The sequence below is a fragment of the Acidaminococcus hominis genome, from assembly GCF_022484025.1.
GTDB classification, from domain to species: Bacteria; Bacillota; Negativicutes; order Acidaminococcales; family Acidaminococcaceae; genus Acidaminococcus; species Acidaminococcus hominis.
Genome location: NZ_JAKVMG010000001.1, coordinates 2127128 through 2357813, shown reverse-complemented (window position 1 = coordinate 2357813; position 230686 = coordinate 2127128). Strand labels below are relative to the sequence as shown.

The window sequence follows — 230686 nt, the reverse complement described above, 5'->3', positions numbered from 1 at the left end:
AGCACTCCTTTCTGCGGCCAAGCAGCCGGACAAGCAATGGCAATAACTGCCATAGGGTTTGCAGGTTTTGGTTCTTTCTTGTCATCATACTACCTTGTTTGTTCAAAAATGTAAAATACCTATCTATCATTTACTTCTATGCCAAAAGCGAATAGTTTGTGAACTGCCCTGCCCACCCCAAGCGCCTGACGCCAAAATTTTCCACAAAAAAAGTCCGAAGTCCAGCCCGCAGGCATCCCTTCGCTTATATTCCCCGCCGGCGGCACCTAGGCACCGCCCTGCGGCAAATTCTAAGCAAAGTATCCCTACAGGCTTAGACTTCAGACTTTCCGCACTGCCTGGCAAGCCAGGTCAGTTTTTCTTATTCCCCTTTGATGGTTTTGATGATCAGCTGGTTGACCATGCCCGGGTTGGCTTTCCCACGGGATTTCTTCATGATCTGGCCTACCAGGAAGCCAATGGCCTTATCCTTGCCGGCCTTGAAGTCGGCAACGGACTGCGGGTTGGCTGCAATCACTTCATCCACCATGGCTTGGATGGCACCAGCATCGCTGACTTGTTCCAGGCCCAGTTCCTTCACCAGTACGGAAGGAGCTTTATCACTCTTGAGCATTTCTGCAAAGACCTTCTTGGCCAGCTTGCTGGACAGAACGCCTTTTTTGATCAGGTTGACCATTTCGCCCAAATGCTTGGCAGAAATGGGGAACTCGCTGATGGTGCAGTTGTTGGCATTCAGGTAGGCGGAAACGTCACCCAGCATCCAGTTGGCTACACCTTTTACGTCTTCCACGCCTTCAATGGCAGCATCGAAGTACTCGGCCATTTTCTTGTCGGCTACCAACAGTTCTGCATCGTATTCCTGCAAACCTTTTTCCTTGATCAGCCGTTCCTTCCGGGCATCCGGCAGTTCCGGCAGGGCTTTTCTGGCCCGTTCGATCCAGGCATCATCAATGATGATGGGAGCCAGGTCCGGTTCCGGGAAGTAGCGGTAATCGTGGGCTTCTTCCTTGGAACGCATGGAGAAGGTCATGCCTTGGGCATCGTCCCAGGTACGGGTTTCCTGTACCACATGGCCGCCGTCTTCCAGGATTTCCTTCTGGCGTTCTACTTCGTATTCAATGGCTCTTTCCAGGGCTTTGAAGGAGTTCAGGTTCTTGATTTCTGCACGGGTGCCAAATTTCTTGGCGCCTACAGGCATAATGGAAATGTTGGCATCGCAGCGCATGCTGCCTTCCTGCATTTTCCCATCGCAGACTTCGGTGTACTGCAAATAGGAACGCAGTTTTTCCATATAGGCCCGGGCTTCAGCGGCACTGCGCATATCCGGTTCGGATACGATTTCAATCAGGGGTACGCCGGCACGGTTGTAGTCCACGGCGGAGAAATCGGAAGTGCTGATGGAGGCACCGGAGTGCACCAGTTTGCCGGCATCTTCTTCCATATGGATCCGGGTAATGCCAATGCGTTTGGTTTCCCCATCCACGTTGATGTCCACATGGCCGTTCAGGCAGATGGGCTGATAGAATTGGGAAATCTGGTAGGCTTTGGCCAAATCCGGATAGAAGTAGTTCTTTCTGTCGAATTTGCTGTAGTGTTGGATGTCGCAGTTCACGGCCAGGCCAAAACGCAGGGCAAATTCCACCATTTGTTTATTGATTACGGGCAGGGCACCGGGCATGCCCAGGCAAACCGGGCACACATGGGTGTTGGGGGCGCCGCCGAATTCCGTAGAGCAGGAGCAGAAAGCCTTGGTTTTGGTTTTCAGTTCTGCATGGACTTCCAAACCGATTACGGTAATATATTCTGTCATTATTTCTTACCTCCCAGGGACGCCACAGATTTATGGAAATCCGTAGCCTGTTCAAAGGTGTAAGCAGCCCGCAGCAGGGTTTCCTCATCCAGGGCCTTGCCGATCAGCTGCGCACCTACCGGCATCCCATCCACAAAGCCGCAGGGAATGGAAATACCGGGCAGGCCGGCCATATTCACCGGGATGGTGGTTACGTCCAGCATGTAGACCGTCAGGGGATCCATTTTCCCATCCAGAGGATAAGCAACCACAGGGGAAGTGGGAGTCATCAGTACATCGCATTGCTTGAAGGCTTCGTCAAAGTCCCGGCGGATCAGGGTCCGTACCTGCATGGCCTTGTTGTAGTAGGCATCATAGTAACCGGAGCTGAGTACGTAGGTGCCCAGCATAATGCGGCGGCGTACTTCCTGGCCGAAGCCTTCGGTACGGCTCTTGCGCATCATTTCCGGAGCGGATTCCGCTTGGGCATCCCGGAAACCATACCGTACGCCGTCGTAACGGCCCAGGTTGGCGGAAGCTTCAGCCGGAGCAATGATGTAATAGGTAATTACGGCATATTCCGTATGGGGCAGGGACACTTCAATGACCTTGGCACCCAGTTCTTCGTATTTCTTGGCAGCCAGGCGGATCTGTTCAGCAACCTTGGGATCCGTGCCCTGACCGAAATATTCCTTGGGCAGACCAATGGTCAGACCCTTTACATCCTGCCGCAGAGCCTTGGTGAAATCAGGCACCGGGGCGTTGTAGGAGGTGGAATCGTGGGCATCTACCCCGCAGATGGTGTTCAGTACCAGGGCAGCGTCGGTGACGTCCCGGGTAATGGGTCCAATCTGGTCCAGGGAAGAAGCAAAAGCTACACAGCCATAACGGGAAACCCGGCCATAGGTGGGTTTAATCCCTACGCAGCCGTTGAAGGAAGCGGGCTGACGGATGGAACCGCCGGTATCACTGCCCAGGCTCCAAATGGCTTCGCCGGCTGCAATGGCAGCAGCGCTGCCGCCGGAAGAACCGCCCGGTACCCGGGACAGATCCCAGGGATTGTGGGTAATTTGGAAATGGGAAGTTTCCGTGGTAGAGCCCATGGCAAATTCGTCCATGTTGGTCTTGCCCAGGAAAATGGTTTCGTCCTGTCTCAGTTTTTCGATGACATGGGCATCGTAAACAGGAATAAAGTTTTCCAGCATCTTGGAAGCGCAGGTGGTGCGCAGGCCTTTGGTGCTGATATTGTCTTTGATGGCGCCGGGCACCCCAGCCAAAGGCCGAAGGGTTTCTCCCGCTGCAATTTTGGCATCCACCTTGGCAGCCTGTGCCAGGGCGTTTTCCTTATCCAAAGTCAGGTAAGCCTTGACCTGATCTTCCACTGCGTCAATCCGGTCATAAACGGCTTTGGTCAGCTCAACGGAGCTGATTTCTTTTTTCACCAGCTTCTCATGAAGCTCGTGTGCTGTTTCGTTATATAAAGCCACTGTTCTGCCTCCTCTTATTCGATGACCCGAGGAACCTTAAAACCGCCCTCGTATTCTTCCGGAGCATTCTCCATTGCCTCTTCATGACTTACGCCGTGCTGGGGCACGTCTTCCCGCAGCACATTGCTGATGGGGAGTACGTAGGGAGAAGGTTCAATTCCTTCGGTATCCACTTTCTTTAAGATTTCAGCATAATTCAAGATTTGGTTAAACTGCTCTACAAACTTGTCCATTTCGTCCGCCGGTACATTCAGCCGGGACAGATTTGCGATATGCTTTACATCACTTACTGTTACGCTCATTTCTTCACCGCCTATCGAAATCTTTTAAAATCATTTGTACCCAAAGATTATATCACAGCCGCCGGGATTAGAAAACCACTTTACCCCTGCCAGCCCCATTCTATAAGGGTCCGTTCCACCTTGACAAACCTACAGGAAAACAGTAATGTATAGGCATCGTTAAAAGTATATTAATTAACTATGTATTGTCTTCACCCCAGGTGAATTCTAAGGAGGAAACTGCCATGAAATTTAACACTGCCTGTATCCACGGGGACGGCCCCAACGATGCACTGGGAGCCGTATCCCCGGCCATCTACTGTACTTCTACCTTTGCCCATCCGGGACTGGGCAAGTCCACGGGCTATGCCTACACCCGGGAATCCAACCCCACCCACGAACGCCTGGAAAAAGTAATGACTACCCTGGAAGGCGGCGTGGATGCCCTGTGCTTTTCCACCGGCATGGCCGCCATTGACGCCGTAATGCGCCTGTTTGGAACCGGGGACCACATCATCACCGGCTTTGACCTGTACGGCGGTTCCTTCCGGATGTTCCGTTCCGTGTACGAACCCCTGGGCCTTTCCTTCTCCGCCGTCCACACCAGCGATCTGAAAGCGGTGGAAGCAGCCATTACCCTGGCTACCAAAGCCATTTACCTGGAAACCCCCACCAATCCCACCATGGAAATTACGGACCTTAAAGCCCTTCACGAACTGGCAGCGGCCCACAACCTTCTGGTGATTGTAGACAATACGTTCCTGACCCCCTACTTCCAGCGTCCCCTGGAACTGGGCGCCGATATTGTGCTCCACAGCGGCACCAAATATCTGGCTGGCCACAACGACATCCTGGCCGGCTTCGTTATCAGCAAGGACCCGGAAATTGCTGCCCGGCTGCGCCTGATCTACAAGACCACCGGCGCCATGCTCAGCGTGTTTGACGCCTGGCTGATGCTCCGCAGCCTGCGCACCCTGCCCCTGCGCATGAAGCAGCACGAAAACAATGCCCAGCACCTGGCCAAGTGGCTGCAGGAGCAGCCCCAGATTGTCAAGGTGCTGTACCCCGGCCTGCCGGACCATCCGGGCTATGCAATCCAGAAAAAGCAGGCTTCTGGCTTCGGCGGCATGATTTCCTTCTACGTAAAAACCGCAGAAGCCGCCAAAACGGTTCTGGAAAGCGTAAAACTGATCCAGTTTGCAGAAAGCCTGGGAGGCGCAGAAAGCCTGATTACCTATCCCATTACCCAGACCCATGCGGACCTGACCCCGGAAGAAGCGGAAGAAAAGGGCATTACCCATACCCTGCTGCGTTTCTCCGTAGGCCTGGAAGACTGGGAAGATCTGCGGGATGATCTGGCCCAAGTCCTGGCAAAACTGTAACAAATTGAATTACTTTTCTCTTGAAAAAGCGGACAGCGAAAAAATGCCCGCTTTTTTTGCCATTCTGTACTATACTAGAGCTATGAACTACTGTCAGCACAAGGAGGAAGATACTATGGCAGCTATTGAAATCATTCAGGAACTCACCCATAAACGGGCCGCAGCCTACGACGGGGACAAGGTGATTGGCACCTGTACCTTTGTACCGGAAGGAAAGGTCTGGACCCTGGACCATACCATCGTGGATCCCAATTACGGCGGCCAGGGCATCGCCGGCCAGCTGGTCTACAGCGTGGCAGAAATGGCCCGGCAGCAGCAGGCCAAAATCATTCCCCAATGCTCCTATGCAGCCGGGGTTTTCAAACGCAAAAAAGAATACGAAGACGTATTGTACAAGGAAGAATAGGAAAAGGGACTGTGCCGCGGCACAGTCCCTTTTCCTATAGGCGGAGCTGGGCTCCGCCGTTTTTTATTTCATGATCAGCTGGCTCAGGTCCGCCGTTTGGTTTACCTGACGCTTTACTTCCTGCATCAGGGCCAGACGGTTGTTTTTCACCGCTTCGTCCTTGTCCATAACCATTACTGCATCAAAGAAGGCATTCACCGGAGCCGCCAGCACATCGTTGGCTTCCAGTACCTTCTTAAAGGCACAGGCCGCTTCCAGGGGCACCGTAGTCACTTCCACTTTTTGCAGCACTTCCCACAGGGCTTTTTCCGCAGGATCCTGGAACAGGGCAGCATCCACCCCATTTTCCACTTCGTGGTTCTTGCTGATATTTTCTACCCGGGTAAAAGCCTGGATGCTGTCCGCAGCCTGGGGCATTTCCAGGTAAGCAGTCAGGTCGTCAGCCTGCACAAATACATTGGCCAGATCATCGCCGACCGGCACTGCCAGCACTGCATCTACCACATCGTAGCGCAGGCCCTTGTCTAACAGCATATTCTTGGCTCTTTGGGCAAAGAAGTCTTTTACGCTGTCGATGAGTTTGGCCAGATTTTCCACTTCCACCGGCAGGTTCTTCAGAGTAACTTCCAAAATCTTACCCAGGGGGAAGTGTACATTGCCGTCGGAAAGGATGTTCAGGATACCCAGAGCCTGACGCCGCAGGGCATAGGGATCCTGGGAGCCGGTGGGCGCCATGCCCCGGCTGAAGGTAGCCATAATGTTGTCCAATTTATCGGCAATGGCCAGAATGCGGCCTTCGTTGCTTTGGGGCAGTTCATCGCCGGCAAACCGGGGCATATATTGTTCCCCAATGGCTTGGGCCACAGCTTGGCCTTCCCCATCTAACAGGGCATATTCCCGGCCCATGGTACCTTGGAGTTCCGTAAACTCGGTTACCATGCCGGTAACCAGGTCGGCCTTGCACAGGGCAGCGGCCCGGTCCAGGGCAGCGCCGTCAGCGGGCAGATTGGTGGTTTGAAGCAGGGCAGCGCACAGTTTGCGCAGCCGTTCGGTCTTGTCGTACATATTACCCAAACCATGCTGGAAGGCCACCGTATGCAGGGAAGCCCGGTGCTGTTCCAGAGTTTTCTTTCTGTCCCCTTCAAAGAAGAAGACCGCATCGTCCAGCCGAGCCCGCAGCACCCGTTCGTTGCCGTGGGTTACAATATCCAGATGTTCAGCGCCGCCGTTGCGGACGGTGATGAATTTGGGCATCAGCTTGCCGGCCGCATCAAACATGGGGAAGTATCTCTGATGATCCCGCATGGGGGTGATGATGGCTTCCTTGGGCAGCTTCAGATAACGGTCGTCAATATGGCCGCACAGCGCCGTGGGGTATTCCACCAGGTAGAGCACTTCTTCCAGCAGGTCCGGAGAAATCGCTGCTTTGCCGCCTTCCTTGGCAGCCAGCTCCTCAATCTGCTTTTTGATCATAGCCCGTCTCTTGTCCGGATCCACAATAATGAAATTGTCTTCCAGGGTCTTTTCATAGGCGGAAGCCGTAGGAATGGTAATCAAATGGTTGCTGAGAAAACGATGGCCCCGCACCTGGTTCCCGCTTTTTACATCGTTGGCTTCCACCGGGATTACCTGGTCGTCCAGAAGGGCGCACAGCCAGCGGAAGGGACGGACAAAGCCAAAGTCGTAGTCAGCCCAACGCATGGTTTTGGGGAAGTTCAGAGAATGCAGAATATCGTCCAAAATGCCGGGCAGCAGATCCACGGTCTTTTGGCCGGCCAAATGTTTCACGGCATATACGTAGCCGTCCCGCTGCACCAGGTCCGCCACGTCCACGCCCTGGCCCCGGGCAAAGCCCTGGGCGGCCCGGGTGGGTTTGCCCTCTGCGTCAAAAGCAATCTTCAGGGCCGGGCCCTTGCTTTCCGTGGTCATATCCTGCTGCTGGTCTGCCACTTCGCTGGCCAGGAAGGCCATGCGCCGGGGAGTACCGTAGACTTTCAGGGAGCCAAAGGGAATCCGGGCTTCCTGGAGTTTTTTGCCGGCCAATTCGCCGTATTCTTTCAGAATGCCGGGCATGTATTGGGCCGGCATTTCTTCCGTTCCGATTTCATATAACAAGTTCGCCATTATTTTTTACCTCTTTTCAGCAGGGGGAATCCCAGATTTGCCCGTTGTTCCACATAAGCCGCAGCACACAGTCTGGCCAGGGCCCGTACCCGGGAAATGTAGTTGGTCCGTTCACTGACGCTGATGGCGCCCCGGGAATCCAGAAGGTTGAAGGTGTGGGAGCATTTCAGCACGTAGTCGTAGGCCGGACGGATGTTGCCGGTAAGGATAATCCGTTTGGCTTCCTTTTCGTACTTGTCGAACAGGTCAAACAGCAGGTCGATATCGGCCAGTTCGAAACTGTAGCGGGACTGTTCCACTTCGTTGGTGTGGAACACATCTCCATAGGTTACATTATCCACCCAGTTGATGTCGTAGACGTTTTCCACGCCCTGGATGTACATGGCCAGCCGTTCCAGGCCGTACGTGATTTCTACAGCCACCGGTTTGATGTCCAGGCTGCCCACTTGCTGGAAGTAGGTGAATTGGGTGATTTCCATGCCGTCCAGCCATACTTCCCAGCCCATGCCCCAGGCACCCAGGGTAGGAGATTCCCAGTTGTCTTCTACAAAGCGGATATCGTGTTCTTCCGGGTGAATGCCCAGTTCCCGCAGGCTTTCCAGGTACAGTTCCTGGATATTGGACGGGGAGGGTTTCATAATGACCTGGAACTGATGGTGCTGGAACAGCCGGTTGGGGTTGTCCCCGTAGCGGCCGTCAGCCGGGCGGCGGGACGGTTCTACGTAGCAAACGTTCCAAGGTTCAGGTCCCAGTACCCGTAAAAAAGTCGAAGGGTTCATGGTGCCGGCGCCCTTTTCAATATCATAGGGCTGGGCCATAATGCATTTCTGCTTGCCCCAGTAGGCCTGGAGCGTCAAAATGATGGTTTGAAAATTCATGTTTTCTCCTCCTATACAAAAACTCCCGTCTCTGTAATATAGACAGGATTATCTACATTACAGGGACGGGAGTACACTTCCGCGGTTCCACCCTGCTTGCTGCACTGCGCAGCCTCTCTTGTAAAACGGGCGCTCTGGGATGCCATCCCCTTCATTGCGCGTTACGTGGCAACTATAACAAATCCCGGGGCAGTTGTCAAGACTTCTCCTTTTTCTTCAGGCTCCCCCGCTCCACCAGCTTCATGTATTTCATGGCCGTATAGATGCCGTGCTGGAGGGTGGCGATAAAGCCCATGCTGCCTTCCAGGATGCCCCCTTCCAGCAGGTATACCTTGAACATCCCTCCCAGGGCATGGCGGGCGGCCTGGGCAGCGGTGGCCCGGCGGCCCTGCTCAAAAGCGTCCCGGGCCCAAATGGTGGTGTAGTGTCCAGCCTTATCCCACCACTGCTGGAAGGAATCGTAGGTAAAATGCCGCAGGCTTTCCGTCAGCGCCGTCAGCGGCAGGGGACACACCGGCCGCTCATGCACCTTGTGTTCCCACCGGACCTGTCCGGCAGGAAACAGCCGGGTAACCCGGTCGGGGCCAAAGGCGCCCCGATGAAATTCGTGGCCAAAGGCAATGTTGATTCGCTCCAGGGAATACTGGTGGTCCAGCGGCCCTGCCTTAATGGCCTTGATTTTTTCCACAGCTGCTGCCGTAAGCCGTTCATCGGCATCCAGATACAGCACCCAGTCGCAGCTTACCCCTGTCAGGGCAAAATTCCGCTGGGCCGCAAAGTCCTGGTCCCAGGCCCGATAAATTACCTGGGCCCCCAGTTTTTCCGCCAGCGCCACGGTTTCATCGCTGCTGCCGGAGTCCACAATCAGTACCTGGTCCGCCACCAGTTTGGCCGAGCGGATGACGCCCCGGATATTTTTTGCTTCGTTGCAGGTGAGTATCACTGCGGTCAATGTTCCCATGACAAAATCTCCTTCTTTAGCTCCGGAACACTTCCGGATGCCGTACCAGATAACCGGTCAAGTTCATATAGGCTGCCCGCTCCTTGGTATAGGGCGGCTCCCCTTCTTCCAGGGCGCTGGGATCAAGGCCCGGCCCCAGAGGCTGATAAAAATGGTGGGAATAACTGCCAAAAGCGTCCCTGCGCAGCCAGTGGTAGGGAGATACCACGTGGTCCACCGGTTCCAGAAGGGACGGGCAGAGCGAATAATAGGTAAAGCCCTTGGGGGCAATCAGTTCAAAAATGGTGGGAGCAATGTTCATATGCCCCCCGATGGTATTATCTGCCAAACTGTGGGCGTTGAGCTCCCGATGGTTAAACAGCAGCACCGGACTGTGCCGCTCCCGGAGATTGCAGTCCCGGCCCATCAGGGAGGTTTTGCTGAGCACCGGGCTCATATCGATGGAATGGTCCCCGGTCAGGATAAACAGGCAGTCCGGGTACGCTTCCTGCATGGTGCGGATGAACTTGCCCACTGCCTGGTCGGAGAACCAGAAGGTACCTAGGTTCTTTTGGATTTCCTTGTTTTTCCGAATATCTTCCGGGGCGTCCGGCATCACCTGTTCCGGATCATAGCCGTATTTGGCCAGCGGAATCTTAAAGGGCCCGTGATAGCTGGTGGTATAGAGGAAATGGAACTGGTAAGGGCCGCTGGTTTCTTCCTGCTGGAGGATTAATTCCGCCGCCTTTTCCAGGAATACATTGTCGTACACCCCCACCCAGGTTTTGGGAGCCTCCGGACCGCAGAAGTCCGTAGCCGTCATCACCTGGTCAAAGCCGCAGGCCGGGGCAAACCGGTTGAAATTGCCGTAGGTCACGTTGCCCCCATACCAATAGGTGGAATGGTAGCCCAGCTTTTTTAGCTGTCGGGGCAGAGCCGTGGGCAGGTCATTTTGCCAGAAGCTTTCCTTTTCGTTCAGTTCCAGGCCTGCATCAAAAATGCCGCTCATCAGGCTCACGATAGAAGGCCGGGAAATAATGCCGGCGGACAGGGCGCTGGTCAGGGCCGCCGTATGGGGATTATCCATCAGCTGCCGGCCGCCGCTGACCAGATTCAGGCAGGCAAACTGGGGATCAAACAGCTGCTGCAAATAGGTTTCCCCTACAAACAGGAATATATGGGTGGGCTTGGTAATCCGGGGTCCCTGGGCCGTCCGGGGAAAGCCATAAGCCGGTTCCGGCAGCTCCCTTAGGGGCTTTTGGGTGGTCACAAAGGGTTCCAGGGAAGACAGGTCTTCCTCGTCCGTATGCTCGTAGGCGGGGTTCAGCTTGTGCTTCAGGACCTGCTCCAGTGCCACCAGGTCGTCCACCGTAGCCTTGGCAAAAAAGATGTCTTTTTTTACCACACTGGGAATGGTATCCCACTCGGGCTTGTCATCGTGCCAAAAAGTGCCCCCGTAGCGGAACCAGTAAAAGGCGGCAATGCAGCCCAGGAACACCAGGGTATTAAAGCCGTACCGGAGTACTGGATTTGGGATTTCCGGATAGGGCAGGCTGGGCAGGTGCAGCAGCCCGGTAATGCACAGGCCGCACAGAGCCAGATAGGGCAAAAGCAGCAGGAGAAGCTGCAAGCCATGGTCCTGATGGAAAAAAATATCCACCAGGTTATGTTTTTCCGCTTTGGCGCCCAGCTTCAGCGTCTGGTTGTAGATGTCGTGGAAATGCTTATAGAACAGCATCTTTCCTGTAAAGGCCAGGTACAGCACCAGACTGTAGATTAGGCCCCCTAATAGCCGCAGGCTGTCCCCCCAGGCCGCGTAGGCCGGGAAAAAGGCGCCGGGCAGGGACAGCAGCACCAGGGGAATTAGAAAAACATAGGCGTTAAAATCCATTCCCCACCAAAAACCGTAGCGGAAGCAGTGCCAAAGCACCGGTCCCTTTCCGGCCAGACTTTTGTAGGGTTGGTACGCCCGGATAAACAGGGCACGGAACACCGCGCACAAAATTGGAAAGAACAAAAACAGTTTCACATCCTGCTGCAGCAGGTGAAAAAATACACTAAACACAGTAACCTCCTTTGGGCAGCTGGCTTTCCAGTTCCCTGTTGTATTGTACACGATTTCCCGCCTTCCGTCACGCTGGAACCTTGGCACAACGACTGATAAACTGCCGGAAATACAAAACGAACCCCCTGCCCGGTACCGGCGCAAAGCCGATCCCTGGCAAGAGGGTTCGTAAAGGATTAGGTTGGTGGGCCCACAAGGATTCGAACCTTGGACCAACCGGTTATGAGCCGGGGGCTCTACCGCTGAGCTATAGGCCCAATCGTGAAGATTATATAACAGGACCTGGAGGCTGTCAATAAAGCCTATTCCAGGAATTCCTTCAGAGGCTTGCTCCGTTTGGGACTTCTCAGCTTACGCAGGGCCTTGGCTTCAATCTGCCGGATGCGCTCACGGGTAACCCCAAAGTACTGTCCTACCTCTTCCAGGGTCCGGGTCCGGCCGTCCAAAAGGCCAAAGCGCAGTTCCAGTACCCGGCGCTCTCTGGGGCTCAAATGCTCCTGCAGCACCTTTTGCAGCTGTTCCTGCAGCAGGGTATAGGACGCCGCATCCGCCGGGGAGGGAGCTTCCTGGTCTTCGATAAAGTCACCCAAATGGGAATCTTCTTCTTCGCCAATAGGAGTTTCCAGGGAAACCGGTTCCTGGGCAATCTTTTGGATTTCCCGCACCCGTTCCACAGGCACATCCATTTCCTTGGCAATTTCTTCTGGGGTCGGTTCCCGGCCCAGTTCCTGCAGCAGCTGGCGGGATACCCGTACCAGCTTGTTGATGGTTTCTACCATGTGGACAGGAATCCGGATGGTCCGCGCCTGGTCGGCAATGGCCCGGGTAATGGCCTGGCGAATCCACCAGGTTGCGTACGTACTGAATTTAAAGCCCTTGTTATAGTCGAATTTTTCTACGGCCTTGATTAACCCCAGGTTGCCTTCCTGAATCAGGTCCAAAAACAGCATACCACGGCCTACATACCGTTTGGCAATGCTGACTACCAGCCGCAGGTTGGCTTCAGACAGGCAGTTTTTGGCGTTTTCGCCGCAGTATTCCATCCGGTGCAGCATTTGGGTAAAACGCTTTTTGGTCTTATCCAACTGGGCCTGGAGTTCCGTATCTTCTTCCTTGGCCTTGGACAGCTTATCTTCCACCACCGTAAGGATTTCTTGGATGGTGCCCAGGCAGCTTTCCTCGGCTTCATCTGCAGAAGGATCCGGAGCATTCCGGGTTACATGGGCAATCTTGTACTTGTTTTCCAGCAGCAGCCGGTGCAGACGCTTTTTCTCGTCCATGGTGAAAGCACTGGTCAGGGCTTGGTATTGGTCCATCTCCAGCACATGGGAATCACCGGTAATCATCTGGATTTTCTTGTACACCAGGTTGATAGCCCGGTTGTCACACCAGGCACCTTCCTTGGTAATCAGCTCATTGGCTTCTGCAAGCAGTTTGGCAGGGGCCAGACGTTTGTTCACCGGCGGGAATTCTCCGTCGGGCTTGTCGCCTTTCAAAATAGCTTTGGCCTGATTGCCCTTATCGGCTCTCTTGGCCAGTTTGACTTCATCGTCACCAGCCAGCAGAGGCACCCGGCCGATTTCTTTTAGGTACATCCGAACCGGGTCATCTACAATGACGCCTTCCGGCACCGACAGGTTGCTCAGTTCGGCTTCGTCCACTTTCAGTTCATCTTCGTCAATGGTGGGCGGTTCTTCTTCTTCGGAGCCATCATCCACCACTTCAATGTTCTTCTCGGCCAATTTGGAGTAGATGGCATCCATTTCGTCCACGGATACGCTGTCCACATTCTGCAGCCGGTCTTGAATCTCTTTATAGGTGAGAACGCCTGCGTTCTTGTGGGCCAGTGCTTCAAACTCAGCTATGTATTCGGCCACGGTCTTTGCTTTTTCTTTCTTACCGCTCTTGCTTTTCACTTTCGTACTTGATTCCGCCTTTCCCGTGGTTTTTGCCGCCCTTTTCTTTTTCGGAACGGCCTTGGCTTTACCCGTTTCCGGGGTATTGTCGTCCGCTGTTTTGTTTTCTGCTGCCTTTGCAGCCAACACCTGCGGGTCCATTTCGACTTTCTTTTTCTCGGTCATCGGGGCGTTCCCTCCTTTCCTGCTATTCAGAAAAACTATATTATTGGTGTTGGGCCAATTTTGTCAAGTTCTCTACTTCCAATTTTATTCGCCGGCATTCTGCCAATTCCTGCAAAAATTTTTCATTGCGCTCTTTTTCATACTTTTCCGCTAGTTGGCTATGTTTTTCATATTCCTTTTCCAAGGCCGCAATCTGCAGCCGGTTCAGGCAATCCCGCAAAATGGAGGGCAGACTGGCTTCCGGCAGGTTCAGGCTGAGAATCCGGGTCAGTTCGGCACTGCCGTCTTCCGACAAACCGGCAAACAGGTCCCGGGGATCCCGGTAGGTTCCCTCCTGGCAGCTTTTCAGCCACAAAAGAAAGATTTCCTGACGGCCCGGGGTGGTAAAGGCCTCGGTATGCACAATCCCTTCCTGCCCGGGCTGGGGCAGCACCCCGCTCAGCAGAGCCCGGAGCACATGGCGTTCCGCCTGCTCCGTAGGGCTGGTGACCTTGACCTTTTGCTGCAGCAGCCACTCCGGATTGTATTTCCGCTGTCCCTCCTGATGGGTCAGTTTCCGGTACTCGCTTTGGATCAGCCCTTCGTCAATGGTCAGGCGCCGGGCAAGGAGCCGGATCCGTTCTCCCGCCTCCACCTCGCTGCGGCACAGCCGGAAAAAGGGCAGCACCTTGGACACCGCTTCTGCCTTACCCCCCAGGGTTTCCAGGTCGCACTGGGCCAGGGTGGCTTCCACCTGATAATCCATGCCGGTTTGGGCATTTTCAATGAGCTTTGCAAAGGCGTCCCGGCCTTCCTTCCGGATAAATTCATCCGGGTCCTTTCCGTCGGTTACGTGCATCACCCGGCATTTTAGGCCTGCCTGGAGAGCCAGGGGAATGGCCCGAAGGGCCGCTTCCCGGCCAGCCCGGTCACTGTCGAAACAGAACACCACTTCAGGGGTAAGCCGCTTTAACAGTTCGGCCTGCTGCTGGGTAAAGGCCGTCCCCATGGAGGCCACCGCCCAGTCAATGCCGGCTGCGTGCAGGCTGATGGCATCCATATGGCCTTCCACCACCAGCGCCTGCTGCCGCTGCCGAATGGGAGACGCCGCCCGGTCCAGGCCAAACAGCAGCCTTCCCTTATGGAACCAGGCCGTTTCCCCAGTATTCATATATTTGGCCGGCGAGGCTTCTGCATTAAGAATCCGTCCGGTAAAGCCCACTACATGACCCCGGGGGTCCTTGATGGGAATCATGATTCTCTCCCGGAACTTGTCGTAGACGCCGGAACTGTGGCTTCTTGCCACCACCAGGCCCGCCTTCAGCAGCACAGCTTCCTTTACGCCCCGCTGCTCCAAAGCCTCATGGAGGGTGGAGAAGTCAGGCGGTGCCATGCCCAGTTCAAAGGAGGCAATTATGGCATCCCCAATGCCCCGGCCGGCCAGATAGGCCAGGCCCTGCTTGCCATATTGGGTATTGATCAGACAGGAATGGAAGAACTTGGCCGCCAGGGTGTTGGCGCTCAGCACTTCCTTGGTTTCCTGCTCCCGGGCAATTTCCCGGGCCGTCTTGGCCCGCTCCGGAATGGGAATCCCATACTTCTGGGCCAGTAATTTCAATGCCTCGGGAAACTCCACATGGTCCCGCTTCATCACAAAAGAAAATACGTCCCCGCCTGCTCCGCAGCCAAAGCAGTGAAACAGCCCCTTGGCCGGGTCCACGGTAAAGGACGGTGTTTTCTCCCCATGAAAAGGACAGCAGCCCCAATAGCGGCTGCCCTTGCGCTTCAAATTGACGGTTTCAGAAACAATGGATACCAAATCCGCTGCCTGCCGTACCTGCTCTTTGAAATTGGCGTATTTCTCTTTCATGTCATCCATGCAGTGTTCATCCTTTTTTCCACGATAATATATGTATTCGACAAAAAAAAAGGATTTCCTTCTTTTTACAAGGAAACCCTTTTTTCTGACATTTTCACTTTTCGTTGGCTTAATAGTCGTAGCCAAACCGCTTCCGCAGATATTCCAAAATCAGGCTGGCCGTTTCTTCAATAGCCCGGTTGGACACATTGATTACCATGCAGTGGAGCCGCTGCATAATGGCCCGGGCGTAGTCCAGTTCTTCCTGGATCCGGCGCAGGTCGGCATAATTGGCTCCGTCCGTTAGCCCCATGGCCTTGAGCCGTGCTATGCGGATTTCGTTGAGCTTATGGGGATCAATCAGAAGCCCGATAATCCGATTGGAGGGCACCTTGAACAGTTCCTCCGGCGGCGGAATCTCCGGCACCAGGGGCACGTTGGCTACCTTCAGCTGCTTGTTGGCCAGGTACATGGAAAGCGGCGTCTTGGACGTCCGGGATACCCCGATAATAACCAGGTCAGCCTTGGCCAAGCCCCAGGGATTTTTCCCATCATCGTACTTGATGGCAAATTCCACAGCGGCCACCCGTTTGAAATACTCGTGGTCCAAAGCGTGAATCAGCCCCGGCTGGTTCTTGGGCAGGAGGCCGGAGGTCTTTTCAATGGCCTTCAGCACCGGCCCCAGGATATCCACCACTTCCACATCCAGCTCCATAGCTTTTTGGGCAATGGCTTCCCGCATTTCCGGAGAAACCATGGTATAGCATACAATGGCATTCTGTTCCTTGGCTTCCGCCAGGATTTTCTCAATCTGTTCCGTGCTCTTGACGTAAGGAACCCGGATGATGTCAAACTTTTCCTGCACAAATTGGCTGGTGGTGGCGCGCACCACCGATTCTGACGTTTCTCCAATGGAGTCAGAAATTGCGTAGATAATCGGTGCCTTAGCTATGATAGTTGCCTCCCTTCCCCTCTGCCAGTTCTACCAGCAGACGGGTAAAATTTGTTTTGCTGACCCGGCCAATCAACTGCAGCCGCTTGGGGTCCTCTTCCACTTTCCGAACTACCGGCAAACAGTCGATTTCGTGGTCCATAAGCCGCCGGGCCGCCTGGGCCGCCGGTTCTTCCGGATCGGCACAAATCATTTTGCTCAGCGGGGTCATGACCATGGCAATGGGCATATGGCTTAGGTCGGAGCCTGCATTCAGGGCTGCCTTCAGCAAATCCTTCCGGGAAACCACCCCGTAAAGCAGCCCGTCCGGAGGCTCCACCACAAACACCGTGCCCACGTCTTCCAGAAACATGGTCAGCACCGCATCGTAAGCGCTTTTGTCGCTGCCGATAACAATGGGCACCGACTTGATATCCTCCACGGTAATGGAGGACAGTTCCTCCTGAAGCATACCCAGGGTGTTCTTTCCCGTATAGAAATACCCCACCCGGGGCCGGGCATCCAAAATGCCGCTCATGGTCAAAATGGCCAGATCGGACCGCAGGGCAGCCCTGCTCAGGCCCAGTTCCCGGGCAATGGTTTCCCCTGCCACCGGTCCAGTTTGTCGTACGATTTCTGCTATCTTCTTTTGCCGCTCACTAAGAGGCATGGGGGCTCATCTCCTTTTTCCGGCCCTGCCGTCTGGCTTTCTATTATAAAGCAAAGCAGGGGCCGCCGCAAATGCTTTTGCCCCTGTTCCGCTTTGACGGAAAGGTCTCAGCTTCCGTCCGCTGTATAGTCGTTGTTACCAGGCCAGTTCTTCCTCGTGGCGGTTCCGGCCCCGTCCCGTCAACTGGTCCAGAATCAAGCGCTGTTCCACCTGGGCCACCATTTTCTTGGTGAACTTCACCGTATCCGGGTTCACGGACATACTGTCAATGCCGCATTGTACCAGGAATTCGGCAAATTCCGGATATACGCTGGGAGCCTGGCCGCAGATGGAAACGGTCTTGCCGTCCTTGTGGGCCACTTCAATCAGGTGACGGACAGCCCGTTTTACTGCCAGGTTCCGTTCGTCAAACAGATGGGCAATGGTATCATTGTCACGGTCGCAGCCCAAGGTCAGCATGGTCAGGTCGTTGGAACCGATGGAGTAGCCGTCCACAAACCGGTTGAATTGGTCAGCCAGGATAATGTTGGCAGGGATTTCTGCCATCAGCCAAACCTTAAAGTCCGGCCCTCTGTGCAGCCCTTCTTCGGCCATGATTTCCACCACTTTTCGGGCTTCGTCCACGGTGCGGCAGAAAGGAATCATTACGTTCAGGTTCTTCAGGCCATATTCTTCCCGGACCTTCCGTACGGCAGCAATTTCCAGCCGGAAGGCGGCGGTGTACTTGGGATCATAGTAACGGGAAGCACCTCTCCAGCCCAGCAAGGCACTGGATTCATGGGGTTCAAATTCTTCGCCGCCTTTCAGATCCCGGTATTCGCTGGACTTAAAGTCGCTGAAGCGCAGGGTAACCGGCCGGGGAGCCATGGCAGCGCAGACCTTCCGGAAGCCTTCAGCCAAGGATTCCACCACTTTTTCCGGATGACCAGTTTTGATTAAATATAAGGGATGTTCATGAATGTAGGTGGTCCAAATGAATTCTTCCCGCATGAGGCCAATACCGTCGCAGGGCAGGGAAGCGTATTTTTCGGCCAAAGCCGGATCACCCAGGTTCATATAGATTTTGGTACCCGTTACCGGGAAGGTTTCCTGGGCCACCACCTGGGGCTGTACCGCAGCCGTAGTAGCCGCTGCCTTCTTCACTTGCAGGTTGCCGGCAAAGACCACCCCGTTGGAAGCGTCCACCGTAACTTCTTCCCCGGTTTTCAGCACTTCCGTGGCGGCCTGGCCCCGGCTCTTGGTACCTACAATACAGGGAATCCCCAGTTCCCGGCTGACAATGGAAGCGTGGCAGGTCATGCCGCCGCTGTCGGTCACAATGGCCTGGGCCTTTTTCATGGCCGGTACCCAGTCAGGCGCGGTCATTTCCGTTACCAGGATTTCCCCGTCCTTGAATTCATCAATATCCTTGGGGTCCGCAATCACATGGACCTTGCCGTAGCCCATACCCGGGCTGGAGGGCAGGCCTTTGACCAGAACCTTGGCGTTTTCCCCAGCGTTTTCTTCCTGCACGGCTTCCACCTTCTTTTGTTTGTTTCTCCGGGACCAGACCGTTTCCGGGCGAGCTTGGAGAATCCAGATCTTGCCGTCCCGTTCGTCAATGCCCCATTCCATATCCATATAGCAGCCGTAATGGGCTTCGATTTTCTTGGCGTACCCGGCCAGTTCCAAAATCTGGCTGTTGGTCAGGGTCTGCTTCTTCCGGTCCGCTTCCGGCACCGGCACTTCTTCACAGTCCCCACCCTTTTTGCGGATCAGCATTACGTCCTGTTCATTGACCGTAGCGGACAGGATTTTCATATCAGCTTTGGACACAATGTAGCTGTCGGGGGTAACGGTACCGCCCACTACGTATTCGCCCAGGCCATAGGCCCCTTCAATCATGATATTCTTGTCGTCCCCGTTGGCCACATTTACCGTAAACATTACGCCAGCAGCCTTGGAGAAGACCATCATTTGGATAACTGCGGACAGTGCCAGGGACAGATGGTCAAAGCCCTGTTTTTCCCGGTAGTACACAGCCCGGTCCGTAAAGCAGGAAGCGTAGCATTCCTTTACCTTGGCAGTCACCCGGTCGGCACCCTGGATGTTCAGGTAGGTATCCTGCTGGCCGGCAAAGCTGGCGTCAGGCAGGTCTTCTGCGGTCGCACTGGAACGCACGGCTACGTAGGGATCCTGTTCCCCCATTTTGTCCGCCAGTTCCTGATAGGCCTTGCGGATGGCTTCCTGTAAATCCTGGGGCATTTCCTGTTCCATAATGGCTGCCCGGACCTGGCCGCAGATACGGCTCAGCTGGTCGCTGTTTTCCACATCGGTGAGCCCAGCCAGCAGGGTGCGGATCTTTTCATCCAGCCCAGTGGATTTCATAAAATAGCGGTAGGCATAAGCCGTAGTTGCGAACCCATAGGGAACGGGTACATCCGTTTTGGAAGTCATTTCCCCCAAAGAAGAAGATTTGCCGCCGACAATGTCCACGTCTTTTCTTTCGAGCTGCTCAAACCACAACAGATATTCTTTAGATTTGTCCATTTTCTACTCCTTTACCCCACGCTATTGCGTTGTTTATCTTTAATATAGTGTATACTATATCACCATCATGCGTCATATTCAAGTAGTACCCGCCAAAAATACCGCAAGATTTCTTTGTACCTGTCCCAAAAACAGCAAAAAAATACCTGGCAGACTTTAGGTCTGTCAGGTAGGTTTCACAGGGTCAGCTGGTGCAGCGTTTGGCCGCCCAGTTCTTTCCAGATGGCAGTGCTGCCGTCCAGAAGCAGGTACCCCTGGGTGCTGCCGCCCTTGGGCAGGGACACGGACCCAGGATTCAGGTACAGGTTGTTCTGGCCAAAAGGTACCCAGGCCGGTACATGGGTATGGCCATGGAGCAGCACGTCCCCGGGCTGCAGGGGCGGCAAATGTTCCAGGTTATAGTGGTGGCCGTGGGTAGCAAAAATCAGACGGCCACCGGCTTCCAAAAGGGCATAGTCTGCCAAGATGGGAAAGTGCAGCACCAGCTGGTCCACTTCCGCGTCGCAATTGCCCCGGACGCAGAAAATATGCTGCCGGATGCCATTTAACAAATCAATGACCCGCTTGGGAGCATATTCCCTGGGCAGGTCATTCCGAGGGCCGTGGTACAGGATATCTCCCAGGAGCACCAGCCGGTCCGCCTGCTCCCGGGCAAAGTCCTGGAGCAGCCGGGCACAGTAATAGGCGGAGCCATGAATATCCGAAGCAATCAGGTATTTCATGAATTATTTTTTCACCGCCGTCAGTTCCGGTTTCTGGAAGGCTTTGCCCACCGTTTCCCAGGCTACCAGATAGGTGTGGTTGGCCGGATCGTAAACCAACGGCCGCAGCTTGGCCGGGTCAATCACCCCATCCGTCAGGACGCTTTCGTCAGCGCTGACGTTGACAATTTCCCCTACCAGCCGTTCGCTTTCCTCATCGTAGGACAGGACCTTGCATTCCAGGGCCATGGGCAGTTCCTGGAACAAGGGTGCGTTCACCAGGGTGGATTTTACCGGCGTCAAGCCAGCTTGGGCCACCTTGTCCGGCACCTTATTGCCAGAAACCACGCCTACATGATCGCAGGCCTTGAGCTGGGCTTCCACGGCAATACTTACCGTGAAGGCGCCTGTAGCCTTCAGATTGGCTACCGTCTTATGGGTCCGGGCCAGGCAGAAGGAAATCTCCTGGTCATTGCTGATACCGCCCCAGGCCGCATTCATGGCGTCAGGCGTGCCCTTTTCATCATAGGTGCCGATGATGTATACCGGCAGCGGATAGCTTAACGGTTTTGCTCCAAAACTTTTACGCATAAAACTCACTCTCCTTAACCTTTATATTATACCATTTCACAAGTGTTTCCTTAACAAAAAGAGAAAATAGGGAGCGCCCAAAAGGGACGTAATCACCCCTACCCGCACTTCCGTCCCCGGTACCACAAGCCGGCCCAGACTGTCACAGAAAGTAAGCAGCCCGGCCCCGCCCAGGGCGCTTAGGGGCAGGAGGAAACGGTGGTCGGGCCCCAGCTGCAGCCGCAGGATATGGGGCACCATAAGCCCGATAAAACCGATATTGCCCCCGGCGCATACGGCCAGCCCCAGCAGCAGGGAAACCACGGCCAAAAGACCATTGCGCCACCGGCCGGCATCCATGCCCACAGCCAGGGCTTGTTCCTCCCCCAGGCTAAGGACGTTTAGCTGCCGGCCCCACAGGCACAGCAGAAGCAGTACGGCAAAAAGAGGCGGCAAAATCCAGTGGACCTGCTGCCAGGTGCCGGAAGAAAGGCCCCCCAGGGTCCAGAAAAAATACTGGCGAAGCACCGGTTCAGGCGCAAAGGAAAGCAGGCCCGCCGTAAGGGCCCCGCAAAACAGGCTCACTGCCGCCCCAGCCAGCAGCAGCCGGACACTTTGGCCGCTGCCGCCCCGCCGGCCCAGAGCCCCCACGGTACCGGAAGCCAAAAGGGCTCCCAAAAACGCCCCCAGCGGGAGAAACAGATACTGTTTTTGGGGCAGTCCCAAAAGGAGTACCGCCACCGCCCCCAGGGCGCCGCCTCCAGACACCCCCAGCAGGCCGGGGTCCGCCAGGGGATTGCCGAAAATGCCCTGGAGCACCGCTCCGGACACGGCCAGGGCGCTGCCTGCCCCCAAGCCCAAAAGCAGCCGGGGAAGCCGCAGGTTCCATAACACATTTTCTTCCAGAGGGGTCAGCTTCCCCAAAAAGAAATGGACCGGAGATACCCCTACCAAGCCTGCAAAAAGCGAAAACAGACAGGCTGCCAGAAGCATAAGCAGCAGCAATAGTAAGCCTTTCTTCCGTTTCTGGTGCACGGCTGGCCTCCTTTCAGATACAAAAAAAGACGCCTTGGAAACCGATTCCACAGCGTCAATCTATATAACTATAAGTGAAGTTCTCAATTGCGGGAATTCCACGTGCTTTCGTGGTAGCGCCAACGAGAATTGAACTCGTGATTTCGCCTTGAGAGGGCGACGTCTTAGCCTCTTGACCATGGCGCCAGATAAAAAAATGGCTCCGGGACTAGGGCTCGAACCCAGACTAGAAGATCCAGAATCTCCTGTGCTACCATTACACCATCCCGGAGTAAATCTACCTCATCGGTAGTACTGTTATAGTATAGAGTTTTCCTGAAAAAAATGCAAGTACTTTTTACAACTTTTTTTCATTTTTTTCTCCGGTCAGTCCAAAAGCTTGATCGGGCGAAAATCCAAATAGTCCCCGGATACCAAATGGTACTGGATGCCATGGTAGTCCCCCAAATGGCTGTCGTGGAACTGTTCCTTCCCGTGGCAGTGGGAATACACCACCTGCTCCACCCCATTCTCCTCGGCCAGCTGGGTGAAGATGCTGTCCTGCTGAAGAATATTGGTGGGCGGATAATGAAGGAACATAATGAACTTGTGATACCCGGCCTTTTTGGCCGCCGCAAAAGAGATTTCCAACCGCCGGGCTTCCCGGACCACCAGTTTTTCTGCGTGCGCCGCCTTTTCCTGGTCCCAGCCCATAATCCGGCCGTACCGGTCCAAATAGAAGGGTCCTTCAAAGGTAAACCCCTTGGTCCCTACCAGGGCATAATCCCCGTAGGCATAAAAATTGTTTTGGAGGAAGGAAAGCCGGCCCTGGAACAGGGCATTGAGCTTTCCGGTTTTGGCCGTGTCCCAGAACATATCGTGGTTGCCCCGCAGCAGAATTTTCCGGCCGGGCAGGGCTTCAATAAAGGCCAGGTCCTTGGTGCACTGGTTCAGCTTGCGCCCCCAGGAATGATCCCCGGTCAGCACCAGGGTATCCTCCGGTTTAACCAATTCCCGGCAGTTCCGGGCAATTTTTTCTTCATGGTGCTTCCAGACCGGTCCCAAAGAATCCATGGATTTCCCTTTCACCTGAAAGGCCAAATGCAGATCTCCCAAGGCATACAGAGCCATTTTATTCTCCTTTCCCGAAAGCACCTAGGCGCTCCCGCCAGCAGCCGTTTATGATACTATTCGCCCTTTTATGCCAAATTCCTTTAGACAAAAGGGCCGCACCCCAGGAGGCAAAACCTGGCGTGCGGCACTGTATGTTTCTCTTGGGGAAAAGCTTCCGCTCATGGCATTGGCGCGTACTAATTACCCGATGAGATAACACCAAAGAGGAATGGTCACCATGGAAAGCAGGGTGGACAAAATCACCACCTGGGTGGCAAAGGGAGCATCGCTGTGGTACTGGGCAGCGAAGATAGCTGCTGTGGCCCCAGCCGGCATCCCGGTCATCATGACGCCCACCCCGGTACCCAGGGCATCCAGGCCTGCAACCCTGCAAATCAGCCAGGACAGGGCGGGCAGCACCCCCAGCCGCAGAAAGCTGAACAGGAAGCTGTCCCGGTTAAAAATGGACTTCAAAGGCACATCGGCCAGAATGGTCCCAATAATAAACATGGTCAGGGCGGCGTTGCAGTTTCCAATATAGCCCACCGTAAGCTGGAGAAAGCCTGGCAGCTGCCAGCCAGTCACCATGAGAAGCATGCCCAGGTAAATAGCCACCAGACAGGGATGGGTCAGGACTTTTTTCAGCACCTGCTTCCGGTCCGTGTGCTGACCGGCGATAAAGTAGGACGTACCCACGGACCACATGATGATCCGCATGGGAATCAGGTACACAGAGGCGTACAGCAGGCCCAGGGGGCCATAAACCCCTTCTGCTACCGGATTTCCCAAAAAGCCCCCATTGGACACAATGGTGCAGTACTGAAGCACCTTTTTCCGCTGGAGGGCAAAGCGGTTGTACAAGAACTGGTTCAGTACCAGATACAGCAGCTGCATCAAAAACCCAGCCAAAAGGATTTTTCCCGCCGTGGCCAGGACATCATCTCCCAGGGGCGCCAAACAGGACTTCAGAATATTAAAGGGAATCACCACATCCACGCACAGGGCAGTCAGGCTTTTGATGCCAGGAGCATCCAAAATGCCCCAGCGTTTCAGCCCCAGCCCCAATAGAATCATCAGAAACAGGGTAAGCTGCAAATTGGCCAGCCGCAGCAGTTCCATAGCCATTCCCTACTTTCTTCGCAAATTTATTGTAGCAGAAAAACATACCATTTCCTAACTGTATTTTTGCGTATATAATACAGGATATAACCTGTATTATAGGAGGCAGTCATGAACTTTACCCATATTCAGGATTTTCTCATCATATACCGGGAACGGAGTATCTCCCGGGCAGCGGAAAAGCTCCACGTAACCCAGCAGACCCTTAGCGGCCGGCTTGGGTACTTGGAAAAGGAACTGGGGACGCCCCTGTTTGTACGGCACGTGCCCCTGGAGCTTACCTATGGCGGGCGTGTGTTTCTGGGGTATGCCCGTTCCCTTCAGGAAACGTACGAAGCCCTCCAAAAGGAATTCCAGGACCTGACTGGCCAGGAAAAAGGCTGCCTGCGCCTGGGCATTGCCTATACCCGGGGGCGGATTCTCCTGCCGCCCATTCTTCAGGCCTTCCAGAAAAAATATCCCGCCGTGACGTTGGAGATTACAGAAGATACCAATGAAGCCTTGGTGAAAAGACTGCAAAAAGGAGAAACAGACCTGATTATCGCCCATCTGCCAGGAAGTATCCCCGGTCTTGCGGCACGGCCCTTTTACCAGGAAAAAGTTCTGCTGCTTCTGCCCAAATCGCTGCTGGCCAAAACCTATGGGGCGGAAGCGGTACAGCGGCTGACCCAGCTTGAACAGACCCAGGATCCCCGGCTGGTAAAAGAGTGCCCTTTTTTGCTGAATTATCCGGACGATATAGCCGCCTCACTGGCCCTGGCCTACCTGAACAAGCTGCGTTTTACCCCCAAGGTCCAGACCCAGTCCCACAACATGGAACTGCTGCTGGAGCTCTGCGTCCAAGGGGCCGGCTGCTGCTTCTGCCCGGACAATTTGGCCCGTGGCTTCCTGACCCCGGCCCAGCAGGACCAATTGTTTTTTATAGACCTGGGCCCCGCCCTTACCTGTTCCCTGGATTTTGTCTGGCAGGACCAGGCCTACCAATGGTCCATGCTGGAGCGGTTTAGGGAAACAGCTCAGGAAGTGTACCCTCCGCTACCCTAAAAAGAACCGCAGTATTTCCCCTGAAAAAGAGAAATACTGCGGTTTTGTCTTTGCTTTAGTGGTCGGACTTCAGCCCTGCCCCACACATGGTAATCAGGCAGTCCGGCGTAGGACCGTATTGCTTGCAGTAGGCTTCGTAGGCTGCCAGGTTCGCTGCGGTGGTATGCTCGCAGTAGATGCCCTGCCGGGCCAGTTTCTCCCGGGCAGGCAGGATTCCCGCCTCCGGAGCGGCCACAAAACGGATGTGGTATTTTTGGGCAGCCTGGAGGATTTCCTTCCCCCGCCGGGGCTGGCCAATGGCAATGCCCTCAGCCAGGGTAGGCTCCGGCACCAGCTGGACCGGTTCCTGGGCGCCGGTTTCCGCCGCCTTTAGCAGGGGGGCGCAGTTTTCGCTTTGGACGGCAATAATCTGGGGCATATGGGAAATGCAGCCGCTTTTCAGCAGATGTTCCAGCCCCCGGATTACCCCCAAAAACAAGGTGCCATTTCCCACGGGCACCACCAGGTTTTCCGGAATCCGGTGCAGCTGTTCATAGGTTTCGTAAATATAGGTTTTGGTGCCTTCGTAGAAGAAGGGATTGTACACATGGTTGGCATAGTACACCCCTTCCCGAGCCACCTTTTCCCGGCACACCTGGGCGCAGTGGTCCCGGGAGCCGGGCACCACGTTGACCTTGGCCCCATGGGCCTGAATCATGGTAATTTTCTTGGGAGACGTGCCTTCCGGGACAAAAATCTCGCAGGCAATACCGGCCCGGCCGCAATAGGCTGCCACCGCATTGCCGGCGTTGCCGCTGGAATCCTGAACCACCCGGTCCACTCCCAGAGCCTTGCAGTGGGCCACCAAAACGGCTGCGCCCCGGTCCTTAAAAGACAGGGTGGGCATGAAATAATCCATCTTCAGGAGAATGTCCTGGTTAAAGGGTACAATGGGGCTTAGCCCCTCTCCCAGGGTAATGCTCCGCCAGGTATCGTCCTCCAGGGCCATGAACTGATGGTACCGGAACTGGTTCCACTGTTCCCGGTCAATGGCTTCCAGAGAAAAATCCGGCAGCTCTGCTTCCAGCTCCCACAGCCCGCCGCAGTCACAGCAGGGTTTCAACGTAGTTATCGGTTCTCTTTTGCCGCAGGCCGTACATACAAATTCCATGTTTCTGCCTCCTTGGGATGCCCCATGATGCTTCTTGCCAAGCCAAAAGTCTGTTCTCTTACGTTATACGGAAAACCGGAAAATTTGTCAAATAAATAAGCTCCCGCTTTGGCTAAGCCAAAAACAGGAGCTAACTGGGACAGCTTATAAAGTTACGATTTCCCCATCTTCCGGCATCACATAATTGCTGACGCCCCGAGTAGCCAAACGGCCCCGCAGGGTGTGCCGAGTCAAGGAAGCATGGGCCACATTGTCCATATGGGTTACAAAAATTTTTGCCTTAGGAGCTGCTGCCCGGACACAGGCCACATCTTCATCGTTCATGATCAGGCGCCCACACTCCACCAGTTCAGCCGCACAGGCATTTACCGTCACCACCTGGGGCTGGAATTTTGCCAGGGTTTCCTGCACGCCGGAAAACCAAACCGTATCCCCGGTCACATATAGGGTCTTTTCCCCAGGTGCCTGGAATACTACCCCGCAGGAATTACCGCAGGGAACCACCGTCCCATGCCGGGCTGGGGTCTTGGTCAGGGTAACCCCTTGAAATTCGCTGCCCTCGGGCGTCAAAACCCGAACATCTTGGAAACCGGACCGGCGGAAAATCTCCTGGTCTTCTTGGTTTTGAACGAACACCGGAATTTCCTTATGCAGGCTTTTCCCTACCGTACCATCAGCCGCTACATCCACATGATCGGGGTGTACATGGGTCACAATATAGGCATCCACACCCTGGAGAATCTGCTCTACTGGTTCCGGCAGATTGTAGATGGGCATGGGCAGCTGTTCCTTCACCGGATCAGGCACAGAGAACGGATGACCTGGCAATTCGCCCAAGGTTCCCATTTCCCCCTTAGGCTGCAGCCAGGGATCCAGCAAAAAGGTCACTTTCCCGTAATGAATTTTATTGGCAGCGTTTCTGATCTGTTGAATTTTCAGCATGCGCATTTCCTCCTTTTCGTTTCTGTCTTTATTGTAGGTGGAAACACCCTCGAAAAAAAACAGAATTTTCTCTGCTTGCCGCAACCATTTAGATGCGGTACAATCAGCAAGAAGGGAGGTTTTCCCATGAATCAAAAACAACTGCGCTATTTTTGGGAAGTATACCAAACCTGTAATATCCAGCAGGCGGCAGACAAACTCCATATCAGCCGGCAGGGCGTCAGCAAAACCCTGCGCTAGCTGGAGCAGGAATTGGGACAGCCCTTATTTTTGCGTACAGCCCAGGGCCTGGAACCCACGGACTTTGCAGCAGGCCTGCTGCCCCATGCCCGAAGGCTGCTGGACGAATATGCCTATATTGAAGGCATGAACAGTCTGGCTGGCCAGAAACAAAATCTGGTTACGGTTTATGCCTTGGATCACGTGCTGGCCTATCTATCTGCTGACTTCTTGTTGGACTTCAAAAAAGCCTATCCGGCCATCATCCCCAGCCTGGTAGAGTGTACGGACGAAGCCGCCCTAAATGGCCTATTGACCCAGGATTGTGACCTGGCTCTGGTGACCGGTCCCTTGGATCCGTCCCAGTTTACAGCAGAACCCCTGTTTTTTTCCCGGTACTGCATCCAACTGCGCCGGGACCATCCCCTGGCTGCCCAAAAGGAAATCACTTTCCAGGACTTGGCAGGGCTGCCCCTCATCAGTAAAGGCCGGGCCTATCGCTGCTTCCGAGAGCATATGAACCGGGATATGCTGCTTCCAGGGCTTACGGTGAACATTCTGGCTGAAACCACGGACTCCACCGTGGTCCAAGACCTGATTCTGAAAGGGAATGGTATTAATTTATCTTATGATTACATTGCCTGCCTGCAATCCCACCCGGATATTGTGCTTCGCACCCTCTCGGTTCCCGAACAGGGTCAGGAAATTTACCTGGCAGCCCTGCGGAACGCCCTGCCGACCAAAGCAATTCGCCATTTTCGGGAGTTTTTGCTGGCTTGGATTCCCCAACAGGGAAAAGCAAAGATCACTTGGCCAAGAGAGTAAGATTTATTTTTTTTATAGTGACTTTTAAGAAAATTTGACAGAATTGAATTAATATTTGTGATTCTTGCCTCTACGGATTATAATAAAAAGGAATAAGTCCGTTGGAGCCCCCATTGACCAACGGTACAAACCAGGGAGGCATTATGAAACTACACCAATTGCAATATTTCCGCGAAGTCTGCCGACAGCACAGCATTACCAAAGCTGCCGAAGTGCTTCATATTTCCCAGCCCGCGGTGTCCGCATCCATCCGGGAACTGGAAGATGAATTTGGCCTGATGCTGTTCAACCGTTCCCGAAAGAATCTGATTCTCACCAAGGAAGGCTCCTACTTTCTCTTGGAAGTGGAAGATCTGCTGCGCAAGGCAGAACAGATTGGGGAGGATATGAACCGGCTGAAGAAGAAATCTACGGACATCCGGCTGGGTCTGCCGCCCATGATTGGAGCCCTGTCCGTTCCCCTTTTGGCGTCCTTTTCCAAGGAATATCCGGACATCCAGATTGAGCTCACTTCCAGCAGTTCCCTGAGCCTGCGCCGGGCCCTCCAGGAAGAACGCCTGGATGTGATTATCGTCAACGGAGCCGATCCGGACGGGGACAATCCGGAATGCATTCCCCTGCGCCGCAGCGAGATTGTCTACTGCGTGAATCCCCGGCATCCCTTTGCCCAGGAAAAGACGCTGCCGTTAGTGAAAACGGCCCTGGAGCCCTTGGTCGAAATCAAGGAAAGCTTCCATTTCCGGGAGCAGATTCTCCAGCAGTACCAGGAAGCAGGCTGTACCCCCCGGCTGCTGTGGACCACGGACCAGCTGTATACCAAGATTCAGATTATCAAATCCGGCATGGCCAATGGTTTCCTGTACCGGGAAATTGCCGAAAAAGAACCGGACCTGGTACCCATTTCCCTGGATCCCCCCATGCTCTACGATATTGAAATGATTTGGCGGAAGAACACCGCAGCCTATGACAGCGTCAATGCCTTCCTGACCTATGCCAAGGAGCATTTTTAAGGCTGGCTGGCCCCTAATTACGGTTATCACAAAAGCCCTGCAGCAACGCTGCAGGGCTTTCTCTATATAGGGAAAAGACCTTCTGCTGGGGTGGCAGAAGGTCTTTTCTGAAAGGAAGTTGTTTATGATGATTTGATGGGGAAGATGTAACAAGGAGGGGTGATCCCTGTTACGTGAATTAGTATACTGAAATACTATGGCAAAGCAAGGGCGAATCCTTGAAAAAAATGTGAATCTGACTGTTTAGTCAGCAAGGCCAAAGTACTCGTATACGGACTGGATTTGGCTTTGGGCATTTTCCGGACTGAGCCCGGCCCGCTCACTCATCAGCAGCAGGCCCTTTAGCTGGGTCTTCAGGAAAACATTGAACTTAGCCTTGTCCAGGGATAGATTATCCCCTTCCAGCTTATCCGACATACAATTCAGCATCACCAAGAGCTTCAGGGTTTCCCCTTCCTTTTCGGCCAGGTAGAACAGATAGGGGAAAGTGTCCCCCAACTGCCGCACAAAGGCCACTGCCTGGGGATTTTCCCACAGATAGGGGCCGCAGTCTGCCTGGAAGGACAGGGACCATTTGCCGCAGAACTTCCGGGCGTACTCCACCTGGCTGCCCACATAGGCCAGCAGCTCCCCATACCGGTCCGTGCCCTGAGGCGCCGCAAGCTCTGCCTGGGAAACCTGGAACCGGATAAACGGCTGCCGGTCCAAATATGCTTTCATTTGTGCTTCTTCCATTCTGCAACCCTCACTTTTCTTTAATCATAACCATCCATTGTCCCGGCAGTTTCACCTTTTTCCAAACTCCGGGCCAATCCACTTCTACCTTATTCTTGATTTTCTTGGTTTTGGTATCCACCAGCACCACAGCCTGGGACTTGTCCTTTACCTGGGAGAAGGTGGTCCAGGGCATGATGTTTTTGGCTGACCAGCTGCCTTCTTTGGGGGCAAAATCCGCTGCTTCGTCATCAGGAACCAGCATGACCATTTCCCGGCCAGTGTAGAAGACGCCGCTGGTAGGATAGCCGCCGCCCCGGACGTAGATGGGGACATTTTCCGGCACATATTGGCTGATAAATTGGGCGGAAGGCTTGCCGCTCACATCATACATCAGAGGTTTAGCCAACAGTTCCAAAATGCAGCAGTGGAACACGATGGTCAGCATGATGACCGTGGTCCAAACTTCCTGATTGCTCTTGCCACGGTATTTATGAACGCCCAGCACCACCATGCAGGCACAGTAGATCAGCATGAAGAAAAATACGTTCCGGCTGCCCGGCACCACGCCTGGAGCCAGCTTGGGCAGCTGATAGGCGGCCACGGACAGGGCTCCGTAAAACAACACGTTGCCCAGGAGCATCCATTTCATGGTCAGGCTTCTGCCCTTTTTCACGATGTAGGAACCTGTAAGCAGGCACAGGGGCAGCAGCAAAGGATAGGTATAGGTAATGTACTTGGTGGCCATGCATTGGAAGAACACAAAAATGGTCACCATCCAGATGAGCAGGAAGCCTTCCTTGGCGGCTGGCTTCACCCAATGGCCCTGTTTGCGCAGCAGGTTCCACAGCATGCCGGGCACAAAGCCCACCCAGGCATAGGCGTTCAAAAGGTTCACTGCCGTATAGTAATAAATCACATTATCCCGGGGATGTTCCGACACAGTGGCCCGCAAAAAGTTATGGGTACCAATGAAACTGGCCAGAAAATCTGGATGATAATGGATCATGGCCACATACCAGGGAGCGGTTACCAATAGAAACAGCAAAATGCCAGAAGGCAGCTTGGCCCGCTGGAGGCATTTGGCATCTCGCCGCCACAGCAGGAACAGCACAATAATCAGCCCCGGCATCAAAAAGCCGATGGGGCCTTTGGTCAAGGTTGCCAGCCCAGCGAGCAGGTAGGTGCCGTAGTAATAACTTTTTTCCTTGGTGCTGTAGCCCAGGTAGAAGAACACCAGCGCCCCGTTCAAAAACAGGAACAGCATGCCATCGGTAAGGACGGACTTGGAAATGGTAAAGAATTCCAAAGTCATCATCAGAAGCAGCCCGCTCATAAAGGCGGTTTCTTCTGAATACAGCTTTTTCCCGGCCCAAACCGTCAGTCCTAGGCCTCCCAAGCCAAACAGGGATGGGAAAAACCGGGCGCCGAACTCGCTGAACCCGAAAATCTTAAAGCCCAGGGCAATCATCCAGTAGGAAAAAACCGGTTTGTCGAACCAGTACCGGCCGTAAATCTGAGGAGAAAGATAATCCCCGCTGAGCACCATTTCCTTGGCCGTCAGGGCATAATTTCCTTCAACGCTGTCCGTTAAAGGCAGGGAGCCATTGAGAAAGAAAAGCAGAAAAATGGCCGCTGCCCAAAAACAGATCCAGTATTTTTTTTTCATCAGGTTAGTACCTCCAAATCATAACTGCTGTACAATATCATACCTTACCATATTCAACGGGGAATGACAATGAAAACTCCGGTGAATAATAGGCAAATTGCCTTCTTGCGCCCCTGGGCATAAAAAAAAGCCCTTGTAGAACAAGGGCCAAATGAGGGGCATCTTTAACTTACGAGTGCATTATACCACCTTTGTATACAATGTGCAATATGTTTTCTGTTTTTTCTTTTTATTCTCTTATTTCTCATAGTCCCGGCCCAGATAGATGATCATATCCCCTGTTGCCGGACTGACGGAGCCCCGCAGCAGCTGGTAGGCAAAAGGCAGGCTCTGGGCCCGGCTGGCCGCCAGGGAGCTGGACGCATTGATCAGCACCTGGGTGTGGTCCACGGGGCTGCCCGTACTGGTGCTCACCACCGTAAAACCGGCGCTGCGCACCTCTTCAGCGGCCCGTTCCCCATTCTGGGGCTTCTCGCTGCAATTGACAATGGATACCCGCAGGGGCTGCCGTACCGGCTGGGGCGGCATACCCACCGGTTCCTGGGGCTTGTCATTTTCCGTACTAGGGGAAACCGCAGGGGTTTCCTTGCTTTCCTGTTCCATTTTCCTTGTCCGTTCCACCGCCTGTTTCAGGGCTTCCGTCTTGATTGGCAGCTGCTGCTTCCCATCAGCCCCAGCAGCTGCGCTGTTGGTACCCAGCAATTCGTCATATTCCCGCTTGGCGGCAAGAGCCTTTTGGCGGTAGGTCTCCGTGGCCTGGACCCCGGACAGCAGAGCCAGCTGCTGCCGCAGGGCTGTCATATTGGGAATCCAGTAGCTGATATCATCCAGGTAGGCCGGACTCCCCTGGACCATGGCCGTTTCCAGCCGGGAGGTACCCGACACGTTCTTGGTAAAGGTTACCAGGAGGGACAGCAGATCCCCGGCGGACAGATCCGTTTCCACACTTTTGTACAGGGCTTGGGCAATTTCCGGAGCCTTGGTCACCAGATTGGTGCCCCGCAGCTTGGCAAAAATGGCCTGCATAAACTTCTGCTGCCGGCGTACCCGGCCAATATCCCCTTCCTCGTCCCGGTAACGCACGTATTGGATAGCTGTGGTACCATCCATATGCTGGCGGCCGGGCTGGAGGTTAATCACCAGCCCGCCGTTGTCATCGTAGGGGTCCTGGTACTGCATGGGCTTTTCCACATCAATATCCACTCCGCCAATGGCATTGACCAGGTCCACAAAGCCCCGAAAATCCACCAAAAGATAGTTGTTGATGGGAATACCCAAAAAGCCTTCCAGGGTTTTCTGGCTCAGGGCGTGCCCGCCAAAGGCATAGGCATGGTTGACCTTGTCCCAGCCATGACCGGGAATTTTCACCAGGGTATCCCGGGGCACGGAAAGCAGGGAAATCCGGTTTTTCTGGGTGTCCAGCATGGCCACAAACAGGGTATCGGAACGACCCACATCATCGATCCGCCGATCCACCCCCAGCACCATAATATTCCGTTTGCCCTGATACATGGGAACCTGCTCCTTTTTCACCGCTGGGGGCGTCAAGGCATAAATCAGGCCGGCCGCTGCCAAAACAATGGCGGCAAGAAGGGCTGCCAGGCCTTTATATTGGGTAAGTCTTGTGAACATGGAAGCTTCCTCCAAGCATAAATTCTGGTTCCATTATACCCTATTTTTCAGCCCCCGCACAATTGCCCAGGCGCGCAAAAGGCCCTGGGGCCGGCTGCCGCCAGCTTCCAGGGCCCAGCCTAGGCATTTTCCAGGGCTTCCACCATACGCTTCACATACTCCCGCACAGGCGGCACCGCAGCCTTCCCATACTGGGCGCACAGCTTCACAATGGCACTGCCCACAATGGCTCCATCGCTGATGCCTGCCAATTCCCGGGCCTGCTCCGGTGTAGAGATGCCAAAGCCCACGGCCACCGGCTTGTCCGTCACCTGCCGGATCTGTTCTACAATAGGCGCCAGATTGGTGGTAATTTCCTGGCGCACCCCGGTAACCCCCAAAGAGGAAACCAGGTAGATGTACCCCTGGGCAGCTTGGGCAATTTCTTTCACCCGCTGGTGGGAGGTGGGGGCAATCAGGGAAATCAATTCCACCCCGTACTGGGCAGCTACCGGTCCAAAGGTCTCCCGTTCTTCAAAGGGCACGTCGGGAATGATTACCCCGTCCACCCCGCAGTCCCGGCAGTCCTGGAAGAATTTCTCAGCTCCATAGGTAAATACCGGATTGGCGTAGGTCAGGAAAACCAGGGGAATCTGGGTGTGCTTGCGGACCTTGGCTACCAGTTCAAAAAGGTCCCGGGTTTTGACCCCACTGGCCAGGGCCCGGTTATCCGCTTCCTGGATTACCGGCCCTTCCGCCGTAGGATCGGAAAAGGGAATGCCCAGCTCAATAATGCCGGCCCCCGCTTCTTCCATGGCGTAAATCAATTGTTCCGTGGTATCTAAATCCGGATCCCCTGCGGTCACAAAGGGAATAAATACTTTTTTCTGTTTGGCAAATGCAGCGGTAATTCTACTCATGAAGGTCAACCCCCTTATATCTGGCAATGGCAGCCACATCCTTGTCTCCCCGGCCGGAAAGGTTCACCACCAGGAGTTTTTCCTTGGGAAGGGTGGGTGCCAGTTTCATGGCATAGGCAACGGCGTGGGCACTTTCGATGGCCGGAATGATGCCCTCGGTCCGGGACAGGTACTCAAAAGCCTCCACCGCTTCATCGTCGGTGATAGATACGTACTGGGCCCGGCCCTTGTCGTACAGGTCCGCATGCTCCGGTCCAATGCCCGGATAATCCAGGCCGGCAGAAATGGAGTACACCGGGGCAATCTGCCCATCCTGGTCCTGAAGAAAATAGGATTCCATGCCGTGGAAGATACCGGGTTTGCCCCGGGCTATGGTAGCGGCGGTTTCTGCCGTATTCACGCCCCGGCCGGCCGCTTCCACCCCGATAAGCTGTACCTGGGTATCCGGAATGAAATCATAGAACAGGCCCATGGCATTACTGCCACCGCCTACACAGGCCATAAGAATATCCGGCAGCCGGCCTTCCTTTTCCAGCATCTGGGCCTTTACTTCTTCTCCGATGACCTTTTGGAAATCCCGGACCATGGCCGGGTAAGGGTGGGGGCCCATAACAGAGCCCAGCACGTAGAAGGTATCCTCTACCCGTGCGCTCCATTCCCGCATGGCCTCGCTGACTGCATCCTTCAGGGTGCCGGTGCCCGTAGTTACAGGCACCACCTTGGCGCCCAAAAGCTCCATTCGGTAAACATTCAGGGCCTGGCGGATAGTATCTTCCTTGCCCATGTATACCACACATTCCATGCCCATCAGGGCAGCCACCGTAGCAGCTGCCACCCCGTGCTGGCCGGCCCCAGTTTCTGCAATGATCCGTTTTTTGCCCATTTTCTTAGCCAGAAGGCACTGGCCCAGCACATTGTTGATTTTGTGGGCCCCAGTATGGTTCAAATCTTCCCGTTTCAGGTAAATGGTGGCGCCCCCCAGATCCTGGCTCATTTTCTCTGCCTTGTACAGCAGGCTGGGCCGATTGGCGTAGTCATGGTACAAGGTTTGGAGTTCTGCCAAAAATTCCGGGTCGTTCTTATATTGTTCGTAAGCCCGTTCCAGTTCCTGGACTGCATTCATCAGGGTTTCCGGTACGTATTGGCCGCCGTGCCGGCCGTATCTTCCTTTACTCATTTGAATTCCTCTTTTCTAACCGCATCCACAAAGGACCGGATTTTTTCTAAATTTTTCTTTCCGTCTATTTCTACGCCGCTGCTGGTATCCACGCCCCAGGGGTGGAATTGGGCAATGGCCTCTCCCACATTGGCGGGGGTAAGGCCTCCGGCCAGGAAAAAGGGCCGGGGCAGGCTAAGCTTTTCCAGCAGGCCCGGAGCAATGGTCTTGCCCAGACCGCCATAGCCTTCGGGACTGTAGGCATCCAGCAGAAAATAATCACAGGGATAGGCATCTGCATGCGCCAGGCTTTCGGGGCCCTTTACCCGCAGCACCTTGATAATGGGTACCTGTACCCGCTTTCTCAGAGCCCGGCAGTAGTCCGGGGATTCCTCCCCGTGAAGCTGCACCCCTTGGATAATGCCTTGCTGCACCAGGGCGGCAACCCTTTCCAGGGGCTCCTGTACAAAGACGCCCACTGCCGGAATTTGGGGGTCCAGGGCCTGCCGCAATTGGCGGGCCTGCTCTGAGGTTACCTGCCTGCGGCCCGGGGCAAAGACAAAGCCTGCATAGTCCGGCCGGCAGGCATTCACCATTTGGATAGCTTCCAGGGTACGAAGTCCGCAAAGCTTACACCGGGTCATCTTGTTCTCCTTTTAATTGCCTCAGGGTCCTTCCTGGATTCCCGCTGCGCATCAGCAGCTCCCCTACCAGGACGGCGCTGACCCCGGCCTGTTCCAGTTCCCTGGTCTGAGCCCTTCCTGTAATACCGCTTTCCGCCACAAAGGGCAGTTCCCGGGGAGCCAGCTTCCGCAGCTGGAGGCTGTTGCGTACATTTACCGTGAAATTCTTCAGGTTCCTATTGTTAACGCCCAAAATCCGGGCGCCGGACCCCAGGGCCCGTTCCAGCTCTTTTGCATCGTGGACTTCCACCAGGGCATCTAACCCTAAGTGCTCCGCCAGCTGGCGAAATTCCCGCAGTTCCTCCTCCCCCAGCAGCGCCGCAATAAGCAGCACTGCATCGGCTCCCAGGCATTTGGCCTGGAGGATCTGGTAGGGATCCACCGTGAAATCTTTCCGCAGCAGGGGCAGCTGAACCACCTGCCGGATTTCTTTCAGGTACTGGTCGCTGCCCAGAAACCGGGTCGGTTCCGTCAGCACCGATATGGCTGCCGCACCGGCTTTTTCGTAGGTCCGGGCAATTTCCAGGTAGGGAAAGTTTGGGGCAATCAAGCCCTTGGAAGGGGAAGCCTTTTTCACTTCCGCAATGATCTGCAGGCCCGGCTGGGTAAGTGCCCGGTAAAAGCAGCCGGCCCGTTCCCGGCCCAGGGCTTCGGCCCTGGCCAGGAGTTTTGCTTCGCTTTCTTTTTGGCGCTCTGCGGCCACTCGCTGCCGGGCGGCCTGTGCCAGCTGGTCCAAAATCATGCCTGGGTCAGCTCCACAAAGCGCTGCAGCTTGGCCAGGGCCTTGCCGCTGTCAATGATATCCGCCGCTTCCGCAAGGCAGTCCCGGAGCACCTTTTGCCCTTTGCCCAGGTAAATGCACAGGGCGGAGTTTAACAGCACCGCATCCCGTTTTGGACCCCGGTCCCGGCCGCTTAAAATATCCAGGGTCAGCTGGGCATTTTCTGCTGGGCTGCCGCCCACCAGGTCTTCCTTTTGGCAGCGTTTCAATCCCAACTGGGCCGGATCCAGAAAGAAGCTGTTCATGCGGCCGTCAATGAGCTCACAAAGGGTGGAGGAAGTAGTCAGGGTGGCCTCGTCCAGGCCGTCATGACCATGGACCACCATGGCTCGTTTCACTCCCAGATTGGCCAGCACCTTGGCCATAGGTTCCACCAGGTTTTCGTCGTAAACGCCCAGCAGCTGCATGGTAGCACCAGCCGGGTTGGTCAAGGGCCCAATGATGTTGAACAGGGTCCGCAGCCCCAGCTGCTTGCGCACCGGGCCGGCGTATTTCATGGAAGAATGGTACAGGGGCGCAAACAGGAAGCAGAAGCCCAGCTCCTGCAAAATTGCTTCGCTCCGCTGTCGGGGCACGTCCAACCGGGCGCCCAGGGCTTCCAGGCAATCTGCGGCACCGCATTTGCTGGACACACTGCGGTTCCCATGCTTGGCTACGGGCACCCCGGCAGAGGCAATCACAAAGGCGCTGGTGGTGGAGATGTTGAAGGTATTGGCCCGGTCGCCGCCGGTCCCAACAATATCCAGCACATCCTGTTGGGGCTCCAGCCGTTGGCATTTATCCCGAAGCACCAGGGCACAGGCGGTAATTTCCTCCACCGTTTCCCCCTTCATCCGCATGGCGGTAATGAAGCTGGCAATTTGGGCATCCGTAGCCTGGCCGCTCATAATGGTATCCATAACGCCCCGGGTCTCCTCAAGGCTCAAATCATAGCCATCTGCTGCTTTCAGCAGGGCATTCTGTATTTCCAGCATGTCATTTCCCTCCTTCAATCTGTAAGAAATTCTGGATGATCTGCTTGCCGTCCGGGGTCAGAATGGATTCCGGATGGAACTGCAAACCATACAAATTGTAATCCCGATGCTTCAGCCCCATGATTTCTCCCTGGTCCGTTTCCGCAATTACCAGGAGTTCGTCCGGCAGGGTGGCTTTTTCCACTAGGAGCGAATGGTACCGGGCTGCCGGAATAATAGGTGCCAGCCCCTGGAACAGGGCGGAACCATTGGCAATGTGTACCTGGCTCTGCTTGCCGTGGACCAGCTGGGGTGCCCGAATCACCCGGCCGCCGAAGACTTCTCCCAAGGCTTGGTGCCCCAGGCAGACCCCCAGGATGGGCAGTTCCCCTTTCAGCTCCCGCAGCGCCTCTTCGCAGATACCGGCATCCTCCGGCCGCCCCGGACCCGGGGACAAAATCAGGTGGGTGGGGGCCATTTGGCGGATATCCGCCACAGTCAGGGCATCGTTGCGCACCACTTTTACGTCCGGCTGCAAGGTTCCCACCAATTGGTACAGGTTATAGGTAAAACTATCGTAATTGTCAATCAGTAAAATCATGATTTATTCCTCCGCTGCTGCTTCCAGGGCTGCCCGAATGGCCGCCGACTTGTTCACCGTTTCGGCAAATTCATTTTCCACCTGGGAATCCGCCACAATACCGCCGCCGGCTTGGAAGTACACCCGGCCGCCGTATTTCAGGGCTGTGCGAATGGTAATGCAGATATCCATGTTCCCGGCAAAGTCCAGGTACCCCATGCCGCCTCCGTAGGGGCCCCGCCGCTCCGGTTCCAATGCATCGATGATTTCACAGGCCCTGACCTTGGGCGCTCCGGACAGGGTACCTGCCGGAAAGGCAGCACACAGGGTGTCCACGCAATCCTTGTCCGCCCGGAGGGTTCCCGTTACCTTGCTGGTAAGGTGCATCACATGGGAGAACTTCTTCACCAGCAGGTAATCCGACACCTGGACAGAACCGAATTCCGCCGTTTTGCCCACATCATTCCGGGCCAGGTCCACCAGCATATTGTGCTCGCTGAGCTCTTTGGGATCCTGAAGCAGGTCCTGCTCCAGGGCCTTGTCCTCAGCCTCCGTACGGCCCCTTTTCCGGGTCCCGGCAATGGGCATGGAGGTAATGGTCCGGCCCTTGACCTGAATCAGGGTTTCCGGAGAAGAACCCGCCAGTTCCACTTCCCCGGTGCTGAGCAGCACCATGTACTGGGAAGGATTGGTGGTCCGGAGAATCCGGTACATAGAAAACAGATCCTGGTCGTAGTCTGCGGAAAACCGCTGGGAGTATACCGCCTGGAAAATATCGCCGCAGCGGATATGTTCCTTGATGGTTTCCACATTGCGCCGGTAGGTTTCCTTGCTTTGGTTGCTGGTAATGGGTCCCAGCACCGCTTTCTCAAGCTGGGGCGGTACCACCGGCTGCCGGGTCAAGGCTTCCAGCTTGTCCAATTCTGCCTGTGCTTTCTGGTAATTATCTGCCAGGTGGTCAGTTTTAATGGTTACTGCTAAGTACAGTTTTTGTTTGAAACTATCAAAGGCGATGATTTTGTCAAAAAGCATCAGGTCAAAATCTGGGAAGGGTGTGGCCTTTTTCGGATCGAAATGCAGACTGGGTTCACAGTACTGGATAAAATCATAGGAGAAGTATCCCACCAGGCCTCCGGTAAAGGGCGGCAGGTCCGGCAGGGAAGGAATGGCGTATTCCTTCAGCAGCCGGCGGAGTGCCGTCAGGGGATCCTCCGCAAGGGTTTCCACCTGCCCGTTCTCCCCTTCCAGCTGGGCTTTTCCAGCCTTGGCAGTCAGCCGCAGCCGGGGATCACAGCCAATGAAGGAATACCGGCCGGAAGGGTCCTCCTTCTCCAGACTCTCCAACAGAAAGTACCGATTCCGGTCCCTGCGCAGCAGGCTCACCAGCCCAATAGGGGTCAGGGTATCTGCCAGGATTTCCCGTACCACCGGCACCGCCGGATAATTTTTTGCGCTATGTTGTAATTCTTCCAAAGTTTGTTGTTTCATAATGCTCCTCCTCACATGAAAAAACGGATATCCCGTTGGTCAATCCGCCTGGATATCCGTGAAGCCGCAAAGTAAAGTAACAAAAAACACCTGTCCTTCTACAAGGACAGGTGTTATAACCTGCGGTACCACCCCGTATTACAATGCTTTCACATTGTACGCTCAGCAGAATGCCAACACATTCCTCACCAATAACGCAGGTGCTGCGTCGCGGGATACTTTCTTTCGATTTCATCGCGCCCTCAGTGGTCCATTTGCCAGTCTGCCGCTATCCGGTTTCCAGCACCCCGGACTCTCTGTAAGCACATCCTCTGACGTTATCTCCACTTCAATGGTTTCAGTAGTCATTTGAAATTGTGCCCTTAGGATACCACCCTGAGTCCAGGGCTGTCAACAAAAATTCTAAAAAACTTTTTATGCTAAAGGAAATTGTAACATTGAAACAAAACCACCCCATTTTTCTATGGAGTGGTTTTATAAATTTCTTTATTTTTGAGTATTACGCTTTCTAAGCTGCTTTCCGGCCTTACAGCTTCCAGATAAAGGCAGCCAGCTGCTTCAGACCCGGCGCCAGGCTGGTCATATCCAGTTCCTCATGGACCGTATGGAGGCCAGTACCCTTGCTGATGCCAAAAGCCATGGCCGGAATGTGCCGGCTCAGGGGAATGTTGGCATCGGTACTGCCGCAGTCAAAATGGGTGGACAGCCCCTCCCGCTTCCGAATAGCCTGAATCCGGTCATAAATCTCGTTCTCCAAAGCGCCCTCGCTGCAGGGCCGTTCTCCCAAAAGCAGGGTTTCAATCTGCACGTCTTCCCGTCTATGCTGGTCCAGGATGGCCTGGAAGGCCGCATCCAGCTTCAACAGTTCCGTATGGGAAACCGAACGCATATCCACCGTGAATTCCACTTCTTCTGCAATGGAATTTACCGTGGTTCCGCCCTGAATGGTGCCCACATTGTAGGTGGTCTTGGGGTCCTTGGGTACCGTCAGCTGGTAAAATTCCTGGATGATGGCGGACGCCTCTGCAATGGCGTTGGCATTGCCAAACGCCCCGAAGCTGTGCCCTCCGGGGGTCACCACATGAACCGCATAACGCCGGGATCCTACCGCCAGGTTGACGAACCGGTCATTAAACCCATCCACTGCCAGGAAATAGGTGAGCCGATCCCCCCAGGTATCCGTCAGATAGCGGCTGCCCTTCAGGTTGCCCAGTCCCTCTTCCCCAGTATTAAAAGCAAAAATGGCCGGGGTGTGGAGCTTCATGGTATGCATCATTTTGATGAGAAACAGCAGGGCAGCCACGTCGGAGCTGTTATCCCCGCAGGAAGGGGCCTTCATCACATGGCCGGCGATTTCCGGCACAATGTGGGTAACCCCTGCGAACACCGTATCCATGTGGGCCGTATACAGGGGAAACTTCTCTGCCCCGTCAATATGGCAGGGATACACCACATTTCCTGCTTCGTCAATGTAGGAACCTTCTGCCCCCAGGGCTTTCAGCTGTTCCAGAATCCATTGGGCTTTTTTCCCTTCCTCCCCGGTGGGAGACGGCAGGGACGTTACATCGTATAACAACTGGATATAATCCGCCATATTATGGTCAATATAATCGTTGACCAGTTTCCGCAATACTTCGTTCATGCTGCACCTCCATTTGGCATTGTCTTTTTGATTATACCATACTCCGCCCAGGTACCCTAGCTAAGATTCTCCCGAAACAGGTGGGCCGCCAAAGCCAAAGTCAGAATGGCCACAATCACCATGGGCACAAAATCAAAAGCAATAGTGGAAAGCCCCGCCCCCTCAAAATAGATCCGCCGCATGGCATCCAGGGCAAAACGCAGGGGATCCACGTAGGTCAGCAGCTGGAGAAATTGGGGCATATTCCGCACCGGAGTAGCTACCCCGGACAGTAAGGCATTGGGAATCAGGTACACATAGGTATAGACCTGGACCTGCTGCATACTGGAGCAGACCGAGGAAATACTAAGGCCAATCCCGGTGGAACTGAGAAAATACACCAGCAGAACCAGGTACAAGGTAGGATAAGAGCCGGCAAAAGGCACCCGGAACCAAAACAGGTCAATCAGCAGCAGAATGGTGGCCTGCATCAGACCCACCACCACAGGAGGAAATGCCTTGCCAATCAGCAGTACCAAAGGCGATGCCGGGGTAACCAGCAGCTGCTCAAAGGTTCCCTCCTCCCGTTCCCGGGCTACGGACATACCGGACAATAAAATAACCTGGGCAAAGCTCATGAGCCCCATAATGCCCGGTGCAAAGTACCAGCGGGTGGACTGGTTGGGGTTAAACCAGGTTCTGGGTTCCAGGGTAACCGGCAGGGGCTGCCCCGTCCGGGCGCTGGCCCAGCTGGCCACCACCCGGCCCGTATAAGCGGACGCCAGGCTGGCCGTCATGGTATTGCGGCCGTCGGTAATCAGCTGGAGCCTGGCCTTCTCTCCCCGCTCCAGCCTTTGGGTAAAATCTTGGGGAATAGCCAGCACCATCATGGCCTGTTCCGTATCCATAATAGCCGCAATCTGGGAAGCGTTTTGGAGGGTGGCTGCCCGGTGGAAAAAGCCCGTGCCGTCCAGCCTTGCCAAAAGGGAGGCAGAGGCTTCCGAATGGCTCTGGTCCAATACCCCGTAGGAAATATAGGTTACATTGAAGGTGGCGGCGTAGCCAAAAAGGATTCCCGTAAAAATCACCGGAATCACCAAAATCCGCCGGAAGGCTTTGTCCTTCATAATGGCCAGAAATTCCTTGCGGCAGATGCACTTTACCTGATACCAGAAAAGTTTCCAGCCCGTCATCATTCCACCTTCTTTCGGATGATATGGAAGGCCAGTTCCGTAAACAGAATGGCAAAAAACACCAAGATGGCCCCCTGCTTCCAGATTACCGGCCAGATATTTCCGGCCAAAAACAGGGTTTTCAATACCGTCAGGTAATGGCTGAAGGGCAGGATTTCCCCGGACAGCTGTACCACCAGGGGAGTGCTGCGCAGGTCAAACAGAAAGCCCGACACCATAATGCTGGGCAGAAAGCTTACCAACATGGCCACCTGGGTAGCCATGAACTGCCCCTTGGTCACTACGGAAATCAGGATTCCCGCCCCCAGGGCAGCCAACAGATACAAGATGGTTACCAAAAGAATCAGGGCCAGGGAGCCCACCAGGGGCACCTGGAATAAATACCGGGACAATACCAGACAGATCAATACCCCCAGCATGGCAATGCAGAAATACGGAATAATTTTGGCTACAATCAGCTCTCCCTTCCGCACCGGAGTTACAAACAGGGATTCAAAGGTGCCCCGCTCATACTCCCGGGCCATTACCCCGGCGGTAAGCAGCACCCCTACCAGCGTCACAATCATCAGGATCAGCCCCGGCACAAAAACCCAGGTACTGGCATGGGCATCGTTGAACCACAGCCGGCTTTCCAGGGTAACTCCGCCCAGCCCCTGAGCCGCCAGATACTCCCCCGTCCACTGGCTGACTCCTGCCTCCACATAGGATTGCAGGGTCATGGCAGTAGTGGTATCCACCCCATATAAAATCAGCTGGAGCCGGGCATTGTTCTGGTGCAGCTGCCGGCTGAAATCCGGAGGGACCCGGAGAATGGCGTCCACCTTTCGGGTTTCAAAAGCCTGGACAGCCTGGTAGATATCCGTCATATACACCGGCTTAAAATATTCCGACCCATCCACAAAATTCACCATCTGCCGGGCTTCCGGGGCATTATCCTCCAGCACCACCGCAATGGGCGCATTCTTTACGTCCAGGCTGATGCCAAAGCCGATGACCAGAATCAGGATAATGGGCAGCAAAATTCCCATCATCAGACTGCTCTTGTCCCGGCCCACTTCCAAAAATTCTTTATGGGTCAGAGCCCGCATCCGGCGCAGCCGGTCATTGATGGTGTCCTGCATGGTTCTCCTCCCCCTTTGCTGCCCGTGCCCGGTGGACAATATCGATAAACAGCTCATCCATATTTCCCCGGGGTTTGTGGAGCTGCTGCCGGATTTCTTCTGCCGAGCCTACAATCAGCATTTCGCCCCGGTCCTGAATCATGATCCGGTCACAGTACTCCGCTTCTTCCATAAAATGGGTGGTAACAATAATGGTGGTCCCCTTCATGGCCAAATCCGTAATCTGCCGCCAGAACAGCCGCCGGGCCAGGGGATCGATGCCGCTGGTGGGCTCATCCAGGAACAGGATTTCCGGCTCCTGGAGCAGGGCGCAGGCCATGGAAAGGCGCTGCTTATAGCCGCCGGGCAGGTCCCCGGCATTTTTGTCCTGCATTCCCTCCAAACGGAATTCTTCCAAGATAAGTTTGATGCGCTCCTTTAATTTTTTGGGTGGTATTCCGTAAATTCCTCCGAAAAACTGTAGATTATCCAAGACGCTCAGCTTGCTGTACAAGGAGAATTTCTGGGCCACGTAGCCTATTTTGGCCCTGGCCTGGGTTCTGGCCGTCCGCAGGTTCTCCCCAGCCACGCTGAGCACCCCTTCCGTAGCCGGCAAAAGGCCGCAGAGCATCCGGAAGGTGGTGGTTTTCCCTGCGCCGTTAGGGCCCAAAAGGCCAAATACCTCCCCCCGATGCACCTGGAAGGAAGTATGGGAAACGGCGGTAAAATCTCCGAATTTCTTCACCAGATTTTCCACCTTGATGCTGACCTCAGGAGAAACGGGCTGGTAGGTTCCCGGCTCCAGGGGCGTCAGTTCCAACTGCTTATCCTCCGGCTTGGCGTCCCGATGCAGGAGAATCATAAAGCCATCCTCCAGCCGGGGCGCAGCGGGCTGGGCGGCCAGTTGCCACTTGCCAAGGGTAGCCGGCAGCTTTTCCGGCCGCAGGGCAATATACCGGACCAGACCGCTTTGGGGCACGGCATCTACCACGTCCGGATCGTCCAAAAGAGCCCCCTGGATAACCCGACAGGGCAGTCCCTGGGGCGGCACCACTTCAAAACACCGGCCCTGGGCTACGTTCTGAAGACTCTCGGGGGTACCCTGAAAAAGGATTTTTCCCTGGTTCAATACATACACATCGTCACACATGGCGGCCTCGTTCATATAGGCCGTACATACAATAACACTGAGGTGTTCTTCCTGGACCAGCTGTTTGATGATTACCCAAAGTTCCTGCCGGGACAGGGGGTCCACCCCCACCGTAGGCTCATCCAAAAGCAGCAGTTCCGGAGAACGTACCAGGGTGCAGGCAAGACCCAGCTTCTGTTTCATGCCCCCGGACAAGTTCCCGGCCAACCGTCCGGTAAAAGCTTCCAGTCCCGTCATAGAAAGGAGCTTGGCAAACCGCTGCCGCCGCTTTTCCCCCTCTACGCCAAAAAGGTCTGCATACAAGTCCAGGTTTTCCTGGACCGTCAAATCTTCATAGAGGCCAAATTTTTGGGGCATATAATTGATTCTCGTTTGAATTTCTGGTGCTTGCTGCACTGCATCTAACCCCAGCACTTCCAGTTTGCCCCCTGTAGGGGACAAGAGTCCGCACAGCAGCCGCAGGGTGGTGGTTTTCCCCGCCCCATCCGGCCCTATGAGAGCCGTCATTTTGCCTGCTGCTGCCTGAAAATCCACTTGATTCAGGGCCAGGGTCCGTCCCTGCTTATCGTCAAATAATTTCTCCAACCCCTGGGCCCGGACCACCCAATCAGCCATGGCGGGTCTCCGTTTCCAATTTGACCGTTACCGGCATACCCATCCGCAGCCGGTTCCGGGTATCCGTTACGTAGACCCGAACCTCGTACAGCAGGGCAGTACGCAGGTCCGAGGTTTCTACCGTTTTAGGCGTAAACTCCGCAGTGGAGGAAATGTACCCTACCTGGCCCGTTACCGGGTCATTGGGGAAGCTGTCGGTGTAGACCTTGGCTTCCATTCCTTCATAAATGCGGCCCAAGTCCTGTTCGCTGACATAGACCCGCACCCATTTTTTCTCATTGAGGGACAGCTTAAAGACAGGCTTCTGGGGAGAGGCCATATCCCCCGGTTCCAAAAGCCGGGACCGGATAACGCCGTCTGACGGCGCCCGAAGCTCTGCCTGCCCCAGCAGATAATTCACCTGGTTTACCTCTTCCTGGAGGGCCCGCAGCTGGGCCTCCCCGGCAGCAACATCTTCCTCCCGGGGCCCGGCCTGGGCCTTGGCATAGGACTGGGACGCTGCCTCGGCCTGGGCCGCCGCTACATCCGCCTTGGTCCTTGCTGCATCCAAATCCTGCTTGCTGACGGAAAGCCCCAAGGAATTCCGGTAGGCCGTCTGGGCCCGGTCCAGGTCCTGTTTGGCCTGCTCCGCCTGGGCCGCCGCCTCATCGGCCTTGGACTTGGCTTCGGCCAGATCTTCTGCCCGGGTACCGTTATGGAGCTTGTCCACCACCGCCTGCTGGGCGGCTACCTGGGCCTGAAGCTTGCTTTTCTTGATTTTCAGTTCGTCCGTGTCCAGCCGGGCCAGCACCTGGTCCTTGGTCACCTTGTCCCCCTCTTCCACCAATACGTCCGCAATCCGGTCGCTTTGCCGGAAGGCCAGGGCCACTTCCCGCACGTCTACGTTGCCGTAAAGGGTCAGGGTGCGGGCCGCCTTCTGGTCCTGATACCGCTCATACCCAAAGCCGCCCAAAAGGGCCAATACCACCACCCCTGCCGCCAGAGCCGCTTTTTTCTTATCCGTCCGCAATGTATTCCAAAGTTCCTTAATCATGTTTTGTTCCTCCCGCTGCCGCAGCTGCCTGTTGGTCCATCGGTTCCCAGCCTCCACCCAAGGCCTTAAAGAGGTGGATCAGATTGGCCAGTTCCTGGCCTTTGCTGCGATTTTCCTGCCGTTCCAGCCCCAAAAGGGTGCTCTCATTATCCAGCACCGCTTGGTAATCGCTAAGACCTGCCTGATAGCGGCTTTCTGCCAGGGAAAGGGCCTTTTGGGCATTTTCCCTGCCTGCGGTCAGCTGATCCTTTCTTTCCTTCTCCTGGACAATCTGGGTCATGGCATCCCGAACTTCTCCGGCTGCCTGGAGTACCGTCTTTTCGTATTGGGCCTGAACTTCCTTGACCCGTGCATCCTGCAGCCGTACATTCTGCCGCAATTGCCCCCCGTGAAAGAGAGGCAGGGTAATAGAAGGCGCCAGGGCAAAGCCCCGGGAACCTGCAGAAAACAGGTTGGATCCTCCCAGGGTCACCAGCCCCAGGAAACCTTCCAGCGTAAACCGGGGCTTTAAGGCCGCCCGGGCTTCCTTGGTTTTGGCCACCTGGGCCGCCACCTGCTGTTCCGCCGCAAAAATATCCGGCCGCTGCCGCAGGGAATTGGCGGGAATGGCATGGTACAGCAGCGGATTCACCTCCGGCAGGGGCGCCGGTTGGACCAGCTCATCCAAAGCCCCTGGCTCTGAGCCCGTAAGCACCGTCAGCCGGGTCAGGGTTTCGCTGATGGCCTGCCGCAGGCTGGGAACTTCTGCCAAAGTCGCCTGTGCCTGGGTGCGCATAGCCGTACCCGGGTAGGCGCTAATCAGTCCCGCCTGAAAATTGGTATCCAAAAGATCCGCTTTCTGCTGCTGCAGCTGTCCCCGTTTTTCTACCAGGACCAGGTCCTGCTGCAGGGTCCGCAGGGAAAAATAATTCAAGGCCGTTTCCGCACTGAGGGTTACCCAGGTACTGTACAGGGCCCCCTGCTGGGCGGCCAGTCCATGGGCTGCCGCCTGCTTCTCGGCCTTGATCCGGCCAAAGAAATCCAGTTCCCAGGACGCGTCAATCCCCAGGCCTGCGGCCTGGTTATTCAGCTTGGGCGCATGGAGCATTCCCGGTACGGGACTCATATCCGTTACCACCTTGCCCACATTGTCCGGCACCTCTCCCCGGATATAGGCACCGCCGGCATTCAGCCAGGGAAGGCTTTCTCCTTTGCTGATGCCCAGCTGGGCCCGGGCTTCTTCCACCCGGGCAGCCCCGGCCTTTAAATCCCGGTTGTTTTGCAGCGTCAGGTCAATGAGCCTGTTGAGCTGGGGATCCTGAAACACCTTCCACCAGGCTGCCAGCTGCTGGGCGTCCAGCTGCGCCTCAGGTACCGTTTTATCATAAACCCCGCTCCCCTTGGCCAGCTGTGTCCAGGCCGCCATTTTTTCCGGGGCAGGGGCTGTTTTTCCATTTGTCTTGCCTGCCGCCAGGCCAAGGGCCGGTTCCGTCAATAGAGCCAGCACCAATACGGTTTCTTTCCAACCCATGGAAATGCCTCCTTCATTCTCCCACGCAAACAGAGGGGTAATTATTCGCACAATTAATTATAAACTAATTATAATACAAACCCCCTGTTCTTACAACCGAAACCCCTTTCCCCCATTTTTGAAAAAAAAGCTTGCACGGAATTTATTTTTTTGCTATACTGCATTTGGTTAGTTTTAACTAACTGTTAGAGTGAATTTATCCAGGAATTCACTTTTTTATTTTCTGTTTTAATTAGTTAATACTAACTAAAGGAGGGCTTCCCATGACAATTTCCTTAGAGACAGAATTGGTACGGCAATGCGCCCCAACTTTGGCTGGCCTAAAACCCGCCAGCCTGTTCCGCTACGTCTTTGCCCCCGGCCAAGACCCTGCCCGCGCACTATTTGCAGTGACCCAGGCCCTGGAGCCCAAAGGCATCCGGGTCCAAATCCTGTCCTATCACCTTGCCAGCCGGGGAGCCCTCTTTTATGGCTTCCGTCCGTGGGAACTTCACCAGATTCTAAAGGAACCGGCCAACAGCTCCTTCCTAAAACGCCAGGGCTATACGGGTTCTTGCGAGGAGATTCTGGACGCCATGGCCCTGCGCCTGTCCAGAAAGGGCTCCTTCCCCCATGAAATTGGCCTGCTGCTTGGCTATCCTTTAGAAGACGTGAAGGCGTATATGGCCGCTCCCCGGGAGAAAGGCGTTTGTTCCGGCTGCTGGAAAGCCTACGGCAATAGGGAGCAGGCTGCCTGCTACTTTGCCAAATGCCGAAAATGCACCCAGGTCTATTGGCGCTGCTACTGTGCAGGAACGCCTCTCAGCCGCCTGGCCGTTGCCTGATTTCTGTCAAAAACGGCACCGCCGTTTTTCTACTATCGCCACAGCCGGCAGAACCGCCGGCAGAAAGGATGTACCCTATGAGTAAAATCGCTGTTGTATTTTGGAGTGGAACCGGCAATACGGAAGCTATGGCCCAAGCTGTAGCAGAGGGCGCCAAAGAAAAAGGCGCAGAAGTAACCGTCTTTACGGCTGCGGAATTCTCTGCTGCCCAGGTTCCTGGTTTTGATGCCATTGCCTTTGGCTGTCCGGCCATGGGGGCAGAAGTTCTGGAAGAATCCGAATTCCAGCCCATGTTTGACGACGTAAAACCGGCCCTGTCCGGCAAGAAACTGGTGCTGTTCGGCTCCTACGGCTGGGGCACGGGTGAGTGGATGGACTACTGGAAGGAAGACTGCGTAAAGGCCGGTGCCGTGCTGGCGGCTGACCCCCTGATCATCAACGGGGCCCCCGATGATGCCGGTCTTGGTGAATGCAAAACCCTAGGCGCTGCCCTGGTATAAAATCCCCCATTAAGAAAGCAAAAAAGGATATGCCCCGGCACATCCTTTTTTGCTTTCTTAATGGAACAGGGCGTGGAACCCTTTCATAAATACATAGAGAATCCCGCTGGCAATCATGGGGCCCACAGGTACCCCCTTCAGGAAAATCACCCCCAAAATGGTCCCCACCAGAATGGAAACCACCATCTGGGGATCCCGGGTCATAACTTCAACACCCCATTTGCCCAAAAGGGCTACGATAATCCCGGTAACAATGGCAGCGATACCTTCCGGGGAGCGAACCACGTCCACAATTTCGTGGTAGCCGATGGCACCGGTAGCCAGAGGCACCAGCATGGCAGCCGTCAGGAGGATAACCCCCCAATTCAGTCCATGCGCCCCGAAATACAGCAGTTTGTCGTGGGGCAGCACCAGTTTCAGCACCAAAAGAAAAGCCGAAGAATACGTGACCGTGCTGTTATGGGAAAAATAGCCCAGCAGCAGGACACCCAGTAAAACCAAATATGCCTGCATGGAGTAATCCTTTCTAAAAACAATATGAGTCAGAGCCCGATGCTCTGACTCATATTTTACGTGATTTTACTACAATTGTAAACAAAAGGGATTCTATTTACTGTTTTGGGTTTCTGCGCCATAACACAGCACATATTGCACAAAGTACTGAACCCCCAGGCCCAAAGCCCGTTCATCTACATCAAAGTAGGGATTGTGCTGGGCATGACGTTCCTTCTCGTCGGGCACGCCGCCCCCCAGCAGCAAGATGCACTTGGGTGCCTCATACTTGGCGAAATCTTCGCCCCCCATTTGCAGGTCCCATTCTACAATCTTTGCCGGATCAAAAACCTTTTGGCAGGCCTTCAGCCCCGTTTCCACACAGGCCTTGTCGTTGATCATGGGCGGCGTGCCAAAGTGGTAGTCCACCCGGATTTGGGTCCGGGAGGCTTCGCCTACGCCTCTGGCCACCCGCTCCAGGATTCCCGGGTATTCCTGCCGCAGCTGGGGATTAAAGGTCCTGGCAGTCCCCTGTAGATGAGCCTCCGCCGGAATCACATTGGAAGTGGTCCCCGCCTGAAAGGAAGTAACACTGAGTACAGCCGGCTCTAAGGCACTGATTTCCCGGCTGACCACGGTTTGCAGGGTGGTCACAAATTCCGAGGCCGCCACAATGGGATCGATGGCCTGGTGGGGCTGGGCCCCATGGCCCCCCTTCCCTTCTACGTAAATGTCAAAGGTATCCGCTGCACTCATCACCGGTCCCACCCGCAGGGAGGCATACCCTACAGGAATCAGTCCCCAGATATGCAGGGCGATAATCCGGTCACATTCCTTGACCAATGGTTCATTTTTCATATGGGCCGCCCCGCTGTCCGCAATGTATTCTTCTGCCGGCTGGAAAATCAGCCGGACGGTAACCGGCAATTCATCCTTCAGACCGGCCAAAATTTTGGCCGTACCCAAAAGAATGGTAATGTGGGTATCATGGCCGCAGGCGTGCATGGTGCCGGGGTTTTGGGATTTGTAGGACGTTTCGTTCAGTTCTGTAATGGGCAGGGCATCAATATCTGCCCGGATGCCCAGAATCTTGTCCGAAGCTTTTTTCCCTTTGATGGTGCCAATAACGCCGGTTTTGGCCGCCTTTACTGCAGGAATGCCCAGCTTTTCCAAGTAGTTCAGGATTTTTTCCTGGGTGCCAAATTCCTGCCAGGACTGTTCCGGATGGGTATGAAAATCCCGGCGCAGGGTAACCAGTTCCTGCTGAAGCTGCTGTACTTGTTCTTCTACGTTCATAGCTTACTCCTTTTCAGAAAGAAGACCCTGCAGCCGCAGCGTCAGGGTCTTTCCATATGGGTTATTTTTTCGTATCGGGATCATACCACAGGCCGTTGTTGTTCTTCTTCAGGTATTCCTTGAAGGCTTCGGAATGGTAGGCATCCGCAATGTCCTTTACCCATTGGGCATTCTTGTTCTTGTCGGCTACCACCAGCTGCAGTAGCAGATGGGGCAGGATATCTTCCTTCATAAGCGCCGTGGAGGGGTCAATCTTGGCGTTGTACACAATGGAACCGGTAATGACGATGTAGTCGAAATCACCCCGTACAGCCGGGATATTCAGGGACTTCATTTCCACGAATTTCAGATTGTGGGGATTCTCCACAATATCCTGCATGGTTACCGTGGACAGGTCCTTTTTGGGATCCAGTTTAATCCACCCAGCTTTTTGCAGCAGCGCATAGGCTCTTGCCGTATTGGAAGCATCGTTGGGAACCGCAATGGTATCCCCGTCGGCTACTTGGTCCAGCTTGGTCTTAGAACCGGCGTAGATGCCAGCCGGAACAGTGGGAATAGGAGTGATGGCTGCCAAATGGCCGCCCTGCTTCTTATTGAAGTTATCCATATAGGCTATATGCTGCTCTACGTTAAAGTCCACTTCCCCTTCATTCAGGGCAATATCGGCCTGGAGCAGGTCGGACATATCCTTACCGGTAATCTTATACCCCTTCTTTTCCAAAATGGGTTTTACGCCCTTTTCGAACAGGTCAGAATAGGGTCCCTGGGATTTGCTGTAGGTGAGTTCCTTCTTGCTGCCCGTATCTTTGCTGCTGTCTCCGCAGCCTGCCAGCACCGCCGTGCTCATAATTGCCGCCAAGGCCACAACCAGCCACTTTTTCCAGTTTTTCATGATAACGCCTCCATATTCCCTTTTAATGATTTCTTGTTTTATAGGCAAAATGATTGCCGATGGTTTGGATAATCTGCACAAAAATAATCAGGACCACCACTGTAAACAGCATCAGCGGGGTATTCATTCTTTCGTAGCCGTAGGTCAAGGCCAGGTCGCCTACGCCGCCAGCCCCAATGGCACCGGCCATGGCCGTGGCACCAATAAGTCCGATGGTGCCGGTGGTCACCGACAAGATCAGGGATCCCTTGGCTTCCGGCAATAGGAAGTACCAGACAATCTCAAAATAGCTGGCTCCCATGGCCTGGGCTGCTTCCACAATCCCCCGGTCCACCTCCAAAATGGAGTTTTCAAACAGCCGGGTAAGATAGGGGGCGATGAAAATCACCAGGGGCACCAGGGCCGCCGTGGTCCCAATCCGGGTCCCTATAAGGGCTTTGGTAAGGGGCATAATGAACACCATCAGGATGATGAAAGGAATACTCCGAATCACATTGATAATGGTATTCAAAACCCCGGAAATCACCCGGTTATGGAGAATCCCGTTGGGATTGGTAAGCACCAGTGTCACTGCCAAAATCATGGCTATCACGGTGCCGATAAACAGGGAAATAAACACCATGTACAAGGTCTGCTCCGCCGCCAGGATCAAGCGGGAAGCCGGTACGCCCAATTGTTCAATCATGACAGGGACACCTCCTTCCACAAAATCCCCTGCTGGGTCAGATATGCTTCCGCCTTCTGGAGCTTATCCCCTTCATCAATCACCTGTAGGGTAAATAGTCCCAGGGCTGTCTGCTGCAATTCACAAACATTGGCAAACACGATATCCGTCTGCAAGCCGAACTTCTGGTTCAGTTCCCAAATGGTGCCTTCCGAAGCCTGGTCTCCCAAAAACCGCAGTTTCAGCAGCTTGTAGGGCCGGGTTTCCTTCTTTAATTTTTCCTGAATGCTCTTGGGAATGGTATCCGGAATAACCGTCCGAACGAACTTCTTGGTCATGGGCTGCTGGGGATCGCTGAATACGTCCAGGACGGAACCGCTTTCCACCACCTTGCCCAGTTCCATAACCGCCACCTTGTTGCACAGCTGCTGAATCACCTGAATCTGGTGGGTCACAAACAAGATGGTGATTTTCAGCTCCTTATTGATTTTTCGCAGCAGGTCCAAAATCTGGTCCGTGGTTTCCGGGTCCAAGGCACTGGTGGCCTCATCGCACAACAGAATGGACGGATTGGTAGCCAGAGCCCGGGCAATGCCCACCCGCTGTTTCTGACCGCCTGACAGCTGCCCGGGATAAGCATGAGCCTTGTCGTCCAGGCTGACAAATTTCAGCAGGGTTTTGACGATTTGGTCCACCGCAGCATTCTCAATCTTATTGAGCCGCAGGGGAATGGCCACATTCTCGTACACCGTTTTGGAACCCAGCAGGTTGAACTGCTGGAAAATCATCCCTACATTCTTCCGCACCAGACGCAGGTCCTGGTGGTTCAGGGTATCAATGGTCTGCCCGTTGATCACCACATGACCCTCCGTGGGAGTTTCCAAAGCGTTGACCATCCGGAGCAAAGTAGATTTTCCAGCGCCGCTGAAACCGATGACGCCAAAAATATCCCCCTTCTCTACCGTAAGGTTCACATGGGAAAGAGCCTGTACTTCAACATTTTTTAAGTGGAATGTCTTACTGACATCTTGGAATTCAATCATTGTACCGACACCTCTGCAGCAGCAAATAGTTTCTGGAGGCAGGACCGCATGTCCTGCTGTCTACAGCAGCGGGTTCCCCCGCAGCAGGGAAGCAAATGCCATTTTTTCAATTCCTGCACCTCCTGAAAAGATAAATTCAGAAGGAACCAAACCCGTCAGGGTATAAAAAAAGAACCCCCGTCTGCAGAGACGGTGGTCCGTGGTTCCACTCTGTTTTGCCGGCCCAAAGGTCAGCCTCAAGCGCAGTATAACGGCTGCCACCCCGTAAAGGCCTACTGGAACTTTCGGCCTTTCAGCTCCCGGAGGCATTCGGCCTGGTTTTGCACCGCCCTACTCTCACCCTTGCAGGACTCTCTGTGGGGCTAGCCCAAACTTACTTATTCCGGTCATTGCTTTTCGCGTATGCATATATCCTACTATGCAAGGGGGATTTTGTCAAGGTACTGTAAAGGAAAAATACACATTTATTTGTGGAATTGCTATTCTTTTTAGTTATACATGTTGCCCTCAAACCAAACAAAAAAAGAAGGACCATCACCGAGGTGACAATCCTTCTTCAAAGAGCAGAAATTATTTCAGTTCTACTTTAGCGCCAGCTTCTTCCAGTTTAGCTTTCATGGCTTCAGCATCAGCTTTGGAAACGTTTTCTTTCAGGGTGTTAGGAGCAGCATCAACAGCAGCTTTAGCTTCCTTCAGGCCCAGGCCGGTCAGTTCGCGAACAACTTTGATAACGTTGATCTTGCTAGCACCAACATCGGTCAGTACAACGTTGAATTCGGTCTTTTCAGCAGCAGCAGCGCCAGCAGCAGGAGCAGCAGCAACAGCAACGGGAGCAGCAGCGCTCACGCCGAATTTTTCTTCCATAGCTTTTACCAGGTCAGCCAGTTCCAGAACAGTCATGCTTTCGATGGCTTGCAGAATTTGATCTTTATCCATTGTAAATACCTCCAAAATTTTTAAATGAAATGGTTGTCAGGCTGCGGATTCAGCCTGCAAGTGAATTAAGCAGTTTCCTGCTCTTTCTTTTGACGTACGGCCTCCAGGACATATACGGCATTGCGGATCGTGCCTTGGAGAACGTTGACCAGGCCGGACAGAGGGGCCTGCATGCTGCCAACCAGTTTGGCCAGCAGTTCTTCTCTGGACGGCAGTTCTGCCAGAGCCTTTACTTCGTCAACGCCGATTACGGCGCCGTCCAAAATGCCGGCTTTCAGTTCCAGAGCTTTATGATCCTTGCTGAAATCGTTGAGGATTTTAGCAGGAGCAACAGGGTCTTCAGGGGCGAAGGCCAGAGCGGTATTGTGTTCCAGATAAGCATCCAGGCCTTCAATACCAGCTTCCTGCGCAGCAATACGTACAAACGTATTCTTGGCAACCATGTATTTAATACCGGCTTCACGCATTTTGCTTCTCAGTTCGGTATCTTCAGCTACGGACAGGCCGCAGTAGTCAACCAGAACCACACCTTTAGAACCAGCCAGTAATTCTTTCAGTTCTGCAACTTTACTAGCTTTCTCAGGTCTAATATCATGCATCAATATACACCTCCTTGCGTAAAAAGTTATAATCAATGAAAAGACCTCTCGGCGGGTCAGCCGGAGGTCATGTTTATCAACACTCCGACCTAGGCAGGGGATAAGGATCGTTATGCGTTAGCACCTGCTGTCTCTGGTCCGATGGTCATTTTCTATGTGATTATTTGTTGCTGTCAGCCTTCAGTACATCCACGTGTACGCCAGGGCCCATGGTGGTGGACAGGGTTACACTCTTAATGTATTGTCCTTTGGCACCGGAGGGTTTTACCCGGATCAGGGTGGTTACTAAGGTCAGGTAGTTTTCCAACAGCTTTTCAGCATCGAAGGAAGCCTTACCGATAGCAGCTTGTACGTTACCGGCTTTGTCGGTACGGTACTCAATTTTACCAGCTTTGATTTCGTTGACAGCACGGGTTACATCCATGGTAACAGTGCCGACTTTCGGGTTAGGCATCAAGCCCTTGGGGCCCAAAATCTTACCCAAACGGCCTACGGTACCCATCATATCAGGGGTAGCAACGCAGACGTCGAAATCAGTCCAGCCGCCTTTGATTTTTTCTACCAGTTCATCAGAACCGACGAAATCAGCGCCAGCAGCTTCAGCTTCTTGTGCTTTAGCACCTCTAGCGAATACCAGCACGGTCTTGGATTTACCAGTACCATGGGGCAGAACCAGAGCGCCGCGCACTTGTTGGTCAGCATACTTGGGATCTACGCCCAGACGGACGGAAACCTCAACGGTGCTGTCGAATTTGGTTACAGAAGTCTGTTTAACCAGATCAACTGCTTCCTTGGGGGAATATGCTTTGCCAGCTTCGATGAGCTTTGCGGCATCAGAATATTTCTTGCCAAACTTTTTCATGTACTTTCCTCCTGGTGGTCAAACGGCTTTTGCCTCCCACGTAAATTGAAGAGCTTAGTCTTCTACAGTAATACCCATGCTGCGGGCAGTACCTTCAACCATGCGCATAGCAGCTTCAACAGAGCCAGCGTTTAGGTCTTTCATTTTGGTTTCTGCGATTTCCCGGATTTTGTCCCGTTTTACAACGGCTACTTTGTTCTTGTTGGGTTCGCCGGATGCTTTTTCAATACCAGCGGCCTTTTTCAGCAGAACTGCAGCGGGAGGGGTCTTCGTAATGAAAGTAAAGGAACGGTCTTCAAAAACAGTGATCTCAACAGGAATGATCAGACCAGCTTGTTTTGCAGTACGTTCGTTAAAGTCTTTAACGAAGGCCATAATGTTGATACCAGCTTGGCCGAGGGCCGGGCCTACGGGAGGTGCCGGAGTTGCCTTACCAGCAGGAACCTGCAATTTAACCATTTTAATAACTTTCTTTGGCATATGTCACACCTCCTTACTTAATCAATAGCTTCCACTTGGGTGAATTTAACTTCAATCGGAGTTTCCCGACCAAACATTTCAATCATGACTTTGACCTTCTGCTGTTCGTCGTTGATCTCCGCTACCGTCCCTACCATATCGGTAAAGCCAGGGGCCTTAATGCGGACGGTATCATTCAAACCTACAGGGCACTCCATACGGATGACGGGAGCTTCTTCAGCCTTGCCGCCTTCCTCTTTGGGTTGAGCTCCGAGGATGCGTTCTACTTCGCGGTCGGATAAGGGAATGGGTTTCGTGCCGGTGCCAACGAAGCCAGTTACACCAGGGGTGTTGCGCACAGCATACCAAGTCCGATCGTCCACAATCATTTCAATCAGCACATAGCCGGGAAATACCTTGCGGGCCACGATCTTCTGCTTGTCATCCTTAGCATCCACTTCATTCTGCATAGGAACCAGCACCTGAAAGATCTGCTCCTCCATGCCCAAAGAATGGATTTTGCTTTCCAAATTCATCTTTACCTTATTCTCGTAACCGGAATAAGTATGAATGACATACCAGTGCTTTTGACCTTCCATGCTTACTGCACTCCCATCACTAAACGAAACAGTACGGATAAAATAGCATCGATCGCCCAGATCAGCAATGCAGAAAACAGGCTGGACATGATTACCGTTACGGTATAGCCCATGAGTTCCCGCTTGTTCGGCCAGGCTACTTTTTTCATTTCGACCTTCACTTCCCGGAGGAATCCCGTCACTCCTGACGAGCTTTTGATATCCGGGGTGAATTGAGATGCTGCCATATTATCTCTCCACCTTATTTCGTTTCTTTATGCAACGTATGCTTCTTGCAGAATTTGCAATACTTGTTGATTTCGATCCGTTCAGTATCGTTTTTCTTATTCTTCGTAGTTTGATAGTTACGCTGTTTGCACTCAGTGCAAGCCAGGGTAATACCTACACGGTTTCCAGCTGCCATTCCTTAACACCTCGCTTACTTTACACTAGACTCAAGTCAAAAAAATCCTAAAAGCCGCTTATAAAGACTATCATACAAAAGGCCGAATGTCAACAAAAAATTGAGGCCGATAAGGGACCGGCCTCAATTTTGATGCCATTCTGGCAAATATTTCTTAACCTTCGATTTCGGTAACAACGCCAGCGCCTACCGTATGGCCGCCTTCGCGGATAGCGAAACGCAGACCTTGTTCGATAGCGATCGGGGTGATCAGTTCAACGTCCATTACAACGTTGTCGCCAGGCATAACCATTTCGGTACCTTCAGGCAGGTGAGCCACACCAGTAACGTCGGTAGTTCTGAAGTAGAACTGAGGACGATAGCCGTTGAAGAACGGAGTATGACGGCCGCCTTCTTCTTTGGTCAGTACGTATACTTGGCCTTTGAATTTGGTATGAGGATGAATGGAACCGGGTTTAGCCAGAACCTGACCTCTTTCGATTTCGCTTCTGTCAATACCGCGCAGCAGGCAGCCGATGTTGTCGCCGGCTTCAGCCTGATCCATGGTCTTACGGAACATTTCCAGACCAGTAGCAACGGATTGTTTCTTTTCTTCGCTCAGACCAACGATTTCAACCGTGTCGCCAACTTTGATTACGCCACGTTCTACACGGCCAGTAGCTACGGTGCCGCGGCCGGTGATGGTGAATACGTCTTCAACGGGCATCAGGAACGGTTTAGCCAGGTCATGGACAGGAGTCGGAATGTATTCGTCAACAGCATCCATCAATTTCATGATGTTTGCTTCTTGTTCTTTGTCGCCTTCCAGAGCTTTCAGTGCGGAACCAACAACGATGGGCACTTCATCTCCAGGATAGCCGTATTGGCTCAGCAGTTCGCGAACTTCCATTTCAACCAGTTCGATCAGTTCAGGATCGTCAACTTGGTCGGATTTGTTCAGGAACACAACGATAGCAGGAACGCCAACCTGGCGGGCAAGCAGGATGTGTTCACGAGTCTGAGGCATAGGACCATCAGCAGCGGATACAACCAGAATTGCGCCGTCCATCTGAGCAGCACCAGTGATCATGTTCTTTACATAGTCAGCATGCCCCGGGCAGTCAACGTGTGCATAGTGTCTTTTTTCGGTTTCGTATTCAACGTGGGCGGTATTAATGGTAATACCACGTTCTCTTTCTTCCGGAGCCTTATCGATCATGTTGTAGTCCATGAATTGGGCGCCGCCACGTTCAGCCAAAACCTTGGTGATAGCCGCAGTCAACGTAGTCTTGCCATGGTCAACGTGACCAATGGTACCAATGTTGACATGGGGTTTGGTTCTGTTGAATTTTTCTTTAGCCATTAGAATACCTCCCAACGCTTTCTCAACTTTTTTGTGATTTTAAAATAGCCCCTGTTACGGGGCTTAGTGAACAAAATGGTAGCGGCGCACGGATTTGAACCGCGGACAGGCCGGGTATGAACCGACTGCTCTAGCCAACTGAGCTACGCCGCCATAATTGGAGCTGATGACCAGAGTCGAACTGGTGACCTTATCCTTACCAAGGATACGCTCTGCCATCTGAGCTACATCAGCATGTGGTTGCGGGGGCTGGACTTGAACCAACGACCTTCGGGTTATGAGCCCGACGAGCTACCAACTGCTCCACCCCGCGATTTGGTGGAGAGAGAAGGATTCGAACCTTCGAAGCCAGAGGCGGCAGATTTACAGTCTGCTCCCTTTAACCACTCGGGAATCTCTCCACATTTGTCTGTTACGAAGTTAGTGGAGCTGGCAAAAGGAATTGAACCCTCAACCTACTGATTACAAGTCAGTTGCTCTACCATTTGAGCTATGCCAGCCTTTGCGTTCGTAACAAAATGAATTATACAGAACACAGCGGATTTTGTCAACACTTTTTTCAAAAAAAGTGAAATGTTTTTTCACAAGCTTAGAAATAGAAGTATGCGACAGTGACCGCAGCCAATATAATACGATAAATTCCGAAGGCTGTCAATGTGGAACGCTGAAGAAATTTCATAAACCACACAATGGACAGATAGCCTACAATAAAAGCCACCACAAAACCAATGGCCAGGACCTGCAAATCCCCCAGGCTCAGCCCGGACAGATTCTTCAGCAGCTCGAATAGGCAGGCCGCTACCATAATGGGCAGCGCCATGATGAAGGTGAAATCCGCGCCGGCCTTCCTGTTTACCCCTACCAGCAGGGCACCGCCCATAGTAGAGCCGCTCCGGGAAAAGCCCGGCCACAGCGACAGAAATTGGAAAAAGCCGATGTACAGGGCCTGCTTCAGGCTGATATGGTCCACGTCCTGGACCAATTCCTGTTCATGGCCCTTGATCTTGTGCTCAGCGTAAATCATGAGCAGGGCGCCCAGCACCAGGCCAATGGCTACCGTAGCCGGAGAAAACAGGTATTTCTTAATGAAAGAATGGACCAGGAGAGCGAAAGCCATAGTAGGCACGCAGCCAGCTGCCACATGGTACCCGGTCAGCCCGGTTCCCAGCTGCCAGCCTTCTTTGGTGAAGAAACGGCGGAACCGTTCTTTATAGAGCACCAGCACGGCCAGAATCGCTCCCAGTTGAATCACCACGTCAAATATCTTGGCCAGGTTCCCCTGAAAGCCGATCAGGTGTCCCACAATGATCATATGGCCGGTGGAAGAAACAGGAATAAACTCTGTCAGCCCTTCCACAATACCCAATATGACCGCAATTAAATTTTCACTCACTTACTTTCACTCCCTTTATATGGTTCCTGCTTTCCGCAGCTTGTTCATTATATGTCATTGAAACAGAAAAAAAAAGAGAAGACACAATTTTTTCCAGGACTTTCTTGGGAAAACAGGTCTTCTCTTGTTTTTTTGTACCTCAGGGCTGTTCGTCCCCAAAGGAAATGCCAATATGGCGGCCGGCCCGGATAATATCCGAATCTACGGGAACCCGATGGGGTTCCGAAGCAGCCTGAGCTATAGGTACCCGGACAATCTGGTTGGCCTGGAGGGCTACCATCACATTGTATTCCCCTGCCAGACAGGCTTCCACTGCGGCCACTCCATAGCGGGTGGAAAGCACCCGGTCGTAGGCTGTAGGTGAACCGCCCCGCTGGAGATACCCCAACACCGTGCAGCGGGATTCAATTCCGGTTTTGGCTTCAATTTCCTCTGCCAGTTTCTCCCCCACGCCGCCCAGGCGGATGGGTTCAAAGCTGTCCTTGACAATCCGGGCAACCGTCAGCTCGCCGCCAATGGGCTTGGCCCCTTCAGCCACCGTAATGATGCTGAATTTCTTACCGCTTTGCTGGCGCCGCCGGATTTTCCGGATAACAGCTTCAATATCATAAGGAATTTCTGGAATCAAAATCACATCGGCTCCGCCGGCAATCCCCGAGTGCAGGGCAATCCACCCTGCGTAGCGCCCCATAACTTCCAGCACCATTACCCGGTGATGGGATTCTGCCGTGGTGTGCAGCCGGTCCAAAGCTTCCGTGGCCATGGACATAGCCGTATCAAAGCCAAAGGTCCGTTCCGTACAGGGCAGGTCGTTATCAATGGTCTTGGGTACACCCACCACGTTCACCCCGCACAGCCGATGGAGGTCGTAGGCAATTTTCAGACTGCCGTCCCCGCCGATAACCACCAGGCATTCAATGCCGTGGTCCTTCAGGTTCTTTACCACCACTTCCCGCATATCCTTGTAGATGATGCTGCCGTCGGCAGCTTCGCCGGAAGCATAGTGGAACGGATTATCCCGGTTGGTGGTGCCCAGCACCGTGCCGCCCCGGGGCAAAATGCCGGATACATCGGACAGCTGCATCAGCTTCATGTCATTGCTGATCAGACCATGGAAGCCGTTGGCAATACCATAGATCTGATATCCGTTGAAAATAGCGGTCTTCACTACAGCTCGGATTACGGCATTCAGGCCCGGGCAGTCCCCGCCGCCTGTCAGGACAGCCAGAGTGCCCCTTACCGTTTTCCCTTCTGTCATGCTATCACCCTACATTCCAAATGGTATAGTTGGCGGCGGACAAACGGATGGATTCCGTTCCATCGAATTTGTCATAGCACAAGAGGCCATTGTTCACATAACCCGGCCAGGCAATGACCAGAGTATAGGTTTTGCCCAGTTCATCAATTACGCTCTTGGGATCGATGTTGAAAACAGGCACAAAGAAGGTCTGTACCCGGTCCAGCATAATCACGTCCCCATGATGCCCAGTCAGCTGGTCCTTGAGCATTTCCGGGGCCTTGCTTCTTCTTTCCGCCGGCAGCAATTTCAGAAATTCTTCCGTAATCAGCAGGCGAGCGTCAATATAGTCCCAGCCCTTGGCTTCTGCAGCTTCCCGCATCAGTTTGCTTTTGCCGCTGCCGGGTTTGCCGGTAACAATCAAAACCTTTTCTTCCTTTTCCCGTACGGCGGCAATCTGTTGTTCAAATTCTTCTAATTGATTCATGCGTATGCCCTCCCTTTCCTATGTCCGAGCAGATTTTCTGGATATTGTTTCCTTTCGGCAGGAAAAAATATTTTCCTGCAAAGTGAAACTGATTTTCTCTTTTTTCTGTCTATTCTGCTTCAAAGTGTATCAATCCTGTCAATATCTTCCAGGTTTTCCTGCTCCTCCTGGTTGGCCAAATGTTCCTTGGCTGCCATCAGCAGCAGGCCCTTGTTCAGGGTCCGGATGTCCAGCTCGTGGTTCCGGGAACTCAGGTATTTTTCCAGTTTCCGCTTCACCCGCTGGAGCGCATTGTCAATGGATTTGGTGCTCCGCTTCAGCTCAGCAGAAATATCCTGGTAGGATTTGCTTTCCAGGTACTTGCACAGTACCTGCCACTCCAGGGAACTCAGCATGGCCGACACGTTCTTTTCGATATCCGCAAACTCTTCCTGATCCACCAGCAGGTTTTCCGGCTCAATTCCATGGCTGCCCCCCAGCATATCCATGATGGTCCGTTCCTTGCCGTCGTCAAAAATAGGTTTGTCCAGGGATACATACGTATTTAAAGGTTTATGCTTTTGCCGGGTAGCACTCTTGATGGCCGAAATAATCTGCCGATTCACGCATAGCTCCGCAAATACCTTAAAAGACGCCTTCTTGTCCGGCCGGTAATCCCGAATGGCTTTGAAAAGGCCAATCATCCCCTCCTGGATCATGTCCTCTTTCTCAGCCCCAATGAGAAAGTACCGGCTGGCCTTCATTTTCACAAACTCCTTGTACTTGGCCAGCAGGTAATCCTGCGCCTGACGATCATCCTGTTTCTGGATCCGCTCAATCAATTGTTCATCACTGAGCGCCTCATACTTTTTCTTGCTTTCGTCCAGCTGCGTCATACAGTTCCCCTCCTTTGCCCCCTGCAAAGCAATTCCCCGTCCGTCAGCGTGCCGCCAATAGCCGCTGCCGCACAATATCATACAGCAGGATTCCCCCGGCCACAGAAGCGTTCAGGGAAAACACTTCTCCCAGCATGGGAATCCGTACAATAAAATCACAATTTTCCTTGACCAGGCGTCCCAGGCCCTTGCCTTCCGCCCCCACCACCAGGACCATGGGTCCCGTCAGGTTGGCGTCAAAATAGAGGTTTTCCCCGTCCATATCCGCTCCGGCAATCCAGAACCCTTGCTTCTTCAGCTTTTTCATGGTCTGGGCAATATTGCCGATTTGGATTACCGGTACGTGTTCCACTGCCCCGGCGGAGATTTTGGCCACCACGGCATTTAAGGGACAGCTGCGCCGTTGGGGCAGCAGCACCCCGTGGACTCCTGCCGCATTGGCGGTCCGGATAAGGGCCCCTACATTTTGGGGATCCTGAAGTTCATCCAAAAGCAGCAAAAGGGGTGTTTCTCCCCGCTGCTCCACCTTGGTCAGCACCTGATCCAGGTCCTGGAAGGCTACGGGAGCACCCTGGGCGGCAATGCCCTGGTGCCGAAGGCCTTCCGCCATATGGTCCAGGACTTCCTTGCTTACCATTTCCACAGGAATCTTCCGTTCCTGGGCCAAGGCCAAAAGCTCTCCCAAACTGCCCCCGTGAAGGCCCGTCTGGACCCACAATTTATTCAAGGGACGGCTGCTGTGCAGCGCTTCCCGCACAGCGTTTCTTCCAACAATAATATCCTGCATGCACCCTCCGGTTTTATATAGCAGGAAATGGTAAGAAGCCAAAACCTCTTACCATTTTTCCCACAGCTATTTTATCACAATTGTCCGCTTCTTATTTTTCCTGGAATTTCTGGCTAACGGTTTCGGCAAAGTCAAAGCCGTATTTTTCTGCCTTTTCCAGTTCTTCCGGCAGCGGCCGCCATTTTACGTTATAGCCCGGCAGCAGTTCCATACCGGAAGCCTTGATGAGGGCTTCCATATCCTTTTCTGCACCGCCGGCCCAGCCGTAGGTACCAAAAGCGGCAGCCAGCTTGCCGGAGGGCTTCAGGCCCTTCAGGTAGGTCAGCAAATCGCCGATGGTGGGCATCATGCCGGAGTTTTGGGTAGGAGAACCAATCAGGATTCCCTTGGCGGTCAGCAGGTCGCTGATTACATCAGCCTTCAGGGAGCTTTCGTAGCGGTACAGTTTGGCCCGCATACCCTGCTTTTCAATACCCCGGAGCATGGCCCGTGCCATGGCCTCGGTGCCGCCCCACATGGTATCGTATACCACCAGGACCCGGTTGATGGCTTCTCCCCGGCCCCATTGTTCGTACTTGGTCAGAATGTCATCGATATTGGTGCGCCAAATGCAGCCGTGGCAGGAGCAGATCATCTTCAGCGGCAGGCTGCGGACGAATTTCACTGCGTTGGGTACCAGTTTGGCATAGGGCATCAGAATATTGGCGAAGTACTTCTGGGCTTCAAACAGCATATCAGCCACTTCCGTTTCATCGTCAAACAGCTTGGTGCAGCAGTAGTGCTGGCCAAAAGCATCACTGGAGAACAGGATTTGTTCTTCCGGGCAGTAGGTCACCATGGAATCCGGCCAGTGGAGCATGGGAATGGCATGGAATACCAGAGAGCGTTTGCCCAGGCTCAGGCTTTCGCCGGTTTTTACTACCTGCAGCCGTCCGTCAAAAACATTCCCGTAATGTTCCTTCAGTTCGTTGGAAGCCTGTACCGTGCACAGGAAAACAGCCTTGGGGCAGGCAGCGGCCAAAGCCGGCAGACTGCCGGAATGGTCCGGTTCCACGTGGTTGACCACAATGTAGTCAATTTTGGAAGGCTCCACTACGGAACTGATATAAGTCAGCTGGTCTCCAGCATAACGAGCTTTTACCCCGTCAATCAGGCAGATTTTTTCGTCCAGCAGCAGGAAGGAATTGTAGGTGACGCCCCGAGGGGTGGCAAACCCATGGAAATCTTTCAGGGTCCAATCCCGAACGCCTACTTCAAATATATCATTGGCAATTTCGCGTGCTTTCATAAGATAAAGCTCCTCTCAAAAATAAGTTCATCCCCATTATACTATTTTCCCCAATTAAAGACAATTTTTCGGCCCGTAAAACTTTTGTATATCCCCGTTATTTTTCCTTTATTTCCCGTATGGGCACTGTATACAAGGATTTTTACTTTTTAGCGGAAATTTTCAGGGATTTTTTCCCCTTCAGGGCCATTTTTCCTTTTCCTTTTTATTTCCACTCCAAGAAACTCCTATTTCCAATTGACAGGCTTTCCTGGCAGAGTACAATGGTGAGTATCACTGCGAGCGGAAGGAGTCGTTTTCTTTGCCTAAGGAAAAATTATGGACCGCGCCCTTTCTTTGTATGGGCGGCATCAATTTCTTTCAGTTTCTCACCCAATATATCCTGGTATCCACCCTGCCCCTGTTTATTATTGCCGAATTTGGCGGCAGCGATGTCCAGGCAGGCCTGGCCATGACCTCATTTCAGATTGGTACCAGCCTGTTCCGCCCCTTTGCCGGCTATCTCATCGACAAGAAGAACAAGCGGCAGCTGCTGCTTTTGGCCCTGGTACTGTTTAACCTGGTGATGCTGGCCTTCAACTTTTTGGCAGGGCTGGAAGAAATTTTCGTGCTCCGGGCCTTCCATGGGGTACTGTTTTCCCTGACCACTACTACCGCAGCTGCCATTGCGGTACTGGTGATTCCCCCTTCCCGCCGGGGCGAAGGGGTGGGTTATTTTGCCGTCACCACCAACCTGGCCATGGTGGTGGGTCCCTTGGCCGGCCTTTTGCTCTACCAGCTGCTGGGGATTTCCGTCCTGTTCCTGTTTCTCAGCCTGGCAGCTGCAGCCATGCTGCTGGGGGCCTTTCTGGTTCCCCTGGCCCCCAGCGTTACGGCGCCCCAGGACCTGCCGGAAGGTCCCCTGCTGGAGCGTCTTTTGGAAATCAAATCCCTGCCTGCAGCCCTTTTGGGCGGTCTGGTGTACTTTGCCTACGGCGGCGTGCTTACCTTCATTCCCCTATACCTGCACAGCCTTTCCATGGACAGCCAAACCGGGGTGTTTTTCGCCGTATTTGCCCTGTCCATTGTGGTAAGCCGCCCGGTAATCGGCCGGCTATTTGACAGCCTGGGGCCCGTCTACCTGATCCTGCCGGGCTTTGCGGCCTTTATCCTGGGGCTGGTGCTGTTCAGCCAAATTACCACTCCCAGCTCTCTGTACGCAGCCGCTGTGGTCCAGGGCCTGGGCTTTGGCGCCCTGAGTCCTTCCTTCCAGACCCTGGCCATCCAAAGCGCTCCCCTGTCCCGAGCCGGCGCTGCCACGGCCACCTTCTTCTGGTTCCTGGATATTCTCGTGGGCATAGCTGCTGCCACCCTGGGCCTCATTGCCGGCGCCTTTGGCTACACCTTGATGTACGGCCTGGTTTGCCCGGCTGTAGAAATCGCTGCAGCCCTCTTATATCTGTACTGGCATTTTCGCAAACAACTGGTCTAGCTGCCAGCTGCTGAAACAAAAACTCTGTGCAAAAGTTTCTTCCCTTTTGCACAGAGTTTTTTTATGGGCGAACGCCCCTGCCCTTAGGCAGCTTTTTTCTGTTTTTGTTCCTTGACGTGCTGGTTGTACTTTTTGGTTTCCGCCACAACCACCCCGGACAGCCCCAGCAGGGCAATCAGGTTAGGAATGGCCATCAGGCCGTTTACAATGTCGGCCAAAATCCAGATGGCTTCCAGTTTTACAAAGGCCCCGGCCGCTACCAGGATGATAAAACCGATGCGGTAGGGCATAATACCCTTGGTCCCCACCAGGTATTCCATGCAGCGTTCCCCATAATAGTTCCAGCCTAAAATGGTAGTAAAGGCAAAGAGCACCAGCCCCACCATCAGCAGGTAGCCCCCAAAGGTGGGATACGCCTGGGCAAAGGCTGCGTTGGTCAAGGCCGCCCCGTTCAGGTCGGTTGTCCATTGGCCGCTGATGACAATCACCAAACCGGTCAGAGTGCAGATGATGATAGTATCAATAAAGGTACCTGTCATGGAAACCAGACCCTGTTCTGCCGGCCAATTGGTTTTGGCTGCGGCAGCCACAATAGGTGCGGAGCCCAAACCGGATTCGTTGGAGAAAACGCCCCGGGCTACGCCGCTGCGCATGGCCAAAAGCACGCTGGCGCCCAAAAAGCCGCCGACAGCCGCGGTAGGCGTAAAGGCATCGGTCAAGATTTCCACAATGGCGGCAGGAATCCGGTCCGCAAAGATTACCAAAATACCCAGGGTAGAAGCCAAGTAAATAACAGCCATGGCCGGCACAATTTTGGAAGCAGCTTCCGCAATGCTCTGAAGGCCGCCCAAGGTAACCCCGGCTACGATAATGGTCAGAATCACGGCCGTCCACACTACAGGAATGCCGGCATTCAGCTGGGTAATTTCCACAATGGAATTTACCTGGGCAAAGGTACCAATGCCAAAATAGGCCACCAGTACCCCAAAGAAGGCAAAGGCCACAGCCAGGGGCTTGTAGGCCTTGCCCAGGCCATTTTCGATGTAGTACATGGGCCCGCCGGAAATCATACCCTTATCATCCACGGTACGGTATTTTACCGCCAGGCAGCCTTCTGCGTACTTTGTGGCCATGCCAAAGAAGGCGGCCATCCACATCCAGAAAATAGCGCCGGGGCCGCCGGCTTTCACGGCAGTGGCTACCCCTACAATGTTCCCGGTGCCCACGGTGGCAGCCAGGGCCGTGCACAGGGCCTTAAAGCTGTCGATGTCCCCTTCGCCCTGGTTTTCTGCAGAGAAAATCAGTTTCAGGGAACGGGGCAGACGGAAAATCTGGAGAAAGTGCAGGCGCAGGCTGAGGAAAATACCGGTACCTACCAGCAGCACCAGAAGCGGTGGTCCCCAGACAAAGGAATCAATGGCATTCAAGGTTTCAATATTCATCGGTGTTTCCCCCCATCAAAATTCTGCCGTGCGGCAGTCTTGGGCAGCAGGCGCTGCCTGAAGCGTTGCTTCTTTTTTATTTTTATCCAAATGCAGGACCAGCTGGTGGAACTGAAGCAGGGAACTTCTGTGTCCTACACTGATAACGGTGGTATGCGGCAGCTTCTCTGCCAGCAATTGGTACATCCGGGCTTCGGTTTCCTCATCCAGGGCCGAAGTGGATTCATCCATAAACAGCCAGGCCGGCTGGTAGATCAAAATCCGGGCAAAAGCCAGCCGCTGCTGCTCGCCCAAGGAAAAGACGTGGGCCCAGTCCCCTTCTTCCAAAAGGTGCTTGGCCAAATAGCCAATTTGGCACTCCGCCAGTACCTGACGCAGGTGGGCGTCGGGCAGGTCCCTGGTGCCGGGATACAGAATGGCATCCCGCAGGGTGCCTAACGGCAAATAGGGGCGCTGGGGAATGAACATGACAGTACTGCCCGGGGGCAAGTCCGTTTCCCCTTTCACAAAGGGCCAGAGACCGGCCAGACAGCGCAGCAGGGTGCTTTTCCCGCTGCCGCTGAGGCCCTGAATCAAAAGGTTTTTCCCCGGCTCCAGGGTCAGATTCAGCCCCTGGAGAATGGGCTGCCCATTGGGCAGGTCCACTTCCAGGTCCTTGATATGGAGCGCTGCATCCGGGGAGCTTCCCTGGACCAGCTGGGAAGCACTGCCCGCCGCCTGCACCAGCTCCATATGGGCCTCAAAACTGGTAAGCCGCTCTACCACGGCCTGCCAGGCGGCCAGGGAAGTATACATATCCACAAAGTAGGACAGGGCATCCTGGACCCGGCCAAAGGCCGTAGCCACCTGCATCAGCCCGCCCAGGGTCAGTTCCCGGCGCAGGAAGCGGGGAATGGCCACCACAAAGGGAAAGATGATGGCAATCTGGGAATACCCGGAATTCAGCCACACCAGCTGCTTCTGCTTCAAAACAATTTTCCAGAAGTTTTCCAGCAGCAGGGTAAAACGGTTTTTGAAGACCCGGCCTTCCTGTTCTTCCCCATGATAGAAAGCTACGCTTTCAGCGTTCTCCCGCATCCGCATCATGCTGAAACGGAAATCTGCCTCCCGGCGCTGCTGGAGGAAATTCAGGGCTACCAGTTTGTGCCCCACCCGGTGGGTCAGCCAGGTGCCTACTACAGCGTAGGCCACGGCCACCCAAACCATATACCCGGGAACCTGCCAGGTCCGGCCCAGCAGCTGGAAGGAAAAGGGTCCGGACAGCTGCCAGAGAATCACCACGAAGGACAGCAGCGTGCACACCGCCTTGATGATGCCTACGAAAAAGCCCAGGGTATCGGTGACGAACAGGTTCACGTCCTCACTGATTCTTTGGTCCGGGTTATCCATATCTTTCCCGAACATTTGCAGCCGGTAATAGGTCTTATTTTGGAGCCAGGCATCAATGTACCGGCCCGTCAGCCACCGGCGCCAGTGCAGAATCAGTACCTGCTGGAGATAATAGGCGTAAACGGCCAAAATAATGTAAATAAAGGCCAAAACGGTAAAACGTTTCAGCTGATGGAAGATTTCTTCCGTCTGATAGTCTTGCAGGGCCGTATAGAAGGCATTGTTCCATTCGTTCAGCAGCACCAGCATAAACACCACACCCAGGGTCAGCAGCAGAATGGCTGCCAGGAGCAGGTAGGCTTTTTTCTTTTCCTCACTGCGCCAATAGCTTCGGGTCAGGTGCCACACCTGTTTGAGCAGATTTGGTGTTACATTTGTTCTTTTCACGTACACTCACCCTTACACTAATCAGAATGGTACCTATTATAAACGTTTCATTCGAAAATTGCAAAGAATTTCTGAATGAATTTGTTAAATATTACATTACCATTCGGATATTTTTTGGCTCATCACGGAAAATTGGGGGATACGAAATCTAAGACAGAATTTAAAAACTGAAAAAAGGTATTGAAAAAGAGCACGGGATGCTCCATTCTAAGTAATAGCGACAAAACTACGAAAGGAATGATCCACGTGCTCTCAACCTCAAGTATAGCAAATTTATGCAAAAACATACAGGAAAATATTCCTACGAGTATTGCTTCTCTTTTTGAAGAGATCATAGATGTAAATAGTACCCGGCCTACAGCCGACGTTGTATGCCCTTGCTGCGGCGGTAAGGTCCATGTCCATGACAACCCTGTAACTACACTTAAAGACATGCCCTGGATACCCGGAAAGCCACGGATTCTTCGTGTGAGATTCCACCGCTACCGGTGCCAAAAATGCGGGCATACCTTCAATGAAAACATAACCTTTAAGTATCCTGGAACCAGAGTCACTTCTCGTGCCGCTTTATGGATCAAGATTTTGCTTATGCATCAAATGACGATTAAAGCAGTCAGCGATTTGACCGGTATCCATTGGGGAACAGTTTCTAAAATCCATAAGGAAATTATGGACGAGGCTCTCAAAACGCGAAGCGAGGAACTTCGCAAAAGTGGCTACCGTCCTAAGCATCTTGCCGTTGATGAGTTTGCAATGCACAAAGGCCATACTTACGCAACCTGTGTTATGGACCTTGATATGGGAGACATCCTCTGGGTTGGTGCGGGACGCTCTATAGCTGCCTTTACAAAGTTTTTTGAAGAGACAGACCTGGAGTATTTGTCTGAAGTAGAAGCTGTCGCAATGGACATGAACGCATCGTTCAACACCCTGGTAGAAAAGTATCTGCCTCATGCGGCAATAGTACACGACCGCTACCATATGCAAGCCCAGTATGGACGAGATGTGCTGGGAGCCGTAAGGCTGGAGGAAGCAAGACAGCACAAAGAGAAAGCCGATAACCTAAAGCTTGGGATTACAGAGAATATTGCTGAAGAGCAGGCAACAAAAGCAGAGGATTCAATTAAAGAGGAGAATCGGCTTTACAAGGAAGTAAAACAAGCTCGCTGGACGCTGCTTTGCAAGGAAGAAACACTAAGCGATAAAAAGGCAGAAAATCTCAAGGAAATCCTTAAAAAACATGAAAATTTGACAGTTTGCCATACAATGAAAGAGGAACTAAGTGATCTATTCGAGCTTAGAAACCCCGATTTAGCTGCCGTAGAATGGGAAAAATGGTTTAAAGGAGCCGAGGAGGGCAACATACCGCAGCTGCAAAAGTTTGCCCGCTTAAAGCGAAAACGCAAAGAGGGTTTGATTGCTCACTCAGCCCATCCGATTACCACAGGAAAGCTTGAAGGCTTCAATAACAAGATTAAGGTTGCAAAACGAATAGGGTATGGATACAAAAATGATGAATATTTTTTCACTCTGATTCGATATTCAGCATTACCATCTATACGAAACGGCACTGTCTAGAGATTGCGACAGTGGGATGTTGCTAGACATAAAAGAAGGATGGCAGAAATCTGCCATCCCACAATAAAACGTGAAGAGCCTATTTTTTTCATCTGTTAGCCCATTCCGTTCTCCTTGGACTTTCCGGGCTTTGTCCACCAAAAGGCGGAAAATAAAATGCCTCCCCTGCCAGCCGGCAGGAGAGGCATTTTTCATAACTTAAAGCTGATCACTGGGAATTTCATCATCCACAGAGCCAACCGGCGTCTTGGGATGGAAGACCTTTTCAATGGTCAGGAACAATACAGGAACCAGGAACAGGGACAGGAACGTAGAAGCCATCATACCACCGATAATGGCGGTACCAATGGAAGTACGGCTGCCTGCACCTGCGCCGCTGGCGTAGGCCAGAGGCACAGCACCAATAACCGTAGAGAAGGCGGTCATCAGAATAGGACGGAGACGAACCTGTACGGTATCGATCAGGGCGGGCATAATGGCCCAGCCGTTGTCCACTCTCATCTTGGCGTATTCCACAATCAGGATGGCGTTCTTGGCCGACAGACCAATGAGCACGATCAACCCAATCTGCATGTAGATATCGCTCTGCAGGCCCCGCAGGTACTGGAAGCCAACGGCCCCCATTACAGCGGAAGGTACGGCGAAGATGATGCCCAGCGGCAGGGTCCAGCTTTCATACAGGGCGGACAGGCACAGGTAAACGAATACCAGGGAAATCCCGAACATGATGAAGGAGGAGTTGCCGGCGGACTTTTCATCCCGGCTCTGGTCGATCCATTCGTAGGTGTAGCCGGAAGGCAGCTGGCTGTTCAGCACTTCTTCTACAGCGGCCATGGATTGGCCGGTGGAGTAACCGGAAGCAGGAGAACCTGCGATCTTGGCACCCCGGGCACCGTTATACCGGGTAATGGCAGGCGCGGCCACCATTTCCTTGGATTTTACCAACGCGCTCAGGGGAACCAGGTTCCCGGAATTGCTGGCTACGTACAGATTGGCAAAGCTCTTGGTGTCCCCTCTGTATTGGGGTTCTGCCTGGATAACAACCTTCCAGGTCTGGCCCAGCAGGTTAAAGTCGTTGACTTCGTCCCCGCCCAGGAAAGCCTGGAGGGTGGTAAACACGCTGGATACCGGTACGTTCAAGCTTTCTGCTTTGGCCCGGTCTACTTCAAACTGCAGGGCCGGGGTATTGTTGGTGAACGTGGTGTACATATGGGACACTTCCGGGCGCTGGTTCAGCTTGCCCAGGATGGTCTGCACATCGCTGGCCATTACATCCGTATCATGGCCGGTGGTGTCCATAATGTACAGGCTCAGGTTACCTGTACTGGACATGCCGGGCAGTACGGCTTCGTTAAAGGCCATAACGTTGGCAGCAGGGGTTTTGGCACCTACGCCGTTCAGTTTATTGATGATGGAGTAAACGCTCAGATCATCGGTGGTCCGGTTCTGGATATCTTCCAGTTTTACGGGCATGATGGCGGCGTTGGACTTCCGGGCCATGGACAGGGCATCAAAGCCCACAATCTGCATGACATGCTTTACACCGGGAATCTGCCGTACCTGGGCAGCCAAATCATTGGTGGCCTTGATGGTCCGGGCAGTGGAGGCGGCTTCCGGCAGGGTTGCCGTCATCAGGGTAAAGCTCTGGTCTTCATCTGGTACGAACCCGGAAGGAATCAGTTTGAAGAAAGCACCGATCAGTACGAAGACCACCAGCAGAGCACACAGGCCTACCCGGAAATGGCGCAGCAGGCGTTTTACGTTGTTCACGTATTTGCCCGTGGTCCGTTCCAGCCACCGGTTGAAGTAGCCAAACATCTTGCCCAGGAAGGTGTTCTTGTCCGTTTCCTTCTTGGGACGGATCACCAGGGCGCACACAGCCGGGCTCAGGGACATGGCTACCACAGCGGAAATGGTCAGCGCCACGGTAATGGTCAGGGCGAACTGTTTGTACAGTACGCCGGTGGTGCCGCCCAGGAAGGCTACCGGCAGGAATACGGCCAGCAGCACGAAGGCGGTGGCCACAATGGCCCCAGATACGTCCCGCATGGCGGTGTAGGTGGCTTCCTTAGGGCTCATCCCCAGGGCATCCACGTTATGTTCTACAGCTTCCACCACTACGATGGCATCATCTACTACGATACCGATGGCCAGCACCAAGGCAAATAGGGTCAGGGTATTGATACTGAAACCAAAGATGATGAAGGAACCGAAGGTACCCAATAGGGATACGGGGATGGCCAGGGTGGGCACCAGGGTAGCCCGCCAGCTTTGCAGGAATACCCAGGTAATCAGTACTACCAGTACCAGGGTTTCTACCAGGGTGATAACCACTTCTTTCAGGGATTCACGTACATAGTCCGTGTTATCCTGCACAATGTTTAATTCCATATCCGGCGGGAAGCTCTTTTGGGCTTCGGCCAGCACTTTTCTGACGCCAGCCACGGTTTCCAGGGCGTTGGCATCGGTGTTCAGGCTGATGGCATAGGACATGGCGTTCATGCCATCCAGCTTACTGACGACACTGTCGTCACGGGGACCAAACTCTACCCGGGCTACATCTTTTACCCGGAGCAGGTTGCCGTTATTATTTTTGATAACGATGTTCTTGAATTCGTCCGCGGTGGTCAGACGGCCTTTAACCCGGGCAGAATACTGGAATTCCTGGTCCTTTTCCGTAGGCCGGGCACCAATGGAACCTGCCGGGGCCTGGATGTTCTGACTTTGGATGGCGGACTGGACATCCGCTGCGGTTACCCCCAGCTGCGCCATCTTCATAGGATCCAACCAAATTCTCATGGACAGTTCCGGGCCGTACTCGCTGACGTCGGAAACGCCCTTGACTCTCTTTAAGGCATCCACGAACTGGGTGGCACCATAGGTTTTCAAGAACATGGTGTCATAGGTCCCGTTAGGGGAAGTCAAAGAGAAATACATGATGGTCTGGGCGGACTGTTTTCTGGTGGTAACACCATAGGTGGTTACTTCGCTGGGCAGGGACGCATTGGCCTGGGCCACACGGTTCTGCACCTTAACGGAGTCCATATCCGGGTCCGTTCCCAATTCAAACTTTACGTTCAGGGTGTAGTTACCCTGGTTATCGCTGACCGACTGCATGTCGACCATGTTTTCAACGCCGTTGACCTTCTTTTCAATGGCCTGGGCTACCGACTGTTCCACAACCTCCGCGTTGGCGCCTACGTAGTTGGCCACTACGCTGATACGCGGGTTGGAGATCTGGGGATACTGGGCGATAGGCAGGTTATAGGCCGAAATAATGCCGATCAGGGCGATGATAATGGAAATAACGCAGGCGAATACGGGGTGATCAATAAAATATTTTGCCACTTTCCTTTACCTCCCCCTTATTTTGCGCTGCTGTTGGATGCTTTACTGCCTGCAGCAGTTGAATTGTCTGTATCGGTGGTATCCAGGTCAGCTTCCGTCATAGGCGTGGGATTTACCTTGGCGCCCTGCTGCAGCTTCTGAATGCCTTCTACTACGATGTTTTCGGTACCGTCCAAGCCGCTCTTAACCAGCCACAGCTTGCCGACCCGTGCGCCCAGCTGCACTTCCTTCATGCTTACCGTATTGTCGGAGTTGATGACGTACACAAAGTGCTTGTACATTACGTCCGTTACGGCCCGCTGAGGAATCAGGATGGCGTTGGGAACGGTGGAGCCCACCAGGGAAATGTTGGCGAACATCCCCGGCAGCAGCAGGTTGTTGGGGTTGTTGAATTCAGCCTTCAGGGTCAGGGTACCGGTGGTATCGCTGACGCCCCGGTCAACCTGGCTGACCACGCCTTTTTCCGGATAGACCGTACCGTCACTTAGGGTCAGGGTCACATCCGTCAGGTTGCCTGCGTTGTTCAGGTTGCCCTTCATCATATCCAGGTAGTCACTTTCCGAAACGGAGAAGCGCACCCACATGGGGTTGCTGCTGGAAATGGTGGTGAGCACCGTAGAGCTGGCCGTTACGAAAGCACCTTCCGCCAGCGGATTGGTATCAATCTTGCCGGAGAAGGGAGCCACAATCTGGGTATCGCTGACATCTACCTGGGAAGATGCCAGGATGGCCTGTTGGGCGTTTACATTGGCCTGGGCCTGGGCCAGCGCCGTGTTGTACTGGTCAGCCGTCTGCTTGGAAACGGCGCCCTGTTCGTACAAGGTCTGGTACCGGTAGGCATCCTTTTCCGCATTGCTTAGGGTTGCCTGGGCGTTGGCCAATTTGGCCTGGGCATTCAGCACGGAGTTTTGGTAGGTTCTGGGATCGATAACGTACAGCAGCTGTCCTGCCTGCACTTCGTCCCCGCCGTTGACCAGTTTCTGCACAATAGTGCCGGTAACTTTGGATTTTACTTCCACCGCGTTCTTTGCTTCCACAAAGCCGGTGTACTCATACTTGATGGGAGTATCCCGCTTGATGACCTGCATGGACTTTACGTCCACGGCTCCACCCATAGGTGCTGTCTTTTGGCCGCAGCCGGCGACGCCCAATAACAGCAGGAGCGCCATCCCCACGGATACCGCTTTTTTCTTTCCTAACATGAACAATCCTCCTAAATCCTGCCCTCTTCGGCAAATTGCATTCTATGGAATACTTATAGAAAACCTTGTATATTATATCTTATGCAATTTCTAGATTCAAATCTGTTAATTGCCGTTTTTCTCCTTATTTTCACTGATTTTCCCTAGTTTTTTCACGGATCCTTCATTTGACTGGCTAGTCAAAAATTCTTCTCCGATACGATTTTTTGCCAGAAAAGGCAGCACCTTTTCCTCGGGGATATCCAGTTCTTTCCGGTTCCCATCCAGGAGCCCCAACACGCTGCCATCGTAATAGTAGCCGGTCAGCGTATCCTCGGTGATTGCAATGCCCTTGGCCTGGCCTTCCTTCTTCACCATATTCCAGAAGCCGTACCAGGGCCGCACCAGTTCCTTTAAGGGAATTTCCTCTCCGGTGGTCAAGTTGAAGTTGAAGCTGCGGCTGATGACCTGGCTCCGGTCCCGGTCGGACAGCAGCCCCAGCAGCATGACACTGGCATATTTGCTGCCCGTATACTTCACCTCGTAGGTCAGGTTCAGCCGGGTGCCGAACACCGCTTCCCGCAGCCGGTCCCGGACAAAGGTTTCTATTTTATTGTTGATGCGCCAGGCAATCTTGCCGTCCAGTTTCTGGAAATGGGGATATTCTACCTCCCCAGTGTCCGTGCCCACCTTCAGATCTGTGATTTCGTAGCCGCCGGTACCGGTAATCTTATCGGTATTTTCGTAGGCCGGTTTGGCGTAAAGTTCCGCCCGGAAGCTGACGTTCCAGGGCTGCCACACCCCGGCCCGGTAACCCCAGACCGTGCGCACAGTGCCCAGGGGCTGGTCGCTGTCCACGCCCATCACCTTCTGGAGGGTTACCAGTTCGTCCACCCCGTCCCCGTCCACATCCAGGGTGCTCAGCTGGCTGATATTCTGGAGCAGGGGCCGCAGGCCGGAGCTTTTCAGGGAGCCGTCCGCCCCGTACACGTTCAGGCTCCGGTAGGCATCCTTTTGGGAGGCCAGGTCCAGTTCCACGTCCTGGGTCAGATTGGGAAAACTGAGCCGCACCTTATAATCCGGCAGATAGGTGCCCACCATGGTCACTCCCCGGTTGTCTGCTGCGGTAAACACTTCTTCCGGCTTGGTGCCGCTAAAGTCCAGGATCCGGTATTCCACCGTCTCCCCAGGACCGCCGCTGGGAGCCGCAATAATGACGTCGGGCCAGCCGGTACCCGTTACGTCCGACAGGGTCAGGTAGGCATTGTAGCCCCCCAGATCCTGGGGACGGATATAATATTTCACCTTGGTGGAATCCAGGTCCCGGACAATCACGTACATATTTCCCATGTAGCTGGATTTGTCCACCACCGGATCCCCCATCAGGTCCACCACTTCTTCCACGCCGTCCCCGTCCACATCGCCAATGGCTTCACTGACCAGCTGCCCATGCTGGATGACAAAGTTTACCTCCCGGACTTTCCGGATAGGTTCCGTTTTTACAGGAACATTGCTGGGCATAGTTCTTTTTTGAGTGGCAGAATCCCCTTCTGTCCCGGTCTTTTCCTGACTGCCAGCCTTTTGTCCAGCAGCAGGCTGCTTCTGGCTTTCCGGACTGACGGCGGCTTCCGCCTGCCTCTTTTCTCCGGCCGCAGGCTGCTGGGCTGCAGCAGAGCCCGGCACCCAGGTCAGGCTCAAGCTGCCCAAAAGGGCCAGGCCCAGCCACAGGTTTCTCTTTTTTCTCTGGGTTAGCATATCGTTCACCAACGTCCTTTCCTGGCAAAATTTCACACATTTACTGTCTTATCATACCATGACCGGTTAGTCACAGACAATCCATAGAATTTTCTTATTGGAACAATGCCGGGACTGTACGGACAGCAAAAAAAGAAAGAACCTCCGGGGAGGTTCCTGGCTGATTTACGGCAGATCCTGTAAGGCTGCCTTTTCATTATACCACAGGCCGGCCAACCCGGCCAGCCGCTGTGGTCTATAACGAACGGTTATAGACCTATAGAAAATAGTTAGCGAATTCTTTTGATTTTTTTGTCAATTACTTGTATATCAAATAGAAATTGATTATACTAAACTCACCTGTGTTAAACAAAGGGGAGGTTTCCAGTTATGATTCAATATCAACCAATCACTCCGGAGATTCTTGCGCAGCTGCGTGAGATTTCCGGCAACCGCGTTATTGTAGGAGAAGACATCAATCCTGATTATGCCCATGATGATATGCCCATTTACGGCATCGGTATGCCCGAAGCCACCATTGATGTGCTGAGCACGGAAGAAATTTCCGCCATCATGAAGCTCTGCAACGCCAACCACATCCCGGTTACCGTCCGGGGCGCCGGCACCGGCCTGGTAGGCGGCTGCACGCCGGTCCAGCAGGGCCTGGTGCTGTGCACCACCCGGATGAAGCAGATTCTGGGCTACGACGAAGAAAATATGAACGTACGGGTACAGCCCGGGGTACTGCTGGATGAACTGTCCAAGGACGCCCTGGCCCACGGTATATTCTATCCTCCGGATCCAGGCGAAAAGTTTGCCACCCTGGGCGGCAACGTTTCCACCAACGCCGGCGGCATGAGAGCCGTAAAATACGGTACCACCCGGAACTATGTCCAAGCCATGACGGTGGTTCTGCCCACCGGGGAAATCCTGCACCTGGGCAGCCCGGTTTCCAAAACGTCTTCCGGCTACAGCCTGCTGAACCTGATGGTGGGCTCCGAAGGCACCCTGGGCATCATTACGGAGCTGACCCTGAAGCTGATTGCTCCGCCCAAGGCCCACACCACCCTGATTGTTCCTTTTGCTGAGCTGGCGGACGGCATCGGTGCCGTACCGGCCATCAAACGGTCCGCCCTGAATCCCCAGACCCTGGAATTCTTTGAAAAGGAAATTCTGGAATCTTCCGAAGCCTACCTGGGCAAATCCGTTTTCCCCAAGGAAGTGGAAGGCCAGGCAGTGGGTGCTTACCTGCTGGTTACCCTGGACGCCGCCAGCAACGACCAGTTGGACGAACTGGTGGAACAGGGAGCTGAAATGATGCTGGAAGCCGGTGCCCTGGACGTACTGGTAGCCGACACCCCCATGTTCCTAGAAAAGACCTGGGCAGCCCGTTCTTCCTTCCTGGAAGGCATTGAAGAACAGTTCAGCCTGCTGGACGAATGCGACGTGGTAGTTCCCATTTCCAAGATTCCGGATTTTGTGCTGTACATCAAGGAAATCCAAAAGGACTTCCCCTTTGAAGTGAAGATGTTCGGCCATGCCGGGGACGGCAACCTGCACATCTACACCTGCGCCAACGATATGCCCCTGGAACAGTTCCGGCCGGCGGTTGACCAATTCATGCACCTCTTGTACGCCAAATGCACCGAGCTGGGCGGCCAGATTTCCGGGGAACACGGCATTGGTTTCGGCAAGGTCCAATACCTGGCGGAATCCCTGGGAGATACTTCCATGCGCCTGATGCAGGGCATCAAGGAAGTCTTTGACCCCAACCTGATCCTGAACCCCAACAAGGTCTGCTTCTAAACCCCAAAACGTCTTAAAATAGCAAAAGAGCTGCCCGCTAAAGCGCGGCAGCTCTTTTGTCTTTATGTTCATGGTAAAAATGGGGAGAATCGCCCCATTCCCCGAAGCCTACCCGGTCTCCCACGGACGCCACCCGGCCGCTGAGGCAGTTCCGGCACTGGTCCGGAGAATCCTCCACGCAGGGTTTGTTGTCGTAGAGCAGGTATTGGGGCCGGTATTCCGGCACCGTCACAATGGGCATCAGGATATTGGCCCCGGCCTTGAGCCCCAGCTCCCGGCCCAAAGGATGGAGGGCCTGGAGGGCAGTGGTGGCGGCGATATTTACATCCCGCAGCAGCAGCCGGGTAGCCGCAATCATATTGAGGCCCCAAAGGAACCGGCGCTGCTGGGCTTCCTTGCTGTTTTCCCCGGCAGCCATAACCTGCTTGCCCAAGGGAGTTTCATGGTGGACCACGTAGGGCCCCATGCCAATCATATCAATGTCCATATCCCGGAAGAACAGAATATCGTCCGCCAAATCGTCGGTGGTTTGGCCGGGAAGACCAATCATCACCCCGGTACCCACCTGATAGCCGATATCCCGGAGAACTTCCAGGCAATGCTTCCGGACGCTCCACTCATGGTGCCCGTCCTGGGGATGCAGGGTGGCGTACAGCCGGGGATTGCTGGTTTCAATCCGCAGCAGGTACCGGTGGGCGCCGGCCTCAAACCAGCGCTGATACGTTTCCGGGGACTGCTCCCCTACGCACAGGGTCAGCCCCAGTTCTCCGTGGGACAGGTCCTTGATGGCATGAATCAGGTCTTCCACCTCTTTGGTAAATTCCTCATCCTGCCGCTCTCCGGATTGGAGAGTCAGAGAGCCGTACCGGTTGTCGTAAGCCCATTTGGCCATGGCCAGGATATCCTCCCGGCTGGTGGTGAACCGCTCCACCTGGGTGTTGTCCCGGCGGATGCCGCAGTACAGGCAATTTTTGATGCATTGGTTGGAAAACTCCAAAAGCCCCCGATAATAGGCCACCCGGCCCACTTCTTTGGCTTTCACTGCATAGGCCGCATTGTACAGGGCCTGGCGCTCCTGGGGTTCCAGGGTGCCAATCAGGGCACTAAGGTCTGCCCGGTCCAGGCTGGGTTTCTTCAAAATCTTTGCAACGGTCATACTTTTCCTTTCGTGTAAACAGCAAACTTAAATCAATTTATGTTTCAAATAGGTACCTTTGAGATAACGGGGCACGTAAATCAGGGCCCGGATCACCCAGTCCAGGAACATGGAAATCCACGCCCCGAACATGCCGGTGCCGCAGTAGGTGCAGAGCACATAGGCGCCGCCCACCCGCATGAGCATCATGCTGGCCACGCCCACCACCATGGCAAAGCGGGCATCTCCTGCCGCCCGGAAGGTTACCGGAAGGGTAAAGGCAAAGGGCCAGATCAGGGTTTCCAGGGTGCCGTGCCAGAACATGATTTCCCATACCAGGTCCATGGTTTCCTTGGGGAACTGGTAGATAAAGAGAATCAGGGGCCAGGCCGCAAAGCTCAAAAGGCTGGTGCCCAGGTTTGTCATCATAATAAGACAAATTATCTTCCGTGTAAAGTACTTGCTTTGGGGAACGTCCCCGGCCCCCAGGCAGCGGGCCACCACAGTGGTCATGCCGGCGTTCATGGCAATCCCCGGCAGTACCTGAAAGTTGGTAAACACGGTGCCTACGGCGTTGGCCGTAATGGCGTTCAGGCCAAAGGTGGTGACAATGCTGACCACCACCACTTTCCCCAGCTGGAACAGCCCGTTTTCCACGCTGAAGGGAATGCCCACCCGGAGCATCCGGCGAATCAGGTCCCAATTGGGCCGCACCTTGAGCAGCGGCGGCAAAGTCAGGGAAAACTTGGCGTGGGTGGCCCCGTACAGCACCACAAATACCGACAGGATTCGGCTGATTACGGTGGACAAAGCCGTCCCTGCCACGCCCCAACCCAGTATATAAATAGCCGTATAGTTCCCAAACACGTTGAAAATATCGGAACCTAGCACAATGAGCATGGGAAACTTGGTATTGCCGGCTGTCCGGAAAACAGAACTGCCTGCCTGGAACAGGGCCACAAAGGGAATGGACAGCCCGATAACCTTGAGATAGGAGTCCGCACTGGAGAGTACCTCCGGGTCACTGCTGCCGTAGAGCTTGTACAGGATCAGAGGCCGGCAGGCGTAGAACAGGGCCATGAGCCCCAGGGAAATGGCTCCCACCAGCCATACCAGCTGCCTCCCAGCCTCTTTGGCCCGCTCCGGTTCCCGGTGGCCCAGGTATTGGCCCATAATGACGGCGCCGCCGGTAGCCAGGGCCACAAAGACCATAATCAGCAGCAGCATAATATTATCAATCAAAGAAATCCCGGATACGGCGGCCTGCCCCAAGGCCGCTGCCATCAAGGAATCCGTAAAACCGGCCAGCACCACCAGGAGCTGCTCCAAGACCAGCGGCAGGAACAGGTGCAGCAGGCTCTGGTTGTCAAACAGCAGCTTGTGCCCCTTAGGGGGTGCCAGCAATTTTTTCACCAAACCCATACTTTTCCTCCCTGCAAAAAAAATAAGCATATCAAAAGGCTCTGCCCAACTGGGCAGAGCCTTCCGTTTTACCGAAAGCAAGGGTGTGTAAAAACGAGTTTTACACACCCACTTTCTTACATTGTATCGGGTAATTCCCAAAAGAGCAAGTCTTACTCTTCCTTTTGCTCCGGAATCAGGCCCATTTTCTTCTTTTTGGCATAGACGAAGTAGTAGGGCAGGATTACCAGGCAGCCGCCCAGACCCCAAACCAGCTGCATGGGTTTGGCGTTGGAAAGCATCCACAGGCTGGTCACCAGGGCCACTACAGGAATCAAGATACCCCCAGGAATGGTATAGCTCCGTTCCCGGTCGGCCCATTTCTTCCGGAATACGATAACGGCCAAAGCCGTAGGCAGGTACTGGGTGAAACGGGATACGGCGGAAATGGCCGCCAGGGTGGTAAAACTGCCGCTCCAGGCCAGCAGGATGCTGCAAACCGCAATGAAGATACTGGCTACGTACGGGGTACCCCAGGGAGTCCGTTTGCTCAGGGCTTCCGGCAGCATGCCGTCTTCAGCCAGGGCCGTGCAGGCCCGGGGAGCGATGAAGGATTCCGCCATGTTGATGCCGCCCATGGACAGCAGGGTCCCGATCAGGATAAAGTAGGAACCCACAGGTCCCAGGATTTTCCCAAAGGCGTCCTGGATAGGAGCCTTATCCGTGGCCAGGCTGGGTCCCAGGATACCGATAGAAATGCCCAGTACCAGCATATAGATAACCGTTACGATAATCATGGTCAGGATAATGGCCCGGGGCAGGTTCTTTTTGGGATCTTTGAAGTCTTCAGCCCCTACAGCAATGGCTTCAAAACCAGTGTAGGCAAAGAACAGGGTAATGGCCGCATTGGCAAAGGCCCCTTCTTCCACGTGAGCCGGGACAAAAGGCGTGAAATTGGCGCCGTTGATGAAGAAAATACCAATGGCAATAAACGCAATTAAGGGCACCAATTTGGAAATGGTCATAATATCGTTCAGAATTTTGGAAGTCTTGACGCCGGCAATGTTCAGGGCGCTGAGGCCGCCAATCAGAATAGCTGCAATGGCATTTTTGGCAAAGTTCCCGGAAACCGCAGGGAACGCAGCCCCCAAGGCAGTGGCAAAGCCTACGGCCATGGTGGACCAGGCAATGATGGTGACCACCAGTTTCAAAACGCCCACCTCGTAGCCCCAGAAGTCGCCGAAAGCGGCTTTGGCATACAGATACGGACCGCCGTTGCGGGTAAAGAAGCCGGAAGCCTCTGCAAAGCACAGGGCCAGGCAGCCAGCCAGAAAGGCGTCAAACAGCAGGATGCCCAAGCTGGCGGGCCCCATCAGGGCGTAGGCCCGGTTTGGCAGCAGGAAAATCCCGGTGCCGATGATTCCGTTGATGCCCAGCAGCACAATGCTGGACAGACCGAATTTTACTTTTTTGTCTTCCATGTTAGTTGTTCCCCTCTGCAGCATGAATAAAATCAGCAAACAATTTCTTGGCATCCCCATTGTTGATGGACATCATTTCCGGATGGAACTGGTACAGCATCAGGTAGGGATACTCCGTGCCTTCCATCGCTTCCACTGTGCCGTCCTTGGCCCGGGCCGTTACGGTAAGGCCCTTGCCCACCGCGTGAACGGTCTGATGATGGTGGGAATTGGTGACCCACTCCGTTTTTCCCAGGATACGGCTTAGCCGGCTGCCTTCGGCAATTTCCACGGTGTGGGTAGCCGTAGCCGGGTCCTGGTTCTGGGAATGTTTTACGTAGGAATTCTTGTCCAGGCTCAGGTCCTGGTACAGGGTGCCGCCCAGGGCCACGTTCACAATTTGCAGGCCCCGGCAGATGCCCACCACGGGAATGCCCCGCTTTTGGGCTTCCTGAAACAGCAGTTGGTCAAAGGTGTCCCGTTCCGGCCACACCGGACCAATCTGCCGGCAGGGTTCTTCCCCGTAGTTTAGGGGGTACACATCCTGGCCGCCGCTAAAAAGTACGCCGTCCACCCGGGCCACCATTTCGGCCACCGCTTCTGCGTCCTGGGTAAAGGGCAGGATTACAGGCACGCCGCCTGCTTCCACTACGGACCGGATGTAGTCATCGTTCACGTAGGCCCGATGGTACCCGGCAAAGGTGCCATGGTCATCCACCATATGGCTGCCGGATACACCAATCAAAGGTCTTTTCATTGTTTTGCATCTTCTTTCTGGTTAGATTTTTTATGCATAAAAGCTGTAAATATGTATTATAGTAACACGGAATGTTATAGCTATCCAACTATTATTTTTTGCCAAACAGGGCATTGGCATAGTGGACGCTGGCCACCGCATTGGCCCCATAAAAGTCGGCCCCGATGCTCTTGGCATACTCTTCCGTCATGACGGCGCCGCCCACCATCACCTTGCAGCCAGGCAGGGCTTTCCGCAGCTGGCGGATGGTTTCTGCCATGGAGCTGACAGTTGTAGTCATTAGGGCGCTAAGCCCCACCAGTTTGGCGCCATTTTCCACGGCAGCCGCCACCACCTTTTCCGGCGGCACGTCCTTGCCCAGGTCGATAACCCGGTAGCCATAGTTTTCCAGAAGCACCTTCACAATATTCTTGCCGATATCGTGGATGTCCCCCTTTACCGTGCATACCACAATGGGTTCCCCGTCTTCGCTGGCGTTCCCGGTCTTCAGGGACTGCTTTAAGATCTCAAAGCCGGCTTTGGCAGCATCTGCGCTGACCAGCAGCTGAGGCAGGAACAGCTTTTTCTTTTCGAACTGCTCTCCCACCACATTCAGGGCAGGAATCATCCATTCGTTGATAATGGACAGGGCGGTCTTGCCGTCCGCCAACAGCTGGTTTACGTCCTTTTCCACCACACTGGGCAGACCCCTGATGATGGCTTCGTCCAGGGCCAGCTCCTGACTGCCGGCGGCTGCTGCCTTCCCGGTGCTTTGGCTTTTGGAGGCCAGGGTCACCTGGGGCAGGTCGGCAAAGTATTCCACATATTTCTTGCAGCCGCTGTCCAAACCGCTTAAAGCCCCGTAGGCGTAGTAGGCCTGCATCATGGCACCGCTGTTGGGATTGATGATACCGGCACTGAGCCCGGCTTCCATAGCCAGAGAGAAGAAGGCACTGTTTACCGCATCCCGGCTGGGCAGCCCAAAGGAAATGTTGGACACCCCCATCACCGTTTTCAGCTGGCGGCTTTTCAGGTTCCGGATTACGGCCAGGGCAATCTGGGCATTTTCCCCGCCGGTACTGATAGTCATGGCCAAAGGATCCAGAAGCATATCCCGGGGCCGGAGGCCGGCCTTTTCCGCCTCCCCGACAATCTTGTCCACCACCTTTAGGCGCCCTGCGGCAGAGTCTGCAATGCCGTTTTCGTCCAGACACAGCCCCACCAGAGCTGCCCCGTATTTGGCCGCCAGCGGCAGCACTTCTGCCAGATTCTCGGCCTTGCCGTTTACGGAGTTGAGGAGCGGCCGGCCGTTATAGATGCGCAGCCCCCGTTCCATGGCCTCAATATTAGAGGTATCAATCTGCAAGGGCACGGAGGTAATGGACTGGAGGGTCACAATCACCCGCTCAATCAGTTCCGGTTCGTTGACCCCGGGGACCCCTACGTTCACGTCCAGGACCTGGGCCCCCTTGTCCAGCTGTTCCAGGGCCAATTGGCATACGTAGTCCATATTTCCGCTTTTCAGGGCTTCCTTCAGCCGGGGTTTCCCGGTAGGGTTAATCCGTTCCCCGATGATGACGGGCATACCGTCAAAGCCCACGGCACTGCCATAGCCGGCAATGACGCTGGGGGCGCTGTTTCTCCTGGGGGGCAGGGGTAGATCCCGGCAGGCTGCCACCAGCTGGGCAATATGCTGGGGCGTGGTGCCGCAGCAGCCGCCCAAAACAGCTACTCCCAGCTCTGCCACGGGCACCATCAGCGGCGCATAATCCTCCGGCCCAATATGGAATACCGTGTGGCCGTTTTCCTCCACCGGCAGTCCGGCGTTGGGATTCATAACTAACGGAATATCCACGGCCTGCAGGGCCTGGGGCACCAGCTGGATCAGCTGGTCCGGACCCAGGCCGCAGTTAAAGCCCACAGCCGCAGCCCCCAGGGCTTCCGCCGTGGCCAGGGCCGCCGTTACGTCGGCACCGCTTAGGAGCTTCCCATCCTGGTCAAAGGTAAAGGTACACACAAAGGGCAGGTCCGCATTTTCCTTGGCCGCCAGCATGGCCGCCTTGGCTTCGTAGGCATCGCTCATGGTTTCAATCAGGATCAGGTCCGCTCCCGCAGCCGCTCCGGCTTTCACCTGCTGGGCATACAGGGCCACCGCCTCCTCAAAGGGCAGGTCCCCAAAGGGCTGGAGCAGCTTGCCCGTAGGCCCCAGGTCCAAAGCTACAAAGCCTTCCCGGCCTTCCGCCGCAAAAGCAGCCCGGGCATTTTCCACCCCCGCCCGGACCAGTTCTTCCACGTTGGGGGTGCCGTGTTCCGGCCCAAACTTCAGGGCGTTGGCCCCAAAGGTATTGGTCTTTAGAATATCCACCCCAGCCCGGACGTAGGCCCGGTGAATGGCCTGGACCTTTTCCGGGTGAAGCAGGTTCCAGGTTTCCGGCAGTTCCCCCGGTTTAAGACCAGCTTCCTGAAGCATGGTACCCATGGCTCCGTCAAAAAACAAACGCTTCGTATATAATGCTTCCTGAAATTTCATAGTTCCTCCTGACGGAAAGGACAGGTCACGTTGCTGCAGCTGCTGCACTTGCTTTTTTTGCCGCAGGCAGCGGTTTCTTCCCCGCTTTCCTTTCCTGTTTCATCAATGCCAATGACAGCCGTAACCGATTTGGTGGGAGCCATAATGCCCCCGGTGGTAAGGGTCAGGCCAATGGTTTTAGCGCAGTGGAGCAGCCGGAAAATTTTTTCCTGCTCCTCCAGGGCCCAATCCCCATAGCCCGGGGAAAACCGGCTCCGGTAGGTATAGCTGCTGGGCAGCTTACTTTTCCAAACCACTTCCTGGTCGTCACAGTAGGTTTCAATCAGAGCCGCCGCCACAGCCTGGGCTGCAGCCCCCTCGGCAATGCTGCGGACACTGATCCGTCTCAGCCCCGTATCCACCCGAGGCCCCAGGGTAGCCCCAAACAGCAGAAGCGCCGTGCAGCCCGTCAGATGCCGGGCCAGCCCCGAGCTGATAAATTCGGTGCCCCCTTCCAGGACCACCCGTCCCGGCCGGCCTTCTGCTTCCTGGATTACCTGGCAGTTCCATTTCTGGCACACAGAGCGGGGCTGCACCTCGTTGCGCAGCTGCAAAAACGCCCGGTCCACCGTAGCCTGAGCCTGCTGGTCCCCGGGCCGGGCGCCAAAGTAGCGCAGGGCTTCCTTTTCATCAAACCGGATCCGTAACTCCCCCATAGGTTCTCCTTCTTATAACTTGATGATTTCCGACAAATTGTCCCGGATGCCGCCGATGATTTCCGGCTTGTTCATGGTGTAGATGTGGATATTGGTAAACCCATTGGCAATCAGGTCCACAATTTGGCCGATGGCGTAGGCCATCCCTGCCTGTTTCAGGGCTTCCGGATGGTCTGCAAAGCGTTCCACCATAGCCCGGAGGGAAGCCGGCACCGGGGTGCCGCTTAAAGTAAAAATCCGTTCAATCTGCTTTACGTTGGTCACCGGCATAATGCCCGCCACCACTGGCACCTGGATGCCCTTGGCCAGCAGCCGATACATGAAGTTGTAGAACATACTGTTTTCAAAGAACATCTGGGTTACCAGAAAATCACAGCCTGCTTCTACCTTGATTTTCGTATGCTCCAGGTCTTCATCCAGGCTGGCAGCTTCCGGATGGCCTTCCGGATAAGTGGTGCCGCCTACGCAGAAATCCCCGTAGCTTTTGATTTTCCGTACCAGGTCACTGGCGTGGGCATACGCCCCTTCCGGCATGGCGTCCATACCCTGGGGCTTGTCCCCCCGCAGGGCCAGCACGTTTTCCACGTTGACCTGCTTCAGGCTGTCCAGTACCCCTTCAATCCGATCCTCGGTAGCCCCCACACAGGTAAGGTGGGCCAGGGCCGGCACCCCGCAGCGTTCAATTTCTCCTACCAGGGCCACGGACTTGCCCACCGCAGAACCACCGGCGCCGTAGGTCACACTCATATAATCAACGCCATGGTCCGCAATAGTATGAACAATATTCAAAGCATTTTTCAGGTCATTTCCTTTTTTTGGAGGAAACAACTCACAGGATACACAAATCTTAGGACTTTTCAGCAGATCAACAATTTTCAACTTCTTTTCCTCCCTTGTTCCCGAACGATATAATACTACTATTTTATAGTAAAGCCCACCGTTCGTCTAGGAAAAGGTTAAAAAAAACAGAGCAATTCCCAAAAGAACTGCTCTGTTGTATGCTTCTTTACAAATCAATGCCCGGCCTTATTCCGCAGGGAACAATGGCAGGTTGGCCAGCACCGTAATATCTTCCCGGCCAATGGAATCCCCTTCAGCCAAAATGGCTATCTTGCCCACCACTTTGCCGCCAGCATGGTCCACCAGCTCTTCCAGGGCTTTCATGGAGCCCCCGGTGCTGATTACGTCATCTACCAGCAGGACCTTTTTGCCCCGGACCAGATCAATATCTTCGTCCTGGAGGCAGAGGATCTGCTTACCCTGGGTGGTAATGGATTCATCTTCCACCACCAAAGGATGTTCCATATACGCTTTTATGGATTTCCGGGCCACCACATACCGGTCCATTTTCAGGATCCGGGCCATGGCATGGACCAGGGGAATCCCTTTGGTTTCTGCCGCCATCAGGACATCCACGTCGGCCGGCACCTTTTGGGCCAGGGCCTCCGCAGTTTTTTCCACCATTTCCACGTCTCCCAAAATCACAAAGCCGGCAATAGCCAGGGTAGAAGAAATGTTGATTACCGGAAGACGCCGGGTAAGTCCTGCTACCTTTAATTCATAAAAACGATCTGCCACAATACAGCCTCCTTGCTGGTATTTGATTCCCGGGCAAGCCCGGTTTTTCACTGTTTATCTGCTGTTTTCCCCAAGTTTCCACCGGGTTATCCACAAGCTTTATCCACAGTGCCAAACCCCCGCTGTGGATAAAGGCGCCCGCCGCCAGCCCTTTTTCCGGCCCCGTACAGGGCAAAAGGAAAAGTGGCCAAAAGCCGCATACAGCGGGGCTTTTTCCCAAAATCATTCAGGTTTGTTTCCCTTTTTGCAGGTCAATTTCCCTCTGGGAAAACAAACTTTCCCCAGGCTTTATCCACAGCCTGTGAATAAGAGCCCAGGGACTTTTCCACATTTTCCCCAGAAGTTATCCACTGATTCCACAGGCACAGTGCTTATAGTGGATAACTCTGTGGATAAGTTCATAAATCGTTGGTCATACGGGGCGGCATGCTCCATTCCACCAAAACACCTGTATGTACCCACAGACGGGTCAGCACCTGTTCACATTCCTGCCAGCTGTTTTTGGCATCCACCGTTACCGGTCCAAAATGGTAGGTACATTCATCTGTGGGAACTTCCATGGTCTTGGGTTCCGCCAGGAAGTCCCGGACCCGCTGGGCCGCTTCTTCCGCGTCGGGAATGAAGACCGTCATCTCCTTGGTTTCTTCGTTATAATCCAAATAGCCGTAATGGCCTTCGTAGTTAAGTGTTACGCTTTGAATTGCCATAGCTTGTTTCGCACCTCTTTCTATGATGGGGACATTATATCACATTTTTTGGTCAAAAGAATAGAGGTACTGCCCCAGGCGGCCGCTCCAGGCGCTTCTGGCCCAAAAAGAGAGCTGCACCAACGGGGGTGCAGCTCCTGGAAGGTTTCCTGCTATACATTTTCCTTATGGTACATGGGCTTCAGCCGCTGTTCCATGGGCATTTCCTTTTTGGGGGCATTGTCCTTGGCCCGCTTCATCAGGGCCGCCTGCACGCTGATTTTCTGTCTGCCGTGGGGGTAAGCCCGGCGGTAGGTGCCATTGGAGAGCATAACATGGGCCCCTACATTGTCCCTGAGGCACAGGTCCAGGAAGCTCTTGATCCGGTCAATATGGACCCGCCGCTCCACCGGGAACAGCAGTTCCACCCGGTCGTTCAGGTTCCGGGGCATCATATCCGCACTGGACAGGTACAGTTCTTCTTCCCCGCCGTTGGCAAAATAGTACACCCGGCTGTGTTCCAGGAACCGGCCAATAATGGACCGGACGGTGATGTTTTCGCTGACTCCGGGAATCCCCGGTCTCAGGCCGCAGATACCCCGGACAATCAGATCGATTTTCACCCCGGCCTGAGAGGCCTCATAGTACTTCTGGATAATGGGCTGGTCAATCAGGGAGTTCATCTTGGCCACAATGTGGGCTTCTCCCCCTCTTTTGGCCACTGCGATTTCCCGCTCAATCAGTTCATTCATCTTTTCTCTCAGGCCCAGGGGTGCCATCACCAGCTTGTTCATGGCCGGAGGCTCCGAATAGCCGCTGATGACGTTAAAGAAGCTGGAAGCGTCCTGGCCGAATTGGTCATTGGAGGTCAAGAGGCCCAGGTCCGTGTACAGCTTGGCCGTCTTGTCGTTGTAGTTGCCGGTGCCCAGATGGACATACCGCTTGATGCCGTCCGCTTCTTTCCGGACAATCAGGATAATCTTGGAGTGGGTCTTCAGGCCCATGAGTCCGTAGATAACGTGGCAGCCGGCCTGCTCCAGGCGTCTTGCCCAGACAATGTTGTTTTCTTCGTCAAACCGGGCCTTCAGTTCCACCAGGGCCGTAACCTGTTTGCCGTTTTCTGCTGCCCGGGCCAGGGACGCTACCAGGGGCGAATTGCCGCTGACCCGGTACAGGGTTACCTTGATGGCCAGGACCGCCGGGTCCTCTGCCGCCGTGGCCAGGAGTTTTACAATGGGGTCAAAGCTTTCATAGGGGTGGTGGAGCAGGATATCGTGCTCCCGGATTTTGCCAAACAGGTCCTCATAATCCGGCAGTTCTTCCGGCTGCTGGGCCGTATACGGGGAAAATTTCCACTGTTCCATCCCCGGCAGGTCGATGAACTTATTGAGGAAAGTCAGGTCCAGAGGGCCCTTGATTTCGTACACATCGTCCCGGTCCAGTTCCAGGTTCTGCATCAGGAATTTTTGCAGGAACTGGCTGTCCGTGGGGTTGATTTCCAGCCGGACGGCCGCCCCTCTTTTCCGTTTCCGCAGGGACCGTTCGATTTCCTTCATCAGGTCCTGGGTGGCATCTTCTTCCACTTCCAGGTCCGAGTCCCGGGTAATCCGGAAGGGAACCATATCCACAATGGTCAGGCCTTTGAACAGGTCCTGGCAGTGGGCCATGATCAAATCTTCCAGGAACACAAAGCTCCGGGCATTATTTTCTTCTTCCAGGGAAATGAAACGGGGCAATACAGAAGGCACCTGGATAAAGGCAATTCGCTGTTCTCCGTCCTTGTTCTTCAGTTCAATGGCCAGGTTCAGGGAACGGTTGGCCAGGAACGGAAAGGGCCGGGCCGCATCCACCGCCATGGGGGTCAGCACCGGGAACACCATATCCTGGTAATACCGTTCCAGTTCTTCCCGCTGGGCCGGGGTTACATCCTTTACCCGGCGGAACTTGACGGCGTACTTTTCCAGCTCATTGAGCAGGGCAAAAAAGTAGCGGTACTTTAATTTCATTTCGTTGTGGGCCGCCAGGGAAATCTGCCGCAGCTGGTCGGAAACGCTGAGGCCAGCCGCATCCAGCCGTTCGTCCCCGGCTTCCAGCCGGTCAATGAGCCCGGCCACCCGGACCATGAAGAATTCGTCCAGGTTGGAGGCAGAAATGGCCACAAAGCGCAGCCGCTCCAGCAGGGGCAGATTTCTTACCCCAGCCTCCTTCAGTACCCGCAGGTTGAATTTCAGCCAGCTGAGTTCCCGATTGACATAGTATTCCGGTTTATTTAAAGCTGTTATCATTTTCCACTCCCCGCTTTCTCCAGCACCAGGTGCAGTCCAAAGACTTCCTCAAAGAAACTGCCCCTCCGGCTGAACGTCCATTCTTCCAACGCCAAATCTTCCCGGCTTTTTACCGTCACCTTCAGTTCATCCCCCTTGATGGACATGGTGCAGTCTTTGATTTTCTGTTTGCCACTGACGTCCAGGGAATCCGCTGCCCGAAGAATGGCGGCCAGTTTGGCTACCTGGGGCGTAATCTGGGGCGCCAGAGGCAGGATATCCGAGCCCTGGAGCTCCGGCCGGTTCAAGGTGTACAGGTAGGTAATCTGGGCTACAATCCGGCACTGCTCCTCACTAAAGCCCAGAATATCCGCCGTGCTGATCAAATTGTAGTTGTACACATTGTAGTTGCGCAGGGACACGTACTTGCCGATATTGTGCAGGTAGGCTGCCGTCTGCAGCAGCACCTTGTCCACTTGGGTCAGGCCCTGGGACGGAGCCAGTACATCAAACAGCTGGCTGGCCCGTTTTTCCACCCAGGCAGCGTGGGGTGCATCATAGTAGAAGCGGCTGCCCATGCTGCGCACCAGACTCATCTGAAGTTCTTCCATAGCCTGAAGGAAGGGATCCTGCAATTGCCGGGCAATATAGAGAATCTTCATGCCATCAATGAACCGATCCTGGGGCATAATCACCTGCCGGGCCCCGGACAGCTGCATCAGCTGGCGGCACAGGGCGGTAGCCGGCAGGGCCGTTTCCCCTTCTTCCCGGTCCAGCTTAAACAGTTTGTCCAATTGGGCTTCGCTGAGCCGGTGGATCCGCTGGTAAAATTCTTCCACCTGTTCGGCCGTAAAGGAGGGGATTTCATGCCCCCCAGCCGCTTGGGCAAACATATCGAACAGGGACTGGCTTTCCGTACCGGTCAGCACCAGGGTCACAATATCTTCCTTGGCCAGTTCTTCTGCCACGGCCACCAGCCGGGCATGGATATATTCGTTCAGGGCCCGCTCAAAATGACTGCTGGACCGCTCGTTCCGGGTAAACTGTTCCTTCATTCGCACCAGCCCCACATGGAGGTTCTGCTGGAAGCGGATTTCCCGGTTTTTCAGCAGGGTCAGCCCCAGCCCGCCGGAAGAAATATCCGCTAAAAGAATGCCGTCCCGGGGCAAGCTCTGTTCGTCCTCCACCCCAATGGTGCGCACCAGGGAAGCCAGTTTGGTGTAGATTTCCTGGGACATATTCACCACTTCAATCTGGAAGCCCGTCTTGATCTGGACCTGATCCAGGAAGAACTGCTGGTTTTGGGCTTCCCGCACCGCTGTGGTAGCCTGGAGGATATAGTCCGTCACCCCAAAGTCCCGCATCAGCTGCCGGTAGCCCTGGAGAATCTCCACAATCTGCCGGGTAGTGCCAAAAGAGATTTTCCGGGTCTGGAAAGCCTCCTCCCCCAGCCGTACCCGGTGCCGGACCTCATCCACTACCCGGATATCGTTTAATGTTGTATATTCAATAATCTGCATGGTAATATTTTCAGACCCCAAATGGATTACCGCTGCAGAGCGCAGTTTCTTTTTTGTCATATGTCCTCCTCTGCTCTGGCCATACCCCGTTTTTATTACCACCTGGGCCAGCAATCGTGTTATACTTATTTTAGTTTATCACTAATAATTATAGAAAAAAACAGCATTTTTACTCTACAGAAACCGGGGGATCCTATGAAACGAATTGCCATCATCGATGTGGGCTCAAACTCTGCGCGTTTGGTCATTATGGAAGTCCACACCTTTCAGGCCAGCAACCTGATCTACAATCAGAAAGATCCGCTGCGGCTGGCACTAAAAACAGATCGGAATGGCTATCTGACGGAAGAAGCCTTTTCCGCCACCATTACCTGCCTGAAGAACTTTGCCTCCATGTGCCGGGTTTTTCATGTAGATGAAACCATTGCCGTAGCCACTGCTGCCATCCGTAATGCCCCCAACGGGCTGAAGCTGGCCAAGGCAGCTTCAGAAGCTTCCGGCATTTCCCTGGAAATCATTTCCGGGAAAACCGAAGCCTTCCTCAGCTATTTGGGCGTCATCAACACCATTCCTGTGAAGGATGCCCTGGTCTTTGACTTGGGCGGTGCTTCTACAGAAGTGATTTTGGTGAAGGACCGGAAACTGGTGGATTCCATCAGCCTGCCCATTGGCTGCGTCAACCTGACCAAAAACTTCAAGCTGAACAATACGGCGGATCCTGCCGCCCTGAACAAAATGCGCCGGGCCATTGCCGAGCAGATGGAGAAAGCTCCCTGGCTGGCGGGCTGCGGCCTGCCGCTGGTAGGCGTGGGCGGTACGGCCCGTTCCGTAGGGAAGATTGAGCAAAAGCGGGTGAAGTATTTTTCCTCCAAGCTCCACAATTACCAGTACCCTATCCAGGACTTCAAAGAATGGTACAAGACCCTGCCCAACACCACCCTGGCCATGCGGCGCCGAATTCCCGGCCTCAGCAGTGACCGGGCGGATGTGATCATCGCCGGCTCCACCATTATCAAAGCTCTGGCCGACCGGAGCAAAGCCCGGAAGCTAGTAATTTCCGGCTGCGGGCTGCGGGAAGGGCTGTTCTCGGAATACCTGCACCACAATACGGACCGGGCCCTGGTAGATCCGGACATTCTGGAAACCAGCCGGGAAAACCTGCTGCACCTGTACGCCCAGGACGAAGACCACTGCCGGCAGGTAGCCCGGTTTGCCACCAAGCTGTTTACGGGCTGGCAGTCCCTGCACCAGCTGGAGCCTGCCAAATGGCAGCCCCTTTTGGAAACGGCTGCCCTGCTCCACGATATCGGCATTGCCATCAACTACTACAACCATACCCGGCATACCGGCTATCTGATTGAAAACGGCCGGCTCTTTGGTCTGGACCATATGGATGTGGTCTACACCGCCATAATGGCCGCCTGGCACCACGGTATCAACCGGGGGTACCTGCGCAACAAGCCCTACCGGAAATACATCCCAGAAGTGGATATCAAGCGTCTCAGCACCGGTGCCCTGCTGCTGGCCCTGGCAGAATGTCTGGATTATACCCAGACCAGCGCTATTTCGGAGATTGAAACCTCCATTGTCAGCGGTTCGGCCATCCTGACCATTACCGCAGAACAAACGCCGTCAGTGGAACTGCACCAGCTGTCCTTCCTGAGCAAATGGTTCCGCAAATCCATGGGCCTGCCGCTGACCGTAGTGGTCAAGGAAAACGGCACCGCCTCTGGTGAGGAACAGCCTCCCAAGGCCATTCCCTCCGACCTGTCCCTGCTGCCGGCGGATTCTTCCGTAGAACCCTAAGCGGCCATAACACAAAGGCATATTGTCCCGACGATTCAACAGGAGCATACAGCTGTATGCTCCTGTTTTTTGCTGTTTTTTTGTTTTTCCAGCACTGCCGCCGGCCTGGGTCAGTGCCGGCCCTGGTACCCGGCAATATACCGTTCCAGGGCTTCCACGTAGTAGCGGCCCAGCCGGCTGAGCCGGCTCTGCTTATGGGTCAAAAGGCCAATGTGCATATTGCCCTCCTCCCGCAGGGGTACGGCAATAATGCTTTTCCCGTTCAGGTCCTGGTCGATGACCCCGCTGCATACGGTATAGCCATTGAGCCCAATCAACAGGTTGAACAGGGTAGCCCGGTCGGTTACCCGGATATTTTTGGACCGGATGACCGTGCTGAAAATTTCTTCCGAGAAATAAAATGCATTGTGTTCCCCCTGGATATAGGATAAATAGGGGTAGGGGGCCAGCTCCTCCATGGTAACTGACTTGCGGTCCGCCAAAGGATGGGAAGCATTCAGAAACACATGGGGGCGGGCCACAAACAATTCCTGGAACACCAGGTCGTTGGCCTTAAAAATTTTTTGCAGCACAGCCTTGTTGAAATCGTTGTAGTAGAGAATCCCGATTTCGCTGCGCAGGTGGGCCACATCATCGATAATGGTATAGGTCTGGGTTTCCTGGAGACTAAAATCGTAGGTATCTCCCCCGTACTCCTTGATCAGGTCCACAAACGCATTGACGGCAAAAGAATAGTGCTGGGTGGACACGGTAAATTCCTGCTTGCCCCCCACCTGCTTCTTGTACCGGGATTCCAAAAGGGAGGCCTGCTCCAGCACCTGCCGGGCATACCCCAGGAAGATTTCCCCTTCCCGGGACAAATGGACCCCCTTGTTGGTCCGTTCAAAAATCTGGATATTCATTTCCCGCTCCAGCTCCCGGACGGTCTTCGTCAGACTGGGCTGGGTAATATATAGTTTTTTGGCGGCCCCGCTGAAGGTTCCTGCCTCCGCAATGGCCACAATGTAGCGTAATTGCTGCAGTGTCATTTTTCCGCCTGCTTTCTCTAAGGTGTGTATGATTATAACATGGTCCGACTGTTCAGTCACCTACAAATACGGGGTAATATCCCGTTTCCGCAAAAGCCACAGGGGAATCACCCCGCCCAGGGTACCGACGGCAATCAGCAGCACCGGCGCCAAAACGCCCTGCCATAGCGGCAGCTGGGTCATCTGGATGGCGGATTGGGTATCCACCGCCCAGCCGGCCAAAAGGCTTCCGCCCCAGCCCAGCAGCCAGCCGGCCCCGGCCCCTGCGCAAAGCAGCAGGAACTGCTCCGCCAAAAGGAGCTTCATTACCTGGGTAAGGGGAGCACCCAGGGCCTGGAAGACGGCCCATTCCTCCATCCGGGAGGTGCCGTCCCAATACAGGGCCAAAAGGGTCACCAGGACCGCTGCCAAAAGCATACCTCCGGACAGGACCACCCAGAAGTGGCGGCTCTGCCCCACCATGGCGTACAGGGCTACCAGGTTCTGGGCTGGGAAAATCATTTGAGAAGGACTCTGCCGTCTGTTCTGGTACTGGCTCAGCAGCTGAAGGGCCTGCCCGTAGCCCACCGGACGCACCAAAATGGCCGTTACATCCCCCTTGGCTTCGCTCTGGTGCCCGGCTTGAACTTCATGCTCTTCATGCTCTTCATGCTCTTCGTGTTCACTTTCCGCCGTTTCCCCGTTGTGCTGGTGCTCATGTTCTTCCCACACATCCCCAAGAGGAATCAGGATTACACTGTCGTAGGGCCCTCCCACCTTTTTCAGGATGCCCACCACCTTAAAGGGATGGTGATGCTCGTGGCCCTTCAGGGCAAAGCCATGTACCGAGTTGAAGCTATCCCCGATTTTCAGGCCCGTAAGCCGGGCGGTCTCCGCCCCCAGCACGGCTTCGCCCGGGCCGGCAAAAACCCGGCCTTCCTGGGGCTGCAGCCAAGGCGTCCGGGACCCTGGATCTGCGTAGGAGAACATCTCCTGCTCTACCCCGCAAATCCGAAATCCCCGGTAGCTGTCCCCGAAAGCCAGGGGCAGCACCTGGGCTGCCTTGCCGCTTTCCCGGAGCCGGTCCACTTCACTGTAGGGAATATTGCCGATGGGCCGGTCCTTCAAAAACACCGTATTGAATACCAGCTGATAGGGGGAGCCTTTGGCCCCCACCAAAATGGGAAAAGGTGCTGTAGCCCGGTTCAGGCCTTCATATAGGCCCCCTGCCAGCTGGATGACAAAAACCGGAAGGGCACAGGCTACGGCGGTTAAAAGAATCAGCAGCCCATAGCGCAGGGGCCGCCGCCACAAAGACAGAAAAGCCAATTTCCAGGTCATCGTACCGCCTCCTTATGCAGCTCCAGTTTCTTATGAAACCGGTTTTGCACCGTCTGGTCATGGCTGGCACAAAGCAGCATACAGCCAGACTCGTTTTGGTATACCAAAAGCAGTTCCAGCAGCCGCTGACTGTTGGCGGCATCCAGACTGGCTGTTGGTTCATCGGCCAGAAGCAGTTTGGGCCGGCGGATCATGGCCCGAACAAAAGCAGCCCGCTGCCGTTCCCCGCCGCTCAGTTGTTCCGGTCTGCGGCTCCCATACCCGGAAAGCCCTACCTGGGAAAGACGTTTTTCCACTTCCTGACTGTCCACGTTTCTTCCTGCCAGAGAAGCAGATAATTTGATGTTTTCTTCAATGGTGAGAAAAGGCAGGAGCTTTGCTTCCTGAAATACATACCCCAAATTTTGGGCCCGCCATTTGGCCCGTTCCTGATCCGATAGCTGCCCCAGTTTTACCCCATCGATGGTAATTTCCCCTTGGGTTGGCGTCAGAATACCGGCCAAACAATGAAACAGCGTAGATTTGCCGCTGCCCGAAGGACCAGTTACCGCACAGGCTTCCCCCGTTCTCAGCTGGAAGGAGGGCAAGGTCACTCCCCGGACCACCTGCCCATCACCGTCCTTGTAATCACAAATTAGGTTCTGGATTTCAATCATTTGTTCTCCTTTTTACCCGGACAAAAAGCGGAGCTGCTGCAAAAGCTGCAGCAGCTCCGTTTTTTAGTCCTCGCTTACTGAATCTGCATCGATTCTCAGCTGGCTCACAAACCCTGTTTCTTCATCGACTGCACTGCCCAGTTCCAAGGTCCCCGTTACGGTAATGGGGGCATCGTAAGGAAGTGCCGTTACCGGTGAAGACAATTTCACCACCACAATGTCGTTGGGCCAATCTGCATCACTGGAGCAGAACGGACAGACCGACATGGGAACAGCGGTCAGGACAAAGAAACGGATGGTCGGGGTCAGCGGCGGTGCCATGTACCCTGTCATGGTCACAGTAGATCCCTCCAGGGACCGGGTTTTCTCTGAAAAAGCCAAGCCCTCCGAAGAATAGCCGCTGTACAATTCATCGAAAGCTAAGTCTGCTGCCAGTGCCGGCACCGCAAAAGCGAATACCAGACACAGGCAGAGCAGGCCTTTTCTCAGCCACTTCATCTTATTTCTTCACCTTGCTGTAATCCACTTTAGTTTGGTTGGCATCAATGCCCAGGGCGCGCAGCATGCCAAAGAATACTTCGGTATTATCCATGGTACCCTTGAAGTATTCGGAACCGGGGCCGCCGGCGTTCAGCAGGATGTCATCTGCACTATGGCATTCCTGGGGATCGTCCTTAGGCGTATTGGCCGGCATCAGCTGTACAGGGTCTCCCTGATGAATACGGGCCGGGTTGGCCTTGGAGCTGCTGGTGGTCACTTGATGGAATTCCACTTTGTCGCCGATGGTGCTTTGTTCCTGTTTGGTTTCCGTTACGGACAGGGCCGGCGGGGTGGGTTTCTTCATAAAGTGGTAGTTGGAGTAGTATTCAGGATGGTTGGCGTACTGCACAGCCAAGGTAACATCCGGATCCGGATTATCCGGGAACCCATCCTTATCCTTGTCTTCGAAGGTGGGGAATACGGAGTTCTGGTATACCCGAACGGCTTCCGTGCCCTTCTTGCCATCGTGTTCATGGTAGGTACCGCTGATGGAAACCCCATGGGCATGGTCAGCCAGCACGATAATCAGGGTATCGTTGCCGTGTTCCTTGTTCCATTTTTCCGCATATTCGATGGCTTTATCGAATTCAATGGTATCGTAGGCGGCTCTCTGCCAATCCATGACGTGGAGCTGCTTATCGATGGAAGCCCCTTCAATCATGGCAAAGAAACCGTTGGGGTTCTTGGACAAGATGTCCAGGGACTTTTTGGTCATATCCATCAGATTGGGCTGGTCCGTGAAGCCCTTCAGTACAGAAGGATCCTTCAACATTTCCCGGTCCAGGTACACATTCATGGTGCTGGTATGGTACAGGCCCAGCAGGGGCTTGTCGCTGGGAGCATTTTTCATCTCCGTGGCAGTACCGGCAAAGGTGTAGCCCAAATCTTTAAAGTCTTGAATAATGTTGTCCTGGTCCTTCCGTTTGGAGCCGGGGGTGGACTGGGGCAGGTAACGGGAAGAACCGCCGCCCATGATGACGTCAGGACGATGGTAGGCGTCCAGGTAGCTCTTGGCCAGGAAGTCCTGGTTGGCACGCCGGCGGGTATGGCCAATCATGGCAGCCGGCGTAGCATCGGTGGATTCTGCCTGGGTGATGATGCCCACGGACATTCCACGGGTCCGTTTCACGATTTCGGAGATATTTTCCACCTTGGGATCATCAAAGGGATCCTTGGTGGAATCTTCGTAAACGCCCATAGCGTTGACTACGGATTTATGGCCGGTGGCATAAGCGGAAGCGGAGTTGGCGCTGTCGGTTACCAGGGAGTCATAGCCGCTGGTGGTAATAATGGCATTGTGGTCCAGTTTTTCCATGGCCAGCAGGTCATTGTACTTGCCGTTGGTCATGCCCTTGGACAGGATTCTGGCGATTTCCCGCGCTTGCAGGGACATACCATCACCCACGAACAGGATAACGTTTTTGGCCCGTTTGGGAGCCTTTTCGTTCACCACGGTATAACCGGCGGAGGAAACACTGTTGCCCAGGCTGTCCTGTGCCGTTACCTTAATGGCATAGGTACCAGTTTTGGGGAAAGAAACCTGATTGGCCCGGTAAGAGGTGACACCGTTGCCCAGGTCCTTCTTTTCCAGGGACTTGCCAAAGAACTTGTCTGCAGGCTGGCCATTGACCGTAACTGCCACATTCTTCAGCTGATCCGCTTGGGATACTTCCACATCAAAATCAAATTTGGCACCTGCCCAAAACTTGGCAGTGTCCACAGGCAGAATCCGGATCTGCGCCGCATCTGCCGGCATTTGGAAGCCCATGAGAGAGCCCCCTGCAATCACGGTGAGAATCGCCCGCTGCAGCCATTTGTTCTTCATAAACCATACCTCCTGAACTTGAGCGCCCTTCCAGGGAAGGGCGTAAGCGTTCTGTTTGATTTTTTCTACGGGAATAGCATACAAAAACTTTGTCATATTAAAATCAAGAGTATGTATAATTTGTGTCAAATTTGACCAAATTTATCGTATTCACAGGCTTTCCATATCTTTTGCCACATAACAAAAAACCGGGTGAGCCCATGCCCACTCGGTTTCTTATTGATTCCTTAATCCTTATCCGGACGGTCCCCTTTTAACAGGTTCCGTTTCTGGTATACGACCCAGTTGCCAATATTGGTGCCATGGTCCGCAGTCCGTTCCATGTACTTGAGGATCAGCACGTAGTCCACATAGGAGGCCACCAGATCGGGATTTTCCCGGATCAGGTCCATCATCACAGGCAACAGACGTTCAAAGTCCGCATCCACCACATCATCCTGGTCCCCAATATACTGGGCTTTTTCATCGTCTCCCTGGAGATAGCAGCGGAAACTTTCCTCCAGCAGGGACTGCATGTCGGCGTACATTTCGGCAAAGCCTTCGGGTGGCTTTACCTTGGGATTCCGTTCCAAAATGCGCACCGTATAGGTAGCAATATCGGAGCAGTGGTCCGCAATCCGCTCCAATTCGCTGAGTACCCGGAAAGTACCCACCAAATTCCGCCAATCATTGGCCACCGGGGATTGCAGCACCTGGATGGTCAAATCATGCCGCATAATGGTGCGGATCATATCATCAAATTTTCCGTCCCCATCCCGTACCTGCCGGGCCAGGTCAATATCCTGGGTAAACAGGGCACGGCGGGTATTGTTCAAAGCTTCTTCCAAAGCATCGATCAGCACCCGGACACTTTCCATAATTTCGTTTAAAGACCGTACGTATGCGTCTCTCATCATGACCCCTTTCTCAGCCGAACCGGCCCGTAATATAGGACTCTGTTCTGGGTTCGCTGGGATTCGTAAATAGCGTTTCCGTGTCGTTGAATTCCACCAGTTCTCCCAAGAAGAAGAAACCGGTTTTGTCAGAAATACGACTGGCTTGCTGCATATTATGCGTCACAATAACGATCGTATAGTCTTTTTTCAACTCCAAGGCCAAATCTTCGATTTTCTGGGTGGAAATAGGATCCAGGGCAGAAGTTGGTTCGTCCATTAAGATTACGGACGGCTGGGCTGCCAAAGTACGGGCAATGCACAATCTCTGCTGCTGCCCGCCGGACAGACCCAGGGCACTTTTGTCCAGGCGGTCCTTCAGTTCATCCCAAATGGCAGCCTGCCGCAGGCTGCGTTCCACAATCTCCGCCAGCTGGGCTTTGTTGTTGATACCCTGCACCCGAGGCCCGTAGGCCACGTTGTCAAAAATGCTTTTGGGGAACGGGGAAGGCTGCTGGAATACCATACCCACCCGGTAACGCAGGGCCAGGGGATCCACTTCCTTAAAGATATCCTTGCCTTCAAACAAGATGGTACCTTCCACCCGGCAGCCGGAAACCCAGTCGTTCATCCGATTCAGGGTTTTCAGCAGGGTGGATTTGCCGCAGCCGGAAGGCCCAATCAGGGCCGTAATCTCATTTTTCTTTACTTGCATATTGATATCTTTCAGAGCCTGGTGAGCGCCGTAGTACAAATCCAGGTGCTGGATATCAAAAATCAGGTCAGCAGCAGAAGCTGCCGGCTTCTGGTTATCAGTCATTGGTGACACCCTCCATCTTCTTTTCCAGGCGCCAGCTGACATACCGGGCCAGAACATTAAATACAACAACTGCAGTCATCAGAATGGCGGAAGTTACCCCGGCAATCTGAGCCGCATCCGGGCTTAAAGCTTCCGTTCTCATAACCCACACATGGAGGGCCAGGGTTTCCCCAGGACGGAAGGGGTTCAAGGGGCAGGTACTGGAAGCCAGGTCCCAGTTGCTCCAATCAATATCCGTAGACATCCCTGCGGTAAACATCAGGGCGGCTGCTTCCCCGAAGCCACGGCCAGCAGCCAGAATCAGCCCGGTCATAATCCGGGGCAGACAGGCTGGCAGCAGCACGTTCCAAATGGTCTGCCATTTGGAAGCCCCTAAACCCAAGCTGCCCAGAGTATATTCCGGTGGCAGATCCCGCAAAGCGTTCTCTGTTACGGAAGTCATCAGGGGCAGGGTCAAGATGGATACGGACAGGGCGCCCGCCATCAGGTTCCACTGGGAACCGGTCATCACAATAAAAACCAGGTAGCCGAACAAACCGACCACAATGGAAGGCAGGGAAGACAGGGTTTCCACCGCCATTCTTACCCAGTTGGTCAAACGGCCTTCCTGGGCGTATTCTGACAGGTAAACCCCGGCGGGAATCCCCCAGAGGGCACTGAAAACCAGGGCCAGGAATACCAGGTACAGGGTGTTGAAGAACATATCCTGAATGCTGTGGAGAATCCGCAGGTTTACAAAGGAAACGCCCTGGCCTACCACAAACAGGATAAAGGCAAACAGCAGCAGGGAGGCTCCCACCGCACCGGCCGTAAAGATGCCGCTCATAATCCGGTTCATCATTTTCTTGCGTGCTAAACCGTTCATGCTTAGGCCTCCTTTGCCGGGCTGGAACCCAGCCGCATATTATGGATCATAAAGATTAACAGGAAGGACAGCAGGAACAAGAGCAGTGCCAGCGCCCACAGGGCTGCACTGTATTCGCCGCCCTCCATGGCCCCGCCCATGTCGTTGGCAATCACCGTGGTCATAGTGCTGGCCGGCATAAACAGGGAGGTGGGGAAACGCTTCATCTGGCCGATTACCATGGCCACTGCCAGAGCTTCACCCAAAGCCCGGGCCATACCCAGTACAATACCGGTAAAAATGCCTCTGTGGGCCGCCGGCAGAATTACCTGCCGAATGGTTTCCCACCGGGTAGCCCCCAAGCCATAGGAAGCGTCCCGCCAGGTTTTAGGCACTGCCAGCATGGCATCTGCGGCCATGGTGGTGATTACCGGGAAAATCATGACGGCCAGTACCAGAGAAGCCGCCAGTACGGAAAAGCCAAAGGGCATGGGGAAAATCTGCCGCAGGAAGGGTACTAGTACGGTAAGGCCGATCCAGCCGTAGATAACGGAAGGAATACCGGTAAACAGTTCCACAATGGGGCGCAGGAAGCGCTGTTGGGCAGGCGTTGCCATTTCCGACATATAGATGGCCGCCGTCAGGCTCACCGGCAGGGCAAACACCAGGGACAGGAGGCAGGTCACCAGGGAGCCGGCAATAAACATGGCCGCCCCTACCTGTCCGCCCCCTTCCATGCTGTCGCTGGGACTCCAAACAGGAGAAAACAGGAATTCAAACACGCTATGGTGAAATTCCCAAAAGGTACCGCTTCCCTTCACAAGAAGGAAAGCGGCCATCAGGAAAGGCAGGAGAGCCGCCCCGATCCCACAGGCCACAATGAAGGCCTGGGAGATCTTTTCCTGACGGTGCACCTGTATTAAGTTGTTGCTTTGTACTGCTTTTTCATTATTCATGAGCTGTGTCTTTAACTTGCATCTTGCTGCTGACTCCATAACCCAGTTCCTCGATTCTCTTGCCGTAGTCAGCAGACAGCATGTAGTCGATGAAAGCTTTCACTGCTGCTTTCGGGCTCTTGTTGGTGTAAACGTGTTCATAACCCCATACATTGTACTTGCCGCTGTAGGTGTTTTCCAGGGTAGGAGCTACGTTGTTGATGGCGATGGTGCCAACCGTATCATTCTTGGTCAGGTAAGGCAGGGCTACATAGCCGATGGCGCCTTTGTTCTGGGCTACGCTTTGCAGCAGCAGACCGGAGTTATCGGTTTCCAGGGATTTGTTGGAAGCTTCTTCAGCACCGTTGATAGCGTATTTGGCAAACAGAGCGCGGGTACCGCTGGTCTTAGGACGGGTTACCAGGGTAATGGGTTCATCCGGGCCGCCTACTTCTTTCCAGTTGGTTACTTTAGCCGTGAAGATGTCGGCCAGCTGCTGATTGGTCAAGCTCTTTACCGTAGCAGCAATGTCCTTGTTCACGATGGTAGCTACCGTCATGACGCAGATCTTATGGTCTTCCAGTTTGTCAGCTTGTTCCTTGGTCAGTTTGGTGTTAGCCGGCACATCGGAGTTCCCCATATCTACGGAACCTTCAGAAACCTGTTTCAGGCCCATACCGGAACCACCTGCGTTCAAGCTGATGCTTACGTCCGGATTCTTTTTCTTGAAGGCTTCTGCAGCATCTTTTACCAGAGGCAGCAGGGCGGAAGAACCAGAACCCGTAATGTTCCCCTTTACGGCAGCCGGTTTGCTGTCGGTAGCAGCATTGTTGCTGGAGCCGCAGCCCATTGCACCAATCACAATACCCAATGCCATTGCGGTTACTGCCAATTTTTTCCATTTGCTTTTCAAATTCATCTTTTCATCGCTCCCTTGAATATCTAGTTTTCACTCTTATAAACAATTTCGGTATGCCTATAAGATATCAGGACAATGTAAAAACTAAAGACAAGGAATTGTAAAGAATTGTAAAATCTGAACAAATTGCGTCCGGAAAAATTCAAGACCCGCAGACTGCCTGGATTGGGGCAAAAAAAGAAGCACCTGCCGCAGCACGGTGCTTCTCACAATAAATATTACAATCTCATCTTAAAATCGGCGTAGCCAAAATGCTTCAGATTCTCCACGCTCCCGTTTTCCCGGAGCACGTTGATATCCGGCAGGGGCATGCCGTTAAAGGTATTGTTCTTGCAGGTGGTGTAGATGGCCATATCCCCAAAAAGCAGCAGGTCGCCTACCTGCAAAGGCCCGTCAAAGCTATAGTCCCCCACCACATCTCCGGACAGGCAGGTTGCACTGCCCAGCCGCCAGGTTTCCGCTTTTTCCCCTGCCTTGCCGGCCCCGTACAAAGGCGGCTGGTAGGGCATTTCCAGTACATCCGGCATATGGCAGGCGGCACTGGAATCCAAAATAGCCAGCTTCACGCCACTGTTTTCCAGTACGTCCAACACCCGAGTGGCCAGGTAGCCGGCGTTCAGGGCACAGGCTTCCCCCGGTTCCAGATACACTTGGACCTGCCACTTGTCCTGGGCATAGCGGATGCATTTTTCCAGCTGCTCCACATGGTAGCCGGGCCGGGTAATATGATGGCCCCCGCCCATATTCAGCCACTTCAGCCGGGGCAGCACAAAGCCAAATTTCTCATCTACCGCTTGCAGGGTCTTTTCCAGGTCATCGGCATCCTGTTCGCACAGGGTATGGAAATGGAGCCCGTCCAAAAGGTCCACCAGGTCCGGGGTCATCCACTTCTGCCACTGTTCCAGGGTGGTGCCCAGCCGGCTGCCGGGAGCGCAGGGATCATAAATGGCATGGCCCTCCTGGGTAGAACATTCCGGATTGATCCGCAGCCCTACACTTTTGCCGGCAGCTTTGGCCCGAGGGCCAAAGGCTGCCAGCTGCCGGGGAGAATTGAACACCAGATGGTCCGCATAGCGAAGCATTTCTTCCAGCTGGTCCTCCCGGTAAGCGCCGCAAAATACATGGACTTCCTTGCCCGGCATTTCTTCCGCCCCCAGACGGGCCTCGTAAAGACCGCTGGCTTCCGTGCCGGCCAGGTACGGGGCCAGCACCGGGTACAGGGCATAGTCGGAGAACGCTTTCTGGGCCAGCAGCACCCGGACCCCCGTACGTTGGGCCAAGCCGGCCAAAATCTCCCCATTATGGCGGAGAGCTGCCTCGTCCAGGATATAACAGGGAGTTATCAGATTCCCAAACATTTTTTCTGGGGAGTTTCCCCTTAGGCCGGCGAAAGCTGGCCGATTTTCTTTTTCCTTTGGTTCCATTATTTTACCAGTACCGGATTGTGGTTTTCCTGTTTGGGCAGGCCGTATTGGTCCAGGGCTGCCAGGAACGGATCCGGATCCATTTCTTCAACCGTATGCACGCCCGGTTTGATCCATTTGCCGGTGAGCATCATGAGAGCGCCGCACATAGCCGGTACACCGGTGGTGTAGCTGATGGCCTGGCTGCCCACTTCTTTGTAGCATTCCTGATGGTCACAGACATTGTAGATGTAGTAGGTTTTTTCCTTGCCGTCTTTCTTGCCGGTGAAAATGCAGCCGATGTTGGTCTTGCCGTTGGTACGGGGACCCAGGCTGGCAGGATCCGGCAGCAGGGCTTTCAGGAATTTGATGGGGACAATTTCGTGGCCTTCAAATTCCACCGGGGTGGTGGACAGCATGCCCACGTCTTCCAGACAGCGCATATGGTCCAGATAGCTCTGGCCGAAGGTCATAAAGAAGCGAATCCGCTTCACTTCCGGAATGTTTACCGCCAGGCTTTCGATCTCCTCGTGGTGGAGCAGGTACATATCCTTTTCCCCTACCTGGTCAAAATTATATTCCCGTTTGATGCTCATGGCCGGGATTTCCACCCAGTGGCCATTTTCCCAGTAGCTGCCAGGAGCAGAAACTTCCCGCAGGTTTACTTCCGGGTTGAAGTTGGTGGCGAAGGCATAGCCGTGGTCGCCGCCGTTGCAGTCCAGGATATCGATGGTATCGATGGTATCGAATTCATGTTTTTTGGCATAGGCACAGTAAGCCTGGGTAACCCCCGGGTCAAAGCCGCAGCCCAAAAGCGCCGTCAGGCCAGCCTTGGCAAATTTTTCCTTGTAGGCCCACTGCCAGCTGTAGTCGAAGTAGGCGGAGAAGCCTTCTTCCTTGCAGCGTTTTTCGTAAATGGCCCGCCATTTGGGGTCATCGGTATTTTCCGGCTCATAGTTGGCCGTATCCATATAGTTCACGCCGCAGGCCAGGCAGGCATCCATAATGGTCAGATCCTGATAGGGCAGGGCAATGTTCATGACCAGCTCCGGCTTGTAGCTGTTGATCAGGTCAATCACCTGCTGTACATCGTCCGCATCTACCTGGGCGGTGGTCACTTTCGTCTTGGTTTTGCCTGCCAGTTTGGCAGCCAGGGCATCGCATTTGGCCTTGGTCCGGCTGGCAATGCACAGTTCCGTAAATACCTCATCCAGCTGGCAGCATTTTTGAATGGCTACCGAAGCCACACCCCCGCAGCCAATTACCAGTACTCTACTCATAGTTCAAGCTCCTTTCGTCCTAACCTGCTTATTTCAGATTCTTTTTTTCCAGGGCCAGCAGCAGTTCCCGCACCACTTTGCAGGCCACTGCCGTGGAAGCCCCGCTGGCATCCAGCATGGGTGCCAATTCGTTGACATCACAGCCTACTACCCGGGTCCGGCTTACCAGCCGCAGGGCATTCAGCAGCTGCATAAAGCTGACCCCGCCGGCTTCCGGCGTACCGGTTCCCCAGAACACCGAAGGATCCAGGCAGTCCAGGTCGATGGTGAAATACACCGGCACCTGGCTTTGTTCCAGTTCCCGGACCAGTTTTTCCAAACCGCCGAAGCTGAAAGGATGCAGGTCCGTATGTTCCCTGGCAAAAACCCACTCGGAGCGTTCCCCGCTGCGAATGGCAAACTGATGGATTCTTCCATCTCCTATCATATCATAACAGCGGCGGATTACACAGGCATGGCTGAGTTTTGCCCCCAGATAATCCTCCCGCAGGTCCGTATGGGCATCAAAATGAATGATATGCAGCTCCGGATACTTTTCCTGTACGGCCCGGAAAGCTCCTAACGTCACCAGATGTTCCCCGCCCAGCATAAAGGGCAGTTTCCCGTCCTGGACAATGGTCCGAGTCCGGTCCTCAATATCTTTCAGCGCCGCTTCGGAACTGCCAAAGCATAATTCCAGGTCCCCGCTGTCAAAGACCTTGCAGTCTTCCAGGTCCGCGTCCTGGTAGGGGCTGTAGGTTTCCAGCCCAAAGCTTTCGTGGCGGATAGCCGCAGAACCAAAGCGGGCGCCGGGCCGAAAGCTGGTGGTAGAGTCAAAGGGTGCCCCAAACAGGACGATTCTGGCTTCTTCATAGGGCGTATCACAGGCCAGGAAGGTTTCTACATTAGTCTTCAGCATCTTTATTCTCCACCTCCTGCAGCATTTCCTCCAGGAAGGCCGGCAGCCAAAATGCGCCTACGTGCAGCCGGGTGGTATAGTACCGGGTGTGCATGTTCAGGGCTTCCCAGGCCGGGGCATCCAGGTCATTGATGGGATGGTACTTCTTGCTGGCAAAGCCAAAGGTCCAGTAGCCGGCTGCATAGGTGGGGATATGGGCCTGGTACACCTTGCTGATGGGGAAGGTGCTGACAATCCGCTGGTGGCTCCGCTGCATGGCAATGGCATCTTCCTTGTAGAAGGGACTGCCCTGCTGGTTGACCATAATGCCGTCCTCCCGAAGGGCGTTGTAGCAGCTGCCGTAAAATTCCCGGGTAAACAGCCCTTCCGACGGGCCAAAGGGGTCCGTGGAATCCACAATAATCAGGTCGTAGGAATTTTCGCAGTGGCGGATGAATTTCAGGGCATTTTCAAAATAGATATGCACCCGGCGGTCATCCATCCGGCAGGCGTTGCCCGGCAGGTAGTTCCGGCAGGCTTCCACCACCATGGGATCCATTTCCACCAGGTCAATCTTCTGCACCCGGTCGTAGCGGGTCAGTTCCCGGACCACGCCCCCGTCCCCGGCGCCGATGACCATGATATCCTTGATGCCCTTGTGCACCGCCATGGGCACGTGGGTAATCATTTCATCGTAAATAAATTCGTCCCGTTCGGTGAGCATCACGTTTCCGTCCAGGGTCAGTACCCGGCCAAATTCCGGGGTTTCAAAAATATCGATTCGCTGAAAATCACTCTGCTTGGAAAACAGGTGACGGTTGACCCGGATGCTGTGCTTCACGTCCGGGGTATGAAATTCGCTAAACCACATTTCCATAATTGCGCTCCTTCTGGCTTAGGCCAGTACATTCAGGTGCTTCAGCTCCGGATCTTCAGACCCGGTCATGCTGCAGCCCTTCTCTTTGGCGTACTCAATATGCCGCAGGATTTCTCCTGTAATTTTTTCTCCAGGGGCCAAGAGAGGAATGCCCGGAGGATAGCACATCACAAATTCGCTGCACACCCGCCCTTCGCATTTTTCCAAAGGCAGGCTTTCCTTGGGGGCGTAGAACGCTTCCTGGGGGCTCATCACCACCACCGGCTCCACATATTCCTGGCTCAGCATGCCGTTAGGATCCTTCTGGTAGCGGCGGCGGATTTCCGCCAGGGCGCTGACCAGCCGTTCCAATTCCTGGATTCGGTCCCCCATGGACAGGTAGGCCAGGATGTTGCCGATATCCCCAAACTCTATCTGGATATCGTACTCGTCCCGGAGAATATCGTACACTTCGATGCCTGCCAGGCCAATATCCAGGGTATGGATGCTCAGCTTGGTGCTGTCAAAGTCAAAAACCGAATTGCCGTTCATCAATTCCCGGCCAAAAGCATAGTAGCCGCCAATCTGGTTGATTTCCTGCCGGGCGTATTCCGCCATATCCACCACCTTGTGGAAGATTTCCTTGCCCTTCAGGGCCAGCCGGCGACGGCTGATATCCAGGCTGGACATAAGCAGGTAACTGCCGGAGGTGGTCTGGGTCAGGTTGATGATCTGCCGCACATAGCCGGCATGCACCTTGGGCCCGGTCAAAAGGAAGCTGGACTGGGTCAGGCTGCCGCCGCTTTTGTGCATGGAAATGGCTGCCATATCGGCCCCGGCTGCCATGCCGGACACCGGCAGGCCGCTGCCAAAATAAAAGTGGGTGCCGTGGGCTTCATCCACCAGGCACAGCATCCCCGCCTTGTGGGCCATATCCACAATGGCTCTCAGGTCGCTGCAAATGCCGTAATAGGTGGGGTTGTTCACCACCACGGCCACTGCATCGGGATTTTCCTGGATGGCCTTGGCCACCGCTTCCCGCTTCATGCCCAGGCTGATGCCCAGCCGCACATCCACATCTGGATTTACGTACACCGGAATAGCCCCGCACAGCACCAGGGCGTTCAGCATACTTTTATGGACATTTCGGGGCAGGATAATCTTATCCCCCCGTTTACAGGTGGAGAGAATCATGGACTGCACCGCGCTGGTGGTACCGCCCACCATCAGGAAAGCCTGGGCTGCTCCGAAGGCATCGGCAGCCAGCTTTTCCGCTTCCCGGATGACGGAAACCGGATGACACAGGTTGTCCAAGGGCTTCATACTGTTTACATCCACCCCAACACACTTTTCTCCCAGAAATTCCGTCAGTTCCGGATTGCCCCGGCCCCGCTTGTGGCCAGGTACATCAAAGGGAACCACCCGCATTTTTCGAAAGCGTTCCAGGGCTTCGTAAATGGGCGCCCGATTCTGATCCAACTTAGTCTTTTTTTCCAACATGTTTTCCCTCCCCTGGTATTTCCTCAAAACAAAAAAGCAAGCTGCCCCCTTGGCAGCTTGCGTGAATTTCCTGCAGCAAAAAATTTACGAAAGACAGAGTCCCTGCAAATTCAATCGGTTTCAGGACGGAGATCAGAGTCTATATAGCAATTCAACTTTTACTACTCTTATTGACCGTTTCACAAGTCTGCGCACAGACGCATTGCGGTTATGAAGTAACCAACTTATAAAATTTGAGCTTTCAACTCAATCAATAAGGCTGCAAACCAGTTGCCGCCAAAATCGGCAGTGGACCCGGCTGTCCGTATGGCCTTAACCTTCCAGGAAGGTGGTCCTAAAAATTGCTTTGAAAAGACTCTTTCGGTTCCTTTCAAATTGTTAAAATTGTAGCATAAAAAAATAGTTGTTGTCAATTATTCCTTTTTCTATAGTATCTTTTTAGGTACTATCATACAAAAAAGTGCATTCTTCATTTTTATAAAGTTTTGCGCTATGATACTTCCAGAAAACCTACAGCCCCCTGGGCTGCCCTATAAGGAGGAAATTATTATGCTGCATGAAATTCAATGGCCCCAGGACTACCTGCCCGGCACCACGGACAACTTTGCTTCCAACGAGGTCATCGTCCAAAATCTTACCGCTGCGGAAGTCTTCTCCACCCTGTTGGATACCAGTCTGTGGAACAGCTACTACAAAAACGCTTCCGACGTCCACTTTTACAATGAAGCCGGCCCTCTCCTGTCCCCCCATACCCGCTTCTCCTTTAAGACCTTCGGGTTCCCCATTGAGGCGGAAATCGTCGAATTCGCTGCTCCCAGTGAGGGGCAGCCCGGCCGTCTGGCCTGGCATGGCTGGGCTGAAGGGGATGCCGCCCATCGCCTGGATGTAATCCACGCCTGGCTTATTGAAGACCTGCCCCAAAACCGGGTGCGGATCCTGACCCAGGAATCCCAAAAAGGCGAACCCGCCAAAGAGCTCCACAACTCCGAACCCGACACCATGAACATCGGTCACCAGGACTGGCTGAAAGGCCTGGTCCGGACGGTCCAGGCCGCCCACAAATAAAACCAGGTAGTCCCCACGGACGCAGCCCAAAAAAGCACCTGCCGGCTTTCGCCAGCAGGTGCTTTTGCTCAGTCCATTTTCCGGTCAAACAAATCGCTCTTGGTCAGGAATTCCTCTACTGTGGGGAAACCCAATTTTTTCAAAAGCTCAATCACGTAGGGATTATCCCCGGGAGTCTTGGCCATGGCCTGGCGCCCATAGGCTTCCACATTGGCCTTGCCTTCTTCCTTGCTGATAAGAGCCTTGGGGCCGCCTACGCAGCCGCCCTTGCAGCCCATACCTTCAAAGAAGTTTCCTTCCCGGTTGCCCTTCAAGATATCGTCAATCATGGCCCGGCATTCCGGCACACTGTCGGCCCGGCGGGTCTTGATCTGGATTTTCCGGTTGGGGTTCAGCTGATGGACCGTACGGGATACCGCTTCCGCCACCCCGCCGGCAAAGGCATAGCAGATGCCCGCCCGGGAAGCATGGGGTACATCTTCTTCCGGCAGGCTGGCCAGATCCAGTTCCGTAGTGGAGAACAGATCCCGGAGTTCCTCGTAGGTAAGCACGTAGTCAATGGCGCCCTTCAGGTCGGGTTCCTTCATTTCCGCTTTTTTGGCCATGCAGGGTCCAATAAATACCGTAATGGCATCGGGATGGAGCACCTTAATGGTCCGGCCCCCGGCAATCATGGGAGAAACAGAACCGGGCACATTGGGCAGCAGCTGGTGGTACAGCCGCTTGATCATGGCAATCCACATAGGGCAGCAGCAGCTGGTCAGCTGGAAGTCGTCCTCACTTTTGATTTTCTTGTCAAATTCCAAGGCTTCCTTCAGCGTCAGGATATCCGCAAATACCGCCACTTCCAGCATCCCGGAAAAGCCCAGGATCTTTAAGGCCGTGCGCAGCTTGCCCGGGGAAACGTCCGGACCAAACTGGCCGGAAAAAGCCGGTGCCACCAGGGCATAAATGGGGGTCGTAGCCTTTTTCAGGGCTTCCACCACCGGAATGATGTCCTTTTTGGTTTTCAGGGCTTCCAGCTTGCAGGCGTCCACACAGGCTTCACAGCCCACGCATTTGTCATCGTTGACCTGAACGCCGTCCGGGCCCTTTTCCAAAGCGCCCCAGGTGCAGCGGTCCGTACATTTGTCCTGCTCCTCCGGAGGGCACAGGCAGGGCTTGGTCCGCCAAACCACCGGGGTATTTTCAGGATGGGCCAGGCAGGCAATCATCCGGGGATCCCCGTTGTCCACCTTTTTGGGATCCTTGCCTTCGGCGGCCCGCTTCAGCATTTCCTTATATAATTCGTCCAATGTAAGCATGTGTCTTTTCTCCTCTTATTTGCTAACCAACCTTGGTTTCTCTTATTATACCTAATGCCGCCCTCCAGCACAAGAAAAAGGGGCCGGGAGCGCAAAGCTCCAAGCCCCTGGGGCGGAAAACTGCTTTCTGCCCGGGTATGCGGTTGGGTTTCCCCTTAGTCCACTTGTTCAATGGCCCCAGCAGGACAGCCGTTCATGGCATCCTGGGCAGCCCCTTCCTGATCTGCCGGTACGGCATCCGGAATGGCCTCAGCCACACCTGCATCCGTCATATGGAAAACGGCGGGACAGGTTCCTTCACAAAGACCGCAGCCGATACAATTTTCATTGACTTTAAATTTCATAATAACACTCCCCTGTTTCTTTCCTGGTCAGCAGGACCGCTTCCCCGTGGAGGCTGCCGCCCTGCCCTTTTGACTGTAGCTTAACAGACTCCAGGGGGAAAGTACGTTGTTTTTACAACATTTTTAAAAATTTCCCCAGGAAGTTCCAAGCAGCTTTAGGCCAAATAAAAAAATCCGCTTCCCTCGGAAACGGATCTTGCCACCCAAATTGGTGGAGCATAGGAGGATCGAACTCCTGGCCTCAAGATTGCGAACCTTGCGCTCTCCCAGCTGAGCTAATGCCCCATGAGCCCTATTATAATACGAAAAAAACAGCAGCGCAAGGGATTAGCCTTGGGCTGCTGCCATTTTCTGCAATTTCTGCTTCTGTTTTTCTACCAGGTCTGCCAACGTGGTATGGTCCACAATGGTGTCCACTGCATCCTGAATCTCTTTCCACAGGTCCAGGGTAACACATTGCTCTGCCCGGCTGCAAATTTCGTGGCCCGGTTCCAGACAAGCCACCGGCGCCAGGGAACCTTCCACCGCCCGGATGATTTCTCCTGCCGTATAGTCCTTGGGTTCCCGCACCAGGCGGTAGCCGCCTTGGGCCCCCCGGGCGCTTTTTACCAATTTTGCCCGGGACAGTTGGGTGATAATCTGTTCCAGATATTTTTCTGAGATTTCCTGCCGCTGTGAGACACTTTTGATAGGGACATACGAATCTGTGCCGTTGAGCGCCAGGTCAATCATCAGGCGCAGGGCATACCGCCCTTTAGTTGAAATTTTCATAATGCCTCCCTTAGGCTGCCAAACAGCCTTGCTATTTCCTATAATCTTACTATATAATTCTCCAAAAGAAAAGAGAGAATTGCCTAATGTTTACTAGGAATTCTCTCTTTTTCTTATATTGTTATTCTACGACTTCCAGGGGCATCTCCTGGAGGGCTGCCTGACGGGCTGCTGCCCGGCTGCGGCTTTTTTCTCCGGAGGTAACCGTTTTGGGCATGCGCTGGGCGATAATCTCACTGATTCTTTGATTGGCCTTGTCCACCGCTTCCATGACCACACCCCGGTTGCCTATGCCGCCAATAAAGGTGGTGCTGTCCGCCTTGATGGACAGCCGGCCGCTGTACAGGTACTTGTCCCCGGCCACGTCTACAATCTTAAAGGGAACCTGGGTGGTCATTTCAATACCGTGGCTGAACCAGGAGCTTTTTTCCTTCCGAATGAAGGGCTGGGCTTCCGCGTAAAGCACGTAATCCACCGGTTCATTGCCCAGGGCCCGGATAATGTCGCTGCGCTCAGCGGTGTAGATATCGTCGATGCCCTGTTCCTGAAGCTTTTTCATCACGTTTTTCCCATCCACCCACACGTAGGTAGATGCTGGCAGGGCCGCCTTGAAGTTTTTCATAAACTTCTTGTCGATAGCCTTATTGTAATCGGTTTCCGCATGGTTCTGGTACAACACCACCACAACGGGTTTGCGGCTAGTCCGTTCAGCGGCAAAGGCCAGGCTGCCGGCAATCACCAAAAGAGCCGCTGCCAAAAGAGCAATACGCTTCCACATGGTATCCCTTCTTTCCTTACAGATGCCGGGATGCCCCGGACTTTTTCTGGTACAAAAAAGGTGCTGTGATCATTCACAGCACCCTGATTTTTTCATTGGTGGAGACAAGGAGGATCGAACTCCTGACCTCTTGCATGCCATGCAAGCGCTCTCCCAGCTGAGCTATGCCCCCAACGACTTGCTTATTATACAATGCACTTTCGTTTTTTGTCAAGCCTATTTTTTAGAATCTGGCTGAATCAGCGTGGTCCAGCCATTCTCCTGCTTTACCTTGCCTTCCTTCATCAGCCGGCCCAGAGCCCGCTTGAAGGCAGCTTTGGAAATAGAGAAGGCAGCCTGGATAATTTCCGGCGGCGTATCGTCCGTGTAAGGCATGGTTCCCTGGCGTTTTTCCAAAAGGGCCAGGATCCGTTCACTGTCCGTTACCATGGCCTTTTCCTTAACTTCCCGCAGTGACATGTCCACCCGTCCGTCCTCCCGGACGAAGGTAACCCGGCCGGTAACCTTTTGGCCAAAGTCCAGCCGCCCCCCCGGCACCTCATCCCGGTGGATGAAGGCCAGGTACCGCCGTTCCGTCAACAGGAAGAACCCTTCCGGCAGGATGTTGTACACCGTCCCGGTGAGCTGGTCCCCAACTTTTACGTCCTTGGCAGGCACGGAAGCCCGAATCATGTCGTCTTCCACCCGCATGGTAACGGCCTGCCGGCCGCTTTTGTCCCGGTACAGTTTTACCCACACCAGCTGCCCCGGAGACACATGGCCCCGCATTTCGCTGTAGGGCAGGAAAATGCCCCGTTCAGCCCCAATGTCCACAAAGCCGCCCTTCCGGGTTACGGACAGGACCTTCACGTACCCCAGCTGGCCTTCCCGCATTTTGGGAAGCTTCATGCTGGCGGTCATTCTCCCCTTGGTATCCAGGTACAAATACACCTTTACCACATCTCCGGCCTTAACCGGAGCCGTCTGCTGGTGCTTATGCAGCAGGATATCGTCGGAGGTATTGCCGGTGCCTGCATCCAGAAATGCGCCGGCTTCGCCAATCCGCACGGCCTTCATTTCGCATACATCACCTACCCGGTAGCGGCCAACGGTCTTGACCGTTACGGGTTCTTTCTTGTTCATCATGCTTCTGTCTCCGTATAGCTTTCGCTGGGAGCATCTGCCCACAGCTGTTCCAGGTTGTAGAAATTCCGTTCTGCTTCCCGGAAAATATGGGCTACGCAGTCGCCGTAATCCAGCAGAATCCAGCTGCCTTCGGCATAGCCTTCCTTATGCATGGGCAGGCGGCCCTGTTCGGCCAGCTTGTCCTCAATATTGTCCGCAATGGCCCGCACCTGGGTGGTGCTGGAAGCGGAACAGATCATGAAATAATCCGTTACCGGGGAAATTCCGGTCATGTTCAGCAGCAGGATATCCTGTGCTTTTTTGTCTGCAGCAGCTGCCGCAATCTTGTTGGCCAATTCTTTTTCTGTCATACAATCACTCCTTACTTCACTTCTCGCATCCATCATCACATTAATCTTCAGTAATCCGCTTATGAGGGATTTTCAGTTCATCCAGGGTTGCCCCAATCTTGCTCCGGGTAGTCACCCAATAGCTCACCCCGCCAATGGTGGCAAAATCGCCTTCCAGACTGGCAGACTGGACCCCGTTTTCGCCAAACATTCTCAGACAGTTGGCTGCCTTCACCATGCTGAGGAAATCCATATCCGTATGGACGTAGCGGGTAGCCGTGGAAATCAGCATGGGCATCTTCATCATGTTGCCCATGGTAAAGGCCTGCTTGGACAGGGCCTTCAGGAACTTCTGCTGCCGCTCCACCCGGCCAATATCGCCCATTTCGTCATGCCGGAACCGCACATACTCCCCGGCCTTTTTCCCGTCCAGGTGCTGGAAGCCCTTGTTCAGGTGGATTTCCAGGTCCGCATAGGGATCCTCGTAGTTCATATTCTTTTCCACGTCCAGGTCCACACCGCCCAGCATATCCACCACTTTGATAAAGCCCTGCCAGTCCACCTGCATATAAAAATCGATGGGCACCTGGAGCAGGTTGGAAACCGTCTGCTTGGCCAGCTTCACCCCGCCGTAGGCATAGGCGGCGTTGATTTTATCATAGCCGCTGTGGCCGGGAATATGCACCCGGGTATCCCGGGGCAGGCTCAGCACGGACACCCGGTTCCTCGCCGGGTCAAAGCTCACCAGCAGCATGGCATCCGTCCGCTTGGGGGCATTCTTGTCAAAGTCTTCGCTGTCCCCATCATCCGTACCCAAAAGCAGCAGGTTGATGCGTTCAGAAAAGGCTTCCTCGGACAGGTGGTCTTCCTTTTCTGTCTGCACCGCCACTGGATCGGTCCGAAAAAAGCGGTTGTAGATTCTCATGCCGGCAGCAAAACAGCTGCCAAAAAGGGCCAGAATCAGAACAAGGCAAAAAAACAATCGCCCTTTACGCAGCCGCTTCTTGTAATGCGGCTTGCCAGCATTGTTCTCTTCTGTCATAGTCAACTCCTGTTATTCTTTGGTTTTTTCAGCTGGATGGCCAGTTCGTTGTAGCCGGCCAGGCAGTCCGGGTGAATCAGCAGCTGGGAACCCAGCAGGTATTCCATGGTATTGGCGTAGGCCGCCAGCATGGTAGTTTCCAAGCTCTTTTTGGCCATTTTCCGCATTTCCTCCACTTTGGGGAAATCCCGGGCCGGCTCCAATAAATCCGCCAGGTAGATGACCATGCACAGGGGGCTCATATGGGCAGCGCCTGTGGTATGGTACCGGATGGCATTCAAAATATCCGGATCCGTTACCCCAAATTCGTGCTGGGCGTAGTATTTGCCCAGTTTGGAATGGATCAGGATGGGCTGACAGCGTTCAATTTCGTCCAGGTCAATGCCCAGTTCTTCAGCCTTGGCGATAAAATCCCGGGTGGGAATCTGCCGCCCGCTGTCATGGATCAGGCCGGCAATGGCGGCCTTCTTTTCGTCCACCCCGTGAATCCGGGCCAGGCGGATGGCGGTTTCACAAACTGCCACACTATGTTTAAACCGTTTTTCCGGCAGCTCTTTTGCCAGCCGCCGCTTCATTTCTTCCAGTTCCATATTGCCCTCACTTCCTTATAAAGAAAGACAGAGACCCCTACCCCTGGTAGAGCTCTCTTTGTCTGATGTAATCGGCTACTGCCTGGGGAACCAGGTCCCCAATGGCTTGTCCTGCCCGGACCCGCTGGCGGATCTGGGTTGAAGAAATATCGATTTCCGGCGTATCCACCCACACAAGCCGGGTAAGGCCCTGCCGGGCCAGCGCTCTCGTCACCTTTTCCTTGTAAGGGGCAAAACCAGGCCGGGCCGCTGCCGCAAAAATGCTGCAGCGCATGGCCTCCCGAATCCGGTGCCAGGTAGGCAGCTGTTCGGCGGAATCCGCCCCAATGAGAAAGTACAGGTCATAATACCTATGGTAACGGCGGTACAGCTGGTGCAGGGTGTCCACCGTATAGGAAACGCCCCGCCGGCGCAGCTCCCGGTCCGAAACCGTAAAAAGCGGATGCCCCTGAATCCCTAATAGGGTCATGGCCAGGCGATCCGGCGAAGGGGAACACTGCTGCTGCAATTTGTGGGGCGGCAGGTAATCCGGGATAAACAGGATTCGGTCCAGCTTCAGCTGCTGCTGCATGGCTTCAGCAATTGCCAGATGTCCCTTATGGATCGGGTCAAAGGTCCCGCCAAAAATTCCCAGCCGCATACGGCCCATACACTTCCCCACCTTTTAAACAGGATGATACTAGTGTATTATATCAGGCTAGGCCCCGTAAAACAAGCAAGGAGCCGTGACAATTGTATGGCAGCAGCCAAAAATGGCAGAAAAAAACAGGGACCCGAAGGCCCCTGCTGCTTTTATTCTTGGCAAAGCTGCCGTTTCCGTTCTTTGTAGTATACCAGCTGCAAACCTGCCGCATCGGCAATGGCCTTGCCCACCGCCAAATCCCGGCCTACGTGCTCCGGATAATGGGCATCGCTGCCCAAGGTAGCGTAGCGGCCCCCCAGCTGGGCAAACCGGTTGTACAGCTCCTGCAAGGGCGGAATCACCTGGGGGTTGCCCAGACGCCGGGTGTTGATTTCCAGGGCCTTGTCCTGCTCAATCAGCAGGGTGAAAACCTTATCCCACAGCTCCGGATTGTCCTTGTAATACAGATTGGGATCCGGGTAGGGCATATACCGGCAGATATAGTCCAAATGGCCGTAGGAATCAAAATCCGGGTGCAGCTCTAGGCAGCGCACGGAGTCTTCCAGATAATCCCGGACGGCCTGCTCCTTGGTCATTCCCTCATAGGTGGAAGGTTCGTACATATCCTTCCCCAAAAAGCAGTGCATGGACCCCACCACCTCGTCAAAGGGATGGGCGGCGGTCATTTTCCGGTCTTCCTCAATGGCCTGGGGCTGAAGGCCCACTTCGATGCCCAGCAAAATCTGTTCCGTCCGGTAGGGGGTATTCTTCCGGAAATAATCGTCAATATCGAACAGGAACATTTCCGGATTGGTGGGGTAATACCGGTCCCAGTGCTCCGTCAGAATGAGCCCGATATTTAACGCCTTGGCCCGTTCGATGGCCTGGGGCAGGGTCATCTCTGCATCACAGGAATAGTCGGCATGGGTATGGGTATCATACAGCATGGTTGTCATCTCCCTTATACGTTAAAGCGGAATTCCACCACGTCCCCATCCTGCATGATGTAGTCCTTGCCTTCCAGCCGTACCAGGCCTTTTTCCTTGGCAGCCTGTTTGGAACCGCATTTAACCAGATCCTCGTAGGAGACGATTTCCGCCCGAATAAACCCTTTTTCAAAATCGGAATGAATCTTACCAGCAGCCTGGGGAGCGGTAGAGCCCTGGACAATGGTCCAGGCCCGGGATTCCATTTCCCCGGCGGTAAGGAAAGTCTGTAAGCCCAGCAGCTTAAAGCCGGCTTTGATCAGCCGGTCCAGACCTGCTTCCGTCAGCCCTTCCATTTCCAGGTATTCCTTGGCTTCCGCTTCCGGCAGTTCGGCAATTTCTTCTTCCACCTTGGCAGAAATCACGATAACCTGGGCATGTTCCTGGGCCGCATAATCTTCCAGGGCTTTCACATAGGGATTGCCGGAAGCATCAGCCGCTTCTTCCTCGGACACATTGGCTACGTACAGAATGGGCTTCAGGGTCAAAAGATCCAGTTCCTTTACCGCGTCCTTTTCGTCCTCGGTGAGTTCCATCCGGCGGGCAGGCACGGCGTCGCCCAGGCCGGCAGAAATCTTTTTCAGCACTTCTGCCCGGGCAGCGGCTTTCTTGTCCCCGGATTTCATCAGCTTCTGAACCTTCACCAATTGCTTGTCCACGGAATCCAGGTCCGCCAGGCACAGCTCCGTATTGATGATTTCCACGTCCCGGATCGGGTCAATGGAACCTTCCACGTGGGTAATGTTTCCGTCTTCAAAGCAGCGCACCACTTCAGCAATGGCGTCCGTCTGCCGGATGTGGGACAGGAACTTGTTGCCCAGGCCTTCTCCCTTGGATGCACCTTTCACCAGCCCGGCAATATCCACAAAACGCATGCCGGCAGGCACAATCTTCTTGGAATGGAACATCTCGCTGAGCACCTTCAGGCGCGCATCCGGTACGTCCACCACCCCTACGTTGGGCTCTATGGTACAGAACGGGTAGTTGGCTGCTTCAGCACCTGCCTTGGTAATGGCATTGAATAGTGTACTTTTTCCTACGTTGGGCAACCCTACAATACCCATTTCCAAATTGGTAGAACTCATGAATCATCTCTCCTTATTTCTATCTGTTATGATTGATCTCCGATACAGATGCTACTATTGTAACACAAGAATGGCAAAGCCTCAAAAGAAACCCGAAAACAAAAAGCCCTTTCTGCCGGATACTTCGGCAAAAAGGGCTCTAGGGGAAAGCTTATACCGCCAGCTGCATTTTTTCCAGGCCCAGCTCCGCCTGGACTTCTTCCCAGACCACAATCCGGGCTTTCTTAAAGCCATTGAAGGTGGTGGCGGAAGCAGAAGTATACGCCCCGCATACCGGCACCAGCAGCAGATCCCCCACTTCCAGGGGTTCCGTCAGCTTTCCCCGGAACATAATATCCAGGGAGTCACAGCTGGGGCCGGCAAAAGTAGCCGGAATCTTTTTTCCGCTGTTTTTGAAGCTGATCAGTTTGAAATCCCATTGGTCAAAGATTACCCCGGAAAACGTGCCGTAAATGCCGTCGTCCAGGAAATACCAGGTCTGGCCATTGCGTTCATTGACGCCGATAACCCGGGTAATCAGGTTCATGGCCGTACCGCACAGGTACCGGCCCGGTTCGGCCCAGATTTCCAGGTCGGAGAAGTCTTCATTTAGCCGGGCTGCTATCTGGTCCAGCAGAGCGGACAGGTTGTAGTGGACGCCGGTTTCCGGAATGGGCATACCTCCGCCAATATCCAAAATGCGCATGGTAAGACCCTTGGCCCGGGCCTGCTGCATGAGTTTTTTGGTAATATCCAGGGCCAGCAGATAGGGATCCGCCACCACCGTCTGGCTGCCCACATGGAAGGCCACCCCGGCCATATCCAGGCCCGCAGCCTGGGCCTTCAGCATCAGGTCCAGCGCCTTTTCCAGGGGTGCGCCAAATTTCTTGTTCAGGTCCACATGGGCCTTGGGGTTATCGATGCGCAGCCGCAGGAGAACCGTGGCTCCCGGGCAATGCTGGGCAATCTTTTGGATTTCCGATTCACTGTCAAAGGTCATATGGGTTACACCGGCATCGGCACAGGCCTTAAAACCGGCATCAATCTTAATGGGGTTGGCGTAGATCATCCGGTCCCCGGCCACGCCCAATTGGGAAAGGGTGCGGATTTCCCCGTCACTAGCTACGTCAAAACTGGAGCCTTTATTGATCAGCAATTCCAGGATCCGCAGATCCGGATTGGCTTTCATGGCATAATGAATTTTTAGCTGCGGAATATGAGCCTGCAGCAGATCATAGTTTTTCTCCACCTGGTCCAGGGAAAGCACCAGCAGCGGAGTCTCAAAACGTTCTGCCAGACTGGTTACGGCTTCTTGGGACAATTGGAAAAAACTTTGTTCGTTCATGTAACATCCCCCTTTGGCCCAGCAGGGCCTGTGCAAATTTCGTTATCATTATACAGCAAATCAGGGAAAGTACAAGAGGAAAATTGAGGAAAACAAAGGAGTTTTGAGGACTTTAAAGGAGTTTCACGAAAAATATGCATAGTTCATTTTTAAGTCACTTAATACCCTTAAATGCGTAAATTCCTCGAAATAGCGCATAAGAAGAACTCCGAGGGCGTCCTACCTCCCCTAGAAGAAAAAACAGCGCCTGCCCCGGAAGGCAGACGCTGTATATTTATCCAATTAGAAAATTTTTGCTCAGATACCCTTAATGACGTCGCAGCCCATGTACGGACGCAGCACTTCCGGCACCACCACAGAACCATCGGCCTGCTGGTAGTTTTCCAAAATGGCAGCTACGGTACGGCCTACTGCCAGCCCGGAGCCGTTCAGGGTATGTACGTATTCCGGTTTGGACTTGCTGTCCCGACGGAAGCGGATATTGGCTCGTCTGGCCTGGAAGTCTTCCGTGTTGGAGCAGGAAGAGATTTCCCGGTATTTGCCCTGGGCAGGGAACCAAACTTCAATATCGTAGGTCTTGGCAGCGGAGAAGCCCAGATCGCCGGTGCACAGGCAAACCACATGGTACGGCAGTTTCAGGGCTTGGAGGATCCGCTCAGCATCATTGGTGAGTTTTTCCAGCTCGTCATAGCTGCTTTCCGGAGTGGTATATTTCACCATTTCTACCTTGTGGAACTGGTGCTGACGAATCAGGCCCCGGGTATCCCGGCCGGCAGAACCGGCTTCAGCCCGGAAGCAGGGGGTCAGTGCCGTTACGTAGATGGGAAGCTTGGACCCATCAATGATTTCGTCCCGGTAGTAGTTGGTCAAAGGTACTTCGGCGGTAGGAATCAGGTACATATCCTGGTTTTCCACCTTGTACATATCTTCCTTGAATTTCGGCAGTTGGCCCGTACCCGTCATGGTAGCGGCGCTGACAATGTACGGAGGAATCACTTCCGTATAGCCGTCCTTCTGGGTATGCTGGTCCAGCATGAAGTTGTAGACCGCACGTTCCAGATGGGCACCGGCACCCATATAGTAATAGAACCGGGCACCGGAAACCTTGGCAGCCCGTTCAGCATCCAGGATGCCCAGGTTTTCGCCAATTTCCCAGTGGTTTTTCGGTTCAAAATCGTATTTCGGCAGTTCGCCCCATTTCCGCACTTCGGGGTTTTCACTATCGTCCTTGCCTACCGGAACATCTGCTGCAGGCATATTGGGAATGGTCAGCATAATGGCGTGCAGACGGGATTCCACATCCTTCAGCTTTTTATCGCCTTCGGAGATTTTGTCACCCAAAGCGCGCATGGCCAGGATTTTCTCCGTAGCATCTTCTCCGTTTTTCTTCATTTGGCTGATCTGGGCGCTGACCGTATTCCGCTGGCTCTTGTCAGCTTCTACTTCCTGCAGCAGGTCTCTGCGCTCTTGATCCAATTGTTTGAATTCGTCCAAGTCCATCTTCGATTGACGATTTTTGATGGCTTGAAGTACTTTGTCCGTATTTTCCCGAACAAATTTCAAATCTAGCATAGTTATACCCCCAAAATAATTGCGTCATTTCTCCCATTATAGCACAAAAGCCTAGGAAAAATCACCTATTCCGGCAGTGCGGACAGGACTTTCCCAATGCTGGCGGGAATAATCAGGTTGGCCGTACTGTCGTAGGACGTACTGCCTTTGTTGATCAGGATCAGCTTATGCCCCTTGTAATAGCGGATCAGCCCAGCTGCCGGATACACCACCAGCGAGGTACCGCCTACAATCAGGACGTCTGCCTGGGCAATATAGGCCACAGCCTTTTCCAGCACGTCCATATCCAGTCCTTCCTCGTAGAGCACCACATCCGGCTTGATTAGCCCGCCGCAGGCATCACAGTAAGGCACTCCCTGGGCCGCCTTCATATAGTGGGCATCAAAGAATTTGCCGCATTTGGTACAGTAGTTCCGGTGGACACTGCCGTGAAGTTCCAGCACATTTTGGCTGCCCGCTGCCTGGTGCAGACCATCGATATTTTGGGTAATCACAGCCTTGAGCCGCCCGTTTTTCTCCCACTGGGCCAGCTTCAGGTGGGCTGCATTGGGTTTGGCCTCCAGGGCCAGCATCTTATCCTGGTAAAACCGATAAAATTCCTCTGTATGTTCCTGAAAAAAAGTATGGCTCAAAATGGTTTCTGGAGGATAGGCATATTTCTGGTTGTACAGTCCATCCACACTGCGGAAATCCGGAATACCGCTTTCCGTGGAAACTCCGGCGCCTCCAAAAAACACAATGTTATGGGATTGGCTCACCCAATCCGCCGCCGTTTCAATATTCTTTTGCAGTTGTTCCTGCTCCATACCAGCGCCTCCCGTAGCATATTTTTCAGATACCTTGCTTGCATATCATATTTCCATTATACGGCAATTCCTCGCCAATGGGAAAATTCTTTTTGAAGGCACAAAAAAACGGAAGTTTTTATAGAAACTCCCGTTTTTTATCACTAGTTGTTTAGACTTCCAAATCCAATAGGCTTACATACTGCTGGCCGCCGTGCATATCCCGTTCATCCCGGGAACCTTCCACCGGCCGGCGGGGAAAACTCAATTTCACCACCTGAATCTCCGGCAGGGCAAAAATTTTGATTAGGTCCGGGGTTACCGCAAACATCTTGGCAATGGTTTCCCGATTCCGGGTAAAGCAATCTGCCACCCGGTCCGTATCCTCCTTGCTGCAGCAGAAGGCATCCACGGTCAGCCAGAAAGGGCCGGCATTTTTGCTTCTTAAATATCTTACTGTTTCTCCAAGAGTAGCCATAGAATCCTCCTTTATGCCTCAGTTTCCTGGAAGGTGACCAATTCCAGCGGGTCCTCCAGGGAAACCGTGTGGTACAGCTTAAATTCGTAAATCTTGCCCCGCTCTATTTCTGCCGGGGAGAAGGCAAAGCCAAAGGAAGGCATCTGCCGCTCCGGGAACAGGTTGTAGTGGAGCAGGAGCGGGTTAAAGGCCTTGGCCACCTGGGTGGCAAGTTCCTGGGTATCCGCCGTTACCGTCAGCAAAAGGCCAATTTCTTCCGGCACATAGCCTTCCTTTACCGGCTGGCCGGATACGGCGTTATAGCCATAGGGTTTCAGGTTAATGTGGTAGGACGCTGCTGCCACCCCCATAGAGGTCAGCTTAGAGGTACCTTCCTGGCGGATGGCTTCCACAAAGCGCAGGGGATCCTTCAGGATTTCCCGGTCCCGGATACCCACCAGGGAAATGGTCTGATAGCCCACGGCGCCGGAGCCTTCCAGTTTCATGGTATAGGGCTTGTGGGTCAGTACCGTGCCTTCCACCCGCACGGTCTTTTCATCCACAGCAGTGTAGGTGGTATGGGAAGCATCAATCTGGATTCCTGGTTCCGTAAGATGGATGGGATCCGCATTCTCATACAGCAAATGGGCGGAAACGGAGTAGGGCGTTACCGTGGCTCCAGGAGCAATGGCCCGGACGGTGAAGCCCTTGTCATCCAGTTCCAGGAAGGCGCAGCCCTGCAGCCCGGCCGAAGTGCACAGGCCGCCGCATTCCGCAATTTTGGCGGCGTGCCAGCAGCTGGCTTCGTGGCAGCCCTTCAGCAGCGGATAGAACGCCATAATGGCCGTATCCGTGGAGCGGCCGCAGACAATGATGTCCGCCCCCATTTCCAGGGCTTTTTGGAAGGGTTCGGCTCCAGAGAGCGCCACAATGTGGTCGCATTCCCCAAAGGTCTCCGCGGTAATTTCCGGAGCCCCGGCCAGGGCCTGGACCTTGCCCGCCTTGTAATAGGCTGCCATTTTGGCCGGCTCCTGTTCCGTGTAGATTTTCACGATTTTCTTGCCATGGATATTTTCTTCCTGGCAGATTTCCTGGATCAGGCGGACCGCTTCATCCACCCCGGCGTTGCTGCCGCAGGTTCCGGCTGACCCAATGGCCATGGGCACACCCAGGGCATGGGCTCCTTTTACCATCCGGCGCAAATCCCGCTTTACCGCCGCCGTCATATACTTGCCCTTGCCCGTCCCCAGGTAGTAGGGGCCAGAATCCGTGGACCCGGCGTCGCAGCAGATAATATCCGGCTGCAGAGCCAGGCCATTGGCAAAAGCCTCGTCCGAACAGTTCAAACCAACAGCTCCGTAGGGAACCAAAATCTTTACATGTGCCATGCTCTTTCCTCCTGTTTCTCTTGCTTTCTGGTTTTAGTATACCGCCCCTATACAATAATGTAAAATTCCATTATAATCATATTACCATAGTATTTATGTTATGTTTCTTGCAAAACAAAGCCCTATGAAGGAGGAACCATGTTTAACGAAAAACAGCTGGAGTACTTTGTAAAAACCGCCCAGACAGGGAATATCACCACGGCCGCCCGGCAGCTGTTCATTTCCCAGCCCGCCCTGAGCCGGGTCATCCGGGACCTGGAAACAGAAGCCGGGGCAGAGCTGTTCATCCGGCGGCAAAGCGGGGTTACCCTGACCCAGGCCGGACAGGTGTACCTGACCTGCTGCCAAGCCATGCTGGAACGGCACCAGGAAGCCCTCCGGGAAATCCAGGATATGCGGGATTCCCAAAAAGGCCAGATTCGCCTGGGGCTGTCCGCCATTTCCGGCCAGTACCTGCTGCCCCAAATTTTGGAAACCTTCCGGGCCAAATACCCCAAGGTGGAGCTGCTGCTGACGGAAACCCAGGTCCGCAAGCTGGACGCAGCCCTGCTGCGGGGAGAAATCGAACTGGCCCTGACCTATTTCACCGATGTGCCGGAACTGGCCTACACCAAAATCCTTACAGACAAAATTTACCTGGAAGCGCCCCCTTCCTTTCCGACCAACAAAAAACACCGGGGAACCGTACCCGGTGTACTCAGCGATTTGCGATTTTTGGAGGGCGCCCCCATGATTCTCCTAAAGCCCGGCCGGGGAATGCGGAAAATGGCCGACGCACTTTGTGAAAAATGGCAGGTTACTCCCAAAGTCATTTTAGAAACAGACAGTATTGAGCTGGCCCACAAACTGGTGCTCCACAATGCGGGTTTCACTTTCGTACCAGGGATTGCCCTGCCTTCCCTGGACCGGGAACAACCGGCCTATTTCTACGATTTTGCACCCCAGTCCCTGACCCGTACCCTGTATCTGGCGCACCGGCCGGCCCTGTACCTGACCAAGGCCATGCAGGACCTGATTGCCCTATTGCAGACGGCCGCTCTCCCCCTCCAGGCGTAAACTGTTGACCGAGTGGTCGATGATGGCCTGATTATCGGTATTTTCCAAGGCAACGTAGTCCAGGGACAGCAGTTTTCCGTCCAGCAGGAACAGGTACCCCAGGCTGGTTTCGCCGCCGCCCCGGGTCTTTTCCACCAGGCAGGTTCGCCCTGCGGCTTGGGAAAAATAGGTGGTGTTTTCTTCCAACGGAACCCCGGGGTGCAGGCTTTCCCACTGGTCCTGCCGGCCCTGGGTCAGCACCCGGCACAGGTTTTTCCGGTCCACTTCTCCCAGATTCTCGTAGCGTTCCGGCAGCACAGCGTAGGTCAAATCCTCCTGCAAGGGATGGTAAATCACCCCAGTCAGCAGCTTATCATCTACGTGCATCTGCATTTGGATATGGGGGTCTCCCGGTTCCTTCAGTTGCAGCTCATCCACACCCCCGTAGGGGATTTCGTAGGACAGGGAGCTGCCCGGAATGGTCACCCGCTCATAGGGCGTGGGAATCTTCAGGGTATCCAGCATTTGGGCAATGGCCGGCTGGAGCGCCTGATTCTCCTCCGCCGTAGTGAGAAAGCTCAGGGTATACAGGTTTTTGCGGTCCGCAAAAAAGTACCGGTCCGCCAGCTTGCCCTCTTCTTCCTGACGAATATGGAAGCCTGGCTGGGTGCCAAAGGTTCCCAGCTTGGCTGCCAGCACCGGCAGCTTTTTTTCTGCCGCTTCCTGGAGGTAGGTTTTCAGGGACAGCTTCAGCATGGAATCCCGGGTATGGAAGGGCTGGTTTTCCTTTTTCCCAGCCTGGGACAGCATGGCCCCATTGGCCGTGTACACAAAAATCCGGTCCCCGTCCAGGGCCCGCATCATAAGGTCCCCCTTGCCATTTTTCTTGGCATAGGTGCCCTGGCTGATAAACCCAGGAGGCAGGGTAAAGCTGACCCCATTCCGGGGATCCCGGTAGTCTTCCCCCTTTTCCGGGAGCGCTGCCTCCTTTACGGCAGACAGGACTGCCTCCTTCGCCGCAGTCTTGGGGCTTGGCAGGGCCTGTTGCTGCGCCGGGACCCCTTTCCCCTTTCCCGCGGCCAGGGCGTCCGGCTTTGCCTTAGCTCCAGCCGCCCGCTGGGCTATTTGGGGTTGGGCGTTTTCTGCCAGAAGTCGGGGCGCCGTTTCCGCTTCTGCGGGGCGTACTTCAACTCCGCTAAGCCCCGCTCCTGCCAGCAGTCCTATTACCAGTAGTCCCAGCCATTTTTTCATGGTTCTTCCCCTCCGTACCTGATAGTCTCTTTTATTATAAAGCAATTCCCCCTTGCTTGCAGGATTTTTTAGCAAGGCGGAAGGCATCCGGCCCCAGAGCGTAAAAAAAGACACGTAAACCGCAGTTTACGCGTCTTTTTTTACAGGTTTCAGGCAATAAAATCGCCGTTCATATCCACCAGTTTCCCCGGGTTCATGATATTGTTGGGATCCAGGGCGTGCTTGATGGCCTTGATCAGTTTCACTTCCCCTTCCGGGGTGCAGCGGGCAAATTCTTCCAGTTTTTTGTAGCCGATGCCGTGTTCGCCGGACATCTTCCCGCCCAGGGCATATACCCGGGGAAACAGGTCCGCATGAAAGGCCTTGATTTTCTTGAACCATTCTTCCGGCGGCAGCCCTTCCTTGTTCAGGGGCAGCACGTGGATATTCCCATCGCCGATATGGGCGCAGGTCACGCAGTACAGGTTGTATTTTTCCCGCAGTTCCGGAATCTGGGCGGTCATTTCCGCAATCTTGTCCAGGGGCACTACGAAATCTTCGGTCTGGAACATTCTGTCCACGTCCCGGGCGGCTTCGGCAAATTCCTTCCGGACCTTCCAAATCCGGTCATCTGCTTCAAATTCGTCCAAGGAACCGTTTGCTTCAGCCAGTTCACAGAGGCGCTCCATTTTCCGGTCGCTTTCTTCCTGGTCAAAGCTTTCCACGGTGACAATCACGTAGCTGCAGCCTTCATTTACATGGGGCATTTCCATATTGTCCAGATATTTGCAGGTCATGACCAGGGCTTCATTGTCCATGAATTCCAGGCTGGTAGGCTCAATGCCGGCCTTCAAGATCTTGTTGGGCAGGGCAAAGGCTTTGGCATCGTCATCAAAAACGCAGACCATATTGAAGTTATAGGGAGGCAGGGGCCAAAGCTTTACGGTAATTTCCGTAATGATGCCCAGGGTCCCTTCGCTGCCGGCAAACAGCTGCTCCAGGCACAGCCCCGTGGAGCACTTCTTCAGCCGGGCGCCCACTTCCACAATATCCCCCAGGGGCGTAACTACCTTCAGGGCGTAGATCTGGTTCCGGGTGGTGCCGTAGCGGACGGCCTTGTTGCCCCCGGCATTGTTGGCTACGTTGCCGCCAATCTGGCTGCTGTCGGCGCTGGAAGGATCTCCAGCGTACAAGAGACCATGTTTCTTGGCTTCTGCCTGGAGCTGACCGGTAATGACGCCGGTTTGCACCACTGCGTACAGGTTATCCGCATCCAGGGTCAGGATCTGGTTCATCCGTTCCAGTTCCACCACCATGCCATGGTAAATGGGAATGGCCCCGCAGGCCACGTTGCTGCCGGCGGACCGGGGCGTAATGGGCACCTTATACTGGTTGGCCAGTTTCACAATGGCAGCCACCTCTTCCGTGGAGCCAGGAAATACTACCACTTCCGGCTTCTTGAAGAAATGGGGATTCCCCTCTTCATCCGTCTGATACTGCTGCAGATATTCTTCGTCGGTCTTTACGTATTTATCCCCCACTACTTCCTGCAGGGCCTGAACCAGTTCCGGCGTAACTGGATTGTACATATTTGTCATGAATTTTCTCCCTCTGTTCCTTTTTTGTTCTAGTTTTTTGCTCCCGCTTTTTTTCTGCGTTCACGAGTATGTTTCCTAGTATACCACATTTTGTATACAAGTAAAGACTGCTTTATGTATAATTATTAATAAAAATTTTATATTCACGCTTTATATGCACTTTTTGCCGGATAACTGTAACGAATTTAGTATTTTTACCCTTTATTTTTGCATAATTATCATTTGCAATATTTTCTTGTACAGTTTTTTCTTCCTCTCCCATTGGACAAAAGTCCAAATTTGTCCAATGGTTAAAGAAAACCCGGAAGCGGCCGCTTCCGGGTTCTCTTTAAGGGAATAAATCTTAAATTCTAAGAAAGCCTTAGCCTTCCACAGGTTTATCTGCCAGATCCAGGGTGCCATTCTTAATCTTGTTGGCGCGTTTCCAGAACAGGCAGAAGGCCAAGATAGCGAAGATAATGCCGGCAGGATAAGCAACAGTCGTGCTCAGCTGCAGACCTTCTTGGGCTACCAGGATGTAGGTGCAGCTTACGGCACTCATGAAGGTTGCCGGGATAATGGCAATCCAGTAGTTGCCTTTATTGGCATACAGGTACATACCGCCGGACCACAGAACGAACATGGCCAGGGTTTGGTTGGTCCAGGAGAAATATCTCCACAGGATGGTTACGTTAACCTGAGTCAGGATCCCGCCTACCAGGATAATGGGGATACTGAGTTTCAGACGGCTGGCAATGGTGTGCTGGTCAATCTTGAACCAGTCGCAGATGGTGTAACGAGCACTGCGGAATGCCGTATCAGCAGAGGATACAGGGCAGGCAATTACGCCGATCATGGCAATGATGGTACCCACAGGTCCCATCAGGCCGGAGCAGATGTCGTACACAACGCCGCCGGCGCCTTTGTAGGTAACAAAAGCAGCGGACAGGCCGGAAGTACCATGGTAGAAGGAGCAGCCGGCAGCAGCCCATACCAGGGCGATGATGCCTTCGCAAACCATAGCGCCGTAGAAAATCTTGTGGCAATCCCGTTCACTCTTGATGCAGCGAGCCATCAGCGGGGACTGGGTGGAATGGAAACCGGAAATGGCACCGCAGGCTACGGTAATGAACATGATGGGCCAAATGGGGGTTCCTTTGGGGTGCATATTGGTCAGGGTAATTTCCGGAATGGCATAACCCTTCACAAACAGCATGGTACCAACACCCAAAGCCATGAAAATCAGGCAGAAGCCAAAAATAGGATACAGCTTGCCGATGATTTTATCAATGGGAAGGAATGTAGCACAGAAATAATAGAGCAGTAATACAGCAAGCCAGAAATTGAAGCTCATGGGAGTGATTTTCATCAGCAGACCAGCAGGGCCCGTGGTGAAGGCAACGCCCACCAGAATCAGCAGCACAACAGAGAAACCGCGCATTACGCTTCTCATCATGTCGCCCAGGTATTTCCCTACGATTTCGGAAATGCTGGCACCGTCGTTCCGTTCGGACAACAGGCCGGAAATAAAGTCATGGACACCGCCGGCAAAAACCGTACCGAAGGTAATCCACAGAAATACTGCAGGGCCCCACATAGCACCTGCCAGAGCACCGAAAATCGGGCCCAGGCCAGCGATATTCAGCAATTGGATCAGGAACACCCGTCCATTGCCCATGGGAACATAGTCAACACCATCCTGCAGCCGATAGGCCGGAGTCTTTCTGTCGTCAATGGGAGGCCGAAAACAGCTTTCCACATAGCCGCCATAAATGAAATATCCGGCAATCAAAATCGCCAAACATACAAAGAAGCTTATCATGGTGAAACCTCCTTCTGCGAACTCCCTTAATTCGCATTGTATTGTCGACTGTATTATAACCCTTTTGACACTAAAAATCCACAATTTGACATTTAATCGTTAGTGAATTCGCATGTTTTTGTAAATTAAATTAGGAGGATGCAAGCATCCTCCTAAAATTGTATACATGATATCTTATTGGCAATACAATTATTTTTGCAGGCCCCAATGGGTTTTGATGTGCAGCCCATCGGCTTCCGGTACCAGGCCCGTCAGACGTACCAGGTCGAACAGGTTGAAGTTCTTGATCTTGGTTTGGGCCAGCTTGCTCTTGTTCACCACTTCCGTAAAGTCCACAGTCAGGGACTGGCCGCTAAAGGTGCAGATCAGGTCTTCCCGGTTCACCACGGTCATGTTGAACAGGGCATTTACCAGGGACATGATGATCCGGGTTCCCAGGAGCCGTACCAGCAGTTCGCCCAGCTTGTTGTCGGCCACCGCAAAGTCGTGGATTCGGAACCGGGCAAAGGAGGCCGTGTTGTTCAGGGTCATGGCTTCAATTTCCACCTGGGCCGTTACCGTACCGTACTTTTCGTGTTCCACGGTAATGTCCAGCAGATTGTCCCCATGGTAGCAGCAGTCCTTGAAGGTAAATTCGCTGTCCTTCATGGCTTCTGCCAGGCCCGCGGACAAATCCGTATAGGGCACCACCACTTCACCCCGGCGCAGCTGTTCCCAGGTCTGGGCCGTAATCCAGCGTTCTGCCGCTTCCTTAAAGGGAGCAGCCATTTCCGTGATATTTTCTGCCATGCCGTTCATATTGCCGGCCACTTCTCCCAGCTTGTCCGCTGCTGCGTCCGCTTTTTCCTTCACGGTATCAAACAGGGGCGCTGCCTTTTCCATAACTTTCTTGGTTTCATCTCCCAAGGGAATGTTCTTGTTGGGGTTTTCCGTAAATTCCTTGAACCGGCGGGACCCTTCTTTCCGGGCTTCTTCAAACATTTCCTTGAATTCAGCCAGGTCCTTAGGCCGGCCAGCTTCCAGCCAGGCGTTGGCAGCCTTGCCCACGGCGTAGGTGATGCCTACGGCAGCGGGAACCTGCAGGGGCGGGAAGGGAATAATGGTGAACAGGGTCTGTCCCACAAAGGAAGCCCCCAGAGAACCAATCAGGCCGGCAATGGCCCCCGTTTCCAGTTCAATCCCCCGCAAATCGCTGAGCCGGGTAATCATATACACTTCGTTGGCCATAAGGGCCAGGGATCCCAAAAACGGCGTCATCACAATAACGCTGGCCCGGGCTGCACCCCAGCGGATAATCCGTTCCGACTCTGCCTGAATGTCCACCGGCTCCAGGGCCTCATCCCTTGCTTCCTGGCTTTCCGTTTCATCCATGGGACGGGTTTCCGCCTCTTCTACGGTTTCTTCTACTTTTTGATCCTGTTCTTTTTTATCAGCATCTTCCAGCATGAATATCCCTCCTACCCTGCTCCAGCTGCCATAAACGCCGGAGGAGATTTTTCTTTTAGTATATCATATTTGACAGGATGAAAGGAATAAAAGTTCAACTGTGCCGCTTCCCCGGCTCGGGTTGCCTTAGGGCCGGCTGGCCAGCTGGCCCTTTTCTCCCGCTTCGGCCCGTACCGGAACTACCAGTACCTGCCCCGGCTGGAGGGCTTGGTGCAGATCCAGGTGATTGGCCTGGGTAATCCGGTCCAGTACCGCCCGGACGTCTTCTTCCGGTCCCGCCGCCTGGCTGGCAATGCCCCACAGGGTATCCCCGCTGTAGACCAATACCTGCTTTTTATGATAAACCACAGGCTCCCGGTCCAAATCCAGCACCATTAAACCTGACAAAAGGAATAATCCCGCCAAAAACAGCCCAAATATCGTTTTCATCGTTTATCCTTCCTTTCGAACTTTTGTTCGTTTTCTGTATTATAATATGGCTATGGTTTTATTTCAAGATGCTAACGAAAATTTGTTCGCTTATTTTTTGCACTTTTGTAATATTTGTGTAAAGACAGTATTCTTTCTCCTGTCAGCCCTGTTGCAAACTTTCCCTTCATCGTATAATAAGCCTATAGAAGGGAACACCCTAAAGGAGGTAACCATGGCCCTAATCTATTGTGTAGAAGATGACGAAAATATCCGCGAGCTGGTGCGCTATGCCCTGGCCAGCCAAAACTTTGAAGCCCAGGCTTTTCCCGATGGTGCTGCCTTTTGGAAAGCCCTGGAAAAACAGATTCCCAATCTGGTACTGCTGGACATTATGCTGCCGGAAGAAAGCGGCCTGGAAATCCTGAAAAAGCTTCGGGAAAAACCAGCCACCCAATCCCTGCCCGTCATTATGCTCACCGCCCGGACCGGGGAATACGACATTGTCAAAGGACTGGATACTGGCGCCGACGACTATATGACCAAACCCTTCGGAATTATGGAGCTGATCAGCCGAGTCAAGGCTGTTCTACGCCGGGGCGGCTCCCTGCCCCAGGACCAGGATACCCTGGTGTGCGGGGACATTCTCATGGACCTGAAAAAGCACCAGGTACTGGTAAAGGGCCAGCCCTGCGTCCTGACGGTTAAGGAATTTGACCTGCTCCACTATCTCATGGCCAATGCGGGCATTGTCCTGAGCCGGGATCAGATTATGGAAGCCGTCTGGTCCTTCTCCTACGCCGGGGAAAGCCGGACCATCGACATGCACATCCGCAGCCTGCGGCAAAAATTAGGAGACGCCGGCAAGGTGATCCAAACGGTCCGGGGCGTGGGCTACCGAATTTAGCGGAAAAGGAGCCCTGACTGCCCATGAAAAAAAGAATTTATCTTCACCTGCTGCTGGTAGGCGTGGTCTGCATCTTGCTTACCGCCCTGGTCTGCGCCTTTGCCTATTGGCAGACCTCCAAGCAGGAAACCGGCTACTACCTGGAACAGACAGCCTCCGTGCTGGGTTCGGAATTGACCCGGCAGGAAAACCCCCTGGAATTTCTGGACCATACCAGCAAAGCCAGTCCGGATTTACGGATTACCTGGGTGGCGGAAGACGGCCGGGTCCTGTACGATTCCATGAAAAATGCGTCGGACATGGATAACCACAAGGAACGGCCGGAAATCCTCCGGGCCCTGCTAAAGGGCCGGGGTACCGATGCCCGGGAGTCCAGCACCCTGGGGCAGCTGAACCTGTACTCCGCCCTAAGGCTTACCGATGGCAGTGTGCTCCGGGTAGCCTGGACCCAAAAGGATCTGTTCCGGCCCCTGGCGCTGCTGCTGCCCTGGTGGCTGCTGGCCCTGGGCGTACTGATGCTCATTTGCCTGTTTACCGTGCGCCATTTTACCAAGGATTTAATCAAGCCCCTGGACCAGGCCACCCTGTACCTGTCCCGGATTGGCAACAGCCAGGAACAGCTTCCTGACACCTTGTTTCAAAATTCCTATGATGAACTGAAGCCCTTCCTGAACACCATTCGCCAGCAGGGGGCCCAGCTGGACCAAAGCATGCGCCAGCTTCAGGAAGAACGCAACACCATGCGGTTGATTACCGATAATCTGACAGAAGGCGTCTTTCTGCTGGACGACCAGCTGCGGATCCAGTGGGTCAATGCCTGGGGCAGCCGGCTGCTTTTGGCCGGAAACCCTTCGGCCACTGCGGGCCGGGAACAGCTGACGGACAAGTTTCTCATGGCCCTGCTTCCCCAGGACGCCCGCATCAAACCGGAAATTCTCCAGGACGGGGAACCCCATACCTGGCTGATGAAACACCAGGCCCACCAGTACCGGCTGCTGCTGCGGCCCCTGGAGACGCCCCGGGAGCGGGCCTCCCAGCTGCTGATTATCCGGGATATTACGGAGGCCCGGGAACGGGAGCAGCTGCGCCGGGACTTTACCGCCAACGTTACCCATGAGCTGAAAACTCCCCTGACCTCCATCAGCGGCTTTGCAGAACTGATGGCTGCGGGAATGTACCAGAAAAAAGAAGACATTGCCCACTTTGGCCAGCTGATCCGCCAGGAAGCCAAAAGGCTCCTGGAAATGATTAACAGCATCATCTTCCTGTCCCGGATTGAGGAAGTCCCTGCCGGTACCCTGAAAGAAGCGGTGCCCCTGGGTGACCTGATCCGGACCGTGGTGGATTTTATGGACCCCTTCTGCAAGGAAAAGCAGGTGACCGTCCACTGCCAGCTGACCCAGGACAAGGTCCGGGGCAGCGGCAGCCTGCTAAGGGAAATGGCCATGAATCTGATTGACAACGGGGTAAAATACAACCGTCCCGGCGGCCACGTGTACGTTTCTATGAAGCGGGACGGAGCCTGGGTCCAGCTTACCGTCCGGGATACGGGCATCGGCATTCCCGACGCCGTTCAGGAGCGGGTCTTTGAACGCTTCTACCGGGTAGAAGAAAGCCGTTCCAAGCAAAGCGGCGGCAGCGGCCTGGGACTCAGCATCGTCAAGCACATTGTGGAGCAGCACCAGGGCCAAATCAGCCTGGTCAGCCGGCTGAACGAAGGCACCACCATTACCGTGCGCCTGCCCGCCGAGGGTCCCCAGGAAGAAACGCAAAACGCCTGATAAAAAAGAGGCTGTGAAATAATACTCCTGAAAGAAAAAACGGCTTGCGAGCTTAAAAGACTTCGCAAGTCGTTTTTATTGTTCTTTATAACCGTATCCTAACAAACTTCCTCTGTCAGCCTTGCAGGCTGCCAGCCCCTACAACACTTTGCGGCCGCATCCAAACAGCCCGACAAATTATGCAAGTGGCTGTTTGGTCAATAAGGCCCACGCGATAGCCGTCCAGGAGTCAAGCCTGAAAGGTGACGACTGGAGCACGGCGAACCGCTAAGGATGTGGGACCTGAAGGGCCTCGGAGGAAGTTTCATTTTTTTCACAGCCCCTATTTTTTATTTCAGCAGGTAAAGTGATAGGCGTCCGGTACACCAAGAAGCTGGCTCCACCGGGCGGAAATCAATTTGGCATAGGGCAGAGCCCTTAGGCCATAACAGCCCAGTGCATAGGCATCATTGCATTCCACCAAGACTGTCCGCCCGTCCCCAGTTACGCCAATATCCATGCTGCAAGCCCACGGCCGATCTTGCCAGGTACGGAAAGCCGCCAGCATTTTCAGCAGCTGCTGCGGATCATAGTGGTACAAATAGCCCTCGCCCATTTGATAGGGCCGCACATCCACCAACTGGTCATAGATGATAAAACAACGCCACTCCTGTTTCAGTTCCAGTGGTTCACTGACCAGCACCGCCAGGTCTTCGTTTTCCTGTCCGCAGCCTTCCAAATCCGCCAGGGATTGGATAATTTTCCCGGTAAAAGCTTTGTCCTTCACAGGTTTTACAAAGTACCCGGCCTGCCACAGCTTCTCGTCACTGGCAATATGGTTCAGGGTATCGGACCAGATTTTCCTTCCCAGAAAAGGCTGCAGCGGCTCTGGATAATCCGGTAAATAAGGGTGAATCCCAAATTTCTGGAAGATTTCCTGGCATTGCTCAATATAATCCAAGACAATATCCTCCCGTTCCACCTGGTCATACACCTCATCCAAGGAATGATACGGAATTACTTCCGCGCCCATTTCACCAAACCCGTACAGGGCATTGGCAAAATTCCAGCTGTGAGGGAGCTCAATTCCCATACCCCGGTCAAATTTCATCTTGCAAAATACTCTCCCCATGGTATGCTTCCTTTCTGCCACAACAAAGGGCATAGCCCCAAACGGCTATGCCCGGCGAATTTCTTTTGTTTTTCTGTATTACCCTTGGGGAGCGGGATTCGGCCGCTTGGCAATGGACTTTTCGTATTCGTTCTTCACAAAGTCCGTCATCAGCATATCCACTTCTTCCACCGTTGCCACACCATGGGTCAGGTTTTCCTTCAGGAACGGGAAGAGCCGTTCAATTTGTTCCTTGGTATCAATCATGGTAATGATCACCGACAGGTTGATGGCTTCGGAAACACTGATAAACAGCCGCCGTTCCTTGCCCCGGATGCAGCTGCCGTAGCCCTGGGTTCCCCGGTACACAGTACAGCCGGCAATTTTGTATTGATTGGCTATATCAAATATTGCTTTATAAAAGGGTCTGTCTTTGTAAAAGAAATCCTCGCCAACATAGATGTTCAATTTGGTCAGTCTCAAAAAATCGTCTGCCATACAATTCCCTCCCATTCTAGCTCTATTTTTATTGTAACATAAATTCAAGCTTGGTGTAATAGTAAAACTTGCTTGAAGTACAAAAAATTGACTGATTGGTCAAAAAGCCTGGAGAAAAAACCGTTTCCCAAAAGGGAAACGGAAATTTTCTTTAGGATTTCTCCGGATGCTCCGGCTTGTCCTCCGTTGGGGACGTCTCTGGGGTTTCTTCTTCAGGCACCGCCTTGGCCTTCAGTTCCTGTTCCAGCTTCTTGTCAGGAGCGGAGGTCTGAACCTGATCTTCCGGCAGGGGGATGATCCTGGCGCTGGCTTCCTGCCGGGCCGTCCATTCCCGCATGGCCTTCTGCCGGCGGATTTTCCGCACGTAGGCTAAGGCTACGCCGCCTAACACAATAATCACCATAACCCAGCCCGCAGCCTTCACCGGGTTCAGGTAGGTAACAGAAGCATCCAGGGGCACTTCTTCCCCCAAAGGAAGCTTCCAGGTAAGCACCCGTTTGTCGTCGCTGACCTGGGGTGCGTTGGTGCTGTCCACGCCGGTGGGCAGAATCAGGGTAAACTGGAGGTCAATCTGCTTCATGACATTTTCCAGTACCGCCTGAGCGTCCTTGTTTTTCAGTTTTTCATTGGTGCCCATGTTTACGCCGGTGTGGACGCTGATGGTATCAAACAGCAGTCCGCCCTTCAAGGTCACAATGGGCTTTTTCTCCGCTTTGTCCGGTGCCGGGGCTGCCGGGGCAGCCGGCGTGCTGCCAGCCTGTTTTTGGGCGTCGGGCTTTTGGCCATTTTGGTCCACCGCCGTTTGGGCCGCGTTTTCCCAGGTCTTGAAGTCAAAGGTCTTCAGTACCTTGGAGTCCTTGATGTCCTTCAGCTGGTTATAGTGCTTTTGGGCCGTGAACCCGCTGTAGTCCCCTTCCTTGACCGTTTCAATATGATAGCCGTCCTTTTGGAAATCCTCCTGGAAGGAATCCACGGTGGGTTTCAGCATGGGCACTGCCGTCAGCTTGCAGGTCAGATCTGCGGCTCCCAGCCGGGTTACCTGGAGGGTAATATGACCCTTGGCACAGCCCCCCAGCAGAAAGGTCAGCAGAATGCAGAGCCCAATCAGGATTTTTCTCATAAAGACCTCCCGGACATGCGCCGCTGCTGAAGAATTTCTTCTGCCTGCTGGCGCAGAATATTTTTCCGCACTTTGCCCAAACTGGTTTTGGGCAATTCCTGGATGATAAAGTATTCCCGGGGCACCTTATAGGGGGCAATCCGCCCCAACAGGTACCGGCGCAGCTCCTTGGGATTGCACTGGGCCCCTTCCTGGAGCACCAAAAAGGCCGTAATGGCCTGGCCCCGAAGCCGGTCGGCTACGCCTACCACGGAGGCTTCCCGAATACCGGGATATTGGGTAATGGCTTCTTCCACTTCCCGGGGGTAGACATTTTCCCCGCTAGAAATAATCATATCCTTTAGGCGGTCCACCAGGAAAATAAACCCGTCTTCATCGGCATAGCCCACATCTCCTGTGTGGAGCCAGCCTCCCGCCAGGGTTTCCTTGGTGGCTTCCAGCCGGTTCAGGTACCCCAGCATCACGTTGGGACCCCGGACCACCACTTCGCCGGCTTCGCCCTGGGGCACTTCCCGGCCCTGGGGATTCAAGATGCGGACTTCTTCTTCCACCAGGGGCAGGCCAATGGAGCCAAACTTCACGTTCCCCGGCCGGTTTACGGACACCACAGGCGCCGCTTCGGACAGGCCGTAGCCTTCCAGCACCGGATGGCCAAACTTATCCGCAAACTTCTGCCCCAATACCTTGCCCAGGGAAGCTCCGCCGCAAATAAATTCCCGTACCGTGGAAAGCTCGGAGGGCTCGGCCCCTTCCAGCAGCAGCTCCATCACCGCAGGCACCCCGGTAAACAGGGTAACCCCATGGCGCTGTACCAGCCGGATGGCAGTCTTGAAATTGTAGTTGGCCTGGATCACCAGCTGGGCCCCCAAAAGCAAGCTCAGGCTGACGCAGATGCTCCAGGCGTAGCAGTGGTACATGGGCAGCAGGCAGAGGATAACATCTTCCGGCCGGGCATGGATGGCGTCCTGGAAATCCCAGGCGTTGGCTACCAGATTCTTATGGCTGAGCATAGCCCCTTTGGGCCGGCCCGTAGTTCCGGAGGTATAAATGATGGTGCAGTTGTCGTCCTCCGTCCGGGGGACCTCCTGCAAACTGCCGCTTACCGGAGCGTCCAGTTCCCCAAAGGTCAGCTGCCGCACCGGGGCGCAGCCCAGCTCTGCCAGCGGCCCGTCCAGTTCCAATTTGGCCTGGGTCAGGAACAGATGAATCTCCGCATCCTTGATCATGTAGGCCACTTCCCGGGGCACCAGCTGGAAATTAATGGGAACAATCACGCCCCCAGCCCGGATTACCGCCATATAGGCCGCTACGTATTCCGCACAGTTCCGGGAAAACAGGCCCACCCGTTCCCCCTTTTTCAGTCCGGCTTCCTGTAAAAAGGCGGCCCACCGGTCCACCTGCTCCCGCAGCTCACCATAGGTAATGACCCGGTCCTGGTCAAGCAAAGCCGGCCGATCCGCAGGATGGCTGGCAATCAACTGATAATAAAACATGCGTCCTCCTCCAATTGCAAATATAACAGTCTGCCTTCTGCCCTTGCCTTTCCGGCAGAAAGCGAGTAAGATGAATTCGTTCAACAATAATTCCAGAAAGAAGTGAGAGTATGAAAGAATTTCGCATTGGTTCTGTAGGCGAAGCCTCCGAAACCGTTCTTCACACCAACACGGCTAAAGCCATGGGCAGCGGGTCCCTGGATGTTTATGCCACCCCGGCCATGCTGGCCCTGATGGAAAAAGCCGCCTGTGAAATCGTCAATCCCTGCCTGGACGACGCTACCACCAGCGTGGGCATCAGCGTGAACCTGTCCCACGATGCCGCTACCCTGGTAGGCAAAACCGTCAACGCCAAAGCCGTTCTGGTGGGCGTAGATGGCCGCAAGCTGACCTTCAAGATTACGGTCTCCGATGATTACGGCACCATCGGCCAAGGCACCCACGAACGCTTCCTGGTCAACAAGGAAAAATTCCTGGGCAAACTGGCCGCCAAGGATCAAAAATAAAAACTTACAAATTGCGGGTCAAGGTTTCCATTACCATCAGGTTGCTGACCACGCCCACCCCTCCGGGGACCGGCGTGTAGGCGGAAGCCTTGGCCTTTTTTACGTCTTCCGGCACATCTCCCACCAGTTTCCCCTCCAGGGAATTGATGCCGATGTCCACAATCACAGCGCCGTCCTTGACCATGTCTTCGGTGATCAGGTTGGGTTTGCCCACGGCGCAGAGAATCACGTCTGCCTGCCGGGTAATGGCCGGCAGATTTTTGGTAGTGGAGCGGCAGACGGTTACCGTAGCCCGCTCTCCCAAAAGCATCAGGGTAAGCGGCCGGCCCACTACACTGCCGTAGCCCACCATAACCACATTTTTCCCTACCAGGGGCACCTGGTAATAGTCCAAAATGGCCATGCAGGCTCGGGGCGTACAAGGAGCCCAAGGACTGGTGCCCACATAAAAATTGCCGCTGTTCAGCGGATGGATGCAGTCCATATCCTTATCCGGATCCATATGGGCCAAAAGGGCAATCCGGTCAATCTGATGGGGCAGAGGAACCAGCAGCAGGATTCCCGTAACGGAAGGGTCCGCACTCAGCTGGTCCATGGCCCGGTTGGCCTCTTCCTGGGTGGTTTCCTGGGGAAGCACCACCTCCCGGGTTTGGATGCCCAGGCTGGCGGCGGTTTTCAGCAGGCTGCGCTTATAAACCTGGGCCGCCGCATCATTGCCCACCAGAAAGGTGGCCAGGGTCACCTTCCGGCCCTGGAACTTTTCCTGGAGTTCCCGGCGGATTTTGGCAGCCACTGGCTGGCCGGCCATGATGATAGGTTCACTCATACAAATTTCTCCTTATTCCATAGAAAGAGGGCGTGTACTGGTTACACGCCCTCTGTTTTGCTGCAAGACCGGAAAGCCCCGTTCGGCGACCTATCCTGACGGCAAGCGTCAGCGCAGGCTGCCTTAATCTGGAACTTCCAGCAATACCGCCCCAAGGCGGTACTGGCATGATAAAGCTATTTTACACCATGCCAGGCCTTGTGACAAATCATTCTTTTAGTGAAAATAGACTGTTACGGTATTTCCCGGCTGAAGTACCGTTCCCGGAGCCGGATCCTGCTTCCAGCTGGTGCCGCTGCCAATGGGAATCAGGGACAGATTGCCCCCTTCCAGGGCGGCAGCCACTTCCCGCATGGAATAACCCGCCAGATTGGTGAGCTTCACGGAGCCGTCCTCCTGGGGTACCAGGGGGGCCAGTTCCTTCTGCTCTCCGCCGCCGGAAATCAGGGATTCCACCGTAGGCAGACCTTCGGAGTCGCTGGGCTGAATGCCCTTGGCTACCAGGATCTGCTGCAGGGTATCCCGGAAAATAGGCGCGGACACCTGGGAGCCGTAGAAGGCGCCCTTGGGAGAGTCCAGCATGATGATCATGGCGTACTTGGGCTTGTCACTGGGCACAAAGCCCACGAAGGAAGCAATATACACCCCGGGAATGTAGCCGCCCTTGGGGGAGAGTTTTTCAGCAGTACCGGTCTTGCCGGCAATCTTGTAGCCCTTGATCTGTGCCGTCTTGCCGCCGCCTTCGGAAACCACTTTCTCCATCATGCCCCGCATTTCCTCAGCCACTTCCGGGGTAATTACCTGGCGTACCACTTCCCGCTTGCCCTCTCGCAGCACCTTGCCGTCGGGAGCAATGACCCGTTTCACAATATAGGGTTTCAGCAGCGTACCTCCGTTGGCAATGGCGCAGATGCCCCGCAGCATCTGCAGGGGCGTTACCGCAATCCCCTGGCCGATGGCCATGGTAGCCACATCGGAGGGAACCATGTTTTCCGGATTGTACAGGATGCCCGCTTCTTCCCCGGGCACATCACTGCCGGTTACGGAACCAAAGCCAAAGAGCTTGGCGTATTCCGTTTCCTTCTCGCCTCCCAGCTTCAGGCCCAGGTCGGCCATGCCGGTGTTCAGGGAGAATTTGATGATGTCCGTAAAGGTCACGTGCCCCATCCCCTTGCCGTCCCAGTTCCGGATCCGCCGGCCCCCTACATCAATGGAACCCTGGTCGTTAAAGGGCGTATTGGGGGTAATGATGCCTTCCATCAGACCGGCAGAGCCGATAATGGGCTTAAAGACAGAGCCGGGCTCGTACACAATGCCCACGCCCCGGTTCATATACTCTTGCTGGGTGCCCTTGTAGAACACGTTGGGATCAAAGGTGGGCCGGCTGGCCATACCCAGGATTTCCCCGGTATTGGGATCCATCAGAATGGCTGCAGCGCTGGCCGCATGGGTTTTGGCAATGGCCTCGTCCAGGCTTTTTTCCAAGATGAACTGCATCTGGGCATCAATGGTCAGCTCCACCGTATTCATCCGGCGGGCCTGGGTCTGAAGCTGGGAACCCTGCTGGGCCACCCGGTTGCCGTGGGCGTCAAAGTAGCTGCTGCGCTTTTCATCCACGCTTTTCAGCTCCTTGTTCATGGAGGCTTCGATACCCTCCAGGCCCACATCATCGGTGCCCACAAAACCCAGCACCTGGGCTGCCAGTTTGTTTTTCGTGTAAAAGCGCTTGCTTTCTTCCTGGAAATGGAAACCCGGCAGCTTCTGGTCCTTGAGAATTGCTTCCACCTTGTCCGTCACATGGGGGTCCAGGGTCCGTTTGACCCAAATAAACTGCTTATCGGTATCGGAGAACTCCTGGTACAGGTCGTCCGCATTGAGTCCCAGTACAGGGGCCAGCTGGTCCGCTGCCACCCGGCGGGGATCCCGCTGGGGCATCTTTCCCGCCGGCCACCGGGCCGGGTCATCCTTCATTTCCTGGGGATTCACGTACAGGGATTTGCTGATAACGCTGACCGCCAGCTCTTCCCCGTTCCGGTCCACAATACTGCCCCGGGGCGTAACTTCCGTATGTTCCCCGGTAATCTGGTCCATGGCGTTCCGGGCATTTTGGGCCCCATCCACCAGCTGCAGATAGCCAATCCGGACGATAATCAATACCACCATAATGCCTACCAGGCGGCCTATCCACACGGCCCGGGTTTTGCCCTGCTTCAAGATGCTCTGCTTGTCCGCATCCAGATGGAGCACCCGTTCCCTATGGGGAGGGATGGGGAACCTGGTTTTCCGCTCTTCCGGCTGACTGCGGCGGGAAGGCTTGGGAATCTTAGGAAACTTCATGGCCGCCACCTCCTAGCCCCAGGCCGAGTGCCAAAACGGGGTCTTTGGGTACTCCGGGGCATATCCGGAGCCAGTTTTCCCCGCTCCCGCTGGACTTCCGCCCGGTACACACTGAGCACCAGACCAATGCCCATCAGACTGGCAACCAGGCTGGTGCCCCCGTAGCTGATAAAGGTCAGGGGAACGCCAATAACCGGCAAAAGGCCGCAGACCATGGCCATATTGGCAAAGGCCTGGCCCACCACCAGGAAGTTCACCCCAGTGACCAGCAGAAAACCGGCCCGGTCCTGGGTATGCTGGCCCACCCGGTACAGGGCAAACGCCAGCAGGATAAAGCTGAAAATCAGGAACAGTGCCCCCAAAAAGCCCCATTCCTGACAGAAAATGGCAAAGGCAAAGTCCGTATGGGCTTCCGGCAGATAGAAGAACTTGCCAAAGCCCATGCCAAAATGGCTGCCAATGAGCCGGCCGCTGCCAATGGCCACAAAAGACTGTACAGCCTGGTAGCCGTTGCCCTGGGGGTCCAGATAGGGATCAATCCAGAGCCGCACCCGGTTCATCCGGTAGGGTGCCTGGAGAATGGCGGCAATGGATACGACCAGTCCTGCGCCGCCCAAAATCCCGATTTCCCGCAGGTCCAGCCCTGCCACAATATACAAAACAGTAATCAGGGCCATAATAATGGCCGCCGTACCCATATCCGGCTGCAGCAGCACCAAAGCGGCCAAAACCGCCGTAGCCCAAAAAGCCAGGTTGCTGCCCAAATCCATCAGACGGGGCTTTTTCCCCTTGACCATCAAATGGCCCAAATAGCCGGCTCCCATAATAATCACCGCCAGCTTGACAAATTCCGAAGGCTGGAAGGAAATGGACCCCATAGTGACCCAGCGCTGGGCCCCCTTGGTGGTCTTCCCAAAAACATCCACCCCAATCAGAATGGCCAAAAAGATGGCATAGATCTGGGAATTGTAGTTAAAGAAATTATGATAGTCGGTTTTCCAGCCCAGCCAATACATGAAGGCCAGTCCCACCGCCCCGTAGGCAGCGTACCGGATCAGGTAGTGATAGCCGTTGCCAAACATATCGGCCGCTGTCACAAAGCTGGCACTGAATACATTGACGCAGCCCAGCAGCATGAGAAACAGTACCAGGGAAACAATGGCGTCCCTGGGATTTTCCCAAATCAAAAACCGTTTTTGCATAACCCTCCTGCTCCTTTAGAAAACCACTTCACAGAAATTGATGTTTTTCCCTTTCCCGCTGAATTTTTCCTCATATTCGGTCTGGGCCTCATTGAGAATATCCGTATGGTGCAGGTCATGGCTCAGTTCCAGGATGGTCAGGCCAAAGGCCTGAAATTCTTCCACGGAAAAGGCAAACAGGTCATCATTGTCCGTTTTGAAGCGGAGATGGCCCCCGGGTTTCAGAATGGTCTTGTAGGTGGCCAAAAAGCCCCGGTAGGTCAGCCGCCGTTTGGCGTGCCGGGCCTTGGGCCAGGGATCGCTGAAGTTAAGATACAGCTGCTCCACTTCCCCCGGCGCAAACCAATCCAGCAGGTGCTCCGCATTGGCCCGGAGAATCCGTTCGTTGGGAAGCTCCAGTTCCCGGATTTTCTTCACGGCATGGTAGCAGATGTCCCGCTGGGTTTCCATGCCCAAATACCCGATTTCCGGATGCAGCTGACTCATTTCTGCCAGGAACTTTCCTTTGCCGCAGCCGATTTCCATATGGACCGGCCGGTCTCCCAGCAGCTTGGACCAATTGCCCCGGTATTCTTCCAAATGATCTTCCAGCAGTTCTTTTCCCGTATAGTCTTCCAAGGCCCTGGCAATCCAAGGTTTCTTTCGTAAACGCATTCTGCGACCTCCACAAAAAAAATCAGGGTGATGGATAAGTTTTCAGCACCTATGCACCACCCCTTGATGCAATTTCTCCGGGATTTTTCCCAAAGGAGTCATTGTTTTGGCCCAGGCTTATTTGCTTGGCCCCAAATCATATTTCTTCAAATACCGGTACAGCGTTACCCGGCTTACATCCAGCATGAGAGCCAGCTTGCTGATATTGCCGCCGGCCTGTTTCCAGGCTGCCACAAAGGCATCCTTGTCGTGCTTCCAGGACTTTTCAATCCGATGTTCTCCCGGCAGCTTGATATGGGACGCTTCAATGACGCTGCCGGCCGTATGGAAGAAAGCCTGCTCAATCACGCCCTGGAGCTGTTTGATATTCCCCGGCCACTGACAGCTGTTAAGCATATGCAGGGCTTCCTTGGAGAGGGTCTTGCTGGGCATATTGTGCCGGGCAGCCATTTCCGTCAGAATGTGGTTGGCAATAACTTCCACATCCTCCACCCGTTCCCGCAGGGGCGGAACCCGGATGACGGTGCCAATCACCAGTTCGTACAGGCTTCTGGAAAACAGTCCCTTGTCCGTCAGCCGCTTCAGGTTGGAATCGCAGGCGGCAATCACCCGGACATTGAATTTCCGGCGGGTGCCGGTTTCCCGGTTCAGCACCCCGTTGCGCAGGGCATCGGCCAGCACATCTTCCAGCCGGACAGGGAATTTCTCAATCTCGTCCAGGAACAACGTGCCGCCGTTGGCCAGTTCCAGGCTGCCTGCGCTGACATGGCCGGCCCCGTCGTCGGAGCCAAAGAACTCGGCTTCCAGCTGGCTTTCCGGACCTTCGTGGCCCCGTACCGTAATCAGCGGTGCCGCCGCCCGGGGACTGGCCTGATGAATACCATGAGCCAGGCGCTGTTTGCCCGTACCCGGTTCCCCCTGGAGCAGCAGATTGTTGTCGCCCCGGGCAACCCGGGCAGCCTTGTGCTGCAGCGCCAGGAATTCGTTGGAATTGCCCACCATGCTGTACAGGCTGTAGCGGGAGCTGTAGCCGGTAGCATGGGCAATGGTGGTTTTCAGATCTTCAATGGCCATGGAGATGATGATGACACTTTCCACCCGGCCGGCAAGCTTCACCGGCAGGACGCTGGTCACATCTTCGTAGGTCCGGTCCTGGGTAATCCAGGTAATTTCCTTGCGGATGGTGCTCTTGCCCCCTAGACCTTTCTGGATGGGAATATGCTCGTAGTTCAGGAAGACCTGATCCAGGCGGTCCTTCCCTTCCAGCCGCTTTCTCCCGTTGCTGTTGGCAAAACGCAGGGACCCGTCCTTATTGACCCAGTATACAGAAGCAGGGATTTCTTCCGAAATCAGCCCGCAAGCCTGCCAGAATTCCTGCATATCCAGGAATTTTTCCAAAGAATACCGCATGGTCATCAAAAGGCTCAGCAGAATATCGTAGGGCAGGTCGTTCTGGTCCAGGGAGAAAATGGCCATGATGTACCGGCTTTGCCCGGCTACAATCACAGGCGTGGAGCAGGCGTCCCCGGAATGGCTTTCCCGAATCCACATTTCCGGCCCAAACATCAAAAACGGCGCATTATGGCTGCGGGCCACAGAAATACTGGACGTACCCACGTCCTCCTCCAGCACCCGCATGCCCTGGATATCTTCAATGCTTCTCTGGAAGAAAGGCATGGCGTAGTTTTTCAGTACGTAGCCGTCTTTATCCACCAGCAGCATACTCAGATTATGGCTGTTGAAATATTGCTGGTTCTGTTCAAACAAGCCGTCCACATACTCGATTACATCCTTCTGCAGCTCCAGCTGGTGCTGCAGCTCGCTGGGAGACAGGCGCACCCCATCCACCGGCATGGTTTCATGGTTCAGTTTCCGGGCTTCGCACCGGCGCCAGGATTCGGCCACCCAGGGATGCACGTTGGGATCCAGAATCCCTTCGTTGATAAATTTGTTGTAGTAGCTGGTCAGCTTATCTTTATTGCGTCTTTCTCTAATCATCTAGTCATAACCCCCCGATTGATCAGCGGTACGAGCGCTGCCCGGAATCCGGTACCAGAACTCGCTTGGCGCCATAATACCGCGTACGCCAATAATTTTCACGCAAACTGCATAAACGCACCCCGCCGGAAGACGTGGCACTCCAGAACATTCCCTGGCCGGCATAAATGCCTACATGGGAAGCCCCCGGTTCATAGGTGGTAAAGAAAACCAGGTCCCCCGGCAGCAGCTGCCGCTGGGTAACAAACATGCCCTTTTCATACTGGAGATCCGCCGTTCTGGGCAGCGCTGCCTTGTGCTGCCGGAAGACGTACTGGACATACCCGGAGCAGTCAAAAGCCCGGGGTGTCGTTCCCCCAAAGCTGTAGGGAACCCCCTTGTAGCGGGAAGCGGTACGGACAATGTCCCGGCCGCTGACCCCGTGGATACCCTCTTTCTCAAAGGCAGATTCGGTAATCCGGTAATAGGTATTGTCATCCACCTGGCCGGTGACCTTCAGCCGGTTTTTCCGCTGAAAATCCCGTACCTGTTCTGCCAGGTCCTTGGTATATTTCCCGGTTTCCGGCGTCTTTACCCCAATGGCATTGAGTTTCATCTGAACGGATTTGACCTTCCAGCCCTTATCCCCTACGGTCAAGGGAGCGGCCTTTTTTGCAGCTGCACCTGCAGGCAGGGGCAGTACCAGCATGGAAAGCAGCAATGCTGCAAGAAGTTTATGCAGTCTCATAATGGGTGCCTCTTTTCCTTATATTTCAAATGATACAACCTTAATACTCCATATTAGTATAAACTTCCCAATCCGTCAATTTGGAAAGCTTCGTCATGGACTCTTCCAGTTCCCGGAGCAGCCGCTCCTTATCCTGGGGCAGGGTGCCCTTCAGCATAATGTAATTGGAAATATGGTTGCTGCGGAACAGCGTATGGCGCTCTGGACTGATAAAGGTGTGCTCCAGCATGGTGTGCACCTCCTGGGCCAGGCCCGCCGGGGAGAGCAGCTCAAATTCCCCGTTCTGGAACTGCTCCAGCATTTCAGTTCCTTTATATAGCCGCAGGGTCAGTACGCTGAGCATATTGGGCTCAATGGCCGAAATGGCTTTGCCTGTTTCTATGGCGTGCCGCTCACTGCCCTCCTTGCCGCCCAGCCCTGCAATCACCATCATGGACAGCTTCATGCCGCTGCGGATGACCTTTTGCCCGGCAGCAATGGCCTCTTCCGCCGTAACGCCCTTCTTGATCCGCCGGAGGAGCTCCGTATCCCCGGTTTCCAGGCCCAGATACAGCATCTTGAGCCCCGCTTCCCGGAGCTGGGCCATTTCCTCGTCGCTTTTGCGCAGGATGTCCCGGGGCCCTGCATAGGAGGTTACCCGCTGCAGGTTGGGGAAGGTTTCATACAGCACATGTAAAATTTTGATCAGCTTGGCGGTGGGCAGCACCAAAGCGTCCCCGTCCGCCAGGAAAATCCGCTTCACCTGGTCCTTGGCATACTTGGCAGCCATGCCGATCTGCTTGGCAATCTCCTCATCGCTGCAGACGCAGAACTGCACCTCCTTGTACATGGCGCAGAACGTACAGGCATTGTGGGCACAGCCCCGGGTTACGCGCAGGATAAAGCTGAACGCTTCACTGGGGGGCCGGAACACCGGCGTTTCATAATCATCAAAATACAAACCAAACATCCCATCAGCCTCCGTAAGTACTCTTTCTTCCTATATATAGACAGTTTTTTCATAAGATTCTACAAATTCACATATTATACACAACTGCACCTGTCGTGTTAATTATTATAAACTATTTTACAGTTTTTTACATTATCTTTTGTAAACTTTTTGAAAAGAAATAAAAACCTCGTTTTTATTTTGCCCATTCTCAGCTCATTTTCCTCTCCCCTTGTTTTTTGCCATTTGACAATATATAATTTTTAGTTGAAGTTGACACATGAAAGGTTAGAGGTGAACTGAATGTCTGCACAAGAAGCAAGTTTCATGGGTGGTGTCGCTGTACCCCCCAGCAAGTCCTTGACCGACAAATTGGCCATCGAAAGATGCCCGGCCCCGGACATGGTGTACATTCCTCTTTCCCAGCACATTGGTGCTCCGGCAAAACCGGTGGTTAAACCAGGGGATAAAGTCACGATCGGACAAGTGATCGGTGAAGCAGGAGGCTTTGTAAGCACAAATGTCCATGCCAGCGTCAGCGGTACCGTCATCAAGATTGAAAGCCGCTACATGGTCCATGGGATGCTTGCCCAATGCATCGTTATCAAAAACGATGGGCAGGATACCCTCTGCGAGGATATCAAACCCCGCAGCGAAGAAGAGATCACGCCGGAACTGATCCGTCAGGTACTGCGTGATAAAGGCATCGCCGGTATGGGCGGCGCCATGTTCCCCACCGCAGTGAAGTATGCTCCCCCCAAAGAAGGAGCCCGTCCCATCGATACCATCGTCCTGAACGGCATCGAATGCGAACCCTTCATTACGGCCGACCATCGGACCCTGCTGGAATGCTCCGATGAAATCATCCAAGGTTTGAAGTATTTCCTCATGGCTTCCGGTGCCTCCCAAGGCATCATCGGCATTGAAGACAACAAACCCGATGCCATTGCCCTGATGGAAAAGAAAGTTGCTTCCGAACCGAATATCCGGGTTCAGGTCTGCGCTGAAAAGTACCCCCAGGGTTCTGAAAAGCATCTGATCTACGCTACCACGGGCCGTACGGTTCCTGACCGGGGTCTGCCTGCTGATGTGGGCGTTATCGTGGATAACGTGGGCACTGCAGTAGCTGCCTGCCGGGCTATCAAAAACAACATTCCTCTGTACGAGAGAGTGGTTACGGTCAGCGGCGACGGCGTCAAGAAACCGGGCAACTACATCCTGCGCCTGGGCACCCTGTTCACCGATGCAGTAAAAGCTGCCGGCGGCCTGGAAGGGGATCCCGGCAAGATCGTAGCCGGCGGTATGATGATGGGCTTTGCCGTAAACTCCCTGGATTACCCCATTATCAAAGGGTCCACCGGTGTGCTGGTCTTCAATTCCAAATCTCCTTTCGCCCAATATGTTGAACCCAGTCCTTGCGTACATTGCGGCCGCTGCGTCGATGTATGCCCCATGAAGCTGGAACCCACCGAGATTGTTCAAGCCGTAAAACGGCAGAACTGGGAAGCAGCAGAAAAATTCTACTGCCACGCCTGCATCGAATGCGGTTCCTGTGCCTTCGTCTGCCCCGCTTATATTCCTTTGGTCCAATACATCCGTATGGGCAAGCAGTTCATCAAAGGGAACAGCAGCGGCGGCCACAACCCCTTCTACAAATTAAATAAATAACTCGTGAAAGGACTGGATATTGATTATGGAACCTATTAAAGAACCTAAGCCTTTGGTTCTCCTTTCCTCTTCTCCCCATATGCACTGTGATCTGACGATCAGCAAGTCCATGAGGGAAGTAATGCTGGCCCTGGTGCCTGCCGTACTGGCTTCTGTGTATTATTTCCGCGTGGATGCCGTCATCGTCATCGCCTGCACCATGATTTCTGCCGTCATTTTTGAAATGCTCAGCAACAAGGTGATGGGAAAGAAGAACACCACCAGCGACGGCTCCGCCGCCCTGACCGGTCTTTTGTTGGCCCTGTGCCTGCCCGCCAGCCTGCCGCCTTACATGGCAGTCCTGGGCGGTATGTTCGCCATTGTTGTAGGCAAAGCCGTATTCGGCGGTCTGGGCCGCAACATCTTTAACCCGGCCCATATCGGCCGTGCCATCCTCTTGGCATCCTTCCCCCAGCAGATGACCACCTGGGTCATTCCTGCCACCAAAGCCATGGCTACCACCGCTGCTACCGCTTCCGCTGATGCCATGACCGCTGCCACTCCCCTGGCTGTCATGAGAGCCACGGAAAAAATCTGGCAGGCTGGCGGCGCTGCTGCTGCAGCCCAGCTGCCTCCCCTGTCCGACCTGTTCATCGGCAATGTGGGCGGTTCCCTGGGTGAAACCTGTGTACCGGCCCTGGTTCTGGGCGGCCTGTACCTGATCTACAAGAAGCTGATTGACTGGCGGATTCCCGTTTTCTATCTGCTGACCGTAGCCATCGTAACCGGCATTTATGGCACAGTTATGGGCTACCCTGCAGCTTTTCCCCTGTACCATCTGTTTGCCGGCGGCCTGATGATCGGTGCTTTCTTCATGGCCACTGACTGGGTAACTTCTCCTATCACCAAAAAAGGCCGGATCATTTACGCCATTGGCCTGGGGCTTCTGACCTCCCTGATCCGTCTGCGGGGCAGCTACACCGAAGGCGTCTGCTACTCCATCCTGATGATGAACATGGTAGTTCCCATGATTGACCGCTTCGTCCGGAACGTATCCTTTGGAGGAGGCCTGAAGAAATGAAAAACATCTTTGTGAAATTTACAGGAATCCTGGCTCTCACCTGCGGCATTTCCGTTGCCTTTGTGGCGGGCGCCAACGAAGTTACCAAGGGCATCATTGCTGCCAAACAGGAAGCTGATGTAAAAGCAGCCTATCGGGACGTTCTGCCCCAGCTGGGCGACCTGACCAAGGAAAAGTCTCCTGGCGGCCTGATTGCCGATATTGAGCAGTCCAAAAAGGACGGCAAAGTCAACGGCTACATCTACACCGTAGAACCCACCGGGTACGGCGGCAAGGTCACCTTCATGGTGGGCTTCTCCACCCCGGACAACAAGATTACCGGCATCAAAGTCCTGAGCCACAGCGAAACCCCCGGTCTGGGCGCCAGAAGCACCGAACCGGAATGGCAGCAGCAATTCAAGGGCAAACCTCTGAAAGACGCCCTGGTTGTTACGAAACAGACTCCCAGCAAAGACAATGAAATCCGTGCCATCACCGCAGCTACCATCACTTCCAGAGCGGTAGTCACCGGGATCAACGAAGCACGGGAGCACTACATGAAAAATTATGCTAACGGAAAGGACTGATTCGTATGCTGCATGAGCTGACTAAAGGCATCATCAAGGAAAACCCCTTGTTCGTCCAGTTGTTGGGTGTTTGTCCTTCTCTGGCCACCAGTAACTCCCTGGACAACGCCATCGGTATGGGCTGTGCCTTCACCTTCGTTTTGTTTTTCTCCAACATCATCATTTCCGCCATCCGGAAATTGATTCCTGATCAGATTCATATCCCCTGCTACATCGTCGTTATCGCTTCCCTGGTAACCCTGCTGCAGATGCTGATGCAGGCTTATGTACCTGCCCTGTACGCATCCCTGGGCGTATTCGTTCCTCTGATCGTAGTAAACTGCATCGTACTGGGCCGTGCTGAAGCCTTTGCCTGCGACCACGGCATCATCGATTCCGCCCTGGACGCCATCGGCATGGGCATTGGCTACACTTTCGCCCTGTTCCTGATTGCCACCTTCCGTGAACTGATCGGTTCCGGCAAACTGTTTGGCCATCTGGTGCTGGGAACCGCTTACCAGCCTGTGCTGATCTTCATCCTGCCGGCCGGCGCCTTCCTGACCATGGGCTTTGTCTTTGCTGCTGTAAACTACTTCAGAGAGAGAGGAGTGGCTCATAATGGGTAGTACATTCGGCATTATCTTTGGTGCCATTTTCGTTTCCAACATCATTTTGTCCCAGTTCCTGGGCATGTGCTCCTTCTTGGGGGTATCCAAGAACTTCAACAACTCTGTAGGTATGAGTGCTGCCGTATCCTTCGTAATGCTGCTGGCCACTATCCTTTCCTACGGGATTTATTACCTGCTGCTGGTTCCCTACCATCTGGAATACCTGAACACCCTGGTGTTCATTCTGGCCATTGCCACCCTGGTACAGCTGGTTGAAATGTTCATGAAAAAGGCTATGCCCGCCCTGCACAAGGCCATGGGTATCTACCTGCCTCTGATCACCACCAACTGCGCCATCCTGGGTATTGCTTTGATCAACGTAACGAAGAACTACGACTTCATCGATTCCGTAGCCAACTCCATCGGTACCTCCCTGGGCTACACCATGGCCATCCTGCTGTTCTCCTGCATTCGGGAACGTTTGGATGAAGATGCCCTGCCCAAATGCCTGCGGAGCCTGCCCATTGCTTTGATCACTGCCAGCTGTATGTCCATTTCCATGATGGGAATGAGCGGCATCCATTAAGTTAGGAGCTGAACAATTATGACAACTGCTATAATTCTGGTTGCGGTCTTGGGCGGCATTTTCGGTCTTGTCCTGGCAACTGCCGGCAAGAAGTTTGCCGTTGAAGAAGATCCGCGCATCAACGAAGTCACCAACCTGCTGCCCGGCGCCAACTGCGGCGGCTGCGGCTACGCAGGCTGCGCTGCCCTGGCCAACGCCATTGTAGCCGGAGAGGCTGACGCCAACAAATGCGTTGTAGCCAACTCCGACAGCAAAAAAGCCATCGGCGCTGTGATGGGTGTGGAAGACACCGGCGATGACGAGAACGCCATCCGCTACATTCCCCGCCTGCACTGCAACGGCTGCACTGCCAACCGGACCCGTATTTCCAACTACGAAGGTGTCCACAACTGCTACCTGAGAGCCCAGCAGACCGGCGGCCCCGGCCAATGCAACTACGGCTGCTTCGGAGACGGCGCCTGCGTGGACGCCTGCAACTTCGGTGCCCTGAAAATCGGTGCCAACGGCCTGCCCGAATTCGACTACAACAAATGTGTCGGCTGCGAAGCCTGCGCCAAAGCCTGCCCGCAGCTGCTGATTGAAATGATTGATGCTTCCAAGAACGTCCTGGTGGAATGCAACAATCGTGAAAAAGGCAAAGCTGCCATGACTGACTGCAAGGTATCCTGCATCAGCTGCGGCATGTGCGCCAAGAACTGCCCGCAGCACTGCATCACCATGGAAGACGGTGTCAACGGCAGCATTCCTGTAATCGACTACACCAAGTGCGATGGCTGCGGCATCTGCGTAGAAAAATGCCCCCGGAAGTGCCTGGTTTACGTTACGCCGGTTACCGGCTCCCCTGAAGCCCCTGCCAAAGAACAACCTACCGGCTGCGCCTGCTGCGCCATGGCCGCCAATTGTCCTTCTGCTCAGGCTCAGGCCCAAGCCAGAAAATGAAAAAACTTCTTGCGTTAACTTTGTTTTTCAGCAGCCTGATTTTATCGGGCTGCTTTTTTCAACCGGCAAAACATGAGGATACCCGGTTTATGATGGATACCATTGTCACCATTACCACCACCGGTGACAGCAAAACGCAGCTTCAGGACGCTACCGCCAGGGCCTTTACCCTGTTCCAAACCATTGCCAACGAAACAGACCCCTACACGGCCCAGGGGCCCCAGGACCTGTACGCCATCAACCAGGCAGCGGGCAAGGGACCCCAAAAGGCTTCCCCCTACCTGCTGGATATCCTCCAGCAGATTGCCCCTCTGCATAACGCTCCTTTGGACGTAACCCTGGGGCCCGTCATCCAGGTCTGGAACCAGCACCGGGACAGCAAAACCGTGCCCACCGCAGAAGAAATTCATCAGGCTCTGGCCAAATGCGGTCCGGACAAGTATACTGTATCCCAGGAGAACGGTACCATCACTTTGGCAAATGGTGCCCAGCTGGATCTGGGAGCGGTAGCCAAAGGCTACGCCGTTGAGCAGACCGCCAACCAGCTGGCCAAGGAGCCAGGCATCCAAACGGCCCTGGTAAACGCTGGGGGCAACATCAAGATTATCGGCAATAAGCCCGACGGAAAGCCTTGGAAAATCGGCATCCAGGATCCCCGGAACGCCCAAAAGGTGCTGGGTACCTTGCTGGTGCCCGCCGGCACAGCCATTGCCACCAGCGGGGACTACCAGCGCTACTACGAAGTGGACGGGGTCCGCTATCACCACATTCTGGACCCGGGCACCGGCTGGCCTTCCCGCTTCTGCCGCTCCGTAACGGTGGTTACCCATTCCGCCTTCTGGGCGGACTACTACTCCACCCTGCTCTTTGGGCTGCCCTGGCAGCAGGCCCTGGACCTGGTAGAAAAGGATCCGGAACTGGAAATGGTCTACGTGGATAGTGAAGGTACCCTTCATGTATCCTCGGGCCTTGCCAAAATATTTACCCCTGGAAAGTAAGGAGACGTTATGCGTAAAAATGATTTTTGGCTGATTTTGGTGCTGGCCCTGGCCGGCCTAGTCAGCTACTTCCTGTTTCGGGCGGATCCCTCCGCCCAGAATAAAGTTTTGGTGGTGCGCCGGGACCAGCAGGTCCTCCAGCGGATCGAACTGAAAAATGTCACTTCAGAAACCAAACTGATCGTTCCGGTCCAAGACGGTGAAATGGTCATCGCCTACGACAAGGACGGCGGAAGGGTCATTTCGTCCCCCTGCCCGGACAAGGTCTGCGTCCACCAGGGCAAAATCACCCAATCCGGCCAGACCGTGGCCTGCGTGCCGGAAAAGGTACTGGTCACCCTGACCACTGCTGCAAAGGAGAATGATCATGACGCCATCCTCCGGTAAACTGACCACCCGTGACCTGACCCAGCTGGGTATCCTCTTGGCCGCCGCCATTGCCCTGCGCCTGGCGGAAACCAGCGTAGCCTACCTGCTGCCCCTGCCCGGCGCCCATTTGGGCCTGGGCAACAGTGTCACCATGATTGTGCTGTACCTGTACGGAACCACCAAAGGCGCCCTGTTCCTCACCACCCGGCTGCTTTTAACGGGGCTGCTTTTCACCGGCCTTTTCACCCCGGGCTTCATGATTGGGCTGGGAGGCGCCGTACTCAGCTTTCTCTGCATGGCCCTGGCCGTAAAAAAACAATGGTTCTCCCCTGTCGGGGTGGGCCTTTTGGGGGCCTTTTGCCACAACTGCGGCCAGATTTTTGCGGCCGTTCTCTTGATGCAGACCACGGCCCTGTTTTCCTATCTGCCCGTCCTGATTGCCATTGGCATTCCCACCGGTCTCTTTACCGGTTTTTTGGCCGGCTTTTTCCTGGACCGGGTGGAAAAACAACTGCACCTGTAAGGGAGGAAACGTAAAGCATGGAAGAAGAATCGGCCTGGCGCCAATTGGAAAATGAACTGGAAGACTGCTCCGCCTGCCCCCTGCGCGGGGACTGCAAAGCCCCTGTGGGCTGGTTTGGCGACCCGAAAAGCCCCCTGCTGCTGGTAGGGGAAGGCCCTGGGGGCGTGGAGGATGAGTACGGCTGTCCCCTGATTGGTCCCAGCGGCCAGCTGCTGGACAAGGCCCTGTGGTCTGTAAAAATCACCCGGGACCACGTGCTTACCACCAACGTCATCAAATGCCGGCCCAAAGGCAACCGGACCCCCACCCCGGAAGAAGGCAGCTTCTGCGGTAAACGTTTCCTAGAGCGCGAAATTTCCCTTCTCAAGCCCCGAGTCATTGTGGCCCTAGGCAGTGTAGCCCTGCGCTATTTTAAGGGACCACAGGCCAGAATTACCCGGGAAAGGGGCACCTTCTTTAGAACCTCCCAAGGCATCGACTGCATTGCCACCTTCCATCCGTCCTACCTGCTCCGGCTTACGGGAAAGGCCCAGATTGCCGCCAAATGGGATGTGTTCCACGATTTGGAAGCCGCCCGGGCAAAGGCGCTGGAGGCGGACCCCCAGTACCCCCTGTGCAGCGTGCGCCCCATAAACCTGTTTTCCCTTTTCACCAAACGTTCCTGATACCGCTTTGCGTACGGCCTGTGTTGTTCCTCTTTTGAGAAATAGCGCAGGCCGTTTTTGCGGCCAGCACTTTTTGGAGCGCTAAATTGCCTTTCTCAAGTCCCGGGGCATTGCAGTCTTACCCAGTGTAGCCCCTGGCTATTTTAAGGGTTCACAGGGCAAAATCAGGCCAGCTGAAGGCATTTTCGTTAGGAGCTGCTCTCTGCTTCACTCCCTTGCCGCATTTTTTCCTGCCGCCCTTGACTTACGGCACCTTTTCCAAATTTTAGTTTACGGCCTGCCCGTTCTTTCGCAAGAATTGGGCGGGCCGTTTCTGCGTTCTGCCCCGGCATATGGTACAATAGAGGCAGTAAAGCGAGGTGTTTTTTATGCCCATCTTGGCTGCGTTCGCAGTACCCCATCCGCCCATTATCCTGCCGGAAGTGGGCCGGGGAGAAGAAAAGAAAATCCAAAAGACCATTGATGCCTATGAAACCGTCATGGCCCAGACTGCCCAGCTCCAGCCGGACACCCTGATTATCACCAGTCCCCATGCGGAGCTCTACCTGGATTATTTCCACATCACCCCGGACGCCACAGGCTCCGGCAATTTTGCGGCCTTCCGGGCCCCGCAGGTGACGGTGCAGGTAACCTATGACCAGCAGCTTGCCAAGGAAATCGGCCGGCAGGCAGAAGCCCGGGGCGTCCCCGCAGGACCCCTGGGGGCCCGTCAGGCGGAACTGGACCACGGCACCCTGATTCCCCTGTACTTTTACCGCCAGCACGGCTCCCTGGACCAGGTAAAAATTGTCCGGATTGGTCTGTCCGGTCTGCCAGCCAAGGCCCACTATGCCCTGGGCCAGGCCATTGCAGCCGCCGTCAACCACCTGGGCCGCCGGGCCGTATACATTGCCAGCGGCGACCTGTCCCACAAGCTTTTGGCCGAAGGCCCCTACGGCTTTGCCCAGGAAGGCCCCGTTTTTGACCAAAGCTGTACGGAAGCCCTGGGCAAGGGAGATTTCCTTACCCTATTAAGCCTAGACCACCACCTTTGTGAGCGGGCAGCAGAATGCGGCCTCCGTTCCTTCTGGATCATGGCCGGGGCCCTGGACGGCCTGGCGGTAAAAAGCCAGCTGCTGTCCCACGAGGGTCCCTTTGGGGTGGGCTACGGGGTAGCCTCCTTCTTCCCTCAGGGAAAGGACAAAAGCCGGGAATTTCTACCCCAGCTGCTCCAGGAAGAAGCGGCGGCCCGGCTGCTCCGCCAGTCCCAGGAAGACCCCTACGTGAAACTGGCCCGGCGCAGCGTAGAAACCTTTGTGAAGGAGCACCAGCCGGCTTCCCTGCCGGAGGGACTGCCTCCGGAAATGCTGAACCAACGGGCCGGGGTCTTCGTCACCCTCCACAAGGACAATCAGCTCCGAGGCTGCATCGGCACCATTTCCCCGGTCCAGGAAAATATTGCCCGGGAAATCCTCTCCAACGGCATTTCCGCCGCCAGCCGGGATCCCCGTTTCACCCCGGTCCGGCCCGAGGAACTGCCGGATCTGGAGTACAGTGTGGACGTCCTGGGGGAAAAAGAGCCCATCCCGGATACGTCCTATTTGGACCCCAGCACCTACGGGGTCATTGTGGGCAGCGCCCTGGATGAACGCCGAGGGCTGCTGTTGCCGGATCTGGACGGCGTGGATACCCCGGAAAAACAGGTAGCCATTGCCCGGCAAAAAGGACAGATTGGTGCCAGCGAGCCCATTAAGCTCTGGCGCTTCAAGGTGGTGAGACATTTATGAAGCGCCACCCTGGAAACGTCCTGTGTACCCTGTGCCCCCGGCGCTGCACCCTGCCCCCGGACGTAACCGGCTTCTGCCGGGCCCGGATCAACCTGGATGGACACCTGCTTTCCAAAAGCTACGGCAAGCTCACGTCCATTGCCCTGGATCCCATTGAAAAGAAACCCCTGGCCCAGTTCTACCCTGGTTCCTTAATCCTGTCCGTGGGCACCTTTGGCTGCAACCTGCGCTGCCCCTTCTGCCAGAACGCCTCCATTTCCCAGGCCGGGGAAGAAGCCGCCCGAATGACCCTGTCCCCGGCAGAGCTGGTCCAAATGGCCCTGGACTACCAGGAACGGGCCGGCAATATTGGCGTGGCCTTTACCTACAACGAACCCCTAGTGGGCTACGAATACGTCCGGGACTGTGCCAAATTGCTAAAAGAAAAGAACCTGAAAACGGTCCTGGTAACTAACGGCTATATTTCTCCCGGTCCCTGGAAAGCCCTGCTGCCGCTGATTGACGCAGCCAATATCGACCTGAAGGGCTTTACCCCAGAATACTACGCCTGGCTGGGCGGAGATCTGGAAGTGGTCAAGGAAAATATCCGCACCGCCCACCTCCTGGGCTGCCACGTGGAAATCACCACCCTGCTGATACCGGGAAAAAACGACCAGGAAGACGTCCTGGAACAGGAAGTGGCCTGGCTGGCCAGCCTTTCTCCGGAAATTCCCCTCCACCTGACCCGGTACTTCCCCCGCTGGCAGTGCAACATTCCTGCCACGGACCCGGAACAGGTCAGGAAACTGGCGGAACTGGCCCGGAAATCCCTGCACCACGTCTATACCGGCAACTGTTAGCCGGAAATACAAAAACAGCGGCAGAGTTGCGCTCTCTGCCGCTGTTTTTGTTTGAAGGTTGACAACAATTGGTTAGGGAGAAACAGGAGGAGTTCTGTTTCCATATGATAAGCATTCGCCAGTACACAGTTCTCACGAGGAAGGCAGATTGTGTTGGTGCCCTAAGGGCATCTGCTTTCCAGCTGCCTCCTGGCAGCTTGTCCGGCACAGCAGGGGCACACAACCCGCCGCCGGTCAAACTAAAGGCTAATAAACAAGGGGAGTGGTGAGGTTAGTTTTCGCTAACCTCACCTGAAAAAATAAAGACAATGCGGTTAGTCTTTACTTACAGGAATGATTCTAGCATACAAGCCGCATTTAGGCAATACCCTTTTAGAAAAAATTTTATATTTTTTTCAGCAGGTCGTTTTTTTGTTTCCCTATTTCTGCTGCAAAGCCAGTTAATATCAGGCTTTACGGGATTTTTTAAGATTTTTTGGCATATTAGTCTTTGCTAACCTTAAAGTTTTCATTTTCGCTTCACATTCTGGCAGTATCCTGTACAATAAGGAAAGAAGTATCCGGAGGTGGAAAGCATGAAAATACTCATTGTGGAAGACGAACCTTCCCTGAACAAAATAATCGCCAAACGGCTGAAAATCGAAGCCTACTCCGTAGACTCCGCCTTTAACGGCAAGGAGGCCCTGGCCTACCTGGACGCCGCCGACTATGACCTTTTGATTGTGGACATCATGATGCCGGAAATGGACGGGCTGACCCTGGTCAAAACCCTGCGCAGCCGGGGCAGTCAGGTGCCGGTGCTGTTTCTTACCGCCCGGGACAGTCTCCAGGACAAGGTGTCCGGGCTGGACTGCGGCGGGGACGACTACCTGGTAAAACCCTTCGAGTTTGAAGAACTGCTGGCCCGGATCCGTTCCCTGCTGCGCCGGAGCAACCCCCAGCAGACCGCCAGCCCCCAGCTGGTTTTGGCGGATCTGGTACTGGACACCCGGACCCACCAGGTCACCCGGGGCGGCACCGAAATCAGCCTGACCCCCAAGGAATTTGCCATTTTGGACTACCTGCTGCGGAACCAGGGCACAGTCCTGTCCCGGGAGCAGATTCTGGAGCACGCCTGGGATTTTTCCTACGAAGGGGCCTCCAATATGGTGGACGTGTACATCAAAACCCTGCGGAAGAAAATCGACAAGGATTTTGAGCCCAAGCTGCTCCACACCGTGAGAGGTACCGGCTATGTCCTTAAAGAATAGGCTTTCCTTACTTTGGCATAAACTGGTGCATTTTTTCACCAAGCTCCCGGTTTCCATCCGGGTAACCCTGTGGTACACCCTATTTCTGGCACTGGTGCTGGCCGTCTTTACCGGGGCCGTGCTGGAAATGGCCGAGGACCACGAGCGCCGGGACGCCGGCAAGGACCTGATCAAGGCCGTGGATAAGGCCTCCCAGGACCCGGAGCATTTCCGGCCCTACGACAAGAATGTCTATCTGTCCCTCCGGGACCCCCAGGGAAAGCTGCTCTCCGGCATGGAACCGGAAGGGATGCCCGCCCTGCCGCCCCGTTTCAACCGGGGGCCCCAGAAAATCGTGATTGACGGCCAAAGCTACCACTACGTGGATCAGCCCATCCGCCCTGCCCTCCGGCAGCCGGGAACCGTCCTCTCCCCACAGCCCCTGCCCTGGATCCGGGGCATTCTTCCCGATGAAATCTACGCCCGGCGCTACCAGGTAATCCTGCTTACGGCGCTCATCAGCCTGCCCCTGTTTCTCCTTCTCATTGCCCTGGGCGGCTACCGGATTATCCGGCACAGCTTTGCCCCCGTCCAGGCCATCAGTGAAGCAGCCCGGGCCATTGGGGAAACCGGGGACCTGTCCCAGCGGATTCCCCTGGGGGACGGCAAGGACGAAATCCACCAGATGGGCCATACCTTCAACTGGATGCTGGCCCAACTGGAAGAACAGCTGGAACGGGAAAAGCATTTTACTTCCGATGTCTCCCATGAGCTGCGCACCCCCACGGCCGTCATCATGGCTGAAAGTGAATACGGCAAGGACTATACGGAAACCGTGGCCGAGGCCAAGGAAGAATTTCAGCATATCTTTCAGCAGTCCCGGCGCATGAGCCGCCTGATCAACCAGCTGCTGGAGCTGTCCCGGCTGGACAGCCGGAAAGACCTGGTACTGGGACCGGTCAAGCTGTCCCAGCTGGTCACGGAAACCCTGGAAGATTACCAGAAGCTGCCGGCCGCCCAGAACTTCGCCTGGAAGCTCCAGGTAAAACCGGACCTTACCGTTACCGGAAACGACCAGCTGCTTGCCCGGATTCTGGGCAACTACCTGGATAACGCCCTGAAATTTGCCAAGCATACCATCCAGGTTTCCCTGTGCCAGGAAAAGGGCCGGGTGGTGCTGGCCGTTTCTGATGACGGGCCGGGCATTCCCCCCGAAGACCTGCCCCGGATCTGGAACCGGCTCTACCAGGCAGATCCCTCCCGGAACAAGAAGCAGAACCTGGGACTGGGCCTGGGGCTGTCCTTTGTGGCAGCTGCCGCCAAACTGCAAAAGGCCCAGGCCGGCGTCACCAGTACCCTGGGAAAGGGCAGTACGTTTACCCTGAAATTCTAAAAAAATATTGGCATTCATTTCCCTTTCATGTTCCGGCCCTACACTGTAGCCAATACAACAAAGGCAGACCCCTTGAGGAACTGCCCAAAGGGAGGAATCCATGATGGACACCAATAAAACTGAACAACAAGCAAAAGAAGTACTGCAAAAAACCGCTTCCTGGGGCAGAAAAACCTTTACTGCCCGCCGGCTGAAAAAAGGTGCCGGCTGCGTCCTGGCCCTGGCCGTGCTGTGCGGGGCAGGCAAAATCGCTGCCCATAAGGCACGGGCCAACGCCCGGCTCCAGGAAGGGGAAGCCCGGACCACCCTATTGCAAAGCCTGGCCGCCCAAAAGAATATCACCTTGGTCAGCACGGATCAGGTAAAAGAAGCCGTTGCCAACACCCTGGGGACGGATCCTTCTTCCGTTACCTTCCGAAGCGTCCAGCTGGAAGACAAGCTGCCCAACCCGGACGGCCGCTTCCAAAAAGACAAGAAGCAAGCCAAGGACAGTAAGCACGACAAACGGGACCAGAAGGAAAAGCAGCAGGGAGAAAAATTCCAGCGGGGACCCCAGGAAGGCCAGCCCTTCGCCGGGAAAGCACCCCAAGGCCCCAAAGCCCCGGAAAAAGCGCCGGGCACCCAACCCCAGGCACCGGTGCCGAATACTGAGCAGCAGCAGCTTCCTGAAAGCACAGACGCCCAAGCCCAAAACCAGACGGCTTCCCCTGCCGCAAAGGCTCCTGCAGCCCCTCAGCCGGGCATGCCCAGCGGCGTAAGACCCCAAGGGACCTTCAAAGGAATGCCCCTGTTCTACCTGGCGGACTGCGAAAAGGATGGCATGGATTACCACTTCATCGTCAACGCCCAAAACGGCCAGGTAATCCGGGCTCAGGTCCACAAGACCAACCCGCTGCTGGACCTGCTGCACTAACGCAAAAAACACAAAGTTGTCAAGCTCCATTCATGTTCTTTTCATAATCCGCAGGTAGAATAGGGCCAGAAAAACAAGGGAGGTCATTTTTATGACACAAGTAAAAGCAAGTGAAAAATCCTATACAGAAACGGCCCTGCTCAGCCGAATGGAGAGCAGCAGCTGGAAAGAAATAAAGAAAAGTGCCGGTCGGTTCTTGGTAGCGGCTGCCCTGGTCTGCGGCTTCAGCAGTGCCGCTGCTGGCAATGTGGCCCACGCCGCTGCCCCGGAAGCAGGAAACCGCTCCCAGTACATTCTGGTGAGAGGAGAAAATGGCCTCCAGTCCCAGGCTTCCCTGAAAGACCAAAAGAACAAGCCTGAACAAAGAGAAGACAAGACCTCCCAAAAAGACCGGAAAGAAAACACCAAAGAGCAGCAAAAGGAACAAAAGCAAGAAAAGAAGCAGCTGAAAAAAGACCAAAAGCAGCAAAAGAAATTTACCAAGGAACAAAAACAGCAGCAAAAAGAGCAGAAACAGCGCCCGGAACTCCAAAACCGCCAGACTCCCGCTCCTGAAGGAACGTATCGGAAATAAAATACAAAAAAGGAAGTGCCCCGGCACTTCCTTTTTTGCGTCTTCCCCACTTTGCCCATTTGCTTATTTTCTGCCCAGGATTTTCATAGTTCTTTCATGTTTCTGCCCTATACTAAGACCATCAAGAAAAGGGAGGTCCTTCTCATGACTTTGCAAAAACAGATCCTGCAAAAAAACGCTGTAGGTACGGCCGCTCTGGCCTGCCCCAGCCCCTATAAAACAGCCTGGCAGCGGCTGAAAAAACAGCTGACCGTGCCCCTGCTGGCCGCCCTTCTGGTCTGCGGCTACAATCTCCTGCTAGGCACCCCCAAGGCCCAGGCCGCAGAGCACAAAGAGCCCCTCAGCCAGATTGTGGTGGTGCTGGGGGATTCCCACCCGGCACCCCTGTCCCACTGGGATGACCAGAAGGATCATCCGGAATGGAGAAACCGGAAGCCGCCCAAAAGAGCACCCCAAAGAGCCCACAACAGAGCGCACCAGCCGGCCCCCCAGAGCCAGCATCGGAACGACTTCCCGCCCCAGGGCAACAACTAAATAGCGTACAGCACCTCTCAAAAAGGCCGCAGCCAGATACCCTGGCTGCGGCCTTTTCCGTTCATTCATTCAATTCCCAGCATTTCCTCCGGCACCTGGGTCACCATGGTCCGGATGGCAGCTTGGGAAATCCCCTCATCCAGCAGACTTTGGATAAATTGGAGCATCCCCTCCACCGGGGTTTCCCGGCCGTTCTGCCCCCGGTCCGTGGTCAAAAAGCAGTGCTCCGGCCCTATGAGCCGGATATGTTCCGCCATTTCCGCCGGAGTGCATTCCCCTTCTGCCACATTGTACCAGCATTTCTCAATGTAGACCCCGCTTTGGGCCAGTTCGGCCTGGTCCTGGGGCCGGATCCGGGTATGGGCCCATTCCGGGTGGGTCAGGACCATTCTTACCCCTTCTTTTCTGCCTTCTCGGCACAGGAGCAGGGCTTCTTCCGGGCTGATATGGCCGGTGACCAAAAGCGCCCCCTTAACCTTCACCACCTGGAAAATGGCACGAACTTCCTGCCGCAGATTCCCGTCAGGATCCGTAATCCGGATGCCCGGCCGGGGCAGTACGTCCCCGGGCAGATTGCGCAGGGGGAAATTGGCCGCATCCACCGTGGGCATAAAGATGATGCGTGCCCCCAGGGCCAGAGCCGTTTGCACCGCCAGGGGATTGAGGCCCCCCAGGGACCAGTTCAGCACCGCCGCCCCGTAGGCCTTTACCTTTGCCAGGGGCAGGTACCGGTTCAGCAGCCAGGCCCGGCTGCCCGTAGGCTCTCCGTGGTTCTTCAACAAGATGCCGGCCATTTCCGCCCGGTCCGCTTCCTTGAACACCTGGATATCGTCCAGTTGCCGATCCAAAGCGGAGGGCAGGGAATGAATATGGAGGTCATACCCGCCCTTTAGCAGCCCGTAGGCGGCCAGTGAAATGGATTCCATAACGCTTCCCCCTCTATTTTTGCAAAATGCCTATCTATCTGTACGATAGCCTCCAAAAACAAGTTTGTCAACAAAAAACACCGGCCTTGGCAGCCGGTGTTTTTTTGCGTTATTTTAGGCCAGATAGCTGGGGAAGGTGCACCCCTCCTGGCAGATCAGCTTGTACAGTTCCCGGGAAGGCCGGGTCAAATGCCCCAGCTCCCCGTTGTAGATGACCGCCCATTCCCAATAGGGCTCATATTTTTCTTCAATTTGGTAATAGTTGATGTTATCCCCGGTCACGTAGCTTTTGGTGTAGATGGAAGGCACCAGGGAAATCCCCATGCCCCCTGCCACCAGCCGGATGACCGTTTCGATGTTCTGCGACTCCATAAAAATCTTCACGTCTTTGGCAAAGGGCTTCAGAATCCGGTCCGCCGCCACCCGGGTTTTCTTGAAGGGCTTGGTCAGGATAAATTCCTGGTCCAGGACGTCCTCCAGGTGGATATAGGGCATCTTTTCCCCTTCCTGGTAATAGGCAAACCGGTTGGCCGGGCTGCTTTTAGGCAGGGCCAGGAACAACGGTCCCCGGTAGAACACCTTATAGCTGAGATTCTCATTGCGCAGAGGCAGGCAGACAATGGCCAAATCCAAAGCCCCCATCAGCACCTGTTCCTCCAGCAGCACGCTATTTTCTTCCACAATGTCGATTTTGATATTGGGATATCGCTCGCTGAAGGATTTCAGCAGATTGGGCAGCAGCAGGGCGCCAATCCGTTCCGCAGAGCCCAGTTTCAGCAGGCCCTTCTGCATCTGGTTCAGTTCGCAGAATTCCACCCGGGTATCCTCGTACAGCTTGAGAATCTGGTAGGCCTTGGTCACCAGGTATTTTCCCGCTTCCGTAGGAATCAGCCCATTGCTGCTCCGGGTAAACAGGACCTCCCCCAGTTCTGCTTCCACCTTGGCCAGGCTTTTGCTCAGGGCCGGCTGGGTGATAAACAATTTTTGGGCCGCTTTGGCCATACTGCCTTCTTCGGCAATGGTCACAATTTTCGTCAAGTCGTTTTCCGTCATGGTGTATCCCTGCTTTCTGACCGCCCCTTCAGAATCCCCGCAAGCGGTCCTACTCTTTAGTATATACCAGGGAGGGAAGCTTGCTCAAGGTTTCCAACTGCAAAAGGTCTCCCATAAGCTGTTCCAGCCACGGGCCCTGGTATTTTTGGCAGCAGGCCCGGACTTTGTCCTGAAGCTGGGCATCGGTGAGAGGAGAACCTACGCTGCCGGAAGCATCCTTCACCACGGTTTCCACTTGTGTTCCGTTTTGCAGGGTGATGGTGACCTTGCAGCCCCAATGCTCCGGGTACCGGGCGGTAAATTCCGGGTCTTCCGCCACGGTTACTTTCCGCAGCAAAGCCTGCACCTGGGGCCGAAGAATCTGGTCCGGGGCAAAATCCTGAAGCTCTACACGGCCCTGAAGCAGGGCACAGGCTGCCACATAGGGCGTGGAAAATTTGGCCTGGGTGGGCAGCTGGGGCACCTTACAGGTATCCGTCAGGCCGCACTGCTTCAGCCCTACCAGATAGGTTCCCACCTGAATGGAGACCACGTCTTCTGCCTGGAGCTGGTACTGCCGGCGCAAGTTCAGCACCCCATCAATAACGCAGTGGGTACTCCGGCAGCAGGGGTAGGGCTTCTTGTCCACCTGGAGAATTTCGTATACCTTGCCCAGATCCTTGTCCACCAGGGAATAGTCATAGGCGTCACTCATCATGGGGAAAATGCCCCCATCCTTGGCATCCAGGATATGGGCGGAGCCGCGCATCCCGCCCAGTACCAAAAGGCAGGCCTCCAAGCCGCTGGCTGCTGCTCGGGCCGGATGCAGTACCTTATTGGTGGCCCCGTCCGACAAGAATGCCCAGGTGCCGCAGGATTGGGTGCCTGCCAGGCCCAGGGCTGCCAGGACCTGCTCCGGGGTAAAGTCCAACAGTTTGGCACAGGCCGCAGCTGCCCCAAAGGTGCCCGCCGTGCTGGTTACATGCCAACCCTTGTTCCGGTGGCTGGAAACCCCAAAGCCCATGCCAATCCGGCTCATCACCTCGTAGCCGCAGATTACTGCCTCCAGCAGTTTATCCCCGGACTTGTGAAGCACTTCTGCCAGGCCCCAGGCCGCAGGCACTACCACTGTGCCAATATGGGTTTTGGAACGGATATGCACATCATCCAGTTCCAGGGTATGCCCCTGCATGGCGTTAAAGAATACGGCGGTGCGCAGGTTGGTCCGTTCCGGGCTGCCCCAAATGGATGCCAGCTGGGCGCTGCTGCCTTCCTGCACCAAGGCCTGTTGGTTGTCCGCCTGCAAATACACCTTTTTGATCTGTTGGAACATGGGGTTATCAGAAGCCCCCATGGCCAGCCCCACCACATCTAAAATACACTTTTTGGCACTTGCTTTTACATTCTCATCTGCTTTTTCTAGAGAGAAAGCTGCTACAAATTCAGAAACTCTTTTTAACTCATCCATTTTTTTACCTCCGACGGCTGAATTGGAATTGAGTTTATTATATTTTCAGAGTTTTGATTTGCCCAATGATAAATAGTTCTTGTATCAATAACCAAAAATTCATTAACCAAAAGGTTATTTCTCCAACAACTTAATACCATTGGTTTTTTCAGAATATTTGATGTACTGTATGGGCATAGTGAAATACATTATTGCAGTCGGCTTCCCCGGATTCTGGTGCGCACCCCCAGGAAGTTTCTGCCACGGAGGAGAACATTATGTTTGGTTTGAGCGTTGCAACATTGGTTATTGGCATTATCCTGATTGCCTTTATCCTATTTATGACGGAATTGATTCCCCTGGCCGCCACGGCCATAAGCGTTGCCGTCGGCTTCTATCTCATTGGCGCCATTGACGCCAACACCGCCCTGAAATCCTTTTCCAGTCCCACCACCATGATCATTGCGTCCATGGCCGTTATTGGGGAAGCCGTGTTTAAAACCGGCGGGGCAGAAAAAATCGGTCATATACTCACCCGCTTTTCCAAAAGCGAACGGCAGTTGGTTTTCGCCACGGTTCTGCTTTCCGGCATTATGAGCGGCTTTTTGTCCAATACCGGTGCTGCCGCCCTGCTGATTGCCCTGATTTTAGGCGTCAGCAATTCCACCGGCATGAAGCGTTCCAAATTGATTTACCCGGTTATCGTAGGCTGCTGCTTTGGCGGTGGCATCACCATCGTAGGCACCACCTCCGGTCCCTTCCTGAAAGAAACCCTGGAAGGCCTGGGCATTGGCCAAACCATGGGCTTCTTCGAATTTGCCCCTCTGTCCCTGCTGCTCTTAGTGATTTCCGCTTTCTATATGGCCACCATTGGCTATAACCTGCTGCCGGACGAACCCCAAAACCAGGACGATGATTATTCTGCTGCCTCCCTGACGGTAGATTATTCCAAGGTTCCCGCCTGGAAACGGATTCTCGCCCTGGCCGTGATGGTAGGCGCTTTCCTGGGCATGATTTTCTCTGATGAAGTAGGTATTCCCCTGCACTTTATCGGCCTGATTGGGGCCATTCTGGTGGTGGCCTTCCGCTGCATCAGCATGAAGGAGGCCTCCCGTTCCGTACCCATCAGCGGCATCATCATTTACGCCGCCATGGTGCCTGTGGCCGCTGCCATGAAGAATTCCGGCGCCGCCCAGATGATTGCCGACGGTACCCTGAATTTCCTGGGCAGCATCAGCAGCCCCATGATCATCCTGTTCTGCATTTTCCTGATCATTACCCCCATTACCAACTTTATGTCCAACGCAGCCACCATTATCCTGTTCACCCCCATCGCCCTGGTTATTGCCAGCACCCTGGGAATTGGCCCCAAAGCCATGCTGGTGGCCGTCCGGTTCGCTGCTTCCATTGCCATTGCCACCCCTGTAGCCATGCCCGCCAACTCCATGGCCGTAGAACCCGGGGGCTACCGGTTCATCGATTTCGTAAAGCCGGGCCTGCCCCTGACCTTTATCAGTGTCATTGTTTCCCTGGTGTATGTGGCCCTGTTCTATCCCCTGTCCTACTAAAACTCCCTGCAAAAAAGCCTGGCCAAAGGTTTCTGCCTTTGGCCAGGCTTTTTTTATGCGCCCTAACAAGAAGGTAAAAAATTACCGAACACCCGACGGTGTTCGGTAATTTTTTGCTGCTATATTATTTTCTTTGCTGTGCGTAGTAGTTGATCAGGCAGCCGGCTGCCAGGATCTGCTTCTGGGCCGGTTCCACGTCCCCCAGGTGCAGGGAAAGGGGCACCGCCTTGCCGTCCTGGAACACGTAGGCGGTATAGGCGTCTGTATCGCCCAGCAGGGTTTCCCGGACCTTGGGCAGGTAGATCCAGGCTCCCAGGGCCAATTTGGTCTTCTCCTCCGGGTCCATAAGGAAGGGCAGCATCCCCCAGTTCATCACATTGCTCCGGTAGCGCTTGGTAGCGTATTCCAGGGCCAGGTTGGCAGCGCCCCCCAGCACCCGCTGGCAGGAAGCCGCCTGTTCCCGGGCAGAGCCGTCCCCGGGCTTGTTGGCGTAGATGACGCTGCCCAGGGAAGTATCCTTGGCCAGTGCTTCCACACTTTCTGTCAGCTTCAAGGTTTCCTTTAAGGCTGCATACACCGCCGTCAGTTCCGGGGTCAGCTGGCCTGCTTGTCTTGCCTTTTCCAGGGCCTGGACGGCTTTGGCCCGGCCCACATATTCCGGAGCTTTTTGGCTCAGGGCAAATTCCGCCAGGGCATAGGGGTCCGACCGGTGGGAAGACGTTTCGCCGCCGGAGGGAATCAAATCGTCCGTAGAGGTTACCGGGTCATCCAGGTAGGCAGCCACCTGCACCAGCAGGTTCTGGTTCAGGGGCTGGATGGACGGCCAGGGCTTAATGGCCGGGCCATAAACCAGGGAAACCTCCGGCTGGCCCTTTTGGTAGCAGTCCACCACCTTATGGTCATAGGGCAGGGAATCAAAATGGTAGGCCGGCACCTGGTCATCGTACTCCACTTCCGTAGCCGGGGTCAGGGCGCCGCCCTGGGCAGCGGTGGCCGCAATGCTCCGGGCGTCCATGAGGGCCACCGAAGCCAATTGGCCGCTGCCGGGCTTGGAGCCTTCCCGGGTGGGGAAGTTCCGGGTGGTGTGCCGGATACTGAAGCCGTGGTTGTTGGGGGTATCGCAGGCCCCAAAGCAGGGTCCGCAGAAGGCGGAGCGGACAATGGTCCCTGCGTCCATCAAATCCAGCAGGGCTCCCTTGCGCATCAGGTCCACGTAAATAGGCTGGCTGGAGGGATAGACGGAGAAGGTAAACCGTTCCGGTCCAATATTTTTGCCCTTGAGAATCCGGGCAGCCGCCATAATATTCTCATACAGGCCGCCGGAGCAGCCGGCAATCACCCCGGTATCGCAGTGCATTTTCCCGTCGTAGTACTGGTCCGCCAGGTGCAGGGACAAATCCTTCCGTTCCAGGCTCTTTAAGGCTTCCTGCTCAATTTCCTGGAGCAGTTCCCGGCCTCCGGCGTTTAATTCCTTGAGGGTATAGACATGGCTGGGATGGAAGGGCATGGCGATCATGGACTCCACCTGGCCCAGGTCTACCACAACGGCCCCATCGTAATAGGCCATATCCCCAGGGTTCATTTCCTTATAGGCTTCCGGCCGCTGATGCTCCGTCAGGTACTGGCGCACCACCCCATCCGTACACCAGATGGTGCTCAGGCAGGTGGTTTCCGTGGTCATTACGTCGATGCCATTGCGAAAATCCATGGAAAGCCCGGTAATCCCCGGTCCCACAAATTCCAGTACCTTGTTTTTCACAAAGCCTTTTTTGTAAACGGCTTTTTCAATGGCAAGGGCCACGTCCTGGGGACCGATGCCGTGCCGGGGTGCTCCCTTTAGGTACACGGCCACCACCTGGGGCAGCGGGATATCGTAGGTGTGGCCCAGGAGCTGCTTTACCAGTTCCGGACCCCCTTCCCCTACGCCCATGGTGCCAAAGGCTCCGTAGCGGGTGTGGCTGTCAGAGCCCAAAATCATCCGGCCGCCGCCCGTCATGCGCTCCCGCATATATTGGTGGATGACCGCCATATGGGGCGGCACGTAGATGCCCCCAAACTTTTTGGCAGCGGACAGGCCAAAGACATGGTCGTCCTCGTTGACCGTGCCCCCTACGGCCGCCAGAGTATTATGACAATTTGTCATCACATAAGGCAGGGGAAAATGGTCCAGGCCGCTGGCTACCGCCGTTTGGACAATGCCCATGTACCCAATGTCCGGAGAAGTCAGGGAATCAAAATGGATATGGAGCCCCCCGTCCTGCCCGTCACTATGCTGGGTCAGTACCTGATAGGCCAGGGTCTTTTTCCGCCCTTCTGCAGCCTGGGGCTTCCACCCCCGGGCGGCTGCTTCCCCTTCCTGCCAAAGCTTGCCTTCATGCCAATATACGCCTTCCGAAATCAACTGTACCACTTGCTTCACGCTCCTTTGTGGGACTTGCATTTTATACTGCTTTTATGATACCCTGTTTATAATCATAGAACAAATATATCTTTCTTTCCGCTTCCCATCACATATATTTATTTCTATTTGTACTTTTCTTGCCGTTTGTCCTTTCGCCAAAGGAGATGTTCCTATGAACAGCAGTGATATCGATCTGTTCAAGACACTGTATGAAGAAAAGAATATTACCCATACCGCCAAGCGCCTGTTTATTTCCCAGCCGGCCCTGAGCCACCGGCTGCGCAACCTGGAAAAGGAATTTGACTGCACCCTGGTGCTCCGCCAGCCCCGGGGCATTACCTTCACCCCGGAAGGCGAGCGGCTCTACGCCTACTGCCTCCAGCAGGAAAAGGACTACCAGGCCATCCGGGCGGAGCTTTCCTCCTTCCAGTCCCGGCCGGCAGGCTCCATATCCATCGCCTGCTCCAACGTATTCAGCAAATACCATATGCCCAAGCTGCTGAGCCAGTTCAAGGCCGTCTATCCCCAGGTGGAAATTCACCTGCGCAGCGGCTTCAGCCAGCACCTGTACCGGGATTTTCGGGAAGGGAAATTCCAACTGTGCATCGTCCGGGGGGACCGGAACTGGGAAGAAGAAAAACGCTTTTTGTGGCAGGACCCCATCTGTGCCTTCAGCAAGGGACCCCTGGACCTGACAAAGCTGCCCAGTTTCCCCTACATCCACTACACCACGGACCCAGCCATGCAGGACCTTTTGGACGACTGGTGGTACGCCCATTTTTCCCAGCCCCCGATGACCACCATCGAGACCGATGCCATGAATACCAGCCTGAAAATGGTCCAGCAGGGCCTGGGCTTTACCTTCCTGACCCAAAGCTGCGGCCAGGATACTCCGGGCCTCCAGGCCCAAATTCTCACCGATTCCAAGGGCAATCCCCTGATCCGGGAAACCTGGCTGTACTACCGGAAGGACTACACCAAACTCTCCGGGCTGAAAGCCTTTATCGATTTTATTACCCAGGCCTATCCCCTGGCGGAAGACAAGTAAGCCCCCAAACAAAATAGACACAAAAAACGGTATTTCTGCATCCAACAGAAATACCGTTTTTTTATGGAATTACAGGAAAATCGATTCTTACAGCATCAGGGCTACCACAAAGTTGTAGGCAGCGCAGACTACAATGCTGACGGGCACGGCCACCAGCAGCAGCCGGCTGAACAGGGTATTCCGCTCTTCTTCCTTAGGAGCAGAACCCAGAATCAGGGAACCGCCGGAGGAAAAGGGGCTGATGGCACTGGACTGGGCCCCCAGCACCGTGCAGGCAAACAGCACCGGTGCGGAAATGCTGGCCGTATCGGCCAGTTCCGGAATCAGCGGGAACAGGGCCGGGGTAACCACGCCCGTGGTGGAGCTGAAGAAGCTCATGATGGCGGCAATGATGGAGAAGGCAATGGGAATCAGCGGTTTTGGTACATTGCTGCCCACCCAGGTGCTAAGCATCTTGATGGTACCTGCGTGTACGGCAACGGCAATGAGCATGCCTGCCCCGGCAATCATGATGATAGTATTCCAGGGAATCTTGGCAATGGCTTCCTTCTGGGGAGCCAGGCCCATCAGGAGACCGATGACGGCAAAGATAATGGCCACCAGACCTACGTCAACCAGGTTGGCAAAGTATTTGATGGTAGGATCCGTGGGCAGGAAAATCTTCAGCAGCGGGAAAATCAGTACCACCACCATCATGACCACCATTAAGGTCAGGGTGGATTTCTGTTTGCCGGTAAAGGGTTCCGGCTTCTTAAATGTCACACCTTGGCCGATATTCCGGTTGGCTTTCAGGCCATAGCGGAACAGGGCAATCAAGATAATGGAAAAGACCACGGAGAACAGGAAAATCTGCATTTCCAGGTTGAAGGAATCCGGACCCACCAGGCCCGGGCTGTTTTCATAAGCCGTATCCGCCAGGCCCCGGAAGATAACCCCCAGGTTGGAGGTAGGAAAGTCCCCGCCGCACAGGGCGCCGCAGTTGATGGCCACAGCCCCGGTCAGCTTGTCCATCCGGGATTCATCGCAGATGACCAGCGTAATGGGTGCCAGGAAAGCCAGTACCGTGAAATAGGTGGCGCCCATCACGGACAGGATAACGGCTACGGCAAACAGGGCAAACGGCAGCATTCCCGGGAACTTCCGGCAGGCATACAGCAGGGACCCAGACATTTTTTCCAGGGTTCCATTAATGGCAGCAATGTTATAAAACAGGGATACGGACAGAATTACGAACATGGTGCTGATGGGCCAGAAGGCGATGACGTTTTTCGGCTTCAGCCCCATAACCAGACAGCCAATGATATAGGCAAAGACAATACAAAAGAGACCGGTGTTCAGCTGGGTTTTGTACCCCAGGTAAATGGCCACAGCAATGGATAAGATAATAAAAGCACTCAGCATGATGATTTTTCTCCTTTTCAGCTAGTCTGCTTCAGAAGCCCCCGCTCCCTGAAGCTTGGGAAAATCAATCTTGGGCGGCTCCCACCGGTTCGTCGGTGATGCCCAGCAGGCGGTAAGGGATGGTCTTGGTCATGTAGTAGATCTGTTCTTCAGGAATCCCGTATTCCACAAGGTAGTGCATATACTCGTAGATTTCGGTTTCCCAATCCGGGTTTTCCACCTGACCCCCGTCCGTATCCACCATCACGTGCTGATAGCCAACGGTTTGGATCAGTTCCGCATTTTCTTTCAGGTTCAAATGGTACTTTTTACCCTTGCCCATATTTTGGGCGTAGCACCGTTCCAAAATCACATCGTAATCCTTGACCAAACGGATCTGGTCTTCCAGGCTGTAGTCGCAGACCCACCATTCCGGATGGGTGATGACGATTTTCTCCACCCCGGCCTTCCGGGCAGCTTCCACCACCACAAAGGCTTCTTCCGGGGATACATGGGCCGTGGCCAGCACCGCCTTGTAGTCCCGGACCAGGCCAAACACCGTTTCCAGTTCCGGAATCACCTTGCCGTCCCGGACCAGCTCAATGCCCAAAGCAGGGTCCTGCCCCAGCTTTTCCATATGGCGCTTGGCGGACTGGGTGGGCAGCCAAATCACCTTGGCCCCCAGTTTCAGGCCTTTTTCCACGGCTTCCGGGTTTACCCCGCCGATGATCTTGTTCATGACCACCCCGCCGTACATGGTAAAGCCCGTGTTCTTGCCGTACACCTTTTCTACATAGGCGTTGGCAATGGCCGCCCGGTTTACCGTAAAGCCCAGATGGGATTTGATCACAATGGCTCTGGCCCCCACCCGTACGGCGGCGTCCGCCAACTGCAAATCGTTGTAGGCCCGCAGCCGCAGATCCGGATTGGTGTGGACGTGCATGTCACAAATGCCCTGTAAGGATACTCTGCTCATTTCTGTCTCCCCTTTTCTAAAATTCTGAATTACCGAATTTCTCGTTCTTTGTTCATAATAGTATGAAAACGATTGGGAAAGAATGCAAAAATTTGATATACTTGATATCGGAAAAACCGATGGATTAACTAAAAATAAGAGGCCTATACAATTGACGCAGGGCTCTCTCGCCAAAACATCCTCGGAAAATAGTAGTATAGAAAGGAAGCACCATGGAAATACGAGATTTGGAATATTTTATTGCCATTGCAGAAGAAAAAAGCATCTCCAAGGCCGCCGGCCGGCTGTACATGGCCCAGTCCAGCCTGTCCCAGTTTCTCAGCTCCTATGAGGCCAACCTGGGCTACCCCCTGTTCATTCGTACCGCCAGCGGGGTACGGCTTACGGAAGCCGGGAAATTGCTGCTGGACTTTGCCTACCAGTCGGCCGCAGCCTACCACCGGGTCCAGGACCAAATGCAGGATATTGCCAACCTAAAGGGCGGCCACGTGATCCTGGGCATCAGTTCCTTCCGGGGGTCCTACCTGCTGCCCCCGGTACTGAAGGTATTCCGGAGCAAATACCCGGACATCCACGTGCGCATCGAGGAGCAGAACTCCCTGGCCCTGGAGCAGATGCTGCTCACCGGGGAGATTGACGTGGCACTGCTGGCCATGCCGGAAAAGCACAGCCGGATTAAGGCCCAATTCCTTATGGAAGACGAAATCTGCCTGATTGCCCACCCTCAGCATCCCCTGGTCCAGCTGGCCAAAACCGGCCAAAGCGCCGGCCGGAAATCCCCTATTCCCCGCTATATCGATATCCATGATGCGGCCCAGTTTGAGTTCCTGCTCAGCAGCTACGACACCATTTTGGGCCGGGAAGCCCGGCGGATTTTCCAGAACACCAAGCTTACGCCAAGAACCTACAACGAAAACCTGTCCGCCATGTTTGCTGCCTCCCTGGCAGCCTCTGGACAGGGACTGGCTTTTACCTATTACAGCTCCCGGCACTATTTCCAGCCGGCTGTTTTCCTGTCCCTGGGGCAGGACGGCTTTACCATGGAGCTGGCCACCGCCATGTCCCCGGACCGGTACCATTCCCGGGCAGCCTTGGCCCTGAATCAGGTCATCCAGGACGTTCTGGGCAGCCCGGCTTCCCCAACCTAAAACTAACACAAAAAACAGCGAACCGTTCTCCTGCGGTTCGCTGTTTTTTGTGGTTTGTTGTTGGTTGTTGGTTTTGTATAAAAAAGGAGGATTACGCTAAATTCTGGGCAGCTGCTGGGCCTGGGCCAGGTCCAGCAGGCTTTGGGCCAGGGCCCGGGTCCCGTGGGGATACTTGTGGGCCAGCAGGCTTTCTGCCTTGTCCAGGGCAGCCTGGGGCGAAAGGGGCCGGCGGTAGGAACCGGTAGGGTCCTCCACCCAGGCTGTCACTTCCTGGCCATTTTTCAGCCGCAGGGTGGTCCGGCAGCTCCAGTGGTCCGGATAGGCGGCGGTAAGCTCCGGATCCTCCGTGACGGTAATCCGGGGCAGCAGGGCCTGAAGCCGGGGATCCTGCACCGCCTCCGGGGTAAAGCTGCTGCCATCCACCCGGCAGTACAAAAGGCTATGGGCAAGGGCATAGGGCAGGGAAAACTTGGCTTCGCCCGGGGTCTTGGGGTGAAGGCAGCCTGCACTGACGGCGCACTGCTGGTAGCCAATTTTGTAGGTGGCCGCCGTGAGGGACTCCGTCCGTTCCAAAACGGCCTGGGCTTCTGCGTCCCGGCCCTGTTCCCGGCCGGTGAGCAGGCATTGACGGAGCTGCAGGGCCCCGTCAATGCCCCCGTGGGCAGACCGGCAGCAGGGATAGGGCTTCATGTCCATACGCAGGATTTCCCAGGTCTCGCCCAAGCCGGCGCAAACCTTTTCCACCTGGCCGCCGTCACTCATGGCGCCCAAAAGGCCCCCGTCCTGGGCTTCCAGGATGTGGACAGGCCCTGTCAGACCGTATTTGGCCAGGTAGGCGCTGCGCAGGCCGCAGGCCGCTGCATGGGCTGGATTCAGCACCTTGGAATTGGTGCCGTCCCCCAAAAAGGCCCAAACCCCGGTGCTTTGGGACCCGGCCAGTCCCAGGGCGCTGGCCGTCTGTTCCGGGGTCAGCCGGAGCAGCTGGGCACAGGCCGCTGCTGCCCCAAAAATCCCGCAGGTAGCCGTCGCGTGCCAGCCCCGTTTCCGGTGGGCTGCCACCCCAAAAGCCATGCCAATGCGGAAGGCCGTTTCGTAGCCCGCCACCACCGCCGTCAGCAGCTGGGGCCCGGTCACCTGCAAAAATTGCCCCAGGCTCCAGGCTGCGGGAATCAGGCAGGCGGACGCATGATTTTTGGAAGCCGGATGCACGTCATCCAGTTCCAGGGTATGGGCCAGCATGGCGTTCAAAAAGGCTGCATTTTCGGGACTCCACTGGCTCCCCGGTTCTCCAAACAGGGCAGCCCCCCGCTGGGGCACCTCCGGATTCAGCTCCCGGAGGGCCTTCTTCATCTGTTCCACCAGCGGATCCCCAGAAGCGCCCACACTGACGCTGACCAGATCCAGCACCCGAAAGGCTGCCGCTTCCTGAACCTCTGGAGGTAAAGTTTCCCAAGAAAGGCCGGCCGTAAAAGCGGCCAGCCTTCCTAAAGGTGCTTGCGCATATTGCATATTCTGCCTCACTTTCCGGCAGCTTCTTCTTTGAATACGTTAATCATGGAGCCTGCCAAAAGGGTCTTCCGTTCCCCGGCGGTCAGGTCCTTCAGGTCCAGGTGCAGGGGGCGGATGCTGCCGTCCTGGGCAATCACCGTTGCGTCAAGGGCATTTCCCCCTTCGGCCACTACTTTCCGGATGCCCGGCAGCCAGATCACGTCACCGGGGGTCAGGTTGATTTCCTGGTCCGGATTGGTAAAGGGCAGCATACCCCAGTTCACGCAGTTGCTGCGGTACCGTTTGGTAGCATATTCGATGCAGATATTGGCCAGGCCTCCCAGGACTTTCTGGCAGGAGGCTGCATATTCTCTGGCAGAACCGTCCCCAGGCCGTTTGGCGTAGAGCACGCTGCCAATGCCAGTGGTCTTCAGCAGGCTGTCCAGCTCCTGTTCCACCGGTACGCCCACTTTTTCCAGTACGGCGTAGAATTTTGCCGCAGTGGCCTTATCTCCCGAGAGGCGTGCCTTTTCGTACTGCTGTACGGCCTTGGCCTTGCCCACATAGCTGGGATCCTTCCGCAGCAGGGTGAACTCGGAGATTTTATAGGGATTGGACCGGTAGGAAGCCGTTTCCCCAGAGGGAATCAGTTCGTCCGTGGTGGTCACTTCGTCCCGGATCACCGAGGCCACTTCCAGGAGCAGGTTATCCGTCAGGGCTTCCATCTTAGGCCAATCCTTGATGGAGGGTCCGTAGATGATTTCCGTTTCCGGCTGGGCCTTGCCAAAGCCGTTGTACACCACATGGTCGTAGATGGCCTTGTTGAAGTGGAATTCCGGCAGGGTACCCGTAGTAAAGGCGTCTTTCATTTCTTCAGCAGAGGTCAATTGCCCACCGTTAAAGACCGTAGCAGCAATGGACTTGGAATCCATCAGGGCAGCAGAAGCCACCTGCCCCATGTTCGGCTTGGAGCCTTCCCGGTTGGGGAAGTTCCGGGTAGAATGCCGCAGCACAAAGGCGTTGTTTTCCGGGCAGTCGGAAGCCCCAAAGCAGGGCCCGCAGAAAGCGGTTTTCAGGCGCACGCCGTAGGTCATTAGGTCGTTGGCAATACCCGTCCGGTTCAGTTCCGTCAAAATGGGCTGGGAAGCCGGGTAGATGTTCAGGGGGAACATGCCCAGGCCCTTTTGGGTATAGCGGGCTACCTGGTCCACCGCAAAGATATTTTCAAAGGAACCTGCGGCGCAGCCGGCAATGGCTGCCTGGTCCACCAGGATCCGGCCGTTCTTTTGGATTTTGCCCACCATATCGGGGTGGATATCCGGGGTATTTTCAAAGACGGACTTGGCGTTTTCTTCCACCATTTTCATGTATTTTTCCGGCTGGGCAATGACTTCCTTCAAGGGGAAGGCATTGGAAGGATGGTAGGGAATGGCAATCATGGGTTCCACCGTGGACAGGTCCAGGTAAATGAAGCTGTCGTACAGGGCCTTGTCCTGGGGTGCCAGTTTCTTGTAGTCCTGCTCCCGGTCATGGACCTTGAAATCTTCCCGGACCACGTCATCGGTTTCCCAGACGGAGGTCAGGCAGGCAGATTCCGTGGTCATGGTATCGATGCCGTTCCGGAAGTCCATGGACAGGGAAGCCACCCCGGGGCCCACAAATTCCAGCACCTTATTTTTTACAAAGCCGTTTTTGAACACGGCCCCAATCAGGGTCAGGGCTACGTCCATGGGGCCAACCCAGGCCTTGGGCGCCCCGTCCAGGTACACCCCTACCACTTTGGGGTAGCGCAGTTCGTAGGGTCTATTCAGCATGGCTTTGGCAATTTCCGGGCCCCCTTCCCCAATGGACAGGGAACCCTGGGTGCCGTAACGGGTATGGGAGTCGGACACAATGGCCATGCTGCCGCCTTTCACAATCATTTCCCGCATATACTGGTGGATTACGGCTTCATGGGGCGGTACGAAAATACCGCCATATTTTTTGCAGATGGATTCGGCGTATTTGTGCACGTCCGAGTTGATGGTGCCGCCAACGGCGCACAGGCAGTTGTGGCAGTTGGTGAAAACGGTGGGCACCGGAAATTTTTTCAAGCCGGAAGCACAGGCGGTCTGCATAATGCCCACATAGGTGTTGTCGTAAACGCCGATGGCGTCAAAATGCAGGCGGAGGTTTTCCTCACTGCCGCTGGTGTTGTGGGCACTGATAATCTGATGTGTAATGGTATTTTTATGGGCCGCCTGGGCATCCCATTCCGGATGCTGGTCAGCCGGGACATAGCCCTTGCCCCCGTCCGTTACGTAATAGGCTTTATCAAAACATTGAATCATGATGTTCTCCTTTGGTTTTTCTCGTATTTTTCCAGCGTTAACGGATATAAACCCAGCCATCCATAATCCGGCGGGCCGTTCTCACTACGCCGCCCTGGAGGACCTTTTCTCCGTCCATTTTCATGTTTACTTCCGTAACCCCGCTGGAGTGCCCCAGCCGGATACAGGACCCTGCAAAATTTCCCAGGCAGTCCGCCACAATGGTGCCGGGAAGCTTGGCCGCAGCACCGGTAGCTACAGCCACCGTCATGGGATAGGCCTTGTGGAGCATACCCACGGAAATGGCCCGGACGCACAGGTCCATAGTTTCCTTGGGCACCAGCTGGCCGTCCATGTTCTTATAGTCCTGGGGCCTACTGATAATGGCTACCTTGGGGGCAGAAGTGGATTCGGTGCGGGCTTTCATATAGTCCGTAATAAAGCCCATACGTACTGCCGCCAGGCCCCGGATGCGCTCAATATGTTCCATAACGTCCTTGTTCTGGTTGAGCTCCGTCAGTTCCGTCCCTTTGATGCCCAGGTCCTCGGCCTTGATGAACACTACCGGGTTGGAGCAGTCAATCAGGGTAACTTCACAGAAACCGTAGCCAGGTACGTCCAGCCTTTCTTTTTTCTGCCCTGTAGGGAACAGTTTGCCGGTTTTGGCGCCGGCAGGATCTTCAAAAAACAGGTCCACCCGGGAACCGGTGCCCGGCACCCCTTGGATTACCGTATCCCCGTTGACGCAGGCATGGCCGTTTTGGACCCGGACATGTTCCTCGATGACCTTTTTCGTATTCTCGTTGTACACCCGGACCACAGTAATGGGTTCCACAGCCGGCACCAGGCCCTCATCAATGGCGTAGGGTCCTACTGCCGAGGAAATATTCCCGCAGTTGGCGGAATCGTCCACCCGGGGAATCACAATATCCACCTGGAAGAAGTGGTAATCCACGTCCACGCCCGGGCGCTGGGACTTAGCAATCACGGCCACCTTGGAAGTGGAGCTCACCGTGCCGCCCATTCCGTCAATCTGCTTCACATCCGGCGTACCCATCACCTTCAAAAAGATTTCCGGCCATTCCCGTTCCTCCTGGGGCAGATCTTCCTTATGAAAAAATACGGCCTTGCTGGTACCGCCCCGCATATATACGCAGGGAAACTTTCTTTGTTCTTGATTCATCGTTTATACCCCCCTGAAATCCAGTTCTTACGAGCACGTTTTCTACAATTCCCATTATAGGGGCTTTCTTCCATCATGAAAAATGATATAATTTCCTTAATTTATATTCTAAGTTGGAATGTTTAGGAGGCAGCTTCCATGGATGAACGAGATATCCGGATTTTTCAGCAGCTGATGGAAAGCAAGAACATCACCAAAACCGCCCAGGACCTGTACATGACCCAATCCGCCGTAACCAAACGGCTGCACAAGCTGGAGGAGGAACTGGGGGCGCCCCTCTTTATCCGCACGGTGAAGGGGCTGATTCCCACCGCCTCGGCCGACAGCATTGCCCAGGAAATGGATAAACTTTCCGCTTCCCTCCTGCGGATCAAAAGCCTGTCCCAGTTTGCCCAGGGCCATATTGCCGGGCACCTGAAGGTGGGGGTCTCCGTAAATTTTGCCCGGTACACCCTGCCGCCCCTGCTCAAGCAGTACATGACCTACTACCCGGACGTGCAGATTGCCGTCACCACCGGCCAAAGCCTGGAGCTGTTCCAAAAGCTGCAAGCCGGCCAATTGTCCCTGGCCGTGCTCCGGGGGACCTTTGCCTGGTCCGGGGCCAGCCGGCTGCTGACCCGGGAAAAGGTTTACGCCGTAACCAGCAGGGAAAATGAGGGCAGGGACTTCTCCCACCTGCCCTACATCCACCGGACCTCGGACAAGCCCTTTACCGCCCGGATCCAGCGCTGGAAAACGGAACAGCATATCCAGGAGGACGCCTATTCCATCCAGGTCAACGACATCTCCGCCTGCCTGGCCATGATTGCGGCGGGGATTGGCTGGTCCATCCTGCCGGAGATCTGCCTGTCCCGGGAAGACGGGCTCTGGAAAATGCCCCTCCAGTTTAACGACGGTACCCCCTTTACCCGGACCACCACCGTGTACTACCAGGAAGACTACGCCCTGCTCCCCCAGGTAAAGCTTTTCCTGGACCGGCTGGAGAGCCCTGCCTAAGTTTTAAAAACACAAAAAAAGGGGTGTGAAATAATGAAACTTCTATCGTCGCCTGCGGCGCCACTTCCTTCACGCTTGAAGGAAGCATTCCAGACCTCTACTGGTCAAGTGACACAAAAGGGGTAGTACTAGTATTTACATACCGTGACTTCATCTCAAAATCCGTTTAGCACACGACCAGTATAGGCCTAAGACTGGCCCATCCAAGCGTGGAGGGGCTGTCAGTCCGCAGGACTGACTGAGGAAGTTTTGAGGTTTGGATACGGCATAACGAACAAAAAAACGGTTTGCGAACTCTTTTGAGCTCGCAAGCCGTTTTTTCTTTCGGGGGTAAGTATTATTTCACAGCCCCTTTTTTCTTATAGGTTAGAAAATCAGGTTGTAGAAACCGATGCCGGATACCACCGTCAGCACCACCAGGATGCCCAGGGCCCAGAAGGTCAGTTCCATAAACAGCTTCATTTCTTCGTCCCGCTTGTCACTGCTGTCTTCCGCCATCAGGGTGGCCATAATCAGGCCGCCGGTGGTAGAAATGGGGCTGATGCCGGTAATGGTACCGCCAATAACCACCATGGAAGCCAGCTCCAGAGGGTTTACCCCAACGGTCTGGCCAATGCCCACCACCGTAGGCAAAAGGGTGGGGAACACCACGCCCAGGCCGGAGGAAAACAGGCTCATAATGCCCGCCGTTGCCGCCATCACAGCCGGGGCAATGTGGGGATTCATCAGCTGGGACAGGGCCTTGGTCAGGGTGGTAATGCCGCCGGTCAGGATAACGATGTTCATCAGGGCACTAACCCCGGAAACCATAATCAGCACGCCCCAGGGAATGGCCCGGAGGCACTGCTTTTCGTTGGCCACATGGCACACCAGCAGGAAACCGCTGATGGCAAAACAGGTAAGGCCCACATTGAACTTGAAGGCAATAACCAGCACCGCCATGACAATCAGGCCCAAAAGGGACAGCCACTGGCCGGGGGTAAAGCTTTCCTTCAGGGCAGCTTCCCCTTCTGCCGGCGGATTGGTCTTATAGCCCTTGTAGTACACAAAGGCGGCAATGGCCATAATCACGCCGGTAATGGTCTGGGCCGTATAGATGGGCTGTACAGCAGCCGCCGCATCCAGGCCCCCCGCAGTCAGAAAATCATAGGTCAGGATACCTTCCGGGGTAATGGGGGACATCCGGCCCCCAAAACAGCCGAAGCAGCCAATCATGGCCAGCATCAGCGGGTTGTACCCGTGCACCTTGGCAATGGGAATGGCAAAGGCCGGCATAATGGCCAGAATGGGAATGGACCCCGGGCCAATGGTGGTCAGGCCAAAGCCAATCAGGAAAATGGCAATGGGAATCAGGAAATTGTTCTTGCCGGCCAGGGCCACAATCTTCTTGGCCAGCAGCTCGATGGTGCCATTGTTGTTCAGGATGCTGAACAGCAGGGTAACCCCCATCAGGGTAATAAACAGATTAGGCTTAAAGCCGTTTAGGATCACGCTGTCCTTCAGGCCGGCAAAACGCCCCAAAAGCATGGCCAGGGTCAGAGAAACCAGGCCCACATTGACCTTCCGGAAAAAACCGATAACAATGGCCACTACCAGCAAAACCAGGGATAAGATACCTAAATCCATGCTGCATCCTCCTTACCGGGAACAGAAAATGACACAGGTGGGGCTTTCCGTGGGTACGGTAACCCCGGTATAGTCCAATAGTCCCGTATCCGGGTCGATGGCGAAGAATTTCAGCGTATCGCTGTCTTCATTGGCCACCACCAGCTGCCGGTTATCCGGGCTGAAGGTCATAAAGCGGGGCGTCAGGCCCTGACAAGACACAAAGCCCGTAGGGTGCAGATAGCCCGTAGCTTCATCCACCCGGTAGGAAGCCAGGCTTTCGTGGATCCGGTTGGAGGCGTACACAAAGGGGCCTTCCGGGTACACCAGCACAGCGCTGGCCTGGCCCTGGCCGGTATACGTATCCGGCAGAGTGGTTTTGATCTGCCGAGGCGTCAGGACGCCGGCTGCATCGTCAAAGTCGTAGAAGGTAACGGCGTTGCCCTTTTCGTTGACCAGATAGGCCCGCTTGTTGTCCTCAGTCAGGGCAATATGCCGGGGTTCTGCGTAGGTCCGGGCTTCCACCCAGCTGGCCCGGGACAGTTTTCCCGTAGCCTGGTCCACCTTCAGCACCCAAACCCGTTCGTAGCCCACTTTCCGGCCCTGGGTGGGCACCAAGAGGAAGTTCCCCGTATGGTCCAGAAGGCACTGGTGGGCGTGGGAAACGCCCCCTTCCACGCAGCCTTCCAGGTGTTCCACCCAAACCGGGTCACCCAGGGTACCGTCTTCCCGCCGGGGCAGGGAAGCCACGCAGCCGCCCTGGAGGGAGGCTACAAACAGGAACCGGTTGTCCAGGGAGGGCACCAGATGCACCGGGTTCTGGCCGATGCCGTGCAGGGTCTGGAGGAAGGTCAGATTGCCGTTTTCCTCAATGCGGAAAGCGCTGACTTCGTGAAAATCCCCGTGGACGGTGTACAGGAACTGTTCCGTCCGGTCAAAGGCCAGATAGGACGGGTTATCCATGGTTTTGGTAATATTTTTAAGCTTCCAGACTCCCCGTTCGTCAATGGTATAACAGGAGATGCCCTTACCCCGGGCATTTCTCTTTTCCGTAGTGCGGCAGCCAATATAGGCGTAAGTTACTTTTTTATTTTCCATGATTTCTTCCCCTTTAGCTTAGGCGTGGCCGTGGAGCTTGGCTTTGTAGAAGCGCAGTTTGCCGCCGGCCAGCAGGATTTCTACTTCCTGGTCGGACACTTCCAGACGAACCTGGAATTGGGTGCCATTGGTGATATTTTTTACGGTAATCAATTTCTGTTTCATCTGCTCCCGCAGGTTGTCGATATGGAAGGTGTCGTCCAGGTCAATGCCGTCGTAGGCCGCCGGGTCCACAAAGACCACCGGGGTAACCCCATGGTTGATCAGGTTCTGCTTATGGATCCGGGCAAAGCTCTTGGCAATCACCATTTTGACGCCCAGGTACATGGGGGTAATGGCGGCGTGTTCCCGGGAGGAACCTTGGCCGTAGTTTTCCCCGCCTACAATAAAGCTCTTGCCGTCTGCCTGGGCCCGTTTGGAAAAGTCAGGGTCGTAGCGGCAGAACGCATATTGGGCCATGGCCGGCATATTGGACCGCATGGAAGAAAATTGGGCGCTGGCCGGGGTAATATCGTCGGTGGACACATTGTCCCGGGCTTTCAGGCTGACCTTGGCTTCCAGGGTTTCTTCCGGCGGTTCGGCTACCGGCAGGGGTTTGATGTTGGGGCCCCGGACGATTTCCACCTTGCTGCCATCTTCCGGCGGCAGCAGGAACAGGTTGTCGTTGATGGGATAGCTGTCCGGTTCCTGAACCTGGGCCAGTACGGATACATCGTCCATCACGTCCTGGGGCAGGGCCAGTTCCCCTTTAATGGCCGTAGCTGCAGCCACTTCAGGGCTTACCAGGTACAGGCTGGCATCCGCCGTGCTGCTCCGGCCCTTGAAGTTCCGGTTGGAGGTCCGGACTGCAATGCCTTTGCTGGGGGGCGCAATGCCGATGCCGCAGCAGGGTCCGCAGGCCAGTTCCGTCAGCCGGCAGCCGGCATTGAGCAGCTCTGCCAGGACGCCGTCCTGCATCAGCCGCAGGTAGATCTGCCGGGAGCTGATGCCCAGCACCAGGCTCACCGTGGGGCAGATTTTGTGGTCCTTGAGTACCAGCGCCACTTTCTTGAAGTCGCTGTAGGAACCGTTGGTGCAGCTGCCGATGAACACCTGCTGTACCGGCACCTTGGGCACGTCCGCCACTTTCATCACATTGTCCGGCATATGGGGACAAGCCACCAGGGGTTCCAGGGTATCCAGGTCGATTTCCATTTCTTCATCGTAGGAACAGCCTTCATCCGGTTCCCAAGGGGTGTAATCCTGTTCCCGGCCCTGGGCCTTCAGGAAGCGGTGCACCTGTTCATCCGCCGGGAAGACGGAAGTGGTAGCACCCAGTTCGGCCCCCATATTGGTGATGGTCACCCGTTCCGGAATGGACAGGGTTTTGGCCCCTTCTCCTACGTATTCATAAATTTTGCCAACCCCGCCCTTCACGGTGCAGCGGCGCAGCATTTCCAGAATGATATCCTTGGCCGCAGAACCGGGTTGGAGATGACCCTTCAGGTTCACCTTGACGATTTTCGGCATTTTCAGCACGTAGGGGAAACCTGCCAGGGCTACAGCAATATCCATGCCCCCTACCCCAATGGCCAGCATACCCAGGGCGCCGCAGCTGGGCGTATGGCTGTCGCCTCCCAGGAGCATGGCTCCCGGCTTGCCAAAACGGCTGTATTGCAGGGTATGGCAGATGCCGTTGCCGGCCTTGGACAGCACCAGGCCGTAACGCTGGGCGATGGATTGCAGGTAGATATGGTCGTCCGGGGTCTTGTTGTCGATCTGCAGCAGATTGTGGTCAATGTAGCTGACGGACAGCTTGGTGCGGATCCGGTCCAGGTCCAGGGCCTCAAAGGCCAGGTAGGACATGACCGCATTGATATCGTGGGTCAGGGTCTGATCCACCGTCAGTTCGATTTCATTACCCGGCACCAGTTCCGCCGGTTTGGCCAGATGAACCTGCAATAATTTTTGCGTCAAATTTAAAGCCATGATACTCTCTCCTTTACCCCCATTGCGTTATGCAAACTATCACGCAATTCTCACTTTTCTTGCCTACACTTTACTATTTTCCCCAAGGGTTGTATAATACTATATTATAATCAGTCTATAATACAAAGTTATAAGCCAAAGAGGAGGTACCTATGGATAGCCGTGATTTGGAGTACGTGGCCGCCGTGGCCAAAACCAAAAGCTTTTCCCAGGCTGCCCAGCTGCTGTTCATCAGCCAGCCGGCCCTGAGCCAATATATCAAAAGGCTGGAAAAAAGCCTGAACGTGGCCCTGTTCTACCGGACCCGGACCCACGTGGAACTGACCCCTGCCGGCCAGTATTATATCCAGCAGGGCCAGGAAATCCTAAAGCAGATGCAGGGGCTGGAGCAGGCCATGCGCCACTGGTGCAACGATGAAAAGAAGCAGCTCAGCATCGGCGTATCCCAGTTCTACGGGAAGTGGTTCCTGACCCCCTTCCTCCAAAGCATCCGGAAATGCCTGCCCGCCTACCACATCCAGATTGTGGACGGGGAATCCCATTTTCTGGAAAGCCAGATGCTCCAGGGCAAACTGGACTTTGGGATTTTCCCGGCTCCTGTAACCCACAAGGAAGTTTCCTTTGTGAGCCTGGGAGAAGAAGAAATTCTCTTTGCCTTCAGCGAAGAAAACAAAAAAGCCCTGGACCTGCTTCCCACCGCCCTGAAGGACGGGAAAATCGACCTGTTGGCCTACCAGCATTTTCCTTTTGTGCTGCCCAAGGAAGGGCTCAAGATGCACAAGGCTGCCCTGAAAATCTGCCGGCACTTTGGCTTCATGCCCCAATCCGTCTATTCCTCGGAAAACCTGGATACGGTGTATTCCCTGGTAAACCATAATTACGGGGTGGGCTTCCTGCCCGGGGTTCTGGCCCAAAACTACAACCCCAAAACCAACCACGTCCGCTTTTTCTCTTTCCGCAGCCGGTACAACCATCGTTCCATCGGCCTGGCCTATGAGGAAAACAGTCCCCTGCGTTCCCTGGTGCCCCTTCTGGTGGAAGCCATCCAGGGCCGGCCGGAACAAACGGGCCAAAAAGCGGACAAGGCCCTGCCCCAAACGTAAGAAAAGCCATGGCACTCCCAAAAGGGAACGTCATGGCTTTCTGTTTTATTTTTCTAAAGCAGGAACCCTCCGGGAAATGGAATAGCTGGCCAGGGAAGCGATGGCGCACAGCACCGCATCCGCCAGCCAGATGGTCTGGTAGCTGCCGGTCTGGGTAAACAGGATACCCCCCAGCCAGGAACTGACAAAACCCCCAATCTGGTGACACACAAAGGTCAGCCCAAAAAGGAAACCCATGGAAGCCGGGCCAAACCGCCGGCTGATGATTTCCGAGGTAGGGGTCACCGTAGCATCTCCGGTAAAACCCAAAAGCAGGGTGAACAGACCCAGGCACAGGGTATTTTGGGGCAGCAGGAACATGAACAGCACCACCGTCACCACCCGGAGCCCGTACAAAGTCCCCAACACCCGGGGTTGGGGAAAGCGCAGGCAGAAAAAGCCGGACAGAATGGACCCCAGAAGGGTGGTGAGCCCAAAGCCGGTGTACAGCATGGCTGCCGTACTGCCCGGCACCCCCAGGGATTCCATTTGGGGCACCAGGTGGGTCTGGATAATGACCATATGGAACCCGCAGGTGCTGAACCCAATCAGGAGGGCCTTATAGGCCCAGGTGCCCCAGGCCCGGCGAAGAACACTGCCGATGGCCTCCTGGGACGCTTCTTCAGCAGCCTGGCTGCTGGGCTTTCCCGCTTGCTTCAGGCTGCACAGCCACAGGATTACCAGCACCATACAGGCCAGGGCCCCGCCCAGCACCCTGAGGCTGGTGCCAATTCCCCAGGCCGCATTCATGCCCTGAAGGGCCGGGGACAAAAAGGCGCTGCCAATGCCGGAAGCGGCATTCAGGATGCCGGACACGGCGGAGGCCCGCTGGGGTCCCAAAAGGGGCGACAGGGTGCCCATAATCAGGCCAAAGCACAGGGCGCCCGTCCCGGAAGCCAGGATAATCCCCAAATACAGGGTCAGCTCCCCGGTGCTCCGGGCCAGCGGCGTCAAAAATAAGCCGGCGGCCATCAGCACCGCCCCTGCCAAAAGCACCGGCCGGCTCCCCCGGCGCAGGGCCAGGGCGCCCCACAGGGGCTGGGTCAGCCCGTACAGCAGCTGGGCAATGCCAAAAGCAAAAGCTGCGTCCGCATAAGAAATTCCGGACAATACCGTCAGCGGACGGATCATAATCCCATACACCGCCCGGATACCGCCGCTCAGGGCGTAAAGCAGACAGGCGGCCACAATGGGCAGCAAATAGTTTCCCCAACCCCCGCTGTTTTTTTCCATAACTTTCCCCTCCCCTGGTCCAGAGCCTCTCCCGGCGCTCTGGGAACCCATTGACATCTTATGGTAATATTACCATAGGTCTTTTATTCTGCAAATACTGCCCAAAAAGGTATTTGCTACCTTTCAGAAACCAAGGAGGCATTATGAAACCACACGATCCCCAGGAAAAGCCCTTCCACTGCCCAGTGGAAGCTGCCCTTAGCCAAATTGGGGGCAAATACAAGGCCATCATCCTTTACCATATCATGACGGATTCCGTACTCCGTTTCCACCAGCTCCAGGCCTACATTCCCCAGGCTACGGCCAAAATGCTGACCCAGCAGCTCCGGGAACTGGAGGCGGACGGCCTGCTGCACCGGGAAGTCTACCCGGTGGTTCCTCCCAAAACCGAGTACTCCCTGACGGAACGGGGAGAAACCCTGCGGCCGGTGATTATGGCCATCTGCCACTGGGGGGAAACCTATATGCAGGGAACCTTCTAAAAGCGCCAATTGAAAAATCCCGTCTTTCCCTTACTGGGAAGGACGGGATTTTGCTTTAGAACCGCTCCTGATGGACCTTTTTCCAGTCCAATTCCTGCAACGTATGGGGCCGCAGGGGATGGGCAGCATGGCCCAGGGCCAAAATGGCTTCCACTTCATACCCTTCCGGAATGCCCAGTTTTTCTCTGAGGTAATCCGAAGACGTGAGAGGTTTCCCGTCCGCTCCCAGGGCTGCTGCGTGCATATGGCGCACCTGAACCCAGCAGCTGCCCAGGCCCAACTCTGTTGCCTGGAGCAGCATGGCCAAAAGGGTCAGGGAGGCATCCTCCACCCAGGCATGGGAAGAAGTGGCGCCCAGTACCACCACCGCACAGGCCGCTTCCCGGAGCATTTGGCCAAACTGGGGCTTACAGTCCGCTAGGGCGTGGACCTGCTCCGGGTCCGTAACCACCACCAGCTCGCTGCTGTGGAGGTTTTTGCTGCTGGGCACCGACAGCCCTGCCGCCAAAATTTTTTTCAGGTCAGCAGGGTCCACCGGTTCTGCTGTAAAATGCCGGACGCTCCGCCGGGCCAAAAGCAATTGTTCTAGTTCCATACTGCGCCTCCTATTTTTTCTGCTTCTCTATAGGGAAAGTCACCTGAAAAACAGCACCTTTGGGCTGGGTGTTAGCTACAGTCAAGGTGCCTCCCTGATTTTCCACGAAACTTTTGGCCAGGGACAGGCCTATGCCGCTGCCTCCGGTCCCCCGGTTCCGGGATTTGTCCCCCCGGTAAAAATGCTCAAAAATATGGGGCAGGTCTTCCGGAGCAATGCCCGGTCCTTGGTCCGCCACCAAAAGCTGCACCTGCCCGTTTTGCACCCGGCTGGTCAGGGTAATCACCGTTCCCGGGTCCGTATAACGGATGGCGTTCACCACCAGATTGTACACCACCTGGTTCAGCCGGTCCGGGTCCAGTTCCAAAAGGGGCAGCTGCTCTGCCAGGTCCACCTGGAACTGGAGATGCTTTTCCTCCAAAAGGGGCGTCAGCATGGCTGCAGCCCGCTGAAGCAGGCCGTTGAGATCCACCGGCTTTTTGTGCAGCTCCAGCTGGTGCACCTCCGCCAGGGACAAGTCCCTGAGGTCCGCCACCAGCCGGGTCAGCCGCATGACTTCTTCCTCCATGGAAAAGAGTTTTTCCGGGGCCGGCGGTTCCACGCCGTCCAGCAGACTTTCCAGCTGCCCCTGGAGTACGGCCAAAGGCGTCCGCAGCTCATGGGCAATGTTGGCCAAAAATTCCCGCCGGTTTTGTTCGTTCTCCGCCAGTTCCTCGGACATTTTGTTGAACAGGGTGGTCAGCTGCCCCACCTCATCACAGGTGGTCACCGGCACTTCCTGCTTCAGCTTGCCCTGGCGGATTTTTTCCGTAGCCTGGCAGAGCTGCCGCAGGGGCCTGGTAATGGAGCCAGCCAGAAAATAGCTGACCACCAGGCCCAGAAAAGCAAAAAACAGCCCCACCCACCAAAGGGACTGGTGGTAGGATTCCATAAAGGCCAGTTCCGAAGGGCCCATCATCCCCATACCGCCGCCCATCATGCCGCCGTGCATCATACCGCCGTGCATCGTGCCGGGCATGCTCAAATAGCGCAGGAACAGGTCTTCCATCTGCCGGCCGCACAGGTAGATGACCACCAGGCCGCAGAGCAGGATCAGCAGAAAGGTACTGACCATGAGCTTATCCCGAATGCTGTGAAATTTAGGCATGGGAGTCCCCTCCAAATTTATAGCCAATGCCGTACACCGTAAGGATATACCGGGGATGCCGGGTATCCGGCTCGATTTTCCGGCGCAGGTTCCGGATGTGGGCATCAATGGTCCGCTCGTAGCCTTCAAAGGCAAAGCCGTGGGTATTCTCCAGCAGCTGCAGCCGGTTGAAGACTTGCCGGGGATTCTTTAAAAACACCTCCAACAGGCTGAATTCAATGGGCGTCAGCTCGATTTCTTCCCACTCCGGCGCTGTCTGGGGGCTGCCCTCCTTTTGCCGCCAGAGCAGATGCTCCTTCAGGTCCAGTTTCAGCCCACCGGCTTCCAGCACCTCAGGCTCCTGGGCTTTTTTCTCCACATAGGCGCCGTAGGTGCGCCGCAGCAGGGCCCGGACCCGGGCCGTCAGTTCCCGGAGGCTGAACGGTTTGGTGATATAGTCGTCAGCCCCCAGTTCCAAGCCCATCAGCCGGTCAAATTCCGCATCCCGGGCGGTAAGCATAATAATAGGCACCGTGCTTTCCTGCCGGATCTGCCGGCACACATCCCGGCCATCCAATTTGGGCAGCATCAGGTCCAAAAGCACCAGCTGGGGCTGCTTTTCCCGGAAAACCTGCAGGGCCGCCTCCCCGTCTCTAGCCGTAACAACCACAAAATTTTCCTTCCGCAGATAATTGGTCACCAGTTCCAGAAGCTTGGCATCATCATCCACGGCAAGTACCGTATAGGTGTCCATCCGGCCACCTCCTTTTGTTTTTTATTATACCTTGTTTTGCCAAAAAGCGTCAGGCTCCCTGTACAAAAAGGGACTGTGAAAAAATGAAACTTCTATCGTCGCCTTCGGCGACACTTCCTACACGCTTGCAGGAAGCGTACCAGGCCTCTACTGGTCAAGTGACAAAGAAGGGTGGTGCAGGTATTTACGTACCTAAATTTTATCTCAAAACCCGTTTTGCACATGACCAGTATGGGCCTAAGACCGGCCCCTTCAAGCGTGAAGGGGCTGTCAGCACGTAGGGCTGACTGAGGAAGTTTTGAGGTGCAGATACGGCTATAACGAACGTTAAAAATAGCTTGCGAACTAGTTTGAATTCGCAAGCCATTTTTTCACAGTCCCTTTTTCGTATTAGAAGTTGTAGCCGGAAGCCGTCACGCTCCGGTTGTCCTGATTGGCATTGCCATTGCCGCCCCAGCAGGGAGGCGTCCAGTTTTGGCCGTTTCCGGGATTGGCATTTCCCCGGCCGTTCTGGTTGTAGCCCCAGCAGGGACCACCCTGCCAATTGCCATTGTTGTTATTGGCACCGCTGTTATCCAGGTTCTGGGCAGCGTAGGCGGTTTTGCCCTGGGCGCTGTAGGCAGCGGCCAAAACCCGGTTTCCTTTTTGGGGAACTGCCGACTGCTGCATGCCCGGCATGGCGCTGTGGTCCATGCCTTTTTGCATAGGCGCTCCTGCGGGCCGCCAGCCGCTCAGGGTCGGGTCCACCATGCCAAAGACCATGGCCACGTGGCTGACCACCAAAAAGCCAATCAGAAGGCCAAAATGCCGCATGGTCCGCTGGTGTTCCGTAGCGTGTTTGCCGATAATCCCCAGTTCCATCAGGGCAATGGCCCCCAGGGGAACAATCCCCAGCAGGTAGGCCCAAATGGCCAGTTCATCCGTCCAGCCCTTCCAGCTGAGTCCCGGTACCACATTGGTCATCAGGTAGAGGAAAACCAGGAGGAAATAGCCCCCGGCAGCAATGCCCAGCCGGTGGTTCCATTTTTTCCAGTTCCCCGCCCCTTCCTTCCGGTAGTAGGTCACATAAAATTCTGTGGCCACCAGGGATTCTGCCAGCACCACCGGCAGCACCATAAAGAGGATCAGATTCCAGGGCTGGTGCATAGCCAAAAGATCCATATAATTTGTCATTACCATCATGCATTCTCCTTTCGCTGCCAGCAGCTTCCAAAATTCACTGCCAGCTTCACTCCATTTGTTGCCTGTAGTATACGAAAGGAATATGCAGAACTGGGGCACAAAATATCAAGAAATTATGAAGATTTTATTCCGCCAGACCAGCTGCGTCCACCTTCAGCAGGGTCCGATACAGGATATCCCCGCCCTGCTCCACAGCCTGGGGCTCCGTCCATTCATCTCCGCTGTGGCTGATGCCCAAATGGCTGGGCACAAAAATCATCCCAATGGGCACCCGGTGGTCCAGGGAATCCGCATCGTGGCCGGCTCCGCTGGGCAGGGTCATGGCTGCAGCGCCTGCCTCGGCCGCTGCCTGCCGGATCATGTCCTGCAAGGCTGGAGCACAGTGGGCGCTGCTCTTGTAGATGACTTTTTCAATGGTAAAGTCAGCATCTGGAATCTCTTTGGCTTTTGCCTCAATGCGGCGCAGCAGTTCATCGGTCCTGGCTTTCTCCACATGGCGCATTTCAAAGGACGCCACCACTTTTCCCGGCACCACATTGGCCGCGCCCGGATACACCGTCACTTTTCCCGGGGTGAAGACCAGGGCGGGGTCAATTTCCCGGCACTGGGCATCGGCATACACAATCAGCATAGCCATGGCCACCATGGCGTCCCGGCGCAGGCGCATGGGGGTGGTGCCCCCGTGGTTGCTCTGGCCCAGGGCTGTTACCTGGTAGCGGCCAATGCCGGCAATGCCGCTGACCACTCCAATAGGAATCCCCTGTTGTTCCAGCACGCCGCCCTGCTCCACATGGGTTTCCAGATAACACAGTACATCTGAAAAATCCCGGGCACAGGCGAGAATTTCCTCCACGGTGTGGCCATAGGCTGCCAGGGCCTCTGCCAGGTGGAACTGCTGGGGATCCACCAGGCCCGCCAGGGCCCGGCTGCCGAAGGTACCGCCCAAGGGGCCCCCTTCTTCGGCGTTAAAGCCGTACACCTCTACGGTATGACGCAGCTTCCGGCCCTCCTGCTGCAGCCGTTCCACCGCTCCCAGGGCTGCGGCTACCCCGTAGGCGCCGTCAAAAAGGCCTCCGGAAGGCACCGTATCCAGGTGGGACCCCATGAGAATATGTTTTGCCGCTTTGTCCGTACCCCAAAGAATGCCTCTCACATTGCCAGCTGCATCCGTACTGGTTTCCATTCCATAGCTTTCCATGAGTTTTTGGGCCGCGTTCCGGCTCTCTCTAAATTCCGGGCTATAGCCCAGACGGGTATAGGACCCGTCCTGATTTTTCCCATAATGGGCAATTTCCTGTAAAATTCGGCTGATGCGTTCCATTGCCAGTCCCCCTTCCGTATCATCCCATTATACCCAAACTGCCTGAAAAAAACAGGTTTTTTCCATAAAAAAAGGGAGGCGGCAAGCCGCACTCCCGAGGTTCTGCTTTATTGCAGGCTGGCGTAAATGGCTTTCAGGTTTTCTTCCATCAGGGCCAAATACCCTTTGTCACTGCCTTCACTGCCCTCCAGGGTGTGGATGGGCACCACCTTGGCTCCCACTTCCTTGGCCAGGGCTTCGCTGGTCTTGGGGCTGATGGCCGCTTCCGTAAAGATGGTGGTTACCCGATGTTCTTTGCAGTAGCTCACCAGCTGGGCCATCTGCTTAGCATTGGGCTCGCCGGAAGCAAAGACGGATTCCACACTGTTCTGGGTCAGGCCAAAATCCCGGCACAGGTAGGCAAAGGCCGCATGGCCGGTAACGAATTCTTTCCGGGGCAGGTTTTGGAATTTTCCCTTATAGGTATTTTCCAGGTCCTGGAGCTTCTTTTCGTAGGCTTCCCCGTTCTTTTTGTAGTAATCCCCATTGGCCGGATCCGCCTTGGAGAGGCCCTCCACAATCTGGTCCACCTCGTTGCGGGCACAGGCCAGGGACAGCCAGGCATGGGGATCGTACTGGCCATGCTCCTTGATTTCATCCTCATCGGTATTTTTGATGGGGGTTACATTCTTGGCCGCTTCCACCACCAGCAGTTTGGGATTGTCCGCAGCCTTCACCATATCGTCCGCCCAGGGCTCCATGCCCAGGCCCTGCTTTACAAAAACCTTGGCTTCATGCAGCCGGGTCATATCCTTGGGCGTGGGCTGAAAATCGTGGGGTTCCGTGCCGTCCGGAATGATGGTGGTAATTTCCACCTTATCCCCGCCCACAGCCTGGACCAGTTCCTTCATGGCATAAAAGCTCACCGAAACCGGCAGCTTGCCGCTTTTCTTTTCTGGGGTACTGGAACTGCCGCAGCCGGCCCCCAGCACCAATAAACACAGGCTCAGCACCAGAGCCAATCCTTTTTTCATCCTTGCTTCCTCCACTTCTTGCAAATGATTTGCATCTTCTCGCGTTCCCTATCATACCACGCCGCTGGCCTAACGTCAATAAATGCAAATGCCTTGCATTTCTATGTGAACACTTCTATAATAAACTATTGTCATCTGGAAATCCCAGAGATTTGCCAGAGAATATTTTGGGAAAGGATTTAACCCCATGTTAGCTTTAAGTCATATCTACTTTGCCTACGAGCAAGGTCCCTATTTATTGAAAGACCTGTCCATGACCATTCAGGACGGGGATTATATCGCCATTGTGGGAGAAAACGGCAGCGGCAAAAGCACCCTGATCAAATTGATGCTGGGGCTGCTCTCCCCCAGCTCCGGCACCATCCGTTCCACCTTCCGGCGGCCGGCCTACGTGCCCCAGCCCACGGATATGGTAAACAAGCAGTTCCCCATTACTGTCCGGGAAGTGCTGGACTATACCCGGCAGATTCTCCATATCAAGGACAAAAAAGTGGTGGACCGGGTGCTGGACCAGATGCATATTACGGAGCTGCAGGAACACCTGATTGGCGCCCTGTCCGGCGGCCAGTACCAGAAGGTGATGATTGCCCGGGCCCTTTTGGGCAAGCCGGACCTGATGATTTTTGATGAACCTTCTACCGGCATGGACCTCAAGAGCCAGGACGACCTGTACCCTTTGATTCAGCAGTTAAATGCCCAGGGCATCACCATTGTCACGGTGGAGCACAACCTGCGCTACGCCGCTTCCCATGCCTCCACCTTCTTCCACGTGGTCCAGTCCCAGGGCCATTTCTGCACGCCTCAGGAATATATCCAGGAATATCTAGCAGAGAACGGAGGGAACCGTCATGTTTGAATACGCCTTTATGCGCAATGCCTTTATGATCAGCGTGCTGATTTCCCTGATCTGTCCCCTGATTGGGATGTTCCTGGTGCTGCGCCGCTACTCCATGATTGGCGACGCCCTGAGCCACGCTTCCCTGGCCGGGGTGGCCACGGGGCTTCTGCTGGACTGGAACCCCATCCTCAGTGCCTTCTGCCTGACCTCCTTTTTCGGGCTGCTCATTGAAGTCCTCCGGGAGAAATTCCGGCGCTATGCGGAACTGACCCTGGTGATTGTCCTGTCCCTGTCCGTGGGCATCGCCATTACCATTATCAGCTCCGGCCTGGTCCACGCCAATGTAGATTCTTTCCTGTTTGGCAGCATCCTGACCGTTTCCCAGAAAGAAGTGCTGACGGTACTGGTGCTGACCATCATTTCCCTTTTGACCATCCTGGGACTCTTTCCCCAACTGGTCATGCTGTCCTTTGACGAGGACGGTGCCCGGATTGCCGGCGTCAAGGCCCGGGCCATCAATTATATTTTTTCCATCCTGGTGGCAGCCACCATTTCCGTATCCATCCGGATTGTGGGGATCCTGGTCATCAGTTCCCTGATTGCCCTGCCGGTGGCCACCGCCCTCCAGCTGCAGAAGGGGTTCCGCCAAACCCTGTTCTTGTCGGTGGTGTTCAGCTTCATCGACATCTTGTCCGGGCTGTTTGCTTCCTATTGGCTGGGAGCCGCCCCGGGGGGCATTACCGCCATTGTGTCCGTGGTGCTCCTGATGCTGGTGATTTTCTATAAGGAGCTGTCCCAAAAGCTCCAGCAAGGAGGTGCCCATGCTGAATAGTACAGAACCGCTGACCAGTGAGGAGATGATCCGCCGGGTAGGGCTCAAAAGCACCAAAGCCCGGAACCAGGTGCTTCAAATGATGCTCCGCCAGCGGGAAGTTCTCTCTGCCGACGAAATCTATGAAAAACTGCTCCAGGAAGGAGCCCATCTGAATTTTTCCACCGTATACCGGATTTTGGAAATGTTCACCGAGAAAAAGCTTACGGAAAAGATGCTGCTGCCGGGCTCCCGGAAATACGGCTTCCTGCTGTACACCCTGAGCCACACCCATCACCTGATCTGCCTGGGCTGCCACAAGGTGGTGGACATTGACGGCTGTCCCCTCCACGGCTTTGAGGAAGACCTGGCCCGGAAAACCCACTTTGAAATTGTGGGCCACTACCTGGAACTGTACGGCTACTGTGCCGACTGCCAGGCCAAACGGGAAAAGGAATAGCGTCCCAAACAAAAAAACGGCGGGGGGTGTGAAATAATACCTACCCCTGAAAGAAAAAATGGCTTGCGAGCTCAAAAGAGTTCTCAAGCCATTTTTGTTGTCCGTTATAGCCGTATCTAATAAACTTCCTCAGTCAGTCCTGCGGACTGACAGCCCCTACACGCTTGCAGGGGCCAGTCTTAGGCCTATACGAGTCATGTGCAAAACGGATATAGCAAAGCAGCATAGTTCGTAAATGCCTGGCACTACCCTAGTCTATTACTTGACCAGTAGCGTCATAGAATGCTTCCTGCAAGCGTGTAGGAAGTGTCGCCGCAGGCGACGATAGAAGTTTCATTATTTCACAGCCCCAGTCGTTTTATTTTGTCTTAGCGTACCGGCCGGGCGTAGTTTAACGGGTTCACCGTATTCCCGTTCTGCCGCATTTCAAAGTGCAGATGGGGCCCGGTGCTGTAGCCGCTGCTGCCCACGTAGCCGATGACGTCCCCCCGCTTCACATGCTGTCCCGGGGTTACGGCAATGGCGCTCATATGGCCGTAGCAGGTCAGCATGCCATTGCCGTGATCAATGCTGACAAACCGTCCGTATCCGCCGTTCCACTGGGCTTCCTGGACCACGCCGGTGGCCGAAGCCCGCACCGGCGTGCCGTAGTCCGCGGCAATATCGATGCCCGGATGGTAGTCGCTACCTTTCCCAAAGGGATCGGCCCGCATCCCGTAAAAGGAGCTGATTTCCCCGCCGCTGAGGGGCCACCCGTAGGTGCCGTCCCCGGAGTAGGACAGGGCCAGCAGCATATTGGTGAGGTTTTCCTTCTTGTAGCCCAGCCGCTTCCGGTTGATTTCATCCTGGACCTCCAGCACGGAAAGCTGGTCGGCCGTGGTGGAACCACCCTGGCCGCCGTTATCCAGCTCCTTGGATTTTTGGTCCACGGTTTCTTCGCCAATCTTGACCCCGTCCTGGGCCAGTTTCTTCCGGACCGCGTCCTCCAGCTGGACCACCTGGCCCAGTTCCTTCTGGAGTTTTTCGTTGTTGTCCATGAGCTTAGCCATCCGTTCCGTGTAGACCCCGTAGTCCGCCCGGTAGTTGGCCAGCTCCAGCTGTTCATCCCAGGCCCGGACCAAAAGGCCGCCGCAGACCGCCAGCCCCATCAGGCAGACCAGGAAAACCCCGGCAAAGCCGAAAATCAGCTTGGTGCCCCCGTGGAATTCCCGGACTTCCCCGTTTTCATCTTTCCATTCCAAAGAAAGGCCGGCGCCCAGGAAATGGCCCTTGAGCAACAGGCCGGAAAAGTAGCTGCCCAGCTTTGCCAGTTTTTCTTTGCTTTTGCTTTGCTCCATACCTTCAAACTCCTTTACCTGTCCCAGGGCGCTGCCGCCGGGACTGCCAACAAGAAAGGGGCTGTGAGCAGCTCACACCCCCAAATGGTTTTTGTGGTTTTGGCCTGGCAGGAAGCTTTGCCTGTCCTGCCAAATAAGAATCCTTATACTGATAGCTATTGTACTAGGAATCCTCCTACTTTGCAAGGATTGCTCCAAAAATATCACATTTTACTTCCGTAAAGCGGCATAAATACAGGGCTTTTCAAAAGACTCATCAGTCAAAAAAATACTTCCCCAGCCGTTTTGGTTGAGGAAGCAGCACACATTTATTTTTTATTTTTCCTGGGGTTTTAATAGTCCCAGTTTCCGGCCCAGCAGCACCATCCGCCGGCCCACAAAGGGAATCTGTGCCAGTTCGTCTTCCGGCATGGTCTTCAGCAGCAGCAGGAGCAGGGCATACACCGGAATGGCTACCACCATGGCCCCAATAATGCTCAGGAACCGGGTACCCGGGAACAGCAGCAGAAAGCCTTTTACAGCGGCCCCCATGACCACAGCGGCCACCAGGGTTTTCAGCAGCTGTTTCACTTCCAGGGAAAAGCCCGTGTACTTCTGGATGAAGAACAGGTTCAGCAGGGCAGCAATCCCAATATCCGCCACCGTAGCCCAGGAAGAACCCACAATCCCCAGGGAGGGAATGGCCGTCAGGTTCCAGTTCAGGAACACCTTGGCCGCAGCGGCAATAATCATATTGAACACCGGAATCTTGGTCCGGCCCAGGCCCTGCAAAATCCCCGTACTGACCTGGTGCAGGCCCAAAAGGAAAATGGCCCAGCTCATGGTTTCAATGGCCGGCCCGGCGTTGGGAGCGCTGTAGATCAGGGTAGCTACCCGGCCTCCCAGCACGTGGAGCCCAATGCTGCAAGGAATGGTAATGACGGCAGCTACGGAAAAGGCCGTGCTGACCTTTTCCCGGATGCCGGAGGTATCATTTAAAATCCGGGACTCGCTGATGGCAGGCACCAGACTGATGGAAAGGGCCGCGGTCAAGATGGTGGACATATTGACCAGGGGCACCGCCACCCCGGTAAGATACCCGAACAGGGTGGTGGCTTCCGGCAGGGTCCAGCCCCCGGCCATGAGCCGACGGGGCACAATCATCATATCCAGGTTGGAAACTACCGGCAGCATCAGGCTGGACATGGACACCGGCAGGGCCAGGGTCACCAGTCTTTTGATGATGGTCCAGGCGGATTCCGGCGGCTTGGCCGGAGCGGTCAGGCCCTTGGGAAACAGCTTATGCTTCAGCCGCAGGTAGAAAATCTGCAGTACCACCAGGCCGCAGAAAGCACCGGCCCCAGCCCCCATACTGGCCCCTGCCGCTGCATAGGTCAGACCTCTGGGCAGCAGCAGGTAGGAAAAGGCGATCATGGTAAATACCCGCACCGTCTGTTCCGTAATTTCCGAACAGGCGGTAGGAATCATAATCTGCATCCCCTGGAAATACCCCCGGAAACTGGACAGGAAGGTGACGAAGAATACCGCCGGGGCCAGGGCAATGATGGAATAGTAGGCCCGGGGATCGGCGATAATCTTGGACTGAATCAGATACCCTGCCCCGCCCCACAAACACAGGGAGAAGAACAGGCCCGTAAAGAACAGGAGCCGCAGGGACACCCGAAACACCCGCTGGGCTCCGAAATAATCATCCTGGGCCACCTTTTCTGCGGTAATAATGGAAATGGCCACGGGAATACCGGCGGAGGAAACCGTAATGGCCATCAGATAGATGGGGAAGCCCATCTGGTAGATGCCGATTCCTTCGCCCCCCATAACCCGGGACAAAATGGCCCAGTTCAGGGCCCCGATTACCTTTACCACAATACTGGAAATGGTTAAAATCATGGTTCCCTTGAGGAATTTTGTTGTTTTATTCCCTGCTGGTTTTTGCACTTCCTGTTCCATGCCACACACCCTTCTGCCAGAAAAAATCAATTTCAACACAATTGTTTTATTTTATCATATTTTGGCCCGTCTGGCGCAGAAATCCCGGAAATCCCACAAAGGCTTTCCACTTTTTTCCCAGATTGTTCATTTATAAGTGTAAACATTTTTGTAACATTTGAAGATTTCCTTATGTGTCCGTACCAATTAAAGCGGCCTTCTGTCTTTTTGGAGTGTACACGTATTCTTGTTCCAACCTGCTTTCCTGCACCCCATCAAGGAGCCGCGCCCGGGAACCTGAAAAACCGTGAAAATCCCCGTTTTTCCTAGCTATAAGCCATTTCTAATAAGGGCCAGCAGCTTTTCCAAAAGCCCTCAAAATGGGGTGAAAAATAACCTCTTTCCCTACGGGTTCCATCTAGTATTTTTAGTTAAATGTGCTATAATTATATACACTTTAAGTAGAGGTGCATCATGAGTACGTATAATGTAGGTTTAGACATCGGGTCCACGACAGCGAAAATTGTTGTCCTGAACCAAAATAAGGAAGTCGTTTTTACCCGGTACAGACGCCACCAGGCCAATGTGCCTGCCGTTCTCCGGGAAGAACTGCAATCCTTGCGCTCCCAAATCGGAGCTGCCCGCCTGAAGCTGAAAATTACCGGTTCTGTCGGCATGGGCCTGGCAGAAAAATTCCAGCTTCCTTTTGAGCAGGAAGTCATTGCGGCCACCAAATTCGTCAAGGAAAAATATCCCGAAGTGGCCACCCTGATCGACATCGGCGGCGAAGACGCAAAAATTGTATACATCAAACCCGATGGAAGCTGCGATTTGCGTATGAACGGCAACTGTGCCGGGGGCACAGGGGCTTTCCTGGACCAAATGGCAGTTTTGCTGAAGGTTCCTGTGGAAGAGCTCAACGGCCTAGCAGAAAAGGCCCAGCACGTCCATTACATTGCCTCTCGCTGCGGTGTGTTTGCCAAAACAGACATCCAGAATCTCCTAAGCAAGAATGTCAGCCGGGAAGACATTGCCATTTCCATTTTCCACGCTGTAGCCGTCCAGGTCATTTCCACCCTGAGCCACGGCTGCACCATTGAGCCCAAAATCCTGCTTTGCGGCGGCCCCCTGACCTTTATGCCGGCCCTGCGCAAAGCCTTGATGGACTGCCTGCGCATTCCCTATGTGAACTTCATTGTGCCGGAAAACGCCAACCTGATTCCGGCCTACGGCACAGCCATCAGCGCCCAGGACGCTCCAGTTATCGGCTTTGATGAGCTGGTAGAACGGTTTGCCCAGGCTCCCAAGACCGTCATCCGGTCCGAGGATGTGCTGCCGCCGATTTTTAATTCCCCGGAAGAATACGCAGCGTGGAAAAAGGAAAAGGAAGCGGCCTATATCCAGCTGACGCCCTTAACGGCGGATACCCAGGACGTATACCTGGGCATCGACTCCGGCTCCACCACCACCAAACTGGTGGTCACTGACCCCCAGGACCGGATTCTGTTCACCTATTACACTCCCAATAACGGCAACCCGCTGGGGGCCGTGCAAAAGAGCCTGGAAGCGTTCTACGCCAAATGCCTGGAAGTAGGGGCCAATCCCCTGGTGAAGGGCAGCTGCTCAACAGGCTACGGGGAAGACCTGATCAAAGCCGCTTTCGACCTGAAAACCGGCATCATTGAAACCATTGCCCACTATCTGGCAGCCCGGAAGATCAACGATAAGGTTTCCTTTATTCTGGACATTGGCGGCCAGGATATGAAGGCCATTTTCGTGGACCATGGGGTCCTGAACCGGATGGAACTGAACGAATCCTGTTCCGCCGGCTGCGGCACCTTCCTGGAAACCTTTGCCAAGGGCTTAAACTATTCCGTCAGCGACTTTGCCAAAATGGCCTGTGAAGCCAAAATGCCCTGCGACCTGGGCACCCGCTGCACGGTGTTCATGAACTCCAAGGTAAAACAGAGTCTCAGGGAAGGCCTGACCACCCCGGATATTTCCGCGGGACTTGCCTACTCGGTGGTAAAAAACTGCCTGTACAAGGTACTGAAGCTGCAAAACACCCTGGACCTGGGGAAGGAAATCGTGCTCCAGGGCGGTACCATGAAAAACGACGCTGTGGTCCGGGCCTTTGAACTATTGACCCATACCACCGTGCACCGGAGCAATATCCCTGAAATCATGGGAGCCTACGGCTGCGCCCTGTTTGCCAGAAGCCGGGCCGAAGGTTCCGTGACCCTGGACGAACTGCTCCATATTGCCACCTATACCGACAGCCAGCTCCAATGCCACGGCTGCGAAAACAACTGCCTGATCAAAAAATACAATTTTGCCAACGGCAGCACCTATTTCTCCGGAAACAAATGCGAAAAATTCTTCACCAACAACAGGGAAGACGTAAAACCCGGGGAAAACATCTACGAATACAAATACAAGCTGCTCTTTGACCGGCCGGTAAAGGAAGACGCGGAACGCACCATTGGCATTCCCCGCTGCCTGAACATTTACGAGGACTACCCCTTCTGGCACGCCCTGTTTACAAGCTGCGGGCTGAAGGTCCAGCTGTCCGACCCCTCCACCTTCAAAAACTATGAAGGCGGCATCCACGATGTCATGTCGGACAACATCTGCTTCCCGGCCAAACTGGTCCACGGGCACATCAACAACCTGGTGAAAAAACGGGTAAACCGGATTTTCATGCCCTACGTCATCTACGAACACCAGGACGACAAGCGCCAGTTAAACAGCTACAACTGCCCGGTGGTTTCCGGGTACTCCGACGTCATCAAAAGCGTAGCCGATACCCAGATTCCCATCGATTCTCCCCCCATCAACTTCCAGGATGAAAAACTCCTGAAAAAGCAGATTCGGGAATATCTCAGCTACATTGGCTTCGACCGGTTTACTGCGGACAAGGCCTTCCAGGCCGCAGTGGCTGCCCAAAAAGCCTACAGCGACGCCATCAAGGCCAAAAATCAGGAGATTCTCCAAAAGAGCCGGGACAACAAGCAGCTGACCATTCTTTTGGCCGGCCGGCCTTACCATACGGATCCCCTGATCCAGCACAAGCTCAGCGAGTCCATTGCAGCCATGGGCATCAACGTCATCAACGAAGACCTGCTCCGGGATGACAGCAGCGTAACCATTGACGATTCCTACCTGGTGCGCCAATGGGCCTACATCAACCGAATTTCCAAGGCAGCGGACTGGGTGGCCCGGCAGGACAACAGCATCCACTTTATGGAAATGACCTCCTTTGGCTGCGGCCCGGACGCCTTCCTCCAGGATGAAATCCGGGGAATCCTCCAGCGCCATGGCAAGGCCCTGACCCTGCTGAAAATCGATGATGTTTCCAACATCGGCTCCCTGAAGCTGCGGGTACGGTCCGTGGTGGAAAGCATCCGCTACAACCGGGATGCCAAGCAGGAACCGGATCCTTTTGTGGATACCCCCCGCTTTGAAAAGTCCATGAAGGACTACACCATCCTGGCCCCCTTCTTTACCCCGTTTATTTCTCCCCTGATTCCGTCCGTGATGAAACTGGTGGGCTACAAGGTGGAAACCCTGCCGGAAAGCACCGTCCAATCGGCGGACCTGGGGCTGAAATTTGCCAACAACGAAGTCTGCTATCCGGCCACGTTGGTGGTGGGCGACTTTATCCGGGCCCTCCAGTCCGGCAAGTACGACCCCGCCCACACCGCGGTTGCCATTACCCAGACCGGCGGCCAGTGCCGGGCCTCCAACTACTTTGGCCTGATCAAGCACGCCCTGATTTCTGCCGGCTTTACCGAGACCCCGGTATTGTCCCTGGCTACCAGCAAGAATATCAAAAATGACCAGCCGGGCTTTGAAGTCAACTGGCTGAAGATTGCCAAGATCACCATTTCCACCGTGCTGTTCTCCGACTGCCTGTCCAAGTTCTTCAACGCTTCCGTAGTGCGGGAAACCGTCAAGGGCAAGGCCCTGGAACTGCGGGACAAGTACCTGGATTTGGCCAAGAAGGAAATCGAGGCCAACAGCTCCAGCGGCCTGCTGAAGCTGCTTCAGGCAGCTGCCGAAGAATTCAACGCCCTGGCCAAGCCGGAAGTACGCCTGCCCCAGGTAGGCATTGTGGGTGAAATCTACCTGAAATTCAACAGCTTTGCCCATAAGAACATCACCACCTGGCTCATGGACCACTCCATTGAAGTGATGCCGCCGCTGCTGACCCCGTTCTTCATGCAGGCCTTTGTAAACCGGGTCACCAACAAACGGTTCGGCCTGGAACGGCACCCGGTACCCAACATCCTGGTAGATTTCATCTATATGTGGGTTACCAAGCAGATCAAGAAATTCAACGACATCGGCAAAAACTTCCAGTACTTCACCCCTATTGAAGATATCTTTGAGCTGGCCAACGACGGGAAACAGATCATCAACATGGCTGCCCAATTTGGGGAAGGCTGGCTGCTGCCGGCAGAAATCGTCAACTTTGCCAAATCCGGCATTGAAAACGTGATCAGCCTCCAGCCCTTCGGCTGCATTGCCAACCATATCATTTCCAAGGGAATTGAAAAGAAAATCAAATCCCTGTACCCCCAGATGAACCTGCTGAGTCTGGACTTTGACAGTGGCGTCAGCGACGTAAACGTCACCAACCGGCTGCTGCTGTTTGTGGAAAATATCCGGGCACCCCAAGCCCGTCCTGCCGCCAGCGAAAAGCAGCAGGACGGACTCCTGGGCCAAGGTCCGGAACCGGAAATCATGCTGTAAAAAAAGAGCGCAAGGCCAAGTGCCTGCGCTCTTTCTTTTGCTTTTCGTTATAGCTTTAAGCTATGGCAAATGCATATTTTTAAGTATTTCCCCTGTTTCCGGAAACCTGCTATACTAACGGCATGGAAACAAGAGAGAATCAATAGGAATTCATTCCCCTAGGAGGCATACAGTATGACTACCAAAAATAAACCGCCCTTTCGTTATGACATTGTAGGCAGCTTTCTGCGTCCCGCTGCCCTGAAAGAAAAAAGAGAAGCCTTTGCAGCCGGCAAGATTACTGCCGCAGACCTGAAAGCAGAAGAAGACAAACAGATCCGCAGCCTGGTGGCCCAGGAAAAGAAGGTGGGCCTAAAGGCCGTTACCGACGGCGAATTCCGCCGCCGCTACTGGCACCTGGACTTTTTGGCCGACCTGGAAGGCGTTACCGAAGTCAAGGCCGAACACTGGTCCGTAGCCTTTAAGGGGGCCCAGCCCAAGGCTGCCACCGTACGGATTTCCGGCCCTCTGGGCTTTGGCGCCCATCCTTTCCTGGACCATTTCCGTTTTCTGAAGGAAGCCGCCGGAGATACCCTGGCCAAAATGACCATTCCCTCCCCCAGCATGCTACACCTGATCTGCTGCGTCCGGGAAAAGAATTACCAGCCCATCGACCTGTACAAGGACGAGGCCAAGCTGTTCCACGACATTGCCCTTACCTACCAGCAGGCCATTCGGGCCTTCTACGCTGCCGGCTGCCGCTACCTGCAATTAGACGATACCTCCTGGGGGGAATTCTGCGATGCGGACAAACGGAAAGCCTACGCAGAACGGGGCTTTGACCTGGATCAGCTGGCCAAGAACTATGTGGCTATGATCAACCTGGCCCTGGAAGCCAAACCTGCCGATATGACCATTACCATGCACATCTGCCGGGGCAACTTCCGCTCCACCTGGTTCTCCTCCGGCGGCTACGAACCTGTGGCAGAAACCCTGTTCGGCGGCTGCAAGGTAGATGGCTTCTTCCTGGAATACGATTCCGAGCGTTCCGGGGACTTCCAGCCCCTGCGCTTTATCAAGAACCAGCAGGTGGTCCTGGGCCTGGTAACCTCCAAGACCCCAGAACTGGAAAAGGAAGCGGACATTGTGGCTCGGATTCAGGAAGCTTCCAAGCTGGTACCCCTGGAGCAGCTGTGCCTGAGCCCCCAATGCGGCTTCTCCTCCACGGAAGAAGGCAACCTGCTGACCGAAGAACAACAGTGGGCCAAGCTCCAGCTGATCAAAAAAATTGCGGAAGATGTTTGGGCCGATGCCTGACCGATGCAAAAAATCTCCTGTGCGTAAAGCGCAGGAGATTTTTTATTGGGCCTATTCCTTGATAAATTTTTTCTGCCAGGCCTGGTATTTTTCGCTTTGGACCACCTGAAGGTAAAAATCCATATCGATCATCCGCTCGGCCAGTGCCTGGTCGGAACTGGTTTCCCGCAAAATTCCCAGGGCTTCCAGCTGGGCCTTGATGGCTGTATAGTACAGCAGCTGGGGAAAGGTGATGATCTTATAGCCCATTTTCCCCAGGTCCAGGGCTGTCAGCCCTTCGTACATGGGTTTCCGGGAAATAAAGCCCACATGCAGGGGCGCCTGCACCCGTTTGGGCACTTCTTCCAGCTCCTGCCGGGTTTTGGGCACGATTTTGATCATATCCGCCCCGGCTTCCAGGTAGGCCTGGGCCCGTTCTACGGCTTCCCCAAAGGGAGCATCGGACCGGGCACAGATGACAAAATCCGGGTCCTGCCGGGCAGCTGCAGCAGCCTGGATTTTCCCGCACATTTCCTCCACCGAAACCAGCTTGGGTTCCTGGATAAAGGGGCAGTTGGTGGGCAGCTGCTGGTCTTCGATAAATATCCCGGCCAGTCCCGCCTGCTCAAACTCCTGCACCGTCCGCCGTACGTTCAGGGCATTGCCGTACCCGGCCTCTGCGTCCGCCATAATGGGAATTTCCACGGCCCCGCACATCCGGTGGTACACTCCGGCCATTTCCGTCATGGTCATCAGCCCATTATCCGGAGTCCCCAAATAGTCCCCGTGGATGCCATTGCCGGTGGCTCCGGCCAAGGGAAACCCCGCCATTTCCACCAGCCGGGCCGTCATGGCATTGTAGGCGCAGGGCGCCAAAATGGGTGCTTCCGCTGCCAATAATTGCCGCAGCTTTGTTGTTTTTTTCATGTTCCATTCCCCTTTCCCTGCAATTTTCTCCCTAATTGCTATTCCCTGTAAGTATACTCCCGAGTGTTTCACTCCTGCAACCGGCTGTGCGTCCCCACCGTTTTTTCTTTATGGAATCCTCTTTCTTTGTTTAAGAATTCTTTAACATCCCGGCCTATACTGATAATCATTCAAGTACAAGGCCGCCCTGCGGCAGAATTGAGGTTTCCCATGGAAGATGCAGCCCTTTCCCAACCCTGGTATAAACGCCATTTGGACATCCTGATTTTATTTGTTCTGGGTATTCTGCTGTTTTTTGCAGCCAACAGCCAGCTGCTGATTACGGACCCGGTAGAATCCAACTACGTGCTGACCGCCAAAGAAATGCTGGCCTCCGGCGACTATGTTTCTCCCCGGATTTTTGGCCGGTACTGGTATGACAAACCGATTTTGTTCTACCTGGAACTCATTGCTGCCTTTAAGCTCTTTGGGTTGACTTCCTTTGCCGCCCGCTTTTTCTCAGGAGTCTTTGGCCTGATTGGCGTTTTTCAAACCTACTGGTTTGCCAACAAACTGTACGGCAAACGGGTGGCCTTTCTCAGCAGCCTGATTATGATGACCAGTGTGGAATACTTCTACCTGGCCAAAGCCGTGATTACGGATATGACCCTGTTTGTAACCCTGGACGGGGCCCTGATGCTGTTTTACATTGCCAAGCGGGAGCAGCGTCCCCTGCTGTATTACGGTGCCTACGTTCTGGCTGGCATCGCCATCCTGACCAAAGGTCCCGTAGGGCTGGTGCTCCCCGGCCTGATTATCCTGGCCTATTTGGGGGCCTGCCGGGACGGCCGTACCCTCCGGTCCATGAAGCTGTTTTCCGGCATCCTGGTTTCCCTTTTGGTAGCTGCCCTGTGGTACGTACCCATGATTCAGCTCCATGGCAATGCCTTCCTGGAATACTTCATCGGCGTCCACAACATTCTCCGGGCCACGGTTTCTGAGCATCCCCGGAACAATACCTGGTGGTATTACCTGATGATTTTCCTGATCAGCGGTTTCCCTTGGAGTTTCACCGCCCCCTACCTGTTAAAGAAACACGGCAGGGCCCTGTGGCAGAAGCTGAAACACCGGACCCTGTGGGCCAGTTTGGAGGACCGGCAGCGATACCTGGTAATCTGGGCCCTGGGCATCTTCCTGTTCTTTGAATGCATGGCCACCAAGTACCCTACCTATACCTTCCCCTACCTGCCGCCTCTGGCCATCGGCCTGGCAGCCTACCTCTCGCCCCGCTATGACGGCTGGCTCAAACGGATTGCGGCCAGCATGGTGCTGCTTTTGGTGGTGCTGTCCTACGCCCTGGCCATTCCCCTGTGCCGGCAGGCCTCCTCCTGGGATGCTGCCCAACTGGCCAAGTATTGGGACGGTCCCAACACCCAGGTCTATATCTACGGCGGCCGCTACCCGGTTTCCTTTACCTACTACAGCGGCATTCCCGCCCCGGACCTGAACACCCGGGAAAAAATTGACCAGCAAAAACCTGACGGCATCAGCTGGAACGCCAAAAACATGATGCCCTTTGCCGCCATCGAAGACCTGCCGGAGACCGGCAACATTCTGGTGGTGGTGGAAAAAGGCCACCAAAAAGACTTCCTCCAAACCGTGCCCGGAGATTGGCAAAAACTGGGCGAACGCGGCCAGTGGGCCGTGTGGACAAGAGAATAAAGACGGCAAAAAAGCGCTGCAGAAAGGGTGATTTCCCTTTCTGCAGCGCTTTTTGCCGTCTATTTTTTAAACCGGTACCCTACGCCCCAAACCGTTTCAATGTATTCCGGCTTGGCCGTGGATTTTTCAATTTTTTCCCGAATTCGGTTCACATGGACGGAAACCGTAGCCGTATCTCCCAGGGAGTCCTCTCCCCAAATCCGCTGGAACAGGGTCTCCTTGCTGAATACCTGCCCTGGATTCTCGGCCAGAAATTCCAACAGGGCAAATTCCTTGTTGGGCATCACCACTTCCTTGCCGCCAACATAAACCCGGTGCCCGGCACAATCGATGGTCAGGTCCCCCCGGATGAGCAGTTTGGACGCCTGATTCTGGCCCGTAAGCTGCTGGTACCGTTTCAGGTGGGCCCGGACCCGGGCCACCAGTTCACTGGGACTGAAGGGCTTCACAATGTAGTCATCGGCACCCAGCCCCAGCCCCCGGATCTTGTCCACGTCCTCCTGCTTGGCGGACACCAGGAGAATGGGAATATTCCGCTGCTCCCGGATTTTCCGGCAGACCTGGAAGCCATCTTCGCCCGGAAGCATAATGTCGAGCAGCACCAGAGCAATTTCCGGGTCCAGAGCCCGTTTTTCCCCTTCCTGGCCATTGCCCAGGATTTCTGCCTGAAAACCCGCTGCTTCCAGATAATCCCGCTCCAGTTCTGCAATATCTTCGTCGTCTTCAATGATGAGAATCTTTTCCATGCTGCTGCTCCTTTAAGGGAAATTCCATACAGATTTTCAGGCCCTGGGGCGTATTGGCTTCTGCCCAAATGGTCCCTCCCATGGTTTCCACGATTTTTTTCACAACGGCCAGGCCCAGTCCGCTGCCACTGGCCACATGGGTCCGGGCCCGGTCCGTCCGGTAAAAACTGTCAAAGATTTTATTCAGCTGGTCCTGGGTTACGCCCTGGCCCTGATCCCCAAAAGAAAGCCGCACATAGCCCGGCTTTCCCGGTTCCAGCCGGATTTCCACCCGGCCATCCTGGCCCCGGTATTTGACGCTGTTGCCCAGCACATTGGAAAGCACCCGCTGGAACTGTTCCGGGTCCAGGGCAACGGGAGCCGCAGCCAGGGTACTGGCAAAGGACAGGGTAAGGCCCTGTTTCTCCCAATATTCCTCCTGCTCTGCCAGACAGTCTTCCATAAAGGCCGACAGGTTCACCGTCTGCCAATGGAAGGGCACCTGGTCCAGATCCAGTTTGGACAAAAGCAGCAGGGTCTGGTTCAACCGGCTCATGCTTTCCGTGGTGGTCAGAATTTTCTCCAGGTAATGCTGCTGTTTTTCCGGAGTATTGGCAATGCCTTCTTTAAGGCCGGAGGCATAGCCCTGGATTTTGGTCAGGGGAGTCGCCAGATCGTGGACAATCCCCGCCATCATTTCTTTTCGGTTCTGTTCGTACAGCTGCCGTTTTTCCCGGTTGGCTTTCAGTTCCAGCCGGGTCTTTTCAAAAGCCCGGAGCACGGCCCCAATTTCATCCTGGCTGTCCGCCACAATGGGGGTATCCAAATCCCCCCGGCTGACCTGGGCTGCCGTCCGGCGCAGCCGTCCCAGCGGCTTCAAAAACTGCTGGGCCATGATCCGGGACACCGCCAGGCCGATCAGGGCGGCCATCAGCAGCACCAGCAGGAAGGCTCCCACAAAGCTGCTTTTGAACAACTCCTTGGAGGTCATCTGGAACAAATCGCTTTTTTCCACCAGGGGGTCCGCTCCTACCACTACGGCTTCCAGGCCTTTGGGCGAGGTGTAATGAAAGGCCAGGCCCTTCTCCCCCCAGGCAATGGCACCCCGGCCTTCCGGGGCCCGCTGCTGGGCTTCCTGGAGCAGCGCGTCAGGACTCGTGCCCGGGGTTACGTACAGGGTCTTTCCCTGCTGCAAAAGGGCCACCTGCATCCCCTGATCCTCCAAATGGTCGCAAACCAGCAGCAGATGCCCCAGATCCCGGCCATTGTACTGGTCCGACCGGACTCGGAGCCGGGTCAGTTCAAACTGGATATTCAGCGTGGGCCCGCTTTCCGGCCAAATAAAGGACAGCACATTGGCCCGGTTCAGGTTCTCCATGCCAAAAGCCCAAAAAATTCCAATGCTCAGTACCGCAAAGCACAGGATGGGGGCCAAAATCATCAAATAGTTGGACAGCAGCAGCCGCTTCCGTATGGATAAATCCTTCCACCGCTTTTTCATAACGTAATCTCCTTTTTCCCAAGGAAAAACCGTAGCCAGGGCTTTCCCTGCATTTTCCTATTATACCATTTTCTTTGGGCCCCGGACTTTGCAAAAGTGCCTTCCCCCCCGCCCTTCTCTTGGTGTTTTATTTCATACAGACTGCAACAGGCGTTACAGTTTTAAGATTGTTTTTTCGTTTTTGTCCAAATTCATCATTTTTCGTTGACACTTGTCCGCGAAATCGCTAGAATAGGGACAATTCACTACCAAACAGCAAATGCCTATGATGGGAATAGTACTCCCCAGGGTTTTCCGCAGAGAGCCGGCGGCTGGTGCAAGCCGGCGAAACCCTTGGGAGGAAGCTCCTCCCGGAGGCTCCAGGCCGAAACAGCAGTAGGTCTGGGCGGCCATTTCCCCGTTACCGGAAGCACGTCTTCACGTGCCCAAGTGCCCTGCAGCCGCAGGGAAACAGGGTGGTACCGCGGTTCTTCCGTCCCTCAGCCAAGCTGAGGGACTTTTTTTATGGACTGCTCCCCGCACCAAAAATCCGGCCCGCCGGCCAAAAGGAGGCTATTTATGAAAATGACAGGCGCTGAAGCCATTATTGCCTGTTTCCGCCAGGAACAGGTCCCCGTTGTTTTTGGGTACCCAGGAGGGGCCGTACTGGGCCTGTATGATGCCTTGTACAAAACCGGCTTTCCCCATATCCTTACCGGCCACGAACAAGGAGCCATCCACGCAGCCGACGGGTACGCCCGGGCTACGGGACAGGTGGGAGTGGCCATTGCCACCTCGGGGCCCGGGGTCTGCAATATGGTTACCGGCATTGCCACCGCCCACATGGACTCCATTCCCCTGGTAATCATCAGCGGCCAGGTGGCTACGTCCCTCCTGGGCCGGGACGCTTTCCAGGAAGCGGACATTGCAGGCATCACCACCTCCATTACCAAGTACAACTACCTGGTCCGCCGGGCAGAGGACCTGCCCCGGGTGCTGAAGGAAGCCTTCTTCCTGGCCCGTACCGGCCGGCCCGGCCCGGTGCTGGTGGACATTGTCACCGAAATCTTTGATACCCCCTTGGACTTTACCTATCCGGAGAGCGTCCAGCTGCTGGGCTACGACAGCAGACGCCCGGCCCGGACCCAGGACCTTGCCCGGGCCGCAGCAGCGCTTTCGGCGGCCCGGCGCCCCGTCATCATGGCAGGGGGCGGGGTCATCCTGGCGGATACGGCCGGCACCCTGACCCAGCTGGCCCTGGACACGGGGATTCCCGTAGTAACCACCCTGATGGGCAAAGGCGCCGTACCCGACAGCCTGCCCCAACACCTGGGTATGCTGGGAATGCACGGCAGCTACGCCGCCAATCTGGCCGTTACCGGCTGCGACCTGCTGCTGGCCTTTGGGGTCCGCTTTGACGAGCGTTCCACTGCCAAAGCCTCGGAATTTGCCCCAGCCGCCCAGATTGTCCACTTTAATGTGGACCCCAGTGAAATCAATAAGATTATCCCCGCCCAGATCAGCGTCCCGGCCAGCCTTCAGGATGCCCTGCCCCGTTTCCAGGAAGCCCTCAGGGAGATTTCCGGCCTGAAGGAACGGTTTGCCCCCTGGCGGGAGCACTGCCTGGCCCTGAAGCAGGAAGTGCCCTTTGCCGCCCATACCTGCAAAGACGGGGTTTCCCCGGAGCTGCTGCTGAAGGAGACGGCCCGCAGGGCCCCGGAAGACACCATTGTGGCAACAGATGTAGGCCAGCATCAGATGTGGGCCGCCCAGTTCTTTCCTACGGACCGCCCCCGGCACTTTCTTACCTCGGGCGGTCTGGGCACCATGGGGTTTGGCCTGCCGGCAGCCCTGGGCGCCAAGGCAGGCTGTCCGGACAGCACCGTACTCTTGATTACCGGAGACGGCAGCATCCTGATGAACTGCCAGGAATTTACCACCCTGCCCACCTATGGGCTAGCGGTAAAGACCCTGGTGCTGAAAAACGGCCAGCTGGGGCTGGTACGCCAGCTCCAGCACGTGTACCGGGGCGGCCGGTACTCCCAGACCCAGCTGGTAAAAAAGCCCTCCACAGCGGCCATTGCGGCCGCCATGGGCATTCCTTCCCGGGAAGTTGCTTCCCCGGAAGAGCTGGCGGCGGGGCTGGACTTCCTTTTTGACACGGAGGGCTCCGCCCTGCTGGAGGTCACCGTACCCGCTGATGAACTGGTTTATCCCATGGTTCCCGGCAGCCAAGGCCTGGACCATATGCTTTTAGGAGGAGAATAATCATGCAATGGCAGCATCTTGCCCTTCTGGTCAACAACAAACCCGGGGTTCTGGCCCATGTGGCCGGCCTGCTGGCCCGGCGGAACATCAATATCGAATGCCTGAATGTGGGCTACACGGACCTGGCGGAAATCAGCCGAATCAACCTGATGGTGGAAGTGGACACCCGATTTGCCCTGGACCAGGCCATCAACCAGCTTTCCCAGCTGATTGACGTGATTGCCGTGGTCAACCTGGACGACCAGCCCCTGGTCAGCTATGAACTGACCCTGATCAAGGTCAGCAGCCCCACCGCCCAAATCCGGGAAGAGCTCACCAATATTGCCGGTTTGTTCCACGCCAAGATTGTGGACGTCTACCCGGAATCCCTGATTTTCCGGCTTACCGGCCGGGAGGACCATATCAAGGCCCTGCTCCAGCTGCTCCGAGCCTACACCATATTGGAAATTGCCACCACCGGCCAGATTTCCCTGGGCCGGGGTCCCCATACGGTGAAAGAAACCGCTTTGGCAAAAGCCTGAAGGAGAAAACATGAACCTGGAAAATAACTCACAAATGATCGATTTTACCATTTTTTCTAAGCTATCCGTATTGCGTCCCTTGTTTTTTGACCCAGTAATCCATAAGCTGGCCAAAGCCGCCAAACACCCCGGCAAAAGCCAGCTCAGCCAGGCCCGGGAAAGGGTCCTTACCCAGGCAGAAGCCTGGGGCCTTGGGGGCAACCTGTGGCAGGCCTATTTCTTCCACCTTTTGTGCGAAGGCAATAACCTGGCCGGACGCACGGTGGAAGCCCAGGGGCGGGCCGGCAGCGGTCTGGCAGCAGCTCTGACCCGGGACCTGGAACTGCTCCAGCCCTTCCTGCACCTGTCCGGGGAAGCCGTTTTTAGAGACCCGCTCTATGACAATTACCAGCCTGCCCAACCGGGAAATTCCAAGCTGGAAGACCAGCTGCGGGCAGCGTTGCTGGCGGCCCCAAGTCCCAGGGAGCAGGCCCAGCTTCTCCTTAGCCAGTACCAGCGTTATGGCCGGGGCCAAATGGCCCAGTACGAGGCCTTCTGCCTGGACGCAGCAGGTGCCTTCCAGGGCATTGCCCAATTCCCCCACTATGCCTGGGAGGACCTTTTGGGCTACCAGGACCAGAAGGAAAAGCTCCTGGCCAATGCCCGGCAGTTTATGGCCGGCCGGGGCTGCAACAACGTACTCCTCACCGGAGCCCGGGGCACCGGCAAGTCCACCTCCGTAAAGGCCCTGATTCCCTTGTTCAGCGCCCAGGGCCTGCGCCTGGTGCAAATCAAGCGGGACCAGCTCCAGCTCCTTTCCGGAGCCATGACTGCCGCCGGAAAAATCCGCAGCCACCGCTTCATTTTCTTCTTCGACGACCTGTCCTTTGACGAGAATGAAACCGAATACAAATACCTGAAATCAGCCATCGACGGGGGCGCCGCACCCCAGCCGGACAATGTGATGCTCTGCGCCACCAGCAACCGGCGGCACCTGCTGAAGGAAACCTGGTCCGACCGGAGCGATGCCCTGGAGGCAGAGGTCTTCCGGGAAGATGCGGACAACGAATCCATTTCCCTGTCCGACCGCTTTGGCCTGATCCTGCACTTTGGCGCCCCCACCCAGGCCGAATACCTGGCCATCATTGCCCACGAACTGGAAAAGGAGGGCATCACCCTTTCTCCCCAGGAACTTCGGGTTTTGGGAGTACGCTGGGAAATGGAACATTCCGGCCGGAATGGCCGTATTGCCAAACAGTTTGTCCAGTGGTATCTGGGCCAACGCACAACTGAATAGCTGCTAGGGAACCCCGCCTGCTCCGCAGGCACCCCGGTTAAGACCCGGACAGCGCTACAAGCGTTACACTTTTACACATCAAATTCTTATATTGCAATTTTTTTCTCGTTTTTCTGTTGACAGTTGTTTGCTGTCATTGTAGTATTAGGACATCCTTTTCAACCAAAAGGAAATAACGAGAAATCTGATGACGGGAAAGAGTACTTTGCTCCCAGTTTCTCCCAGAGAGTCGGCATTTGGTGCGAGCCGATAGAAACCCCCAAAGGAAAATCCTCCCCGAAGAGCAATGCTGAAGTGTATTAAGCATTGACGGCTGTCCTCCGTTAACCGGAACGCGTATGTTAGTACGTTGCAGAGAGCTCTGTGCCAGCAATGGCCGGAGAATCAGGGTGGTATCGCGGAATCTTCCGTCCCTAGCATAGGGGCGGATTTTTTTATACCTCTGAAGCCTCCACAACGGGAAACTAAAGGATTTTATTTCAAAAGGAGAGTGTTTCACATGGCAAAAGTATTTTATGACAAGGACGTTAACTGGGATGTATTAAAGGGTAAAACCGTAGCGGTAGTCGGCTATGGCAGCCAGGGTCATGCCCATGCCCTGAACCTGAAGGAAAGCGGCGTAAACGTAGTGGTAGGCCTGTACAAGGGCAGCCATTCCGTAGAAGTGGCCCAGGCAGCTGGTTTGGAAGTAAAGACCGTTGCCGAAGCGGTAGCCAGTGCCGATGTTACCATGGTCCTGATCCCCGATGAAAAGCAGGCCGATGTGTACAAGACGGAAATCGGCCCCAACCTGAAGCCCGGCAGCGCCCTGGCTTTTGCCCATGGTTTCAACATCCATTTCAAACAAATCCAGCCCCCTGCCAACGTGGACGTCTTCATGGTAGCTCCCAAAGGCCCCGGCCATCTGGTTCGCCGCACCTTTGTGGAAGGCGGCGGCGTACCCGACGTATTTGCTGTGGAACAGGATGCCACCGGCAAGTGCTTTGACCTGGCCCTGGCCTACGCCAGAGGTATCGGCGGCACCCGGGCAGGGGTAATCCAAACCACCTTCCAGGAAGAAACGGAAACCGACCTGTTCGGCGAACAAGCCGTTCTGTGCGGCGGGGTCTGCCAGTTGATCACCAACGGCTTTGAAACCCTGTGTGAAGCCGGTTACCAGCCGGAAATCGCCTACTTTGAAACCTTCCACGAAATGAAATTGATTGTGGACCTGATGTACGAAGGCGGCATGGCCAAAATGCGCAAATCCATCAGCGATACCGCTGAATATGGTGACTACACCGCAGGTCCCAAAGTGGTGACCCAGGATTCCAAGGCAGCCATGAAGCAGGTTCTGAAAGACATCCAGGACGGCACCTTTGCCAAGGACTGGCTGCTGGAAAACCGTGCCGGCGGCCGTGCCCACTTCCTGGCGATGCGCCGGCAGCACGCCGAACATCCCCTGGAAAAAGTAGGGGCCAAACTGCGGGCCATGATGCCTTGGCTGCATGAAAACGATAAAAACGAGTAAGACAATCTAAAGGAGGACGGCAGCAATGAAGATGACCGGTGCAGAAGCAGTGATCGAATGTTTGAAAAAAGAACAGGTGCAGGTGGTATTCGGGTATCCAGGAGGAGCGGTCCTCAGCCTGTATGATGCCCTGTACCAGAAACAATTCCCCCATATTCTCACCGGTCATGAACAGGGCGCCGTCCATGCGGCCGATGGGTACGCCCGGGTTACCGGACGGCCCGGGGTCTGCTTTGCCACCTCCGGTCCCGGCGTCTGCAATATGGTTACTGGCATTGCTACAGCCAACATGGACTCCATTCCCCTGGTCATCATCAGCGGCCAGGTGGCCACTCCCCTGATTGGCCGGGATTCCTTCCAAGAAGCGGATATTTCCGGCATCACCACCCCCATCACCAAGCACAACTACCTGGTGAAAAAGGTCCAGGACCTGCCCCGGGTGCTGAAGGAAGCCTTCTACATTGCCGCTTCCGGCCGGCCCGGGCCCGTGCTGGTGGATGTGGCCAAGGACGTGTTTGATTCCACCCTGGACTTTACCTATCCGGAAACGGTTTCCCTAAGGGGCTACAACCCTTCCCGTACCGGCCGGGCCGAAGAAGTGGACGCCGCCGTGGCGGCCCTGTCCGCTGCCAAAAAGCCCGTGCTGATGCTGGGCGGCGGGGTGGTGCTCTCCGGCACCGCTTCCTACCTGCAGACCCTGGCAGAAACCTATGAGCTGCCAGTGGTCTACACCCTGATGGGCAAAGGCGCCATTCCCGACGGCTGGGAATACAACCTGGGGATGCTGGGCATGCATGGTTCCTATGCGGCCAATATGGCGGTAACGGACTGCGACCTGCTGCTGACGGTAGGAGCCCGGTTTGATGACCGGGTCACCGGTTCCGTGGCCAATTTCGCGCCCAACGCCAGGATTCTCCACTTTGACATCGACAAGGTGGAAATCAACAAGATTGTCCACGCAGACATCAGTGTCAACGGAGATCTGCGCTGGTCCCTGCCCCTGCTGCTGGAAAAATTGGCGGCCTGCCCGCCCTCTTCCTTCCACTGGGTGCCCTGGCGCCAGCAGGTGCTGGAGCTGAAGGTCCAGTATCCCTTTGCCACCCGTCCTTCCAGTGACGCCGGGGTGTCCCCCCAGGTGCTGCTGACCCAGCTGGCCCAAAAGGCCGGCCCGGACGCCATTGTCACCACCGATGTGGGCCAGCACCAAATGTGGGCGGCCCAATTCTATCCCCTGACAGAGCCCCGGCATTTTGTCACCTCCGGGGGCCTGGGCACCATGGGCTACGGCCTGCCCGCCGCTTTAGGCGCCCAGCTGGGCGCCCCGGATAAGCCGGTGGTGCTGGTAACCGGGGACGGCAGCATCCTGATGAACTGCCAGGAATTTGCCACCCTGCACAAGTATGGTATCCCGGTGAAAACCGTGGTGCTGCGCAACGCCACCCTGGGTATGGTAAACCAGTGGCAGCGGATGTTCTACGGCGGCCGCTGCGCAGAATCGGACCTTACCCGGAACCCTTCCATGGCCCGGGTAGCAGCCGCCATGGACGTGCCCAGCTTTACCTGCAGCCGGGAAGAAGAACTGGCCGGTGCCCTGGCCCAGCTCTTCAACACCAGTGGTCCTGCGCTCCTGGAAGTGACCATTCCCCCGGACGAAAATGTGTACCCCATGGTACCTGGGGGCAAGCGGCTGGATGAAATGGTATTGGGAGGAGAATGACTATGCTGAAGCAGCATCTGGCCATTTTGGCCGACAACAAACCCGGTGTTCTGACCCATGTGGCCGGCCTCATCAGCCGCCGGGCCATCAACATCGAATACATCAACGCCGGCTACACGGAAGAACCGGATGTAACCCGGATCAATATTGTGGTTTCCGTGGAAGACCGGTGGGAGCTGGACCAGGCCATCAACCAGCTGGCCAAGCTCATTGACGTCATCAAGGTGGTGGACCTGGATGACGCCCCCTTTGTCAGCTATGAGCTGGCCATGATCAAGGTAAAAAGCGGCAGCCCCGCCATGCGAGAAGAGCTGACCAATATTGCCAATCTGTTCCACGCCAAGGTGGTGGACGTCCAGCGGGAATCCCTGATTCTCCGGCTTACCGGCCGGGAAGACCACATTGATGCCCTGCTGGAGGTTCTGGAAGACTACGAAGTACTGGAAATCGCCCGTACTGGCCAGATTTCCCTGGGCCGGGGCCTGGTTCCCGTTAAAAAAATGTAACACCCATAAAAAAACGACTTTCCAAAAGGAAAGTCGTTTTTTTATTTGTTATTTATTTTTTCACGGCCTGGGCTACCAGTTCGCCCATTTCTCCGGTACTCACCACGGTCAGGCCTTCGCCTGCCAAATCCGGGGTCCGGTACCCGGCTTCCATCACCTGGTCCACCGCCCGTTCAATGGCAGCTGCCGCTGCTTCCTGCCCCAGGGAATAGCGCAGGAGAAGGGCCGCCGACAAAATAGTGCCCAAGGGGTTGGCCACCCCTTTGCCTGCCAGATCCGGGGCACTGCCGTGGATGGGTTCGTAAAGGCCTGTGCCGTCCCCCAGGCTGGCGGAAGGCAGGAGCCCTATGCTGCCGGCAATGGTGGACGCTTCATCGCTTAAAATGTCCCCAAAAATGTTGTTGGTGAGAATCACGTCAAATTGTTTGGGGTTCAGCACCAGCTGCATGGCACAGTTGTCCACGTAATAATGGTTCAGCTCCACCTCCGGGTACCGGCTGTCGTGGAGCTCCGTAACCACCTTCCGCCACAGCCGGGAAGACCCCAAGACATTGGCCTTGTCCACGCTGGTAACCTTGCCCCGGCGCAGCCGGGCTGCTTCAAAGGCCTTTACGGCAATCCGCTCGATTTCCGGCCGGGTGTACTTTTCGATATCGGAGGCGGTTTCCACACCGTCCACCAAAGCTGCTTCCTGGTGCTCCCCAAAGTAGATGCCGCCGGTAAGCTCCCGGACAATCACCAGGTCCGCACCTTCTGCCCGTTCCGTCTTTAAGGGGGACAGATGGGCCACGTAGGGCCGTACCGTTACCGGCCGCAGGTTGCAGTAAAGGCCCAAGGCCTTCCGGATGGCCAAAAGACCCTTTTCCGGCCGTTTGGTCACGTCGGGCAGCTGATCCCACTTGGGTCCGCCCACCGCCCCCAGAAGCACCCCATCCGCTGCCTTGGCGCTTTGGAGGGTTACCTCCGGCAGGGGCGTGCCATAGGCATCATAGGCGCAGCCCCCCATAAGCTGATGGTCATAGGAAATATCCAGCCCAAAGACCTGGGCCGTCTTTTTAAGCACCACCAGGGCTGCGTCCGTAATCTCTGGACCAATGCCGTCACCGGCCAGTACGGTAATCTTCATCAGGCTTTGCCTCCTTTTACGTAATTGATCAGGCCCCCGGCTTCCCCGATTTTCCGGACAAATTCCGGCAGGGGATGGGTTTTGATCACCAGGTTTTTGTTCAGCACGTGGATTTCCCCCTTGTCCAGGTCCACGGTCACCTGGTCTCCCGCTTCTATCTTTTTGGCCTCTTCCCCGATTTCCAGTACCGGCAGGCCAATATTAATGGCATTCCGGTAGAAAATCCGGGCAAAGCTTTCAGCAATGATGCACTGGATGCCCTTTTCCTTGATGACAATGGGGGCGTGTTCCCGGGAAGAGCCGCAGCCAAAGTTCCGGCCGGCCACCATAATGTCCCCGGGCTGAACCTGGGAAGCAAAGGTGGTATCAATGTCTTCCATAGCATGCTCACTGAGTTCCTTAAAATCTGCTATGTTCAAATAGCGGGCAGGGATGATGACATCCGTATCCACATGGTCTCCATAACGCCAAACCTTACTCATGCTAACACCTCCCGGGGATCGGTAATCCGGCCCATTACGGCGCTGGCAGCGGCCGTATAGGGGCTGGCTAAATATACTTCACTGTCCACATGACCCATCCGGCCCCTGAAGTTCCGGTTGGTGGTGGAAACGGCCCGTTCGCCGGCAGCCAAAATGCCCATATAGCCGCCCAGACAGGGTCCGCAGGTCGGTGTGGACACCGCTGCTCCTGCGTCCACAAAAATGTCGAACAGGCCGTTATCCAGGGCCCGCTTGTAGATTTCCTGGGTCGCCGGAATGATGATGCAGCGCACCCGGGGATGGACCTTCCGGCCCTTCAGCACTTCTGCAGCCTGGTCCAGATCTTCATACCGGCCGTTGGTGCAGGACCCGATGACCACCTGGTCGATGGCAATGTCCTTGCCTTCGGCAGCGGGGTGGGTGTTTTCCGGCAGATGGGGATAGGCCACCACCGGCACCAGTTCATCCAGGGCGATGGTAATGGTCCGGGCGTAAACGGCGTCCGGATCGGCCTCCACCGGTTCCCAAGCCCGGGTAACGCCCCGTTCCTTCAGATAGGCCCGGGTCTTTTCGTCCACCGGGAAAATACCATTTTTGGCCCCGGCTTCAATGGCCATGTTGCAGATGGTGAACCGGTCCGCCATGGACAGTTCTCCCACGCCGTCCCCGAAAAATTCCAGGGACTGGTACAGGGCCCCATCCACTCCGATTTGGCCAATCAGGGTCAGGATGACATCCTTGCCCTGGACGTAGGCCGGTTTCTTGCCGGTAAGCACCACTTTGATGGCGGCGGGTACCTTGAACCAGGTTTTCCCTTCGGCCATGGCTGCCCCCAGGTCCGTCTGGCCCACCCCGGTGGAGAAGGCGTTCAGGGCCCCGTAGGTACAGGTATGGGAATCGGCACCAATAATCAATTCCCCAGGCGCCACCAGCCCGCTGTCCGGAATCAGGGCGTGTTCAATGCCCATACGGCCCACTTCGTAATAATGGGTAATCTCATGCTTCCGGGCAAATTCCCGCATATGCTTGCACAGGGTTGCAGATTTGATGTCCTTGGGCGGCGAAAAATGGTCCGGCACCAAGGCAATCTTGTCCTTGTCAAAAACAGGACGCCCAATCTTATCAAACTCGTCAATGGCAGGAGGCCCAGTAATATCGTTGGCCAGCGTCAGATCCACCTGGGAGATCAGCAGCTCACCGGTTTCCACCTCCGGCCGTCCGGCGTGTTTCGCCAAAATTTTTTGTGTTCTTGTCATTCCCATACGTAACTCCCCTTTCCTTTTTCAGATACAAAACGCCCCTATCCGCCAGAAGCGGATAGGGGCGAATGAACGCGGTACCACCCTATGTTTGTTCTCGTTCAGTTTAACGCACTGTGGACGGCAGGAACTACTTTGGTTCATCCCTGCGGCTCCCGGGCGAGAGAATATTGGAATCCTGCCGGCTCGCACCTGCCGCCGGCTCTCTGTAAGGCTTCTTCCTATTCAGTCCCGTTCATAACCGATAAGCAATTATTGCGGTATGGTTTACATTATGCCACCGTATGCAATTCCTGTCAACAGCTTTTTGTACGTATTCACGAATTTCAGTCAAATATTCCAGCCTTATCGTACTGTGCAGGGATAACAACCTGGGCATCCCTGTTAACATACCCCCACAGGTCCTTGGCCGGATCCTTAAAGGCCGCCCGGTCAGCGTACAACGGTCCCAGTTCCTTTAACTGCCGGCGCAGAGGGGCTGCCAATTGACCCTGCTTATCGATAATGCCCCCTTCCTCCTGGGTCATTACCGTGGTCCGGTCCTCCAGGAAAGAGTTCACCCGGTCATACCGGTTGGAAATCACTACCGTATTCTGCTCATTGATAAAGCCCCACTTCTTGTCGAAGCTGAAAGCTGCCAGGCCCTGGCTAAAGGGCCACAGGGCATCGTAGGCCGGGGGAATCACCACCCGGCCCTGGGCATTGACCATACCCCAGTGGCCTTCGTCCTGGATCAGGGCATAGCTGCCGTAGAAGGGCGTTACCGTATCGTAGGTAGTGGGAATCACTTCCTGGCCCTGCTTGTTCACATAGCCCCGGTACAGGCTGCCGGGCATAACGGCCCCGGGCGAAATCCCGATGCCGCCGCCCCAGCCCCAACCGTGGTGCCGGCGATGGTGGTAGCCTCCGGTCCAGCCCCAGCCAGGATAGCCCCAGACGCCCCAGCCGTCCCAGCCCCAGCCAATGCTTACATAATCCAGCAGGCTGCGGTGGCGCCGGCGGACGCCCACTTCGGCCAAGCCATTTTCGGCAAAATCCCCCACAAAGGAATAATCCCGGAGCTTGGCGTATTTCTGGCCCTTAATATTCATCAGCCAGTTGTCATCCACCACGGCAACGCCCTGGTGGAAATCCCGGGGGTCCTTGATGCTGGCTCCGATAAGCGGCGTGCCATCCTTATGGATATACAGCCATTTGCTGTTCAGTTTGGCAGCTGCCAGGCCTTCGCTGAAGCCCCTAACGGACTTGTACTGGGCCGGAATCACCAGTTTTCCCTGGGTATCCACAAAGCCCCAGCGGTCCTCCACCTTGACAGGCGCCAGGCCTTCCTGGTACAGCCCCACTTCCTCATATTCCCCGGGCTGCTTTTCCCCGTTCAGGTTGTAGAAGCTCCAGGTTTTCTTCTCCTTGCCGCCAAAATATCCTTCGTTTACCCCGGTGACCTTTTTCAGCACCGGCTTTAACAATTCTTTCCCATTTCGGTCATAAAGCCCATACTTGCCGGACTTTTTCACCAGAACCACGGGTGCTTCCACCTTATCGTTTACTTCCACACTCTTAAATTCCAAGGGGATGACCACTTTCCCCTCCGGGTCAATGGCTCCCTGCTTTCCGTCCTTTTCCACCACGGCCAAATGCTCAGCGGCCAGGGCCGTTTGGCCCAGCGCCAGGCAAAGAGCCAGCAGCAAACCGAGTTTCCCTTTGCTTTTCATGTTGGCACCTCCGTTTTCTTTTCTCCGCTGTCTCTATTGTAGCACACCCCGCCCCATCTGAAACCTGCTGAAAAAAAGGAGAACCCCGCAGGATTCTCCTTTTGTTAAACGTTTATTCAATCACCACCAGCAGGTCTCCGGAAGCAATCCGGCTGCCGGCTTTCACCAATACCTCGGTTACCAGGCCGTCGATGGGAGCGGTCAGGGTGGTTTCCATCTTCATGGCTTCCGTTACCAGCAGCGGATCGCCCTTCTTCACCACACTGTTCTTGTCCACCAATACCCGGAGAACGGAGCCGGACAGGGTGGCCCCCACTTCCCCAGGCACCGTAGGATCCGCCCGGCGGGCTGCCGTGGTGCCTTCCGAAGCCTTGGCATCCCGGATTTTCAGTTCCCGGGGCATACCGTTGATTTCAAACTGCACTTCCCGGTAACCCTCTTCCGTAGGACGGGTAATATGGTTCAGGCGAATCAGCACCATTTTGCCGTCCATCATCACTTGAATTTCTTCGCCGGGTTTCATGCCGAAGAAGAAGGTAGGCGTATCCAAGATGGACAGGTCCCCATATTGGTGGTAGCGCTGGATAAAGTCCTTGTAGACCTTGGGGTAGATGCAGTAGCTGGATTCCGCTTCCGGCGTTTCCGGCATACGCAGGGCCTTCATTTCTGCATGGACCTTATCCAGGTCCACCGGCACCGGCGGGGTTTCCAAGTGGGGCTGAGCCCCCCGCAGGATAACCTTCTGGAGTTTTTCCGGGAAGCCCCCATAGGGAATCCCCAGCTTGCCGTCAAAGAAGTCCACCACGGATTGGGGGAAGTCCAGGGTTTCGCCCCGGTTCAAGACATCTTCCTCCGTCAGGTTGTTTTGGACCATGAACAGGGTCATGTCCCCTACCACCTTGGAAGACGGGGTCACCTTGATGACATCTCCAAACAGCTGGTTCACCCGGGCGTACATCCGGCACACTTCCGGCCAGCGGGCACCCAGGCCCACTGCCGTAGCCTGCTGACGCAGGTTGGAGTACTGGCCGCCGGGCATTTCATGTTGGAAGACCGTGGTGTTGGGGCTGGCCATCTTGCTGTCCACCCCGGCATAATAGGAGCGGACCACCTGCCAGTACCGGTCGATGTTTTCCAGGGCTTCCAGGTTCATCTGCGGCTGGCGGGGATGGTTAGACAGGGCGTAGATCATGGCCGTCATAGAGGGCTGGCTGGTGCCGTTGGACAGGGCACTGGTGGCCACATCCAGGATATCCACCCCGGCATCTACGGCCTTGGCATAGCTGTACAGGGTGCAGCCGCCGCCCTCGTGGCTGTGGAGATGGATGGGCAGGTCCACGGCGTCCTTCAGGGCGGAGACCAGCGCATAGGCCGCTTCCGGTTTTAACAGCCCCGCCATATCCTTGATGGCGATAATGTTGGCCCCGGCCTTTTCCATTTCCTTGGCCAGCTGGGTGTAGTAGGCCAGGGAATATTTCTGCCGCCGGTCATCCAGTACGTCCCCGGTATAGCAGATGGCCGTTTCTGCCACCTTGCCCTGCTTCCGGACTTCTTCAATGGACAGGGCCATATGGTCCAGCTGGTTCAGGCAGTCGAAAATCCGGAATACATCCACCCCGTTTTGGGCAGCCAAGTCGATAAATTGGGTTACCACTTCCGGGGGATAGTTGGTATAGCCTACGGTGTTGGCCCCCCGGGTCAGCATCTGGAACAGGATATTGGGCGCCGCCTTGCGCATCTGGCGCAGCCGCTCCCAGGGATCTTCGTCCAGGAACCGGTAGGCCACATCAAAAGTAGCCCCGCCCCAGTTTTCAAAGGCATAGATCTGAGGCACCTGCTCCGCCGTATAGCCAATGGCGTTCAAAATATCGTGGGTCCGGATCCGGGTAGCCAGCAAGGACTGATGGGCATCCCGGTAGGTGGTGTCCATAAACAGCACTTCCTTCTGGTCCTGGATCCAGCGGGAAAACTTCTCCGGTCCCAGTTCCTGGAGTACCTGCCGGCTGCCCTTGGGGCAGTTTCCTGTGGCCGGCAGCTGGCGCAGGGGCTGGAAGTCGGGTTTTAGCTGGTGCCCACTGCCCTTGTAGCCATTGACGGTAATTTTTCCAATGTAGGACAGGAGCCGGGTCCCCCGGTCATCTACTTCTTCCGGATCCACCAGCAGTTCCGGATGCCGATCAATATAGTTTACATCGCAGGCCCCGGCTGCAAAAGCCGCTGTCTTCAGCATATTTTTCAGGAAGAAGATGTTGGTCTTAACGCCGCTGATGCGGAATTCTTCCAGGCAGCGCAGCATCCGGTGGATGGTGTCCTGGGCGTTCATGGCATGGGCGGTGACCTTCACCAAAAGGGAATCGTAATAGGGGGTAATGACGGCACCCGTATAGGCCGTGCCGGCATCCAGCCGGATGCCCGGGCCGCCGCCGCTGCGGTAGGCAATGATCTTGCCCGTATCCGGCATAAAGTTGTTCTGGGGATCTTCCGTGGTAATCCGGCACTGGATGGCTACCCCGTTGCAGGGAATGTCTTCCTGGCGGCCCACATGGACTTCCGGATCTGTCAGGGCGTAGCCTTCGGCCACCAGAATCTGGGTCTTGACGATATCCACATCCGTAATGGCTTCCGTTACCGTATGTTCCACCTGCACCCGGGGGTTCACTTCAATGAAGTAGAAATGTTTTTCATCCTGGTCGGCCAAAAATTCCACCGTGCCGGCGTTCAGGTACTTGACGTTTTTCATCAGCTTCAGGGCTGCGTCACAGATGGCTTGGCGCAGGCTCTGGGGCAGGGACCAGGCAGGCGCCATTTCAATGACCTTCTGGTGCCGCCGCTGGATGGAGCAGTCCCGTTCGTGGAGATGGACCACATTCCCCTGTTCGTCGCCCATAATCTGGACTTCGATGTGCTTGGGGTTCATGATGCATTTTTCCACGTAGATATCGTCATCCCCAAAGGCCATTTTGGCTTCGGATTTGGCCCGTTCATAAGCTTCTTCCAGGTCTTCCATCCGATCTACGTTCCGCATCCCCCGGCCGCCGCCGCCGTTGACGGCTTTGATCATCACCGGCAGGCCCACCTTTTCGGCAAAGGCCTTTACGTCAGCAAAGCTCTTGACGGCACCCTGGGTGCCAGGAATCATGGGAATCCCAGCCTTTTCGGCCTGGATCCGGGCATTGACCTTATCCCCGAACATAATCAGGTGTTCCACCCGGGGACCAATGAAGATAATGCCTTCTTCTTCACAGCGTTTGGCCAGCCGGGCATTTTCCGCCAGGAACCCGTAGCCGGGATGAATGGCATCCACCTCGTGTTCCTTACAGATCCGGATGATATCTTCAATATCCAGATAGGCATCCACAGGCTTTTTCCCCCGGCCCACCAGGTAGGCTTCATCAGCCCGGCTGCGGTGCAGGGACAGAATATCTTCTTTGGAATACACCGCTACCGTACGAATGCCCAGTTCGTGACAGGCACGAAAAATACGAATGGCGATTTCCCCTCGGTTGGGGACCAAAATCTTATGAATGGCTCTCATGGACTTCTCCTCCTTACCTGCTATGGCCTGTAAAGGCGAACAATTACATATTTTTGTTTAAATCATTCGATGTTGCTTTCTTATTGTAACACCGTCCGGAGTTTTTTCAACATTTTTCTTATATCAAATATATCTATATTCTTATATCTGCGAAAAACTGTAAGGTTTTTAGCAAAACGATCCATTTTAACCCGAAAAAAACCGAACCTCTGTCTGACAAATTCAGAAAGAGGTTCGGTTTTTCAAGCCAAGACGTTAATCCAAAGCAGCAAACGCTTGTTTCATATCGTCCAGGATATCGTCAATATGTTCGGTACCAATGGACAGACGAATGGTAGCCGGGGTAATGCCGGAGGCTGCCAGTTCGGCTTCGTTCATCTGGGAGTGGGTGGTGGAAGCCGGGTGGATAACCAGGCTCTTTACATCAGCCACATTGGCCAGCAGGGAGAAAATCTCCAAATGGTCGATGAACTTCTGGGCTGCTGCTGCGCCGCCCTTGATTTCGAAGGTGAAAATGGAAATACCGCCGTTGGGGAAGTACTTCTGGTACAGGGCATGGTCCGGATGGTCGGGCAAAGCCGGATGGTTGACCTTTTCTACATGGGAATCCTTGGACAGGAAATCCACCACCTTCAGGGCGTTTTCCACCTGACGTTCTACCCGCAGGGACAGGGTTTCCGTGCCCTGGAGCAGCAGGAAAGCGTTGAAGGGGGACAGGGTAGCGCCCGTATCCCGCAGAATCAGGGTGCGGATATAGGTTACATAGGCTGCCGGGCCCACATCCTTGGCAAAGCTCAGGCCGTGGTAGCTGGCGTTGGGTTCTACCAGCCAGGGGAACCGGCCGGAAGCCACCCAATCAAACTTGCCGCTGTCCACAATGACGCCGCCCAGGGTGGTGCCGTGGCCGCCGATGAATTTGGTGGCAGAATGGACTACAATATCGGCCCCATATTCAAAGGGACGGAGCAGGTACGGAGTCGCAAAGGTGCTGTCCACTACCAAAGGAATGTTGTGGCTGTGGGCAATCTTGGCTACGGCTTCAATGTCAATCAGGTTGGCATTGGGGTTGCCTACGGATTCAATGTAAATGGCCTGAGTATTATCCTGGACCGCAGCTTCAAAGCCCTGAACGCCCTTGGTAGGATCCACAAAGGTGGTGGTAATGCCGAAATCGGGGAAGGTATGTTCGAACAGGTTATAGGTACCGCCGTAAACGGTGGTGGCACAGACAATGTGTTGGCCTGCATGGACCAGTGCCTGCATGGCGTAGGTAACGGCTGCTGCACCGCTGGCCGTGGCCAGGGCAGCTACGCCGCCTTCCAGGGCTGCAATGCGTTTTTCAAAAACATCTTCGGTGGGGTTGGTCAGCCGGCCGTAAACGTTACCCGCATCTTTCAGGGCAAAACGGTCAGCCGCATGCTGGGTGTTCCGGAATACATAAGATGTAGTTTGGTAAATAGGCACCGCCCGGGAATCCGTAGCGGGATCTGCCTGTTCCTGGCCTACATGCAGTTGGAGAGTCTCAAAATGGTACTTCTTCTTTTCACTCATTGTCTTTGCCTCCCATAGGGTTAATTCCCCTTACTCAAGTATGAATTACATTATAAAGAAGAGTACCCCTATTGTCAACAGTTTTTTGTTTCATTTTGTTTTATTTTCTAGCCAACATGACCACCATAGTGATAATGCATAATGCGCCCAGCATTTCCACCCCGCCTACGTGGTTACCCAAAAACAGCACGGAGAAGAAATAGGCAGAAAGGGGTTCAAAAGCGGCCAAAGCTCCCGTTTCCGAAGCCGGAATGTACTTGGTGCTTTCCAGGTACACGTAGTAGGCAATCAAGGTGCCGCACACAAACAGCACGCTGAAGGACCAGGCTGTATCAAAGTTCAGCAGAGCCCCCTGGAGGGTGGGGTGGTTGGCCAACCCCAGAATCAGGGCATTGAATAGGCTCCCCCAGCCCAGCAGCAAAAAGCAGCTGTAGCGCTGGAGCAGGTCCGCCGCATAAATGGTGTACCAGGCCATGCCAAAGGCGCTGATGATGCCGTAGACCAGGGTGCTGGGCGAAATGG

Annotated in this window: 200 protein-coding genes, 10 tRNA genes, 2 pseudogenes and 4 other annotated features (1 of these 216 only partly in view); of the genes and pseudogenes, 52 read left to right on the top strand and 160 right to left on the bottom strand. The window is 54.9% G+C overall.

Going from position 1 to position 230686, the window contains the following annotated elements; genetic code table 11:
• Positions 1-361: 361 nt before the first annotated feature.
• From gatB to gatC, 3 genes are read right to left on the bottom strand one after another with little or no spacing between them, the layout of a single operon-like run.
• Positions 362-1810 (bottom strand): Asp-tRNA(Asn)/Glu-tRNA(Gln) amidotransferase subunit GatB, encoded by a 1449-nt coding sequence (gene gatB, locus LKE88_RS10655; protein WP_105326864.1) that lies wholly within the window; start codon positions 1808-1810, stop codon positions 362-364.
• Entirely contained in the window at positions 1810-3276 is a 1467-nt protein-coding gene (gatA, locus tag LKE88_RS10650) for an Asp-tRNA(Asn)/Glu-tRNA(Gln) amidotransferase subunit GatA (protein ID WP_105326863.1), read from the bottom strand. Before gatA ends, gatB begins: the two co-directional genes overlap by 1 nt.
• Positions 3277-3290: 14 nt before the next feature.
• Positions 3291-3578 (bottom strand): Asp-tRNA(Asn)/Glu-tRNA(Gln) amidotransferase subunit GatC, encoded by a 288-nt coding sequence (gene gatC, locus LKE88_RS10645; protein WP_105326862.1) that lies wholly within the window; start codon positions 3576-3578, stop codon positions 3291-3293.
• A gap of 224 nt (positions 3579-3802) precedes the next feature.
• On the opposite strand from gatC, the gene LKE88_RS10640 reads away from it, so the two are divergent.
• Complete coding sequence (locus tag LKE88_RS10640; protein WP_276803554.1) at positions 3803-4939, top strand: trans-sulfuration enzyme family protein; 1137 nt, start codon at positions 3803-3805, stop codon at positions 4937-4939.
• Between the two features lie 115 nt (positions 4940-5054).
• Positions 5055-5345, top strand: a complete 291-nt coding sequence (locus LKE88_RS10635; protein WP_105327423.1) for a GNAT family N-acetyltransferase — start codon at positions 5055-5057, stop codon at positions 5343-5345.
• A 63-nt stretch (positions 5346-5408) separates the two neighbouring features.
• Here the strand turns inward: LKE88_RS10635 and glyS are convergent, their stop codons facing one another.
• From glyS to LKE88_RS10545, 18 genes and pseudogenes are all read right to left on the bottom strand, one after another.
• Positions 5409-7469, bottom strand: a complete 2061-nt coding sequence (gene glyS / locus LKE88_RS10630) for a glycine--tRNA ligase subunit beta (protein ID WP_105326860.1) — start codon at positions 7467-7469, stop codon at positions 5409-5411.
• Positions 7469-8347: a glycine--tRNA ligase subunit alpha gene (glyQ, locus tag LKE88_RS10625; protein ID WP_105326859.1), complete on the bottom strand. Its 879-nt coding sequence runs from the start codon at positions 8345-8347 to the stop codon at positions 7469-7471. Before glyQ ends, glyS begins: the two co-directional genes overlap by 1 nt.
• A gap of 196 nt (positions 8348-8543) precedes the next feature.
• On the bottom strand, positions 8544-9308 hold the full coding sequence (locus tag LKE88_RS10620) for a glycosyltransferase family 2 protein (RefSeq protein ID WP_105326858.1): 765 nt from the start codon (positions 9306-9308) through the stop codon (positions 8544-8546).
• Between the two features lie 16 nt (positions 9309-9324).
• The gene (locus tag LKE88_RS10615; protein ID WP_105326857.1) at positions 9325-11352 is read right to left on the bottom strand and encodes an LTA synthase family protein; all 2028 of its coding nucleotides are present in this window, start codon (positions 11350-11352) and stop codon (positions 9325-9327) included.
• A gap of 182 nt (positions 11353-11534) precedes the next feature.
• Positions 11535-11609: transfer RNA gene (locus LKE88_RS10610), tRNA-Ile, on the bottom strand.
• A 45-nt stretch (positions 11610-11654) separates the two neighbouring features.
• A pseudogene (gene rpoD / locus LKE88_RS13205) lies at positions 11655-12410 on the bottom strand (RNA polymerase sigma factor RpoD); the annotation flags it as partial.
• A 495-nt stretch (positions 12411-12905) separates the two neighbouring features.
• Positions 12906-13409: pseudogene (locus LKE88_RS13200) on the bottom strand (RNA polymerase sigma factor region1.1 domain-containing protein); the annotation flags it as partial.
• Between the two features lie 64 nt (positions 13410-13473).
• The gene (gene dnaG, locus LKE88_RS10595; protein ID WP_105326855.1) at positions 13474-15291 is read right to left on the bottom strand and encodes a DNA primase; all 1818 of its coding nucleotides are present in this window, start codon (positions 15289-15291) and stop codon (positions 13474-13476) included.
• Between the two features lie 109 nt (positions 15292-15400).
• Positions 15401-16222, bottom strand: a complete 822-nt coding sequence (locus LKE88_RS10590; RefSeq protein WP_199614651.1) for a pyruvate, water dikinase regulatory protein — start codon at positions 16220-16222, stop codon at positions 15401-15403.
• Positions 16215-16871, bottom strand: coding sequence for a transcriptional regulator CcpN (ccpN, locus tag LKE88_RS10585; RefSeq protein ID WP_105326853.1), 657 nt, complete (start codon positions 16869-16871; stop codon positions 16215-16217). Before ccpN ends, LKE88_RS10590 begins: the two co-directional genes overlap by 8 nt.
• A gap of 135 nt (positions 16872-17006) precedes the next feature.
• Positions 17007-19400, bottom strand: coding sequence for a phosphoenolpyruvate synthase (gene ppsA, locus LKE88_RS10580; protein ID WP_118286961.1), 2394 nt, complete (start codon positions 19398-19400; stop codon positions 17007-17009).
• A 176-nt stretch (positions 19401-19576) separates the two neighbouring features.
• Positions 19577-20122 carry a phosphodiesterase gene (gene yfcE / locus LKE88_RS10575; protein WP_105326851.1) on the bottom strand — a complete coding sequence of 182 codons (546 nt, stop codon included), beginning with the start codon at positions 20120-20122 and terminating at the stop codon, positions 19577-19579.
• A 3-nt stretch (positions 20123-20125) separates the two neighbouring features.
• Entirely contained in the window at positions 20126-20692 is a 567-nt protein-coding gene (locus LKE88_RS10570; RefSeq protein WP_105326850.1) for a flavin reductase family protein, read from the bottom strand.
• A 36-nt stretch (positions 20693-20728) separates the two neighbouring features.
• Complete coding sequence (locus tag LKE88_RS10565; protein WP_231086327.1) at positions 20729-21706, bottom strand: FecCD family ABC transporter permease; 978 nt, start codon at positions 21704-21706, stop codon at positions 20729-20731.
• Between the two features lie 111 nt (positions 21707-21817).
• A tRNA-Glu gene (locus LKE88_RS10560) sits at positions 21818-21892 on the bottom strand.
• An 11-nt stretch (positions 21893-21903) separates the two neighbouring features.
• Positions 21904-21977 (bottom strand) — tRNA-Gln (locus LKE88_RS10555).
• Positions 21978-22072: 95 nt separating this feature from the next.
• Positions 22073-22816, bottom strand: a complete 744-nt coding sequence (locus LKE88_RS10550) for a metallophosphoesterase (RefSeq protein ID WP_105326849.1) — start codon at positions 22814-22816, stop codon at positions 22073-22075.
• A gap of 183 nt (positions 22817-22999) precedes the next feature.
• Positions 23000-23923 (bottom strand): AEC family transporter, encoded by a 924-nt coding sequence (locus LKE88_RS10545; RefSeq protein ID WP_231086325.1) that lies wholly within the window; start codon positions 23921-23923, stop codon positions 23000-23002.
• Positions 23924-24028: 105 nt separating this feature from the next.
• On the opposite strand from LKE88_RS10545, the gene LKE88_RS10540 reads away from it, so the two are divergent.
• Positions 24029-24961 (top strand): LysR family transcriptional regulator, encoded by a 933-nt coding sequence (locus tag LKE88_RS10540; protein WP_118286962.1) that lies wholly within the window; start codon positions 24029-24031, stop codon positions 24959-24961.
• A 55-nt stretch (positions 24962-25016) separates the two neighbouring features.
• On the opposite strand, the gene LKE88_RS10535 is transcribed toward LKE88_RS10540, so the two are convergent.
• Complete coding sequence (locus tag LKE88_RS10535) at positions 25017-26111, bottom strand: threonine synthase (protein WP_105326847.1); 1095 nt, start codon at positions 26109-26111, stop codon at positions 25017-25019.
• A 144-nt stretch (positions 26112-26255) separates the two neighbouring features.
• Positions 26256-27053 carry an MBL fold metallo-hydrolase gene (locus LKE88_RS10530; RefSeq protein ID WP_231086317.1) on the bottom strand — a complete coding sequence of 266 codons (798 nt, stop codon included), beginning with the start codon at positions 27051-27053 and terminating at the stop codon, positions 26256-26258.
• 126 nt (positions 27054-27179) lie between these two features.
• Between LKE88_RS10530 and LKE88_RS10525 the strand changes: the two genes are divergently transcribed.
• The 3 genes from LKE88_RS10525 (at position 27180) to LKE88_RS10515 (ending at position 29107) form a co-directional block, all read left to right on the top strand.
• Positions 27180-27293 (top strand): LysR family transcriptional regulator, encoded by a 114-nt coding sequence (locus LKE88_RS10525; RefSeq protein ID WP_276803547.1) that lies wholly within the window; start codon positions 27180-27182, stop codon positions 27291-27293.
• A 30-nt stretch (positions 27294-27323) separates the two neighbouring features.
• Positions 27324-28097, top strand: a complete 774-nt coding sequence (locus LKE88_RS10520; RefSeq protein ID WP_276803545.1) for a LysR family transcriptional regulator substrate-binding protein — start codon at positions 27324-27326, stop codon at positions 28095-28097.
• Between the two features lie 143 nt (positions 28098-28240).
• Positions 28241-29107 carry a LysR family transcriptional regulator gene (locus LKE88_RS10515; RefSeq protein ID WP_105326846.1) on the top strand — a complete coding sequence of 289 codons (867 nt, stop codon included), beginning with the start codon at positions 28241-28243 and terminating at the stop codon, positions 29105-29107.
• A 243-nt stretch (positions 29108-29350) separates the two neighbouring features.
• On the opposite strand, the gene LKE88_RS10510 is transcribed toward LKE88_RS10515, so the two are convergent.
• The 16 genes from LKE88_RS10510 to LKE88_RS10435 all read right to left on the bottom strand — a co-directional run bounded on the left by LKE88_RS10510 (position 29351) and on the right by LKE88_RS10435 (position 47884).
• A complete protein-coding gene (locus tag LKE88_RS10510; protein WP_231086314.1) occupies positions 29351-29827 on the bottom strand; it encodes a hypothetical protein in 477 nt (158 codons plus the stop codon).
• Positions 29828-29852: 25 nt separating this feature from the next.
• On the bottom strand, positions 29853-31490 hold the full coding sequence (locus tag LKE88_RS10505; protein ID WP_105326844.1) for an ArnT family glycosyltransferase: 1638 nt from the start codon (positions 31488-31490) through the stop codon (positions 29853-29855).
• Positions 31491-31727: 237 nt separating this feature from the next.
• On the bottom strand, positions 31728-33122 hold the full coding sequence (locus LKE88_RS10500; protein WP_105326843.1) for an LCP family protein: 1395 nt from the start codon (positions 33120-33122) through the stop codon (positions 31728-31730).
• Positions 33123-33241: 119 nt separating this feature from the next.
• The gene (trpA, locus tag LKE88_RS10495; RefSeq protein ID WP_105326842.1) at positions 33242-34021 is read right to left on the bottom strand and encodes a tryptophan synthase subunit alpha; all 780 of its coding nucleotides are present in this window, start codon (positions 34019-34021) and stop codon (positions 33242-33244) included.
• A complete protein-coding gene (gene trpB, locus LKE88_RS10490) occupies positions 34014-35198 on the bottom strand; it encodes a tryptophan synthase subunit beta (RefSeq protein WP_105326841.1) in 1185 nt (394 codons plus the stop codon). Before trpB ends, trpA begins: the two co-directional genes overlap by 8 nt.
• Positions 35195-35821, bottom strand: coding sequence for a phosphoribosylanthranilate isomerase (locus LKE88_RS10485; protein WP_105326840.1), 627 nt, complete (start codon positions 35819-35821; stop codon positions 35195-35197). Before LKE88_RS10485 ends, trpB begins: the two co-directional genes overlap by 4 nt.
• The gene (gene trpC / locus LKE88_RS10480) at positions 35808-36602 is read right to left on the bottom strand and encodes an indole-3-glycerol phosphate synthase TrpC (RefSeq protein WP_105326839.1); all 795 of its coding nucleotides are present in this window, start codon (positions 36600-36602) and stop codon (positions 35808-35810) included. Before trpC ends, LKE88_RS10485 begins: the two co-directional genes overlap by 14 nt.
• Positions 36599-37615, bottom strand: a complete 1017-nt coding sequence (trpD, locus tag LKE88_RS10475) for an anthranilate phosphoribosyltransferase (RefSeq protein WP_105326838.1) — start codon at positions 37613-37615, stop codon at positions 36599-36601. Before trpD ends, trpC begins: the two co-directional genes overlap by 4 nt.
• A 1-nt stretch (position 37616) precedes the next feature.
• Positions 37617-38195, bottom strand: coding sequence for an anthranilate synthase component II (locus tag LKE88_RS10470; protein ID WP_105326837.1), 579 nt, complete (start codon positions 38193-38195; stop codon positions 37617-37619).
• A gap of 3 nt (positions 38196-38198) precedes the next feature.
• Complete coding sequence (gene trpE / locus LKE88_RS10465) at positions 38199-39662, bottom strand: anthranilate synthase component I (protein ID WP_276803542.1); 1464 nt, start codon at positions 39660-39662, stop codon at positions 38199-38201.
• A 526-nt stretch (positions 39663-40188) separates the two neighbouring features.
• Positions 40189-41304 (bottom strand): M20/M25/M40 family metallo-hydrolase, encoded by a 1116-nt coding sequence (locus LKE88_RS10460; protein WP_105326835.1) that lies wholly within the window; start codon positions 41302-41304, stop codon positions 40189-40191.
• A 56-nt stretch (positions 41305-41360) separates the two neighbouring features.
• On the bottom strand, positions 41361-42476 hold the full coding sequence (locus LKE88_RS10455; protein ID WP_199614647.1) for an ABC transporter permease: 1116 nt from the start codon (positions 42474-42476) through the stop codon (positions 41361-41363).
• Positions 42476-43597 (bottom strand): ABC transporter permease, encoded by a 1122-nt coding sequence (locus LKE88_RS10450; RefSeq protein ID WP_231086619.1) that lies wholly within the window; start codon positions 43595-43597, stop codon positions 42476-42478. Before LKE88_RS10450 ends, LKE88_RS10455 begins: the two co-directional genes overlap by 1 nt.
• Positions 43578-45341, bottom strand: a complete 1764-nt coding sequence (locus LKE88_RS10445) for an ATP-binding cassette domain-containing protein (RefSeq protein ID WP_105326833.1) — start codon at positions 45339-45341, stop codon at positions 43578-43580. The genes LKE88_RS10450 and LKE88_RS10445 overlap by 20 nt, the downstream gene beginning before the upstream one ends.
• Entirely contained in the window at positions 45334-46374 is a 1041-nt protein-coding gene (locus tag LKE88_RS10440; protein WP_105326832.1) for an HlyD family secretion protein, read from the bottom strand. Before LKE88_RS10440 ends, LKE88_RS10445 begins: the two co-directional genes overlap by 8 nt.
• Positions 46367-47884 (bottom strand): efflux transporter outer membrane subunit, encoded by a 1518-nt coding sequence (locus LKE88_RS10435; RefSeq protein ID WP_105326831.1) that lies wholly within the window; start codon positions 47882-47884, stop codon positions 46367-46369. Before LKE88_RS10435 ends, LKE88_RS10440 begins: the two co-directional genes overlap by 8 nt.
• Before the next feature lie 263 nt (positions 47885-48147).
• Between LKE88_RS10435 and LKE88_RS10430 the strand changes: the two genes are divergently transcribed.
• Positions 48148-48708, top strand: a complete 561-nt coding sequence (locus LKE88_RS10430; RefSeq protein ID WP_105326830.1) for a DUF3793 family protein — start codon at positions 48148-48150, stop codon at positions 48706-48708.
• A 77-nt stretch (positions 48709-48785) separates the two neighbouring features.
• Entirely contained in the window at positions 48786-49208 is a 423-nt protein-coding gene (locus tag LKE88_RS10425) for a flavodoxin (RefSeq protein ID WP_105326829.1), read from the top strand.
• Between the two features lie 57 nt (positions 49209-49265).
• Here the strand turns inward: LKE88_RS10425 and LKE88_RS10420 are convergent, their stop codons facing one another.
• From LKE88_RS10420 to LKE88_RS10305, 24 genes are all read right to left on the bottom strand, one after another.
• Entirely contained in the window at positions 49266-49721 is a 456-nt protein-coding gene (locus LKE88_RS10420; protein WP_105326828.1) for a DUF441 domain-containing protein, read from the bottom strand.
• Positions 49722-49814: 93 nt separating this feature from the next.
• Positions 49815-50996 (bottom strand): M20 metallopeptidase family protein, encoded by a 1182-nt coding sequence (locus tag LKE88_RS10415; protein WP_105326827.1) that lies wholly within the window; start codon positions 50994-50996, stop codon positions 49815-49817.
• A gap of 61 nt (positions 50997-51057) precedes the next feature.
• A complete protein-coding gene (locus tag LKE88_RS10410) occupies positions 51058-51888 on the bottom strand; it encodes a MetQ/NlpA family ABC transporter substrate-binding protein (protein WP_105326826.1) in 831 nt (276 codons plus the stop codon).
• A gap of 22 nt (positions 51889-51910) precedes the next feature.
• On the bottom strand, positions 51911-52573 hold the full coding sequence (locus LKE88_RS10405) for a methionine ABC transporter permease (RefSeq protein WP_105326825.1): 663 nt from the start codon (positions 52571-52573) through the stop codon (positions 51911-51913).
• Complete coding sequence (locus LKE88_RS10400; RefSeq protein WP_105326824.1) at positions 52570-53595, bottom strand: methionine ABC transporter ATP-binding protein; 1026 nt, start codon at positions 53593-53595, stop codon at positions 52570-52572. The genes LKE88_RS10405 and LKE88_RS10400 overlap by 4 nt, the downstream gene beginning before the upstream one ends.
• A gap of 182 nt (positions 53596-53777) precedes the next feature.
• Positions 53778-53994: a binding site (T-box leader), on the bottom strand.
• A gap of 171 nt (positions 53995-54165) precedes the next feature.
• A complete protein-coding gene (gene rplL, locus LKE88_RS10395) occupies positions 54166-54531 on the bottom strand; it encodes a 50S ribosomal protein L7/L12 (protein WP_105326822.1) in 366 nt (121 codons plus the stop codon).
• A gap of 65 nt (positions 54532-54596) precedes the next feature.
• Positions 54597-55130, bottom strand: coding sequence for a 50S ribosomal protein L10 (gene rplJ, locus LKE88_RS10390; protein WP_105326821.1), 534 nt, complete (start codon positions 55128-55130; stop codon positions 54597-54599).
• 28 nt (positions 55131-55158) lie between these two features.
• Positions 55159-55285: a sequence feature (ribosomal protein L10 leader region), on the bottom strand.
• Between the two features lie 5 nt (positions 55286-55290).
• Complete coding sequence (gene rplA, locus LKE88_RS10385) at positions 55291-55992, bottom strand: 50S ribosomal protein L1 (protein WP_105326820.1); 702 nt, start codon at positions 55990-55992, stop codon at positions 55291-55293.
• Positions 55993-56046: 54 nt separating this feature from the next.
• The gene (rplK, locus tag LKE88_RS10380; RefSeq protein ID WP_105326819.1) at positions 56047-56472 is read right to left on the bottom strand and encodes a 50S ribosomal protein L11; all 426 of its coding nucleotides are present in this window, start codon (positions 56470-56472) and stop codon (positions 56047-56049) included.
• 17 nt (positions 56473-56489) lie between these two features.
• The gene (nusG, locus tag LKE88_RS10375; protein ID WP_276803536.1) at positions 56490-57050 is read right to left on the bottom strand and encodes a transcription termination/antitermination protein NusG; all 561 of its coding nucleotides are present in this window, start codon (positions 57048-57050) and stop codon (positions 56490-56492) included.
• A gap of 2 nt (positions 57051-57052) precedes the next feature.
• On the bottom strand, positions 57053-57277 hold the full coding sequence (secE, locus tag LKE88_RS10370; protein ID WP_105326817.1) for a preprotein translocase subunit SecE: 225 nt from the start codon (positions 57275-57277) through the stop codon (positions 57053-57055).
• Positions 57278-57291: 14 nt separating this feature from the next.
• Positions 57292-57453 carry a 50S ribosomal protein L33 gene (gene rpmG, locus LKE88_RS10365; RefSeq protein WP_105326816.1) on the bottom strand — a complete coding sequence of 54 codons (162 nt, stop codon included), beginning with the start codon at positions 57451-57453 and terminating at the stop codon, positions 57292-57294.
• Between the two features lie 154 nt (positions 57454-57607).
• The gene (gene tuf, locus LKE88_RS10360; protein ID WP_105326815.1) at positions 57608-58795 is read right to left on the bottom strand and encodes an elongation factor Tu; all 1188 of its coding nucleotides are present in this window, start codon (positions 58793-58795) and stop codon (positions 57608-57610) included.
• A 76-nt stretch (positions 58796-58871) separates the two neighbouring features.
• Positions 58872-58948: transfer RNA gene (locus LKE88_RS10355), tRNA-Met, on the bottom strand.
• Positions 58949-58953: 5 nt separating this feature from the next.
• Positions 58954-59029: transfer RNA gene (locus LKE88_RS10350), tRNA-Thr, on the bottom strand.
• Between the two features lie 3 nt (positions 59030-59032).
• Positions 59033-59108, bottom strand: a tRNA-Met gene (locus tag LKE88_RS10345).
• Positions 59109-59111: 3 nt separating this feature from the next.
• A tRNA-Tyr gene (locus LKE88_RS10340) sits at positions 59112-59196 on the bottom strand.
• Positions 59197-59219: 23 nt separating this feature from the next.
• A tRNA-Thr gene (locus tag LKE88_RS10335) sits at positions 59220-59295 on the bottom strand.
• 89 nt (positions 59296-59384) lie between these two features.
• Positions 59385-60188: an undecaprenyl-diphosphate phosphatase gene (locus LKE88_RS10330; RefSeq protein WP_105326814.1), complete on the bottom strand. Its 804-nt coding sequence runs from the start codon at positions 60186-60188 to the stop codon at positions 59385-59387.
• A gap of 139 nt (positions 60189-60327) precedes the next feature.
• The gene (locus LKE88_RS10325) at positions 60328-61446 is read right to left on the bottom strand and encodes a 6-phosphofructokinase (protein WP_105326813.1); all 1119 of its coding nucleotides are present in this window, start codon (positions 61444-61446) and stop codon (positions 60328-60330) included.
• A 4-nt stretch (positions 61447-61450) separates the two neighbouring features.
• Positions 61451-61912: a BREX-3 system P-loop-containing protein BrxF gene (gene brxF, locus LKE88_RS10320; protein WP_105326812.1), complete on the bottom strand. Its 462-nt coding sequence runs from the start codon at positions 61910-61912 to the stop codon at positions 61451-61453.
• Positions 61913-62031: 119 nt separating this feature from the next.
• The gene (gene sigH, locus LKE88_RS10315; protein ID WP_105326811.1) at positions 62032-62787 is read right to left on the bottom strand and encodes an RNA polymerase sporulation sigma factor SigH; all 756 of its coding nucleotides are present in this window, start codon (positions 62785-62787) and stop codon (positions 62032-62034) included.
• A gap of 43 nt (positions 62788-62830) precedes the next feature.
• Entirely contained in the window at positions 62831-63574 is a 744-nt protein-coding gene (gene rlmB, locus LKE88_RS10310; protein WP_105326810.1) for a 23S rRNA (guanosine(2251)-2'-O)-methyltransferase RlmB, read from the bottom strand.
• Between the two features lie 91 nt (positions 63575-63665).
• Positions 63666-64862, bottom strand: a complete 1197-nt coding sequence (locus LKE88_RS10305) for an FprA family A-type flavoprotein (RefSeq protein WP_105326809.1) — start codon at positions 64860-64862, stop codon at positions 63666-63668.
• A gap of 301 nt (positions 64863-65163) precedes the next feature.
• On the opposite strand from LKE88_RS10305, the gene LKE88_RS10300 reads away from it, so the two are divergent.
• On the top strand, positions 65164-66333 hold the full coding sequence (locus tag LKE88_RS10300; protein ID WP_199614411.1) for an MFS transporter: 1170 nt from the start codon (positions 65164-65166) through the stop codon (positions 66331-66333).
• An 83-nt stretch (positions 66334-66416) separates the two neighbouring features.
• Here LKE88_RS10300 and LKE88_RS10295 read toward each other — a convergent pair whose 3' ends face one another.
• Both LKE88_RS10295 and LKE88_RS10290 read right to left on the bottom strand, forming a co-directional pair.
• A complete protein-coding gene (locus LKE88_RS10295; RefSeq protein ID WP_105326807.1) occupies positions 66417-67775 on the bottom strand; it encodes an alanine/glycine:cation symporter family protein in 1359 nt (452 codons plus the stop codon).
• Between the two features lie 15 nt (positions 67776-67790).
• Positions 67791-69551 carry an ABC transporter ATP-binding protein/permease gene (locus LKE88_RS10290; protein WP_105326806.1) on the bottom strand — a complete coding sequence of 587 codons (1761 nt, stop codon included), beginning with the start codon at positions 69549-69551 and terminating at the stop codon, positions 67791-67793.
• A gap of 237 nt (positions 69552-69788) precedes the next feature.
• Here LKE88_RS10290 and LKE88_RS10285 point away from each other — a divergent pair, with 237 nt between their 5' ends.
• Positions 69789-71129 carry an ISL3 family transposase gene (locus LKE88_RS10285; RefSeq protein ID WP_276803910.1) on the top strand — a complete coding sequence of 447 codons (1341 nt, stop codon included), beginning with the start codon at positions 69789-69791 and terminating at the stop codon, positions 71127-71129.
• A gap of 198 nt (positions 71130-71327) precedes the next feature.
• Here LKE88_RS10285 and LKE88_RS10280 read toward each other — a convergent pair whose 3' ends face one another.
• The 3 genes from LKE88_RS10280 to LKE88_RS10270 all read right to left on the bottom strand — a co-directional run bounded on the left by LKE88_RS10280 (position 71328) and on the right by LKE88_RS10270 (position 77413).
• Positions 71328-74477: an efflux RND transporter permease subunit gene (locus LKE88_RS10280; protein WP_276803533.1), complete on the bottom strand. Its 3150-nt coding sequence runs from the start codon at positions 74475-74477 to the stop codon at positions 71328-71330.
• 17 nt (positions 74478-74494) lie between these two features.
• Positions 74495-75679 (bottom strand): efflux RND transporter periplasmic adaptor subunit, encoded by a 1185-nt coding sequence (locus LKE88_RS10275; protein ID WP_276803531.1) that lies wholly within the window; start codon positions 75677-75679, stop codon positions 74495-74497.
• 105 nt (positions 75680-75784) lie between these two features.
• The gene (locus LKE88_RS10270; RefSeq protein ID WP_276803529.1) at positions 75785-77413 is read right to left on the bottom strand and encodes a YybI family spore inner coat protein; all 1629 of its coding nucleotides are present in this window, start codon (positions 77411-77413) and stop codon (positions 75785-75787) included.
• 369 nt (positions 77414-77782) lie between these two features.
• On the opposite strand from LKE88_RS10270, the gene LKE88_RS10265 reads away from it, so the two are divergent.
• Positions 77783-79198 carry a D-lactate dehydrogenase gene (locus LKE88_RS10265; protein ID WP_105326802.1) on the top strand — a complete coding sequence of 472 codons (1416 nt, stop codon included), beginning with the start codon at positions 77783-77785 and terminating at the stop codon, positions 79196-79198.
• 37 nt (positions 79199-79235) lie between these two features.
• Here LKE88_RS10265 and hydE read toward each other — a convergent pair whose 3' ends face one another.
• From hydE to LKE88_RS10210, 11 genes are all read right to left on the bottom strand, one after another.
• Positions 79236-80354 carry a [FeFe] hydrogenase H-cluster radical SAM maturase HydE gene (gene hydE, locus LKE88_RS10260; protein WP_105326801.1) on the bottom strand — a complete coding sequence of 373 codons (1119 nt, stop codon included), beginning with the start codon at positions 80352-80354 and terminating at the stop codon, positions 79236-79238.
• 27 nt (positions 80355-80381) lie between these two features.
• Positions 80382-81755, bottom strand: a complete 1374-nt coding sequence (locus tag LKE88_RS10255) for an MATE family efflux transporter (protein ID WP_105326800.1) — start codon at positions 81753-81755, stop codon at positions 80382-80384.
• Between the two features lie 152 nt (positions 81756-81907).
• Entirely contained in the window at positions 81908-83215 is a 1308-nt protein-coding gene (locus LKE88_RS10250; RefSeq protein ID WP_105326799.1) for an APC family permease, read from the bottom strand.
• A 1-nt stretch (position 83216) separates the two neighbouring features.
• Entirely contained in the window at positions 83217-83951 is a 735-nt protein-coding gene (locus LKE88_RS10245) for a gamma-glutamyl-gamma-aminobutyrate hydrolase family protein (protein ID WP_105326798.1), read from the bottom strand.
• A gap of 91 nt (positions 83952-84042) precedes the next feature.
• Positions 84043-86460: a homocysteine S-methyltransferase family protein gene (locus LKE88_RS10240; RefSeq protein WP_276803526.1), complete on the bottom strand. Its 2418-nt coding sequence runs from the start codon at positions 86458-86460 to the stop codon at positions 84043-84045.
• The gene (locus tag LKE88_RS10235) at positions 86457-87155 is read right to left on the bottom strand and encodes a vitamin B12 dependent-methionine synthase activation domain-containing protein (RefSeq protein WP_105326796.1); all 699 of its coding nucleotides are present in this window, start codon (positions 87153-87155) and stop codon (positions 86457-86459) included. Before LKE88_RS10235 ends, LKE88_RS10240 begins: the two co-directional genes overlap by 4 nt.
• 12 nt (positions 87156-87167) lie before the next feature.
• A complete protein-coding gene (locus LKE88_RS10230) occupies positions 87168-88034 on the bottom strand; it encodes a methylenetetrahydrofolate reductase (protein WP_105326795.1) in 867 nt (288 codons plus the stop codon).
• Between the two features lie 147 nt (positions 88035-88181).
• The gene (locus tag LKE88_RS10225; RefSeq protein ID WP_105327417.1) at positions 88182-88733 is read right to left on the bottom strand and encodes a phosphoribosyltransferase family protein; all 552 of its coding nucleotides are present in this window, start codon (positions 88731-88733) and stop codon (positions 88182-88184) included.
• Between the two features lie 398 nt (positions 88734-89131).
• Positions 89132-89440: a hypothetical protein gene (locus tag LKE88_RS10220; RefSeq protein WP_105326794.1), complete on the bottom strand. Its 309-nt coding sequence runs from the start codon at positions 89438-89440 to the stop codon at positions 89132-89134.
• A gap of 152 nt (positions 89441-89592) precedes the next feature.
• On the bottom strand, positions 89593-91704 hold the full coding sequence (locus LKE88_RS10215; RefSeq protein WP_105326793.1) for an RNA degradosome polyphosphate kinase: 2112 nt from the start codon (positions 91702-91704) through the stop codon (positions 89593-89595).
• Complete coding sequence (locus tag LKE88_RS10210; protein WP_105326792.1) at positions 91701-93263, bottom strand: Ppx/GppA phosphatase family protein; 1563 nt, start codon at positions 93261-93263, stop codon at positions 91701-91703. The genes LKE88_RS10215 and LKE88_RS10210 overlap by 4 nt, the downstream gene beginning before the upstream one ends.
• A 135-nt stretch (positions 93264-93398) precedes the next feature.
• On the opposite strand from LKE88_RS10210, the gene LKE88_RS10205 reads away from it, so the two are divergent.
• Positions 93399-95009, top strand: a complete 1611-nt coding sequence (locus LKE88_RS10205; protein WP_105326791.1) for a Ppx/GppA phosphatase family protein — start codon at positions 93399-93401, stop codon at positions 95007-95009.
• A 110-nt stretch (positions 95010-95119) separates the two neighbouring features.
• Here the strand turns inward: LKE88_RS10205 and LKE88_RS10200 are convergent, their stop codons facing one another.
• From LKE88_RS10200 to LKE88_RS10130, 15 genes are all read right to left on the bottom strand, one after another.
• Positions 95120-96037: a LysR family transcriptional regulator gene (locus LKE88_RS10200; protein WP_105326790.1), complete on the bottom strand. Its 918-nt coding sequence runs from the start codon at positions 96035-96037 to the stop codon at positions 95120-95122.
• Positions 96038-96097: 60 nt separating this feature from the next.
• Complete coding sequence (locus LKE88_RS10195; RefSeq protein WP_105326789.1) at positions 96098-97357, bottom strand: ABC transporter permease; 1260 nt, start codon at positions 97355-97357, stop codon at positions 96098-96100.
• Positions 97354-98013: an ABC transporter ATP-binding protein gene (locus LKE88_RS10190; RefSeq protein ID WP_105326788.1), complete on the bottom strand. Its 660-nt coding sequence runs from the start codon at positions 98011-98013 to the stop codon at positions 97354-97356. Before LKE88_RS10190 ends, LKE88_RS10195 begins: the two co-directional genes overlap by 4 nt.
• Before the next feature lie 63 nt (positions 98014-98076).
• Positions 98077-98511 carry a hypothetical protein gene (locus tag LKE88_RS10185; protein WP_105326787.1) on the bottom strand — a complete coding sequence of 145 codons (435 nt, stop codon included), beginning with the start codon at positions 98509-98511 and terminating at the stop codon, positions 98077-98079.
• A 1-nt stretch (position 98512) separates the two neighbouring features.
• Positions 98513-100378: an alkaline phosphatase gene (locus tag LKE88_RS10180; protein WP_199614409.1), complete on the bottom strand. Its 1866-nt coding sequence runs from the start codon at positions 100376-100378 to the stop codon at positions 98513-98515.
• Between the two features lie 227 nt (positions 100379-100605).
• Entirely contained in the window at positions 100606-101274 is a 669-nt protein-coding gene (gene phoU / locus LKE88_RS10175) for a phosphate signaling complex protein PhoU (RefSeq protein WP_231085779.1), read from the bottom strand.
• A 10-nt stretch (positions 101275-101284) separates the two neighbouring features.
• Positions 101285-102070 carry a phosphate ABC transporter ATP-binding protein PstB gene (pstB, locus tag LKE88_RS10170; protein ID WP_105326785.1) on the bottom strand — a complete coding sequence of 262 codons (786 nt, stop codon included), beginning with the start codon at positions 102068-102070 and terminating at the stop codon, positions 101285-101287.
• Positions 102063-102935, bottom strand: a complete 873-nt coding sequence (gene pstA, locus LKE88_RS10165) for a phosphate ABC transporter permease PstA (RefSeq protein ID WP_105326784.1) — start codon at positions 102933-102935, stop codon at positions 102063-102065. The genes pstB and pstA overlap by 8 nt, the downstream gene beginning before the upstream one ends.
• A gap of 2 nt (positions 102936-102937) precedes the next feature.
• On the bottom strand, positions 102938-103870 hold the full coding sequence (pstC, locus tag LKE88_RS10160; protein WP_105326783.1) for a phosphate ABC transporter permease subunit PstC: 933 nt from the start codon (positions 103868-103870) through the stop codon (positions 102938-102940).
• Positions 103863-104768 (bottom strand): phosphate ABC transporter substrate-binding protein, encoded by a 906-nt coding sequence (locus tag LKE88_RS10155; protein WP_105326782.1) that lies wholly within the window; start codon positions 104766-104768, stop codon positions 103863-103865. Before LKE88_RS10155 ends, pstC begins: the two co-directional genes overlap by 8 nt.
• Positions 104769-104986: 218 nt before the next feature.
• A complete protein-coding gene (nspC, locus tag LKE88_RS10150; protein ID WP_231085777.1) occupies positions 104987-106126 on the bottom strand; it encodes a carboxynorspermidine decarboxylase in 1140 nt (379 codons plus the stop codon).
• Positions 106127-106191: 65 nt separating this feature from the next.
• Entirely contained in the window at positions 106192-107451 is a 1260-nt protein-coding gene (locus tag LKE88_RS10145; RefSeq protein WP_276803517.1) for a saccharopine dehydrogenase family protein, read from the bottom strand.
• Between the two features lie 28 nt (positions 107452-107479).
• Positions 107480-108349 (bottom strand): agmatinase, encoded by an 870-nt coding sequence (gene speB / locus LKE88_RS10140; RefSeq protein ID WP_105326779.1) that lies wholly within the window; start codon positions 108347-108349, stop codon positions 107480-107482.
• Positions 108336-109205: a polyamine aminopropyltransferase gene (speE, locus tag LKE88_RS10135; RefSeq protein ID WP_105326778.1), complete on the bottom strand. Its 870-nt coding sequence runs from the start codon at positions 109203-109205 to the stop codon at positions 108336-108338. The genes speB and speE overlap by 14 nt, the downstream gene beginning before the upstream one ends.
• A gap of 18 nt (positions 109206-109223) precedes the next feature.
• A complete protein-coding gene (locus tag LKE88_RS10130; protein ID WP_105326777.1) occupies positions 109224-110684 on the bottom strand; it encodes an aminotransferase class I/II-fold pyridoxal phosphate-dependent enzyme in 1461 nt (486 codons plus the stop codon).
• A gap of 549 nt (positions 110685-111233) precedes the next feature.
• Between LKE88_RS10130 and LKE88_RS10125 the strand changes: the two genes are divergently transcribed.
• On the top strand, positions 111234-111749 hold the full coding sequence (locus tag LKE88_RS10125) for an SRPBCC family protein (RefSeq protein ID WP_105326776.1): 516 nt from the start codon (positions 111234-111236) through the stop codon (positions 111747-111749).
• 68 nt (positions 111750-111817) lie between these two features.
• On the opposite strand, the gene LKE88_RS10120 is transcribed toward LKE88_RS10125, so the two are convergent.
• The 18 genes from LKE88_RS10120 to LKE88_RS10035 all read right to left on the bottom strand — a co-directional run bounded on the left by LKE88_RS10120 (position 111818) and on the right by LKE88_RS10035 (position 126251).
• A complete protein-coding gene (locus LKE88_RS10120) occupies positions 111818-113053 on the bottom strand; it encodes a [Fe-Fe] hydrogenase large subunit C-terminal domain-containing protein (protein ID WP_105326775.1) in 1236 nt (411 codons plus the stop codon).
• Between the two features lie 155 nt (positions 113054-113208).
• Entirely contained in the window at positions 113209-113397 is a 189-nt protein-coding gene (locus tag LKE88_RS10115) for a ferredoxin (protein ID WP_105326774.1), read from the bottom strand.
• Between the two features lie 209 nt (positions 113398-113606).
• A tRNA-Ala gene (locus LKE88_RS10110) sits at positions 113607-113682 on the bottom strand.
• Positions 113683-113724: 42 nt separating this feature from the next.
• Positions 113725-114168 carry an RrF2 family transcriptional regulator gene (locus tag LKE88_RS10105; protein ID WP_105326773.1) on the bottom strand — a complete coding sequence of 148 codons (444 nt, stop codon included), beginning with the start codon at positions 114166-114168 and terminating at the stop codon, positions 113725-113727.
• Between the two features lie 121 nt (positions 114169-114289).
• Entirely contained in the window at positions 114290-114946 is a 657-nt protein-coding gene (locus tag LKE88_RS10100) for a hypothetical protein (RefSeq protein ID WP_105326772.1), read from the bottom strand.
• Positions 114947-115042: 96 nt separating this feature from the next.
• A tRNA-Ala gene (locus LKE88_RS10095) sits at positions 115043-115118 on the bottom strand.
• 44 nt (positions 115119-115162) lie between these two features.
• Positions 115163-116071 (bottom strand): CvfB family protein, encoded by a 909-nt coding sequence (locus LKE88_RS10090; protein WP_105326771.1) that lies wholly within the window; start codon positions 116069-116071, stop codon positions 115163-115165.
• On the bottom strand, positions 116068-116421 hold the full coding sequence (rsfS, locus tag LKE88_RS10085; RefSeq protein ID WP_105326770.1) for a ribosome silencing factor: 354 nt from the start codon (positions 116419-116421) through the stop codon (positions 116068-116070). Before rsfS ends, LKE88_RS10090 begins: the two co-directional genes overlap by 4 nt.
• A gap of 40 nt (positions 116422-116461) precedes the next feature.
• Positions 116462-117442, bottom strand: a complete 981-nt coding sequence (locus LKE88_RS10080; protein WP_105326769.1) for an LCP family protein — start codon at positions 117440-117442, stop codon at positions 116462-116464.
• A gap of 2 nt (positions 117443-117444) precedes the next feature.
• Positions 117445-118032 carry a bis(5'-nucleosyl)-tetraphosphatase (symmetrical) YqeK gene (gene yqeK / locus LKE88_RS10075; RefSeq protein WP_105326768.1) on the bottom strand — a complete coding sequence of 196 codons (588 nt, stop codon included), beginning with the start codon at positions 118030-118032 and terminating at the stop codon, positions 117445-117447.
• A gap of 37 nt (positions 118033-118069) precedes the next feature.
• Complete coding sequence (nadD, locus tag LKE88_RS10070) at positions 118070-118681, bottom strand: nicotinate-nucleotide adenylyltransferase (RefSeq protein WP_105326767.1); 612 nt, start codon at positions 118679-118681, stop codon at positions 118070-118072.
• A gap of 143 nt (positions 118682-118824) precedes the next feature.
• Positions 118825-119610 carry a histidinol-phosphatase HisJ family protein gene (locus LKE88_RS10065; protein WP_276803511.1) on the bottom strand — a complete coding sequence of 262 codons (786 nt, stop codon included), beginning with the start codon at positions 119608-119610 and terminating at the stop codon, positions 118825-118827.
• 5 nt (positions 119611-119615) lie between these two features.
• The gene (gene ychF / locus LKE88_RS10060; RefSeq protein ID WP_276803509.1) at positions 119616-120725 is read right to left on the bottom strand and encodes a redox-regulated ATPase YchF; all 1110 of its coding nucleotides are present in this window, start codon (positions 120723-120725) and stop codon (positions 119616-119618) included.
• Between the two features lie 151 nt (positions 120726-120876).
• A complete protein-coding gene (locus LKE88_RS10055; RefSeq protein WP_105326764.1) occupies positions 120877-122049 on the bottom strand; it encodes a type III PLP-dependent enzyme in 1173 nt (390 codons plus the stop codon).
• A 297-nt stretch (positions 122050-122346) separates the two neighbouring features.
• Positions 122347-123621, bottom strand: a complete 1275-nt coding sequence (gene serS, locus LKE88_RS10050; protein WP_105326763.1) for a serine--tRNA ligase — start codon at positions 123619-123621, stop codon at positions 122347-122349.
• Positions 123622-123686: 65 nt separating this feature from the next.
• Positions 123687-124427: an NAD-dependent protein deacylase gene (locus LKE88_RS10045; RefSeq protein WP_105326762.1), complete on the bottom strand. Its 741-nt coding sequence runs from the start codon at positions 124425-124427 to the stop codon at positions 123687-123689.
• 151 nt (positions 124428-124578) lie between these two features.
• Positions 124579-124884: a DUF4387 family protein gene (locus LKE88_RS10040; RefSeq protein ID WP_105326761.1), complete on the bottom strand. Its 306-nt coding sequence runs from the start codon at positions 124882-124884 to the stop codon at positions 124579-124581.
• An 11-nt stretch (positions 124885-124895) separates the two neighbouring features.
• The gene (locus LKE88_RS10035) at positions 124896-126251 is read right to left on the bottom strand and encodes an acyclic terpene utilization AtuA family protein (RefSeq protein ID WP_105326760.1); all 1356 of its coding nucleotides are present in this window, start codon (positions 126249-126251) and stop codon (positions 124896-124898) included.
• A gap of 138 nt (positions 126252-126389) precedes the next feature.
• Between LKE88_RS10035 and LKE88_RS10030 the strand changes: the two genes are divergently transcribed.
• A complete protein-coding gene (locus tag LKE88_RS10030) occupies positions 126390-127307 on the top strand; it encodes a LysR substrate-binding domain-containing protein (protein WP_105326759.1) in 918 nt (305 codons plus the stop codon).
• Here LKE88_RS10030 and LKE88_RS10025 read toward each other — a convergent pair.
• The 6 genes from LKE88_RS10025 to LKE88_RS10000 form a co-directional block, all read right to left on the bottom strand.
• A complete protein-coding gene (locus LKE88_RS10025) occupies positions 127272-128537 on the bottom strand; it encodes a hypothetical protein (protein WP_105326758.1) in 1266 nt (421 codons plus the stop codon). The two genes, LKE88_RS10030 and LKE88_RS10025, sit on opposite strands and share 36 nt — an antisense overlap.
• Positions 128538-128686: 149 nt before the next feature.
• Positions 128687-130114, bottom strand: coding sequence for an FAD-binding oxidoreductase (locus LKE88_RS10020; protein WP_105326757.1), 1428 nt, complete (start codon positions 130112-130114; stop codon positions 128687-128689).
• 112 nt (positions 130115-130226) lie between these two features.
• Positions 130227-130376, bottom strand: coding sequence for a hypothetical protein (locus LKE88_RS10015; protein WP_231085773.1), 150 nt, complete (start codon positions 130374-130376; stop codon positions 130227-130229).
• Positions 130377-130475: 99 nt separating this feature from the next.
• Positions 130476-131915, bottom strand: coding sequence for a carbon starvation CstA family protein (locus LKE88_RS10010; RefSeq protein WP_105326755.1), 1440 nt, complete (start codon positions 131913-131915; stop codon positions 130476-130478).
• A 189-nt stretch (positions 131916-132104) separates the two neighbouring features.
• Positions 132105-133361, bottom strand: a complete 1257-nt coding sequence (locus LKE88_RS10005) for a hypothetical protein (RefSeq protein WP_105326754.1) — start codon at positions 133359-133361, stop codon at positions 132105-132107.
• A 126-nt stretch (positions 133362-133487) separates the two neighbouring features.
• Positions 133488-133790 carry a LysM peptidoglycan-binding domain-containing protein gene (locus LKE88_RS10000; RefSeq protein WP_199614407.1) on the bottom strand — a complete coding sequence of 101 codons (303 nt, stop codon included), beginning with the start codon at positions 133788-133790 and terminating at the stop codon, positions 133488-133490.
• A 214-nt stretch (positions 133791-134004) separates the two neighbouring features.
• Here LKE88_RS10000 and LKE88_RS09995 point away from each other — a divergent pair, with 214 nt between their 5' ends.
• The gene (locus tag LKE88_RS09995; protein ID WP_105326753.1) at positions 134005-134676 is read left to right on the top strand and encodes a response regulator transcription factor; all 672 of its coding nucleotides are present in this window, start codon (positions 134005-134007) and stop codon (positions 134674-134676) included.
• A 23-nt stretch (positions 134677-134699) separates the two neighbouring features.
• Positions 134700-136457 carry a sensor histidine kinase gene (locus LKE88_RS09990; protein ID WP_105326752.1) on the top strand — a complete coding sequence of 586 codons (1758 nt, stop codon included), beginning with the start codon at positions 134700-134702 and terminating at the stop codon, positions 136455-136457.
• 334 nt (positions 136458-136791) lie between these two features.
• Here the strand turns inward: LKE88_RS09990 and LKE88_RS09985 are convergent, their stop codons facing one another.
• The 4 genes from LKE88_RS09985 to LKE88_RS09970 all read right to left on the bottom strand — a co-directional run bounded on the left by LKE88_RS09985 (position 136792) and on the right by LKE88_RS09970 (position 140658).
• The gene (locus tag LKE88_RS09985; protein WP_105326751.1) at positions 136792-137568 is read right to left on the bottom strand and encodes an ATP-grasp domain-containing protein; all 777 of its coding nucleotides are present in this window, start codon (positions 137566-137568) and stop codon (positions 136792-136794) included.
• 78 nt (positions 137569-137646) lie between these two features.
• Complete coding sequence (locus LKE88_RS09980) at positions 137647-138045, bottom strand: putative PII-like signaling protein (protein ID WP_276803503.1); 399 nt, start codon at positions 138043-138045, stop codon at positions 137647-137649.
• 151 nt (positions 138046-138196) lie between these two features.
• Positions 138197-139165: a hypothetical protein gene (locus tag LKE88_RS09975; protein WP_199614405.1), complete on the bottom strand. Its 969-nt coding sequence runs from the start codon at positions 139163-139165 to the stop codon at positions 138197-138199.
• A complete protein-coding gene (locus tag LKE88_RS09970) occupies positions 139162-140658 on the bottom strand; it encodes a class I adenylate-forming enzyme family protein (protein ID WP_276803501.1) in 1497 nt (498 codons plus the stop codon). The genes LKE88_RS09975 and LKE88_RS09970 overlap by 4 nt, the downstream gene beginning before the upstream one ends.
• A gap of 110 nt (positions 140659-140768) precedes the next feature.
• Here LKE88_RS09970 and LKE88_RS09965 point away from each other — a divergent pair, with 110 nt between their 5' ends.
• Positions 140769-141164, top strand: coding sequence for a thioesterase family protein (locus LKE88_RS09965; RefSeq protein ID WP_105326748.1), 396 nt, complete (start codon positions 140769-140771; stop codon positions 141162-141164).
• 4 nt (positions 141165-141168) lie between these two features.
• On the opposite strand, the gene LKE88_RS09960 is transcribed toward LKE88_RS09965, so the two are convergent.
• From LKE88_RS09960 to LKE88_RS09930, 7 genes are all read right to left on the bottom strand, one after another.
• A complete protein-coding gene (locus tag LKE88_RS09960; RefSeq protein ID WP_105326747.1) occupies positions 141169-141990 on the bottom strand; it encodes a bifunctional 5,10-methylenetetrahydrofolate dehydrogenase/5,10-methenyltetrahydrofolate cyclohydrolase in 822 nt (273 codons plus the stop codon).
• A gap of 216 nt (positions 141991-142206) precedes the next feature.
• The gene (locus LKE88_RS09955; RefSeq protein ID WP_105326746.1) at positions 142207-144327 is read right to left on the bottom strand and encodes a penicillin-binding transpeptidase domain-containing protein; all 2121 of its coding nucleotides are present in this window, start codon (positions 144325-144327) and stop codon (positions 142207-142209) included.
• Complete coding sequence (locus tag LKE88_RS09950) at positions 144324-145529, bottom strand: FtsW/RodA/SpoVE family cell cycle protein (protein WP_105326745.1); 1206 nt, start codon at positions 145527-145529, stop codon at positions 144324-144326. Before LKE88_RS09950 ends, LKE88_RS09955 begins: the two co-directional genes overlap by 4 nt.
• A 15-nt stretch (positions 145530-145544) precedes the next feature.
• A complete protein-coding gene (gene trmB / locus LKE88_RS09945; RefSeq protein ID WP_105326744.1) occupies positions 145545-146183 on the bottom strand; it encodes a tRNA (guanosine(46)-N7)-methyltransferase TrmB in 639 nt (212 codons plus the stop codon).
• Positions 146184-146300: 117 nt separating this feature from the next.
• A complete protein-coding gene (locus tag LKE88_RS09940) occupies positions 146301-148181 on the bottom strand; it encodes a sigma-54-dependent Fis family transcriptional regulator (RefSeq protein WP_105326743.1) in 1881 nt (626 codons plus the stop codon).
• 22 nt (positions 148182-148203) lie between these two features.
• Positions 148204-148908 carry a C40 family peptidase gene (locus LKE88_RS09935; protein WP_231085765.1) on the bottom strand — a complete coding sequence of 235 codons (705 nt, stop codon included), beginning with the start codon at positions 148906-148908 and terminating at the stop codon, positions 148204-148206.
• A 40-nt stretch (positions 148909-148948) separates the two neighbouring features.
• Positions 148949-149857, bottom strand: a complete 909-nt coding sequence (locus LKE88_RS09930; protein WP_199614403.1) for a radical SAM protein — start codon at positions 149855-149857, stop codon at positions 148949-148951.
• Between the two features lie 282 nt (positions 149858-150139).
• Between LKE88_RS09930 and rsxC the strand changes: the two genes are divergently transcribed.
• The 17 genes from rsxC to LKE88_RS09845 all read left to right on the top strand — a co-directional run bounded on the left by rsxC (position 150140) and on the right by LKE88_RS09845 (position 165045).
• Positions 150140-151504, top strand: a complete 1365-nt coding sequence (rsxC, locus tag LKE88_RS09925; protein WP_199614401.1) for an electron transport complex subunit RsxC — start codon at positions 150140-150142, stop codon at positions 151502-151504.
• Positions 151505-151529: 25 nt separating this feature from the next.
• Positions 151530-152564, top strand: a complete 1035-nt coding sequence (locus tag LKE88_RS09920) for an RnfABCDGE type electron transport complex subunit D (RefSeq protein ID WP_105326741.1) — start codon at positions 151530-151532, stop codon at positions 152562-152564.
• Entirely contained in the window at positions 152561-153130 is a 570-nt protein-coding gene (locus LKE88_RS09915; protein WP_105326740.1) for an RnfABCDGE type electron transport complex subunit G, read from the top strand. The genes LKE88_RS09920 and LKE88_RS09915 overlap by 4 nt, the downstream gene beginning before the upstream one ends.
• A gap of 5 nt (positions 153131-153135) precedes the next feature.
• Entirely contained in the window at positions 153136-153735 is a 600-nt protein-coding gene (locus LKE88_RS09910) for an RnfABCDGE type electron transport complex subunit E (protein ID WP_105326739.1), read from the top strand.
• Positions 153728-154303 carry an electron transport complex protein RnfA gene (locus LKE88_RS09905; protein ID WP_105326738.1) on the top strand — a complete coding sequence of 192 codons (576 nt, stop codon included), beginning with the start codon at positions 153728-153730 and terminating at the stop codon, positions 154301-154303. Before LKE88_RS09910 ends, LKE88_RS09905 begins: the two co-directional genes overlap by 8 nt.
• Before the next feature lie 18 nt (positions 154304-154321).
• Complete coding sequence (locus LKE88_RS09900) at positions 154322-155242, top strand: RnfABCDGE type electron transport complex subunit B (RefSeq protein ID WP_105326737.1); 921 nt, start codon at positions 154322-154324, stop codon at positions 155240-155242.
• Between the two features lie 89 nt (positions 155243-155331).
• Entirely contained in the window at positions 155332-156240 is a 909-nt protein-coding gene (locus LKE88_RS09895; protein WP_231085761.1) for an FAD:protein FMN transferase, read from the top strand.
• 9 nt (positions 156241-156249) lie between these two features.
• Positions 156250-156627 (top strand): NusG domain II-containing protein, encoded by a 378-nt coding sequence (locus LKE88_RS09890; RefSeq protein ID WP_105326735.1) that lies wholly within the window; start codon positions 156250-156252, stop codon positions 156625-156627.
• On the top strand, positions 156608-157132 hold the full coding sequence (locus LKE88_RS09885; RefSeq protein ID WP_105326734.1) for a Gx transporter family protein: 525 nt from the start codon (positions 156608-156610) through the stop codon (positions 157130-157132). The genes LKE88_RS09890 and LKE88_RS09885 overlap by 20 nt, the downstream gene beginning before the upstream one ends.
• A gap of 17 nt (positions 157133-157149) precedes the next feature.
• Positions 157150-157797: a uracil-DNA glycosylase gene (locus tag LKE88_RS09880; protein ID WP_105326733.1), complete on the top strand. Its 648-nt coding sequence runs from the start codon at positions 157150-157152 to the stop codon at positions 157795-157797.
• 368 nt (positions 157798-158165) lie between these two features.
• On the top strand, positions 158166-159563 hold the full coding sequence (amrA, locus tag LKE88_RS09875; protein WP_276803491.1) for an AmmeMemoRadiSam system protein A: 1398 nt from the start codon (positions 158166-158168) through the stop codon (positions 159561-159563).
• Complete coding sequence (gene amrS / locus LKE88_RS09870; RefSeq protein WP_105326731.1) at positions 159560-160402, top strand: AmmeMemoRadiSam system radical SAM enzyme; 843 nt, start codon at positions 159560-159562, stop codon at positions 160400-160402. The genes amrA and amrS overlap by 4 nt, the downstream gene beginning before the upstream one ends.
• Positions 160403-160977: 575 nt before the next feature.
• Entirely contained in the window at positions 160978-161652 is a 675-nt protein-coding gene (locus tag LKE88_RS09865; RefSeq protein ID WP_105326730.1) for a response regulator transcription factor, read from the top strand.
• Positions 161636-163024 carry a sensor histidine kinase gene (locus LKE88_RS09860; RefSeq protein WP_231085757.1) on the top strand — a complete coding sequence of 463 codons (1389 nt, stop codon included), beginning with the start codon at positions 161636-161638 and terminating at the stop codon, positions 163022-163024. The genes LKE88_RS09865 and LKE88_RS09860 overlap by 17 nt, the downstream gene beginning before the upstream one ends.
• A gap of 100 nt (positions 163025-163124) precedes the next feature.
• Positions 163125-163937 (top strand): hypothetical protein, encoded by an 813-nt coding sequence (locus LKE88_RS09855; protein WP_146109053.1) that lies wholly within the window; start codon positions 163125-163127, stop codon positions 163935-163937.
• A 91-nt stretch (positions 163938-164028) separates the two neighbouring features.
• A complete protein-coding gene (locus tag LKE88_RS09850; RefSeq protein WP_118286649.1) occupies positions 164029-164511 on the top strand; it encodes a hypothetical protein in 483 nt (160 codons plus the stop codon).
• Between the two features lie 144 nt (positions 164512-164655).
• A complete protein-coding gene (locus LKE88_RS09845; RefSeq protein ID WP_105326727.1) occupies positions 164656-165045 on the top strand; it encodes a hypothetical protein in 390 nt (129 codons plus the stop codon).
• Positions 165046-165110: 65 nt separating this feature from the next.
• Here LKE88_RS09845 and LKE88_RS09840 read toward each other — a convergent pair whose 3' ends face one another.
• The 3 genes from LKE88_RS09840 to LKE88_RS09830 all read right to left on the bottom strand — a co-directional run bounded on the left by LKE88_RS09840 (position 165111) and on the right by LKE88_RS09830 (position 168471).
• Positions 165111-165971, bottom strand: a complete 861-nt coding sequence (locus tag LKE88_RS09840; protein WP_105326726.1) for a DUF6282 family protein — start codon at positions 165969-165971, stop codon at positions 165111-165113.
• Positions 165972-166085: 114 nt separating this feature from the next.
• Positions 166086-167024, bottom strand: a complete 939-nt coding sequence (locus tag LKE88_RS09835) for a LysR family transcriptional regulator (RefSeq protein ID WP_105326725.1) — start codon at positions 167022-167024, stop codon at positions 166086-166088.
• Positions 167025-167073: 49 nt separating this feature from the next.
• Positions 167074-168471: an MmgE/PrpD family protein gene (locus LKE88_RS09830; RefSeq protein WP_105326724.1), complete on the bottom strand. Its 1398-nt coding sequence runs from the start codon at positions 168469-168471 to the stop codon at positions 167074-167076.
• Between the two features lie 266 nt (positions 168472-168737).
• On the opposite strand from LKE88_RS09830, the gene LKE88_RS09825 reads away from it, so the two are divergent.
• A complete protein-coding gene (locus tag LKE88_RS09825) occupies positions 168738-170018 on the top strand; it encodes an SLC13 family permease (protein WP_160101855.1) in 1281 nt (426 codons plus the stop codon).
• Between the two features lie 124 nt (positions 170019-170142).
• On the opposite strand, the gene LKE88_RS09820 is transcribed toward LKE88_RS09825, so the two are convergent.
• Positions 170143-172428, bottom strand: a complete 2286-nt coding sequence (locus tag LKE88_RS09820) for a hydratase (protein ID WP_105326722.1) — start codon at positions 172426-172428, stop codon at positions 170143-170145.
• A 163-nt stretch (positions 172429-172591) separates the two neighbouring features.
• Between LKE88_RS09820 and LKE88_RS09815 the strand changes: the two genes are divergently transcribed.
• Positions 172592-173467 (top strand): LysR family transcriptional regulator, encoded by an 876-nt coding sequence (locus LKE88_RS09815; RefSeq protein ID WP_276803485.1) that lies wholly within the window; start codon positions 172592-172594, stop codon positions 173465-173467.
• A gap of 87 nt (positions 173468-173554) precedes the next feature.
• On the opposite strand, the gene LKE88_RS09810 is transcribed toward LKE88_RS09815, so the two are convergent.
• A complete protein-coding gene (locus LKE88_RS09810) occupies positions 173555-174868 on the bottom strand; it encodes an SLC13 family permease (RefSeq protein ID WP_105326720.1) in 1314 nt (437 codons plus the stop codon).
• Positions 174869-174932: 64 nt separating this feature from the next.
• Complete coding sequence (locus tag LKE88_RS09805) at positions 174933-175823, bottom strand: DUF6282 family protein (RefSeq protein WP_105326719.1); 891 nt, start codon at positions 175821-175823, stop codon at positions 174933-174935.
• Between the two features lie 212 nt (positions 175824-176035).
• Between LKE88_RS09805 and LKE88_RS09800 the strand changes: the two genes are divergently transcribed.
• Positions 176036-176971 (top strand): LysR family transcriptional regulator, encoded by a 936-nt coding sequence (locus LKE88_RS09800; RefSeq protein ID WP_105326718.1) that lies wholly within the window; start codon positions 176036-176038, stop codon positions 176969-176971.
• A 96-nt stretch (positions 176972-177067) separates the two neighbouring features.
• Here LKE88_RS09800 and LKE88_RS09795 read toward each other — a convergent pair whose 3' ends face one another.
• Genes LKE88_RS09795 through LKE88_RS09785 form a run of 3 tightly spaced genes read right to left on the bottom strand, consistent with a single transcriptional unit; the run spans position 177068 to position 181951 of the window.
• Positions 177068-178480, bottom strand: a complete 1413-nt coding sequence (locus LKE88_RS09795; protein WP_105326717.1) for an MmgE/PrpD family protein — start codon at positions 178478-178480, stop codon at positions 177068-177070.
• 8 nt (positions 178481-178488) lie between these two features.
• Positions 178489-180789, bottom strand: a complete 2301-nt coding sequence (locus LKE88_RS09790) for a hydratase (RefSeq protein WP_105326716.1) — start codon at positions 180787-180789, stop codon at positions 178489-178491.
• A gap of 37 nt (positions 180790-180826) precedes the next feature.
• Positions 180827-181951: a 2-methylaconitate cis-trans isomerase PrpF family protein gene (locus LKE88_RS09785; RefSeq protein ID WP_105326715.1), complete on the bottom strand. Its 1125-nt coding sequence runs from the start codon at positions 181949-181951 to the stop codon at positions 180827-180829.
• A 138-nt stretch (positions 181952-182089) separates the two neighbouring features.
• On the opposite strand from LKE88_RS09785, the gene LKE88_RS09780 reads away from it, so the two are divergent.
• A complete protein-coding gene (locus LKE88_RS09780) occupies positions 182090-182947 on the top strand; it encodes a LysR family transcriptional regulator (RefSeq protein ID WP_105326714.1) in 858 nt (285 codons plus the stop codon).
• Positions 182948-183313: 366 nt separating this feature from the next.
• On the opposite strand, the gene LKE88_RS09775 is transcribed toward LKE88_RS09780, so the two are convergent.
• Genes LKE88_RS09775 through LKE88_RS09765 form a run of 3 tightly spaced genes read right to left on the bottom strand, consistent with a single transcriptional unit; the run spans position 183314 to position 187618 of the window.
• The gene (locus LKE88_RS09775; protein ID WP_105326713.1) at positions 183314-184573 is read right to left on the bottom strand and encodes an SLC13 family permease; all 1260 of its coding nucleotides are present in this window, start codon (positions 184571-184573) and stop codon (positions 183314-183316) included.
• Positions 184574-184585: 12 nt separating this feature from the next.
• Positions 184586-185650: a lactonase family protein gene (locus LKE88_RS09770; RefSeq protein ID WP_105326712.1), complete on the bottom strand. Its 1065-nt coding sequence runs from the start codon at positions 185648-185650 to the stop codon at positions 184586-184588.
• A gap of 18 nt (positions 185651-185668) precedes the next feature.
• On the bottom strand, positions 185669-187618 hold the full coding sequence (locus LKE88_RS09765) for an aconitate hydratase (RefSeq protein WP_276803478.1): 1950 nt from the start codon (positions 187616-187618) through the stop codon (positions 185669-185671).
• Positions 187619-187770: 152 nt separating this feature from the next.
• Between LKE88_RS09765 and LKE88_RS09760 the strand changes: the two genes are divergently transcribed.
• On the top strand, positions 187771-188721 hold the full coding sequence (locus tag LKE88_RS09760; protein ID WP_276803476.1) for a LysR family transcriptional regulator: 951 nt from the start codon (positions 187771-187773) through the stop codon (positions 188719-188721).
• 45 nt (positions 188722-188766) lie between these two features.
• On the opposite strand, the gene LKE88_RS09755 is transcribed toward LKE88_RS09760, so the two are convergent.
• On the bottom strand, positions 188767-189993 hold the full coding sequence (locus LKE88_RS09755) for an MFS transporter (protein WP_158572288.1): 1227 nt from the start codon (positions 189991-189993) through the stop codon (positions 188767-188769).
• Positions 189994-190136: 143 nt separating this feature from the next.
• On the opposite strand from LKE88_RS09755, the gene LKE88_RS09750 reads away from it, so the two are divergent.
• Positions 190137-190475: a winged helix-turn-helix transcriptional regulator gene (locus LKE88_RS09750; RefSeq protein WP_105326708.1), complete on the top strand. Its 339-nt coding sequence runs from the start codon at positions 190137-190139 to the stop codon at positions 190473-190475.
• 55 nt (positions 190476-190530) lie between these two features.
• On the opposite strand, the gene LKE88_RS09745 is transcribed toward LKE88_RS09750, so the two are convergent.
• The 6 genes from LKE88_RS09745 to LKE88_RS09720 all read right to left on the bottom strand — a co-directional run bounded on the left by LKE88_RS09745 (position 190531) and on the right by LKE88_RS09720 (position 196466).
• Complete coding sequence (locus LKE88_RS09745) at positions 190531-191070, bottom strand: nitroreductase family protein (RefSeq protein WP_105326707.1); 540 nt, start codon at positions 191068-191070, stop codon at positions 190531-190533.
• 10 nt (positions 191071-191080) lie between these two features.
• Positions 191081-192217: a sensor histidine kinase gene (locus LKE88_RS09740; protein ID WP_118286646.1), complete on the bottom strand. Its 1137-nt coding sequence runs from the start codon at positions 192215-192217 to the stop codon at positions 191081-191083.
• The gene (locus LKE88_RS09735; protein WP_105326705.1) at positions 192210-192950 is read right to left on the bottom strand and encodes a response regulator; all 741 of its coding nucleotides are present in this window, start codon (positions 192948-192950) and stop codon (positions 192210-192212) included. The genes LKE88_RS09740 and LKE88_RS09735 overlap by 8 nt, the downstream gene beginning before the upstream one ends.
• A 390-nt stretch (positions 192951-193340) precedes the next feature.
• On the bottom strand, positions 193341-194129 hold the full coding sequence (locus LKE88_RS09730) for a DUF6803 family protein (RefSeq protein WP_199614397.1): 789 nt from the start codon (positions 194127-194129) through the stop codon (positions 193341-193343).
• A gap of 127 nt (positions 194130-194256) precedes the next feature.
• The gene (locus LKE88_RS09725) at positions 194257-195453 is read right to left on the bottom strand and encodes a Zn-dependent hydrolase (RefSeq protein WP_105326704.1); all 1197 of its coding nucleotides are present in this window, start codon (positions 195451-195453) and stop codon (positions 194257-194259) included.
• Positions 195454-195560: 107 nt separating this feature from the next.
• Complete coding sequence (locus LKE88_RS09720; RefSeq protein WP_105326703.1) at positions 195561-196466, bottom strand: metal ABC transporter substrate-binding protein; 906 nt, start codon at positions 196464-196466, stop codon at positions 195561-195563.
• Positions 196467-196653: 187 nt separating this feature from the next.
• Between LKE88_RS09720 and LKE88_RS09715 the strand changes: the two genes are divergently transcribed.
• From LKE88_RS09715 to LKE88_RS09705, 3 genes are read left to right on the top strand one after another with little or no spacing between them, the layout of a single operon-like run.
• Positions 196654-197322 (top strand): metal ABC transporter ATP-binding protein, encoded by a 669-nt coding sequence (locus LKE88_RS09715; protein ID WP_105326702.1) that lies wholly within the window; start codon positions 196654-196656, stop codon positions 197320-197322.
• Positions 197315-198136, top strand: a complete 822-nt coding sequence (locus tag LKE88_RS09710) for a metal ABC transporter permease (RefSeq protein ID WP_105326701.1) — start codon at positions 197315-197317, stop codon at positions 198134-198136. Before LKE88_RS09715 ends, LKE88_RS09710 begins: the two co-directional genes overlap by 8 nt.
• A complete protein-coding gene (locus LKE88_RS09705) occupies positions 198126-198575 on the top strand; it encodes a Fur family transcriptional regulator (protein WP_105326700.1) in 450 nt (149 codons plus the stop codon). The genes LKE88_RS09710 and LKE88_RS09705 overlap by 11 nt, the downstream gene beginning before the upstream one ends.
• Before the next feature lie 368 nt (positions 198576-198943).
• Here LKE88_RS09705 and LKE88_RS09700 read toward each other — a convergent pair whose 3' ends face one another.
• Together LKE88_RS09700 and LKE88_RS09695 are read right to left on the bottom strand one after the other, a co-directional pair.
• On the bottom strand, positions 198944-199912 hold the full coding sequence (locus tag LKE88_RS09700; RefSeq protein ID WP_105326699.1) for a M23 family metallopeptidase: 969 nt from the start codon (positions 199910-199912) through the stop codon (positions 198944-198946).
• Between the two features lie 315 nt (positions 199913-200227).
• Complete coding sequence (locus LKE88_RS09695) at positions 200228-201859, bottom strand: putative polysaccharide biosynthesis protein (protein ID WP_105326698.1); 1632 nt, start codon at positions 201857-201859, stop codon at positions 200228-200230.
• Positions 201860-202312: 453 nt separating this feature from the next.
• Between LKE88_RS09695 and LKE88_RS09690 the strand changes: the two genes are divergently transcribed.
• Together LKE88_RS09690 and LKE88_RS09685 are read left to right on the top strand one after the other, a co-directional pair.
• A complete protein-coding gene (locus tag LKE88_RS09690) occupies positions 202313-206593 on the top strand; it encodes an acyl-CoA dehydratase activase (protein ID WP_276803470.1) in 4281 nt (1426 codons plus the stop codon).
• A gap of 174 nt (positions 206594-206767) precedes the next feature.
• Positions 206768-207889, top strand: coding sequence for a 5-methyltetrahydropteroyltriglutamate--homocysteine S-methyltransferase (locus tag LKE88_RS09685; RefSeq protein WP_105326696.1), 1122 nt, complete (start codon positions 206768-206770; stop codon positions 207887-207889).
• A gap of 51 nt (positions 207890-207940) precedes the next feature.
• On the opposite strand, the gene LKE88_RS09680 is transcribed toward LKE88_RS09685, so the two are convergent.
• On the bottom strand, positions 207941-208795 hold the full coding sequence (locus LKE88_RS09680) for an isocitrate lyase/PEP mutase family protein (RefSeq protein ID WP_105326695.1): 855 nt from the start codon (positions 208793-208795) through the stop codon (positions 207941-207943).
• Between the two features lie 210 nt (positions 208796-209005).
• Between LKE88_RS09680 and LKE88_RS09675 the strand changes: the two genes are divergently transcribed.
• Positions 209006-210496: an ArnT family glycosyltransferase gene (locus LKE88_RS09675; RefSeq protein WP_105326694.1), complete on the top strand. Its 1491-nt coding sequence runs from the start codon at positions 209006-209008 to the stop codon at positions 210494-210496.
• A 59-nt stretch (positions 210497-210555) separates the two neighbouring features.
• On the opposite strand, the gene LKE88_RS09670 is transcribed toward LKE88_RS09675, so the two are convergent.
• The gene (locus LKE88_RS09670) at positions 210556-211242 is read right to left on the bottom strand and encodes a response regulator transcription factor (RefSeq protein WP_105326693.1); all 687 of its coding nucleotides are present in this window, start codon (positions 211240-211242) and stop codon (positions 210556-210558) included.
• Positions 211220-212722: a sensor histidine kinase gene (locus LKE88_RS09665; RefSeq protein WP_105326692.1), complete on the bottom strand. Its 1503-nt coding sequence runs from the start codon at positions 212720-212722 to the stop codon at positions 211220-211222. The genes LKE88_RS09670 and LKE88_RS09665 overlap by 23 nt, the downstream gene beginning before the upstream one ends.
• A 256-nt stretch (positions 212723-212978) precedes the next feature.
• Positions 212979-213205: a binding site (T-box leader), on the top strand.
• Positions 213206-213280: 75 nt separating this feature from the next.
• On the opposite strand from LKE88_RS09665, the gene ilvB (LKE88_RS09660) reads away from it, so the two are divergent.
• From ilvB (LKE88_RS09660) to ilvN (LKE88_RS09635), 6 genes are all read left to right on the top strand, one after another.
• The gene (ilvB, locus tag LKE88_RS09660; protein WP_105326691.1) at positions 213281-214969 is read left to right on the top strand and encodes a biosynthetic-type acetolactate synthase large subunit; all 1689 of its coding nucleotides are present in this window, start codon (positions 213281-213283) and stop codon (positions 214967-214969) included.
• A gap of 2 nt (positions 214970-214971) precedes the next feature.
• Positions 214972-215490, top strand: coding sequence for an acetolactate synthase small subunit (gene ilvN, locus LKE88_RS09655; protein WP_105326690.1), 519 nt, complete (start codon positions 214972-214974; stop codon positions 215488-215490).
• A gap of 10 nt (positions 215491-215500) precedes the next feature.
• On the top strand, positions 215501-216766 hold the full coding sequence (locus LKE88_RS09650; RefSeq protein ID WP_233547517.1) for an ATP-binding protein: 1266 nt from the start codon (positions 215501-215503) through the stop codon (positions 216764-216766).
• Between the two features lie 178 nt (positions 216767-216944).
• Positions 216945-217184: a binding site (T-box leader), on the top strand.
• Positions 217185-217265: 81 nt separating this feature from the next.
• Positions 217266-218276 (top strand): ketol-acid reductoisomerase, encoded by a 1011-nt coding sequence (ilvC, locus tag LKE88_RS09645; protein WP_105326689.1) that lies wholly within the window; start codon positions 217266-217268, stop codon positions 218274-218276.
• 25 nt (positions 218277-218301) lie between these two features.
• The gene (gene ilvB / locus LKE88_RS09640) at positions 218302-219993 is read left to right on the top strand and encodes a biosynthetic-type acetolactate synthase large subunit (RefSeq protein WP_276803465.1); all 1692 of its coding nucleotides are present in this window, start codon (positions 218302-218304) and stop codon (positions 219991-219993) included.
• Positions 219994-219995: 2 nt separating this feature from the next.
• Entirely contained in the window at positions 219996-220499 is a 504-nt protein-coding gene (gene ilvN, locus LKE88_RS09635) for an acetolactate synthase small subunit (RefSeq protein ID WP_105326687.1), read from the top strand.
• Between the two features lie 52 nt (positions 220500-220551).
• Here the strand turns inward: ilvN (LKE88_RS09635) and leuB are convergent, their stop codons facing one another.
• From leuB to LKE88_RS09600, 7 genes are all read right to left on the bottom strand, one after another.
• Positions 220552-221625, bottom strand: coding sequence for a 3-isopropylmalate dehydrogenase (leuB, locus tag LKE88_RS09630; RefSeq protein ID WP_105326686.1), 1074 nt, complete (start codon positions 221623-221625; stop codon positions 220552-220554).
• Positions 221625-222107 carry a 3-isopropylmalate dehydratase small subunit gene (locus LKE88_RS09625; protein WP_105326685.1) on the bottom strand — a complete coding sequence of 161 codons (483 nt, stop codon included), beginning with the start codon at positions 222105-222107 and terminating at the stop codon, positions 221625-221627. The genes leuB and LKE88_RS09625 overlap by 1 nt, the downstream gene beginning before the upstream one ends.
• Positions 222104-223369, bottom strand: a complete 1266-nt coding sequence (gene leuC / locus LKE88_RS09620) for a 3-isopropylmalate dehydratase large subunit (protein WP_105326684.1) — start codon at positions 223367-223369, stop codon at positions 222104-222106. Before leuC ends, LKE88_RS09625 begins: the two co-directional genes overlap by 4 nt.
• A 323-nt stretch (positions 223370-223692) precedes the next feature.
• Complete coding sequence (locus tag LKE88_RS09615) at positions 223693-225078, bottom strand: WG repeat-containing protein (protein ID WP_105326683.1); 1386 nt, start codon at positions 225076-225078, stop codon at positions 223693-223695.
• A gap of 112 nt (positions 225079-225190) precedes the next feature.
• Positions 225191-228613: a pyruvate carboxylase gene (locus tag LKE88_RS09610; RefSeq protein ID WP_118286643.1), complete on the bottom strand. Its 3423-nt coding sequence runs from the start codon at positions 228611-228613 to the stop codon at positions 225191-225193.
• Positions 228614-228868: 255 nt separating this feature from the next.
• Positions 228869-230164 carry an O-acetylhomoserine aminocarboxypropyltransferase/cysteine synthase family protein gene (locus LKE88_RS09605; protein ID WP_105326681.1) on the bottom strand — a complete coding sequence of 432 codons (1296 nt, stop codon included), beginning with the start codon at positions 230162-230164 and terminating at the stop codon, positions 228869-228871.
• A gap of 100 nt (positions 230165-230264) precedes the next feature.
• Positions 230265-230686: the end of a DMT family transporter gene (locus tag LKE88_RS09600; protein ID WP_105326680.1), read on the bottom strand. Its footprint extends 454 nt past the window's final position; only the last 422 of its 876 coding nucleotides appear in the window; its start codon lies off the right edge, out of view; the stop codon is at positions 230265-230267.

Bases quoted from the DNA above. Each gene is read 5' to 3' on its own strand.
- gatB (WP_105326864.1), bottom strand. From the start codon at position 1,810: ATGACAGAATATATTACCGTAATCGGTTTGGAAGTCCATGCAGAACTG.
- gatC (WP_105326862.1), bottom strand. From the start codon at position 3,578: ATGAGCGTAACAGTAAGTGATGTAAAGCATATCGCAAATCTGTCCCGG.
- LKE88_RS10640 (WP_276803554.1), top strand. From the start codon at position 3,803: ATGAAATTTAACACTGCCTGTATCCACGGGGACGGCCCCAACGATGCA.
- LKE88_RS10635 (WP_105327423.1), top strand. From the start codon at position 5,055: ATGGCAGCTATTGAAATCATTCAGGAACTCACCCATAAACGGGCCGCA.
- glyS (WP_105326860.1), bottom strand. From the start codon at position 7,469: ATGGCGAACTTGTTATATGAAATCGGAACGGAAGAAATGCCGGCCCAA.
- glyQ (WP_105326859.1), bottom strand. From the start codon at position 8,347: ATGAATTTTCAAACCATCATTTTGACGCTCCAGGCCTACTGGGGCAAG.
- LKE88_RS10620 (WP_105326858.1), bottom strand. From the start codon at position 9,308: ATGGGAACATTGACCGCAGTGATACTCACCTGCAACGAAGCAAAAAAT.
- dnaG (WP_105326855.1), bottom strand. From the start codon at position 15,291: ATGGATGACATGAAAGAGAAATACGCCAATTTCAAAGAGCAGGTACGG.
- ccpN (WP_105326853.1), bottom strand. From the start codon at position 16,871: ATGCCTCTTAGTGAGCGGCAAAAGAAGATAGCAGAAATCGTACGACAA.
- ppsA (WP_118286961.1), bottom strand. From the start codon at position 19,400: ATGGACAAATCTAAAGAATATCTGTTGTGGTTTGAGCAGCTCGAAAGA.
- yfcE (WP_105326851.1), bottom strand. From the start codon at position 20,122: ATGAAATACCTGATTGCTTCGGATATTCATGGCTCCGCCTATTACTGT.
- LKE88_RS10570 (WP_105326850.1), bottom strand. From the start codon at position 20,692: ATGCGTAAAAGTTTTGGAGCAAAACCGTTAAGCTATCCGCTGCCGGTA.
- LKE88_RS10550 (WP_105326849.1), bottom strand. From the start codon at position 22,816: ATGGCTCTGTATGCCTTGGGAGATCTGCATTTGGCCTTTCAGGTGAAA.
- LKE88_RS10545 (WP_231086325.1), bottom strand. From the start codon at position 23,923: ATGGCTATGGAACTGCTGCGGCTGGCCAATTTGCAGCTTACCCTGTTT.
- LKE88_RS10540 (WP_118286962.1), top strand. From the start codon at position 24,029: ATGAACTTTACCCATATTCAGGATTTTCTCATCATATACCGGGAACGG.
- LKE88_RS10535 (WP_105326847.1), bottom strand. From the start codon at position 26,111: ATGGAATTTGTATGTACGGCCTGCGGCAAAAGAGAACCGATAACTACG.
- LKE88_RS10530 (WP_231086317.1), bottom strand. From the start codon at position 27,053: ATGCTGAAAATTCAACAGATCAGAAACGCTGCCAATAAAATTCATTAC.
- LKE88_RS10525 (WP_276803547.1), top strand. From the start codon at position 27,180: ATGAATCAAAAACAACTGCGCTATTTTTGGGAAGTATACCAAACCTGT.
- LKE88_RS10515 (WP_105326846.1), top strand. From the start codon at position 28,241: ATGAAACTACACCAATTGCAATATTTCCGCGAAGTCTGCCGACAGCAC.
- LKE88_RS10510 (WP_231086314.1), bottom strand. From the start codon at position 29,827: ATGAAAGCATATTTGGACCGGCAGCCGTTTATCCGGTTCCAGGTTTCC.
- LKE88_RS10505 (WP_105326844.1), bottom strand. From the start codon at position 31,490: ATGAAAAAAAAATACTGGATCTGTTTTTGGGCAGCGGCCATTTTTCTG.
- LKE88_RS10500 (WP_105326843.1), bottom strand. From the start codon at position 33,122: ATGTTCACAAGACTTACCCAATATAAAGGCCTGGCAGCCCTTCTTGCC.
- trpA (WP_105326842.1), bottom strand. From the start codon at position 34,021: ATGAGTAGAATTACCGCTGCATTTGCCAAACAGAAAAAAGTATTTATT.
- trpB (WP_105326841.1), bottom strand. From the start codon at position 35,198: ATGAGTAAAGGAAGATACGGCCGGCACGGCGGCCAATACGTACCGGAA.
- LKE88_RS10485 (WP_105326840.1), bottom strand. From the start codon at position 35,821: ATGACCCGGTGTAAGCTTTGCGGACTTCGTACCCTGGAAGCTATCCAA.
- trpC (WP_105326839.1), bottom strand. From the start codon at position 36,602: ATGATTTTGGACCAGCTGGCACAGGCCGCCCGGCAGCGAGTGGCCGCA.
- trpD (WP_105326838.1), bottom strand. From the start codon at position 37,615: ATGCTGGAAATACAGAATGCCCTGCTGAAAGCAGCAGATGGCTATGAT.
- LKE88_RS10470 (WP_105326837.1), bottom strand. From the start codon at position 38,195: ATGATTTTACTGATTGACAATTACGATAGTTTTACCTATAACCTGTAC.
- trpE (WP_276803542.1), bottom strand. From the start codon at position 39,662: ATGAAACAACAAACTTTGGAAGAATTACAACATAGCGCAAAAAATTAT.
- LKE88_RS10460 (WP_105326835.1), bottom strand. From the start codon at position 41,304: ATGAACGAAGTATTGCGGAAACTGGTCAACGATTATATTGACCATAAT.
- LKE88_RS10455 (WP_199614647.1), bottom strand. From the start codon at position 42,476: ATGACGGGCTGGAAACTTTTCTGGTATCAGGTAAAGTGCATCTGCCGC.
- LKE88_RS10450 (WP_231086619.1), bottom strand. From the start codon at position 43,597: ATGCAGGACACCATCAATGACCGGCTGCGCCGGATGCGGGCTCTGACC.
- LKE88_RS10445 (WP_105326833.1), bottom strand. From the start codon at position 45,341: ATGGCTGATTGGGTGGTCCGGGCCCAGGGGTTGGAGAAATTATTTGAC.
- LKE88_RS10440 (WP_105326832.1), bottom strand. From the start codon at position 46,374: ATGATTAAGGAACTTTGGAATACATTGCGGACGGATAAGAAAAAAGCG.
- LKE88_RS10435 (WP_105326831.1), bottom strand. From the start codon at position 47,884: ATGGGTTGGAAAGAAACCGTATTGGTGCTGGCTCTATTGACGGAACCG.
- LKE88_RS10430 (WP_105326830.1), top strand. From the start codon at position 48,148: ATGACAATTTCCTTAGAGACAGAATTGGTACGGCAATGCGCCCCAACT.
- LKE88_RS10425 (WP_105326829.1), top strand. From the start codon at position 48,786: ATGAGTAAAATCGCTGTTGTATTTTGGAGTGGAACCGGCAATACGGAA.
- LKE88_RS10420 (WP_105326828.1), bottom strand. From the start codon at position 49,721: ATGCAGGCATATTTGGTTTTACTGGGTGTCCTGCTGCTGGGCTATTTT.
- LKE88_RS10415 (WP_105326827.1), bottom strand. From the start codon at position 50,996: ATGAACGTAGAAGAACAAGTACAGCAGCTTCAGCAGGAACTGGTTACC.
- LKE88_RS10410 (WP_105326826.1), bottom strand. From the start codon at position 51,888: ATGAAAAACTGGAAAAAGTGGCTGGTTGTGGCCTTGGCGGCAATTATG.
- LKE88_RS10405 (WP_105326825.1), bottom strand. From the start codon at position 52,573: ATGATTGAACAATTGGGCGTACCGGCTTCCCGCTTGATCCTGGCGGCG.
- LKE88_RS10400 (WP_105326824.1), bottom strand. From the start codon at position 53,595: ATGATTGAATTCCAAGATGTCAGTAAGACATTCCACTTAAAAAATGTT.
- rplL (WP_105326822.1), bottom strand. From the start codon at position 54,531: ATGGATAAAGATCAAATTCTGCAAGCCATCGAAAGCATGACTGTTCTG.
- rplJ (WP_105326821.1), bottom strand. From the start codon at position 55,130: ATGCATGATATTAGACCTGAGAAAGCTAGTAAAGTTGCAGAACTGAAA.
- rplA (WP_105326820.1), bottom strand. From the start codon at position 55,992: ATGAAAAAGTTTGGCAAGAAATATTCTGATGCCGCAAAGCTCATCGAA.
- rplK (WP_105326819.1), bottom strand. From the start codon at position 56,472: ATGCCAAAGAAAGTTATTAAAATGGTTAAATTGCAGGTTCCTGCTGGT.
- nusG (WP_276803536.1), bottom strand. From the start codon at position 57,050: ATGGAAGGTCAAAAGCACTGGTATGTCATTCATACTTATTCCGGTTAC.
- secE (WP_105326817.1), bottom strand. From the start codon at position 57,277: ATGGCAGCATCTCAATTCACCCCGGATATCAAAAGCTCGTCAGGAGTG.
- rpmG (WP_105326816.1), bottom strand. From the start codon at position 57,453: ATGGCAGCTGGAAACCGTGTAGGTATTACCCTGGCTTGCACTGAGTGC.
- tuf (WP_105326815.1), bottom strand. From the start codon at position 58,795: ATGGCTAAAGAAAAATTCAACAGAACCAAACCCCATGTCAACATTGGT.
- LKE88_RS10325 (WP_105326813.1), bottom strand. From the start codon at position 61,446: ATGACAGAAGGGAAAACGGTAAGGGGCACTCTGGCTGTCCTGACAGGC.
- brxF (WP_105326812.1), bottom strand. From the start codon at position 61,912: ATGAATCAATTAGAAGAATTTGAACAACAGATTGCCGCCGTACGGGAA.
- sigH (WP_105326811.1), bottom strand. From the start codon at position 62,787: ATGACGCAGCTGGACGAAAGCAAGAAAAAGTATGAGGCGCTCAGTGAT.
- rlmB (WP_105326810.1), bottom strand. From the start codon at position 63,574: ATGCAGGATATTATTGTTGGAAGAAACGCTGTGCGGGAAGCGCTGCAC.
- LKE88_RS10305 (WP_105326809.1), bottom strand. From the start codon at position 64,862: ATGAAAGCACGCGAAATTGCCAATGATATATTTGAAGTAGGCGTTCGG.
- LKE88_RS10295 (WP_105326807.1), bottom strand. From the start codon at position 67,775: ATGAATATTGAAACCTTGAATGCCATTGATTCCTTTGTCTGGGGACCA.
- LKE88_RS10285 (WP_276803910.1), top strand. From the start codon at position 69,789: ATGATCCACGTGCTCTCAACCTCAAGTATAGCAAATTTATGCAAAAAC.
- LKE88_RS10275 (WP_276803531.1), bottom strand. From the start codon at position 75,679: ATGTTAGGAAAGAAAAAAGCGGTATCCGTGGGGATGGCGCTCCTGCTG.
- LKE88_RS10270 (WP_276803529.1), bottom strand. From the start codon at position 77,413: ATGCTAACCCAGAGAAAAAAGAGAAACCTGTGGCTGGGCCTGGCCCTT.
- LKE88_RS10265 (WP_105326802.1), top strand. From the start codon at position 77,783: ATGATTCAATATCAACCAATCACTCCGGAGATTCTTGCGCAGCTGCGT.
- hydE (WP_105326801.1), bottom strand. From the start codon at position 80,354: ATGACCGTTGCAAAGATTTTGAAGAAACCCAGCCTGGACCGGGCAGAC.
- LKE88_RS10255 (WP_105326800.1), bottom strand. From the start codon at position 81,755: ATGGGTTTGGTGAAAAAATTGCTGGCACCCCCTAAGGGGCACAAGCTG.
- LKE88_RS10250 (WP_105326799.1), bottom strand. From the start codon at position 83,215: ATGGAAGACAAAAAAGTAAAATTCGGTCTGTCCAGCATTGTGCTGCTG.
- LKE88_RS10245 (WP_105326798.1), bottom strand. From the start codon at position 83,951: ATGAAAAGACCTTTGATTGGTGTATCCGGCAGCCATATGGTGGATGAC.
- LKE88_RS10240 (WP_276803526.1), bottom strand. From the start codon at position 86,460: ATGAAATTTCAGGAAGCATTATATACGAAGCGTTTGTTTTTTGACGGA.
- LKE88_RS10235 (WP_105326796.1), bottom strand. From the start codon at position 87,155: ATGGGGGAGTTACGGATCCGGTTTGATGAAAAGGAAGCCCTGCGCTAC.
- LKE88_RS10220 (WP_105326794.1), bottom strand. From the start codon at position 89,440: ATGGCAATTCAAAGCGTAACACTTAACTACGAAGGCCATTACGGCTAT.
- LKE88_RS10215 (WP_105326793.1), bottom strand. From the start codon at position 91,704: ATGATAACAGCTTTAAATAAACCGGAATACTATGTCAATCGGGAACTC.
- LKE88_RS10210 (WP_105326792.1), bottom strand. From the start codon at position 93,263: ATGACAAAAAAGAAACTGCGCTCTGCAGCGGTAATCCATTTGGGGTCT.
- LKE88_RS10205 (WP_105326791.1), top strand. From the start codon at position 93,399: ATGAAACGAATTGCCATCATCGATGTGGGCTCAAACTCTGCGCGTTTG.
- LKE88_RS10200 (WP_105326790.1), bottom strand. From the start codon at position 96,037: ATGACACTGCAGCAATTACGCTACATTGTGGCCATTGCGGAGGCAGGA.
- LKE88_RS10195 (WP_105326789.1), bottom strand. From the start codon at position 97,357: ATGACCTGGAAATTGGCTTTTCTGTCTTTGTGGCGGCGGCCCCTGCGC.
- LKE88_RS10190 (WP_105326788.1), bottom strand. From the start codon at position 98,013: ATGATTGAAATCCAGAACCTAATTTGTGATTACAAGGACGGTGATGGG.
- LKE88_RS10185 (WP_105326787.1), bottom strand. From the start codon at position 98,511: ATGAAGTGGCTGAGAAAAGGCCTGCTCTGCCTGTGTCTGGTATTCGCT.
- LKE88_RS10180 (WP_199614409.1), bottom strand. From the start codon at position 100,378: ATGAAGAACAAATGGCTGCAGCGGGCGATTCTCACCGTGATTGCAGGG.
- phoU (WP_231085779.1), bottom strand. From the start codon at position 101,274: ATGATGAGAGACGCATACGTACGGTCTTTAAACGAAATTATGGAAAGT.
- pstB (WP_105326785.1), bottom strand. From the start codon at position 102,070: ATGACTGATAACCAGAAGCCGGCAGCTTCTGCTGCTGACCTGATTTTT.
- pstA (WP_105326784.1), bottom strand. From the start codon at position 102,935: ATGAACGGTTTAGCACGCAAGAAAATGATGAACCGGATTATGAGCGGC.
- pstC (WP_105326783.1), bottom strand. From the start codon at position 103,870: ATGAATAATGAAAAAGCAGTACAAAGCAACAACTTAATACAGGTGCAC.
- LKE88_RS10155 (WP_105326782.1), bottom strand. From the start codon at position 104,768: ATGAATTTGAAAAGCAAATGGAAAAAATTGGCAGTAACCGCAATGGCA.
- nspC (WP_231085777.1), bottom strand. From the start codon at position 106,126: ATGTTTGGGAATCTGATAACTCCCTGTTATATCCTGGACGAGGCAGCT.
- LKE88_RS10145 (WP_276803517.1), bottom strand. From the start codon at position 107,451: ATGAGTAGAGTACTGGTAATTGGCTGCGGGGGTGTGGCTTCGGTAGCC.
- speB (WP_105326779.1), bottom strand. From the start codon at position 108,349: ATGCTGAAGACTAATGTAGAAACCTTCCTGGCCTGTGATACGCCCTAT.
- speE (WP_105326778.1), bottom strand. From the start codon at position 109,205: ATGGAAATGTGGTTTAGCGAATTTCATACCCCGGACGTGAAGCACAGC.
- LKE88_RS10130 (WP_105326777.1), bottom strand. From the start codon at position 110,684: ATGTTGGAAAAAAAGACTAAGTTGGATCAGAATCGGGCGCCCATTTAC.
- LKE88_RS10125 (WP_105326776.1), top strand. From the start codon at position 111,234: ATGCTGCATGAAATTCAATGGCCCCAGGACTACCTGCCCGGCACCACG.
- LKE88_RS10120 (WP_105326775.1), bottom strand. From the start codon at position 113,053: ATGCTTACATTGGACGAATTATATAAGGAAATGCTGAAGCGGGCCGCC.
- LKE88_RS10115 (WP_105326774.1), bottom strand. From the start codon at position 113,397: ATGAAATTTAAAGTCAATGAAAATTGTATCGGCTGCGGTCTTTGTGAA.
- LKE88_RS10105 (WP_105326773.1), bottom strand. From the start codon at position 114,168: ATGAAAATTTCAACTAAAGGGCGGTATGCCCTGCGCCTGATGATTGAC.
- LKE88_RS10100 (WP_105326772.1), bottom strand. From the start codon at position 114,946: ATGTGGAAGCGTATTGCTCTTTTGGCAGCGGCTCTTTTGGTGATTGCC.
- LKE88_RS10090 (WP_105326771.1), bottom strand. From the start codon at position 116,071: ATGATGAACAAGAAAGAACCCGTAACGGTCAAGACCGTTGGCCGCTAC.
- rsfS (WP_105326770.1), bottom strand. From the start codon at position 116,421: ATGACAGAAAAAGAATTGGCCAACAAGATTGCGGCAGCTGCTGCAGAC.
- LKE88_RS10080 (WP_105326769.1), bottom strand. From the start codon at position 117,442: ATGACAGAAGAGAACAATGCTGGCAAGCCGCATTACAAGAAGCGGCTG.
- yqeK (WP_105326768.1), bottom strand. From the start codon at position 118,032: ATGGAACTGGAAGAAATGAAGCGGCGGCTGGCAAAAGAGCTGCCGGAA.
- nadD (WP_105326767.1), bottom strand. From the start codon at position 118,681: ATGGGCCGTATGCGGCTGGGAATTTTTGGCGGGACCTTTGACCCGATC.
- LKE88_RS10065 (WP_276803511.1), bottom strand. From the start codon at position 119,610: ATGACAACCATGCTGTATGATACCCATACCCATGCCGACTATTCCTGT.
- ychF (WP_276803509.1), bottom strand. From the start codon at position 120,725: ATGAGTTCTACCAATTTGGAAATGGGTATTGTAGGGTTGCCCAACGTA.
- LKE88_RS10055 (WP_105326764.1), bottom strand. From the start codon at position 122,049: ATGAACGAACAAAGTTTTTTCCAATTGTCCCAAGAAGCCGTAACCAGT.
- serS (WP_105326763.1), bottom strand. From the start codon at position 123,621: ATGCTAGATTTGAAATTTGTTCGGGAAAATACGGACAAAGTACTTCAA.
- LKE88_RS10045 (WP_105326762.1), bottom strand. From the start codon at position 124,427: ATGGAGCAGGAACAACTGCAAAAGAATATTGAAACGGCGGCGGATTGG.
- LKE88_RS10040 (WP_105326761.1), bottom strand. From the start codon at position 124,884: ATGGCTACTCTTGGAGAAACAGTAAGATATTTAAGAAGCAAAAATGCC.
- LKE88_RS10035 (WP_105326760.1), bottom strand. From the start codon at position 126,251: ATGGCACATGTAAAGATTTTGGTTCCCTACGGAGCTGTTGGTTTGAAC.
- LKE88_RS10030 (WP_105326759.1), top strand. From the start codon at position 126,390: ATGTTTAACGAAAAACAGCTGGAGTACTTTGTAAAAACCGCCCAGACA.
- LKE88_RS10025 (WP_105326758.1), bottom strand. From the start codon at position 128,537: ATGAAAAAATGGCTGGGACTACTGGTAATAGGACTGCTGGCAGGAGCG.
- LKE88_RS10020 (WP_105326757.1), bottom strand. From the start codon at position 130,114: ATGACAAATATGTACAATCCAGTTACGCCGGAACTGGTTCAGGCCCTG.
- LKE88_RS10015 (WP_231085773.1), bottom strand. From the start codon at position 130,376: ATGGGAGAGGAAGAAAAAACTGTACAAGAAAATATTGCAAATGATAAT.
- LKE88_RS10010 (WP_105326755.1), bottom strand. From the start codon at position 131,915: ATGATAAGCTTCTTTGTATGTTTGGCGATTTTGATTGCCGGATATTTC.
- LKE88_RS10005 (WP_105326754.1), bottom strand. From the start codon at position 133,361: ATGCTGGAAGATGCTGATAAAAAAGAACAGGATCAAAAAGTAGAAGAA.
- LKE88_RS10000 (WP_199614407.1), bottom strand. From the start codon at position 133,790: ATGAAAACGATATTTGGGCTGTTTTTGGCGGGATTATTCCTTTTGTCA.
- LKE88_RS09995 (WP_105326753.1), top strand. From the start codon at position 134,005: ATGGCCCTAATCTATTGTGTAGAAGATGACGAAAATATCCGCGAGCTG.
- LKE88_RS09990 (WP_105326752.1), top strand. From the start codon at position 134,700: ATGAAAAAAAGAATTTATCTTCACCTGCTGCTGGTAGGCGTGGTCTGC.
- LKE88_RS09985 (WP_105326751.1), bottom strand. From the start codon at position 137,568: ATGGGGAGAGTATTTTGCAAGATGAAATTTGACCGGGGTATGGGAATT.
- LKE88_RS09980 (WP_276803503.1), bottom strand. From the start codon at position 138,045: ATGGCAGACGATTTTTTGAGACTGACCAAATTGAACATCTATGTTGGC.
- LKE88_RS09975 (WP_199614405.1), bottom strand. From the start codon at position 139,165: ATGAGAAAAATCCTGATTGGGCTCTGCATTCTGCTGACCTTTCTGCTG.
- LKE88_RS09970 (WP_276803501.1), bottom strand. From the start codon at position 140,658: ATGTTTTATTATCAGTTGATTGCCAGCCATCCTGCGGATCGGCCGGCT.
- LKE88_RS09965 (WP_105326748.1), top strand. From the start codon at position 140,769: ATGAAAGAATTTCGCATTGGTTCTGTAGGCGAAGCCTCCGAAACCGTT.
- LKE88_RS09960 (WP_105326747.1), bottom strand. From the start codon at position 141,990: ATGAGTGAACCTATCATCATGGCCGGCCAGCCAGTGGCTGCCAAAATC.
- LKE88_RS09955 (WP_105326746.1), bottom strand. From the start codon at position 144,327: ATGAAGTTTCCTAAGATTCCCAAGCCTTCCCGCCGCAGTCAGCCGGAA.
- LKE88_RS09950 (WP_105326745.1), bottom strand. From the start codon at position 145,529: ATGCAAAAACGGTTTTTGATTTGGGAAAATCCCAGGGACGCCATTGTT.
- trmB (WP_105326744.1), bottom strand. From the start codon at position 146,183: ATGCGTTTACGAAAGAAACCTTGGATTGCCAGGGCCTTGGAAGACTAT.
- LKE88_RS09940 (WP_105326743.1), bottom strand. From the start codon at position 148,181: ATGATTAGAGAAAGACGCAATAAAGATAAGCTGACCAGCTACTACAAC.
- LKE88_RS09935 (WP_231085765.1), bottom strand. From the start codon at position 148,908: ATGAGACTGCATAAACTTCTTGCAGCATTGCTGCTTTCCATGCTGGTA.
- LKE88_RS09930 (WP_199614403.1), bottom strand. From the start codon at position 149,857: ATGTTTGGTTTGTATTTTGATGATTATGAAACGCCGGTGTTCCGGCCC.
- rsxC (WP_199614401.1), top strand. From the start codon at position 150,140: ATGTCTGCACAAGAAGCAAGTTTCATGGGTGGTGTCGCTGTACCCCCC.
- LKE88_RS09920 (WP_105326741.1), top strand. From the start codon at position 151,530: ATGGAACCTATTAAAGAACCTAAGCCTTTGGTTCTCCTTTCCTCTTCT.
- LKE88_RS09915 (WP_105326740.1), top strand. From the start codon at position 152,561: ATGAAAAACATCTTTGTGAAATTTACAGGAATCCTGGCTCTCACCTGC.
- LKE88_RS09910 (WP_105326739.1), top strand. From the start codon at position 153,136: ATGCTGCATGAGCTGACTAAAGGCATCATCAAGGAAAACCCCTTGTTC.
- LKE88_RS09905 (WP_105326738.1), top strand. From the start codon at position 153,728: ATGGGTAGTACATTCGGCATTATCTTTGGTGCCATTTTCGTTTCCAAC.
- LKE88_RS09900 (WP_105326737.1), top strand. From the start codon at position 154,322: ATGACAACTGCTATAATTCTGGTTGCGGTCTTGGGCGGCATTTTCGGT.
- LKE88_RS09895 (WP_231085761.1), top strand. From the start codon at position 155,332: ATGATGGATACCATTGTCACCATTACCACCACCGGTGACAGCAAAACG.
- LKE88_RS09890 (WP_105326735.1), top strand. From the start codon at position 156,250: ATGCGTAAAAATGATTTTTGGCTGATTTTGGTGCTGGCCCTGGCCGGC.
- LKE88_RS09885 (WP_105326734.1), top strand. From the start codon at position 156,608: ATGACGCCATCCTCCGGTAAACTGACCACCCGTGACCTGACCCAGCTG.
- LKE88_RS09880 (WP_105326733.1), top strand. From the start codon at position 157,150: ATGGAAGAAGAATCGGCCTGGCGCCAATTGGAAAATGAACTGGAAGAC.
- amrA (WP_276803491.1), top strand. From the start codon at position 158,166: ATGCCCATCTTGGCTGCGTTCGCAGTACCCCATCCGCCCATTATCCTG.
- amrS (WP_105326731.1), top strand. From the start codon at position 159,560: ATGAAGCGCCACCCTGGAAACGTCCTGTGTACCCTGTGCCCCCGGCGC.
- LKE88_RS09865 (WP_105326730.1), top strand. From the start codon at position 160,978: ATGAAAATACTCATTGTGGAAGACGAACCTTCCCTGAACAAAATAATC.
- LKE88_RS09860 (WP_231085757.1), top strand. From the start codon at position 161,636: ATGTCCTTAAAGAATAGGCTTTCCTTACTTTGGCATAAACTGGTGCAT.
- LKE88_RS09855 (WP_146109053.1), top strand. From the start codon at position 163,125: ATGATGGACACCAATAAAACTGAACAACAAGCAAAAGAAGTACTGCAA.
- LKE88_RS09850 (WP_118286649.1), top strand. From the start codon at position 164,029: ATGACACAAGTAAAAGCAAGTGAAAAATCCTATACAGAAACGGCCCTG.
- LKE88_RS09845 (WP_105326727.1), top strand. From the start codon at position 164,656: ATGACTTTGCAAAAACAGATCCTGCAAAAAAACGCTGTAGGTACGGCC.
- LKE88_RS09840 (WP_105326726.1), bottom strand. From the start codon at position 165,971: ATGGAATCCATTTCACTGGCCGCCTACGGGCTGCTAAAGGGCGGGTAT.
- LKE88_RS09835 (WP_105326725.1), bottom strand. From the start codon at position 167,024: ATGACGGAAAACGACTTGACGAAAATTGTGACCATTGCCGAAGAAGGC.
- LKE88_RS09830 (WP_105326724.1), bottom strand. From the start codon at position 168,471: ATGGATGAGTTAAAAAGAGTTTCTGAATTTGTAGCAGCTTTCTCTCTA.
- LKE88_RS09815 (WP_276803485.1), top strand. From the start codon at position 172,592: ATGAACAGCAGTGATATCGATCTGTTCAAGACACTGTATGAAGAAAAG.
- LKE88_RS09810 (WP_105326720.1), bottom strand. From the start codon at position 174,868: ATGCTGAGTGCTTTTATTATCTTATCCATTGCTGTGGCCATTTACCTG.
- LKE88_RS09805 (WP_105326719.1), bottom strand. From the start codon at position 175,823: ATGAGCAGAGTATCCTTACAGGGCATTTGTGACATGCACGTCCACACC.
- LKE88_RS09800 (WP_105326718.1), top strand. From the start codon at position 176,036: ATGGAAATACGAGATTTGGAATATTTTATTGCCATTGCAGAAGAAAAA.
- LKE88_RS09795 (WP_105326717.1), bottom strand. From the start codon at position 178,480: ATGCAATATGCGCAAGCACCTTTAGGAAGGCTGGCCGCTTTTACGGCC.
- LKE88_RS09790 (WP_105326716.1), bottom strand. From the start codon at position 180,789: ATGATTCAATGTTTTGATAAAGCCTATTACGTAACGGACGGGGGCAAG.
- LKE88_RS09785 (WP_105326715.1), bottom strand. From the start codon at position 181,951: ATGAATCAAGAACAAAGAAAGTTTCCCTGCGTATATATGCGGGGCGGT.
- LKE88_RS09780 (WP_105326714.1), top strand. From the start codon at position 182,090: ATGGATGAACGAGATATCCGGATTTTTCAGCAGCTGATGGAAAGCAAG.
- LKE88_RS09775 (WP_105326713.1), bottom strand. From the start codon at position 184,573: ATGGATTTAGGTATCTTATCCCTGGTTTTGCTGGTAGTGGCCATTGTT.
- LKE88_RS09770 (WP_105326712.1), bottom strand. From the start codon at position 185,650: ATGGAAAATAAAAAAGTAACTTACGCCTATATTGGCTGCCGCACTACG.
- LKE88_RS09765 (WP_276803478.1), bottom strand. From the start codon at position 187,618: ATGGCTTTAAATTTGACGCAAAAATTATTGCAGGTTCATCTGGCCAAA.
- LKE88_RS09760 (WP_276803476.1), top strand. From the start codon at position 187,771: ATGGATAGCCGTGATTTGGAGTACGTGGCCGCCGTGGCCAAAACCAAA.
- LKE88_RS09755 (WP_158572288.1), bottom strand. From the start codon at position 189,993: ATGGAAAAAAACAGCGGGGGTTGGGGAAACTATTTGCTGCCCATTGTG.
- LKE88_RS09750 (WP_105326708.1), top strand. From the start codon at position 190,137: ATGAAACCACACGATCCCCAGGAAAAGCCCTTCCACTGCCCAGTGGAA.
- LKE88_RS09745 (WP_105326707.1), bottom strand. From the start codon at position 191,070: ATGGAACTAGAACAATTGCTTTTGGCCCGGCGGAGCGTCCGGCATTTT.
- LKE88_RS09740 (WP_118286646.1), bottom strand. From the start codon at position 192,217: ATGCCTAAATTTCACAGCATTCGGGATAAGCTCATGGTCAGTACCTTT.
- LKE88_RS09735 (WP_105326705.1), bottom strand. From the start codon at position 192,950: ATGGACACCTATACGGTACTTGCCGTGGATGATGATGCCAAGCTTCTG.
- LKE88_RS09730 (WP_199614397.1), bottom strand. From the start codon at position 194,129: ATGGTAATGACAAATTATATGGATCTTTTGGCTATGCACCAGCCCTGG.
- LKE88_RS09725 (WP_105326704.1), bottom strand. From the start codon at position 195,453: ATGGAACGCATCAGCCGAATTTTACAGGAAATTGCCCATTATGGGAAA.
- LKE88_RS09720 (WP_105326703.1), bottom strand. From the start codon at position 196,466: ATGAAAAAAGGATTGGCTCTGGTGCTGAGCCTGTGTTTATTGGTGCTG.
- LKE88_RS09715 (WP_105326702.1), top strand. From the start codon at position 196,654: ATGTTAGCTTTAAGTCATATCTACTTTGCCTACGAGCAAGGTCCCTAT.
- LKE88_RS09710 (WP_105326701.1), top strand. From the start codon at position 197,315: ATGTTTGAATACGCCTTTATGCGCAATGCCTTTATGATCAGCGTGCTG.
- LKE88_RS09705 (WP_105326700.1), top strand. From the start codon at position 198,126: ATGCTGAATAGTACAGAACCGCTGACCAGTGAGGAGATGATCCGCCGG.
- LKE88_RS09700 (WP_105326699.1), bottom strand. From the start codon at position 199,912: ATGGAGCAAAGCAAAAGCAAAGAAAAACTGGCAAAGCTGGGCAGCTAC.
- LKE88_RS09695 (WP_105326698.1), bottom strand. From the start codon at position 201,859: ATGGAACAGGAAGTGCAAAAACCAGCAGGGAATAAAACAACAAAATTC.
- LKE88_RS09690 (WP_276803470.1), top strand. From the start codon at position 202,313: ATGAGTACGTATAATGTAGGTTTAGACATCGGGTCCACGACAGCGAAA.
- LKE88_RS09685 (WP_105326696.1), top strand. From the start codon at position 206,768: ATGACTACCAAAAATAAACCGCCCTTTCGTTATGACATTGTAGGCAGC.
- LKE88_RS09680 (WP_105326695.1), bottom strand. From the start codon at position 208,795: ATGAAAAAAACAACAAAGCTGCGGCAATTATTGGCAGCGGAAGCACCC.
- LKE88_RS09675 (WP_105326694.1), top strand. From the start codon at position 209,006: ATGGAAGATGCAGCCCTTTCCCAACCCTGGTATAAACGCCATTTGGAC.
- LKE88_RS09670 (WP_105326693.1), bottom strand. From the start codon at position 211,242: ATGGAAAAGATTCTCATCATTGAAGACGACGAAGATATTGCAGAACTG.
- LKE88_RS09665 (WP_105326692.1), bottom strand. From the start codon at position 212,722: ATGAAAAAGCGGTGGAAGGATTTATCCATACGGAAGCGGCTGCTGCTG.
- ilvB (WP_105326691.1), top strand. From the start codon at position 213,281: ATGAAAATGACAGGCGCTGAAGCCATTATTGCCTGTTTCCGCCAGGAA.
- ilvN (WP_105326690.1), top strand. From the start codon at position 214,972: ATGCAATGGCAGCATCTTGCCCTTCTGGTCAACAACAAACCCGGGGTT.
- LKE88_RS09650 (WP_233547517.1), top strand. From the start codon at position 215,501: ATGAACCTGGAAAATAACTCACAAATGATCGATTTTACCATTTTTTCT.
- ilvC (WP_105326689.1), top strand. From the start codon at position 217,266: ATGGCAAAAGTATTTTATGACAAGGACGTTAACTGGGATGTATTAAAG.
- ilvB (WP_276803465.1), top strand. From the start codon at position 218,302: ATGAAGATGACCGGTGCAGAAGCAGTGATCGAATGTTTGAAAAAAGAA.
- ilvN (WP_105326687.1), top strand. From the start codon at position 219,996: ATGCTGAAGCAGCATCTGGCCATTTTGGCCGACAACAAACCCGGTGTT.
- leuB (WP_105326686.1), bottom strand. From the start codon at position 221,625: ATGAAGATTACCGTACTGGCCGGTGACGGCATTGGTCCAGAGATTACG.
- LKE88_RS09625 (WP_105326685.1), bottom strand. From the start codon at position 222,107: ATGAGTAAGGTTTGGCGTTATGGAGACCATGTGGATACGGATGTCATC.
- leuC (WP_105326684.1), bottom strand. From the start codon at position 223,369: ATGGGAATGACAAGAACACAAAAAATTTTGGCGAAACACGCCGGACGG.
- LKE88_RS09615 (WP_105326683.1), bottom strand. From the start codon at position 225,078: ATGAAAAGCAAAGGGAAACTCGGTTTGCTGCTGGCTCTTTGCCTGGCG.
- LKE88_RS09610 (WP_118286643.1), bottom strand. From the start codon at position 228,613: ATGAGAGCCATTCATAAGATTTTGGTCCCCAACCGAGGGGAAATCGCC.
- LKE88_RS09605 (WP_105326681.1), bottom strand. From the start codon at position 230,164: ATGAGTGAAAAGAAGAAGTACCATTTTGAGACTCTCCAACTGCATGTA.